Origin of the sequence: Cellvibrio sp. PSBB023 (assembly GCF_002007605.1) — a bacterium.
Classification (GTDB): domain Bacteria; phylum Pseudomonadota; class Gammaproteobacteria; order Pseudomonadales; family Cellvibrionaceae; genus Cellvibrio.
Genome location: NZ_CP019799.1, coordinates 2520001 through 2750686 on the forward strand (window position 1 = coordinate 2520001; position 230686 = coordinate 2750686).

The 230686-nt window shown below is 50.6% G+C and carries 196 protein-coding genes and 1 tRNA gene (1 of these 197 cut by a window edge); 79 read left to right on the forward strand and 118 right to left on the reverse strand.

Going from position 1 to position 230686, the window contains the following annotated elements; translation table 11 throughout:
- The first annotated feature begins 19 nt into the window (after positions 1 to 19).
- Together B0D95_RS11020 and B0D95_RS11025 are read left to right on the forward strand one after the other, a co-directional pair.
- Positions 20 to 1381: an OapA family protein gene (locus tag B0D95_RS11020; RefSeq protein WP_246841581.1), complete on the forward strand. Its 1362-nt coding sequence runs from the start codon at positions 20 to 22 to the stop codon at positions 1379 to 1381.
- Positions 1382 to 1434: 53 nt separating this feature from the next.
- Entirely contained in the window at positions 1435 to 2544 is a 1110-nt protein-coding gene (locus B0D95_RS11025; protein ID WP_078043930.1) for an anhydro-N-acetylmuramic acid kinase, read from the forward strand.
- Positions 2545 to 2568: 24 nt separating this feature from the next.
- Here the strand turns inward: B0D95_RS11025 and erpA are convergent, their stop codons facing one another.
- The 4 genes from erpA to argC form a co-directional block, all read right to left on the reverse strand.
- Positions 2569 to 2922, reverse strand: coding sequence for an iron-sulfur cluster insertion protein ErpA (erpA, locus tag B0D95_RS11030; protein WP_078043931.1), 354 nt, complete (start codon positions 2920 to 2922; stop codon positions 2569 to 2571).
- 74 nt (positions 2923 to 2996) lie between these two features.
- A complete protein-coding gene (locus B0D95_RS11035; protein ID WP_078043932.1) occupies positions 2997 to 3377 on the reverse strand; it encodes a polymer-forming cytoskeletal protein in 381 nt (126 codons plus the stop codon).
- A gap of 21 nt (positions 3378 to 3398) precedes the next feature.
- Positions 3399 to 4145 (reverse strand): DUF6776 family protein, encoded by a 747-nt coding sequence (locus B0D95_RS11040; protein ID WP_246841582.1) that lies wholly within the window; start codon positions 4143 to 4145, stop codon positions 3399 to 3401.
- A gap of 69 nt (positions 4146 to 4214) precedes the next feature.
- Entirely contained in the window at positions 4215 to 5261 is a 1047-nt protein-coding gene (gene argC / locus B0D95_RS11045; RefSeq protein WP_078043934.1) for an N-acetyl-gamma-glutamyl-phosphate reductase, read from the reverse strand.
- A 220-nt stretch (positions 5262 to 5481) separates the two neighbouring features.
- Here argC and B0D95_RS11050 point away from each other — a divergent pair, with 220 nt between their 5' ends.
- From B0D95_RS11050 to hemL, 4 genes are read left to right on the forward strand one after another with little or no spacing between them, the layout of a single operon-like run.
- On the forward strand, positions 5482 to 7263 hold the full coding sequence (locus B0D95_RS11050) for a chloride channel protein (protein WP_246841583.1): 1782 nt from the start codon (positions 5482 to 5484) through the stop codon (positions 7261 to 7263).
- A 25-nt stretch (positions 7264 to 7288) separates the two neighbouring features.
- Positions 7289 to 7711 carry a CopD family protein gene (locus tag B0D95_RS11055; RefSeq protein WP_078043935.1) on the forward strand — a complete coding sequence of 141 codons (423 nt, stop codon included), beginning with the start codon at positions 7289 to 7291 and terminating at the stop codon, positions 7709 to 7711.
- 1 nt (position 7712) lies between these two features.
- A complete protein-coding gene (thiE, locus tag B0D95_RS11060; RefSeq protein ID WP_078043936.1) occupies positions 7713 to 8342 on the forward strand; it encodes a thiamine phosphate synthase in 630 nt (209 codons plus the stop codon).
- Positions 8343 to 8344: 2 nt separating this feature from the next.
- On the forward strand, positions 8345 to 9628 hold the full coding sequence (hemL, locus tag B0D95_RS11065; protein ID WP_078043937.1) for a glutamate-1-semialdehyde 2,1-aminomutase: 1284 nt from the start codon (positions 8345 to 8347) through the stop codon (positions 9626 to 9628).
- 88 nt (positions 9629 to 9716) lie between these two features.
- Here hemL and B0D95_RS11070 read toward each other — a convergent pair whose 3' ends face one another.
- From B0D95_RS11070 to B0D95_RS11100, 7 genes are all read right to left on the reverse strand, one after another.
- Complete coding sequence (locus tag B0D95_RS11070; protein ID WP_078043938.1) at positions 9717 to 10313, reverse strand: Yip1 family protein; 597 nt, start codon at positions 10311 to 10313, stop codon at positions 9717 to 9719.
- A 237-nt stretch (positions 10314 to 10550) separates the two neighbouring features.
- Positions 10551 to 11213, reverse strand: coding sequence for an SCO family protein (locus tag B0D95_RS11075; protein ID WP_078043939.1), 663 nt, complete (start codon positions 11211 to 11213; stop codon positions 10551 to 10553).
- Positions 11206 to 11652 carry a copper chaperone PCu(A)C gene (locus tag B0D95_RS11080; protein WP_078043940.1) on the reverse strand — a complete coding sequence of 149 codons (447 nt, stop codon included), beginning with the start codon at positions 11650 to 11652 and terminating at the stop codon, positions 11206 to 11208. The genes B0D95_RS11075 and B0D95_RS11080 overlap by 8 nt, the downstream gene beginning before the upstream one ends.
- Positions 11649 to 12587, reverse strand: a complete 939-nt coding sequence (cyoE, locus tag B0D95_RS11085) for a heme o synthase (RefSeq protein WP_078043941.1) — start codon at positions 12585 to 12587, stop codon at positions 11649 to 11651. The genes B0D95_RS11080 and cyoE overlap by 4 nt, the downstream gene beginning before the upstream one ends.
- 50 nt (positions 12588 to 12637) lie before the next feature.
- Entirely contained in the window at positions 12638 to 13741 is a 1104-nt protein-coding gene (locus B0D95_RS11090; RefSeq protein WP_078043942.1) for a heme A synthase, read from the reverse strand.
- Positions 13742 to 13777: 36 nt separating this feature from the next.
- Positions 13778 to 14311: a hypothetical protein gene (locus B0D95_RS11095; RefSeq protein WP_078043943.1), complete on the reverse strand. Its 534-nt coding sequence runs from the start codon at positions 14309 to 14311 to the stop codon at positions 13778 to 13780.
- Positions 14298 to 15080 (reverse strand): SURF1 family protein, encoded by a 783-nt coding sequence (locus B0D95_RS11100; protein ID WP_078043944.1) that lies wholly within the window; start codon positions 15078 to 15080, stop codon positions 14298 to 14300. The genes B0D95_RS11095 and B0D95_RS11100 overlap by 14 nt, the downstream gene beginning before the upstream one ends.
- 26 nt (positions 15081 to 15106) lie before the next feature.
- Here B0D95_RS11100 and B0D95_RS11105 point away from each other — a divergent pair, with 26 nt between their 5' ends.
- Positions 15107 to 15316, forward strand: coding sequence for a DUF2909 domain-containing protein (locus tag B0D95_RS11105; protein WP_078043945.1), 210 nt, complete (start codon positions 15107 to 15109; stop codon positions 15314 to 15316).
- Positions 15317 to 15369: 53 nt separating this feature from the next.
- Here the strand turns inward: B0D95_RS11105 and B0D95_RS11110 are convergent, their stop codons facing one another.
- From B0D95_RS11110 to B0D95_RS11160, 11 genes are all read right to left on the reverse strand, one after another.
- Positions 15370 to 16251, reverse strand: a complete 882-nt coding sequence (locus B0D95_RS11110; protein ID WP_078043946.1) for a cytochrome c oxidase subunit 3 — start codon at positions 16249 to 16251, stop codon at positions 15370 to 15372.
- A gap of 27 nt (positions 16252 to 16278) precedes the next feature.
- Positions 16279 to 16806 (reverse strand): cytochrome c oxidase assembly protein, encoded by a 528-nt coding sequence (locus tag B0D95_RS11115; RefSeq protein ID WP_078043947.1) that lies wholly within the window; start codon positions 16804 to 16806, stop codon positions 16279 to 16281.
- A 34-nt stretch (positions 16807 to 16840) separates the two neighbouring features.
- Positions 16841 to 18445 (reverse strand): cytochrome c oxidase subunit I, encoded by a 1605-nt coding sequence (ctaD, locus tag B0D95_RS11120; RefSeq protein WP_078043948.1) that lies wholly within the window; start codon positions 18443 to 18445, stop codon positions 16841 to 16843.
- A 2-nt stretch (positions 18446 to 18447) separates the two neighbouring features.
- Positions 18448 to 19611, reverse strand: a complete 1164-nt coding sequence (coxB, locus tag B0D95_RS11125) for a cytochrome c oxidase subunit II (RefSeq protein WP_210403615.1) — start codon at positions 19609 to 19611, stop codon at positions 18448 to 18450.
- A 621-nt stretch (positions 19612 to 20232) separates the two neighbouring features.
- Entirely contained in the window at positions 20233 to 21051 is an 819-nt protein-coding gene (locus tag B0D95_RS11130; RefSeq protein WP_078043949.1) for a putative porin, read from the reverse strand.
- A 171-nt stretch (positions 21052 to 21222) separates the two neighbouring features.
- On the reverse strand, positions 21223 to 22035 hold the full coding sequence (locus B0D95_RS11135; RefSeq protein WP_078043950.1) for a symmetrical bis(5'-nucleosyl)-tetraphosphatase: 813 nt from the start codon (positions 22033 to 22035) through the stop codon (positions 21223 to 21225).
- Positions 22036 to 22047: 12 nt separating this feature from the next.
- The gene (apaG, locus tag B0D95_RS11140) at positions 22048 to 22416 is read right to left on the reverse strand and encodes a Co2+/Mg2+ efflux protein ApaG (RefSeq protein ID WP_210403739.1); all 369 of its coding nucleotides are present in this window, start codon (positions 22414 to 22416) and stop codon (positions 22048 to 22050) included.
- Position 22417: 1 nt separating this feature from the next.
- Positions 22418 to 23269 (reverse strand): 16S rRNA (adenine(1518)-N(6)/adenine(1519)-N(6))-dimethyltransferase RsmA, encoded by an 852-nt coding sequence (gene rsmA / locus B0D95_RS11145; RefSeq protein WP_078043952.1) that lies wholly within the window; start codon positions 23267 to 23269, stop codon positions 22418 to 22420.
- A gap of 19 nt (positions 23270 to 23288) precedes the next feature.
- Positions 23289 to 24284 carry a 4-hydroxythreonine-4-phosphate dehydrogenase PdxA gene (pdxA, locus tag B0D95_RS11150; protein WP_078043953.1) on the reverse strand — a complete coding sequence of 332 codons (996 nt, stop codon included), beginning with the start codon at positions 24282 to 24284 and terminating at the stop codon, positions 23289 to 23291.
- Between the two features lie 174 nt (positions 24285 to 24458).
- Entirely contained in the window at positions 24459 to 25763 is a 1305-nt protein-coding gene (locus B0D95_RS11155; protein ID WP_078043954.1) for a peptidylprolyl isomerase, read from the reverse strand.
- A 15-nt stretch (positions 25764 to 25778) separates the two neighbouring features.
- The gene (locus B0D95_RS11160) at positions 25779 to 28379 is read right to left on the reverse strand and encodes an LPS-assembly protein LptD (RefSeq protein WP_246841584.1); all 2601 of its coding nucleotides are present in this window, start codon (positions 28377 to 28379) and stop codon (positions 25779 to 25781) included.
- Between the two features lie 200 nt (positions 28380 to 28579).
- Between B0D95_RS11160 and B0D95_RS11165 the strand changes: the two genes are divergently transcribed.
- The 5 genes from B0D95_RS11165 (at position 28580) to B0D95_RS11185 (ending at position 31994) form a co-directional block, all read left to right on the forward strand.
- Positions 28580 to 29668 carry an aminoglycoside phosphotransferase family protein gene (locus B0D95_RS11165; protein WP_078043955.1) on the forward strand — a complete coding sequence of 363 codons (1089 nt, stop codon included), beginning with the start codon at positions 28580 to 28582 and terminating at the stop codon, positions 29666 to 29668.
- Positions 29665 to 30384 (forward strand): N-acetylmuramate alpha-1-phosphate uridylyltransferase MurU, encoded by a 720-nt coding sequence (gene murU, locus B0D95_RS11170; protein ID WP_078043956.1) that lies wholly within the window; start codon positions 29665 to 29667, stop codon positions 30382 to 30384. Before B0D95_RS11165 ends, murU begins: the two co-directional genes overlap by 4 nt.
- A 115-nt stretch (positions 30385 to 30499) precedes the next feature.
- Positions 30500 to 30769, forward strand: coding sequence for a 30S ribosomal protein S20 (gene rpsT / locus B0D95_RS11175; protein WP_078043957.1), 270 nt, complete (start codon positions 30500 to 30502; stop codon positions 30767 to 30769).
- A gap of 284 nt (positions 30770 to 31053) precedes the next feature.
- A complete protein-coding gene (gene maoP / locus B0D95_RS11180; RefSeq protein WP_078043958.1) occupies positions 31054 to 31446 on the forward strand; it encodes a DUF413 domain-containing protein in 393 nt (130 codons plus the stop codon).
- A gap of 200 nt (positions 31447 to 31646) precedes the next feature.
- Positions 31647 to 31994, forward strand: a complete 348-nt coding sequence (locus tag B0D95_RS11185; RefSeq protein ID WP_078043959.1) for a zf-TFIIB domain-containing protein — start codon at positions 31647 to 31649, stop codon at positions 31992 to 31994.
- Between the two features lie 96 nt (positions 31995 to 32090).
- Here B0D95_RS11185 and B0D95_RS11190 read toward each other — a convergent pair whose 3' ends face one another.
- From B0D95_RS11190 to B0D95_RS11200, 3 genes are all read right to left on the reverse strand, one after another.
- Complete coding sequence (locus B0D95_RS11190) at positions 32091 to 34460, reverse strand: GH36-type glycosyl hydrolase domain-containing protein (RefSeq protein WP_078043960.1); 2370 nt, start codon at positions 34458 to 34460, stop codon at positions 32091 to 32093.
- Between the two features lie 77 nt (positions 34461 to 34537).
- Positions 34538 to 35905 carry an MFS transporter gene (locus B0D95_RS11195; RefSeq protein ID WP_078043961.1) on the reverse strand — a complete coding sequence of 456 codons (1368 nt, stop codon included), beginning with the start codon at positions 35903 to 35905 and terminating at the stop codon, positions 34538 to 34540.
- A gap of 18 nt (positions 35906 to 35923) precedes the next feature.
- Entirely contained in the window at positions 35924 to 36961 is a 1038-nt protein-coding gene (locus tag B0D95_RS11200; protein ID WP_078043962.1) for a LacI family DNA-binding transcriptional regulator, read from the reverse strand.
- Positions 36962 to 37126: 165 nt separating this feature from the next.
- Here B0D95_RS11200 and B0D95_RS11205 point away from each other — a divergent pair, with 165 nt between their 5' ends.
- The 3 genes from B0D95_RS11205 (at position 37127) to B0D95_RS11220 (ending at position 39045) form a co-directional block, all read left to right on the forward strand.
- A complete protein-coding gene (locus B0D95_RS11205) occupies positions 37127 to 37702 on the forward strand; it encodes a gluconokinase (RefSeq protein WP_078043963.1) in 576 nt (191 codons plus the stop codon).
- Positions 37703 to 37805: 103 nt separating this feature from the next.
- Entirely contained in the window at positions 37806 to 38099 is a 294-nt protein-coding gene (locus B0D95_RS11210; protein WP_078043964.1) for a hypothetical protein, read from the forward strand.
- A 298-nt stretch (positions 38100 to 38397) separates the two neighbouring features.
- Positions 38398 to 39045: a hypothetical protein gene (locus B0D95_RS11220; protein WP_078043966.1), complete on the forward strand. Its 648-nt coding sequence runs from the start codon at positions 38398 to 38400 to the stop codon at positions 39043 to 39045.
- A gap of 9 nt (positions 39046 to 39054) precedes the next feature.
- Here the strand turns inward: B0D95_RS11220 and B0D95_RS11225 are convergent, their stop codons facing one another.
- Both B0D95_RS11225 and B0D95_RS11230 read right to left on the reverse strand, forming a co-directional pair.
- Complete coding sequence (locus B0D95_RS11225) at positions 39055 to 41838, reverse strand: phytase (protein ID WP_210403616.1); 2784 nt, start codon at positions 41836 to 41838, stop codon at positions 39055 to 39057.
- 130 nt (positions 41839 to 41968) lie between these two features.
- Complete coding sequence (locus tag B0D95_RS11230; protein ID WP_078043967.1) at positions 41969 to 44746, reverse strand: TonB-dependent receptor; 2778 nt, start codon at positions 44744 to 44746, stop codon at positions 41969 to 41971.
- Between the two features lie 220 nt (positions 44747 to 44966).
- On the opposite strand from B0D95_RS11230, the gene B0D95_RS11235 reads away from it, so the two are divergent.
- Positions 44967 to 45896: a diguanylate cyclase domain-containing protein gene (locus tag B0D95_RS11235; protein ID WP_078043968.1), complete on the forward strand. Its 930-nt coding sequence runs from the start codon at positions 44967 to 44969 to the stop codon at positions 45894 to 45896.
- 1 nt (position 45897) lies between these two features.
- Positions 45898 to 46932, forward strand: a complete 1035-nt coding sequence (locus tag B0D95_RS11240) for an AraC family transcriptional regulator (RefSeq protein ID WP_168172438.1) — start codon at positions 45898 to 45900, stop codon at positions 46930 to 46932.
- A gap of 10 nt (positions 46933 to 46942) precedes the next feature.
- On the opposite strand, the gene B0D95_RS11245 is transcribed toward B0D95_RS11240, so the two are convergent.
- From B0D95_RS11245 to B0D95_RS11265, 5 genes are all read right to left on the reverse strand, one after another.
- Positions 46943 to 47341, reverse strand: coding sequence for a GFA family protein (locus B0D95_RS11245; protein ID WP_078043970.1), 399 nt, complete (start codon positions 47339 to 47341; stop codon positions 46943 to 46945).
- Between the two features lie 159 nt (positions 47342 to 47500).
- Positions 47501 to 47902, reverse strand: a complete 402-nt coding sequence (gene fos, locus B0D95_RS11250; protein WP_078043971.1) for a fosfomycin resistance glutathione transferase — start codon at positions 47900 to 47902, stop codon at positions 47501 to 47503.
- Positions 47903 to 47940: 38 nt separating this feature from the next.
- Positions 47941 to 48543 carry a flavin reductase family protein gene (locus tag B0D95_RS11255; protein ID WP_078043972.1) on the reverse strand — a complete coding sequence of 201 codons (603 nt, stop codon included), beginning with the start codon at positions 48541 to 48543 and terminating at the stop codon, positions 47941 to 47943.
- A 99-nt stretch (positions 48544 to 48642) separates the two neighbouring features.
- Positions 48643 to 50832, reverse strand: coding sequence for a hypothetical protein (locus tag B0D95_RS11260; protein WP_078043973.1), 2190 nt, complete (start codon positions 50830 to 50832; stop codon positions 48643 to 48645).
- A 209-nt stretch (positions 50833 to 51041) separates the two neighbouring features.
- Complete coding sequence (locus tag B0D95_RS11265; protein WP_246841585.1) at positions 51042 to 52877, reverse strand: murein L,D-transpeptidase; 1836 nt, start codon at positions 52875 to 52877, stop codon at positions 51042 to 51044.
- Positions 52878 to 53093: 216 nt separating this feature from the next.
- Here B0D95_RS11265 and B0D95_RS11270 point away from each other — a divergent pair, with 216 nt between their 5' ends.
- From B0D95_RS11270 to B0D95_RS11285, 4 genes are all read left to right on the forward strand, one after another.
- Positions 53094 to 53849 carry a murein L,D-transpeptidase catalytic domain family protein gene (locus tag B0D95_RS11270; protein WP_246841586.1) on the forward strand — a complete coding sequence of 252 codons (756 nt, stop codon included), beginning with the start codon at positions 53094 to 53096 and terminating at the stop codon, positions 53847 to 53849.
- 205 nt (positions 53850 to 54054) lie between these two features.
- A complete protein-coding gene (locus tag B0D95_RS11275; RefSeq protein ID WP_078043975.1) occupies positions 54055 to 54843 on the forward strand; it encodes a DUF1080 domain-containing protein in 789 nt (262 codons plus the stop codon).
- A 113-nt stretch (positions 54844 to 54956) separates the two neighbouring features.
- The gene (locus tag B0D95_RS11280; protein WP_078043976.1) at positions 54957 to 58208 is read left to right on the forward strand and encodes a cytochrome c; all 3252 of its coding nucleotides are present in this window, start codon (positions 54957 to 54959) and stop codon (positions 58206 to 58208) included.
- 252 nt (positions 58209 to 58460) lie between these two features.
- Positions 58461 to 60323 carry a TonB-dependent siderophore receptor gene (locus B0D95_RS11285; RefSeq protein WP_078043977.1) on the forward strand — a complete coding sequence of 621 codons (1863 nt, stop codon included), beginning with the start codon at positions 58461 to 58463 and terminating at the stop codon, positions 60321 to 60323.
- Positions 60324 to 60413: 90 nt separating this feature from the next.
- Here the strand turns inward: B0D95_RS11285 and B0D95_RS11290 are convergent, their stop codons facing one another.
- From B0D95_RS11290 to B0D95_RS21065, 3 genes are read right to left on the reverse strand one after another with little or no spacing between them, the layout of a single operon-like run.
- Positions 60414 to 61370, reverse strand: coding sequence for a diguanylate cyclase (locus B0D95_RS11290; RefSeq protein ID WP_078043978.1), 957 nt, complete (start codon positions 61368 to 61370; stop codon positions 60414 to 60416).
- Between the two features lie 4 nt (positions 61371 to 61374).
- Positions 61375 to 65481: a CHASE domain-containing protein gene (locus B0D95_RS11295; RefSeq protein WP_078043979.1), complete on the reverse strand. Its 4107-nt coding sequence runs from the start codon at positions 65479 to 65481 to the stop codon at positions 61375 to 61377.
- A gap of 50 nt (positions 65482 to 65531) precedes the next feature.
- Positions 65532 to 66833: a PAS domain-containing methyl-accepting chemotaxis protein gene (locus tag B0D95_RS21065; protein ID WP_078043980.1), complete on the reverse strand. Its 1302-nt coding sequence runs from the start codon at positions 66831 to 66833 to the stop codon at positions 65532 to 65534.
- 199 nt (positions 66834 to 67032) lie between these two features.
- Between B0D95_RS21065 and B0D95_RS11305 the strand changes: the two genes are divergently transcribed.
- Positions 67033 to 67959 (forward strand): hypothetical protein, encoded by a 927-nt coding sequence (locus B0D95_RS11305; RefSeq protein ID WP_246841587.1) that lies wholly within the window; start codon positions 67033 to 67035, stop codon positions 67957 to 67959.
- Here the strand turns inward: B0D95_RS11305 and tyrS are convergent.
- The 5 genes from tyrS to B0D95_RS11330 form a co-directional block, all read right to left on the reverse strand.
- Positions 67953 to 69224, reverse strand: coding sequence for a tyrosine--tRNA ligase (gene tyrS, locus B0D95_RS11310; RefSeq protein ID WP_078043981.1), 1272 nt, complete (start codon positions 69222 to 69224; stop codon positions 67953 to 67955). The genes B0D95_RS11305 and tyrS overlap by 7 nt on opposite strands.
- 99 nt (positions 69225 to 69323) lie before the next feature.
- Complete coding sequence (locus B0D95_RS11315) at positions 69324 to 70103, reverse strand: LuxR C-terminal-related transcriptional regulator (RefSeq protein ID WP_078043982.1); 780 nt, start codon at positions 70101 to 70103, stop codon at positions 69324 to 69326.
- A gap of 85 nt (positions 70104 to 70188) precedes the next feature.
- Positions 70189 to 71748: a S41 family peptidase gene (locus B0D95_RS11320; protein ID WP_168172440.1), complete on the reverse strand. Its 1560-nt coding sequence runs from the start codon at positions 71746 to 71748 to the stop codon at positions 70189 to 70191.
- Between the two features lie 247 nt (positions 71749 to 71995).
- Positions 71996 to 73327, reverse strand: a complete 1332-nt coding sequence (xylA, locus tag B0D95_RS11325; RefSeq protein ID WP_078043984.1) for a xylose isomerase — start codon at positions 73325 to 73327, stop codon at positions 71996 to 71998.
- 91 nt (positions 73328 to 73418) lie between these two features.
- Positions 73419 to 74903 (reverse strand): xylulokinase, encoded by a 1485-nt coding sequence (locus B0D95_RS11330; RefSeq protein WP_078043985.1) that lies wholly within the window; start codon positions 74901 to 74903, stop codon positions 73419 to 73421.
- 273 nt (positions 74904 to 75176) lie between these two features.
- Between B0D95_RS11330 and B0D95_RS11335 the strand changes: the two genes are divergently transcribed.
- From B0D95_RS11335 to B0D95_RS11345, 3 genes are all read left to right on the forward strand, one after another.
- Entirely contained in the window at positions 75177 to 75989 is an 813-nt protein-coding gene (locus B0D95_RS11335) for an NUDIX domain-containing protein (protein ID WP_371451795.1), read from the forward strand.
- A 136-nt stretch (positions 75990 to 76125) separates the two neighbouring features.
- Positions 76126 to 77535: a sugar porter family MFS transporter gene (locus tag B0D95_RS11340; protein WP_078043986.1), complete on the forward strand. Its 1410-nt coding sequence runs from the start codon at positions 76126 to 76128 to the stop codon at positions 77533 to 77535.
- Positions 77536 to 77723: 188 nt separating this feature from the next.
- The gene (locus tag B0D95_RS11345; protein ID WP_078043987.1) at positions 77724 to 79559 is read left to right on the forward strand and encodes an endo-1,4-beta-xylanase; all 1836 of its coding nucleotides are present in this window, start codon (positions 77724 to 77726) and stop codon (positions 79557 to 79559) included.
- Positions 79560 to 79662: 103 nt separating this feature from the next.
- On the opposite strand, the gene B0D95_RS11350 is transcribed toward B0D95_RS11345, so the two are convergent.
- Together B0D95_RS11350 and B0D95_RS11355 are read right to left on the reverse strand one after the other, a co-directional pair.
- Positions 79663 to 80193, reverse strand: a complete 531-nt coding sequence (locus B0D95_RS11350; protein WP_078043988.1) for a cytochrome b/b6 domain-containing protein — start codon at positions 80191 to 80193, stop codon at positions 79663 to 79665.
- Positions 80193 to 80459 carry a PepSY domain-containing protein gene (locus tag B0D95_RS11355; RefSeq protein WP_078043989.1) on the reverse strand — a complete coding sequence of 89 codons (267 nt, stop codon included), beginning with the start codon at positions 80457 to 80459 and terminating at the stop codon, positions 80193 to 80195. The genes B0D95_RS11350 and B0D95_RS11355 overlap by 1 nt, the downstream gene beginning before the upstream one ends.
- Positions 80460 to 80886: 427 nt before the next feature.
- Between B0D95_RS11355 and B0D95_RS11360 the strand changes: the two genes are divergently transcribed.
- The 6 genes from B0D95_RS11360 (at position 80887) to B0D95_RS20420 (ending at position 91450) form a co-directional block, all read left to right on the forward strand.
- Positions 80887 to 83712 carry a glycosyl hydrolase 115 family protein gene (locus B0D95_RS11360; RefSeq protein WP_246841588.1) on the forward strand — a complete coding sequence of 942 codons (2826 nt, stop codon included), beginning with the start codon at positions 80887 to 80889 and terminating at the stop codon, positions 83710 to 83712.
- A 74-nt stretch (positions 83713 to 83786) separates the two neighbouring features.
- Positions 83787 to 84995, forward strand: a complete 1209-nt coding sequence (gene manD / locus B0D95_RS11365; protein ID WP_078043991.1) for a D-mannonate dehydratase ManD — start codon at positions 83787 to 83789, stop codon at positions 84993 to 84995.
- A 41-nt stretch (positions 84996 to 85036) separates the two neighbouring features.
- Complete coding sequence (locus tag B0D95_RS11370; protein ID WP_078043992.1) at positions 85037 to 86194, forward strand: glycoside hydrolase family 43 protein; 1158 nt, start codon at positions 85037 to 85039, stop codon at positions 86192 to 86194.
- Positions 86195 to 86532: 338 nt separating this feature from the next.
- Complete coding sequence (locus B0D95_RS11375) at positions 86533 to 89667, forward strand: TonB-dependent receptor (protein ID WP_078043993.1); 3135 nt, start codon at positions 86533 to 86535, stop codon at positions 89665 to 89667.
- 74 nt (positions 89668 to 89741) lie between these two features.
- Entirely contained in the window at positions 89742 to 91295 is a 1554-nt protein-coding gene (locus B0D95_RS11380) for a tryptophan halogenase family protein (RefSeq protein ID WP_078043994.1), read from the forward strand.
- Positions 91292 to 91450: a tryptophan 7-halogenase gene (locus tag B0D95_RS20420; RefSeq protein ID WP_149867901.1), complete on the forward strand. Its 159-nt coding sequence runs from the start codon at positions 91292 to 91294 to the stop codon at positions 91448 to 91450. The genes B0D95_RS11380 and B0D95_RS20420 overlap by 4 nt, the downstream gene beginning before the upstream one ends.
- 86 nt (positions 91451 to 91536) lie before the next feature.
- Here B0D95_RS20420 and B0D95_RS11385 read toward each other — a convergent pair whose 3' ends face one another.
- The 16 genes from B0D95_RS11385 to B0D95_RS11460 form a co-directional block, all read right to left on the reverse strand.
- Positions 91537 to 93876 carry a cellulose binding domain-containing protein gene (locus B0D95_RS11385; protein ID WP_078043995.1) on the reverse strand — a complete coding sequence of 780 codons (2340 nt, stop codon included), beginning with the start codon at positions 93874 to 93876 and terminating at the stop codon, positions 91537 to 91539.
- Between the two features lie 295 nt (positions 93877 to 94171).
- On the reverse strand, positions 94172 to 94858 hold the full coding sequence (locus tag B0D95_RS11390; RefSeq protein WP_078043997.1) for a DUF6445 family protein: 687 nt from the start codon (positions 94856 to 94858) through the stop codon (positions 94172 to 94174).
- A 12-nt stretch (positions 94859 to 94870) separates the two neighbouring features.
- Positions 94871 to 96385: a tryptophan halogenase family protein gene (locus B0D95_RS11395; RefSeq protein WP_078043998.1), complete on the reverse strand. Its 1515-nt coding sequence runs from the start codon at positions 96383 to 96385 to the stop codon at positions 94871 to 94873.
- A gap of 197 nt (positions 96386 to 96582) precedes the next feature.
- On the reverse strand, positions 96583 to 99981 hold the full coding sequence (locus B0D95_RS11400; RefSeq protein WP_371451807.1) for a TonB-dependent receptor: 3399 nt from the start codon (positions 99979 to 99981) through the stop codon (positions 96583 to 96585).
- Between the two features lie 133 nt (positions 99982 to 100114).
- Entirely contained in the window at positions 100115 to 101755 is a 1641-nt protein-coding gene (locus B0D95_RS11405; RefSeq protein ID WP_168172441.1) for a family 15 carbohydrate-binding domain-containing protein, read from the reverse strand.
- 703 nt (positions 101756 to 102458) lie between these two features.
- Positions 102459 to 103757, reverse strand: coding sequence for an adenylosuccinate synthase (locus tag B0D95_RS11410; RefSeq protein ID WP_078044001.1), 1299 nt, complete (start codon positions 103755 to 103757; stop codon positions 102459 to 102461).
- A 44-nt stretch (positions 103758 to 103801) separates the two neighbouring features.
- Positions 103802 to 104974 (reverse strand): ATP phosphoribosyltransferase regulatory subunit, encoded by a 1173-nt coding sequence (locus B0D95_RS11415; RefSeq protein WP_078044002.1) that lies wholly within the window; start codon positions 104972 to 104974, stop codon positions 103802 to 103804.
- Positions 104975 to 105148: 174 nt separating this feature from the next.
- Positions 105149 to 106024 carry a protease modulator HflC gene (hflC, locus tag B0D95_RS11420; protein WP_078044003.1) on the reverse strand — a complete coding sequence of 292 codons (876 nt, stop codon included), beginning with the start codon at positions 106022 to 106024 and terminating at the stop codon, positions 105149 to 105151.
- A complete protein-coding gene (gene hflK / locus B0D95_RS11425; RefSeq protein WP_078044004.1) occupies positions 106024 to 107154 on the reverse strand; it encodes an FtsH protease activity modulator HflK in 1131 nt (376 codons plus the stop codon). Before hflK ends, hflC begins: the two co-directional genes overlap by 1 nt.
- Positions 107155 to 107199: 45 nt before the next feature.
- The gene (hflX, locus tag B0D95_RS11430) at positions 107200 to 108528 is read right to left on the reverse strand and encodes a ribosome rescue GTPase HflX (RefSeq protein WP_078044005.1); all 1329 of its coding nucleotides are present in this window, start codon (positions 108526 to 108528) and stop codon (positions 107200 to 107202) included.
- 36 nt (positions 108529 to 108564) lie between these two features.
- Positions 108565 to 108831, reverse strand: a complete 267-nt coding sequence (gene hfq / locus B0D95_RS11435) for an RNA chaperone Hfq (RefSeq protein WP_039912679.1) — start codon at positions 108829 to 108831, stop codon at positions 108565 to 108567.
- 146 nt (positions 108832 to 108977) lie between these two features.
- A complete protein-coding gene (gene miaA, locus B0D95_RS11440; RefSeq protein WP_078044006.1) occupies positions 108978 to 109979 on the reverse strand; it encodes a tRNA (adenosine(37)-N6)-dimethylallyltransferase MiaA in 1002 nt (333 codons plus the stop codon).
- 5 nt (positions 109980 to 109984) lie between these two features.
- Entirely contained in the window at positions 109985 to 111877 is a 1893-nt protein-coding gene (mutL, locus tag B0D95_RS11445) for a DNA mismatch repair endonuclease MutL (RefSeq protein WP_078044007.1), read from the reverse strand.
- 23 nt (positions 111878 to 111900) lie between these two features.
- Positions 111901 to 113583: an N-acetylmuramoyl-L-alanine amidase gene (locus B0D95_RS11450; protein WP_371451816.1), complete on the reverse strand. Its 1683-nt coding sequence runs from the start codon at positions 113581 to 113583 to the stop codon at positions 111901 to 111903.
- A gap of 118 nt (positions 113584 to 113701) precedes the next feature.
- Positions 113702 to 114166: a tRNA (adenosine(37)-N6)-threonylcarbamoyltransferase complex ATPase subunit type 1 TsaE gene (tsaE, locus tag B0D95_RS11455; protein WP_078044009.1), complete on the reverse strand. Its 465-nt coding sequence runs from the start codon at positions 114164 to 114166 to the stop codon at positions 113702 to 113704.
- Between the two features lie 11 nt (positions 114167 to 114177).
- Positions 114178 to 115671: an NAD(P)H-hydrate dehydratase gene (locus tag B0D95_RS11460; protein WP_078044010.1), complete on the reverse strand. Its 1494-nt coding sequence runs from the start codon at positions 115669 to 115671 to the stop codon at positions 114178 to 114180.
- 136 nt (positions 115672 to 115807) lie between these two features.
- Between B0D95_RS11460 and B0D95_RS11465 the strand changes: the two genes are divergently transcribed.
- Positions 115808 to 117619, forward strand: a complete 1812-nt coding sequence (locus B0D95_RS11465; RefSeq protein ID WP_078044011.1) for a DUF1631 family protein — start codon at positions 115808 to 115810, stop codon at positions 117617 to 117619.
- Between the two features lie 28 nt (positions 117620 to 117647).
- Positions 117648 to 118031, forward strand: coding sequence for a PilZ domain-containing protein (locus B0D95_RS11470; RefSeq protein WP_078044012.1), 384 nt, complete (start codon positions 117648 to 117650; stop codon positions 118029 to 118031).
- 23 nt (positions 118032 to 118054) lie between these two features.
- Here the strand turns inward: B0D95_RS11470 and B0D95_RS11475 are convergent, their stop codons facing one another.
- Both B0D95_RS11475 and B0D95_RS11480 read right to left on the reverse strand, forming a co-directional pair.
- Entirely contained in the window at positions 118055 to 118963 is a 909-nt protein-coding gene (locus B0D95_RS11475; RefSeq protein ID WP_078044013.1) for an ABC transporter substrate-binding protein, read from the reverse strand.
- Positions 118964 to 119167: 204 nt separating this feature from the next.
- A complete protein-coding gene (locus B0D95_RS11480; protein WP_078044014.1) occupies positions 119168 to 119917 on the reverse strand; it encodes an SIMPL domain-containing protein in 750 nt (249 codons plus the stop codon).
- 150 nt (positions 119918 to 120067) lie between these two features.
- Here B0D95_RS11480 and queG point away from each other — a divergent pair, with 150 nt between their 5' ends.
- The gene (gene queG, locus B0D95_RS11485; RefSeq protein ID WP_078044015.1) at positions 120068 to 121177 is read left to right on the forward strand and encodes a tRNA epoxyqueuosine(34) reductase QueG; all 1110 of its coding nucleotides are present in this window, start codon (positions 120068 to 120070) and stop codon (positions 121175 to 121177) included.
- Positions 121178 to 121192: 15 nt separating this feature from the next.
- Here queG and B0D95_RS11490 read toward each other — a convergent pair whose 3' ends face one another.
- Positions 121193 to 121438 carry a hypothetical protein gene (locus tag B0D95_RS11490; RefSeq protein ID WP_078044016.1) on the reverse strand — a complete coding sequence of 82 codons (246 nt, stop codon included), beginning with the start codon at positions 121436 to 121438 and terminating at the stop codon, positions 121193 to 121195.
- A gap of 442 nt (positions 121439 to 121880) precedes the next feature.
- Here B0D95_RS11490 and gnd point away from each other — a divergent pair, with 442 nt between their 5' ends.
- The 14 genes from gnd (at position 121881) to B0D95_RS11560 (ending at position 134564) form a co-directional block, all read left to right on the forward strand.
- Positions 121881 to 123335: a decarboxylating NADP(+)-dependent phosphogluconate dehydrogenase gene (gnd, locus tag B0D95_RS11495; protein WP_078044017.1), complete on the forward strand. Its 1455-nt coding sequence runs from the start codon at positions 121881 to 121883 to the stop codon at positions 123333 to 123335.
- An 88-nt stretch (positions 123336 to 123423) separates the two neighbouring features.
- Positions 123424 to 123996, forward strand: a complete 573-nt coding sequence (locus tag B0D95_RS11500) for an HNH endonuclease (protein WP_210403617.1) — start codon at positions 123424 to 123426, stop codon at positions 123994 to 123996.
- Between the two features lie 248 nt (positions 123997 to 124244).
- Complete coding sequence (locus tag B0D95_RS11505) at positions 124245 to 124952, forward strand: AHH domain-containing protein (protein WP_078044018.1); 708 nt, start codon at positions 124245 to 124247, stop codon at positions 124950 to 124952.
- Between the two features lie 12 nt (positions 124953 to 124964).
- On the forward strand, positions 124965 to 125462 hold the full coding sequence (locus tag B0D95_RS11510; RefSeq protein ID WP_078044019.1) for a hypothetical protein: 498 nt from the start codon (positions 124965 to 124967) through the stop codon (positions 125460 to 125462).
- Between the two features lie 57 nt (positions 125463 to 125519).
- A complete protein-coding gene (locus B0D95_RS20575) occupies positions 125520 to 125669 on the forward strand; it encodes a hypothetical protein (protein WP_168172442.1) in 150 nt (49 codons plus the stop codon).
- A gap of 67 nt (positions 125670 to 125736) precedes the next feature.
- On the forward strand, positions 125737 to 126336 hold the full coding sequence (locus B0D95_RS11520) for a GNAT family N-acetyltransferase (RefSeq protein ID WP_078044020.1): 600 nt from the start codon (positions 125737 to 125739) through the stop codon (positions 126334 to 126336).
- A gap of 170 nt (positions 126337 to 126506) precedes the next feature.
- Complete coding sequence (locus B0D95_RS11525) at positions 126507 to 128339, forward strand: diguanylate cyclase (RefSeq protein WP_078044021.1); 1833 nt, start codon at positions 126507 to 126509, stop codon at positions 128337 to 128339.
- Positions 128340 to 128348: 9 nt separating this feature from the next.
- The gene (locus B0D95_RS11530) at positions 128349 to 129587 is read left to right on the forward strand and encodes an RNA polymerase sigma factor (RefSeq protein ID WP_078044022.1); all 1239 of its coding nucleotides are present in this window, start codon (positions 128349 to 128351) and stop codon (positions 129585 to 129587) included.
- Positions 129588 to 129680: 93 nt separating this feature from the next.
- Positions 129681 to 130043 (forward strand): DUF1428 domain-containing protein, encoded by a 363-nt coding sequence (locus B0D95_RS11535; RefSeq protein ID WP_078044023.1) that lies wholly within the window; start codon positions 129681 to 129683, stop codon positions 130041 to 130043.
- 41 nt (positions 130044 to 130084) lie between these two features.
- The gene (locus tag B0D95_RS11540; RefSeq protein ID WP_078044024.1) at positions 130085 to 130489 is read left to right on the forward strand and encodes a VOC family protein; all 405 of its coding nucleotides are present in this window, start codon (positions 130085 to 130087) and stop codon (positions 130487 to 130489) included.
- A 32-nt stretch (positions 130490 to 130521) separates the two neighbouring features.
- Positions 130522 to 130908, forward strand: a complete 387-nt coding sequence (locus tag B0D95_RS11545; RefSeq protein WP_078044025.1) for a YciI family protein — start codon at positions 130522 to 130524, stop codon at positions 130906 to 130908.
- A gap of 349 nt (positions 130909 to 131257) precedes the next feature.
- Positions 131258 to 131866, forward strand: coding sequence for a gluconate 2-dehydrogenase subunit 3 family protein (locus tag B0D95_RS11550; RefSeq protein ID WP_078044026.1), 609 nt, complete (start codon positions 131258 to 131260; stop codon positions 131864 to 131866).
- 79 nt (positions 131867 to 131945) lie between these two features.
- Positions 131946 to 133679, forward strand: a complete 1734-nt coding sequence (locus tag B0D95_RS11555) for a GMC oxidoreductase (protein ID WP_078044027.1) — start codon at positions 131946 to 131948, stop codon at positions 133677 to 133679.
- 21 nt (positions 133680 to 133700) lie between these two features.
- Positions 133701 to 134564, forward strand: a complete 864-nt coding sequence (locus B0D95_RS11560) for a sugar phosphate isomerase/epimerase (protein WP_078044028.1) — start codon at positions 133701 to 133703, stop codon at positions 134562 to 134564.
- 98 nt (positions 134565 to 134662) lie between these two features.
- On the opposite strand, the gene B0D95_RS11565 is transcribed toward B0D95_RS11560, so the two are convergent.
- The 7 genes from B0D95_RS11565 to B0D95_RS11595 form a co-directional block, all read right to left on the reverse strand.
- Positions 134663 to 135427, reverse strand: coding sequence for a TerC family protein (locus tag B0D95_RS11565; RefSeq protein ID WP_078044029.1), 765 nt, complete (start codon positions 135425 to 135427; stop codon positions 134663 to 134665).
- Between the two features lie 137 nt (positions 135428 to 135564).
- Positions 135565 to 136932 carry an HD-GYP domain-containing protein gene (locus B0D95_RS11570; protein WP_078044030.1) on the reverse strand — a complete coding sequence of 456 codons (1368 nt, stop codon included), beginning with the start codon at positions 136930 to 136932 and terminating at the stop codon, positions 135565 to 135567.
- Positions 136933 to 137137: 205 nt separating this feature from the next.
- A complete protein-coding gene (hemE, locus tag B0D95_RS11575; protein WP_078044031.1) occupies positions 137138 to 138202 on the reverse strand; it encodes a uroporphyrinogen decarboxylase in 1065 nt (354 codons plus the stop codon).
- 89 nt (positions 138203 to 138291) lie between these two features.
- Complete coding sequence (locus B0D95_RS11580; protein ID WP_078044032.1) at positions 138292 to 139875, reverse strand: Na/Pi cotransporter family protein; 1584 nt, start codon at positions 139873 to 139875, stop codon at positions 138292 to 138294.
- Between the two features lie 171 nt (positions 139876 to 140046).
- Positions 140047 to 141465: an FAD-dependent oxidoreductase gene (locus B0D95_RS11585; protein ID WP_078044033.1), complete on the reverse strand. Its 1419-nt coding sequence runs from the start codon at positions 141463 to 141465 to the stop codon at positions 140047 to 140049.
- A gap of 27 nt (positions 141466 to 141492) precedes the next feature.
- Positions 141493 to 145944: a glutamate synthase large subunit gene (gene gltB / locus B0D95_RS11590; protein WP_078044034.1), complete on the reverse strand. Its 4452-nt coding sequence runs from the start codon at positions 145942 to 145944 to the stop codon at positions 141493 to 141495.
- Between the two features lie 258 nt (positions 145945 to 146202).
- Complete coding sequence (locus B0D95_RS11595; protein WP_078044035.1) at positions 146203 to 146658, reverse strand: hypothetical protein; 456 nt, start codon at positions 146656 to 146658, stop codon at positions 146203 to 146205.
- 158 nt (positions 146659 to 146816) lie between these two features.
- Between B0D95_RS11595 and B0D95_RS11600 the strand changes: the two genes are divergently transcribed.
- Complete coding sequence (locus B0D95_RS11600) at positions 146817 to 147953, forward strand: flagella assembly protein FlgT middle domain-containing protein (RefSeq protein ID WP_078044036.1); 1137 nt, start codon at positions 146817 to 146819, stop codon at positions 147951 to 147953.
- Between the two features lie 11 nt (positions 147954 to 147964).
- On the opposite strand, the gene B0D95_RS11605 is transcribed toward B0D95_RS11600, so the two are convergent.
- The gene (locus tag B0D95_RS11605; RefSeq protein WP_078044037.1) at positions 147965 to 149461 is read right to left on the reverse strand and encodes a tryptophan halogenase family protein; all 1497 of its coding nucleotides are present in this window, start codon (positions 149459 to 149461) and stop codon (positions 147965 to 147967) included.
- Positions 149462 to 149491: 30 nt separating this feature from the next.
- Complete coding sequence (locus B0D95_RS11610; RefSeq protein ID WP_078044038.1) at positions 149492 to 150445, reverse strand: hydrogen peroxide-inducible genes activator; 954 nt, start codon at positions 150443 to 150445, stop codon at positions 149492 to 149494.
- A 271-nt stretch (positions 150446 to 150716) separates the two neighbouring features.
- Here B0D95_RS11610 and xdp1 point away from each other — a divergent pair, with 271 nt between their 5' ends.
- The 8 genes from xdp1 to B0D95_RS11645 all read left to right on the forward strand — a co-directional run bounded on the left by xdp1 (position 150717) and on the right by B0D95_RS11645 (position 158225).
- Positions 150717 to 151547, forward strand: coding sequence for an exosortase-dependent surface protein XDP1 (gene xdp1 / locus B0D95_RS11615; RefSeq protein WP_078044039.1), 831 nt, complete (start codon positions 150717 to 150719; stop codon positions 151545 to 151547).
- Positions 151548 to 151722: 175 nt separating this feature from the next.
- Entirely contained in the window at positions 151723 to 152496 is a 774-nt protein-coding gene (locus tag B0D95_RS11620; protein WP_078044040.1) for a ThuA domain-containing protein, read from the forward strand.
- 34 nt (positions 152497 to 152530) lie between these two features.
- On the forward strand, positions 152531 to 154033 hold the full coding sequence (locus B0D95_RS11625) for a phospholipid carrier-dependent glycosyltransferase (protein ID WP_078044041.1): 1503 nt from the start codon (positions 152531 to 152533) through the stop codon (positions 154031 to 154033).
- A 2-nt stretch (positions 154034 to 154035) separates the two neighbouring features.
- Positions 154036 to 154617, forward strand: a complete 582-nt coding sequence (locus tag B0D95_RS11630) for a serine protease (RefSeq protein WP_078044042.1) — start codon at positions 154036 to 154038, stop codon at positions 154615 to 154617.
- A gap of 406 nt (positions 154618 to 155023) precedes the next feature.
- Positions 155024 to 155827, forward strand: a complete 804-nt coding sequence (locus B0D95_RS11635; RefSeq protein ID WP_149867902.1) for a hypothetical protein — start codon at positions 155024 to 155026, stop codon at positions 155825 to 155827.
- Positions 155828 to 155939: 112 nt separating this feature from the next.
- Entirely contained in the window at positions 155940 to 156266 is a 327-nt protein-coding gene (locus B0D95_RS20425; RefSeq protein ID WP_149867903.1) for a hypothetical protein, read from the forward strand.
- Positions 156267 to 156406: 140 nt separating this feature from the next.
- Positions 156407 to 156808, forward strand: a complete 402-nt coding sequence (locus B0D95_RS11640) for a hypothetical protein (protein ID WP_078044044.1) — start codon at positions 156407 to 156409, stop codon at positions 156806 to 156808.
- A 136-nt stretch (positions 156809 to 156944) separates the two neighbouring features.
- Positions 156945 to 158225, forward strand: coding sequence for a DUF5677 domain-containing protein (locus B0D95_RS11645; protein ID WP_078044045.1), 1281 nt, complete (start codon positions 156945 to 156947; stop codon positions 158223 to 158225).
- A gap of 40 nt (positions 158226 to 158265) precedes the next feature.
- On the opposite strand, the gene B0D95_RS11650 is transcribed toward B0D95_RS11645, so the two are convergent.
- Positions 158266 to 159204 carry an IS110 family transposase gene (locus B0D95_RS11650; RefSeq protein ID WP_078044046.1) on the reverse strand — a complete coding sequence of 313 codons (939 nt, stop codon included), beginning with the start codon at positions 159202 to 159204 and terminating at the stop codon, positions 158266 to 158268.
- Positions 159205 to 159569: 365 nt separating this feature from the next.
- Here B0D95_RS11650 and B0D95_RS11655 point away from each other — a divergent pair, with 365 nt between their 5' ends.
- The 3 genes from B0D95_RS11655 to B0D95_RS11665 all read left to right on the forward strand — a co-directional run bounded on the left by B0D95_RS11655 (position 159570) and on the right by B0D95_RS11665 (position 161688).
- Positions 159570 to 160667, forward strand: coding sequence for a hypothetical protein (locus B0D95_RS11655; RefSeq protein WP_078044047.1), 1098 nt, complete (start codon positions 159570 to 159572; stop codon positions 160665 to 160667).
- Between the two features lie 216 nt (positions 160668 to 160883).
- On the forward strand, positions 160884 to 161135 hold the full coding sequence (locus B0D95_RS11660; protein WP_078044048.1) for a hypothetical protein: 252 nt from the start codon (positions 160884 to 160886) through the stop codon (positions 161133 to 161135).
- 214 nt (positions 161136 to 161349) lie between these two features.
- The gene (locus tag B0D95_RS11665) at positions 161350 to 161688 is read left to right on the forward strand and encodes a hypothetical protein (RefSeq protein WP_078044049.1); all 339 of its coding nucleotides are present in this window, start codon (positions 161350 to 161352) and stop codon (positions 161686 to 161688) included.
- 104 nt (positions 161689 to 161792) lie between these two features.
- Here the strand turns inward: B0D95_RS11665 and B0D95_RS11670 are convergent, their stop codons facing one another.
- Together B0D95_RS11670 and B0D95_RS20430 are read right to left on the reverse strand one after the other, a co-directional pair.
- The gene (locus B0D95_RS11670; protein WP_168172443.1) at positions 161793 to 162053 is read right to left on the reverse strand and encodes a transposase; all 261 of its coding nucleotides are present in this window, start codon (positions 162051 to 162053) and stop codon (positions 161793 to 161795) included.
- Positions 162008 to 162244, reverse strand: coding sequence for a hypothetical protein (locus tag B0D95_RS20430; protein WP_149867904.1), 237 nt, complete (start codon positions 162242 to 162244; stop codon positions 162008 to 162010). Before B0D95_RS20430 ends, B0D95_RS11670 begins: the two co-directional genes overlap by 46 nt.
- 477 nt (positions 162245 to 162721) lie before the next feature.
- On the opposite strand from B0D95_RS20430, the gene B0D95_RS11675 reads away from it, so the two are divergent.
- The 4 genes from B0D95_RS11675 (at position 162722) to B0D95_RS11690 (ending at position 165606) form a co-directional block, all read left to right on the forward strand.
- Positions 162722 to 163051, forward strand: a complete 330-nt coding sequence (locus B0D95_RS11675) for a hypothetical protein (protein ID WP_078044051.1) — start codon at positions 162722 to 162724, stop codon at positions 163049 to 163051.
- A 68-nt stretch (positions 163052 to 163119) separates the two neighbouring features.
- A complete protein-coding gene (locus B0D95_RS11680) occupies positions 163120 to 163584 on the forward strand; it encodes a hypothetical protein (RefSeq protein ID WP_168172444.1) in 465 nt (154 codons plus the stop codon).
- Positions 163584 to 163796, forward strand: coding sequence for a hypothetical protein (locus B0D95_RS11685; RefSeq protein WP_078044052.1), 213 nt, complete (start codon positions 163584 to 163586; stop codon positions 163794 to 163796). The genes B0D95_RS11680 and B0D95_RS11685 overlap by 1 nt, the downstream gene beginning before the upstream one ends.
- A gap of 184 nt (positions 163797 to 163980) precedes the next feature.
- Positions 163981 to 165606, forward strand: a complete 1626-nt coding sequence (locus B0D95_RS11690) for a S41 family peptidase (protein WP_078044053.1) — start codon at positions 163981 to 163983, stop codon at positions 165604 to 165606.
- Between the two features lie 72 nt (positions 165607 to 165678).
- Here B0D95_RS11690 and secD read toward each other — a convergent pair whose 3' ends face one another.
- Together secD and B0D95_RS11700 are read right to left on the reverse strand one after the other, a co-directional pair.
- Positions 165679 to 167982, reverse strand: coding sequence for a protein translocase subunit SecD (secD, locus tag B0D95_RS11695; protein WP_078044054.1), 2304 nt, complete (start codon positions 167980 to 167982; stop codon positions 165679 to 165681).
- A 69-nt stretch (positions 167983 to 168051) separates the two neighbouring features.
- On the reverse strand, positions 168052 to 168456 hold the full coding sequence (locus tag B0D95_RS11700; protein WP_078044055.1) for a hypothetical protein: 405 nt from the start codon (positions 168454 to 168456) through the stop codon (positions 168052 to 168054).
- Positions 168457 to 168686: 230 nt separating this feature from the next.
- Between B0D95_RS11700 and bamE the strand changes: the two genes are divergently transcribed.
- Entirely contained in the window at positions 168687 to 169151 is a 465-nt protein-coding gene (bamE, locus tag B0D95_RS11705) for an outer membrane protein assembly factor BamE (protein WP_078044056.1), read from the forward strand.
- Positions 169152 to 169261: 110 nt separating this feature from the next.
- Here the strand turns inward: bamE and B0D95_RS11710 are convergent, their stop codons facing one another.
- From B0D95_RS11710 to B0D95_RS11745, 8 genes are all read right to left on the reverse strand, one after another.
- Entirely contained in the window at positions 169262 to 169522 is a 261-nt protein-coding gene (locus B0D95_RS11710) for a type II toxin-antitoxin system RelE/ParE family toxin (protein ID WP_210403618.1), read from the reverse strand.
- Positions 169523 to 169529: 7 nt separating this feature from the next.
- Entirely contained in the window at positions 169530 to 169799 is a 270-nt protein-coding gene (locus B0D95_RS11715) for a type II toxin-antitoxin system ParD family antitoxin (RefSeq protein WP_210403619.1), read from the reverse strand.
- Positions 169800 to 169859: 60 nt separating this feature from the next.
- A complete protein-coding gene (locus B0D95_RS11720; RefSeq protein ID WP_078044058.1) occupies positions 169860 to 171164 on the reverse strand; it encodes a glycosyltransferase in 1305 nt (434 codons plus the stop codon).
- 15 nt (positions 171165 to 171179) lie between these two features.
- Complete coding sequence (locus B0D95_RS11725; RefSeq protein ID WP_078044059.1) at positions 171180 to 172487, reverse strand: TIGR03862 family flavoprotein; 1308 nt, start codon at positions 172485 to 172487, stop codon at positions 171180 to 171182.
- Positions 172488 to 172664: 177 nt separating this feature from the next.
- Positions 172665 to 174692 carry a sialate O-acetylesterase gene (locus B0D95_RS11730; protein ID WP_078045737.1) on the reverse strand — a complete coding sequence of 676 codons (2028 nt, stop codon included), beginning with the start codon at positions 174690 to 174692 and terminating at the stop codon, positions 172665 to 172667.
- Positions 174693 to 174884: 192 nt separating this feature from the next.
- Positions 174885 to 175190 carry a DUF3144 domain-containing protein gene (locus B0D95_RS11735; RefSeq protein ID WP_078044060.1) on the reverse strand — a complete coding sequence of 102 codons (306 nt, stop codon included), beginning with the start codon at positions 175188 to 175190 and terminating at the stop codon, positions 174885 to 174887.
- Positions 175191 to 175283: 93 nt separating this feature from the next.
- Positions 175284 to 178160, reverse strand: a complete 2877-nt coding sequence (locus tag B0D95_RS11740; RefSeq protein ID WP_078044061.1) for an insulinase family protein — start codon at positions 178158 to 178160, stop codon at positions 175284 to 175286.
- A gap of 97 nt (positions 178161 to 178257) precedes the next feature.
- Positions 178258 to 179076: a hypothetical protein gene (locus B0D95_RS11745; RefSeq protein WP_078044062.1), complete on the reverse strand. Its 819-nt coding sequence runs from the start codon at positions 179074 to 179076 to the stop codon at positions 178258 to 178260.
- A gap of 195 nt (positions 179077 to 179271) precedes the next feature.
- Here B0D95_RS11745 and B0D95_RS11750 point away from each other — a divergent pair, with 195 nt between their 5' ends.
- Complete coding sequence (locus tag B0D95_RS11750; RefSeq protein ID WP_078044063.1) at positions 179272 to 180612, forward strand: diguanylate cyclase domain-containing protein; 1341 nt, start codon at positions 179272 to 179274, stop codon at positions 180610 to 180612.
- Here B0D95_RS11750 and B0D95_RS11755 read toward each other — a convergent pair.
- Positions 180609 to 181388, reverse strand: a complete 780-nt coding sequence (locus tag B0D95_RS11755) for a GIN domain-containing protein (RefSeq protein WP_078044064.1) — start codon at positions 181386 to 181388, stop codon at positions 180609 to 180611. The genes B0D95_RS11750 and B0D95_RS11755 overlap by 4 nt on opposite strands.
- Positions 181389 to 181606: 218 nt before the next feature.
- Between B0D95_RS11755 and B0D95_RS11760 the strand changes: the two genes are divergently transcribed.
- Positions 181607 to 183937: a Tex family protein gene (locus B0D95_RS11760; RefSeq protein ID WP_078044065.1), complete on the forward strand. Its 2331-nt coding sequence runs from the start codon at positions 181607 to 181609 to the stop codon at positions 183935 to 183937.
- Between the two features lie 105 nt (positions 183938 to 184042).
- Positions 184043 to 184555, forward strand: a complete 513-nt coding sequence (locus tag B0D95_RS11765) for a hypothetical protein (protein ID WP_078044066.1) — start codon at positions 184043 to 184045, stop codon at positions 184553 to 184555.
- Positions 184556 to 184568: 13 nt separating this feature from the next.
- Here B0D95_RS11765 and B0D95_RS11770 read toward each other — a convergent pair whose 3' ends face one another.
- From B0D95_RS11770 to B0D95_RS11780, 3 genes are all read right to left on the reverse strand, one after another.
- Positions 184569 to 185360, reverse strand: coding sequence for a sulfite exporter TauE/SafE family protein (locus B0D95_RS11770; RefSeq protein ID WP_246841590.1), 792 nt, complete (start codon positions 185358 to 185360; stop codon positions 184569 to 184571).
- 65 nt (positions 185361 to 185425) lie between these two features.
- The gene (locus tag B0D95_RS11775) at positions 185426 to 185947 is read right to left on the reverse strand and encodes a hypothetical protein (protein WP_246841591.1); all 522 of its coding nucleotides are present in this window, start codon (positions 185945 to 185947) and stop codon (positions 185426 to 185428) included.
- A 74-nt stretch (positions 185948 to 186021) separates the two neighbouring features.
- Positions 186022 to 186327: a hypothetical protein gene (locus B0D95_RS11780; RefSeq protein WP_078044067.1), complete on the reverse strand. Its 306-nt coding sequence runs from the start codon at positions 186325 to 186327 to the stop codon at positions 186022 to 186024.
- Positions 186328 to 186609: 282 nt separating this feature from the next.
- Here B0D95_RS11780 and B0D95_RS11785 point away from each other — a divergent pair, with 282 nt between their 5' ends.
- Complete coding sequence (locus B0D95_RS11785; RefSeq protein WP_078044068.1) at positions 186610 to 187053, forward strand: nuclear transport factor 2 family protein; 444 nt, start codon at positions 186610 to 186612, stop codon at positions 187051 to 187053.
- Positions 187054 to 187065: 12 nt separating this feature from the next.
- Positions 187066 to 187650 carry a glutathione S-transferase gene (locus tag B0D95_RS11790; RefSeq protein WP_078044069.1) on the forward strand — a complete coding sequence of 195 codons (585 nt, stop codon included), beginning with the start codon at positions 187066 to 187068 and terminating at the stop codon, positions 187648 to 187650.
- Between the two features lie 44 nt (positions 187651 to 187694).
- On the opposite strand, the gene B0D95_RS11795 is transcribed toward B0D95_RS11790, so the two are convergent.
- The 8 genes from B0D95_RS11795 to B0D95_RS11830 all read right to left on the reverse strand — a co-directional run bounded on the left by B0D95_RS11795 (position 187695) and on the right by B0D95_RS11830 (position 197805).
- Positions 187695 to 188888 carry an ABC transporter permease gene (locus B0D95_RS11795; RefSeq protein WP_078044070.1) on the reverse strand — a complete coding sequence of 398 codons (1194 nt, stop codon included), beginning with the start codon at positions 188886 to 188888 and terminating at the stop codon, positions 187695 to 187697.
- Complete coding sequence (locus tag B0D95_RS11800; protein ID WP_078044071.1) at positions 188881 to 189678, reverse strand: ATP-binding cassette domain-containing protein; 798 nt, start codon at positions 189676 to 189678, stop codon at positions 188881 to 188883. The genes B0D95_RS11795 and B0D95_RS11800 overlap by 8 nt, the downstream gene beginning before the upstream one ends.
- The gene (locus B0D95_RS11805; protein ID WP_246841592.1) at positions 189675 to 191237 is read right to left on the reverse strand and encodes an alpha/beta hydrolase; all 1563 of its coding nucleotides are present in this window, start codon (positions 191235 to 191237) and stop codon (positions 189675 to 189677) included. Before B0D95_RS11805 ends, B0D95_RS11800 begins: the two co-directional genes overlap by 4 nt.
- Before the next feature lie 31 nt (positions 191238 to 191268).
- Positions 191269 to 191643, reverse strand: a complete 375-nt coding sequence (locus B0D95_RS11810; protein WP_078044072.1) for a GntR family transcriptional regulator — start codon at positions 191641 to 191643, stop codon at positions 191269 to 191271.
- Positions 191643 to 193016, reverse strand: coding sequence for a hypothetical protein (locus B0D95_RS11815; protein ID WP_078044073.1), 1374 nt, complete (start codon positions 193014 to 193016; stop codon positions 191643 to 191645). Before B0D95_RS11815 ends, B0D95_RS11810 begins: the two co-directional genes overlap by 1 nt.
- Positions 193013 to 193888, reverse strand: coding sequence for an ABC transporter ATP-binding protein (locus B0D95_RS11820; RefSeq protein ID WP_078044074.1), 876 nt, complete (start codon positions 193886 to 193888; stop codon positions 193013 to 193015). Before B0D95_RS11820 ends, B0D95_RS11815 begins: the two co-directional genes overlap by 4 nt.
- 21 nt (positions 193889 to 193909) lie before the next feature.
- Complete coding sequence (locus tag B0D95_RS11825) at positions 193910 to 194803, reverse strand: TraB/GumN family protein (protein WP_078044075.1); 894 nt, start codon at positions 194801 to 194803, stop codon at positions 193910 to 193912.
- 161 nt (positions 194804 to 194964) lie between these two features.
- A complete protein-coding gene (locus tag B0D95_RS11830) occupies positions 194965 to 197805 on the reverse strand; it encodes a DUF4397 domain-containing protein (RefSeq protein WP_078044076.1) in 2841 nt (946 codons plus the stop codon).
- Between the two features lie 302 nt (positions 197806 to 198107).
- Here B0D95_RS11830 and B0D95_RS11835 point away from each other — a divergent pair, with 302 nt between their 5' ends.
- From B0D95_RS11835 to B0D95_RS11845, 3 genes are all read left to right on the forward strand, one after another.
- Positions 198108 to 198710, forward strand: coding sequence for a sigma-70 family RNA polymerase sigma factor (locus B0D95_RS11835; RefSeq protein WP_244904550.1), 603 nt, complete (start codon positions 198108 to 198110; stop codon positions 198708 to 198710).
- Positions 198707 to 199378: a ChrR family anti-sigma-E factor gene (locus B0D95_RS11840; protein ID WP_078044078.1), complete on the forward strand. Its 672-nt coding sequence runs from the start codon at positions 198707 to 198709 to the stop codon at positions 199376 to 199378. The genes B0D95_RS11835 and B0D95_RS11840 overlap by 4 nt, the downstream gene beginning before the upstream one ends.
- Positions 199379 to 199592: 214 nt before the next feature.
- The gene (locus tag B0D95_RS11845) at positions 199593 to 200297 is read left to right on the forward strand and encodes a Crp/Fnr family transcriptional regulator (protein WP_078044079.1); all 705 of its coding nucleotides are present in this window, start codon (positions 199593 to 199595) and stop codon (positions 200295 to 200297) included.
- A gap of 178 nt (positions 200298 to 200475) precedes the next feature.
- On the opposite strand, the gene pnp is transcribed toward B0D95_RS11845, so the two are convergent.
- From pnp to bioB, 15 genes are all read right to left on the reverse strand, one after another.
- A complete protein-coding gene (gene pnp / locus B0D95_RS11850) occupies positions 200476 to 202599 on the reverse strand; it encodes a polyribonucleotide nucleotidyltransferase (protein ID WP_078044080.1) in 2124 nt (707 codons plus the stop codon).
- Between the two features lie 252 nt (positions 202600 to 202851).
- On the reverse strand, positions 202852 to 203121 hold the full coding sequence (rpsO, locus tag B0D95_RS11855) for a 30S ribosomal protein S15 (protein WP_007645205.1): 270 nt from the start codon (positions 203119 to 203121) through the stop codon (positions 202852 to 202854).
- Positions 203122 to 203330: 209 nt separating this feature from the next.
- Positions 203331 to 204320, reverse strand: a complete 990-nt coding sequence (gene truB, locus B0D95_RS11860; protein ID WP_078044081.1) for a tRNA pseudouridine(55) synthase TruB — start codon at positions 204318 to 204320, stop codon at positions 203331 to 203333.
- Positions 204321 to 204326: 6 nt separating this feature from the next.
- Positions 204327 to 204749, reverse strand: a complete 423-nt coding sequence (gene rbfA, locus B0D95_RS11865) for a 30S ribosome-binding factor RbfA (protein WP_078044082.1) — start codon at positions 204747 to 204749, stop codon at positions 204327 to 204329.
- Between the two features lie 73 nt (positions 204750 to 204822).
- Positions 204823 to 207606: a translation initiation factor IF-2 gene (gene infB / locus B0D95_RS11870; RefSeq protein WP_078044083.1), complete on the reverse strand. Its 2784-nt coding sequence runs from the start codon at positions 207604 to 207606 to the stop codon at positions 204823 to 204825.
- Positions 207607 to 207666: 60 nt separating this feature from the next.
- Entirely contained in the window at positions 207667 to 209148 is a 1482-nt protein-coding gene (nusA, locus tag B0D95_RS11875; RefSeq protein WP_078044084.1) for a transcription termination factor NusA, read from the reverse strand.
- A gap of 111 nt (positions 209149 to 209259) precedes the next feature.
- Positions 209260 to 209757 carry a ribosome maturation factor RimP gene (gene rimP, locus B0D95_RS11880; RefSeq protein ID WP_078044085.1) on the reverse strand — a complete coding sequence of 166 codons (498 nt, stop codon included), beginning with the start codon at positions 209755 to 209757 and terminating at the stop codon, positions 209260 to 209262.
- Between the two features lie 289 nt (positions 209758 to 210046).
- Positions 210047 to 210123 (reverse strand) — tRNA-Met (locus B0D95_RS11885).
- 154 nt (positions 210124 to 210277) lie between these two features.
- Positions 210278 to 211189 carry a putative metalloprotease CJM1_0395 family protein gene (locus B0D95_RS11890; RefSeq protein ID WP_078044086.1) on the reverse strand — a complete coding sequence of 304 codons (912 nt, stop codon included), beginning with the start codon at positions 211187 to 211189 and terminating at the stop codon, positions 210278 to 210280.
- 31 nt (positions 211190 to 211220) lie between these two features.
- Positions 211221 to 211478, reverse strand: coding sequence for a hypothetical protein (locus tag B0D95_RS11895; protein WP_078044087.1), 258 nt, complete (start codon positions 211476 to 211478; stop codon positions 211221 to 211223).
- 162 nt (positions 211479 to 211640) lie between these two features.
- Positions 211641 to 212267 (reverse strand): DUF2459 domain-containing protein, encoded by a 627-nt coding sequence (locus B0D95_RS11900; protein ID WP_078045741.1) that lies wholly within the window; start codon positions 212265 to 212267, stop codon positions 211641 to 211643.
- 76 nt (positions 212268 to 212343) lie between these two features.
- On the reverse strand, positions 212344 to 213042 hold the full coding sequence (gene bioD, locus B0D95_RS11905) for a dethiobiotin synthase (RefSeq protein WP_078044088.1): 699 nt from the start codon (positions 213040 to 213042) through the stop codon (positions 212344 to 212346).
- The gene (gene bioC, locus B0D95_RS11910) at positions 213035 to 214585 is read right to left on the reverse strand and encodes a malonyl-ACP O-methyltransferase BioC (protein WP_078044089.1); all 1551 of its coding nucleotides are present in this window, start codon (positions 214583 to 214585) and stop codon (positions 213035 to 213037) included. Before bioC ends, bioD begins: the two co-directional genes overlap by 8 nt.
- The gene (bioF, locus tag B0D95_RS11915; protein ID WP_078044090.1) at positions 214578 to 215759 is read right to left on the reverse strand and encodes an 8-amino-7-oxononanoate synthase; all 1182 of its coding nucleotides are present in this window, start codon (positions 215757 to 215759) and stop codon (positions 214578 to 214580) included. The genes bioC and bioF overlap by 8 nt, the downstream gene beginning before the upstream one ends.
- Before the next feature lie 72 nt (positions 215760 to 215831).
- A complete protein-coding gene (gene bioB, locus B0D95_RS11920) occupies positions 215832 to 216890 on the reverse strand; it encodes a biotin synthase BioB (protein ID WP_078044091.1) in 1059 nt (352 codons plus the stop codon).
- Between the two features lie 171 nt (positions 216891 to 217061).
- Here bioB and B0D95_RS11925 point away from each other — a divergent pair, with 171 nt between their 5' ends.
- From B0D95_RS11925 to gcvH, 6 genes are all read left to right on the forward strand, one after another.
- Complete coding sequence (locus B0D95_RS11925; RefSeq protein WP_246841593.1) at positions 217062 to 217769, forward strand: ComF family protein; 708 nt, start codon at positions 217062 to 217064, stop codon at positions 217767 to 217769.
- 211 nt (positions 217770 to 217980) lie between these two features.
- On the forward strand, positions 217981 to 219390 hold the full coding sequence (locus B0D95_RS11930) for a serine protease (RefSeq protein ID WP_078044092.1): 1410 nt from the start codon (positions 217981 to 217983) through the stop codon (positions 219388 to 219390).
- Positions 219387 to 220421: an FHA domain-containing protein gene (locus B0D95_RS11935; protein ID WP_078044093.1), complete on the forward strand. Its 1035-nt coding sequence runs from the start codon at positions 219387 to 219389 to the stop codon at positions 220419 to 220421. Before B0D95_RS11930 ends, B0D95_RS11935 begins: the two co-directional genes overlap by 4 nt.
- Before the next feature lie 19 nt (positions 220422 to 220440).
- Positions 220441 to 221004, forward strand: coding sequence for a YbhB/YbcL family Raf kinase inhibitor-like protein (locus B0D95_RS11940; protein ID WP_078044094.1), 564 nt, complete (start codon positions 220441 to 220443; stop codon positions 221002 to 221004).
- 125 nt (positions 221005 to 221129) lie between these two features.
- Positions 221130 to 222218, forward strand: coding sequence for a glycine cleavage system aminomethyltransferase GcvT (gene gcvT / locus B0D95_RS11945; RefSeq protein ID WP_078044095.1), 1089 nt, complete (start codon positions 221130 to 221132; stop codon positions 222216 to 222218).
- An 87-nt stretch (positions 222219 to 222305) separates the two neighbouring features.
- On the forward strand, positions 222306 to 222698 hold the full coding sequence (gene gcvH, locus B0D95_RS11950; protein WP_078044096.1) for a glycine cleavage system protein GcvH: 393 nt from the start codon (positions 222306 to 222308) through the stop codon (positions 222696 to 222698).
- 93 nt (positions 222699 to 222791) lie between these two features.
- On the opposite strand, the gene B0D95_RS11955 is transcribed toward gcvH, so the two are convergent.
- The 8 genes from B0D95_RS11955 to B0D95_RS11990 form a co-directional block, all read right to left on the reverse strand.
- On the reverse strand, positions 222792 to 224489 hold the full coding sequence (locus B0D95_RS11955) for an AAA family ATPase (protein WP_078044097.1): 1698 nt from the start codon (positions 224487 to 224489) through the stop codon (positions 222792 to 222794).
- 24 nt (positions 224490 to 224513) lie between these two features.
- A complete protein-coding gene (gene aroB, locus B0D95_RS11960; protein ID WP_078044098.1) occupies positions 224514 to 225599 on the reverse strand; it encodes a 3-dehydroquinate synthase in 1086 nt (361 codons plus the stop codon).
- A gap of 74 nt (positions 225600 to 225673) precedes the next feature.
- Complete coding sequence (aroK, locus tag B0D95_RS11965; RefSeq protein ID WP_078044099.1) at positions 225674 to 226189, reverse strand: shikimate kinase AroK; 516 nt, start codon at positions 226187 to 226189, stop codon at positions 225674 to 225676.
- Positions 226189 to 228369, reverse strand: coding sequence for a type IV pilus secretin PilQ (pilQ, locus tag B0D95_RS11970; protein WP_371451897.1), 2181 nt, complete (start codon positions 228367 to 228369; stop codon positions 226189 to 226191). Before pilQ ends, aroK begins: the two co-directional genes overlap by 1 nt.
- Positions 228370 to 228375: 6 nt before the next feature.
- Entirely contained in the window at positions 228376 to 228903 is a 528-nt protein-coding gene (locus B0D95_RS11975; protein ID WP_078044100.1) for a pilus assembly protein PilP, read from the reverse strand.
- On the reverse strand, positions 228900 to 229517 hold the full coding sequence (locus B0D95_RS11980; protein WP_078044101.1) for a type 4a pilus biogenesis protein PilO: 618 nt from the start codon (positions 229515 to 229517) through the stop codon (positions 228900 to 228902). The genes B0D95_RS11975 and B0D95_RS11980 overlap by 4 nt, the downstream gene beginning before the upstream one ends.
- The gene (locus B0D95_RS11985; protein WP_078044102.1) at positions 229517 to 230104 is read right to left on the reverse strand and encodes a PilN domain-containing protein; all 588 of its coding nucleotides are present in this window, start codon (positions 230102 to 230104) and stop codon (positions 229517 to 229519) included. The genes B0D95_RS11980 and B0D95_RS11985 overlap by 1 nt, the downstream gene beginning before the upstream one ends.
- A protein-coding gene (locus tag B0D95_RS11990; RefSeq protein WP_078044103.1) for a pilus assembly protein PilM crosses the window boundary here: on the reverse strand, positions 230104 to 230686 show its 3' portion. It continues 485 nt past the right edge of the window; 583 of the gene's 1068 nt are visible here — the last part of the coding sequence; the start codon falls outside the window, past its right edge; the stop codon is at positions 230104 to 230106. The genes B0D95_RS11985 and B0D95_RS11990 overlap by 1 nt, the downstream gene beginning before the upstream one ends.

Here is a 230686-nt window from a genome sequence, read left to right on the forward strand (position 1 = left end):
ATCGACCCTTTTGGAACACGTGCCGCGTGGACATCTCGCTGCGGCAGCGTTGATTTCTGCGGGCTTGTTGATTCTTATTGGTAGCAGCAACGATTCCAGCCCCCAAGCGGTTAGTGTACAAAGCGTAAATATCCCCGGCCTTGAGATACAGGGCACCGAAACCCAAGCAACCCCCATCGCTATACCTCCAGTTGAAGCAATTATCCAGGAAGTAGCCGCCAAAGCTGAAACACCTGTTGCGGAAACTCAAACACCCATCGGGCCGCAATGGAAAGAGTTTACTATTCAAAATGGCGATAACCTGTCCATTTTGTTTAAACGAGCAGGACTCAATGACCGCTCAATTTATGAATTATTTAGCGATGCCAAAGACGCCAAAGATTTACGCCACATTCGCCCCGGCCAAAAAATGTCCTTTTTGGTTGAGAACGGCCGACTAACTGGGCTCAAATATGTCATCAATGAGCTGAACAGCCTTACTTTTGAGCGCGGCAATAAGGGCTTTACCGGCAAGCAGATCGCACTTAAGCCCGATATTAAATATGCATTCCGCCAGGCAACCATCGACAGCTCTCTTTATATGGCAGGTAAACGTGCAGGCATGCCCAGCAACCTGACCATGGAAATGGCAAATATTTTTGGTTGGGATATCGATTTTGCATTGGACATCCAAAAAGGCGACAGCTTTAAGGTGATGTATGAAGAGCAATTTCTGGACGGTAAAAGAATTGGCGTCGGCAAAGTCATGGCAGCCGAATTTACCAATGGTGGCAAAACGTTTAAAGCAGTGAGATATACCGATAAAGAAGGCAATAGCGCCTATTACACACCTGATGGCCGTGGCATGCATAAGGCATTTCTGCGCACCCCGATTGAGTTTGCCCGCATTAGCTCCCACTTCAATCTGGCACGTAAACACCCGGTATTACATATTATCCGCGCGCACAAAGGCACCGACTATGCTGCCGCACGTGGTACGCCAATCCGTGCAACAGGTAACGGTAAGGTGTCATTTGCAGGCGTTAAAGGTGGATATGGCAACGTGGTTATTATCCAGCACGGCCAAGGTATAGCGACACTGTACGGACACATGAATGGATTTGCCAAGGGTGTCCGCAATGGTTCACGAGTGAGTCAGGGTGATGTTATTGGTTACGTGGGCTCTACCGGTTTGGCTTCTGGCCCACACTTGCACTATGAATTCCACGTCAATGGACAGGTGCGCAACCCAGTGACCGTCCCGCTTCCTAAATCGATTGGTATAGAAAAAACAGAAATTGCACGTTTTACTGAAACTACGCGCCCATTAATTGCCAAGCTGGATCAGTTCAAATCGTCTAACCGCCTCGCCATTGCGAACAACAGCACCAACAGCAATTAACCCTCGGCATGGCGCTATATTTAGTCGCGCCAACCTATCGCGGGAACAATTCGATGTCCCACCCCCACTACTATATTGGCCTTATGTCAGGCACCAGTGCAGATGCAATCGATGCTGTACTGGTAACATTTGATGAACATCCACGCCTGATTGCCCATTACAGCGAGCCATTATCCGATAGCCTGCGCGAACAAATTCATGCCCTTGCCCTACCGTCAGATAATGAGATTGATCGCGTAGGTGCGCTAGACATCTCACTGGGGCAGCATTTTGCCCGGATCAGCCTGACACTCCTGCAGCACGCAGAGGTAGATCCCGAGCAGGTAATGGCGATAGGCAGCCATGGGCAAACCATCCGCCATAGGCCGCCCGGTTCCCCGCAGGGTTGTTTTACCCTGCAGATTGGCGACCCTAATACGATTGCCGAACTTACCGGAATAACCACTGTGGCTGATTTTCGGCGACGCGATATGGCGGCTGGTGGACAGGGCGCGCCACTGGTTCCTGCATTTCATCGCGCGATTTTTCACTCTACCGAAGAGCCTCGGGTAATCGTAAATATTGGCGGCATGGCAAATATTACCTGGCTCCCCAAGCAAGAGGCAACACTCGGGTTTGATACCGGACCAGGCAATGTGTTGATGGATGGCTGGATACTGGCACATCACGGCAAGAGTTATGATGAATCCGGGACCTGGGCGGCAAGCGGCACAATCAACCAAATGCTGCTTGATAAACTATTACAACACCCCTTTTTTACCCAAGCTGCACCCAAGAGCACCGGACGCGAGACATTTAATCGCCAATGGCTGGAAGATGCCTTACAGGGTATCGCCCTTGGTGCTGAAGATGTACAGGCGACCCTGCTGGAATTAACCGCAATCACCATTAGCGATGCGATCCATTCCTTAAGTAGCGAACCCAAGGCTGTATTTGTCTGCGGTGGTGGCGCTTACAACATGCAACTGATACGTCGTTTGCAAGCCCTGTTGGCTAGCGATAAGGTTGAGAGCACAGCAAGCCTCGGCATTCATCCACAGTGGATAGAAGCTATGGCATTTGCCTGGCTGGCACGGCAAACCATGAACCGTCAGTCAGGCAATGTAAAAGAAGTGACAGGCGCACAGCGGGAGGTCATTCTGGGGGGCGTGTATTACGCCTGATGTGATATTCACACCAAGCGAACACTAGACAGTAAACGAGGAACCACAGCCGCAAGTGCTGGAAGCATTAGGATTTTGGATAACAAATTTGGAGCCTTGCAGCCCCTCTTCGTAATCCACTCTGGCACCCACGAGATAGGGATAGCTCATCGCATCGACAACGACCTTGACACCGTCTCGCTCAACAATTGAATCATCATCGGCGACGGCTTCATCGAAGGTAAATCCATACTGGAAGCCGGAACAGCCACCACCGGTTACATAAACACGCAGCTTGAGGTCCGGATTGTCCTCTTCCTCAATCAGGCTTTTGACCTTGGCAACCGCACTGTCGGTAACAGTGACGACTTGAGGGATATAAATTTCAGCGGTAGACATAGATACTCCGGATAACAACAAAGCCCGCAAGGGCGAGATTTATTATCCCTTTACCCTAGTAAAACAGTCAACTATTAAGCTTGATCAGCCGCAATTTCCAGTGCGCCCACGGCTTGCTGCTGGGTATTGATCATACTGCCATTGACCTGTGAGCCCTTCACCATCTCAATTGAGTGATAGTGAACAGTCCCCACTACATTGCCTTTGGCAGCCAACTCGAGGTGTTTGGTGGAGTAGATATTACCCAACACCTTGCCATTGACTACCACCACCGGAGCGCGAATCTCGCCTTCGACCAAGCCGGTATCGGCGATAACGACTTTAGCATCCTTCTCATTCTCGGCAATGATATTCCCCGTCACCTTGCCCTCCAGTTGCAATTCACCGGTAAAGTGCAGGTCGCCAACCACTTTGGTCGCTCGGGATATCAAGGTGTGATTATTCGAAAATGCCATCAGGGGCTCCTCAGTAAAGGTCTATTTGTGTTCAGGCCATTCCAGTTGCGCTTCCACGGTTATCGGATTGCGGCGCGCATTGGACTTTACCGCCAGCTCAAGGCGATCCGGAATAAAACCCTCTGGAATCAGGATTTCGGTATCCACATTCTGGAAGAATTTGAAATTCAGGGGGATAGTGGCCGCCATGGGCTCAGCCTTATTCACTGCCAGCTCGCGCAGGGAGAAGCGGACCTCTTTACCGTCTTGTTGACCAATTACCGTGGCACTGAGGTCGCCGACAAAGTCATCATCGCCCTCGGCGAGTTTTTGTATGACCAGCTTGAACAGATGCTTGCCTTCGGCAATAGGCGTGACGGAAAACACACCGAAGCTAATCCCCTTGGGATTGCTGTTCTTTTTCGATGTCATGATGCGATACACATCAATGTCACGCTGCAAGGCGGCTTTTTCTTCGCGCAGCTCCATCACCCGCTTGCGCAATTCCTCGCCAGCTTTGCGATCGACTTCAGCGCTGAGCTGATAAGTGGCCAACTCGCGATGCAATTCTGCCGTCTCGGTACTGAGGGCTTCCAGCTTGGCACGCAGCTCTTTGCCCTCTTCGGGTGACAGCCGTTCGGCGCTGGTTTTGTATCCTGCATAGTGGTAACTGGTGACAACAGCACCAACGACCAATGCGAATAAAAGCAGGGCAATCAATGCTGACCTGAGCGGACGATGCGGCACAATTTTGAGTCGATAAACGGGCGAACCTTTGACTTTAGCCATAGCAAATTTCATTTGTCGTCGTTTTTATTCTGTGCGGGGTAGCGAACTACCCCGCGCAAGGAAGAGCAATTACGGCATTAAGGCCACAACATCCAGACCGGCGGTTTCCTCAAAGCCAAACATAATATTCATGTTTTGGATCGCTTGTCCGGAGGCGCCCTTAGTGAGGTTGTCGATCACCGATAACACCACTACGGTATCGCGCTGCTGTGGACGAACAATGGCGATACGGCAAACATTGGAGCCTTTCACGCTACGCGTTTGCGGCAGGTTGCCAGCGGGCAATACATCCACGAAGGGTTCATTGGCATAACGCGCTTCGTAAAGCGCCTGCAAATCAGGCACATTGTTGGCATCCAGCAGGGTTGCATAGAGGGTTGCATGAATACCCCGAATGATCGGCAGCAAATGCGGTACAAACGTCAGGGCTACCGGTGCTGCACCTGCAGGCTGCACATCGCGCAGGCCCTGTTCGATTTCCGGCAAATGGCGATGACCGGCAACACCATATGCCTTGAAGCTATCACTGATTTCCATCAACAGGTTATCGATTTTAGCCTGACGCCCGGCACCACTGGCACCACTGGCGGCGTTGGCGATCAACCGAGTTGGATCGACCAGATTATTCTCAATCAGTGGCAGATAGCCTAATTGGGTCGCGGTGGGATAGCAGCCAGGGCATGCAACCAGCTTGGCGGTACGAATCGCCTCGCGGTTTACTTCTGGCAGGCCATAAACGGCTTGGGCGACCAGATCCGGCGCGCCATGCGGTTGGTTGTACCATTTCTCCCACAGGGGAACATCGCGGATACGGAAGTCAGCAGACAGGTCGATGATACGCGCCTTGGTATTCATCAGGCCGCTCATCATGTTCTGCGCCACACCATGGGGTGTAGCAAAGAAGATGACATCGCACTCACCCAGCACAGCGACATCCGGTTCGGTAAACACCAGATCGATATGGCCGCGCAGGTTGGGGTACATATCGGCCACCTTGGTGCCCGCCTCGGCACGGGAGGTAATCACTGTCACCTCAACCTGTGGATGTTTGGACAAGAGGCGCAGCAACTCAACCCCGGTATAGCCAGTTCCACCAACAATCGCCGCTTTAATCACCTCAACCCCCTATAAAGATTTGTTCAATATCAACGCTGTGTTTCTCACCCAAAGCGATCATAAGACGCGCATGACTCTGATATCCTGAGCGCGCCCATGCCATGGTTGGAAATAAAGAGGGCTATCATAAGAGCCTTATTCATAAATCGAAAGTAAAAGCTGCCGCCTCATCAGGAAAACGCTGGTGGCGTCGCAGTTAACGCTTTAGCAGGAACAAACTGTGCCCGCCAATCGCCCCCATAGACCTACCGACACAGCGCCAATCACTACAGCTTCGCGTATTAGCCATTATGTGGAGTCCCTGCGCGACCAACTGGCGGGGGCTGAAGCCTTACCGCAGCTGACACTGCTGGGCCTGCTGACCGGCATTATTGCCGGCGCGGTGATTGTGCTCTTTCGCTGGGCAGTAGAGTTGCCACTGGGATATTTCCTGCCCGATAGCTTTGAAAACTTTGAGGCGATCAGCTCGCCCATGCACTTTGCCCTCCCCGTCACTGGTGCGATTGTGCTGGGGCTGGTATTACAACTGGTCGATAAACGCCATCACGCCACCAGCATCGGCCATGTAATGGATCGCTTGCAGAATCATCAGGGGCGCATGCCACTGGGCAACGTAGTCACTCAATTCTTTGGCGGCGCGGCCTGTTTGCTGACGGGTCAATCCGTCGGGCGCGAAGGCCCAGCCGTACACCTGGGCGCAGGCAGTGGCAGCCTGCTCGGGCAGTGGCTGAAGTTACCCGCCAACAGCTTGCGTCCGCTGGCGGGCTGTGGCGTTGCAGCGGCCATTGCCGCCTGCTTTAACACACCCATGGCCGGGGTTATTTTTGCGATGGAGGTCGTGATTCTGGAATACACCATCGCCGGGTTTATTCCGGTCACCCTGGCCGCCGTCGCGGGGGCCACCATGACACGCCTCGCCTTTGGGCCTGAAATCGCCTTTATTAACGCGCAGTCAGTGATGGGCGATTTGCGCGAACTGCCACTGATGGGCCTGGTCGGCTTGGTCGTCGCCGTCTTTGCTGCCGCCTACATTCGCTTGCACGGCGCAAGCTGTCGCTGGGCATTGCATCGCCCCATCGCGCTGCGCTTTGCGCTTGCAGGGTTATTCACCGGTATATGCGCCCTGTGGATTCCGCAGATCATGGGCGTGGGTTACGACACTATTAGCAGCGCACTGGCAGGCGAGATAGGTTTTGCATTGCTGCTGGCGATTGCCATTACCAAATTATTAGCCACCTCCCTCAGCTTGGGGATGGGCATGCCTGGCGGCGTGGTAGGCCCGCTGCTATTTATCGGCGCCTGTGTCGGCGGTGCGGTCGGTAGCGCAGCCCAACTACTCATGCCCGGCTCCGCCAGCGCCATAGGCTTTTATGTGATCTTGGGTATGGGTGCCATGATGGGCGCCACACTCAATGCCCCGCTCGCGGCGATGATGGCGATACTCGAACTCACTTATAACCCCAACATTATTTTCCCCAGTATGCTGGTGGTGATTGCCGCCTGCCTCACCACCCGCTGGGTATTCCGCTGCGATGGGCTGTTTCAGCATGTATTGCGTATTCAGGGCAAATTTCGCAGCGCCGAAGCAATGGAGCAATTACTCAGCCGTACCGGCGTGCGCGGTGCGATGGATCGCCATCTGGTGGTGAGCGATAGCCAAATAAGCCTGCACGCTGCGCAACAGTTACTGGCGCGTCACCCACACTGGATTTTAGTGCGCGACAACAACCAACTGCTGCAACCGGCCGATTTACATACTTATCTGCAAACGCTGACGAGCCATCAGCCAACCGATGAACGCCAGGAGATGATCAACCTGCAGGAGATCCCCGCGCGCCGCTACGACCTTGCGCGCATTGCAGCGGATGCGAATCTATTTGAAGCACTGGAATTGATGAATCGCCAGCAACTGGATGCACTTTGGGTGGAATCACTTAGCGATTCGCACCAGCCACTGGGTATAATCAGTCGCCGCACTATCGACAACTACTACCGTATTTAAGCTGCCTATTTATTGAGACATCACCATGCTCTGGATAAAAGCCCTGCACATTATCGCCGTAATCACCTGGATGGCGGCGCTATTTTATCTGCCGCGCCTGTTCGTATACCACACCATGAGCGAAGACGAGATCAGTCGCGAGCGTTTTAAAATTATGGAGCGAAAATTACTGCGCGGCATCGCCAACCCCTCAATGATTGCGGTGTTTATTTTTGGTGTTTGGATGAGCTGGCTCGGCTGGGCTTACTATTCCACACAAGGTTGGTACTGGTGCAAATTGGTATTGGTCGCACTGCTCACCGGCTATCACCACGCGTGTATCGCCTACTTCAAACAATTGCGCGATGACCGCTGCACCAAGAGCCATGTTTTTTTTCGTGTGTTCAACGAACTCCCGGTGTTTTTATTAATTGGCATTGTCATTCTGGTGGTGGTAAAACCTTTTTAACATGATGAATAAACTCTACGCGATTACCGACTCACAACTCTTACCCGGCGACACGCTGTTCACTGCCGTCGCTGCAGCCCTCAAGGGTGGCTGCAAGTGGGTGCAGTATCGGGATAAATCAACCGACCATCCACGCCGACTATCTGAAGCAAAACAGTTGCTCGCGCTATGTAATCAACATCGGGCGCAATTATTAATCAATGACGATGTGAGTCTCGCACAAGAAGTGGGTGCCCACGGCGTGCATTTGGGCCAAGGCGATACCAATGCCCTTGCCGCACGAATTATTCTCGGCAGTAGTGCGATTATCGGTGTCACCTGCCATGACTCATTGGCGCTTGCACAACAGGCCATAAAAGACAGTGCCAATTACATTGCCTTTGGTCGCTTTTTTTCATCCAACACCAAACCCGATGCGCGCCCTGCGCCAATTTCATTAATCAGCGATGCACGCAAAGTATTTAGCAATACACCTATCGTTGTTATCGGCGGAATTACTCTGGATAACGGTAAACAATTATTAGACGCGGGGGCCGATATGCTTGCCGTTTGCCACAGTTTATTTGCAGCGGACGATATTGCCGTGCAAGCCAAAAAATTTATTGAATTATCTGTTAAAGGTCAGGATTAATTATGAGCCGCTCTGAAGAATTATTTTTACAAGCCCAAAAAACCATTCCCGGCGGTGTTAACTCGCCCGTGCGTGCCTTTAAAGCAGTAGGCGGTACGCCCGTATTTTTTGAGCGCGCGCTGGGTGCTTACGTGTGGGATGCAGACGGCAAGCAATACATCGATTACGTGCAAAGCTGGGGGCCGATGGTATTAGGGCACGCACACCCCGAGGTGATTAATACCGTTATCGAAACTGCAAAATTTGGTTTGAGTTTTGGTGCCCCTACTGAACGCGAAACAACTCTCGCCGAAAAACTCTGCAACCTGATTCCCAATATGGATATGGTGCGCTTTGTCAGCTCTGGCACTGAAGCGACCATGAGCGCCATAAGACTCGCGCGCGCTTTTACCAAACGCGACAAAATTATTAAGTTTGAAGGCTGTTATCACGGCCACTCCGATTCGCTGCTCATCAAAGCCGGTTCCGGAGCACTGACCCTCGGTGTGCCCAGCTCACCGGGCGTACCTGCCGTACTCGCCGACCACACACTCACACTGGATTACAACAACGCAGAACAAGTGCGTGAATGTTTTGCCAAGCTCGGCGACCAAATTGCCTGCATTATTGTTGAACCCGTGGTAGGTAATATGAATTGTGTTCCGCCCGTACCAGGCTTTTTGGAATGCCTGCGCGAGGTATGCGATCAATACGGTAGCCTGCTGATTTTTGATGAAGTCATGACCGGTTTTCGCGTCGCGCACAAGGGTGCACAGGGCCACTACAGCGTCAATGCCGACATCATCACCCTGGGTAAAGTCATTGGCGGTGGTATGCCGGTAGGTGCATTTGGCGGTCGTCGCGATATTATGCAAATGATTGCGCCTTCTGGACCGGTATACCAAGCGGGCACACTCTCCGGCAACCCTGTTGCCATGGCTGCTGGTTTAAAAACCCTGGAGTTATTGGAGCAAGAAGGCTTTTACGACAATCTCTGCGCACGCACTACCGAACTGGTAGAAGGATTGCAACGCCTGGCCGATGAAGCAGGTATTCCTTTTACCACCAATCACGTTGGCAGTATGTTTGGTTTCTTTTTTACCAGCGAGAAAAAAGTCACCAACTTCAAACAAGTCATGGCCTGCGATATTCCACGCTTCAATGCATTTTTCCATGGCATGTTAGCGCGCGGCGTTTATTTAGCCCCGGCCTCTTACGAAGCCGGATTCATGTCTGGTGCGCACACAGAGCAGGATATTCAGGCTACGCTGACCATTGCCGCTGAAGTGTTTGCCACTTTGAAATAAATAATCTCCGCAACCAATAAAAAGTCGGGGCAGACTAACTGCCCCGGCTTTTTATTTTTTAAGTATTACAGGTGCTTTTCAGCATAGATTAGGCATGCACTGGCCCAAAACCAAAACTCCAAATCAATACAGTGATGGCAAGCAGTGCAACAAACATCACCAAGCCAATTGTTAAAATAGAACTGGAGTAAATAAAACCTTCATCTTCGGGAATTCTCATAAAAATCGGAATGCCGGTATAAAGTAAATACACGGTATAGAACACTGCACCAATACCCACCAGCATGGTGAGAATCACGTTGGGGTAAAGTGCGCACAAACCGGCCACAAAGAGCGGTGTGGCAGTATAGGCAGCAAACACAATTGAACGGGCAAGCCCCGGTGCAGAATCATAGGTGCGCGACATCCAATCGATAAAGGCCCCTATCACACCCACACCAACCAACAACGCCAGGTACATTAGCGCGCTCATGATAAAGGCGCTCGATTCTGTCAGCATAACCGGGGCGCGATCACCAATAACCCAGCCGACACGTGTAGTGCCAATAAACATGGAAACCGGTGGAATTAACGCCAGAAACAGTACGTGTGCAAAATACAAATGAGACACGGATTCCTGGGTATCACGAATTTCTTCCCACTCTTTGTGGGGATGGGTAAATAGTCCTGCAACATGAGAAATCATATTTTCCTCCAAACACAGTGCGACTCGTTATTCACTCGGGGTTATACGACGCGTTACGGCAGAGCAAAAAAATGTATTCATCTTACTGAAATAGTATATAGCCAGATCAGGTCTCTCTCTCACAGCCTATTAGAACGATTGATGTTCAAAACACATGAACAGATAACCTCCTCGTCTTGTAATCAACCTTCTGTGTATAAACACATTCAGCCTAAGCGCCAAGTGTGCTATAGCAAACTATTGCCTAATCAGTTGTTTTATATCACCCCATAGTTGCGGAGCATCAAAGGGCGGCATGAAACTCCCGGCATAAGCACCTTGCGGATTCACAATAAATACCCTGGCAGAATGATTTACCTGATAAGCATTGCCTGCATTCACAGGCATATCAATGCCCGCTGGAACACTAAATAATTTACTCTCAATAATCACCGAGCGATCATAAGCAGCACCAAAAAAATTAGCCGTGTGCGCCAATTCCGCATTACTGCCACTGAGTGCCACAATATCCGGATGGAAAAAATTAACATACTCACGCAACCTGGCAGGCGTATCGCGCTCCGGATCCACACTGATAAACACTACTTGTAACCTGGCTGACGCGTCGGCTAATCGCAGTAAAGACGCCAGTTTTTGTAGCTCCAATGGGCAAATATCCGGACAGGAAGTAAAACCAAAAAAAACCAATGACCAGCGATTGCGCCACAGATTGTTACCGATGGATTTCCCCTGCTGATCCACCAATGCCATTTCAGGTAGTGCGCGTGGTTGCGGTAAGAGCTGTGCGTGGTGATACACAGGTTCACTTGTTGAATAATGGCTGGCGACAAAAAAGCCCAATGCCACACTGAGCACTGTCGCTACCGCATAAAACCAAATTGAATTATTGCTGCTATTCATCTGCGGCGAGCTTCACAGGCGCGACAATAATTTGCTGTGTTCTATCGGCAAACTCTACTACAAAACTGACCTTGTCATTCATCGTCAGCGGCTTATGAGCCCCCATAAGCATTAAATGCAATCCGCCCGGAGCCAACACCAGTTCAGACTGTGCCGGAATCTCCAAACGCTCTTTGTGATCCATCACTACACTGTCCCCTTCCAGCCGCGATTCATGCATCATTACCTGCGAGCAACAATCCGCACTCACTGCAATAATCGTCTGCGCAATGGGCGATTGATTTTGTAACCGCATATAAGCCGCGTTTACGGCAGCACCCGGCGGAGCTAATTTCACCCAAGCTTGCTGTACCGAGACAACCTCTCTGTCCGCAGAAAACACCGAGACGGCTATAACTCCGAGCGACACAATAAATACGCCACGAATAAAACTGCTCATAAAATCGAACCCTCATACCAAAAGATAAGTACATAATGGTCGACTAATAAAGCCAGGAATAGCAGCATTAAGTGCAGGATAGAAAAGCGAAACGTATCCATAGCCGTTGTTGCTTGCGCAGCAAATTTCAACCGCCACGCGTGACGAATAAAAAGCATGTTCAGCACCAGACTGGAAAGCAAATACAACAGTCCTGTCATGCCAATCAAGTAAGGCAACCAACACACGACCATGAGTAAAAAGGTGTACAGCAGGATGAGTGTTTTGGTAAATGCAATCCCATGGGTCACAGGCAACATGGGAATATTCGCTCTGGCATAATCGTTGACGCGGTGAATAGCCAACGCCCAAAAATGAGGTGGCGTCCAGGCAAAAATAATCATCATCAATAAGAGCGCCTCACCACTGACGCTGCCAGTGACTGAGGTCCATCCAAGCACAGGCGGTAATGCACCGGCCACACCACCAATCACAATATTTTGTGGCGTTGCGCGCTTTAATATCAGGGTATAAACAACCGCATAACCAAATAAACCGACCAGTGTTAAATAAGCCGTTAATGTGTTCACCGCAAACAGTAATAATAAAAAACCGCTCATGGCGAGTATGCAAGCAAAAATAATGGCCTGTTGGTTAGTCAATCGCCCTTTGGGCAAGGGGCGCATATAAGTACGAGCCATTTGTGCATCAATTTTTTGATCCAGCACATGATTAAATGCCGCTGCAGCTCCCGAGACCAAAGCAATGCCACTGCTTGCCGTTACAATAAGCCAGGGATCAGGCCATCCAGGGCTTGCCAGCATCATTCCTACAACTGCCGTCAACACCAACAATGCTACAACTTTAGGTTTGGTTAGTTGATAGTAGGCCTGAAAAAGTTGATTTAACTGTGCACGTCCATTAACCCAAGGTGATGCTGTTTTCAGGGTGGTCATTTTATGTCTCCCGCTGAAATAAAAATGCTACAGCCATACAATCCCGCGCATTAATTAATAATTGTTTTTCCCGGTGCAACCTGTGTAATAACAGGCGCTGTAACCGGCGTTGGATTAGTCGCTATTTGACGCAACTGTATTTTTCGTAACTGCATTTGTCGCAAAAACACCAGCAACAACATCAATAACAGTGCCGCCACCAGGTTATGTGCAACGGCATTCCACAGCGGCACCAACATGACAATATTGATTAGTCCCAGCATCACTTGAACCAATAATAATATTGCCATGGCGACTACCAGCCGCCTCATAAATACACCTCGCGCACGGCGCCAAGACCATATTAAAAATGCGCCAAACACAAGAAGCGTGCATATAGCGCCGATACGATGCAGCACATGAATACTCATACGCGCCTCATAAGGCAGCACACCGTATTCATAGGTTTCATGCCCCAATGGCAAATGAAAAACCAGCGATAGCGAAAATCGCTCTTGCCAACCTGCCTCACAAAACGGTAATTGACTGCACACTGCCGCCGCATAGTTTGTTGATGTCCAACCTCCCAACGTAATTTGGGCAATCAGTACCAGTAACACCACATAACCAAACCCTAATCCAGCGGACAATGCTGGCTCTGTTGCACGTGTATTGCTACTGGTGGTTGCAGTAGCAATAACCTGCTGTTGACGCCAATAGATTTCTGCGCGTAATAATGCCAATAAACACAACAGCGCAAATCCACCAAGCAAATGCGCTAATACAATCAGGGGTAATAAATTCAGTGTGACAGTCCACATGCCCAATGCCGCTTGAAAGATTACCAACAGCAATAATCCTGTCGCGAGCAAGCGATATTGTTTCAGGTAATAACTGCCAAAAAAAATCGCTGCTATCGCCAGACCGAGTAAACCGGCAATATACCGATGCAACATTTCATTGCGCGCTTTATAAGGGTCAACCTCAAGGTGAGGAAACTGCGCCTGTGCTGCTGCAATATGGTGATCCAATACCGGCGCGTGAAACTTTCCATAACAGCCCGGCCAATCAGGACACCCCAATCCTGCATCGGTTAGGCGCGTGTAAGCACCGAGCGCAATGACCATCAGGGTTAGCAGCAAAGTACAGTTGACCAGCACAGAAAAACGCTTCATTGTTGACTCCTGTTGTTCCGATTCCTTTTTTGTTATCTATGTCCCTTTTCTGTCATAGTTAAGCAATCGCAACAAATCCGTACGAATATCTTTTGTGACTATTTCCATGTGCGCGGCATCGCTATTAATCGGATAGCGCAACAACGCCAAGCCATCGCGATTCACAATCACAATCTGGTCGTGCAATTCATCGCTCACATCTTTGTTAAGGTTATTTTCTGGCGATTGCCACACAATGGCAGAAAATTTTCCAAGTGCCACTGGGCGATTATTGGCAATAACCAATGGTTGAATATTCACTTGCTTGCGCCCGAGGCCAGTGTAGAGCTGCTGCAAGCCATAAAGTGCCTGCTCGCAGGATTGTGCGCAGTTTTCCGGTGCGATGTATACCAAACGCCACGCTGCCCCGTGCAGATCGGCATCGGGCAATAATTCAATTTCACGCTCTAACCAATAGCCTTTATTGACCGCACTGTGGCTGAACCAGCCCATAGCCAAGCTCAATTTGGCTGCAGCCAGTGGCACTAATGCACACAATAAAAACAAACTGAAAAATTTACGACTTGTCATGCGCCAACTCCCGGGTTGCACTTGCACTTAATGCAATCACAATAACGGCAATGGCCAGCAACGCCCATTGCACCGCATAAGCTGTGTGACGCTCCGGGGGCAAAATCACCGGCTGATAATGCACATAAAAGGGAGATTGCTGTTGTTGGAATATCACACCGGAGCGGCTGAGCGAAGGAATATAATCGGATAAGAGTCCAGCATCTATTTGCTGGATACGCATCGGCCATTGCCCTTTATCTTCAATATTTTTTCCAAGTAACAAGCCTTTTGCGTTAGCGCGAAAAATACCATTGACCATTAATTCTGCGGGCACATTTACCTCAGGTAATTGATCGCGTGAACCCTGTGCTGCAACCCAACCCAAATTCACCAGTAATGCCGGAGTTATTGATGATGAAACTGCATGGTCTGTCGACCGTGTACTCTGTTCAGTCGGTCTTATCTGCTCGACAGCGATAACAACATCGTAGCCAATACGCCCATCAACTTGCTGGTTATCCAACAGCCAAATCATAGGGGCGATCCAACGTGCAGGAAATTGCACGTCAATCGCGTCACGGCTTTTGGTATTCAGAGCCAATAATTGTTGTGCATCCAGCGGGCCAGCCGCTTGTGATTGCGCAATGCGTTGCAGGGTTTGTTTTTTTTCAGCCGCACGCGATAGCTGCCAGAGCGATAATGCCGTCAAACACGCAGCCACCAACAAGCTGACCAACACCCAGTGCCAGCGAATAACCCAATAGCGATTAAACGCTATAATTGTCATACACCCACTCCTGCAAGGGATTCATCATGCTTATTAAAATTCTGTTGATTTGCTTATTGGCGCTGGTTGTTTTCAGTTTATTCCAAGCACTTTTTATCATGATCAAAAATGATGAAAATTCGCCAAAAATGTCCAAGTTCCTCGGGCGCCGATTGTTTTTTTCGGCCGCCGTTGTACTGCTGTTGATTATTCTCTTATTAACCGGTGTTATTACACCTCACCCAAGACCCTATTAAGCTTGATCGCGGTAAAAAACTGGCATGACGAAAACCTTCGTCATGCCAGAAAATCACAGCACATAGACAAAAATAAACAAGTTCAACCACACCACATCCACAAAATGCCAATACCAGGCCGCCGCTTGAAAGCCGAAATGGCGCTCAGGGGTGAAATGGCCTTTAACCAAAATACGTAAAAAGATAATTAATAAGAAAATGGTTCCCAAGGTGACATGTAAACCATGAAACCCTGTGAGCAAAAAGAAAGTGTTGCCATAGACACCGGAATCCAACCGCAGCCCTAAGTCAGTATAAGCATGGATGTACTCATAACCTTGCAAACCAAGGAACAGTACTCCCAGCACAATGGTTAACATCATAAAAAAACCGAGCTGTGTATGTTTGTTCTGCTCTATGCCCAAGTGTGCAAACTGCAAGGTAATGGAGGAGGTCAATAAAATAAGCGTGTTGTAAAGTGGAATCCCCTCCCATGGCATGTACTGTGTTTCAACACCGCCCGGTGTTTTTTCCAGCGGCCACATGGCCTCAAAATTCGGCCAGAGAATTTCACCAGTCATAGCATTATTGCCAGCGCCATCCAACCAGGGCACAGAAATCATTCGCGCATAAAATAACGCACCAAAAAATGCGGCAAAAAACATAATTTCCGAAAAAATAAACCAACTCATGCCCTGACGAAATGACCGATCCATTTGTGAACTGTAAAGCCCGTCCATAGACTCACCGATCACATTCTTAAACCAGCCAAACAGCATATAAAACAGCAGTGAAAAACCCACCAGTAATAAATAACCACCGGCGCCATGCTGGTCTTTAGCCAAATCATTGATTAACAGGGCAGCTCCCATACCAATAAGAAACAGGGAAACCGCGCCTACAATAGGCCAAATACTCTGTTCCGGTACGTAATAACGCTGGTGATGGACACTCATGGTGATTCCTCCATTAACACAAGCAAACTAGCGGCTAACAACCTGTGGTGTATGTCGATACAAACGATACGAAAGCGTAATAGTCGTAAATTGTGCAGGCAATTCAGCATCAACATAAAACTGAACTGACATTGCACGACGCTCATGAGCATCCAAAGGCTGCTCGGAAAAACAAAAACATTCTATTTTTTTAAAATATTTAGCCGCTTCACCTGGAGATACCGATGGCACAGCACGGCCAATCATCGCCTCATCGGTAGGATTCTCAACTATAAAGTTCACCAGGGTTACCTGCCCGGGATGCAACGTTATATGCGCCATTTCCGGTTCAAAAACCCAGGGAATAGAAGCATCGCGATTCGCCAAAAACTCAACGGTAATGTCTCGTGATTCATCGATACGTTTAGCGGCTACAGCGGCGCGATTACTGGTTTTCCCATTAATGCCAGTAATTTCACAAAACACGTCATACAAAGGTACCAATGCATAACCAAATGCAAACATGGCGATACAGATAAGTATCAACTTACGCATTAATACTTTATGCGAAACCATTCTCCACCTCATTCGACGTGAAGCAGCCAATCACCTATTTCACCGGCGGTGGTGTTTGAAAGGTGTGATAAGGCGCAGGCGATGGAATGCCCCACTCCAAACCTTGCGCACCTTCCCATACCCGATCAGTCGCTTTTTCACCCTTGCGACGCATACAGCGCACAACAGTCCATACAAAAATTAATTGCGACAGACCAAATAAAAATCCACCAATACTAATAAAGGCATTCATATCCGCAAACTGCAGGGCATAGTCAGGAATACGTCGTGGCATGCCAGCCAACCCCACAAAGTGCATAGGAAAAAACAATAAATTCACAGAGATAATGGAGCACCAAAAATGGCATTGCCCAAGCCGCTCGCTGTACATCACGCCGGTCCATTTCGGAATCCAATAATAAACACCGGAAATAATGCCAAAGACTGCCCCTGTCACCAGTACGTAATGAAAATGTGCCACTACAAAATAGGTATCGTGATATTGAAAATCTGCTGGCACTATCGCGAGCATCAAGCCGGATAAACCGCCAATGGTAAACAACACAATAAATGCCAATGCAAACATCATAGGCACTTCAAAAGTCATCGAACCGCGCCACATAGTGGCAACCCAATTAAATACTTTTACACCGGTGGGCACGGCAATTAACATGGTGGCGTACATAAAAAATAATTCAGCCGCCACCGGCATACCCGTAGTGAACATATGGTGCGCCCACACAATAAATGACAGCAGCGCAATACTGGCGGTGGCGATTACCATAGACTCATAACCAAATAAGGGTTTGCGTGCAAAGGTAGGAATAATGCTGGAAACAATACCAAAGGCAGGCAAAATCATGATGTACACTTCGGGGTGACCAAAGAACCAGAAAATATGTTGGAACATCACCGGATCACCGCCCCCCGCCGCCTCAAAAAAACTGGTACCGAAATATTTATCGGTAAGCACCATGGTCACTACACCAGCAAGCACGGGCATAACGGCAATGAGTAAAAAGGCGGTAATAAGCCAGGTCCATACAAACAAGGGCAATTTCATCCACCCCATTCCCGGCGCGCGCAAATTAAAAATGGTGACAATCACATTCATCGCCCCCATGATGGAAGAAATACCCATGAGGTGAACGGAAAACACAAAAAAAGCCGTGCTGTCGCTGCTGTAGGTAGTTGATAAGGGAGCATAGAAAGTCCAACCCGCTGCTGGAGCACCACCCTCCATAAAAAAGGTGGACAGCAATATCGTAAAAGCGAAGGGTAATATCCAAAAACTCCAGTTATTCATGCGCGGCAACGCCATATCAGGCGCGCCAATCATTAGCGGAATCATCCAGTTTGCCAAGCCAACAAACGCAGGCATCACCGCACCGAATACCATCACCAAACCGTGCACTGTGGTGAGCTGATTAAAAAAGTGGGGATTCACAAACTGCAAACCAGGTTGAAATAATTCTGCGCGAATCATCATGGCCAGTGTGCCGCCAATGAACAACATCAGCAGTGAAAACAATAAATAAAGTGTGCCTATATCTTTGTGATTGGTGGTAAAAAGCCAACGGCGAATGCCAGCAGGTTTGTGATCATGCGTATCGTGATGATCAAGCCTTGTACCCAGTGCTCCGGTATTTTCTATACTCATTATTATTCGCCCCCTTTAATAGCAGCAACATCCGCCACTTGGACCAATTCACCGGTGTTATTGCCCCAGGCATTGCGCTCATAGGTAATCACCGCCGCTAATTCGCTATTGGTTAATTGTTTGCCATAGGCTTGCATTGCCGTGCCGGCCTTGCCGTTGACAACAATGTGAATGTGGCCGGGAATATCCTTTGTAGCTATTACACTGCCTTTGAGTGCAGGAATGACGCCAGGTAAGCCTTCACCAGACACCTGGTGACAAGCAGCGCAATGAGCTTCGTAGGTTTTTTGTCCTTGCGTCATCAACTCCTCCAGTGTCATCTCGCCACGGGCTGCTTCCGCCGCTTTTTCCTGTGCTTGCCGCTCCAACTCTTGCGCAACCCACCGATCAAACTCTTCCGGTGTGCGCACATCGACAACTACCGGCATAAATGCATGATCCTTACCGCAGAGCTCTGCACATTGACCGCGATAAATACCCGGCTTGTCTATCCTCGCCCAGGTTTCGTTAATGAACCCGGGGTTTGCATCTTTTTTCACTGCAAAAGCAGGCACCCACCAGGAGTGGATCACATCATCCGCCGTGACTAAAAACCGTATTTTTTTACCGGTAGGTAACACCAGTGGCTTATCCACATCGCGCAAATACAAATCGGTTTTCTCTGCTTGATTGGCAATCGCTTCGCGGGAGGTCGCCAACAGGGAATAAAATTCAATGGGGTGTTCAAGGTATTTGTAATGCCACTTCCATTGCGAACCGGTAACCAATACGGTGAGATCCGCTTTGGAGGCATCTTCCATGGCGATCAAGGTTTTACTGGCGGGAATTGCCATGGCAATCAAAATGACAACGGGAATAGCTGTCCAGATAATTTCTATTTTTAAGCTGCCATGAAATTGCGCAGGCTCTATGCCTTTGGATTTACGATGATGCAAAATGGACCAAAACATCAAACCAAATACAATGGCGGCGATAGCGCAGCAGATATAAAAAATAATCATGTGCAGATCGTAAACCTGCTCGCTGATTTCCGTTACACCGCGAGTCATGTTGTAACGCGTATCGACCGCCAGCAATATGGCAGGATAAATTAGCAAGAGGATTGCCAGTGCGCAGCGCACCGGTTGCCGATAGAAATAGCGCAGGCTGGGTAGACAATATTTCACTGCACAACTCCTTGATCCCGTGGGTTATCATTTTTATAACAGGCAATTGAGAATTGAGCGAAACCCTCCAGACCATCAAGGCCGGAAATACGAGTCACGCAGCAGATGCCACGCAAAAAATAGACTCACAACATAGACGTCGAGCTTCAACTCAACACAGGAATCAGGTGTTAAATCCCAACACAGGCGCGACCTGACAACAGAACAGCCAACTGGCAAAAGACGGGGGGAGCGATTAATCAGCAACCGATACAGCTGAACTCCCTAACTACACAGCCAGAATACAGGACGTACCAGAACAAAAACCGGACACCTCAATTCCAAGACTTCTCGGGCAATACATATAACGCTCCTATTCATACTCAACACCAGTTCGCCAACAACTTAAACGGAAAAGTGCTGAGAAAATAATAGCGCCCGATGGATTAACTATAACCCCATCAACTTAAAACGCAAGTACGAAAGTAAAACAACAAACTGAGCTTAAAAAAATCCTCTATATAACAAAAAACGCCAATGCAATGCATTGGCGTTTTTTGTGGTGAACCATACAAGGAGTAAACTTTTCTATCCCTTTATTAATACACCGATCAGTAATAAATATTTTCTTAACTACCGATTCTAGAAGCGGATAGTTCCACCGATTAACAAACTATTTTCCACTTCACCATCAACGTAACTCAACTCCAGGCTAGCCTTGTCAGTAAAGAAATTACGCGCACGTACAAAATAATCCGTCTCGGAGTTATTACTCACGTTTGCAGCATAAGATGTATTTACAAAGCCACCACCCACACTTAAATTGCGATCAATGTAGTAATCAGCCGCCATACTGATAGTGTCATCAGTGAAACCCAATTTTGACTTCTCATAACTGGCTTCCAGATTCAATGCTTGCTCACCTGACAATGGCAATACGTATTTACCATTAATATTCCACTGATCAGAGATATCCACATCTTCCTCAAATTCAGACCATACCAACAGTCCGGTAATGGGCGCCACACCGGCTTTTACGAACCAACTGGAATCCCAGTCTGATGATACACCAAGGCCAGGGGTAGATCTCACTTTGGATTCAGAGACTCCGGCACCGAGATAAAAAATAGAATTGGGAATATAAAAATCTATGCCGATGGAACGCTCATAAAAATCAATTTTTTGACCAGCATCTTTCAATTCTGCCGTGCCGAGTTGCACATAAACATTGCTGGATTTTTCAATAAAAGCCGCTTCAGCAAGCGGGTTATTCGCGGTATTCACCGGGGAGAAATGATATTTTCCTTCAAGCACGACCCCATAGCCGTCAGCACTGGAATTATCAACATCGATATCGACATAACCTGCAGATAATTCACTTTGATAGGTTGCAGAAAGTGCAAAAGGTGCGCTTAAAAAACCAGCAGCAGCGATAATGGCGGGAAGCAATTTAATTTTCATAATCTATCCTCTGAGAATTACAGCGGCATCTGCATTGATGCACGGTTTCATACTAGCGATAGAAAATTGAATCAAAACTGAATGAAACAGTTTTTTACAAACCACAAATAGCGGGCAAACACCAAACAACATTAATTTACGATCAAATAGCACGCAATCCTGACGTGTTATTTATGCCATGCAATGACAGGAAAATAACATTTCATCTTCCAATCGCAACGCGGTTAATTCACCACCCCATACACAACCTGTGTCCAGTGCATAAATATTTTTGGTGTTGGCGCGCCCTTCAAGCGCAGCCCAATGGCCAAAAATAATTTTTTCATTACGCATTTTCCGTCCGGCAAGCGAAAACCAGGGAGCAAAACCAATAGGCGCCGCATCTGCACTTTCTTTAGTTTGCAATTCCAATTCGCCTTCAGCAGAACAAAAACGCATGCGCGTAAAATAATTGGTAATCACTCGTAAACGTTCAGCGCCTTGTAAATCATCGTGCCAGCGCGCGGGAAAATTTCCGTACATATTTCCCAACAAATATTCCGGTACATTACTTTGCAATACTTGTTCAACTTCACGTGAGCGCATTAACGCCTGCTCCAGCGACCATTGCGGAGGAATGCCTGCATGAACCATAGTAAAACCGAGTGTGGCATCGTGATGAACCAGTGACTGCTGACGCAACCAGTAAACCAAGTCCGCACGATCCGGAGCAATCAGCAATTGATCCAGCGTGTCGTTTTTACCGGCCTTACGCAAACCGTAATAAACAGCGATGAAATGCAAATCATGGTTACCCAGCACTAAGGTGATGGAATCGCGCAATTTGTACAGGAACCGTAAGGTTGCCAGTGAATCGGGGCCGCGATTAATCACATCGCCAGCTAGCCACAATTTGTCTTTAGCGGGATTGAAATTAATTTTTTTTAACAGACATTGCAGCGGCTCAAGGCAGCCTTGAATATCACCAATTGCGTAAGTAGCCATAGTGTTTACGGATTAATGAATCGCATGGGGAGGCACGAGTGCAAAGGTTGGAATAGTGGCATCAAACATCGAGCCATCATCGGCACGCATTTGATAACTTCCTTCCATAATGCCCGTCTCAGTTTCAAGAATAACGCCGCTAGTGTAGGTGTAACTTTCACCCGGCTTGATGTGCGGCTGCTCGCCCACCACACCAATGCCCTGCACTTCTTGCCGCTTTTCGTTGGCATCGGTGATCAGCCAATGGCGACTAATTAACTGTGCTGCCACATCACCTTGATTGGCAATAGTGATGGTATAGGCATACACATAACGATGCACTAGCGGCTCAGATTGGGCGGCAATATAAGTCGTTTTTACCGATACCTGAATGGGAGACATTTTATTCATCACCACTCACTGTACAGGGCTTTAATGACAGCTCGCCCAGTAAATTACTCATGGCAACGTATTCCGGCAAGCTGATTTCCTCTGGGCGTAAACCAAGATCAACCGGCAAGGACTCCATTTGCTCCGCCGTTAATAATTGTTTGAGCGAGTTGCGCAGGGTTTTCCGGCGCTGCTGGAAGGCGACATTCACCAGGGTTTCCAAACTTTTTATATTGTTTGCTACATGCGGCAATTGCGCATAGGGGGTAAGGCGCACAATCGCAGAATCCACTTTCGGTGCCGGGTCAAACGAGGTGGGAGGCACATCAAATAAATCCTCTACCGCACAGTAATATTGCACCATAATTCCCAAGCGACCATAGGCGCCATCGCCCGGTTGTGCCGCCATGCGTTTTACCACTTCTTTTTGCAGCATAAAATGCATGTCTTGCACTTTATTCGCGTAAGTCAGCAGATGAAAAATCAACGGGGTGGAAATGTTGTAAGGCAAGTTGCCCACAATCCGCAACGGCTGTTGGTTTTTAATTAACTGATTAAAATCAAATTGCAGCGCATCGGCTTGAAACAATTGAAAGTTAGGGTGATGCTCAAACTTTACTTTCAACCAAGGCACCAAATCGCGATCCAGTTCAATCACGCTCAGGTTATCGCAACTGTCTGCCAGCAGTTGGGTAATAGCACCTTTTCCAGGGCCAATTTCAACTATTTGATCGGTTTTTTGCGGGTGAATGGAGCGGACTATATCGCGAATAATACCGTGGTCGATTAAAAAGTTTTGGCCGAATCGCTTGCGCGCTTTGTGTTGAGACTCGGCATGTGCAGAAGAGTGTTGCTTGTTTTTCATGAATAACCTTTCCAATAATTTAGCGCGCGCTTTTCGCTTGCACCATTGCCAGTGCATAAGCCAATGCGGTGCGCAGGCTGCCTAAATCGGCCTTACCTGTACCCGCCAAATCCAATGCCGTACCGTGATCAACCGAGGTGCGAATAATCGGCAACCCCAGCGTCACATTGACTGCCTGACCAAAACCTTTGTATTTCAATACAGGCAGTCCCTGATCGTGGTACATCGCCAGTACGGCGTCGGCCTTATCCAAATATTTCGGTGTAAACAGGGTATCTGCCGGTAGCGGGCCAATCAGGTTCATACCACGCGCGCGCAGTGTTTCCAACACCGGTTCGATGACCTCAATTTCTTCGCGCCCGAGATGCCCGCCTTCACCGGCATGGGGGTTCAATCCACACACCAAAATGCGCGGCTGCGCTATACCAAATTGCACTTGTAAATCGCGCTGCAAAATTTCCGTGACTTGCGTCAGCTCATCATGGGTAATGGCTGCGGCCACATCTTTCAGCGGTAAATGGGTTGTGGCCAGTGCCACACGCAGCCCCTCTGTGGCCAGCATCATCACTACTTTGTGGGTATGGGTTTTATCGGCGAGATATTCGGTGTGCCCACTGAAAGGAATACCCGCATCATTAATCACACTTTTTTGCACAGGGCCTGTCACCAGTGCGGCAAAGTCACCTGCAACACAACCATTAATGGCCGCATCCAATGTGTGCAAAATATAGGGGGCATTATTCACATTGAGCTTACCCGGCTCTGCGGGCTCCGCCAGCGACACAGGCAACACCGCTAATTCACCCACCTTGGTAGGGCGCGGAGGCTCCTGCAAATTAACCAGACGCAATTGCAGCGGTAAACCTAATTGTGCCGCACGCGCTTGCAACAACTGCACATCGGCAATAGCCACAATTTCATGGGCTTGTGGCTGCTGGGCGAGCGTGATCACCAGATCCGGGCCAATACCCGCCGGTTCGCCGGGCGTTAGAGCTATGCGATAACAGCTAGTCATAAATATCCGTTACTTGAACAAATCGTGTAAAAAAGGATGTGTAATGGCAGACAAATTTGATTGCGCAAAAAGCACTGCGGCCAAAAACAAAATTGCACCAGGCAATCCCGTTTTCAGCCGCACTTTTTACGATTGCCCGAGAGTTACAATTGACCGCGAGCGCGGTAGACTCGCTTAGAGTTTAATTTCGACGTAGGCCTCTTCGCGGATTTGAGTTAACCACAACTGGAACTCTTCATCAAAACGACGCGCACGCAACACATTTGCCGCTTGATTGCGCTTCATTTTATCACTCATGTCTTCTTTGCGACGCTCCAGCACTTGCAGTATGTGCCAGCCAAATTGGCTTTTGAACGGACGGCTGATGCCATTGATCGGAGTGTCTTTCATCGCCTCTTCAAACTCGGCAACAAACATGCCCGGCATGGACCAGCCCAGATCACCACCACTGAGCATTGAGCCTGTATCTTCCGAGTTTTCACGCGCCAGCTTGGCAAAATCTTCACCTTTTTCAATGCGCGCTCTCAGATCCAATAACTTTTGACGCGCTTGAGCGTCATCCATGATTTCGGATGTTTTCACCAGAATATGGCGCGCATGGGTTTGCTCAACCAATTGTTCACCGCCGCCGCGCTGTTCAATATTTTTCAGGATATGAAAACCCGCACCACTGCGGAATGGTTTGGAAACTTGCCCCTCAGCCAAATTCAGCATCTGGTTACCAAACAACTCAGGCAACTGGGCAAGCTTGCGCCAACCAATATCGCCACCTTGCAGTGCGGCCTGATCGTTAGAGTAACTGATCGCCATTTGCGCAAAGTCGCTACCGCCAACCAGTTTTTGGTAAATATCGTTGGCCTGTTTTTCTGCATCCGCGATAGCATCCGCATCGGCACTACTTGAGACAGCAATCAGTATGTGGCCAATGTGATAGTCAGGAGAGGTTGCATATTTACCATCGCTGGACGCCAGGAAGTTATTAATATCCTGCTCGGTGATTTTAATGCGGCTATTCACCACACCTTGCTGCAAATTACTGATGGTCAGCTCATTGCGCATCTGCTTACGCAAACCGTCCATATCCAGCCCTTGGCTGCGCAAATCTGCATCCAACTGCGCCAGGGTAATTTGGTTTTTCTGCAGGACACGGCCAATCGCCTGGTCGATCTCTGCCTCTTCGATGCTGATGTCATAACGCTCTGCCATGCCCAATTCAATTCGTTCGAGAATCAATTGGTCAAGGATTTGTCGATTGAGCACGTCTTCCGGAGGCAACTGCTGGTATTGACCACGCAACCGCTCAAGGATTGATATTTTACGGGCGTTCAACTCACTTTCCAGCACCACGTCTTTATCGACAATGGCGACCACGCGATCCAGTGATACGGCACCGTTTTGTGCCATGCCGAGCTGGCTGCCAATTAATAACAGGCCACCCAATACTACTTTCCAGCCCAGAGGGGTTTGACGCTTACTCATAATTCAATCACTGTTTTATTGTAAAGATGCTTCACGCTCACCATAGCCGTGCATGGCTTTGTCGAGCAGGTTACTAATACGTTGGCTCAAGGTGCCAAAACCACGCAGTTGCACTTCCAGGAAAATGCCGCGGTCATAGTCATCGCTCTTGAGCTTGGCCATAAAGTCCTCGCTGAGATCAAAATCCACCCACTGGCGAGCCAGAATGCGAACCCGGTAACAGCAATCGGTATATTCGAGCCCGGCAAAGGTGTCGAGTTCCGCATTGTACGTAAAATCGTAGTTAGCACGGGCAATTACCGCCCATTGGTTGCTGATTGGCCAGAGACTGGTGATATCCACCTGATTCAGGGTTTCGCCCACCGCCGTATTCACATCCAACGGACTGAGCGAGACAGGGTCGCGGCTGTAGCGATAACCAATGTTCAAGATGCGGTATTGATCATCCATGTAATGCAGGCTGGAGCTGACAGCACTGATTTTTTCGGCTTGATGATCGTAGAGCACATCATTGGTCAGGCGCAGATGATCGCCCACCTGCGCGCTTAGCTCGCCGGCGATAGCCGAGCTGGTACGGGTATTGGCATAGTCATCTGCTTTATTCAGGATACTGACACGGCGATCATCAAAATAGGTGACTTGACCGATACTCATCCGCAACCGCTCGATACCGGAGTCCGACTCGACAAACCGGCTGGTCACCCCCAAGGTGAGCTGATTGGCATCATCGATCCTGTCACCGCCGGAAAAACGGGTATCGCGGAACAACTGGTTATAGGTAAACACGATATCCGAGGTATCAAAGTTGACATAACTGGCATCAGTCGTCAGGCCGTAAAGGGACGATTGATCTTCGTAGTCGCGGTACACATAGTAGGCACGCGGCTCAAGGGTCTGGGTAAAGTCAGTCGCAAACAAGTTCTTGTCGCGCTCAAAGAACAAGCCCATATCCAGGGTGCCCTGGGGAGCCAAGAACTGCGGCTCAGTTTCCGCATCGGCGCGCATATTATTGGCGTCCAACTTGTAGGCCAATGTTTTTACGGCAGCACCGGGCTTGATGTAACCCGAACTAAACTCTTTGTCCCACTCCAAACCATAATTAGTACGGAGCCGCTCCCCCACGATCAGGTCGCCCAAACGCGAAGCATTGTTAGGGTCATCACTGAAATAACGATTCATGGAGAAGTTGGTGTATTCGTTATCCAGCGTCACCACCCAGTCGCTGACACGGTAGCGTCCATTTGCTTGGAGGCGCGGCAACTCCCGATAAGGAAGTTGACTAGTGGTAAGCAAGCGAAACTCTTCCGCCTTACCACTCAAGCGCCAATTATCGGTGCGATAACCCGCCGAAAAGGTTTGACGAATATAGGCCTGGCGATTCAGATCTACCGCGCCGCGATCAACATCGCGGATATAATCGGTGTCGCTGACCTCGGTGTAATCAATTAAGCTCGACCAACGCTGGTTGCGCCCTCCCGTCTGCAACAGGTTGTACTGCCAACGATCGCGCCCCTTGTAGGGATAGGCCTCTGCTTCATCAATCTCACCGGCCTCAATTTGATCTTGCAGCCGCTCGCTAAAACCACCGCGATCATTATTGAGCGAGCTACCTCTCAATTCGGTATCAAAATAGACCGACTTGTGCCGAAACTCGCTCTGCAACAGATAGCCATGATCGGCCAAATAACGAGGCGTAAATGTAGCGTCGTAGTTGGGCGCAATATTCCAATAAAACGGCACAGTAAACTCATCGATTCCCTCATCAGTATCAATACCAATGGAGGGAAACAGGAACCCGGTCAGGCGATCCGGGCCAATCGGGAAACGAAAATACGGCGCATAGGCGACAGGGATATCTTTGATCTTCAAGCGCATGTGGCGCGCCGTACCATAGTGTTTGTCGTTGTACAGGGTGATGTTGGAGCCTTCAATCAGCCAGGTATTATCGCCCGGCTCACAACTGGTAAAGGTGCCCTGATCCAGACTGATCACTTGATCGCCAAACTTTTGCAGGTTTTCCGCTCGCCCACGCACGCGCGTCTCGTAGAGGACAAAACGGGCATTATCGAGGCGAGCATCGCCACTTTCGGTGTCAACGTAAGCGCTGTCGGCACGCAACAGCAAGCCCGGCTCACGAACCTGGATATTGCCTTCCAGCTCGGCTTCGCGGCTGACCTTATCGAACGTAAAGGTATCTGCATGGAAGGAGCGGCGCCCCTGCGTCAGGCGAACATTGTCGCGCATAATAAATTTGGTCTGTTTTTCTGACTCGGAATAGTCGGCAGTGCCAAAAATATTGGCTCGCTCAGGGTCGAGTTCAGACTCGGCGTCATCGCGCGGCGGAGCGATGTAAGCGCCACAGCAGGCTGTGGGGACCAATGCTTTTTGCTCATCGGTCAACTCTTCCATAGGCACCCAATCCAACTCGCGTAATTGCTCATTGGGGTCCGCTTTCACGGCAGGCTTGTCGACAACGGTCGCATCACCCTGCGCATAAACCAAAGGGGCAAACGACAAAATCGCACCGGCACATTGCGCCGCAATAATGAGCGCAAGACGGGAACGAGAGAAGTGACGACGCAATTTCTGTGTGGAGTAATTCTGGGTTGGAGCCATTAACCGCGGTCTCATATGCGTGACACTACTGATGCCACCTAAAAAATTGCAGCGATTCTACTGTAAAGCCGCTGTACAGGGAATGAATTGGGGGAAATGATCCGGCTGGGGTAGAATCTTGCCCATGGCCGCCCTCTGCGATGGGCACGGCATTGCAACACACCAACCACTTCGCTTCACTTATCCAATGCGGATTTTGCATGTCATCGACGATTACAAACAGCAACGCGCAACAGACCACTCAATCGCCACAAGATTCCCGTGAGCGTGCTCTAGCAGAATGGGTGTCACACCAAATACCGGACACCAACACCCCCATAACCTTGCGCAGCCTGGGTAGCGATGCCGGCTTTCGCCGCTATTTTCGCTTCGACCAAGGCCAGAACCTGCTTGCCGTCGATGCACCACCAGCCACAGAGGACAGCAGTCAGTTTGTTGCCATCGCCCGGTTTATTCGCGACCAGGGCGTGCGCAGTCCGCGCATTATCGCAGCCGACACCTCTCAGGGCTTTTTACTGGTAGAGGATTTTGGCGATCAACTGCTATTCCGCGTTGCCAACACTCACAATGCTGATTCACTTTACCAACTGGCACTGGACAGCCTGCTCAAATTGCATCGAAGCACCGATGACCCGGCATTGATTCCGCGCTACGACCGCGCGCTATTGCGTCGCGAGCTGGATATTTTTAGCGACTGGTTTGTCAGCCAACTGCTCGATCACACACTCACTGCCGATGAACACGCACTGCTGGACAGCACCTTTACCCAACTGGAAAACATCGCCCTCGCCCAGCCGCAAACTTTTGTGCACCGCGACTACCACTCCCGCAACCTGATTCTCTGTAACGATGGAGGGCTGGGCGTGATTGATTTTCAAGGCGCCCTCTGGGGTGGAATCACCTACGATCTGGTTTCACTGCTGCGCGATTGTTACTTACGCTGGCCAGCACCGCAGGTCAAGGCTTGGGCATTGAGCTATCGCCAGCAAGCGATAACCAGCAAACTTATTGATAGCACCATCAGCGAAACCGAATTTCTGCGCTGGTTTGACTGGCTCGGGCTACAGCGCCATATCAAAGTATTGGGGATCTTCGCTCGCCTCAATCTGCGCGACGGCAAAACCGGTTACTTGCAGGATTTGCCCCTTGTCATACGCTACACCCTGGAGGTTGCCGAGGCCTACCCCGAACTTCGCCCCTTTGCCGACTGGTTCAAGGCCACACTCTTACCCATCGCCAAGACGCACCCCTGGTATAGCGACTACCAGTGTGCAGGAGCGCACGCATGAAAGCCATGATTCTTGCTGCGGGCCTTGGCAATCGTATGCGGCCACTCACCGACCACACACCCAAACCGCTCTTGCACGCTGGCGGGAAGCCGCTTATCGAATACCATCTACTTAACCTTCAGCGCGCAGGCATTCACGACGTTATTATCAACCTGGCCTATCTGGGCGATAAGATCCGCGCTTATCTGGGCAATGGCAGCAACTTTGGAGTCAACATTCACTACTCGACAGAACCGGAGCCACTGGAAACCGGCGGCGCTATTGTCCATGCAAGCCAACAACTGGGGCCAGAGCCCTTTTTGTTAGTGAATGGCGATGTCTGGTGCGATATTGAATTGGGTGACTTTATCCAACATCACTATAAATACCCTGATCGCCATGGCCATTTGCTGCTGGTTCCCAACCCGGACTTTCACCCTAAAGGTGATTTTGCGCTGTCCACTGACGGAACACTGCTGGATACCCCAAACGACATCACCCTACCGCGCTTTACCTTTGCTGGTATCAGCCTGCTCAAGCCGGAGCTGATCAATCATTATCCGCATAAACGGCAAAAATTCCCGCTGGTTGAAGTATTCCGCCACGCGATTAGCCAGGGACAACTCAGCGGGGAGGTGTACAATGGCCGCTGGAGCGACGTAGGCACCCCCGAGCGCCTCTATGACCTCGATACTTACCTGCAATACCAAAAGGCTGGCATGGTGCGGGATCGCTGAACAAAAAACGATATGTTTGGTTGACAAACCAATCGAACACGGCATAATGTCGCGTCCTTGAATTTAGACCCTTTTTCGATAGTTTTATCCAGAATTTATATATAGGAGCACTAAGGTGGCAAACTCACCCCAAGCCAAGAAACGCGCGCGTCAAAATGAAAAAGCTCGCAAGCACAACGCAAGCATGCGCTCTATGGGGCGTACTTACCTCAAGAAAGTGCTGAGCGCTATTCAAACTGGCGACAAAGAAGTAGCAACCGCTGCTTATGTATCAGCTGTTGCAGTGATCGACCGTATTGCTGACAAAGGCCTGATCCACAAGAACAAAGCTGCTCGTCATAAGAGCCGCCTGAACGCCAAAATCAAGGCAATGGCTGCTGCCTAATTGTCGCTTTGGCTTCACGCATAAAAAAACCGGCTAAGGCCGGTTTTTTTATGCGCGCAAGTTGCTCAAACTCTTGCCGTATTGCGCAGAAAGCACTCGTCTGGCTCTATACACTGCCATCAAAACAGATTATCTTCGGCAGCAACTTTTAGCTGGAGCAAGAATCCGGCGCCATTTGAACGGACTTATGGGGCAAGAGCTGGTAAAAGCGGCCATCCCAAAAAGATGTACCGCTTGCAACAGGCCTGCAACCAAAGTGCACATACTAATAATGGAGATAATCTATGCTGCCACGCGAACACTATCTGAAACAAACCTTTCAGGATGCAGTGAATTTTCCCGAAGGATTTGAAAAAGGCGGATTGTCAGACATACAAGCACGACTGGTGCGCAAACATGGCGCGCTGATCAATGCAATCACCCAGGAAGAAGTATCGGACCCCACTACCGATGACTTACACATACTCAAAGTGATTGCCAACCAAAGCGTTCCCAAAAGCCCTGTCGAGCAAGCCTGGGTGAAATACGTTTCCATTGTTAAAGCACGGCAGGCGGCGGCACCGGCCAAAACCAGCAAGCCCAAAGCAACCAAAACCAAGTCACCTGAACCTGCCGCAGAACCCGCAGAGGCAGCCCCCAAAGCCACAAAGAAAACGAAAAAAACCGAAGCAAGTTGACAGCATCAGCGCCTTGCTGAAGAATTCACCTACCGAAGGGGAGTAGTTCCCGCTGTGGATGTCGTCATCACGAGCCAATAGCTCCGGCGCCACAGGCAGTTGCATTGCAGCTGTGAACGAGACCTTTGTCGTAATGACAAAGGTTTCGCGTGCCCGGTCGTTACGTATCTATGTTACGCGCAGACACCGGAGTATGAATAATGTATTGCCCCAACCCCAATTGCAGTGAATCCCCCGATCGCCCCCACCTGCTTATTGCTGATCGCAACGGCATTGAAATAGATTATTGCCCCAAGTGTCGCGGGGTATGGCTTGATCGCGGCGAATTGGACAAGCTTATTGAGCGAGCACAGACTGATGCAGCTCCCGCACCACAGCCTGCACCGCAACGCGAAACCTACCGCGAACCAGAGCGCGATTATCGCCCTCAGGAGCGCCGCGATGATCGCCACTACAACGATCACCGCTCACACCACAAAAGCCACAGTTACGATGGCTATGGCAAGCCCCGTAAAAAGTCTCTGCTGGGCGAGATTTTTGATTTTTAATATTCACCGACAAGACCATTAAGCCCTGTTTCCAGACATCAAAAAGGCGCACCATTTGGTGCGCCTTTTTGATGTTGCCCAGGTATTTTTTAATGCCTAAGCCTGCGGAATCATTACTTCCAGTTGATATTCAGCACCTGCCTCAATCACTGTCACGCAATTTCCGGACAACCGCTCACCATTGCAACTCAACACCAGAGTATCGGTTGCTCCGCGAGTGATGGATAGGTGAAAAGTCGCGCCGCGAAATTGGCGTGTAGCCTTGGCCCCACTCCATGAAGATGGCAGTTGCGGTGCAACACGCAACCCTTCATCACAGCCATGCAAACCAAACACTCCCTCGACTAGACAGCGATACACCCAGGACACGGTTCCAGTGTTGAATAACTGTGATGACCGCCCCGCTGTACGCGGATACTGGTGATAGGCGCCGCGATAATAGTTGGGGATATAGACCGGCAATTGGCCGCGCTGCACATAATCAGCTTCACTTGGACCGGGAATCATTTGACGCAATAATTTATAGGCGCGATCCTGCTCGCCAACACCAAATAAACTGAACACGTAAAATATGGCAGCGTGATTGTAAACAGAGCCATTTTCTGCCGAACCGGGATGCTTCTGGGTGACGCGCCCCACATCGTCGCGCATGGCGGTGTAAGCAGGCGCAAGCATGGCAACCCCGTAAGGCGTTTCCAATTGCTGCTCTACGGCGGCGATCATTTTTTGGCGCTGTTCCGCATTTGCCGCACCGCCTAATATTGCCCAACTTTGTGGATTCAAAAAGATGCGCCCTTCCTCATCCTTACTGATACCAAATACCACATCGTCATCGGTAATACCGCGGCCAAACCAATTGCTGTCCCACAGGTATTTATTCACAGCGCTATTAATAGCCTGCGCACCGGCGATAAATTCCTGACGGCACTCATGCTGTTCCAACTTCGCGCAAACATCCGCCCACAAATTCAATGCATAGGCCGTTGCAACCGAGAGCCATCCGGAAACACCCTTACCTTTGTAGCCCACCATATTCATGGGGTCACACCAATCGCCTTGGGCAATAAAACTCAAACCACGGTAATCACGCGCTTGCAACAGCCAGCGCATGGCATTACTAATGCGCTCAAATACGGAAAGATTTTTACCGTCGTGACCGGCAACTATTTCCTGCAGGATTGCATAGTCATTGGTTTCATCCAGGTACACTTTCAAACACACCGGCAGCCATACACAGTGATCCGTATGGGGAATTTGGTTGATGTATTTCAACTCTGCTTCCTGGCTCAACAAAATACCATCAGGCATTGCGCCCGACGCTTCCTGTTGGCTCAGCGCATGTAAAAAGGCGGCGCGGGTTACCTGCGGCTTGATAAAGGTCATGCCCATATTGTCTTGCAAGTAATTACGCGTTTGCGGATCTGTGGTTAGGCGATTGACATCGCCGTGATAAAACACCTGCCGTGGCAACCAATGATTTACAAAATTATCCAACTCGGCATCCGGCGTTTCAATCTGTAAACAGCCACTGCCTTCGCGAATATAATTAGCGTACCCAGCTTGTGCTTGCACAAAGCCATCCGCGCTCAAATATTTTGCGCGCAACTGTGTTATTTCTGCATCATCGAAGGCGGGGCCAAAAATAAACCGGTATTGCTGCTGCGCATCTGCTGCCAGCGCCAGACGATATTGCAATACTGCTGCAGGCGTTTCGTAGCGCGCATCACCGCCGCGCAATAACTCCTCTTGTAACGCCGACGGATTGTGCAAACCGCCTTCGCCCTCAAAGGTCTCCTGCTTGGCTTCCCAAGCGGTAGGGATTTGATCGTGCAAGAAAAATGTTTTGTCTTTGAAATTTTTATGTTTGAAATAATCGGTCACTTTTTGATACGGCGTAACACAACTCGCTACTATACCGCCCAAGTCAGGGCGATACTCTGCTGACTGATTCATCCATGACATATAACCCACCGGGAAATAAGGGTAAACGCTGATACGACGCGCCCTGCCCGAGCGGTTGACCACATTGACTTCCCACAACTCAACAACATCTTCCACTGGCAGGGAGAGCTTGATGTGCACCTCAATCCCCAGCGCGGTGATAGTCCAACACAAATCGCTTTTGCCCACAGAAAATACAAAATTTTCATAAGGTGCACGCACTGGTTCGTAAGGTGCCGAAAAAATTTCACTAGTGTCTTCATCCTTGATATAAAAAAAGCGGCCAGGATGATGTGCATAGTAGGGCTGCTCCGGCTGCATAAATGTTTTTGCTTCCAGATTCGGCGCGTAAGCATATTTTGCTGGCTCGGGCTGCATAAATTGAGCAACTGCGTAACCGCGACAAGTAACCTGGATCATCATGCGTTGATTCCACAAAAATCCGGCCGCACGCGGCAGCGCTGTCGGGGAATACAACTCATAGCGCTGCCCCTGCTGGGCGGGCTGCAATAATGGCTTGGACATAACTCACTCCGGCAATAAAAACGGGCAAAAAAATGCCGCAACTTTTTTACACAAGCGCGGCAAAGAGGGAAGAACGATTAAGGATTCGGCGCTTCGCGATTTTTTAAATCCGCCTGGATCTGGGCGAGCGTGCTGTTGGTTAAGGGATAAAAACTAATGACCACTACTGCAACCAATGCAATCACACCAGGAATAACAGTTTGCAATAAAGCGATGCCGGTTTGCGAGGCATCGGACTGGGCCTCACGGGCGACATAACCTATGGCTGCCAATACCCACAACATCACGGCAGACCCTAGCGCACCACCCAACTTTTGCGCAAAGGTTGCCGCCGAAAATGTCATGCCTGTGGCGCGGCGACCGGTTTTCCACTCAGTGTAATCCGCCGAGTCCGCATACATGGACCAGGCTAATGGGGATTTAGGGCCAAGCGCCAGGCTAATTAAAATATTCAGCACAAAAATCACAGACACATATTCCGCTGGAACAAAATACATTGCGATGGAGAGCACGCCAACAATCGACATGAGCAACATTAATAATTTGGTTTTATCGACATATTTCGTCAGTAGTGGAGTGATGGCTGCGCCCACACCCAGCGCCAAACCCTGCACAAATAAATAATCTGAAATTAATTCCGGGCGCTGCAAATAATATTTGAGGTAGTAGTAGCTGGAGCCGCCGCGCAGGGTGATGGTCATCATGATCACAATTGCCAAACCAATTAAAATCAACCAAGGGCGATTGTCGAGCAAATCTTTAATATCACCCCAAGGCGATGTTTTTTGTTGTGGCGGTGGCGCAATACGTTCGCGCGTGGAAAAAAAAGTAACGGCAAATGCAATGCCCGCCACCAGACCATAAAGCGCCATGGTCAGTTGCCACCCTAATGACTCATCGCCCGCGCCTAAATACTCCACCAACGGCAAGGTAAATTTATTGACAAGCGTAGTCCCTGCAAACGCGGCAATAAACCGGAAACTGACGAGGGTATTGCGCTCTTGCGGGTGTGCCGTCATGACGCCCGACAAGGATGAATAGGGGGTGCTGAGCACGGTGTAACACAACATCATCAGTGAGTAGGTAATGTAGGCATAAATAATTTTTCCGCTGTCACTTAACTCCGGCGTGCTAAAGGTGATAACAGCAGCACCGGCCATAGGCGCACCGGCAAACAACAGGTAGGGGCGAAACTTTCCCCAACGGGTTTTGGTGCGATCAGCCACAGCACCCATGATGGGGTCGGTAATCGCGTCGACAATTTTGGTCACTAAAAACATTGTGCCCGCAGCAGCAGCCGGTATACCGAATACATCGGTATAGAACACCGCCAAAAAAGAGGCAATGCTGGCCCAATACAAGTTAAATCCCAAATCACCCAGTGCAAATCCCATTTTTTCGCGCAGGGAGAGCCGGGCTAATCGATCATTGGTTGGCGTGGTCATAGGTTATCTCGATTCTGGTTATTGTTGACGATGTGTGGAGTCGCGCTGCTTGATGACATAACCCATATCGATTTGTTTGTTGTCGATGGGTTGCTGGTTTAACGCCTGAATAATCAATTCAGCCGCTTTCACGCCCATTTCATAGCGGCCTACCGCCACACTGGTGAGCGAGGGGTTCACATAGGCAGCGGCTTCAATATCGTTAAAGCCGCAAATCGCCAACTGCTTGGGAATCGCAATATTCATGCGCTGGGCTTCAAACAGGGCACCGAGGGCAAGGTCGTCGTTTGCGCAAAAGACAGCATCAATGCGCCCTTCATTGGCAGCCATCAGACTTTTGAACAATGCACCGCCCAGCGCAATTGATGAAGGCTCGGGAGAGGTGGCAATCAGGTTCGCTTCAAATAGGTCGCGCTTGGCAAGGGCTTGGGTGTAACCGCGAATACGCTGCTGTACCCGCGGGTCCATACGCGCGCCGATAAAACCAATCCGCTGGTAGCCTTGGGCAAGTAGATGCGCCACCACATCCGCACCGGCCAGCAGGTGGGAAAAGCCAATATTCATATCGATGGGATTGGGCAACAATTCCATGATTTGCACGAGGGGTATACGGGATTTGCGCAGCAACTGATCGCAGGCGGGAGTTTGGTCGCCACCGGTGATAATCAGCCCCTCCGGGGATTGGCTGAGCAGGGTGCGCACCATCTTTTCCTCTTCCAGCGGTGAGTAGTGGGTATCCACCAGCAACACCTTGTAACCCGCCGCCCCCATCACTTTGTAAATACCACGCAGCACGTCGGTAAACACCACGTTGCTGAGCGAGGGAATGGCGACACCAATCACCCCCGAGCGCGAAGAGGCAAGTGAGCTGGCGTGCTGGTTGGGGATGTAACCCAGCTCATCTATGGCTTTCTGTACCTTGAGCCGCGCCGCCTCGGACACCTTCTCCGGCTGATTGATAACACGCGATACAGTGATAGGACTAACAGCGGCGGCAAGCGCCACATCGACCAGTGTGATTTTGCCGTCATAACTGCCTTTTTTTGATTTTTTCATGATTATTCGTGCTTTTTGGCAGACGTTATTAGTTGGTTGTGGATTATTGTTTTATACCCTATCACGATCAAAATGATTGCGCTATCATTTGATGGCTAAATCAGCGCTAACCCGCTAGTATCCACCCACTATTACGCCTTACAGCAGCACTCAGGAAGATCAGCGATGCAACCGCACAACCACCCACAGCCCAGCAACCCGGACGCCAACACCTGTTTGATTATTGTGATGGGCGTGTCTGGTAGTGGTAAATCCACCCTCGCCCAGGCGCTGGCCAACCACTACGGTTTTGACTATCTGGATGGTGATGACTTCCACAGTCAGGAGGCACGTGATCGCATGGCACAAGGCCTGCCGCTGGACGATACCATGCGCCTGCCCTGGGTGATGCGGATGCGCGATTACTTCAGCGCGCCCGCCAATGTTGGCAAACATGCCACTTTGGCCTTTTCCGGCCTGAAGCGCGCCCACCGCAATGAGCTACGCAATGCCGGTCGCCGCACTCTGTTCCTGTTCCTTTATAGCGATATTGCAACCATCCAGCACCGGGTTGATAACCGTGCCGGACACTTTATGGCACCCAGCCTGGTTACCAGCCAATTTGACAGCCTGGAGCGCCCGACCCAAGAAGCGGATGTGGTAGATATTGATGTGCGCGCTCCGTTCAACCAGGTGCTGCAGGAGGCGATTGCCGTCATCGACCAACACCTGCTCACCGCCCCACAAACACAGGATATGTAAACCGGGTAAATGGTTGCTTGCATTCGCCGGCGCGCAGTAGAGAATAGGAACTTCCACCCGGCGGATTAATCCAATACATGCCACCCCTTTTACGGAGCAACCTATGCCAGTCGCCAAAATACCTTATCTCAGCGCCCTGTTAATCATTGCCCTGTCACTGTCCGCTTGCGCTGGAAAAACCCAATACCGCACAGCATGCGCCAGCGAGGTGGACGCCGCCTGGAGTGAGTTATCCATCGCCAAAGCAGAGGGCTTTAGTGGTACGGTTAGCTACACCAAAGCTCTGGGGCTCATCACCAGCGCCCGCACCATGCAAACCGTGGAAAATTTTGACAACTGCTATCGCCACGCCAAAGACGCCCGCTTTTATATCCGCGAATCCCGCAAAGGCCAATAAACGACTCACGCCCGCTTACTCGCTGACTTAACCGCAGAGGAGCTGCCATTGCCGTGAAATGCCATTCCATTATTGTCCGAGTGCTGTGCCTGATGCTATTGGTCGCAGTGCCCTGCCTTGCGGGGCAAACACTCACGGCCGCGGTGGATGAAGATATTATTGCGGACTATCAATTGTTTGTTGGCGAGCGCGACCCGCTGGACATTATTCATTTCAGCGGTCCCGGCGCACGGCGCGATGTGGTTGAAATAGTGCTGTTGCAGCAGGCGCTGCATTTGGGGGATTCAAAAGCAAACTGGTGCTGCGACCGGAAAACAGTTACCTGCGCATTTTGCGTTTGGTGCAGGATGGCCAAGTCGCACTCTCTGCGGCATTGGTATGGAAAGCCGATCTCAAAAACTATGAGGATACCCTGCTGATCAGTCCGGCACTGGTGCACGAAGGTGAGTTTATCGCCGGGATCTACACCCACGCCACCAACAGCAATGCCCTCAATGCCAAAACGCCCGAGGCACTACGCCAACTGAGTGCCGCCTCCAACAGCCACTGGAAGGCCGATATTGCCACCCTCCATCAATTGGGCATCAAGAAGATTTACTACTCCACCTACTGGCCGCAAATCGTGCGCATGGTGGTTGCCAGGCGCGCCGATATTACCCTCGCCCCCTTTCAATCGAACCCAGATATGAAAGTACAGGTGAATGATGTGGAGCTGGTGCCCATTCCCGGTATCAAGGTCAGCCTGCCCGGCAGCCGCCATTGGCCGATCAGTAAGAAGCATCCGGAATCTGCAGCTATTTCTGCCGCATTGGTACGCGGTATAGCGGCACTGGAGGCAAACAACACCATCCAGCGCGCTTATGAGGAATCCGGCTTTTTTCATCCGGCCGTGAAGCATTGGACGCTGATTAATCCGCCTGACACTCATTCATCCACAGGCGATTAATCAAACACACTACTCAGCCGCCAAATTCAACGCGCGGCGAATTTTTTCCCAACTCACGTATTTGAAATTTTGCGGGGCTTCCGGCATGACTTTATGGCCGTCCTGCACCACTAACATGCCCTCGGGAAATACGGCACCAAGATTCGCGCTGGTCACTTCCAGCCCATCCGTTTCGGAAACGCCATCGATATTGCGGCCAGCATCCAGAGCGATGTGCACAATACCGCGCAGCGCATAGGGCGCCGTCGCATCCAGCACCACAAAACTGTTATTACCCTGACTGGAAACCACAAGGTAGGATTGATGCTTGCCCTGATAAACCCCCATACCTTCAATATCCGCCACCAGAATCTCACCTGCCGCGAGCACTTTTCCCAAACGGGTTCCAGTGTCAGGCTCAGCGGGAATGGTCCAGAGCGCTACATCTTCCTCGCCCACAAACAAACGTTGATTTTTATCATCGGCGACACAACCTTCCGGCTGACTCTCCACATAAAAACGGCGCTTAACCTGCCCTTGCCATTGCACTGAATTTTTTTGTGATTCGCTCACATTTGCACTCAACAGAATTTGCTGGAACTCACCACTTTTATCATTGGGAATTGCATAGAGCGCGCCATCAGGTTGTGATGCACTGGCGGGCGATTGGTACATGCAAAACCCATAAATTTCTTTCATATCCGTAGCGATGCTACCGGAGAATGTTAATTTTCCGCTGCGTGGATCTATAGTGTAAATCGACAAGCTATTGTCATCGCGATTGGTAGCCACAGCCAGATCGAACACTTTTTTCCCTACTCGAACACCGTAGCGCACATCCACATTATTTAATTTTCCGGTATTAAAATGCTGGACCTCGCGTCCTTGCAAATCGTACACAAACAAACCCTGTTGTTTATTAGTGCCCAACACCAGACTTTTTTGCGGGCGTTTTTTATTCACCCACATTGCCGGGTCATCAGCGGCATCACCAAAGCGCAACATGGATTCGGTTTGTACGTCTGCGGTAACGGAAACAATTGGGTGTGCAGCAACGGCCGCAGGTGCAGCCTGCCATGGCAACTGCAGTGAATGGCTACCGGTTTTTTCATCATTAACGATTAATGCCACGGCCTGCTGTTCAGCCATATAAACTGCTTTAACCACTTCCGGCTCATCGGTTTGCGGCAAGTCAATCAATGGCAGCGGTTTAAATTCGCGCTGTTGGGTTGAATAAAAAGCGAGTTGTTTTTCCTCAGCAATCGCCGCGATCAAACCTTGCGGCACTACCGCCAGCGATTCCACACTACCGGTTAATGTACCAAAAGGTTTTTGCATATCCACTGCAGTACGACCAGGCGATGACTCCTCACTCGCGCCCTGCGCCCAAATACCCACACCTTCTTCGGCGATAAATAAAAGATCCTGCTCGTCATCCACTGCACAGGCTTTACTGTTAGGTGCAATGGGTAGGCGACGCAATAATTGTGCATGCGGATTGCCATTTGCATCCATCACCAACCAATGCTCTGCTGTACCGCGCTCATCCAATAAATACAAAGACAAATTGTCGCCTGCCGCGTGGCTCAAACATATATTTTCAATTTTAAATGCAGGGGTTGGCACACGCAGCAGTTCACGTAACTGACCGGTTGTTTCATCCAACACAATCAATCCGGGCTGTTGCTCCGGTAAAAATACCGTCGCCGCCACCAATGCTTGCGTTGTTTTACCTTGTAGCTGAACATTTACCGGGTAGCGCCAATCCACTAATTCCGCCGCTTGATCCAAATGCGCAAGGGATTCACCGTTTGTCGCACGCCAGTGGATTTGCTGATTATCGCCCACCGTCAAAAACGTGGATTGCTGATTTTTTTTCAAGGGCAAAGGAGCACGCAAGGCCGATGGTGATGGCGCAACGCGCGCTGAAACCGGCAGGGAAAAATGATAAGCGTGACGCGCCAGAGGCGCAGCATTGCCAACCTGATAAGTATCCACGCTTACATTGCCTGCTGCGCTCAGCGTGAATAGGCGATACATGGGGTTATGCACAGATTCATCCGGTATTTTGGTGCGTTCCAAACCGGGAATATGTAAGTAATGCACCTGTCCGATTTTTTTTGAGTGTTGCACGCGGTCCATATCCATGTGTAAATCACCGGAAATAACGGCTGCCACGTTAGGCTCGGCCACAATTGATTTGAACCCAGCATGCGCTATGCCTTTTTCAGCATTCTCAGGAAAAACTCCTTGCTGGGCACTGTGCACAATTAACAATACCGGTTTTGGTTGCAAGCGCTTTACTTGTGCCTGTATCCAGGCAATACCCTGATCATTGAAATCGCGCCCGTGATCGGGTGATGCCAATACCAATGCAACCTCTGGAAACTCCAACACATATTTTGTGTGTGTAATATCCCCCTTACCCTGGTTCCACAGCGATGCAAATTGTAAGAAACGTGCCTCGGTACTTCCGTGCTCCTCATTGCCCATGATGGGGTAAAACGGTTTACGCAATTGCTGCAAGACCGGTGTGGCATTTTCATACTGTACCAACGTCCCTTTATGGGCGATGTCACCCACACCCACCACAAAATCCAAGCGGTTTTTGTCGGCAAATTTATTAATGTCAGCTACCGCGGCAGCAAGATTAGGAAACGCGGGCTCCGGTTTAGGCTCAGCATCACCTAACACCGCAAAGCGTAATACAACTTCATCAGCAATGGCATTTTTTGATTTTACATCGACCGCCAAGGCACCAATCGATAAGAGCAACAATGGCAATAGAGCTATTTTTTTTAAAAACGTAGTCATAAGGAATTTTCCAACACCAGATATTGTTGTGGCTGTTATTGTCTTGTTGAAACACACCGGCACATTGAATAACACAATGCACAGGTGTTATTACAGCCACACAAATTACACACGCAACATTAATTCATTCTTAAAATTGCATAAAGGTAATACCCAATTTATAGGTTGCACCGTAGCGCTCATATTGGGCATTGTAATTACGTGTATTGACATAGCTGTAATATACCTCGTCGGTTAAATTCAGCGCTTCAAAATGCAGTTTGATTGATTCAGTAACGTAATAGCGCAATGAGAAATCCAATTGGATCTGGTCATCCACATAGGTATCTTTTTTTGCATCCAAGGTATCAAGAACTTCCAACAAATAGTTGGATTTATAATTTGCCGATAAACGCATGCTGATCAAATCAGACTCATACCCCACCATCAAGTTCGCCGAGGTGTCTGATTGACTAGGCAGGGGAATATCCCGTGCAATAAATTCACCCTCGTCATAACCGCCAATTTCTGCCGTGGAGTCAACAAACGTAGCATTACCACCAATTAATAATCCGTCCCAAGGGGCAGGTAATTGGGTAAATTGTTTAGAAGCAGCCAGTTCAATACCAAACAACTCAGCGGTTTTGCCATTAGCAAATGTCTGTGCTTTGTCAAACGCCTCGTAACCCGGCGTTTTTCCCAAGTCCACGTCGTAAACAAAGTTTTTAATATCTTTATAAAACACAAAGGCTGATATTACGCTGGCAACCCCAGGATAATGCTCAATACCCAGATCAAGATTACTGGACTCCAATGATTTTAAATCCGGGTTACCAAATTCCTTTTCATCACCTTCAATTAAGGTGCCGGGCGACAACTGTGCAAAACCGGGGCGAACTACAGAATTAGTCCATGCGGCACGCACCTGGGTTTTATCATCAACACTGTAGCGAATATGCAGTGCCGGTAAAAAATAATCGTCAGAGTTACTGAAGCGCTGGGCGGTTGCTACCTCGTCCTCACTATTATATGAAAACCCATCAGCAGTAAAATCGGTATTCTCGTAACGCACACCGGTAAGCAAGCGCCAGTTATCTATATCGATTCGCCCCATCACATAGGCAGCAGAAGTGTCTTCAGTAATATCGTAATCACCAATGACGCTCTCTTCCGGATTATCCTCCAGCGTATCTATTGCCGCTTTTACTGCACCGGCATTAATTTGATTGCCAAACTGGCCCAACTTGTAATCTACCGGTGAACCAGAAAATGCACTCAGTGAAGTATCGCCCAGAAATTCTTCACTCGCCCAAACCGTCACATCATTATCCTTGTTTCTTGCCTGATGTTTGGCTCCAAATTTTAGTTGCGCCGCATTGTTACCTAGCTCCAGCTCGCGGGTGAAATCCAGATTCACCGCAGTGCTTTCATCATTGGTATTGGCACTACTCAACTCAACCTCATCCAATTTGTAACTGGCGCTTTGATAAAACTCGGCAGGAGCAGACAAACTTATTTTCTTGCTGTTGCTGTAGGAAACATCAAACGCCTCATCAGCAATCACGTCGTCATCAATTTTAAATACGGCGCCAGCAATGTTCTGCGGCTCGTCTTCGCTGGATTTGCTGTAAGCAACACGATAATCCACGGTCCAATTATCCAAGCGGGTTTGACCACCTAAAGACGTCGACAGAATTTTTTGAGTTTCAGTACGATCCTTTAATTCACGCTGTACTTCTGCAGAATTAAATTCTCCCACTGCGACTGAGGTACCATCTCTTTCCCCCTCGTCATCTTCCTCAAAAAATTCAATGACATTCGCCAAGCGAATTTCCGAATCAGTATATTCACTGTATAGATTGCGCCAGTATAAATCTGTATTGTCGGTGGGCTTGTAATCCAGATTCAAGGTAACGCCCGAGCGCTCGCGGGTAATGCGATAGTCACGCTGCTCCAATTCTTCCAAACCCGCTTCACCGCCTTCAAAATCCCATGCGCCACCGGTCTCGACATTATCCGAACCAAATTTGCGTTTAAAAGAACTCACGCCAAACGCGATGCCAGCATTTTTTTCGCCATTGCCGATACTAAATTGGTTGCTTGCGGTAGCGGCCACTTTAGGGCTGTACTCTTCGGTATTTTCATCAAAACTACCTTCGGCGGTTAACTGGTAAAAAAATCCATCGCGATCAAATGCTGACAAGCTTTGCACATCAATGCTGCCACCCAGTGAGTTGGCATCCATATCCGGCGTTAAGCTTTTGGTCACCGTCAGGTTTTCCAATAAATCTGACGGAATCACATCCAATGCCACAGCGCGACGATCTGCATCCGGCCCCGGTACACCCACTCCATTAATAGTGACAGCGTTATAATCCGGGCTCATGCCGCGCACGCGCACATAGCGCCCTTCCCCTTGATCACGCTCAATAGACAAACCAGGCAAACGCTGTAGTGATTCGGAGACATTGGTATCCGGAAATTGGCCAATTGCATCAGCGGATACAGCAGTAATAATATTGTCCGCACTGCGCTGTTTATTCAGCGATTTATTAATACCCGCAGCCTGACCAATTACAATCACGTTTTCAACCAGACCCGACACACCCTGCAACTGAAAATTAGCGCGTGTGGTTTTTAAATCCTCGACGACTATAGCGCGCGCTATATTGTCAGCACCTATGTAACTGGTCTCCAGGGTATATTGACCCGGTTTTATATCGGCAAAAACGAAACGGCCATCACGTTGACTTACCGCTTCGCGATTTAATTCTTTAATGCGTACCTTAGCGCCTTCCAAGGCGATGCCTTTATCCGTAGCTTTTATTTGACCTTCAATGCGCCCATCGGCTGCTGCTTGAACAGCAACACCTGCGATAACCAATGCCAGGCAGGTTTTATTAAACAAAGTCAGTGATGCGTTTTTCACAATAAGTCCCCAAGCGAATAATGAATTTCAACATCGCCAAACTAGGGTTCCTCTGTGACACTTCTGTTACCTCAATCAATAACCCGCACAAATATCCTGAGCTAATTTGCCTCCCCTACATCTCAATCAAGTCGACATTAAAATAATTTTCCGCCGTCATAAAAATGTCACTATTGTTTGCTAAGGGTGTCATCACTCAATTGCAGTGGACTCTCTTACCATGCTCGCACTACACAAATGGAAATTACTTTTCCTTGCCTTGGTAACCAATCTGGCCTTGGTTGGCAGCCTTGCCAGTGGCGACATGAAAACTGCCGCCCAGTGGAATTGGCTGGATATTGTTGGCGAAGGCGGCCTGATACTGTTGGCGTTAATTTGGCTGCTACTGATTTTGCACAGCCGCCCCTCAGGGCGGGTAACACAATTTCTCAGCCTGGGGCTTAGCGCTATTTTTATTGCCGGCTTTCAGGACTGGCTCGATGAATTTATTTCTTTTCCGGATAACGCCCTCTGGGATCACTGGATAGAATCCGGGTTTATGCCAATCGGCCTGGTATTATTAACCTTCGGTATTTACCACTGGCACAAAGAACAATTGCTGATCACCGAGCAATTGCGCAAGCGTGAACGTTTGTTCCGTGAACATCGCGGGCTGGATATCACCACCAGCTTAAGCGGCGCACATTATTTACGCGCGCAACTACAGCATGAACTGGCCAAAGGCGAGCATACAAACTCACTTGCATTGGTATTGATTGATATTGATAATTTTGCGCAGATCAATCGCCACTACGGCAACCGTGAAGGAGACAATTTACTGCACGCATTGAGTGAATTATTGTTATTGAACATTCGCCGTAATGATTTACTTTGCCGCTACGCTGGTGATCGTTTTGCACTACTACTCCCCAACACCGGCACACTGATGGCCAATACGATTGCTGCCGAAATATCCCAAGCCGTGCGCCACTTTGCCTTCAAACCACAGCAACAACAGGACAGTATTTTTCATTCTGTAAGTATTGGCATTGCCTTTAGCAGTGGCCAAAGCGCCACAGCGGACACACCAGACACGCTCATCGCTCGCGCCACCCATGCACTGCTACGCGCCAAAGAACAGCGCGATCTGCATCAACCACGGGCAGCCTGATATGGTGGTGACAACTGAATTACCGCTGCGCCAGATGCCACAAGCTTATTACGAACGCGATACAGCCATCATTCCATCCAGCTATTGGCCTGCCACATTAATTGATTTGGCCATCACTCGCGCCATACCGGAGCATAAACTGCTGCGCCATACTGGTATTTTTTGTGAGGATTTCTTTCACACAGATCACCGCATCTGTCCGGAACAATTGCTGCAGTTGATTCATAATATTCAAAAAAATTACACTGCTCATGACATCAGCTTTTTATTAGGCCATCAATTGTTACCCAGCAATATGGCCAACCTTAACCAGCAACTGGTAACAGCCCGTAATCTCATCGAACTAATCGATGAGTTGATTGAACATCAACACATAGCTTGTCCGCTTATTAATATCCGGTGCACCTATGAAGGCGATCAATTAGTTATCTGTTGGCAAGATGCTTGCGGCGCAGAAGATGCATTCATATTTTTAGTAGAGACAATGACAACAGCTATTTGCAGCATGACTCGCTGGCGATCCAACACTCGCCTCCCCTGGACACTATACTTTGCACATAAAAAACCCGAGTACATTGAACAATATCAAGTGCATCTTGGTAGCGACTTGCATTTTGATTGCCAGCGCAATGCGATGAGCATTGCGCGCGATTATTGTTATCAGGCCTGGACAACAATACATACAACACACACTGATGATATGCTGCCATACCCTCTGGATATTCCCAGCAAAGGCTTTTTAACAGAAGTTTATGACTACCTGAATAACAATATTTCTACGGCACCAAATCTGGAACAAACCGCTGCCGATTTCGGTATGAGTTGCGCCAGCTTCAAACGCAAACTAAAAAAACACCGCAGCCACTTTCAAGCAATTTATGATGCAGTACGCAAGGATTTGGCCGTATATTGGATACACAAGGAAGGCTGGAGCAGCGAACAAGTTGCGCAACGATTACATTTTCACGATGTGGCAAACTTGCGCCGCGCCTTCAAAAAATGGACAGGATTAACACTACTTGCCGCACGACATTAACCCGTAAAAATCACAGGCGATCAGCCGGATGATTAACCCCATCATTCACCGGCACATCAGGGATAAGAAAAGGATTTACCCCTTCCAAACAACCAACGTTGTAGCCATAAAGATTAGTATCCGAACGGCGCTGGTGATGGGTATAAATACCGCACACAGAACAGAAATAATGCTTGGCTTTATTGGTATTGAATTGATAAAGCTTAAGCACATCCTCACCTTTAACAACCCGTATACCCGACAAAAAAGCCGACGCCATCACCGTACCCTTTCGCCGACAGATAGAACAATCGCATCGACGTGGGTCAACAATGCCATCCGGCAAATCAATCTCTAATTCCACCGCACCACAATGACAAGTGGCTTTGTGTGTTAACTGAATATCAGTATCACCTACACGTTTAATCATAAGACAACTCTCTTTTCTGCACTATAAAATTCAATCACTTTTTCTTCACCACAAGAATCACATGCACACCTTGTTGCATCATATCCATTGCCTATTTTGTTATACATTGCAGTCACGGGATTTCTCCCTGTCATTGCATAGAATTTCTTAATTTATTACTTATTCAAACCATACCAGCCCTTTATATGGACTAACTAATAATGAGTCCAAACGGCTTTGTAAGTTTCCTGAGTGAATTTCCAGTTTATGTCCATCAGGATCAAGAAAATATAATGAGTTACCTTCACTTTTATTCTGCTTCCACTCCACTACATTTTCAGCACGCAGCTTATTTGCAAAGAAAGTAAAATCGTCTGCGGCAATATCCAGTGCGATGTGACTGTAATCCTGACTGGGTGCGACATTATCGCAAGATAGGCAAAACCAGATATTTCCTAGACACAGATAGGCACCACCATCCCAGCGAACGCGAGGTTTCATACCTAGAACTTGTGTATAAAATGCAAAAGAACGCTCCAAATTGCTTACCGCAATTGTGATATGGTTCAACCCAACCAGCATAACTCCACCTCCTTTTCGGTATTAACTACGATAAAAAATTAAGGCCGCGATAACTCAATCAGGTTACTGGTAAGGCTGTAAAAATCGGCGCCCATTTTCCCCACGCTGTTCAAATCTGACTGGTTGATAAAGCCACCCTGCCAAAGAGAGTCATCCACAAAAATAGTTTTTACATCCAATAGTGCAGCACTGCCGCCCATTGGTAGGCTGCTGAAACGAACCACTTCGCGCAGCGTGCATTCATAGCGCACTAATGCGCCTTTTACTGAGGGCGGTTTAACACTGTAGCTTGCACATTGCTCAAGCTGGGCAAACTCAAATTCACTTTGATCCGCAGGAAGTGAGGCGCAGGTTAAATTCATTTTTTCTAATAATTGCGCATTTACTATATGCACAACACACTCGCCGGTATCAAGCAAATTAACCAGCGTATCCTTATCGCCGCCAACACGCGGATTCACTTGGGAATACCAGAGGATTGGCGGATTGCAACTGGCCACATTGAAAAAGGAGTAAGGCGCGATATTGGCAATGCCTGATTTGGACAAGCTACTGATCCATGCAATAGGACGCGGGGTGATACCGCCGACCAACAGGCGATAAATATCTTGCGGGTTTAACTGTGAGGTTTCAAACAACATAATCGCACTCCAGGAATAAGCTACTGCTTTTCTACCCTAGTATGCCGATGATAACAATAAAAAAGGAGCCTTGCGGCTCCTTGGTGGGTGACTACGCGCTTAGTTCTTGCTGTCTTTCGGCAGCGAGTTGAGCGAGACAATGCGGGTTTTACTGATTTTGTGGCGATAGATTTCGCGCAGGTATTTGATTGCTTTTTTTACGCTGTCGCGCGACAGGCGAATATCATTGATTGAACAGAACTTCTCCGAGTCATTGATGAGCTCACGGTATTTTTTCTCGTACATGGGTTTGATGGCATACCAGTTTGTATCAAGAATTTTTGCCGGATTTTCGTATTCGTTGAGCATTTTATCCACCAGTGCCTCATCGAACTCGTCAGCGCGAATAAATTCGAGCATGGCGGCATCCAGTTGCTCATCAAAGCGATAGGCATCTTTGGCGAAGCAGCGCTTGATAAAGGCGACAATCAACGTCAGGAAATCATCGCTCAAGCAAGGGCTTTTTACGATCAGGGTGGTCAAGGAAATATTGGCTGATGCACCTATGACCAATGCGTAGCGCTTGAGCGTGGTATTGGGGAAAAGCGCATTCAAATGGGATTTGAGTTTATTCAAATCCATATAACTCAGTTTGTAATCTTTGGGCAGAGAGATAATCGAGACAACGGACGAGCAGTTCTTGAAGAAATGCAGGTCTTTTAGTTCGTTCGCATCGTAACCTTTTTGCAAATACTTGCTGAGCGCTTCGCGATAGCGGACAGACTCGATGGGTAACAAACTGATACCTTCAATTGCCTGGGTGACTTTATTGAAGTGCGGCAGGTCGATGGAGCGATAAAATAAATCATCGATATTCAGTTCACCGATTTTTTTAGTGTCTATGCCGCGCAATTTATCAACACCCTGCGGAATATTGGCGGGAATAACCGATTCAGCATAGGCAACCGCTACGGGGCCAGCCAGGCTCATAAACAGGTCATTGGCATCCAGGCGGATGGTTTCACCAATGTCGATACCGGCGCGGCGGAAATAGTTTTCGTCGTAATCGGTGGTTACGGCTTGGGCGGTGAGGATGTTAAAAATTTGCTGGGAAATATATTGGTTGGCGTATTTCTCCATGGCGTTAACATCGATGTGCTGGATGGCGCCTTCATCGGTTTCTTCGGCGTAGCGCATGATGTCGTTGGAGATCAGCATCATGGCATTCCAGGGACGAATGCGGTGCATTACGCTGGCTTCACTGCTGTCTTCATTGTCGAAGTTGTAGGAGAAGTCCCACTCTTCCGATAAATATTTACACAGCAATCGTCCGGCATTGATATGCAATGCTTCTGACATTTCCACGCCGTGATCGGAAATATTGGGCAGGATACATATGCCGCTGGTGAAAATTGGCTCAAACACAAACGAGTGGCCGCGATTGGTATTGTCTTCGGTTTGGGCGCGCACGTCGAAGGTTTTGCTCATGTAGGCGTATTGCTGGGCCAAGCCAAATTCGCTGGCCATACCCGAACCGGTACCGCCGCCTGCACTGAAGATATAAAAATACAAACGCGATTGGTTGGCTTTAATACCGCAAGAATCAATCAGGTACGAATGTACAAATTTCCAATCGGGATTGGAAAAGCGCTGGGTATCTTTGTTCAGGATAATTTTGGCCAGGTATTGCCCGAGAATGGGTGCGTTGCCTGAACCGCCAGCATGGACTTCAGACAAGTCCATGATTTTCATTTTGGTGTAATCCTTGAGGAAACCGGCGCGCTCACCCTTGTGCGAAAAGCGGATACGGCCTTCGATATCCTTATCCAAATCGCCCAGCATCACCAGCGGCTCAATTAAAAATACCGGTTTGAGTTGATGCGAGCCTTTCAGGTGCAAACTGCGCTTGATCCAGCGCATGGGCATGTGATCAGGCTCGCGCACTTCTTTTTCTTCGCTGAGGAATTCATTCAGGTAAAAATTGCGCGCGTTGTAGACCAAACTCGCCACATCCAACGCAATATTGGAACCGCAGCGCCCCAAGCCAATCAGGCACACCGAAGGAAACTGCGGTTGTTTTTGATCGTCAACATCTTGTTGGTTGATCAGGTGCGGGTAGACGCTGGTGCGCAGGGTATCCAGGTTGTACAGGATTTTATTCAAATCCCGCTCAGTGAAATACATGTAGCTATTGCCGTTGGCGTTGGTCAGCGGAGGGTGAATAACCTCCACTTCTACCTCGGGGCTGGCAGTGATGACATCGTCCTGTTCGGCAGGTTCTTGGGGGCGAGAGGTCTTTTTGGTAGCCATCGGTTGCGGATCCTTTTTACGAGCGACAAGGTTGTGCGCGACAATGCGCGATATTTTTTATGGGTATTCAACGGCCGACTATAGCCAGACTACTAAACACCCTTAACGCTAGTCGCGACTGGCAACAATTACAAATGCGCCAACCCTGTCACAGTAAAAAAAACCGCAATAACAGCTAAAACTGGCCTATCACCGCCCTAAAAGCCTCGCTATTCCGTTATCACACTCAACAGCGGCTGGTTAACGCGCTGGTTCAGTGCCGCCAATACCGCACCATCGCGGGCATAGATATCTGGCTTGAAAGCCACTTTTGATTCGCTCACGGCATCCACTGTCCAATAGGCGAGCATGATGGGCACCCGCTTGACGAGTGTTACATTGCGGGTTTTACCGGAAGCGAGTGCAATGCGGGAACTGTTCCAGTCAGGGTTTTCTGACAGCAACAAATCCACCAACTCCAGCGCGCGCTCCACGCGGATGCACCCCGAACTGAAAGCGCGCTGGCTTTTGTTAAATAACTTTTGATGAGGCGTATCGTGCAGGTACACCGAATAAGGATTGGGGAAACGGATCACCGCCTTGCCCAAGGCGGCATCCGGGCCCGCATCCTGACGCAGGGTGACATTACCGGGGCGATTCCAGTCGATCGTTGCCGGATCCAGCTGTTTGCCATTGCTATCGAGCACGCGAATATTGTGTTCACGCAGGTAGTTCAGATCCTTGCGCAGCTTGGGCAGGATATCCTTACGCAAAATAGTGGGGGGAACCGTCCAGGTAGGATTGAGAGTGATGTAGTTGACCTCGGATTTAAAGACAGGCGTAGTGCGATATGACATCCCCACCTGCACCCGCGATCGCCACGCTTCTTTGCCGCCTTTGAAATAGGTGATTTTGAAACCGGCGATATCCACCAATAACAAATCGTCAGGAATGTTGTGCAGCAGCCAGCGCGCACGGTCAAGATTGACGCGGATTTGATCCACGCGGGATTGCGCCGACACATTTAACGCGGCGCGCGTCGCCGGGCCTATGGCACCGTCGTCATCCAGGTATTGATCGCGCTGGAACTGTTTCACCGCGGCCACCAGGTATTCATCGAACACCTCATCGCTATTAACCGGCGCAGCACTACTGCTGCTCGCTGAACTGCTGTCGGTACTTGCGGCCACCGATGTTACAACGGCATCAGCCGATGCATCGCCTTCGCTGCTAGCGGCCGAGCTGGCTTGCGCACTGGCGCTATTGGCGGCAATACACTTGGCCACGGCTTCGTCTTGCTCGTGTGGCGAGACGGGTAAATAGTCACCGGTTGCCAGTAAACGCTGACGTAAAAAACTCACCTGCGGATCAATCATACAGGGCTTGAGCGTAGGGCCCGCTGGCAGTGAAGGCCAACCGCCGGCAGCAGCCAGTTGGCGATAGCGCGCCAATCCAGCCTTTAAACTGGCATAGGCTGGATGCTGGGGGCGGGTCTGGGCAAAGATATCGGCAATGCGACTCGACTCAACACCTTCATTCATCAATCCCGCTACCACCAATGGCGAGAGTTCATTCAGCTCAAAGTTCCACTGGGGGTCAAGTCCGGCCGGATTCACCTTGCCATTAAAAAGATGATAGAGCGCACGCAGATAGGCGTTGGTCGCCAGGAGCTCCCACTCCACCTGTTCGCTCGCTGGAGGCTGCCGATCTATTTGCAGCTGATCATGCATTTGGCGCAGGAAGGTGACGGAGTAATCCTCCGGTTCAAGGCCATCGGCAACCAGACCTTCCAGCGCCTCAATGAGCGCTTGCAAGCGTACCGGGTCTGTCCAGACCGGCTGATAACCGCGCTGCTCATAAAAACTGCCTACGGCCTGCGCCACCGGACTGACCGGTTTTATCGACAGCGGATCACCCACAGGAACCTGCAAGGCCAGCACACGTGATTCCAAGGCCTGCACTAACAGACTATTCGCCACACCGCGCAGACTGGTGTCAGTCTCCCTGGCGTCTTGTGCCGTGACAGACAGGCTTATCACCAAGCCCAAGGTTAATAACAACCGCATAAACGAGCGCTCCTGCACGCTTGAAAAAACAACATGAATCTCACAAAACGACAACAAACGGCCCAAACCCAGCATGATTTTTGACCAATTGTTATTTGCCGCACCTCTTTCATGATGCTAGCATTCAAACGCTTACCGCTATAGTGCCGGTAACAACATAAGTTCACCTAGCAGGGCCGCTACAACTTTAATAACCCAGTGTGTCCGGGGATGTCCATGTTGTACTCATTTTTCAGGGCCTTGTCTTTTTCGGCCGGCCTACTGGCATTGTGTTGTGCCAGCGCTTTCGCTAATCAGGATCGTACGCAAAACCCGTTTATGCATCCGGCGTTTGGCAAAGACCCATCCTTTCTGAATTTGGTTGATCGCCTGACCCGCGCAGCACCTGCCGCTAACCCCCAAGTGATAAACATGGCGCTCACCGCGCTTGATTGCGCCATCAAAAATGGCATGGAGCCTGCGCGCAACCTGACACTGATCGACTATTCCCTCGCTTCCACCCAAAAGCGCCTGTGGGTGTTTGACTTGATTAATGGCAAGTTGCTGTTCCACGAACTGGTGGCTCACGGCAAAAATACCGGTGAGAACTTTGCCCGTCATTTCTCCAACACCTATGGCAGCTTGCAAACCAGCCTTGGCCTGTTCCGTACCAAAGAAACCTACATGGGTGCCAATGGCTATTCACTGCGGATGGAAGGATTGGAAGAAGGCTTTAACGATAAGGCTATGGAGCGCGCCATTGTTTTCCACGGTGCGCCCTATGTGGATTTAAAACTGGCCCAAAAGCTCGGCCATTTGGGCCGCAGCTATGGCTGCCCAGCGGTGCGTAACGGCATTGCCCGCAAGGTGATTGACACAATTAAGGGTGATCAATTCCTGTTTTCCTACTATCCTGATAAGCACTGGCTGGCATCATCCAAGTTTTTAAATTGCAGCGGTCGCGAACAACTGGCACAACAAGATTTCCGCTAAATACGCCTCCCCTCAATGGAGCCTGCACAGGACGATGCAGGCGCCAACCAGATGTCTGTTAAGACATGTTAATCAAACCCTCATTAATCAGATTAATTTATCAAGCTGTGTAAAACCTGTCGCTGATCGACAGGCGAGCAGTTATATATAGTCAATGTGATTACAAGCATAACAACGATTAGATAGTTCAAGGGGAAAACACACCATGAAAAACAACCCATTAAAAAATGCAGTCGCGCCGGTTTTATTGGCTTTTGCGGCTTGCTCCATCAGTACCCTCACCCTTGCTGCCGACGACAGCAAAAAAGAACCCTGGCAACTCGCCGAGGAAACCGAAGTATGGGAGCCTGTACCGCCGGTAGTATCCACGCCGGTTAATGCAGCGCCCTCCGACGCCGTAGTGTTGTTCGATGGCAAAGACCTGAGCAAATGGGAGTCAGTCAACGGCGGTGCCGCGGCTTGGACTGTTGGGAAAGGCGCGCTGACAGTAGCGGCCGGTAAAGGCGATATTCGCACCAAAGAATCCTTCTGCGATGCGCAACTGCACATCGAATGGAAAACCCCGACCAAGATTACTGGTGCCGATGGCAAATTGCTGGAAGGCCAAGGCCGCAGCAACAGCGGTGTGTTCTTCCAGGAACGCTACGAAATCCAGGTGTTGGATTCCTACAACAACAAAACCTACCCCAACGGTCAGGCCGGTTCGGTGTACAAGCAAACTATCCCGTTGGCAAACGCCACCCGTGCACCGGGCGAATGGCAGACTTACGACATTATTTTTACCTCGCCCAAATTTGATGGTGACAAGCTCACCAAACCCGGCTACGTGACTGTGCTACATAACGGTGTTCTGGTACAGAACCATGTTGAAATCCAGGGCGCTACCGCATGGATTGGCAAGCCGGTTTACGAAGCTCACGGCTGTGCGCCACTGCGCCTGCAAGACCACGGCAATCCAGTTAGCTTCCGTAATATCTGGCTGCGCAAACTCTAATTCCTCCCGTTTTATCTGTCCGCTGACAGTTTGATCTTGTAGAAACTGTCAACTTCTTTGCGCCGCAGCTAACACTGCGGCGCTTTTTTCATGACATCGCACTGGTATAGATTATGTCTCTACTTAAAAAAACCGCACTGCTAGGCTCGCTGATCGCCCTTGGCATGCCGCTCTATGCACAAAACCCCGCCGATTTTTTCAAGGCTAACAGCGCTTGGGTGACCACCACCAAAGCCAGTGCCGTAGGCAATAAATTACAACTGGCTCCCACCAGCAAAGACGGTACTATTCTCGCTCTCAATGCCAGCAGCAGCGAACATCTGGTTGCCCACGAGTGGCTGGGCGATTCCGTGCTTGATACGGAGTTTTTGGTCACTGAAGGCAGCGATGCAAAATTGTTTATTCAAGGCCGCTACTCGGTTGATTTAAAAAATATCACCAACGAATGGCAGCATTTGCGCGCTAAATTTCGCGCACCACGCTATAACGAAGCCAGTATCAAAACCGAACCAGCCTTGATTCTGGAAGTAACCATTAATGGCGAGCCGGTGTTGACGAATGACATCCGCACCGGCCTGAGCGAAGGCTCCAGTATTCCGTGGGAAGGTTCGGGCGGTCCGACCAGTTTTCTGGTCAAAAAAGGCCAGTTGGCACTGCGTAACTTCACCCTGGCAGGTGCCGATTTCTCGCTGGTTAAACCACCCAAAGCCTCAGGCGAAGCCACCAATGAAAAAGAGCTGGTGGATTTTGTCGCACTGGGTAAAGAAACCTTTGACTCTGTCGGCTGTAATGCTTGTCACTTGATTTCCAAGGATGACAGCGGTGTCAGCACCGGCCCTAACCTCTATGGTTTGTTCAAACGCGAACCGCGCAACCGCGAAGTCGTGGAAGGCGGCGAAGGTCATCGCTTCACCATCAAAGCGGATCGCCAATACCTGCACCGCAGCCTGCGTGAACCGGAAGCACAATTAGCCATTGCCGAGAGCGGCGCTAAAAAAGGCGAAGCCTTCCTGCCGATCATGCCCGCGTTTTCCGCGCAGGTATTGAGTGATATGCAAATTGATGCGATTGGCGATTACCTCGCGACCCTGAACGTTCCTGCCGAACAGGGCCCGGCAATTAAACTGCTCGCACAGACCGGTGCCGAAGAATACGACCCAGTAAAAGATCGCCTGCAATTTTTAGTGGGCGATGAAGTGCGCATCCAGCGCGGCCCCATGGCATTGACCGGCGAATTCGGCAGTTCTGGCCGCGCTATTCATGTGGGCACTCCTTGGGGTGTGAACTACACCTTTGACCCACGCCTGCTCGCCATCACCAAAATTTGGCAAGGCGGCTTCCTGGACATGACCGGCGAGTTTTTGAATCGCGGCGGCAAAGGTTTAAAGATGGGCTACGAAAGCCGCGAAATTAATCTGGGTAGCAAGCCCTTTTTAATCGCGCCGCTGAATGCCAAAAGCGAAGCCATTGATTTCTCCTTCAAGGAAGCTCGCTTTGGCGATGCCGCTACCGTAAAAGCCTCACTCGATAGCAAAGAAGACCACTTGGCGCGCGTTGCCGCTATGGATGCCCAATTCCTGGGTTACAGCCGCGACTCCAAGCAAAAACAGCAGTTGCCGAGCTTCCAGTATCGCGTAGGCAAAAACACCCTGGACATACGCACAACTATCGCCGCCGATGGCACAGTAACCGTTAACCTCACGGGTGAGCTGGGCAGCCCACAAACCTTCGCGCTCAATAGTGATGCATTGCAAAACATTGCCAGCAAACAAGGTCAGCTTGCCAATCAGCAATGGACTTTACCCGCCGGTAAAACCAACGCCACCTTGACCGCCAAAATGACGTTGGCAAATAATGCCTGGCGCCCGGAAGCGGTGAAGTTTGACTATCGCAAACAGCCGGTAAAAATCACCGAATCCAAGGCCAATATGCCGGCAGGTTACAGCGTAGAAAGCTACTACCCGCCCAAAGACAACTTTGGCCGCGAGCAATTATTTGAAGCGCTGGGCCTGAGCCTGACTGAAGACAACACGGTAGTAATTGCTACCCGTACCGCCGGTATCTGGCGCCTGGTGAAAGGCCAATGGCACCTGTTTGCCGACGGCACTTTTGACAGTCTGGGTGTAATCGCCGAGGACAAAAAAGGCCTTAGCGTGGTTGTGGGTCAAAAAGCCGAGTTGACGCGCATCAGCGACACCAACGGCGACGGTATTGCGGATAAATACGAAACCCTGTTCGATGCCCACTCCTATCACGGCAACTATCACACCTACATGCACGGCCCAACCCGTGGCAGCGACGGCGCCTACTACATCAGCCTGAACCTGGCCCACGACGACAGCGGCTCCAGCTACAAGGCTGGCGGTCAATACATGGGCACCCAGGGCGGCATGGGCGGCTGGAATATCCGCGTAGAACCCAATGGCAAATTCACCCCATGGGCTTACGGCCTGCGCAGCCCCGCCGGTTTGGGCACAGCGCCTGATGGTCGCATCTGGTACTCGGATAACCAAGGCGAATACATGAGCACCTCCAAGATTTTTGTGCTCGAAAAAGGCGCCTACTACGGCCATCCATCCGCGTTGGTTGACCTGCCCGGCGTAACACCGGAGATAGCCGAAAAAACCCGCGACAGCATGCTCGATAAACGCACCGATGCGATTATTCTGTTGCCACACAACCGCGTAGCCAACTCGCCCGGCCACCCGGCGTGGGATACCACCAAAGGCAAATTCGGCCCCTTCACTGGGCAAATGCTGATGGGCGATCAAACCCAATCCAACTTGCTGCGCATTGCCGTACAAAATGTGGATGGCAAAGAGCAAGGCAGCGTTATGCCATTTATTGATGGTTTGGAATCCGGTGTAATGCGTCCACTATTCCTGAAAGATGGCAGCCTGCTGCTCGGTCAAACCGGCCGCGGCTGGCAGGCAAAAGGCGGCCATGTCGCCAGCCTTCAGCGCATTGTGTGGGATGGCAAAACCGTCGCACCAGCGATTCACGAAATGCTGGCAACAGCGACCGGCTTCAGCCTGCAATTAACCCAGCCACTGGCGGCCTCCATCACCAGCGATGCGCTCAAGTCACTGCTGGCGCTGGAGTCCTGGGTATACCGTGATGCCGCCGAGTACGGTTCGGATGAACTGGGCATGCAGAAAGAAACCATCAGCGCCCTGCGCATCAGTGCTGATCGCAAAAGTATCGAGATTGATTTAGCATCGCTGGCACAGGCAAAGGTTCACCCACACCAAACTGCGCGGGTGTATCATGCCAACCTCGACAGCAAGACACTATTTACCAAAGATGCACCGGAAAAAATGGAAGCGTATTACACACTCTATAAATTTCCTGCTGCTAAAAATTAATTTTCTACAAATTATCCACTTGCGATAAAAATGGAATCCGGCATTTGCTCCGGGACCATCGGAGACAGGATGTCGACGCTGAGCCTACAGGGGTGCAGTGCACGTTAAGCAAAACATGTTTTGCGTGCACGGAACGCCCACAATTTATTGTGGGCAGGCCCCGAAGGGAATTCACGGCGTGTCCCGGAGTGAATGACGGAGTCCATTTATCTATCAGCGAAGGTTTTTTGTAGATAGCGATTAAGGACATACATGAAACACTTCCGTTTGACCCCGCTAATTGCAGCACTAATCACCCTGCCCGCTTTATCCGCCACCGAAGAATTAATCGTTACCGGCAGCTACAGCCCGGTCACGAATGAACAACTGTCCTCGTCTGTTTCGGTGTTAAATCAAGAACAACTACTGCAACTAAGCAATCACAGCTTGATTGATGCACTGCGCCAAATTCCAAGCCTGTGGGTGGAAGAACAAGGCGGCCCCGGCGGCGTGACCTCCATCAATTTACGCGGTTCGGAAGCCAACCACACACTGGTACTGCTCGACGGCGTGCAATTAAATGACCCCACCAATAGCCGTGGCGGCGCCTTTGATTTAAAAGGCATTAATATCGAGTCCATCGAACGCATTGAAATTATTCGCGGCGCACAATCCGCCATCTACGGTTCCGATGCCCTCGCCGGTGTCATTCACATCATCACTAAAACACCGGGCAAACAATCCACCACCTTGAATGCCAGTATCGGCGAAGACGATTACGCCAGCACCGGCGTGGCCGCGAGCGGCACAATCGGTCAAGTAGGTTATGCATTCAATATTCAAACCACTGATGCAGGTGAACCCGTTGTGGGCAGCACCGCAAAAAACAAAGAATTTTCGGGCCGTTTGAATTGGCAACAGGAAAACCATGCGTTGAATTTTAGTTATCGCTATTTTGATGGCGAACGCACCAGTTTCCCCGAGCAAAGCGGTGGGCCGGAATATGCACAGCAGCCAGATCTGGACAGCGGTGAATACACCGATAAAAGCGCAGCCCTTAGCTGGACTATGCAAGTTAACGATTTCTGGCAAAGCAAAACCAGCGCGAGCTGGTATCAGCGCGATGAAAATCAAACAACACCCGGCATCTTGCCGTTTGACCCCATACCACCTAACGGTGCAGTTATTGATTTTGAACGCACCCAATTCAGTTGGATCAACACCCTCGGCGATCAACAAAAAACCTGGGCGAACATTGGTGTAGAAACCAAACGCGAAGATGGTATTAGCCAGGGTTATTTATTCGCACCGGATGTATTCCCCTTGAATTTCGCATTGGATCGCGAAATAAACAGCGCGTTTATCAACGTGAATAGCTATGTGGTCGATAACTGGCTGGTGCAAGCCAGCCTGCGCCGTGACGATGCCGATAATGTCGCCGCCAACGACTCCGGTCACATAGGAACACGCTACAAAATTAACGACCACATTTCCTGGTTTGCCAACTGGGGGCAAGGCTTTAAATTGCCCAGCTTTTTTGCACTCGGTCACCCGTTTGTCGGCAACCCCGATTTACTGGAAGAAACTGTCACCACCGCGGATACCGGTATTGAATATACGCGCGACTTAATCAGCGCCCGCTTCAGCGTGTTTAATCACAAATACAAAAACCTGATTGATTACGACGGCGAGAACAATACCAACGTCAACCGCCCACCGGTAAAAACCCAAGGCGTGGAAGCAGAACTCAATTGGCAATTACTGCAAAACTTGCACTGGCGCCTCCACGGCAGCTACGCCGATATCGACATGCCCAGCTCAACCACCCACCTGCTTGGTCGCCCACAAGCCACCTACGGCAGCGCGCTCTACTACACCCTGAATGATGCATGGTCATTCAACCTTAACTACCTGCGTGTGGATGAACGCTTTGCGGTTAGCCGTTACACCGGAATTGGCGTAGAAGAAATTCTGGATGCCTACAACCGCATCGACGCTAACATCCGTTGGAACATCAACACCAATACCCAACTTGGGTTGACGCTGGAAAACCTCGCCGACGAAACCTACTACACCGACATAGGCTTCCCCGCTCCCAGGCGCTTGGCAAAACTGAACCTGCGGTTAAGTTTTTAATTTTAGATGCAGCATAAACAAAAACGCCCAAGCATTTTTTTTGCTTGGGCGTTTTTTTATGGAGAGCACTTCACAAAAAACAGCAACCATTCACAGATCAATAGACAAAAAACTGTAGCGATTTCGACCGGCGTGTTTTGCGGTATAGAGTGCGCGGTCGGCTACGTCCAGCAGGTCTGTGGCGCTGTGGGGATTGGTGGTGTGGTTGCGGTCTTCTTTGCCGGCATTATCCCAGCATCGGCTGCTGGAGCAGAAGCTGGCAATGCCTATGGAGAGAGTCACTATGCCATTATCTGTCACGGCGTGGGGCAGTGCTAATGCTCGTATGTTGGCAATTATTTTTTCGGCAATTTCTACAGCGCCGCAGGCATCTGTTTCAGGCAAGAGCAGTGCAAATTCTTCACCGCCATAGCGAGCCACCATGTCGACGCTGCGATTTACGCTGGACAGCAATAATTTAGCCACGCTAATCAAACAGTCATCACCAGCCAAATGGCCGTAGGTGTCGTTGTATTTTTTAAAGTAATCAATATCCAGCAAGAGTAACGACATAGGGCGTTTGCTTCTCCGGCAGCGGAACCATTCTTTTTGAATGGCGGTATCCAGTGCGCGGCGATTTGCCAGGCCAGTTAGTCCATCGGTTTGAGCCAAATGATTAAGGCGATCCAATGCCAGTTTTAAATTGAGGTGTGTTTTAACACGGGCGGCAACAATAGCGGGTCGAATCGGTTTGCCAATAAAATCAACCGCGCCTAATAATAGGCCAGCCTCTTCCATTTCAGATTCCGTATGACTGGTAATAAAAATCACCGGAACATGTTGCAAGGTGCTATCGCTTTTTAGCGATTTGCATACATCAAAACCAGACATACCCGGCATTTCGGCGTCCAACAAAATAAGGTCGGGTAGCTTTTCCACGGCGAGCTGGATTCCCTCCTCACCCGAGGTTGCAAAACGAATTTCGCCCAAGCCGCCAAGCACTTTACTCAGCACGCGAATCGCAGATACATCATCATCAATAATCAGCAAGCGGGATTGTTCATTCATGAGGTCAGTCATCCTGTCGTATAACGCCCTGTTCTGATAACAAGCGTATGGCGTCCTGGAAACGTAAGTCGTCAACCGCGCCCCACAGATTGTCCACCCAAGCTTTACCACCAATAGATTCCAGTGCCTGCGCAGCGGGTGGGAACAGATCAATCGCGGCCATGTCTTTAGCGTGAAGAGCATGCAGCAGTTGCGTTAGTGCACTCTGCGATGCCTCCAGATTTTCGCTGGAAGCGGTGGGAGCCTGTGGTTGGGTGGCGATAAACTCTGCAGCCGCTAGCTGTAATGCGCCGAACCCCACCATTAATTCGTACAGGGATTGCCGTTGCGCCTCTATCGCTTCACCTTGTTTAAGGTTCTGTTCGATATCAGCAGCCGATGTACACAATTCGCTCGCGCCAATAACACCAGCCATACCGCGAAACTTGTGCAAGCGCGACAGTAGTTCACTTGTTTTTTCATGCGATAATTCATCCACCTGCGACGCATCTAACCAATCAGAAAATTCTGAAAATAAACGGCGCAGTGATGATAAAAATAATTCAAAGTCATTGCCAAATCGCGCAGCTACACCATCGAGTTGCAAACCGGCAATGGAGGGCCAGGATGAGTTAGCTGGCTTATCGCTATCCTCTGCGACTACGGCAATAGGACGCTGCTGATGTTGTTCAATTAATTTTCTTACCGCACGAATTAATACCGACAAATCCAGTGGCTTGCTTAAAAAATCATTCATGCCCGCCGCAAGCGCACGCTGCTTTTCCTCTGCCAATGCACCTGCTGTTAGCGCAATAATCGGCAGCGTTGTGATGCCCATGTTATGGCGAATAATACGAGTCGCTTCATAACCGTCCATTTCCGGCATTTGAATATCCATTAATACAGCATCAATTGCATCCGGGTGACTTGCCAACTGATCCAAGGCCTCTTGTCCCGTGCTGCACAATTGCACCTCGGCTCCCTGAAGGGTTAATAGCAAACTCCCCACTTCAAGATTAAGGTCGCTGTCATCCACCAATAATAATCTCAAACCATTTAACCACTGAATATTTGCAGTATCCAATCTGGTGGCTGACATAACCTTGTCTGTCGTTTTGAGATGTTCGAGCAAACAGGTGTTAACCTGATTAAACAATGTAATAGCAGTAACGGGTCGCGCCAATATTCGCAGCGGCAATCTTCCATCAATCTCCGCGAGCGGAGCGTCTGCATCCTGAGGTGACTGGATAACAATAATGGGAATAATGGCTGCGCGCTGCAATGCCTGCAGATTCTGATATTCCCGGCTTCCTTGCGCGCCCAATAACGTTCTATCGATTATCAATATATCGGGCAAGCCTATACCTTGAGCCAATTTTTCTTTTATATAGGTGATTAGCGCTTCAAGGCTAGGCATAAGTGATACCTGCCACCCCAATGCATGGCAATAGCTACTCAGGACGTGTTTTTCCGGCGCAACCCCCAACACCACAACTCTTAAACAATGGCTGGCCACTGACACATCAACATCAGATTCCAATAGCGGCAAGGGTAATATCACTTTGAATTCACTGCCAACACCCAGCTCGCTTTTTACACTGACTGTGCCGCCCATTTTTTCGGTGAGGCCACGAACCACAGACAAACCAAGACCAGTGCCACCATACTTGCGGGTAGTAGAGTCATCCGCTTGGGTAAAAGGCGTAAATAGTTTTTCGATGGCAACATCATCGATACCGCAACCGCTATCCTTGACTGCCAACTGCAACAATTCGTGGTCATCGTATGCCACGTTCAATTCAACAAAACCCTCTGCGGTAAATTTGATGGCATTACCGATCAGGTTCATTAATATTTGATTGACGCGCAGGCTGTCGCCCATCACCAAAAACGGCAGGCTCGCTACACCGCGAATAACAAAGTTCAAGCCTTTGGCATCAGCTTGTGGCGCAAACAGTTCACGAATATCCGATAACAACTGACGCGGATTAAATGGCGCTTTTTCAATGCGCATTTCACCGGATTCAATTTTGGCGATATCCAAAATGTCATTAATAATGCCGAGCAAGGTGCGGCCGGCAATTTGTAATTTACCGAGCAGATTTTTTTGATGCTCATCCAGTTGGGTATTTTCCAGCAAATGGGCAATACCAATCACGGCATTCATCGGTGTACGGATTTCATGGCTCATGTTGGCCAGAAATAAGCTCTTGGCCGCGTTTGCCCGCTCAGCAGTCGATTTTGCCAAATGCAACTCCGCGTTAATGCGCAGTCTTTCGGTAATATCCTCCGCCATACCCAAGTGGCCAATCAATTTACCATCAGCGGTTTGTATCGCGGTGACCACCAAGGATACCGGCACATAACTGCCGTCTTTTCGCACATAAGTCCATTGGCGTGTCTCAGCACCTTCTCGATCAGCCTTCACATAAAACACATCTGCATCGCGAATGTCGTTGCCATATTCCGCACGCAACTCAACCAAGCGCTGATCGATTTCGTGTTGCAGATGAAAACAATGTGGCGTTTTTACATTGATCATTTCACTTGCACTGTAGCCTAATAATAATTCAGCACCGCGATTAAAAATAATCACGCGGCCCTCAATATCCGTCGCCACAATAGATACCTCAGAAGAGGCATTGAGTACCGCTTGAAGCAAGCTGGCCACACGCGACAATTCGGCGGTTCGTTCACTCACTTCCAGTTCAAGTTTTGCATTGAAATCTTTCAGGTATTGCTCAGCACGTTTGCGGTCGCTAATGTCATGCATTAATTTAGCAACGCCCAAAATCCTGCCATCACTCTCGCGAATCATACTGCAGGTAATGGTGACATCAATTAACTCGCCACCTTTGTGGGTACGCTGGGTTTCCATAGTGGAGCCACGTTCACCACGCGACACTTGTTCAAGGAGTTTATGGTCCTCCCACAGCCGTTCACTGGGTACAAGTAAAGGTGCCAGTGGCTGCCCCAAGACTTCTGCTTCGGTGTAACCGAACATCTGCTCGGCAGCGCGGTTCCAGGTAATGATGGTGCCATCCAGCGCTTCACCAATAATCGCGTCACTGGAGTTTTCCACTATAGTTGCAAGCCGTGCTTGACCGGCACTCACTTCGTGCTGGCGTTGCCGCGACAACATAAATGCACCAATCATTGCAGTGAGCATAAGCGAAGCCAATATACCGATTATTAAAATATTGACGGTTTTTACCGGCTCAAGGGATTCAATAAGACTTGAATAGGCACTGACTTCAAAGCGCCAGGTGCGCCCGTAAACCTCGCGCTCAACTACATAGGTATTGGTATGTTCCGGGTCAGGGTGCGTATCTTCCGATTCAAAAATCGGTTGAATCGCACTGTGATCAGTCACATCAAATAAGGCCAGGTGCAACTGGCGATCAGAGAGGTTCAGCGACGCCATTACCTCACGCATAACCAACGGAGCATAGCTCCACCCGATCACACTTTCGGTACGATGAATAATAGTGTCCGGCGTTTCAGCGGTGCGATAAATGGGCAATAAAAATAAAAATGAACGCAAGGGTTCGCCAATTTCATTAATTAAGGTGATGGGTGCAGTCAGTGTTGCATTGCCGCTTTGCATGGCACTAATCGCAGCTTCTTTGCGCCGTGCTTCAGAGGCGATATCGATACCTATGGCTTCATGATTAATGCCTGGCGGATCAATATATTGCACAACAAATAAATCATCTGAGTGTGGCTCAAATTGGCGGATAGTAAAGTCGGGCCAACCATCTGCTTTAGCATTAATAATAAAACTGTCTTTATCACTTTGTGTTACTTTGCGGATAAAACCAAAACCGCGCGCACCGGGATATTCCTGCTGTACATTGCGCGCCTTGCTGTAGCGCGTAATCAAGGTACGATTAAGGTCAGCCAAGCCAACCATATGAATAGCGCCGCGCATACCGCGCAAGCGGTATTCATAAATACGCAAGCGCGCCGCTAAATCTCGCTCGACCTCATTGCCTTTGGACTCCAGCTCGCGCTTCACCACACGACTATTGCTAGCCGATTCCTGATGAACAATATAGAGCGTAGCCAATATGCCACTGAACAATACCGCCATCATGGAAAAAACTAACAGTATCAGCCTGCGTTGCTTCATAAGTATCCGGAGCTCAATGGGGTTTGATTAGCAAATTGAAGATGCCGGGATTAAGGGCGCATCATCTCAACCATTTGTAAAAATTGGTTTACGCCGTTACGCACATCATCCAACCCGGATGCCACTTCATTAATACTGTCTTCACCATGCAGGGCAATGCCGGTAATTGCATCCAGTTTTTCATCCACTTGATGAATCAGCGCCGTGTTATTTTTAACAACATTGGCAATTTCTGCGGTTGCTTTTGCCGTATCGGCAGCCAACTTTCGAACTTCATCGGCCACCACCGAGAACCCCCGCCCGGCATCCCCCGCCCGCGCAGCTTCTATGGCAGCGTTTAATGCCAGCAAATTGGTTTGATCGGCAATGGCGCGAATAGTCGTGACAATATCGTTAATACTTTTGGATTGGGAAATTAGCTGTGCGCCAATAATCGACGCCGCTTTCACTTGATCAGCAATGCTGTGCGATGTTTCTACTGCCTCATTCAATACCCTGACGGCATTGGTGGTAATTTGTGAGGTTTCCTCTGAAGTGGTCGCCGCCATGTCTACGGTTTTCAATGCGGTACTGACACGCTCGGTGATGTCCGATGCAAACTTGATGACTTTGTAAACCTTGCCCGCTTGATTAAAAATGGGATTGTAGGTTGCCTCCAACCATACAATTTCACCGCGTGCATCTTTGCGCTTGAAGCGGCCGGAAAAGTGCTCACCGCGCGCGAGTTTCCGCCAAAAATCCGGGTTCTCTTTGTAAAATTCATTGTCGCAAAACAAGCGATGATTTTTACCGACAATAGCAGACAACTCATAACCCATGGTGCTGAGAAAATTGGCGTTAGCATTCACAATATCGCCATCGGGTGTAAACTCAATCACCGCTAGCGATTTATCCAAGGCTTCCAGCACCGCATTTTTGGAATCCAGCACTTGCTGTGTTTTAGTTACATCATTTGCAATCTTTATAATTTTAACGACTATATTATTGTGATTGCGTACCGGAAAATAATTCGCTGCCAGAAAAATAGACTCGCCATTCTTTTTGAAGCGCTCAAAGGTTCCGGAAAAGGCTTTGCCGTTGGCTAAATCGCTCCAGAACTGATCGTAGCTACTGCTTTGACTGTAGCTTGCATCGCAAAAAATGCGGTGATGTTTACCTAGCACCTCGGCTTTTGAATAGCCTACGGCCGCCAGGAAAATATCATTCACATCAATAATATAACCCTGCGGGTTAAAACTGATATAGGCTGTATTCTGTTGTATGGCGTTAAACTCATCCTCGCTTTCACGCAGTTTTTCTTCGGCCTCTGCGCCTTTATTATCCACAGCCTTTTTCCAAAAATGTAACTCCATTTCAAACTCCATAAGCGCCAACATTTGTACAACAAAAAAGTCTAGCCTATGAATGCTTATTCTGCTGTTTAAATGAAAAACTCAGGGAATATGAAAGCCAATACTTAGCGTATTTTGACATTGCGATTTCCAAACCGCACACAAAGGCTCACCTATACTTTTCTACAGGCAGCAACCGTGGGCAAACAGGAAGGGGTTTATGTTAATGGCGACATTATGGACATGGGTTCGTCGTGTAATGGCATTGGTTTTGATAGCGCTCTACACATCACTCACCATAGCGGATGATACGCGAGGGCCTCCAGTCATTAAGGTCGCCGCTGCAAAACCCGAATTTGCTATTGCCCAGGATTATTTCGTCAGCCTGTTAAAACGTGCACTGGAATTGGGCGCAGAAGGCCGCACAGTTCCGGTGGTGCAGGAGACTCGCCTGATCGAACAAAAGCAAGGCATTCAGGAGATGATTCGCGGAAAAATTATCGATGTCTATTGGATGGGGACAGATACAAGCCGCGAAGAAAAATTGCGAGCAATTCCTATTCCACTCGACAGAGGCTTAATGGGCTATAGGCGATTTATTATTCGCCGCGATATGGCACTGGAATTCGACAACATTGACACCTTGAGTGCTCTGGCAAACTACACTGCCTGCCAGGGAAAACATTGGCCAGATACCATTGTGTTAAAAGAGGCCGGCTTACCCGTGCAGGAAATTGTGAGCTTTGAACGTATGTTTCAACGACTAAATCTTCGAGAATGCGACTATTTCCCACGCGGTTTTTTTGAACCCTACTCCGAGCTTTACGTGCGGCAACAAATCTATCCTGACTTGGTGCTCTACGAGCATCTGGTACTGTACTATCCATTTACCTTGTATTTTTTTCTCAATAAAGATGACGAAGCGCTGGCACAATGGATTGAACAAGGACTGGAAAAAATGATCGACTCCGGCGAGTTTATCCGCCACATGCAATCCCACGATTTAACCCGACACGCATTCCCGCTTCATCACCTTGAGGATATGCGTGTTATCGAATTAAAAAACCCGAACATTCCAGCAACAACCAATTATAAAAACCGGCGCTATTGGTTTCAGCCCGATGATTTTAATCACCGCCATCACTGAGTAACAGTCTGCAAACTCAGCAAACAAAAATGCTTGTTGCCGCGCTGCAAAATCCAGTAGCGATCAAACAGCGCAAAGTGTTCAAGTAAATATCCATCCGCGATTTGTTCGCCATTAATGCGTATGGCATTGGCTTGCAATAATGCACGCGCTTTGCTTTTGGATGGTGCAAGCTGTGAAGTCACGAGTGCATCCACTATCGACATTTCTTTTTGCACCGTCACACAGGGCAAACCATCCAACGCTAATTGTTGTAATTCAGACAGGCTTAATGCGGTTATACCGCCAGAAAATAAAGCATGGGTAATACGCTGTGCCGACGCCAAACCTTCGCTGCCATGAACAAAACGAGTGACATGCCCTGCCAATATACCTTGCGCCGATGGTTTACCAGGTGCTGTGCGATCCTGTTCGGCGATCTGCGCTATTTGGTCACAGGATAAAAAGGTGTAGTAGGCCAGCAGGCGGTATACATCCTTGTCATCTGTGTTTAGCCAAAACTGGTAGAAGCGGTAAGGCGAGGTTTTGCTGGCATCCAACCAAATAGTACCGCTTTCGGTTTTGCCAAATTTAGTACCGTCGGCTTTGGTGATCAATGGCAAGGTGAGGCCATCCACTTTTGCACCGTTTAGCCGCCGTGTTAAATCAATACCGCTCACAATATTGCCCCATTGATCGTTGCCGCCAATTTGCAGTGTGCAGCCGTGAGTTTTGTTAAGCATGGCAAAATCATAAGCCTGTAACAGTGAGTAGCTGAATTCCGTAAAAGAAATACCCTGCTCAGGGCGCTCCAATCGCTGCCGTACCGATTCCTTGCGGATCATTGCATTGATGGAAAAATGTTTGCCAACATCGCGCAAGAAATCAAGCAAAGGCAGTTGTTGTAGCCAATCGCCATTATTGGCCACCCATAATGGCTGATTCAGGTGGGGCGACATTAAAGCGGTAATTTGCTCGCTGAGTTGACTGGCCCACTGCGCAACCTGCCCTGTCGTATTTAAACGGCGTTCGGCGGCTTTAAAGCTGGGATCGCCAATCATGCCAGTGGCGCCGCCAATTAATGCAATCGCTTTATGCCCCGCATCGCTAAAGCGCTTGAGCATTAACAGCGGCACCAAATGACCAATATGCAAACTACCCGCGGTAGGATCAAAACCACAGTACACCGTTTGTGGCACAGCTAAACATTCGCGCAATTGCGCCGGATTGGACGTTTGTGCAATTAAACCGCGCTGCTGCAGCTCATCAAAAAAATCGTTGGTCATCTTTTAGCTCCACCCATTGAATGTCTAACTAGACTAATGGGCGGTGCGAGCAGCGTGTATATCCCTATAGGGATAGTGGCAGAAAATATGAGGGGCGGATTAACTCGATAACAAATGCGTCAGGAACAATTGAAACAATTCACTGAGCGAGGCGATGCGCAATTTGGCGTAGATTTTTTTGCGATGGTTTTTCACTGTACCCACCGATATGGCCGACATCTCCGCAATTTCTTGTGAGTCAAAACCTTGAATCAATAACAAGGTAATTTCCTGCTCGCGCTTGCTGAGTACAGGCTCACCAAAGGATGCCAAGGCGCGTGCGAGAAACTGCTGCAATTCAGTTTTATTGGCAGCGCCGGCCGATAGGCTAAAACTGTGTGCGCCCCAGTGCTGTTGTAACAATGCATCCAGCAAGGGTTGCAAACGCAGTAATTCCTGATAAGCCTTGTGATGACGCGCTGGGTTTTCGTCGCCATAGCCGACGAACAACAGCAACCAACGGTGACTATCCAACCGGGTAAACAAACAGAGTTCGTCATACATCGCAGTTTTGCAGGTGAAGTGGTCGCGGTAATCGCGCAATGCATGGGGCTCGCGGATCACATCCGCCAAGCGCAACACTCCTGCCTGGGCGTGTTGTTGTGCGGCGCGATAAAACGGATCCTCAAGGTAAGAGCCGGTTAAGTAGCGCTGAAATAAAAAATCGCGATTATTGGAAATCGAATCGTAAAGATAAATAGGATGCTTGTCGGTACGACAGCCGAGCATTAATACATGATCGCACTCAAGGCGTGACTGTAAGTAGGCCGCCAACATCGAACCAAAGCCGGGGGATTTAATACTGGCCACCACATCGGCCAGCTGTTGAATATCACTCATGATGCGCTGTCTTTCAGACTATTGACTGTGAATTGTTGCGAGATTGAAAAAAGCCCTAAGTAACGAGGGCTTTTACAGCGGTTATTTACGGGCGATCCAATACCAGAATTTTTCGCGTTTCAGGCGCGAGCAATTCGCCACTGCCGGATATGCCCTGTGTTTTTTGCAAGCTGCGCGTGACCGCGGATGCACAACTGCCGGTATCGCGATACCGGAGTGCGGTTGCCAATAAGGCCTCACTGCGATCACCCAGTGCATGCTCCAAATCATCGGTCACACGACAACCTTTTACCAGTGTTTCACCGTTGTCACTGGTCGATGGAATAAAACCATCGCTGTATTCACCAAAGCCTTTGGCATTAGCGCCTTTTAATTGGATGGTGTAGTAGGTTGTGCCGCAATTATCTTCCGGATAAAAACCATAGGGTTTGCCACAAGTGGTTGCGCCGATTAAAAACACCTGCACATTCGCCCCACGCAAGCCATTAATAATGGCCTCACTGGCCGAACAGGTTGACTCAGCTGTGAGTATGTAAACGCGATTTAAATTGAGCGTAGGCAGCGCCACATTTTTATTTAGCCCATAGAGCCCCTCATCCAAAAAGGGAAAGGGTTCCAAACGCGCCTGTTTGGAATTCTGGATTTGTTCATAAAATACTTTGTCTTGCACATTGCTGCCCGCAATCATGTAAGACGCCAAACTGGCGATAGATAACAAACCGCCACCGTTGTAACGCAAGTCCAGAATTAAATCGCTGACACCAGCCTGTTTGAATTGATTGATGGCAACAACCCATTCATCTTGCGATTTTTCAACGTGGGAATTAAATACCATATAGCCGACACTGCCTGTATCGGTCTCCAATACAGTCGCCTGATGCACAGTGCTGCTTTCCACCTGCGCCGATTGCAAGGTGACTGTTTTGAGCGTGCCATCCACCGCTTGCAATTCAAAATTATGTGCTGCACCCAACACACTGGGAAATAATCCTTCATTCAACGCATTTAACCCGGCGTCGCTCTCGTCGGTGACCAGATCATAGGAATCGATTTTTAAAATGCGATCACCACGCTGTACACCCGCTGCAGCGGCCGGTGAATTGTGCTCCACATAGGCGATGTAATAACGACGGGGCGGCACTGTGGAATAGACCTTCAGACGCAGGCCATAGTCATAACTGATACCCGCCTCCCAGGCTTCTGCATCCTCGGTGGGTTCGTAAAAGTGGAAGTTATCTTTGGGGGCACCAGAATTGGTTGTGCGATTGGTTTTTAACAGCAGGAAGTAATCCTGCGGTGTTTGGCTGTCGATGGCAGGAGATCGGTCAGTGACTTCGTCAAACCATAAATAGGTTTCATTGGTCCAGGCCCGCAAAAAATCCTTCTCATTTGTGCGTGTACCGCGCTTGTCAGGGAAGGTGATGCCGGTAAACGCACTACGTCCGGTGCGCGGCACTTCGCACAGGTGCTTGAAATTGGCCGATGCCTTGTAAACACCAGCAACCCAGCCGCTGTTGTTACTGCCGCCGGTCGTACTGGTTTCCTTCGGACCCAACACCTGGCTGTCGCCACCACCACAGGCGCTTAACACTAGCGCCATTCCTGTTGCGGCAATACCGCGAATCAACTGCCGAGATCTTGTCATTGCTGCTGTTCTCCCACATCCACCTTTTGGATTATTCATTTGAGATTCCTTTTGGTCTTCACGTCCCCATAGCGCCAGAGCAGCGACCATTCGGAGCCAGACCGGGTGCCAGCATAAAAGAGCAATGGATAAGACGCCAGCCCAGTAAAGGCGGGATGCGAAACGGAGGGCAAAAAAAACCGCTAGCTACACCTGAATACACAGGCGCACTAGCGGCAGAGGCTTTGCAAGTTTAATCAGTTACAGTTTAACGAATGTAACGGTTGATAATGTTTTCGTAGAGCTCCTGGCGGCCGCTCTGCAGAGTGATTTCGCCACCCTTGTTACCTATGTCGGCCAATTGTTGCAGGGTCAGCTTGCCTTGCTCATAGGCAGCGCCGTTGCCTGCATCGAATGATGAGTAACGATCTTTGCGCATGCCTTCCAAGGGTGACTGCTGGATCAGGCTGTCGGCGATAATCAGGGCGCGAGCGAAAGTGTCCATACCACCGATATGGCCGTAGAACATATCCACTGGATCTGGAGAGTTACGACGCACTTTCGCATCGAAGTTCACGCCGCCACCTTGCAGGCCGCCAGCGCGCAGGAATACCAACATCATCTCAACAGTTTCGTTGATGTTGTAAGGGAACTGGTCGGTATCCCATGCATTTTGGTAATCGCCACGGTTGGCATCCAATGAACCCAACATGCCCGCGTTAGCAGCGGCTTGCATGTCGTGACACATGGTGTGACCAGCGAGGGTCGCGTGGTTGGTTTCCAAATTTAATTTGAAATCTTTATCCAAACCGTGATGACGCAAGAAACCAATAACAGTTTCAGCATCGAAATCGTATTGGTGCTTTGAAGGCTCCATCGGCTTTGGCTCGATGAAGAAGTAACCTTTAAAGCCTTGCGCGCGCGCGTAATCGCGAGCCATGGTCAGGAAGCGCGCCATGTGTTCTTGTTCGCGTTTCATGTCGGTATTGAGCAAGCTCATGTAACCTTCACGACCGCCCCAGAACACATAGTTCTCGCCGCCGAGGGCGATAGTTGCATCAATCGCATCTTTCAATTGCGCACCGGCATAAGCCACTACGTTGAAGTCAGGGTTAGTTGATGCGCCGTTCATGTAACGTGGGTTGGAGAACAGGTTGGCAGTACCCCACAACAATTTCACGCCAGATGCCGCTTGTTTTTGCTTGGCGTATTCAACGATGGTTTGCAAGCGCTGGGAGGTTTCCGCACGAGTTGCACCTTCATCTACCAAATCCACATCGTGGAAGCAGTAGTAAGGAGTGCCCAACTTGGTGATAAATTCAAACGCCGCATCCATTTTTTCATGTGCGCGTGCGATGGGATCTGGTGTTGCTGCCCATGGGAAAATTTTAGTGCCTGGACCAAAAGGATCATGACCTGCGCCGCAGAAGCTGTGCCAGTAGCAGGTAGCAAAACGCAAATGCTCTTTCAGGGTTTTACCGGCTACTACACGATTCTCGTCGTAGTATTTAAATGCCAATGGATTATCGGAATCAGGGCCTTCAAAGCCGATCTTACCGACACCGGGAAAGTATTCTTTACTACCGAGAACAATACTCATATTTTTCACCTTATGGTTTTTCAATACATCACGTTAATTCACGCTAATCATGCGCACATCACACGGCCTGTTGGCCACGCGACACCGCGTATTAACGTGGCAATAATTCACACCACGCTTGATAAGCATCCTGATATTCAGCAAACAATTGCGCTTCCGGTTCAATAACGCTCAAGCGGGTTAAGCCGGTAAACGCTTCACTCGCCGATGCGTAATAACCACTACCTAATGCAGCGGCGCGCGCGGCGCCTTCTGCACCATCGGTTTCAAACATCTCTACCGCTGCTTGCGTGGTGTTGGCAAAGGTTTGCGCAAACACATCACTCAAAAACATATTGCCCTTACCGGCGCGAACCACATCGCAACTACCGCCCAAGGACTTCAATACATCGAACCCTTGATTGAGCGAAAACACGATTCCCTCTTGTGCCGCGCGCACCATATGACCCAAACCATGACGGTTGAAATCCAGGTTGCGCAGCTGTGCGCCCAAATTTTTATTTTGAAAAATACGTTCAGCACCATTGCCAAAAGGGTGGAACAACAACCCTTCACTACCTACTGGCACGGCTTGCGCCAGTGCATTCAGTTGCGGATACGAGGGGGTAGAACCACCTTCGGCGAGTGTTTGACGCAGCCAGGAATACAAACGACCACAACCATTCACACACACCAGCACACCGTTACGCTTTTGCGCGTCGGTATTGGTTACGTGCAAGAAGGTATTCACACGGGATTCCACATCCGCCGCTGGCTGATCGGTTACACCGTAAATCACTCCGGAGGTGCCCGCTGTGGCTGCAACTTCGCCCGGTTCCAACACATTCAGACTGAAGGCATTGTTAGGTTGATCGCCCGCGCGGTAACAAATTTTCACGCCTTTGCGCAGCCCCAATTCAGCGGCAACCGCATCGCTCACAATGGATTGCACACCAAAACTTGGCACTACATCAGGAATCACATCTGTCGAAATGCCCCAGTGGGCTAGCAATTCAGTGGCGATGCGATTCTCTTTGAAATCCCACAAGGTGCCTTCAGACAAGCCGGAGGCGGTGGTGTTAATCACGCCGGACAATTTCATCGCAATAAAATCGCCAGGCAGCATGATTTTATGGATACGGGCAAAAATATCCGGTTGGTTTTCCTGCACCCAGCGCAACTTGGCGGCGGTGAAATTGCCCGGAGAATTCAACAGATGGTCAAAGCAGTAATCGCGCCCCAACTCGGCCAGCGCTTTTTCGCCCAGAGGCACTGCGCGGCTGTCGCACCAGATAATCGATGGACGCAATACCTGTTGATTGCTGTCCACTACCACCAAACCGTGCATTTGGTAGGAAATACCAATGGCATCAATTTGATCCAGCTTGATGTTGTCGCGCGCGACCAAACGCACCAAGCCCTGACGCACACAATCCCACCAGGTATCGGGGTTTTGTTCGGCGAAACCCACAGCGGGGCTGGCGATTGCCAACTCGGACTCAGGGTGGGAAAGCGCACCCAGGCTTTTACCGGTTACACCATCGAGTACCGATAACTTCACCGAGGAGCTGCCAATATCAATACCAAGAAACAACATAGGGACTCTTTCTTTATTGGGGTTTATAACGATTTTGTAAGTTAACTATGTGCGTACGCCTGGGCACTTGGCATAGACCAAATCCCAAGGCATCTGCTGATGTGACCAGAATATCTTATTGTCCAACTGACAACAAGAGAGCTTGCGTTAATTTTTATAAAGCCTTGCACACAAAATGATGAAGAAACCACCAAATCGGCCCGAACATAGACTATAAGAAAGGAAATAGGTGCCACTATCTAAGACTCGACCATTGCCAACATGGCTTATACAATGCTGGCAACCAGAGCCGATCAGTTGCGCTCAACCATGGATTCCCATCAACCAAACGCAAAGCCCCTGAGGACATTGCTCGTGCCTAATAACCATATTCCCGGCAGTCTCAACACCCATAACGCCCTCCATCTTCAGGAAAATGTCATTAAGGCACTCTCCATCGACAACCTGATTTTTGGTCTGGATAACGATGAGCTGAAAATCCTGCTCGTCAAACAAACGGACCCGCTGCACCAAGGCAAGTGGGCACTGCCCGGTGGCTGGATTCGCTATGACGAAAACCTGCGCGATGCGGCCTATCGTTTGCTGGAAGAACTGACCGGGATTCGCGACCTGTTTCTGGAACAACTCAAAACCTTTGGCCGTGTCGACCGCTTCCCGAGCGAGCGCGTTGTAACCATCGCCTATTACGCACTGGTGAGCGCTGACAAGTTTTCCCTGGTCGCCGGCCAAAGCGCGGCGGATGTGAGCTGGCAGAGCGTGAACAAATTGCCCGAGTTGGTATACGACCATGCGGAAATTGTCGCCCACGGCTTAAAAGTGCTGCGCCACCAGGTGTGCCATCAACCGATCGGTTTCAACCTCTTGCCGGAAAAATTCACCCTGTTACAACTGCAGGCGCTCTACGAGGCGATCCTCAACACCAAGCTGGATAAACCCAACTTCCGCCGCAAGATCATGAAGATGAACCTGCTCAGCCCCTGTAATGAAAAACAGCAGGGCGTGCCGCACCGCGCGGCCAGCCTCTACCGCTTTGACGCCGAGGCTTACAAACACCTGAGCGAATCCGGATTTGCATTTGAAATCTGATTGTGTGGATTTTTCCCACTCACCCTTGCGATATAGTCAATAAAACCATAATGCATTAGTATTCATCGCTACCCAAGGCGCCGGCTCCACACCGGCGCCTTTTTGCAAGACCATAATTTCAATAACAGGTACACACATGAACGAGACCAACCAACAGGCAAACATGTCGTTTGTCATTTTGATTAGCTTGATCGCCACCATTGGCGGATTCTTGTTTGGTTATGACAGCGGCGTGATTAACGGCACCGTCGATGGCCTGCAAAAAGCCTTTAACTCCAACTCCATGGGTACCGGTTTTAGCGTGTCATCCATGTTGCTGGGCTGTGCACTAGGCGCCTTTTTTGCCGGGCAATGGGCCGACAAATATGGCCGCTGGTGGGTACTGATGGTCTCGTCCATTCTGTTTATCATTTCTGCCTGGGGTTCAGGCATAGCGACCGGCTCGGTCGAATTTATTATCTACCGCGTGATTGGCGGTTTGGCGGTGGGTGCGGCCAGTATTATTTGCCCGGCTTACATCAGCGAAGTGGCGCCAGCAAAATACCGTGGCAAACTCAGCTCAATCCAGCAGATTGCTATTATCAGCGGCCTGTTCTTCTCCTTCCTCAGCAACTACCAACTGGCTGAAACCGCAGGCAGCTCTACCTCCACGCTGTGGTTGGGTTATGAAACCTGGCGCTGGATGTTCTGGATGGAGTTAATTCCGGCATTCATCTTCTTCCTTGCCCTGTTCCTGATCCCCGAAAGCCCGCGCTTTTTGGTCGCCCACGGCAAAAATGACAAAGCCAAAGTAGTGCTCGCCAAGCTCTATGGCGACAAAGGTGCTGATGCCAAAGTAAAAGAGATTTACGACACATTAGCGCACGATCACAAACCCAGTTTCACCGATCTGCTGGATAAAACCACGCGCAAAATTCGCCCCATTGTGTGGGTGGGTTTTGGGCTGGTAGTGCTGCAACAGTTTGTAGGTATTAACGTGGTGTTTTACTACGGATCGGTGCTCTGGCAAGCGGCTGGCTTCTCGGAAAGCGACGCACTGTTTACCAACGTTATTTCCGGTGCGGTAAGTATTGGTGCCTGTTTTATTACCTTCTTCCTGGTGGATAAAATTGGTCGCAAACCCCTGCTGTGGTTTGGCTCTGTGGGCATGACCATCACCCTGGCACTGGTGGCCTATGCCTTTGCTAATGCACCGGTTGATGCCGCCGGCAAACTGCAACTCTCTGCATCCGACGGTCTGCTGGCACTGATTGCGGCCAATGTGTACGTGGTGTTTTTTAATATGTCCTGGGGCCCTGTAGTGTGGATCATGCTCGGCGAGATGTTCCCCAACCAAATGCGCGGCTCTGCGCTGGCCGTTGCTGGCTTGGCGCAATGGGGCGCGAACTTCCTGATCACCTGGACATTCCCGATGCTGCTCGCTTCAGCGATTGGTTTAGCGGGCGCCTATAGCATTTACACCTTCTTCTCACTCTTCTCGGTGTTCTTTGTGATGTGGTACATCAAGGAAACCAAAGGCAAAGAGCTGGAACAAATGGAAGGATAATTCACTGCGTTTTTTGCTTCAAAAAACCACCTTCGGGTGGTTTTTTTATGCATGGAATTAGTTTTCTTGTCGCCATCAAATAAATACAACAAAACCCCTAAAAACCCATTATTGACCAGTATACAAACACTTGCGACTTATGGTTTTATTGACCACAACAATAATCCATAACATAGCAGGTCGTTCTTATGCGTTACATTCAACCAATCCTTTGCCTTTCTCTTGCATCACTTTTACTCAGCGCCTGTGGTGGCAGCAGCAACTCACCCAGCCCTAATAACCCCAGCAGCAGCTCGCTCTCCTCATCCGCACCATCCAGTGCAGCCGTGTCATCAAGTGAGGTGTCATCGACAACATCTGCATCCGCTACACCCTCTTCTGAGGCCCTCTCTTCTGAGGCACCTTCGTCGGCAGCTCAATCGTCAGAAGCCCCCAGTTCTGTAATGTCCAGCAGCACCCCAGCGGAACCCACTCGCCTCACACTGGATATGAGCAGCGGCTGGCGCGGCAATGGCGCAAACAATAGTGGAATTACCTACAACAGTGATGGTGTGGCGTTTGCACCAACTGGCGATGCCATCGGCGCCGTGACCGATGTGTTCAAACCCATTCAACTGGAAAATGCCATCATCGAGATGGTGGTAAATGTAAGCAGCGAATACAAAACCAGTGCCGCCAATCTGCAAATCTTTGCCCAGATCAAAGATGGGGAGTGGGACGGCGAGTGGAATTGTTGGTCTGGTAATGAACAACTGATCGCCAATACCGACGTCACTATTAATTGCACCATCAGCGAAGCCGGCAAATTCAACCAGACCGAAAACGACGTACAAGTCGGCGTACAAGCCAAGGGCACTCCCGCCGGTACCGTGACCATCAAAAGCGTGACTATCACTTTGCCACAGGCGAGCAGCAGCTCATCAGCACAAAGCTCCAGCACCGGTAGCGTTTACTCTGCCAATGTGACCCGATTGCAAGCCTTGGCCGCATTCCCGATTGGCGCGGCGGTCACCAACAACGACAATTCGAACTTTAACATCGTGACCAATACCTCGGAACAAGCCGTGGTGGAAAAACATTTTGGCGAGATGACGGCAGGCAACATCATGAAAATGAGCTACCTGCAGCCCGGCAATGGTAACTTCTCGTTCACCAATGCGGACACCTTTGTGGATTACGCCAAAGACAACAATATCAACGTGCACGGCCACGCGCTGGTTTGGCATTCAGACTATCAAGTGCCTGGCTTCATGAAAAACTGGAGCGGCTCGGCAGCAGATTTTATCGCTGAGGTTGAGGACCATGTGACGCAAGTGGTAACCCACTTCAAAGCCAAGGGAAATGTAGTGAGCTGGGATGTTGTGAACGAAGCGCTGAACGATGGCACCCCATCCAACTTCCGCACTACCGATTCCACTTTCTATGTAAAAAGCGGCAACAGCTCAGTGTATATAGAAAAGGCTTTCCAGGCTGCACGCGCCGCTGATCCCAGTGCGATTCTCTACTACAACGATTACAACATCGATCAAAACAATGCCAAAACAACCAAGCTTATTGAGATGATCACCGATTTCCAAACACGTGAAATTCCAATTGATGGTGTAGGTTTCCAAATGCACGTATTTATGGATTACCCGAGCATTGCCAGCATTAGCGCAGCGATGAAAAAAGTGGTGGATAAAGGCCTGAAAGTAAAAATTACCGAACTGGATGTAGCGGTAAACAATCCCTACAGCGGCGGCTGGCCGGGCAACAAAATTACTAGCTTCACCAACACTGTCGCTCTGGCACAACAAAAACGCTACTGCGAAATCGTGAAGGCTTATATGGACACCGTGCCCGCAGCCCAGCGCGGAGGTATTAGTGTGTGGGGCACCACCGATGCCAACACATGGCTCACAACAGCAACAGCCGCCTACAACGGTGAAGCAATTGCCTGGCCATTATTGTTTGACAATAACTACAACGACAAACCTGCCCTGCGTGGATTTGCCGATGGTTTACAAGGCGCTGCGTGCAACTAAGCAATCAAAAAAGCGCAATAAATAACACCGCAATAAAAAAACGCCAGCAAATTCGCTGGCGTTTTTTATTGGTGCTTATTGCAGAAAGTGTGATGAAACAAACTTATTCCAGTGGTCGCCGCTTACCGGTGACCATGGACAGCGGCAAGTTTTCCTTGAGGCGATAACTTTCTACCAACGCCGCAGTCACATGCAGCAGTACCAATGCCAGCAAGCCATCGGCCATCCATCCGTGCAGGGTTTCCACCCAATCGACACCCCAGAAATAATCAATTTCCTCCATCATGTAACCTGTCACGCCTAACAACAGCATGCAGATCATCATCAGGATCATTACCAGAGCGCCTAGCGGGGAATGCCCCATGCGATGAAAAGGCTTTCCCTGACGCAGGGCGCCAATGTGACTGGCGAGACGTGAAGGCGTTGGAAAAAAATCGGCCCACCGCGCAGCGCCCTTGCCAAGAAAGCCCCACACAAATCGCACCACAAGCCAACCAACCGCTACATAACCCAACCATTGATGCCAGTCGTCACCCGCTTCATTAAAAAAATAATTAGCGATAAAAATAAACGCAATGGACCAATGGAAAAGCCGAACCAGCGGGTCCCAGAGAGTCTTAGCCGGTGCGGACATTAGTCTTCAATTTCCTCTTTTACTGGCGCACCAGTCACCGGGTTAAAATAAATCTCTACTTTTTTCTTGTCGCTGTTCCAGCCATAAATTTCATAGCAGTTACCGTCGGTAACTTTAAATACTTTGATCTCGTAACCCTGCTCTTTTAATTGCTCTTGGAATTTAGCTTGATCGAGCCATTCGGATTTGTCAGCAGTGGTACATTCCGGTCCGGCAAATGCAGTTGCACTACACATTGCCAAAGCAACCAATAAAAGTTTACGCATAGTTATTCTCCTTGATTGATAAACATAATTGAAAAAACAGCATTAAAAAAACAACAGGTTAAGAACCGTAAGGAAAGGTTATTTGCCCGCCCGCTCAACACAGGTTTATTCGATGCCCGATAAATAAGGCAGGTAAGCCGCACTACCCATGCAACCTACATCACAAACGAGGCGAGTGTTACAGGGTTTGCACAGAGCGCGTCAGACAGTACCCAGAGTTAACACTGCCGTCAACCGGTGCGTTGCCTGTGCGTCTTAACAGATCCACACCATTAAACTAGTATACAAGTGCACAATACTTGTGATGTAATTTCAAATCGCCCAAGACCGATTGCACACGCACTACGAGGAATTCCCTATGCCGCCGTATTTACTCTGGTTGAGCCACACTCGACTGACAAGACACCTTTGCCTCCGCTATTTGGTTATGTTGTTACTAGCTCTTACCTGCCACAACAGCTGGGCCTTGGGCGATAAATCCTGGCTGGCGAATAGCGCACGCGGCAATCTGGTCTTGGTGGATCAACAGCGCGCTATTGATATTGTGCTTGATCGCAATGAGCTGCCCGGTGTGCAGCGCGCCGCCACACATTTGCAGCGCGACATTCACGCCGTGGCCGGCAAACAACCTGCGCTGAGCTATCAACTTGCTGGGCAAAAACAGCTGGTGCTGGTAGGCACCTTGGGCAATAGCGAGCTTATCGAACAATTAATTGCCCATAAAAAGTTGGATGTGAGCAACATCCGTAACCAGTGGGACGCCTTTCAGGTAGCCGTAATTGAGAAACCTTTTGCCGATGTGGAGCGCGCACTGGTGATTGTGGGCGCCAATAAGCGCGGCACTATGTACGGTATTTACAGCTTGAGCGAACAGATTGGCGTATCGCCCTGGTATTGGTGGGCCGATGTGCCCGTCAAACAAAAAGCGACTATTTTTATCGACAAAAAAACAACTGTTGTTGAAATTCCCAAAGTGAAATACCGCGGTATTTTTTTAAATGACGAAGCGCCCGCACTCACAAACTGGGTCACTGAAAAATACGGCGATTACAACCATCATTTTTATGCAAATGTCTTTGAATTATTGCTGCGATTAAAAGCCAACTTTTTATGGCCGGCGATGTGGAATAACGCCTTCGCTGACGATGATCCGCAAAATATGATCCTCGCCGATGAATATGGCATTGTCATGAGTACCTCGCACCACGAGCCGATGATGCGCGCCGACAAAGAGTGGAACCGCTACGGCAAAGGTCCCTGGGAATACTCCAAAAATCCGGAAAACTTATATAAGTTTTGGGTGGATGGCGCCACGCGCAATAAGCCTTACGAAAGTGTTTACACCCTGGGTATGCGCGGCCAGCAAGACGAGCCGATGAGTGAAGGTGAAAACATCGGACTGTTGGAAAAAATCGTCAGCGACCAGCGCAAGATCATCAGTGATGTGTTTGGCAAAGATCAGCTCACGCAGGTGCCGCAAGTCTGGGCGCTCTACAAAGAAGTGCAGGGTTTTTACGAGCGCGGTATGCGCGTACCGGACGATGTCATCCTGCTCTGGTGCGATGACAACTGGGGCAATATTCGCAGGCTACCCACACCCGATGAACGCAAGCGCAGTGGCGGTGCTGGCGTTTATTATCACTTTGATTATGTCGGCGGCCCGCGCTCCTATCGCTGGATTAACACTCTTTCCATCGCCAAAATTTGGGAGCAAATGCACCTCGCCTACACCTTTGATGCCAACCAGATCTGGATTGTGAATGTGGGCGATTTAAAGCCCATGGAGTACCCGATTGAATTTTTCCTGAACATGGCCTGGAACCCGGAGGCCTGGCCCAAAGAGCGCATTCCCGAATTTGCCCGCCTGTGGGCTGAGCGCGAATTTGGTGCGCAACACGCCGACGAAATTGCGGCAATTATGACTGGCTATACACGCCACAATTTGCGCCGCAAACCGGAACTGCAAGACGCCACAACTTACAGCCAGTTGCACTATCGCGAAGCGGAACGTATCACCGCAGAAATACAGGATTTTGCAGCGCGCGCTGAAAAAATTTATGCGCAGCTACCTGCGGCACAGCGCGATGCGTTTTACCAACTGGTGCTATTCCCCACCAAGGCCAGCGCCAACATAACCGCGCTCTATAACGCCCAGGCCAAAAACCACCTTTATGCCCTGCAAACCCGCGCCACCACCAACGACTATGCCGACAAGGTGCGCGAACTCTTTGCCAGGGATGCCGCGCTGGAGCAGGAGTATCACCAACTCAAGGGCGGCAAATGGAATCATATGATGTCGCAATCCCATATTGGCTACAGCCATTGGAATCACCCGCCGGAAGATACCCTGCCCATAACCCATCACTACCAACCGCACAACGCTGCGGAGATGGGCATTGCTGTGGAAGGTGTGGGATCGGCTTGGCCAAGCCCCGGCACCTACGCGCTACCGCGTTTTGATCGCCTGGGTACACAAACGCGTACCATTGAAATCTTCAATAAAGGCAAAGAATCCTTCACCGCAATTGCCAAAACCACCGCGCCGTGGATTATACTGAATAAGACTAGTATACAAGTTGATAAAACTGCCAAACTGGAAGTCACTATCGACTGGCGCAAAGCACCTGCCGGTCACGCCACTAGCCGTATAGAAATCAGCGGCACAGGTTGGGGCAGTGCGAGCATCGCGGTAAATACCTTTAATGCGACAATCAACAAGAAAACGCTGAAAGGATTTGCGGAGGCCGATGGTTATATCGCTATTGAAGCCGAAGATTTCAGTCGTCAGGGGGCTCGCGATGACTTGCGCTGGGAAAAAATTCCCGAGCATGGCCGCACACTGTCGTCAATGTCGGTCTACCCGATTGGCGATTGGCAATTTAACGACGCCAGCAGTGCGCCTTACCTTGAATACGATATTTATACCCAAAGCAGCGGCGAATTTACCCTGCATGGCTTTTTTGCACCGAGCTGGCCGCTAATGCCCGAACGCGGTTTGCGCTACGCCGTAGCGATTGACGACGAACCTGCACAAATCGTTAACCTGATAGCAGACATGAGCGATGCCACTTGGGCAGAGACGGTGCGTACCGATGTGCGTATGGGTAAAACCAAACACACGCTCGACCGCACCGGGCAGCACAAACTGCGCATTTACAGCCTTGATCCAGCAGTCACCCTGCAAAAACTGGTGCTGGATACCGGCGGTTTACAACCCAGTTACCTGGGCCCACCGCCGAGCAAACGTTATTAAGCACCGAACCTGAAAGCACCGGCAGCGGTGCCAAACTACACTCTGTTATAGCTATTTTTTTGAGATGCGATTGAATGAAAATTGTTGATGCAAAAGTCATTGTGACCTGCCCCGGCAGAAATTTTGTCACCTTAAAAATAACCACGGATCAAGGTGTGTATGGTATTGGCGATGCAACACTTAATGGTCGCGAAAAATCCGTAGTGTCCTATCTGGAGGATTATTTAATCCCCGCGCTGATTGGTCGCGACCCACAACAGATTGAAGATATCTGGCAGTTTTTTTATCGCGGCGCTTACTGGCGTCGCGGCCCCGTGGGTATGACGGCGCTGGCGGCAATTGATGTGGCACTGTGGGACATTAAAGCCAAGCTCGCCAATATGCCGCTCTACCAATTGCTCGGCGGTAAAAGTCGCGAACGCATCCTGACTTACACTCACGCCAACGGCAAAGACCTGGATTCCACCCTGGATGCCGTACGTAAAGCCCGTGAAAAAGGTTACGAGGCCATTCGCATTCAATGCGGTATTCCCGGTATTGAAAAAACCTACGGCGTGGCCAAGGGCGATAAAAGCTACGAACCCGCCGATGCCGATTTACCTTCGGTAGAAGTGTGGTCCACAGAAAAATATTTGAATTTTATTCCGGAAGTGTTTGCCGCCGTGCGCAAGGAATTCGGCAACGACATTCACCTGCTACACGATGTACACCACCGCCTGACGCCTATTGAGGCTGCGCGCTTGGGTAAAGATCTGGAGCCCTACCGTTTATTCTGGATGGAGGATGCTGTCGCGGCAGAGAATCAGGAATCCTTCAAATTAATTCGCCAGCACACCACCACACCATTGGCGGTTGGTGAAGTCTTCAACTCCATTCATGATTGTCGCGAACTGATTCAAAACCAACTGATCGACTATATTCGCTCGACCATTGTGCACGCCGGCGGTATTACCCATGTGCGCCGCATTGCCGACTTTGCCAGCCTGTTTAATGTGCGCACCGGTTTCCACGGCGCGACCGATTTGTCGCCGGTGTGCATGGGCGCCGCGCTGCACTTCGATTATTGGGTTCCCAACTTCGGCATTCAGGAGCACATGGCGCACAGTGCACAAATGGATGAGGTCTTCCCCCACGCCTATCAATTTGAGCGCGGTTATTTCACACCCGGTGAAACACCCGGCCACGGTGTCGACATTGATGAAAAACTGGCGGCTAAATACCCTTATAAACGCGCTTGTCTGCCCGTAAACCGCTTGGAAGATGGTACGCTCTGGCACTGGTAACCCTAAATCCATAATAACCAGCGCAATGCGCGGAGCAGCGAATGAATAGATCCAAGAACCTTCTTGTCCTGGCGCTTGGCGCCGCACTCTTCGGCAGTGGCTGTGGCGATAAAACCGCCACCGCTCCCAGCACCGCAGAAACCACCAGCAGTGCCGTCGCGAGCAGTGCTCTTATGAGTGCGGCCACCAGAGATGACGATAAATTTATCGGCAAACCGCTAGTGAGCCATATCTACAGCGCCGACCCATCGGCCCATGTTTTTAATGACCGCGTGTACATTTATCCCTCCCATGATATCGACAGTGGCATCACCAGCACGGGCGAAGGCGATAAATTTGATATGAAGGACTATCACGTTTTTTCCATAGACAAAAAGGCCATGGAAAAAAGCAGCTTGGAAAACGGGGCTGAAGTCACCGACCACGGCGCGGCGCTAAAACTGGAGGACATCCCTTGGGCCAGTCGCCAGCTTTGGGCACCGGATGCGGCGGAAAAAGAAGGCAAATTCTTTTTGTTTTTCCCCGCCAAAGATACAGACGGCATTTTCCGTATTGGCGTTGCCACCAGCGATTCCCCGAGCGGGCCATTTGCCGCCGAGCCAGAGCCCATCAAAGGCAGTTTCAGTATTGACCCTGCCGTCTTCAAAGACGACGACGGCAGTCACTATCTGTATTTTGGTGGCATTTGGGGCGGGCAATTACAGCGCTGGAGCAGCGGTAGCTATGTCGACGAGGACAAATACCCCGCCAGCAATGAACCCGCACTCACCCCCAAAGTGGCGCGCTTGAGCAGCGATTTACTGCAATTTGCCGAAGCGCCGCGCGATGTACAAATCCTCGACAACGCCGGTAATCCGCTGCTGGGTAGCGATAGCAATCGCCGCTTTTTTGAAGGCGCCTGGCTGCACAAATTCAACGGAAAATACTATTTCTCCTACTCCACTGGCGACACCCACTACATAGCCTACGCCACGGGCGATAGCCCCTACGGCCCCTTCACCCACCAAGGTATTGTGCTTATGCCAGTGATGGGCTGGACAACTCATCACTCGATTGTGGAAGTGGACGGCAAATGGTTTTTGTTTTATCACGACAGCGAAATATCTGGCGGAAAAACCTATTTGCGCAACATAAAAGCCACCGAATTAATTCACAACGAAGACGGCAGCATTCGCACGGTGGATGCGTATTTGAATTGATTTTTTAAACCGCAAGCACACCCCAACACAAAAATGCGCGCTGCAAAAACAGCGCGCATTTTTTTATGGCCGCAAACATTAGCAGCCTGTACACAGAGCAACCATAAAATATCACATAAATAATATCAAAAATACTTGCATACTAGAGCACTAGAATGTTGACACTAATAAATAGTCTGTGTGACTATTTATTGGAGGCAAGATCAACCACCGTTATTGCTTCACTATTTTTCTAATAATCAATCAACCGCAAAGGTGTCTTTCCAAGTGTGCTGCACAGGCACCGGCGGTAAACATCAACAAGGAGGCGCTGCCATACGTGGCGGCTTTAGACAATAATGAGAACAAATCCCTTTTACACTACTAGCCAAACCACCACAGGCCGTACCAGAGTCTTTCGGCGTTCACTGTTGGCGGCTGCCATTATGGTTTGCTCGCCAGCACTGTTAGCGCAGACGACTCAAGTACCAAAAACCGCTAAAACGCAAAGCAGCGATACAGCACCTATCGAGGAAACGCTTGTTACCGGCCAGCGCCAATCGCTCGAAAGTGCGATGGAGCTAAAACGCGCCTCGGATACAGTCGCTGACTCCCTTGTTCTGGATGAAGCAGGCAAAGTGCCCAGTACATCCCTGCTTGAAATTCTGGAGCGCGCACCTGGCGTTACCATGAACCGCGTCCGCGCGGGCAGTGAAGGCTCGCCAGACGGCTTTGCATTTGAAGGTTCAGGCGTTCAAATACGCGGCCTGAATAAGACCAAGACATTGATCAATGGGCGGGAAGTATTTTCTGCCAATGGCGGCTCCGGCCTCAGTTGGGCGGATGTGGGTCCTGAGCTGCTGAAAGCGGTCACCGTCTATAAGGCGAGCCGTGCAGATCTGATTGAAGGCGGCGTTTCCGGCACCGTCGATCTACAGACCCGCATGCCGTTTGACTTCAGTGGTTTTAAAGCCAATGCGGCGATTTCCGGTAGCTATGGCGACTACTCCGAGGAAATCACCCCGGCAGGCTCCGCCATGGTGTCGAATCGTTTCGATACGGATTTTGGTGAATTCGGTGTGCTGCTGGATATGGCTTACTCCAAGATCGAATCCCATGACAGCAATATCATCGTTCCGCCCTATTACGCGACCCAATACGAAGGCGAGCGGGTCTATGTGCCAGGCGGCATACGCTACAGCCAGGATCAATTCGAGCGCGTTCGCAATGGCTATTACGGCGCACTCCAGTGGGCGCCGAACGACAATCTTGAGTTATTCCATACCACGTTTATTTCAGAACGCGACAGCAACCGCGACAGCCAAATCCTGTCGGTGGAACCAGGCACACCCGTTGGTGTATTTGATGGTGCGGTGTTTAACGACGGCGTATTCGTCAAGGGCGCCATCTCCAGCCCCAATCTAACATCGGGCCTTAGCGTATCACCCAACTCCAGCTTCACCCCCTCTTTCAGCCGCACTGCCGACCACAGCACCGGCTTCAAATATAAGGGCGAGAGCTGGGACATGAGCGGTAGCTATCAATACGTCAAAGCCGAATCGAGTTCCGGCAAGTACAGCCTTGGTAGCACCGTGATTCCGACAATCGGGCAAATCAATATGGATATGTCGGGCAAGCGGCCAATCGTGAGCTTTGAAACCCCGCTTTCAACCGATCCAGCACAAGCCGGGCTTTCCCGCATCAACTGGTTGGACACTGAGAATGAAGGCGAAGCCCATGCCATTCAACTGGATGCCAATATTGAAATCGGCGATGGTTTCTTCAAAAAACTGGCCGTGGGTGGGCGTGCCGCGAACCGTGAAGAGTCTGATAGTTTCGTGGGAACCTGGTGGTCGGCAACTGGCCGTGGCTGGAATGGTGTGACGCGCCCCTTTGTCAGCACCGCCCCCGAAGGCGATTTTGAACTGGAAGAATTCTCGGATTTCTTTAAAGGGGATATTCCATCGCTCGGTGGGGTGTGGGTGGGAACGCGTCAGGTTAACGCCTACGACCAGTTCGACCGTGTATACGATACCTACCTGGCCTGCGGCCCTACACTTCAACATCAGTGCAGCAATCCGGATGCGACCACCTACCTCTACAGCACAGACGACACACTGCGCAACCGCAACTTTGACCAACGCCCATCCTTTTATGAGACGGAACATGACACCCAGTCAGTCTATGCAATGGTGGGGTTTGCCAATGATAGCGACGCCTGGTTCCTGAATTTCAGTGGTAATGTTGGTGTACGCTGGGTGAATTACGACATTACCAGTCAGGGCAATTTCAACTTCAGTGGTGGCTCGCGCTACTACGCCAGCCTGGCAGATGCCCAGGCGTCAGTCGCAGCCATGGGTGGTCTGGAAAATGTAGCTGCCTGGCAAGAGGCCAACGAAGGCGTGCAGCCGCCATTGACGCGCGAGAGTGTGGGTTACGAAAAAGACCGCATGGGCAGCTTCTCCAAGGATTATTTCCTGCCGTCATTTAATATCAAGTTTGAACCGGCTGAAGGCTGGGTTATGCGCTACGCCCTGACCCAAACCCTGACTCCGCCGCGCTACCCGGATATCCGCGCGCAGGGTATTGCCGGTGTTCAGACAACAGAAAACCCTATCAACGACGAGTTGGCTGCGCTCAATCCGGGTGATGATGTATCCATCCCAGCGATCTTCTCCGGCTATATCAACACCACCGGCAACCCGTTCCTTGAGCCGGAAATCGCGTTGAACCACGATCTCTCGTTCGAGTGGTACCCGAAAAAAGGCACCTCGATGAACCTGGCGTTGTTCCATAAAACCATCGACAACTACATCACCTTCAACAACTTCTCAGCACCGGCGAGTGGCTTCTTCTCCGAAGGGGATTACCCGCAATCAGCACTGGCGGATGGCAGTGGAAGCAGCTTTTTGGACGGTTCAGTCACCAGCCGGACCAACTTCAATGCCGAGGGTGACACCATCATCCGCGGCTTTGAATTGGGCGGCCGCACCTATTTTGATGCACTACCCGGCTGGATGAGTGGCTTTGGTATCGAAATGAATGTCACCTACATCGACAACAAAGCGCCGGATGCCTTTGCCCAGGATATCAATGGCGATGAACTCAAAGTGCCGGTGATCGGACTGTCGGAGTGGGCCTACTCGACAACCCTGTTGTACGATTGGGATAGATTCAGTGCGCGTTTGGCCTGGAACTGGCGTGATCGTTATTTGACGACCACCAACGACTCGGGCACGACCAACGTCTATAACGATCCGTTTGACGGGCAACAAATCCAGTTCGGTATGCCGGTATACGCGGCGGCCTCCGGTCGGTTGGATGGCAGCATCTCCTACCGTTTGACCGATAACGTCAACATCAAACTGGATGTGCAAAACATCACCGACGAAGACCAGCGCACCGAGATGGAAATCCTGCAGGGGCGTTTTGTTGATCGCGCGGTGTTTGTGACTGACCGTCGCATTGGCTTGCACCTGGGCGTTAATTTTTAACTGAGCACTAGCTTTTAACTGAGCACGGCAGGACGCTCTTGAGCAAACTTGAGCACATAATAAGAGGCACATCAATGAGCAAGAGCGTTCTGATTGTTGGCGGAGGAACCGCCGGTTGGATCTGCGCCGCCTATATGGCGCGGATGCTGGCGGCGGACACTCCCGGCGGCGTAACGATTACGCTGGTCGAGTCTGACGAAATCGGTATCCTCGGCGTTGGCGAGGGTACCTTCCCGATTATCCGCAAGACCATGAGTCGCATCGGCCTCGATGAAAGCGAGCTGATTCGGGAGGCCGATGCCACCTTTAAACAAGGCATCAGGTTTAATAACTGGAAGAAAAATCCAGCCGATGATCCCCATGACACCTATTTCCATCCCTTCCAGGTCGCATCACAACATACCGACATGGACCTTCTACCCTATTGGCTGCTCGGTGTGGCCGGAGACGTACCCTGGGCCGAGGCCTGTACGGTACAGGAGCGGGTGGTGGACGCCAAACTGGCGCCCAAGCTGATTACCCACCCTAATTACAATGCGCCGTTGAACTACGCCTATCACTTTGATGCGGGAAAACTGGCGCAAGTCGTATGCCGTCAGGCCATGGCGATGGGCGTGAAGCGGCTAATCGATACCATCGACGATGTGAAGGTTGATGAAAATGGCATCGCCTCAGTGCAGGGGCGTAACCACGGTGAACTCAAGGCCGATCTGTACATCGATTGCACCGGGTTCCGCGCGCGGCTGATCGGCGAAGCGCTGGGCTCGGAATTTACCTCCTATAAAGATCAATTATTCTGTAACCGCGCTGTGGCTATGCAGGTGCCCTATGATCGGCCCGATGCGCCAATTCCCTCCTGCACCTATACCTCCGCGCAAGACGCGGGCTGGATTTGGGATATCGGTCTGCATAATCGTCGCGGCGTCGGCTATGTCTATGCGTCCGATTACTGCAGTGACGATGAAGCACTGGCCACCTTGAAACGCTATATAGGCCCTGCTGCCGATAATCTTCAGCACCGGAAACTGGCCTTTGAAGCCGGGTTTCGCAAAACCCAATGGCACAAGAACTGTATCGGTGTTGGGCTATCGGTGGGTTTTATCGAGCCACTGGAAGCCACCGGCATCAGCTTTGCCGAGGTTGCCGCGCTTATGCTGTGCAATCTGTTTCCCTGGTCGGGCGATTACGAGCGTTCGGCCCAGCAGTTCAATCAGGCCATGACCAAACGCTTTGAACACGTGATCGACTTTATCAAGCTGCATTACTATTTGAGCGAGCGTACAGACACCGCGTTTTGGCGCGACAATCGCGCGCCCGCGTCGGCCTCCGATTATCTGAAAGGCAAACTGGAGCAATGGCGCCACCGGCCGCCATCCTTTCTCGATATTGATGCCAGCCATGACATTTTTGATGAAAACAGTTGGCAGTACATCCTTTACGGTATGGGTTTCAAGACCGACATCAGCGCCCGTGCTGGCGCGCTGCGGTTTTATGACGACGCCAAGCGGGAGTTCGACAGCATTCGCCAGCAGAGCAACAAGGCGATGGCCGCGGTACCAAGCCACCGCGACCTGATCAATGAAGTGGTGGCAAGAGGGTTCCGTAACGCATCCGGCGGGCAGCGATGAAGCCGGTGAACAATGTCGTCATTGTGGGCGGAGGCACCTCCGGCTGGATGCAGCATTTAAAAATTGCCATCGCCAAAACAGCTGCCGCCCTGCCGCGCCATGAGGATTACCTCAAACGTCATTGCGCCGCACACAACAGGGAAGGCGCAATCTAACACTGCCGGACACTATGTCGCCTCTCGCTCTTCAGCACCAAAAGAAAGGGGGCACATGTGCCCCCCTTTCTTTTGGTATGCACCTATCAGTTACACACAGCCCCACTGATCACCGGAGTTTCTGTACTGCCGGAGTAAGTGCCCTGGAAACCAAATTCGACAGTTTGCCCCGGCTGAATCGCCGCATTCCACCCCAAGTTAGTGGCGCTGTAGGGATTGTTGCCGCTGACAGTGGCATTCCAGCTATTGCTAATGCGGGTATTCCCACTGTAAGTCCAACTGACATTCCACCCGTTAATTACATTGCTGCCACGATTGGTGATGCGGATCGCGCCGGTAAAACCGGAGCCCCAGTTGTTGGTAATCGCATAGCTGCAAGCGCCGCCACTGGCTAAGGATGAGCTGGATGCGGCGCTGCTCGCCACTGAACTGAAAGAAGATGACAGACTGGAGGGCGCCACAGACGAGCGAGAGCTGCTTGATGTGCTGCTGGCTATACCACCATTGGGGTTAGTGCCCACAAAATAAATATCTGGCGCTGCCGGCGTGGCCATACCATCACCCAGGAAAAAGCTCGGGTGCGGGGGTTGGTTGTAAGCCACGTTTTGCCAGGCGATAGCCGTGCGGTACTGGGTATCGTGCATTAACGTGCGTAGCTTGTGGCTGGTCACTGCCGTGGTGGTGAAAATCAACAATTGACTGTTGTTCTCATGGCGCCAGATCACTTCTTCACGCCAGTCGCCAAACAAGTCAGCCGATAGCCCCGGCGTTGCCTTGGTACCGTTGTTGGAGGCAGCACCGTAGTTGTAGGCCGTGAGCAGGCGCGAGCTGGTGTTATTGCTGTAGTTCCACTTATCAATCATGGTGTTGTTCAACTGCTCGCGCAGCAGGTCAGCATCCCACCAAACGCCAAAATTGATACTCGCCGGTTTGCTGCTGGTGATCTGCTGCCCGGTAGCGGAATAAAGGCCGCCAGTGGAAGCCCAACTTTCGTTGCCGGGATAACGTGGATCGACATCCATAGTCACTCCGCGACCGATATCACCACCACCCTGTACACTCCAGACAATAGCCCCAGTGCGCGCATCGTGCATTTCAATGCCATGCTGACCATAGCTGGCCGGGGACTCATGCACCATAAACACTTCCAGCCCCGGCCGGTTAGGGTTGAAATCCCCTAGGTGCAAGGCATCGCCATGCCCAAGGCCAGTGGAATAGAGCAAGGTGCCGTTATCGTTGATGGTGGCAGCGCCATAGACAATTTCATCGCGGCCATCCTGATCTACATCGCCAATGGTCAATGAGTGGGCGCCCTGACCTGCCGCGGCGCTGTTGCCGCTGTTATTACTATCAAAGGTCCAGCGCCTGCTGAGACTGCCATTGCGCCAATCCCAGGCAACCACCACTGCACGGGTGTAATAGCCACGGGCCATGATCAGGCTGGGGCGCTGACCATCAAGATAAGCAACACCAGCAAGGAAGCGATCCACCCGGTTGCCATAGTTATCACCCCAACTGCTGACGGTACCGCGCGCCGGCACATAGTCAGTACTTGCCATGGCAACTCCGGTCTGACCGTTGAAGATGGTCAGGTATTCCGCCCCCGAAAGCACATAGCCACTGGCGTTGCGGTAATCCGTATTGGCATTGCTGCCACCCAACACATTACCCGCCGCATCACGCGTACCGGGAGCCGTTTTCATCGCCACCTCGGCCTTCCCGTCGCCGTCCAGGTCGTAGACGATAAATTGCGTGTAGTGGGCACCAGCGCGGATATTGCGCCCAAGGTCAATGCGCCACAGTTGGCTACCGTTGAGGCGATAGGCATCGACATACACATTGCCGGTATAACCGCTCTGGGAATTATCCTTGGCGTTGGACGGCTCCCACTTCACGATAATCTCATACTGGCCGTCGCCATCCAGATCGCCGACACTCAGGTCATTGGGTGAGTATGTATAGGCTTCGCCAGCGGGCGTAGTTCCACCTGCCGGACGATTGAGGTTAACCAGCCAGTAGGGGTTACTCCAAGTGGCTTTTGCCGCGTTGGCCGCCAGCTCTACCCCATTTACCACCGGGCGAACGCTATAGGCCGCGCTGGTAGTGCCACTGGCATCGAAGTAATTGGTGGAATTGCTGATCGGGCTGGCGGTAATACGGGTGTTATTGCGATACACATGGAAACCGATATTGGCCGGATCATCGCCCAGCATACGCCAGCCGATATAAATCCCCGTGCCTGACGGCAGGGCGACGACCCCGCGATCCAGATACTCCGCCTGACGTGCGGCAAATACCGGTGATGCCAGCAATAGGCTACAACCCAGTATCAGGACTTGTCGGCATAAGCGATGAAATGGAGGAAGGGTTTTCAGGCGCCAGAACAGCGGTAGTAATGATTCTTTTCCTTGCGATATTGTCTTCATGGCAGTGATCTCGTTATTGGGTTTATTCGAGGATGCTCGCTTTACTGCACAAAAAAAGCGCAATACAGGGTATATAAGTCAGATTTATCTGCAAGGACGAAGGAGGGTGTTCTGCGGGAGACTACGCAAGGAAAATGATGGGGGTTTCACTATTTGCAAAAATCTTTTTCTGGGCTGTCGCTTCAAATTTCATGATTCATCTGAGCGATAATTTTTATGTAGCCTCCTGGATAACGCAGTCTTTAATCTTAAAACGTCTATTGCAGGATAGGATCGATTAAACCGTGAGAAATACCTATGTGCCAATAAACGTATTAATCGTCAATCGTCCCTTGCGTGGATTAGCATCAAATAAAAAATCGGGCGCGATATTGCCAGAGTGCAAGCTTGTGCAACGATAAATAATCATGCGATTAAAAACAGCCTCGTAAGAGGCTATTTGCTCAAACAAATGATTACTGCCATTCATATACGCTTGCCGATAAGGCGCACTATTGATGCCATCTGTTAATTTTTCTGTGTAAGTAGCTGAGCGGTTGTGGTCGACATACTCAAATCCGGTATCTCTGTGACGATAAAACGACGTACCACCATGCTCGCGACCACACAAATAATGCACAGCAGCCAATTCAGTGGTAATCAATGAGTCATAATGCGGCAAACATTGCATCAGGCTTAATTGATCAGGCGGTGTTATTACCATGGAGTAATCAGAAAAAACTCTCCTCACCATCGAATCATTGATTGAAAAGGTGGTGTAGATTATATCCTTTAGATTGTGATAAATCGTTTGCAGGTATACCTCTGGTGCAGGAGAGCGCACGCCGGGATAAAAAGCATCGGCACGCTTAAATTGCGCATGGGCCGCGCAAAACTCAACTGCAACCAACGGTTCACTTAAGAAGTTATCGATAACCAATACTGGCTGCCGCTCATCACCAACCCAATCAACCCTATATATAAAATCAGGATGTAACTGCATACTAAACGCTCGTTAATAAATTTTTATTGCTTTGCAATGCTCAGCAATAAACTCTGCATGAGTGGGCATGTAATCGACGGATTTTTCAATCACACCTCTAATCCCCTCCAGACGCTTGGCAATTTCATCGTTAGACATTCGATCAACCAAGGGGTGATAAGCGTGCGGATGTATACCTTGACCGTGCATCACTTCAAACCAACTTAACTCGTTAAACATTTCAGTGTTATTGCGATAAATGCGGCCATTCTTTTTGAATTGCTCGATTTTTTGCGTTAAGTCTTCGGGGATGCTCATGGTTCGGCAGTAATTCCAAAAATCGGAATCATTTCGCTCAGTGGCGTGATAGTGCAAAATTAAAAAGTCGCGAATTTTTTCAACTTCAAAACTCGCCTGACGATTAAATTCGTCAATATCCTCTTGATCGAAGGACTTGTTAGGGAAGAAACTCATAAGACGGGCAATGGTTGATTGCACCAGATGCAGACTCGTGGATTCCAGCGGTTCCATGAAGCCACTCGCCAAACCTATCGCCACACAATTTTTGTTCCACACTTTTTTGCGCTTGCCAGTGACGAATTTGAGCAGGCGCGGCTCAGCCAAGGGTTTTCCATCGAGATTATTTAATAGTATGGAACAGGCTTCATCCTCGCTCATAAACCTGCTGGAAAAAACGTGTCCATTCCCGACGCGGTGTTGCAGAGGAATTCGCCACTGCCATCCCGCCGAATGCGCCGTAGAACGAGTGTATGGCGTTGGCTCTCCCACACTTTCGCAGGGAACCGCCCAAGCGCGGTCACAGGGCAACCAGTGGGCCCAATCCTCATATCCCGTATTTAATGCCTGCTCGATTAACAAGCCGCGAAAGCCGGAGCAGTCGATAAAAAAATCTGCTTCAACTCGTTCGCCCGACGCTAATTGCACTGATTCAATAAACCCGTCACTCGCACGTAAAATCGTATCTACAATCTTACCTTCTGTACGTAGAACACCGCGCGCCTCGGAATATTCACGCAAAAAACGCGCATACAATCCCGCATCAAAATGAAACGCATAAGCGATATTGGATAAGGGTGAATTACCCGCATCGATTGGTCGCATAAATTTTCCGCGATCAGATGCAAGACCACCGATGGTATAATTGTCCAACTCTTCAGCCTTACCCTGGGCCCGCATTTTCAGCCAGTAGTGATAGAACTGAACTCCCTCCATGTCCTTGCCCACTTCACCAAATGCATGAATGTATTTGTGTCCAATTTTTTTCCAGTTAACAAATTGAATCCCCAGTTTGAATGTACCTTGGGTTTTGCGGACAAATTCATTTTCATCCAAATCCAGCAATTTATTAAATAACTGAATTTGCGGAATAGTCGCTTCGCCAACACCAACAGTCCCGATATCTTCGGACTCAATGAGTCGTATTTGGCAGTAGTCAGGTTTAATTAATTTGGACAGCGCTGCCGCTGTCATCCAACCCGCAGTTCCACCACCCACAATGGCGATGCGCCTTATATTATTATCGTGCATTGTAGACCCCCAATTTCGTTACCAACTTAACCAAAAAAATTTACATGCTGATCGCAATATAAAAACGATGATGCATGAATTTTCCACGTTGGATTAGTTTCAGTTATCGTTATTTTTAACCTGACCATTATGCGGGACCAAAAAAAAGGCACAACCCCATTGTGGTTGCGCCTTCTTTAGCCTTAGCCCCGGAGGATTTAGAACACAGCTTTCACTGTCAGAGCTACACGGCGGTCATTGACGAACCAGGAACGGCCCGTCTGACGACCTTCTCCGTCCAGCATCATCAAGGTTTCAGTCTGGGTATTCGCCAGGTTGGTACCTTGCAAGCCGATGGAGATTTCATCAGTCAACTTATAGGTGATAGCACCATCCAGGAAGCCCGAGGCACTATTCCAGATCGGCTGACCACTGATCACATCACGTGTAGTGAGAAGATACTCGGAGCGCCAGTTGTAGGCCAAGCGTGCCGACCAGTCGTTCTTCTCGTACATGAACACCAGGTTAGCAGTGTGCTCTGATTGACCACGTAGAGGCAGCCCTTCCAACGCGGCAGGATCAAAAGGCTCCAAGCCGGGCTGGGGCGTTGTGTCTACATCAGGCTCCGCTTCAGTGGCAGTTTCGCTAGAAGAGAAGTTTGGAATACCTTCTGAGTCAACAAAGGTGTAGTTCGCCTGAATACCAAAACCGTCGAATGGCTCTGGGAGCATATCGAAGAATTGTTGGTAAGCCAGTTCGATACCCTGCAACTTGCCTTCCTTCCCATTACGCGTGGTGGTGAAGTCGACAGTCTGGGTGATACCGGTGTCAGGATTGGTGAAGGTTCTCGGCAGCGCGCCTTCAATAAAGAAGTTCTTCAGATCTTTATGGAAAATAGTCGCCGTGAAAGAACCAACAGGGGCGAAATACCACTCCAAAGAGGCGTCCCACTGGGTAGACTCCATAGGTTTCAACGCAGGATTACCACCATTGCCGGTCCATACCGCTGGACTTACCGACACTATGTCTACACCAGAGTCGACCGGACCAGGCAATGCCGGAGCATTCGGATCTGGAACCACCCGCGTCACATTCAAGTCGCGCGCGCCAAGAACTGCCTGGTTGCGAACTTCTGACATATCAGGAAGAGCGATCGCCTTGGATACTGCAAAGCGTCCAATCAGATCATCCGTCAGCTCCACCTTCAAGTTGAAACTTGGCAACACACCATCCCACTCAGAGCTCGACTCTAACTCACCCTCATCGTAGTCATTACCAAACGCCTTTTCATCTGGCGTTAACCAGTTGTTAGCATCGCGAGAGTAAGAGACTAGATTATTAACTTGCTTCAACCATGCATCTTCCGATTCAAACAGGCCCGGATCGAAAGGCCCAACTTGATCCTCAGCCCACTTACGGATAGCCCCACTGTCAGTCAAGTCAGTAGGCGCGCCAGCAGGAATGGCTTGGCCAATCATATCTGGGAATTGAACCGAACCTATGGCATCGCGATTCAACCTGACGTAACGCAAGCCGACATTACCGTTGAAGCGGAAGGCACCTTCATCCGAGCCGAAATCGAAACGAACGTATGCAGCCTCGTTAGTCTCAGTGGTGTCATAGACTTCGGCCGGAACGAAGTAGGTTCCCGGAATAACATCAGGGCGAGTTTGGTAGGGTTCCCAAATACCCTCACCATTGGGGTTGTTCTGAGGTAATTGACGACCCGCAATCACATCCTTCAAGAGACTCTCAGTGGGGAAGATAAAACCATCGCCAGGAATCGATACAACGCCACCGCGGTGGAAGTCAGACCAATCAATATACTGGAACTCGTTATAAATGCTCTCATCCAACTCGGACAACCACAGAGCACCCTCGCCGCCGCCTGGCGCCCATTCTGCACCGAGGCTGCCCCAGTTATAGGAAGTATTACGCACCACCTGGTTACGTTCGGCGTAGCGAACCCCAGCCTTGACCCCGGTCAAGAGTCCGCCATTCTCAATGAGATGGGTCACATCGAAACGTCCAGCACGGGATTCACCCTCTGAACGCTCATAGTGATCCATGGCAGAGCGCAGCCAGTAGGAATCGCGATCCTGGAAGTAGTTGGAATCGCCCGCCGGGTCATTAGAGAACCCAGGGAAGTCGGTCGCATACCACTCAGGGTTGGCATCACGGCGCCCATCCCAAGGTTCTACGATCGTTAGGCTGGGTGTACTGCCGCGCAAATCCAGGATTTGCAATGCATGGATCCCAAGTGCGACCTGCAAGTCATCATCCGATGTGGTTGCGTCGACAAACTGCAAGTCACCTTCAAACTCCCACGCATCGTTTGGTGTCCATTTCACATTAAAGCTAAGGTCTTCAACGATGGTGCGCGTATCTTTGAAGCGGGTATCGGTCTGATACTTCTGTCCGAAATAGTCATTGGTAGTGACATAACCGTCAGGAGCCGTGTCACCCAACCCCCATGCTGAGTCCCAAGCAGTCGGCACACGGCCTTCACCACCACGCCAGCCACCACCATCAGTGATGTAACCCGCTTCAAAAATACTGTCACCGTTGAAGGCGAACTCGGTACCGGGATAAGGGCGCGCACGGCGGTTCTCGCTGACTACACCTTCGTCATTCTCCTCACCGTAGCCACCTTGATACTTAACGGCATTTTCTTTCCAGCTCAAGCGGGCATCTGAGCGCAAGAACTCAGCGGTAGCTTGTAAGGTGTCATCCGGGCTGGCCCACTGCAACGAAGCACCAAACCCACGGCGGATACGCTCATCTTCTTTGGTGAAGAAGTTGGAGCCGTTGGTCATCCACACCTGGCCATCACTCATAGCCGCGCTAGCTGGAGCCCCCAAGGTATCGGCCCGATACTTCACAAAAGCATCACTCTGGATACCATGTGAGGTACCAACCAGCTCGGAATATGAGGCGTTAATGAGGAAGCCGAACTCACCGGCAGTTTCAGTATCCCAGCGATTACTGTAGAGACCTGAGACAGTCGGGGAGCTCTCTTCAGCCATATCACCGTAAGAGACATCACCGGTAAAGGCGATCATCTGGCCATCCCGATCAAAGGGTTTGCGGGTTCTCAAACTGACGGTACCACCAATACCACCCTCAATCATGTCGGCGGATTGGTTTTTATACAGGTCTACACCGCCCATCAATTCTGGTGGCACGTCCTGAAAGTTCAGGCCACGACCAGAGTTGGCAGTAAAAGAGTCACGACCGTTAAATTCGCTTCGGGTCGCGCTCATACCACGGATAACGGCACCACTACCCTCCACACCAAAGTGGTCAGGATCATCAGGTGCCTGAAAACGCTCAATAGACACGCCAGGCATCCGCTGCATAGCTTCCAATACACTGCGGTCCGGTAGGGAGCCAATATCTTCTGCAGAAATCGCATCCACAAAGGTATTCGCATTACGCTTGATGTCTTGGGCGTTCTCAAGATTTTGGCGTACGCCACTAACTACGACTTCCTCTACTGACTGATCTTGTTCAGACGTATTCTGCGCAAAAGAGGGAGAGCTTATTGCCATGACGCACATGGCGAGTATCGATTTCTTGAAGGTGATAGTTTTCTTGGCGTTGTCTGGATAGACCATAGCGCTTTACCCCGTTGTTATTATGTGACGTTGTTATTATCTACACAGCATCGATTGGCGATGCTTCGCATATGTAATGCCTTGCATCGCCGCTCAACGCTCACTATTTGTTTTTGTTACGACCTTGCACGGATTACTCGACGGTAAACCTGCGAAGCAGAATCGGATCTGCGGATGCCTCCCGGGTGGTCAAGCCCGCGCCTTGAAGCTTAATACCTACGCGCAGAGCAGACGGCTCGGTGGGAACATCCTCCATAACACGCTCGAACCGGTACCAACCGTTACCCAGGTCTTCCCCGTCGCTTAGAGCAATGTTGCTGCCCCAGTTACCGGTGTAACTACCACCGTTCTGCTGGATGTAAATCTGTACCGCCATACCCGGGTTCGCAGTGAAGTAGTAATCGCTGAGGTACAGCTCCACACCCACGGTTGCCCCCTCCAAGTCTGGCAATTCACCGTCAGCAGCCAGATACATGATGGTGCGTTCGTTGCTGTCAGTTGCCTGCCAATTTGGAGCAATACTCAAAGCACCACTTTCGCTGTCATACGATAAAGTAGGAGCGCCCGCCAACCCCTGCCAGTTGTCATTACCCCAAGCACCCGAATCAACCGACGCTTGGGAAGGGATAATTGCGAAAGGTCCGGTATCGCTCGAAGACACGATATTGATCTGCATACTATTGATAGTCAGGCGACCTGCTGGTTGGTTTTTAACCTGCAGTCCCACCCGGATGTTCTGACCTTCTTCTGCCACGAACGCATCATTGTCTGTAGCACAATTAATTGATTGGGGAACGCCAGGTGTCAGGGAACCATTACCCACATAACAGCCAAATTCACCGGTATAACTGCCGAAATTCAACTGGATTATTGGCTGAACATCCGCTCCCGAGTCTTTGAACGCTTGATCCACAGTAAAGGTCATATCAAAGCTACGACCAACCAAATCAACTGGACCTTCAAGTAGATAAACCAGTTTTTGATCTCCAGCGGTAGGCTCGAAGTAAACACCAGTATCATCGCGCTGTACTGTAACCGCAGGGGTAGCATCCATTACGGTCCAGGCTGGATCATCCTTATCGACGATTAGCGGACCGGTACCAGACGCTGGCGTCAGAGTGACGTTGTCTAACCATAATTGTCCGCCAACCTCTGGCGCCTTACCGTTAGCCACCAAGCGCACACCAATCTCATTAATGTTGCGCAGGGTGAAGCCATCGTCATGCCAGGCGAAGGTGCCGTAATCGATTGCCTCAACATCACCCACCATGACGGTTTCGCCAGTGCCAGCTGCCATTTCCCACATTTCAAGGCGGTTCCAACCCGCCTTGGGTCGGATGCCCAGGCTGACGCCCTTGAGACCTTGTGCATTACCCAGTACAAGATGAATTCTCATCTTGCCGTCAGTGGCATATGCAGCAGGGACAAAGACCCAGATTCGGGCTGCAGAAGTCTCCATGTCGCTGATTTCGCCCACGGATCCAACAATGTCCAGTTGATCGGCATCGCTAGCCCACTGCGGATTCGCCACCAGCACTTGCTCACCAGCATTCCAGCTTAGAGCGGCAGTGGCACTGCAGGCATCTACGCAACGGCTGGCCCAATCATAAGTGTCAGCTTCTTCGTTAAACGAGATGAAGGAAAAAATTCGCGGCTCACCTGGCTCAGGCTCAGGCTCGCCACCATCTCCACCGCCATCTCCTCCACCATCAACAGGCGGTGGCGCTTGTTTCGGCCCCAAATCATTACTCCCGCCACCACAGGCAGAGAGCACGAAGATTGTGCAGAACACGATGAGTAGTTTTTGAAACATATTGAGACCCTCTATTATTCTAGTCTTGGATTTAATTATTCTAAGCGCAAGCTGACTGAATCCGGCTGGCTTTCCACTGTCTTTATTTATTGTCGCCCCTTAACAATCTGCCGATTTTGAAGCCGTAATGCACATTGCCAATGCGGATTTTTTGAATCGCACTTTTTACTGATACGTGGTCTTTTGACTTTTATGGAAAATCATAGCTAATCCCTTTTTTTTAAATTTATATAATGGTTTTTTTGAGACTTTTATAGCTTTGGAACGACAACAAGAACGCACTATTTGGCAATCAATCGCGATTAAACCTATGAGTTATTTTGCATACCTGTAGACAACTATGCCAAAGCCGTCACATCGTATGTCGACGCTGATTATGATGTCAATCGGACTATAAGTAACTTTTGACGACACCGGTGCGAGAAAAAGAAAAACTCTTCCGATTACTATTAAAGAAGTGGTCAGTCACGCAGCTAAATTTTTATATAAGAAAATAATGTTTATAAACAAAATTTTCGCTTTTATTTATACCGCTCTTATGAACAATGAAGGTGGGCCTTAATGTGCTAATAACGGGGAATTCCACAAACAAAAAATCCGATATAGCAAAAGCTGATATCGGATTTTTTGTTACCCAAAGGGAAGTGTGTTTAGGAAAACAACATCACACCTGAAAAGGGTGACGCAAAACAATAGTTTCAATACGGTCAGGGCCGGTGGAAATAATGTCGATTGGCGCTTTAATCAAAACTTCCAGACGACTGATATAGGCGCGCGCATTGGCAGGTAACTGCTCGAGAGTTTGCGCACCCACGGTCGACTCACTCCAGCCGGGCATTTCTTCATAAATAGGCTGCAATCCCGCCCAACCCTCAGCATCGTAAGGCATACCGACAATCGGGTTACCCTTGGCATCCTGATAGCCGATACAGATTTTCACGGTTTCCAAGCCATCCAACACATCGAGCTTGGTCAGGCAAATACCGGTCACACTGTTAATGCGATTGGCATGGCGTACCGCAACGGCGTCAAACCAGCCACAGCGACGCTTACGCCCAGTGGTAGCACCAAATTCGTGGCCTTTTTTACCCAAGTATTCGCCCACTTCACAGCCCAACTCCGTCGGGAAGGGGCCGGAGCCGACACGGGTGGTATAAGCTTTGGTAATGCCGAGCACATAATCAAGATACAAAGGACCAAAACCTGAACCGGTGGCAGTGCCGCCAGCCGTGGTATTGGAGGAGGTTACAAAAGGATAGGTACCGTGATCGATATCCAACAGCGACCCCTGCGCACCTTCAAACAGAATACTTTGGCCATCTTCGCGCGCAGCGTGCAGCAATTCAGTCACATCAGCCATCATTGGCATCAATTGCGCTGCCCAGGCTTTACAGTCAGCCAGCACTTTATCGAAATCAACAGCATCCACTTTGTAGTATTGCGTCAGGGCAAAGTTGTGGTACTCAAGAATCGCTTTGAGCTTGATGGCAAAACTATCCATATCCACCAAGTCGCCCAAACGCAAACCGCGACGTGCAACCTTGTCTTCATAAGCAGGGCCAATGCCGCGACCGGTGGTGCCAATTTTGGCATCGCCACGGGCAAGCTCACGCGCCTGATCCAGCGCCACATGGTATTGCAGGATCAAGGGGCAAGCGGGTGACAAACGCAAACGGCTACGTACAGGTACACCTGTCGCTTCCAATTCGGTAATTTCTTTTAGCAGGGCTTCAGGCGACAACACTACGCCATTGCCGATCAAGCAGGTTACGCCGTCGCGCAAAATGCCGGAGGGGATCAGGTGCAACACGGTTTTTTTACCGTCAATCACCAGTGTATGACCCGCATTGTGACCACCTTGAAAGCGTGTCACCAGGGAGACCTGATCGGTCAACAAATCCACGATCTTGCCCTTGCCTTCATCACCCCACTGGGTGCCCAATACCACGACGTTCTTGCCCATGACTGGTTTAACTCTCTGTGCTAGATAAAAAGAAAACTGACCGATTAGCGCGCTACCACCTGGTAGCTGCCATTCTGTAACAGCAGTTGACGATCACAACCCAGCTCCGCCAGATCGGCCTCGCCATTTACCGCCACAACTCGCTCACCTTGCTGGCGCAATGCTTGTACGGCTTGCCACTGTGCGGGATCGGTACTTTCAACCACCGCAATGGCGGCCACCTGCCCTTTGTGCAACAAACCTAATTTACTGATGGCGGTGATATCCACCGCAAAACCGGTTGCTGGACGCGCGCGTCCAAAGACTTCACCAATATGATCGTAACGACCACCGCTGGCGATGGGATTGCCATAACCAGGTGCAAACGCCGCAAACACCAGACCAGTCAAATAGTGATAACCACGCAATTCGCCCAAGTCGAAATACAATTCGGCATTGGGGTAGCGTCGCTCAATTACCTGTGCCACCTGATCAAGCTGATCGACCGCCACTTGTGCCGCCGGTAAAGAGGCAAACAATTCACGCGCACTGCGCAATACTGTTTTACCGCCGGCAAGGCCAGGCAGCGCCAGAAACCAGGCGGCAGTCGCCGAATCACTGATATTGGCATCAACCCAAGCGCGAATTTCCGTGGTGGCTTTGCGCTGCAACAATTCAAAGAAGGCATCTTCCTGCACTTTGCTCAGGCCGGCAGCAGCAGCAATAGCGCGATAAATCCCCACGTGCCCAAGGTCGATATGCTGGCGCGGCAACCCGGCCAGAGCCAAGGACTCCAACAGTAGCGACACCACTTCAATATCCGCCGCAATAGTTGGCTCGCCATAAAACTCAAGACCCGCCTGGATAGGTGTGCGGGTAGCCAGTGGATTCTTCGGGCGGGTATGCACTACATGACCGGCATAACACAAGCGATTGGCGCCCGTGCGTTTAAAACTGTGGGCATCCATACGTGCGGTTTGCGGGGTAATATCAGCACGAATACCCAAGGTGCGACCACTTAGCTGATCAGTGACCTTAAAGGTCAGCAGGTCAACATCGCGGCCCAATCCAATTAATAAGGAATCGGTGTATTCCAGCAACGGTGGAATCACCATGTCGTAGCCCCACGTGCTGTATAAATCCAGCAAACGGCGGCGCAAACTATCTATAGCTTTGGCTTCGGCGGGCAGGATTTCTTCCACTCCGTCCGGTAACAGCCAGCGATCAGCGTAGGTCATAAGCGACTCTGGTAGAGAAACAAAACCGGATAAGTCCGGTACGCACGCATAAAAAAACCGAGCGATCGGCTCGGTTGCGGCATTTTAACACTGTTTGGTGAGGGATTTGTAGGTCAATTACAATTAGATCATCCCACCCCAAAAAGAATCGCCCGCAGTGCGGGCGATTTCAACTTACTTCTTGCCTTGCGGGTCTTTCAGGTAGCGGAAGAAATCGCTTTTGGGGTCAACCACCATCAGGTCATCTTTGCTATTAAAACTCTGGCGATAGGCATTGAGGCTGCGTACAAAGCTATAGAACTCGGGATCTTTGTTATAGGCTTCCGCAAAAATCGCCGCCGCCGTTGCATCGCCTTCACCGCGAATACGCTCAGCATCACGGTACGCATTGGCTTCCAGCACTGACACTTGCTTATCCGCATCAGCACCGATCACTTCAGCTTGCTCTTTACCTTGCGAACGGTATTCGCGCGCTTCTTTTTCACGATCCGCCGCCATACGGGCAAATACTGACTGGCTTGCCTCTGCCGGGAAGTCGATGCGCTTCACGCGAATGTCTTTCACTTCAATACCCAACAGCTTCACCGCATCCAGATTAATACTGGCAGTGATTTCACTCATCAACTCATCGCGCTTGCCTGATACCACATCATGCAGGGTACGGCGACCAAACTGGTTACGCAGACCATCCGCAACACGCTGCGCCAAACGGTTTTCCGCCGTCAGCTCATCGCCTCCTGTCGCCTTGTAGTAAACCTCAACATCTTTCACTTGCCACTTGATGTAGGAGTCCACCATCAAACGCTTGTTCTCAACGGTAAAGAAGCTTTCGGTAGCCATGTCTGCGGTCAACAAACGACCGTCAAACTTGCGCACTTTTTCCGCGAAGGGTAGCTTGAAATGCAGGCCCGGCGGTACATCGGCTTTCACCAAACGACCAAATTGCAATACCACGGCACGCTGGTATTCGGTAACTACATAAGCAGAATTGGCAAAAATAATCAGGCCAACCAGCAATACAACGATGGAAAAGAGACCTTTACTAGACATTAGCGCATCTCCCGACGAACAAGGGGCGTGGTCGGTTCAACGGGCTGTACCGTCCGACTATTAAAATTTTCTGTTTGCACTTTTGGCTCAGCAGCTGGCTGGCGGTTACCCATGCGATCCAGCGGCAAATACAACATATTATTGCCGCCTGCCACATCCACCATCACTTTGGAGGAGCGAGTCATCACACTTTCCATAGTCTCCAAATAAAGACGCTGGCGAGTCACTTCCGGTGCGCGCTTGTACTCGGTCAACAAGCTTTCAAAACGATCCGATTCACCTTCAGCACGTGCAACTACTTCCGCCTTGTAGGCTTCCGCTTCTTCGATCATCCGCTGGGCGCGACCACGCGCTTCGGGAATGATGCCATTGGCATAGGCCTGAGCCTGATTCTTGAAACGCGCTTCGTCTTCTTTCGCACGGATCACATCATCAAATGCCGAACGCACTTCTTCTGGCGGACGGGCATCCTGGATATTTACAGTGTTCACCTGAATCCCGGCGCCATAAGCATCGAGGTAAGATTGCAAACGCTGTTTGACTTCCACTGCAATCGCCTGACGACCTTCTGACAGCACCTGATTCAATTCGCTGGAGCCGATCACGTGGCGCACCGCCGAGTCGGTCGCATGGCGCAAACTGGTTTCAGGATCGCGCACATTAAGTACAAATGCTCTCACATCAGAGACGTTGTACTGCACTGAAATCGGCAACTCTACGATGCTTTCATCTTCTGTCAGCATCAACCCGCGCGAGGGGTACTGGCGCTCACCGGTGACATTCACCTTGATGACATCAGTAATAAGAGGAGCATTCCAATTCAGACCTTCGGTTTTAATTTCCGAGAAGGCGCCAAATTTAAGAACAACTGCGCGCTCTTTGGCATCGACCTGATAGACACCGGAGCCGATGTAAATAAGCAAGGCAACTACAGCAAAAATACCAAACAGCGGCTTCATATTGGCATTACCGGTAGAGCGACCACCGGAGCCTCCGCCACCAAACATACCATTGAGCTTGTCCTGCAATTTTTTAAATGCCTCATCCAGATCGGGCGGGCCGTCATTGCTATTTTTATTGCCGCGACCACTCCAAGGGTCTTTGTCTTTTCCCGGTTCGTTCCAGGCCATAATGTTTCTCCACATAGAAAGTAAAACGGTTTGGGACTTAACGCACTACTCCTGAGCGACCGGATTATCCGGCAGTATTCCCGACTCATCCCACAACAGACTCTCAAAGGCGACAGCTTCAGCACTGAGAATCCGCAATAAATCATCTTTCGGCACCCGCACTTGCAACAGACTGGCACCATCATCACGGTAATTTTCACTCACCACGGCCTGCTGCGCATAAAGCATTGCACGCAAACGGCCTTGATTTGGCGCTACCACCAGGCAGCCATGAATGACCTCTTTGCCCAACACTTCGGAGATGGCTTGGCTTAGCAGCTCACAGCCTTCCCCCGTCTGCGCCGAGAGCCAAACCGCAACAGGCTTACCGGCTTCATCACGATCAATATGTGGCCCGGTGTCCGCCAACAGATCAACTTTGTTATAGACACGCAGCTGCGGTAAATCTGCCGCGCCTATCTCCTCCAGCACCAATTCGACTTGCTCAATATTACGCAAGCGCTCTTCGGCCGCTGAATCTATCACATGCAAGAGTAAAGTTGAGTTACTTGCCTCTTCAAGTGTCGCTTTAAATGCTTCGACCAGTCGATGAGGCAGGTGGCTGATGAATCCTACCGTATCTGCCAGCACCACGGCGCCGATATCAGATAATTCGATCCGGCGCATGGTTGGATCAAGGGTGGCAAACAATTTATTTTCGGCGTAAACATCGGCGCCGGTAATACGATTGAACAATGTGGATTTCCCGGCGTTGGTGTAACCCACTAATGACACCGTGGGTATCGCCGCGCGCTGGCGTGAACGACGCCCCTGCTCGCGCTGCGAACGCACTTTTTCCAGGCGCTGTTCAATTTGTACGATGCGATTGCGCAGTAAGCGGCGGTCCGTTTCCAACTGGGTTTCACCAGGGCCACGTAAACCGATACCGCCCTTTTGGCGCTCAAGGTGCGTCCAGCCACGAATCAATCGCGTGGCACTGTGGCGCAGTTGCGCCAGCTCAACCTGCAACTTACCTTCAAAGGTGCGTGCACGCTGGGCAAAGATATCCAGAATTAAACCGGTGCGATCAAGAACCCGACACTGTAGCTCGCGCTCCAGGTTGCGTTCCTGACTCGGTGTTAAGGTGTGATTAAAGATAACCAGTTCGGCGCCATTGTCGGCAACCAACTGTTGCAGCTCCTGCAATTTGCCGGTGCTGATCAGAAATTTGGCGGTGGGAACAACTCGCGATCCGGTTAAAAAAGCCACAGGGTCACCCCCGGCAGATAAAACCAACTCTTCGAATTCACGCGGGTCTTCGGCGTCTTGGCCGTGAGACAAATTCAGGTGAACCAGCACTGCCAGTTCACCTGATTCGGGACGATCAAAAAACAATTAGCGACCTCGAGTCAGTATCAATGTTTTGATAAATTACTCGGCTTGCTCGTCTTCTTCGCCTTCAATGCCACCCGCTTCGTTCAGCAGCGGAACACGGACAGCACGAGATGGTACAACAGTGGAGATGGCGTGTTTGTAAACCATTTGGCTTACGGTATTTTTCAACAGCACCACAAACTGATCAAATGACTCAACCTGGCCTTGAAGCTTAATGCCATTTACTAAATAAATGGACACTGGCACACGTTCTTTGCGCAGAACGTTCAGGTAAGGGTCTTGTAAACTATGCCCTTTTGACATGTTTATTCTCCTCGGGACAATAAAAAAAGAAAGACTGGAAAATTACCCACCCATTACACCTAAAAATTACGGTTATCTCCTGATACATCTAATAAGGAGAGAGTGGAAGAAAGCATGAAAATCTGTCTAGGGTTCTCACTAGGGCATTATATGGCTGCGCGACCTATAAAATTCAAGGCGCAATGCACAATTTCTTCCTTCGTGAGTGAAATTCCCTGATCCGTCTCCGTGCATATCCAGTGTAGTTCACTATTTGGGCTTGTCGACCAACCGCGCAACCAAGTGAATTGTCGCTTGGCTAATTGCCGTGTGGCGATAATTCCACGCTCGCGCATTTCGTTGTAATCAATTTGCCCTGCAAGATAATCCCACACCTGGCGATAACCCACCGCGCGAATCGCCGGTAAGTCGGACTGCAAATCGCCGCGCGCATAAAGTGCACGCACTTCATCCACCAATCCACTGACCAACATTTTTTCGAATCGTTCAGCAATACGGTGATGCAAGGTCGCGCGATCACGCGGCGCGATAGCAAGCTGGCAAACCTCGAAGCGCTCACAAAATGCATTGGTATCAGGCTGCGCATGTTGTATTTGACGCAACTGCGCCATGGTTTTACCACTCACGCGATACACTTCCAACGCACGACTGAGCCGCTGGGAATGATTGGGATGAATCCCGGCGGCCGTTTCCGGGTCCACTTGTGCGAGCTGTGCATGAATATGCGGCCAGCCATACTCAGCGGCCTCGCGTTCAATTTGCACGCGCACATTTGCATCGGCGGCGGGCATTTCTGCCAAGCCATCCAGCAATGCACGGAAATAGAGCATGGTGCCGCCAACCAGCAGGGGGACGCGCCCCTGCGCATGAATCGCTTGAATTTCGCGCTCGGCATCGGCGACAAAATCAGCAACGGAATAGGGCTCCGCCGGGTCGCGAATATCAATCAGGCGATGTGGTGTTTCGGCCAATTCAGCAGCCGTTGGTTTGGCCGAACCTATATCCATACCGCGATACACCAACGCAGAATCCACACTGATTAATTCTACCGGCAACAGTTTGCTCAGGCTTATAGCGAGGTCAGTTTTGCCCGAGGCGGTTGGCCCCATCAAAAAAATAACCAGCGGTTTGCGCGCAGAGTTTGTCATTGGGGTTATTGGCCACGCATAAATAATTTGTCGAGGTCATCAAGCGATTGCAGCAGCCAGGTAGGGCGGCCGTGATTGCATTGACCGCTGCGCTCTGTCGCTTCCATATCGCGCAGCAAGGCGTTCATTTCCGGGATGGTAAGTTTGCGATTGGCGCGCACCGATCCGTGACAGGCCATGGTGCCAAGAATTTCGTTGATATGATGCTGAATGCGCTCGCTACTGCCGTGCTCAATCAAATCAGACAACACATCGCGCACCAGTTGTTCTACTTTGGCGCGATTTAAAATCACGGGCAGCTGGCGAATCAACAAGGTCTCGGGGCCAGCACGTTGCAATTCAAAGCCGAGGCTAGTGAAAATATCGCTAAAGCTTTCCGCAAAGTCCGCTTCCTTTTCACTTACCGCAATAGATTCGGGCACCAGTAGCGGCTGGGTTTGAATGCCACCACAGTGAAAGGATTCTTTCATCCGCTCGTAGGTCACACGCTCGTGGGCAGCGTGCATATCCACCACAATTAACCCCTGCGCATTTTCCGCCAGAATATAAATACCTTTGAGCTGCGCAATGGCATAACCCAAAGGTGGAATATCCTCACTGGGCGACTCTGGCATGCTGTAACTGACGGGACTAGCAGGGCGGTGCAATTCACCGTACACATTCATCTGCTCGCGCACAGCACCGGGAGCTGGCGATGACGATTGATAAGCCGATGCATAGTGCTGTCCGCCACTGCCACCGGCGGGCGTCGCGCGAAAGCCCATGGTCTCCTGCCCCTTGAATTCACCCGCGGCGATACCTTGCACAGGCGCCGCCGTGGCGAGTGCAAAGGGGTTGATGCCCGGCGCAGTATCCTCACCTTCGCCCAACTCACGGCGTGTGAGGGTATCTTCCGGGCGCACTTTTGCCAGTGCGTGATGCAGGCTTGAATAAATAAAATCGTGCACGTTGCGATTATCGCGGAAACGCACTTCGTGCTTGGTGGGATGCACATTCACATCCACAGTGGAAGGGTCCAACTCCAGATACAACACAAACGCGGGATGGCGGCCGTGATAGAGCACATCCTGATACGCCTGGCGTACGGCGTGGCTGACCAGTTTGTCGCGAATCGCGCGGCCATTCACATAAAAGTGCTGCAAGTCGGCCTGACTGCGCGAAAAAGTCGGCAGCGCTACCCATCCCCAGAGGCGGAAGCCGTTGCGCTCAATATCCAGGTGCACCGCATTTTCCATAAAGGCCGGGCCGCACACTTGGGCGACGCGGCGCTCCTGTTCGAGCTGCGAATCGCCTGCGCGCCAGGCGTAAATAGCGCGACCGTTGTGTCGCAAATTGAAGGCGACATCAAAGCGCGATAAGGCCAGGCGTTTTACGACATCTTCCAGATGGGTGTATTCAGTTTTATCGGTGCGCAAAAATTTGCGCCGCGCGGGCGTGTTGAAAAATAAATCGCGCACTTCAACAGTGGTGCCGCGAGGATGGGGCGCGGGCGATAGCTGCGTCTCCATATCCCGCCCTTCTGCCACCACTTGCCAACCGGCACTGTCGTCACGGGTGCTACTGATGAGCGCCAGACGCGCCACGGAACTGATACTCGCCAACGCCTCACCGCGAAAGCCCAGTGTCGCTACGGCTTCCAGATCATCCAATTCGTAAATTTTGCTGGTGGCGTGACGGCTGAGTGCTAGCGGCAAGTCATCCTTATCAATACCGCCGCCGTTGTCGCGCACGCGCATCAGTTTGATACCACCCTCTTCAATATCAATTTCCAAGCGCGTAGCGCCTGCATCGAGCGAGTTTTCAAGCAGCTCTTTAATCACCGAGGATGGACGTTCAACAACCTCGCCAGCAGCAATCTGGTTGGCGAGGCGCGGGCTGAGCAATTTAATTTTTCGCATGGGAAACCAATCGCGGCGATGAATCAGGAGGTTGGGATTTTCAGGGTTTGGCCGAGCTTGACCGTGGTGTCTTTCATATTGTTGTGGCGCTGCAAGGCAGCCACACTCACGCCATAACGGCTGGCAATACGCGACAGGGTATCACCGGCAACCACCTTATGCTGGCGTGGTGCTGCAGCGACCTGTGGGCGCGGCGTAGGTGGTGCGGCCTGCACTTGCGCCACAGCGGGCGAGTTTGCGGCCGGGATTTTCAGATTCTGGCCAATGTTCACGGTGGTCGAGCGCAGATTATTGTATTGCATCAAGCGCTGCATGCTCACGCCATAGCGATTGGCGACACCGGACAAACTATCGCCCGCCACCACTGTGTGGTGCCGCTCAAAACCACCGGTTGCCCCCGACTCCACCAGCGCCGCCACATAGGTACCCGCTGGTGGATGCTGATAAAAATGCTGGCGAATGCCATTAAACACCGATTGCGCCATTTGTTTGCGGTAAGCCGGTGTTGCCAGCTTGCGCGACTCTTCGGGGTTGGAGATAAAGCCGGTTTCCACCAGGATCGAAGGCACATCGGGCGACTTCAGTACCAAGAACCCCGCCTGTTCCACATGGCGTTTATGCAAATGCGCGATACCGCCCATAGAATTGAGCACCTGCTGCCCGACCTGCAAACTGGAATTCAAGGTGGCGGTCATGGACAAGTCCACCAATACACCAGCCAGAACCTGATCTTTGTCGTCCAGGCGAATATCGCCCACGCCACCAATCAAATCCGACTCGTTTTCGCGCTCCGCTAAAAAGCGCGCCGTCTCTGACGTGGCGCCATGGCGCGACAGGGCAAACACGGAAGCACCGCGAGCACTGGCTTTGGTAAAGGCATCGGCATGGATGGAGACAAACAAATCCGCCTTCATGTTACGCGCCAGATCACGGCGCTTTTTCAGTGGAATAAAGTAATCCCCGGTGCGCGTGAGCTTGCCGGTAAACCCCGGTTGGGCATTGATTGACGCCACCAATTCTTTGGCAATCATCAGCGTTACATCTTTTTCACGCAGGCGATTCGGCCCCAGCGCTCCCGGGTCTTCACCGCCGTGGCCCGCATCGACCGCAATCACGATAAAGCGTTTGCCGCTCAGATCAGCCTTGACCGCAGGCTGGCTAGCCGGTTGTGGCGCAGGTTTGACCGCCGCATTACCGGCAGTGGGTACGGTAGTTGTTGGCGCCGCTGATGGTGTAGCGGCTGGTTTGGTTGATGGCGCAGTAGTGACAGGTGCCGCAGCAGCTGTGGTGGTGGAAGGAGTCTCATCATAGAGGTCAATCACCAGGCGATCATGCATACCGCCATGGGCTTTCAACAAAAAACTGTTGGGGGCGACCTTGGTTTTTAAATCAAACACCAGACGCAAATCACCATTGCTTTGCACGGAGGAGCGCACCGCCAACACAGGCGTATCGGCAAGGGGCAGTTGCCCGAGGGGCGCTTTGAGGCTGGTTTTGGGGACATCGACAATCACCCGCTCGGGGTTGGCGGCGAGTGTCAGGCTGTGCTGCACTGGCGCATCCAGATCCAACACGATACGGGTGTGATCCGGCGCGCGCCACACGCGCACACCGTCCACTTTCGCCGCGTAAGCCAGAGGCGCCAGGATCACCCCCAGACAGCAAACCAGACTCAGCCAGCGAACCATAGATATAGACAATCTCAAAACAAAAGCACCCATTCAGCAGTTTTTATCGGGGTATGGCGCGCCAAATAGCGATTAACGCCATGGCATGTGGCTCGCACTCTACCGCAAAAGGGGGTTTTGCCTCTAGCAAAAATGGTTAGCAATGGGCGAACTGCGCCTGTAATGCCGCATCAGACGCCTGCAACGCCACACGACGCCCCGCGCCTTGCACGGCGATATTCACTATCACATCCGGCGCGGGCAACACACCTTCACCGCGCTCCGGCCATTCCAGTAAACAGAGGTTGTGCTCGACAAAGTAGTCGCGAATACCCATGTATTCCAACTCTTCAGGATCGCCCAGACGATACAAGTCAAAGTGATAAACCCTGCGCGAGGGAAACTCGTAGGTTTCCACCAAGGTATAGGTAGGGCTTTTCACCGCGCCCTCATGGCCAAAGGCGCGCAGTATGCCGCGCGTCAGGGTGGTTTTGCCGGCACCGAGATTGCCAATTAAATGCACCGAGAGCGAGCCAGTGTGGTGGGCGAAGATACGACCAAGCCGCTCCCCAAACGCCACCATCTCGCTGTCGCTGTCGATAACACGGTTGATTGTTTCCATCGCCACGACTCCTAGAGCAATTCGCCCAGATAAGGAATCAGATCCGTTGCCAGCAGGCTGCGTTGGCCGACATCCTCTGCCGCCAAGTCTGCCGCGCAAGCGTGCAATACCGCCCCCAGGCGCGCGGAGTCAGGCTGGGTTAGGCCTTGGGCAATCAGTGCGCCGAGGATACCGGAAAGCACATCGCCCATACCGCCAGTGGCCATACCCGGGTTGCCATCGGTGACCACAGCGATATTGTCCCCCTTGGCGGCCACCAGACTACCTGCGCCCTTGAGGATGACGGTAGCGTTATAGCGGGTTTGAATTGCCTGCACCGCCGCAAAGCGATCGGCTTGTACTTCTGCGGTGGTAATCCCCAGCAAACGCGCAGCCTCTGCCGGGTGCGGGGTGAATAGCCAGTTGTCGCGCTTGACGCTCGCTGGCACTACGCGACCTTCAGCCAGAATATTCAGGGCATCGGCATCCAATACCAATGGCAGGCCGCTTTTCACTGCCTGTTGCAGCATTTGTTCAGACCAGGGCGAGCGACCAAGGCCAGGACCAACCACCAACAGCGTGGGGCGCGCCAGTAAAGGCTCAAGTTCCTGACCGGAGACCACGCCACAGGCCATGATTTCCGGGCGACGGGCGAGTATGGCCGCAATGTGTTCAGGGCGCGTGGCGATGCTGACCAAACCCGCACCGGCACGGGCAGCTGCTTCTGCTGCCATCAACGCCGCACCGCCGTATCCGGTATCGCCACCAATCACCATCACATGGCCAAAATCGCCTTTGTGGGCATCGGCCGCGCGGGGTGCCAGCAGGCATTGCAATTCGCCCAACTGAACCCGCACTGCATTGGGCGAGGCAGCAGTGTAAGTTGTTTCGGGCACATCCAGGTTAGCAAGCAATAGCTCACCACATACCGCCGGGCCGCGTCCGGTGAGCAGACCGCGCTTGGTGGCAATAAAACTGATGGTCAGTGTGGCGTTGACCACGGCACCGGCAACTGCACCGGTATCGGCATTCAGGCCGGAGGGAATATCCAGCGCCAGAACAGGCAAGCCAGAGGTATTGATCTGCTCAATAGCGGCGGCAAATTCTGCCCGTGGCGCATCGCGCAGGCCAATGCCCAGTAATGCATCTACAATCACCCCATCATCGGGCTGGCTAGCGCTGGCGAAGTCCTGCATGGGTACGCCTTCCTGTAATGCAAATTCATAGGCCTGACGCGTCTCGCCAGTCAATTTGTCAGCGGGCGTCAGTTGGATAACCTGCACCGGCACTAACCGCTGGGCCGCCAGCGCCGCCAGAATATAGCCATCGCCACCATTTTTACCGGCACCGCAGTAAACCGTCACCCGTGTCGGGACGGGAAAGCGCGCTAACAACAGATCGTAGGCGGCACGCCCGGCGCGCTTCATCAGCTGAATAGAGGGAATACCGCTGGCAATAGCGGCGGCATCCAGTGCATAGGTTTCCGCAGCGGTGTAAAGCAAGGGCGAACTGGCAGTAATTTTCATGAAAGGATCAGCCTGGGCAGCAAAAATGGGGCATATTGAATGAGGCGCGATTATACGCAACTTGTTCCGCAAGGGTTAAGGCAGAGCGCGAGTGAATTCGCTATATTGAAGTCCGCACAAATACCAAGAGAACCCCATGCCCCATTTTGATCTGCAGGCCATTTTGCGTGGCGATGCCCACCCGCTCAGCGAGGCCCTGGCCACCACTGCCGCCGTTGAAACCACTACCATCGATACCTTGCGCCAACAACTGGCGACCCGAATCTATCGTCAACTGACTGGCAGCCCGCAGTTGGATAACGAGTTGCTGCCACTGTTTACCGCCCTTGAGGCACCACTCATTACTCAAATAGCCCAAAACGATGATTTTTATAGCGATGCCAATCACCCCTTGCGCCGCACGCTGGAAACCCTGATACCCGCTGCCAGTCACTGGTTTGCGCGCGACGCCAAACCCAGCCAGCAGTTTTACGCCAAACTCGACGCCCTGCTGCAACCCCTGGTCACTCACTGGCAAACCAATTCCAGCCCCGACGAAGCGCTGGGCGATTTCAGCCAGTGGCTTGCCAGCGAAGACAAACGCGCCGCCCTGCTGGAAAGCCGCCTGTGCGACACCGAGCGCGGCAACCAAAAACTGATTGCGGCGCAAATGCGTGTCGCCAGGCTGATCAATAATCACCTGGCACAGCGCCCGCTGCCGCTTGAGCTGCATACGAGCATTGCCCTCGGCCTTAAAAGCGAATTGCAGTATTGGGTCTTTAACTCTACCGAGGCTGAGCTGGCCGCACTGCCACTCTGGGCGCACTGGCAACGCATCCTGCCGCCGCTGGGGCAATTGTTTTCACACGGTGATATCCAGGTTGAAGATCAGCAGCTTTACAGCCAAATTCCTGCACTGCTGATCGAGTTGGAGCGCAGCCTCGCCCACACCACCAGTAACCCCCACAGCTATCAACAATTGGTGGATCAACTCAGCCACAGCCTGATGGCTGCCGTGCAAAAACAACCGCAGGAGGTCGCCCTCTTTCCCGCCCTGCCGCTGCCCGATGGCCAGCTCAATGCCAATACCAAAGTGCCCTTGGCGCTGTTGCAGGCGACCGAACACTTGCAGGTGGGCGACTGGATACTTATGCGCGGCGACAATCAGGACGCCATTCGCTGCAAGCTGGTACTGAAAGATCCGGCACTCGACCAACTGTTGTTCGTCGATCACACCGGGCGCAAAGTAATGAGCAAAACCACCAAGGATGTTGCGCTCTGCTTGTCCACTGGCATTGCCCAACCGCTGCACTTGTTGTCGCTAAACGAAGTGATCACACAACAGTTAAGCGCCTTTATTGAGCGCGCCAATCGCTGCCAACAACAGCAATTACTCGCACAGAAACAAAAAGCCGAAGCCTTGGTGCGCGCCTTTCTCGCCGAACAACAAGCCCAAACCGAAGCCGCCGAACGTGCGCGACTCGCGCAGCAAGCGCGTGTGCAGGCGGAACTGGATGCGCGTCAGGCAGCCGCCCACAAAGCCATGGCAGAAGCGCGCCAGCTTGCCGACGAACAACGTCGCCGCGCCGCGGAACAGGCTGCCGAACAGGCGCGTCTGGCTCGCGAACAACAAGCCGCGCAGGCAGCAGAAGCCCAAAAGCGCGCACAGACAGCGGCAGCCACCGCCAATGCGCTTCAGGTTGGCGCCTGGCTGGAGATTAACAGCACATTGCCAACCGAAAGCTCGCCGACTGCACTTTCCGTTATCCGCGCCAAACTTTCCGTTATTATCGGCGCCACTGGCAAATATATTTTTGCGGATCAGGTCGGCCGTAAAGTAGCAGAGTACACACGCGAACAACTGATACAGGGGCTGATCAATGGCGAGTTAACCCTGTTGCGCAATGGCGACAATTTTGAAGAACAGCTCGCAAAAGTCATTCGCGGTTTGCGCCGCGATGTGAATTAATACTTGTGATGTGAACGGGAAGATCACGATGAATAATAACGAACAAGCAGAACAGCACCACGAGCAACGCCAGGAATTCCGGCTCAACAATCAACTCACGGTGATTATTGAACTCGACAGTGAAGCGGATTGCGAACCCACGCTGGTGATCAGCAACAGCCTGGATATCTCTGCGAACGGTATACGCGTCATCGCGCCGCACGCCGTTCCCACCGATAACATTTTGCGCTGCTGCATTCGCGATGCCGAATCCGATCGACAATTTTTAGTGGTGACTGAAGTGAAATGGTGCCGCCCCTACAATACCGGCGGCGATTATTTAATTGGCCTGAGCCTGTTTGATTCCGAGGGAACCGACATAGTGGAATGGAAGGAATTTATTGCGCAAGCCTGTGCGCAGCAAGGTGAATAACCACTGCTGCACACAGCGATGAGTTACAGGCTATTAATATCCAACCACAGCTCCGCGCGATCGACGGGCGTGCCTTTAGGTAGCGCAGGGTTGTCCAGATAAAATACTTTACGATTCTTTAAATCCGCCAATTCGATAACTTTTTTAATAGAGGGATCATTTAAAAATTCGTGATCAAACGTGCCGTCAGCAATCATTGCGTTGAGGCCTTTTTCTATATCTCGCGCCAAGGCAGGATTATCTGGGGAGACAAATAAATAAAACGGCATTTTGTACACCAGCATCAGCCGCTTTTCTATCGCCAACTCCAACCCGGGGATTTTATTGACCTCGCCCCAAGGCTCCTGTACGCCGCGCGGGAAAGCATCAAAACGGCCGCCGTCCAGCATATAAAACAGGTTGTCATATTTTTGGGTTTTCACGACTGCCAGGCCATTACTTTCCAGAATTTTGGTATCCGCCCAGGTGGCGCCCTGCCCCAGTTTTAATTTTTTCAAATCGTCCAGCGTGTTTACCGCGTCAAATTTGGATTGGCTGTTTTTATGGATCAAAAAAATACGGTGCCCCAATAACCCTTTTAATAGCGGGATACGCACCGGCAATACTTGCTCCTCAATCGCGGCGTCAGAGGCCGCCCACATCACATCAATGCGCCCTGTACGCAAATCTTCAATATAGCGCCCTTGGGTGCGATGCCCACCATCAGCATCGGGAACAATGTCATAGCGGGTACTGGCGTGTGCCAGCGCCAGTGTCAACATGCGCACCGAATAGCGATCAATGTCGGTGATGGCAGGCATAACCGTCACCTTGGTACTTTTAGGCTGCGCCATGGCAGCAGGGGCGATTACCAGCAATACCAATAGATAGCAGGGCGCTAATAAATAGCAGGGCGCTAGGTTTTTCAGGAAACGAAGAGAAGATAGGGGCATATTGACCTCAAGCAAAGCAATCGAAAACGGCTCTGGTTTTTATCTGATTTATAACCGGAAGAGTGATGCTGTAGCGGCTTGAGTATAGAGAGCAGCGCAAAATTTAGCGCCAAAAAACGAGCAGAAAATCAATGAAAACGAATGCAAAAAAAACTGGCATGGCCTGCATGCCAGTTTTTATAACTTTTATGAAAGAATGTGCGGTTACTTGAGCAAATACACCACATAAACCTGCGCGGTAATTTTCATCACACCCGGCTCAAACGGCTCGCCCGATGCGCGCTGCAGTGACATAGCATCCGCTTTCATAACAGCCGAGTTCCCCATCAGCTCGCGATTCGGGCGCAACTCCCAACGCTCATTGCCACGGTTGTTAAACTCAGAAATCGACCAAGGTGCCCCCAGGGATTGCCCCTGGGATTTTGCCAAACGGCCAGCGCGCGCCTTAGCATCGTCCATCGCGGCATTTTGCACTTTTTCCTCAATCGCCTTTTTGTCGCTGACAGTCAGGGTGGTGTTGATGGTTTCAGAAATTTTGGCATCCACTAAAGCTTTCATCATCTCCGGGTATTTTTTCAAATCACGCAGATTAATATCCACCTGACGCGATACGTTATTGCCGGTTAATACACGCTGCCCGTCTTTGTACTCATATTCCGGGCGGATATTTAATGCCGTGGTGGCGATGTCATTGGCCTTGATACCAAATTTTTTGCTGGCATCAATCAACAGGCGCGAGCGCGCATCCACATCCGCCTTGGCTTTGGCCAAGTCCATATCCACGGTTTGGATACTCAGGCTAAACACCATCATATCCGGCTCTACTTCTAACTCGGCAGAGCCTTCTACATAGACATGGGGCTGTTGCGGCAAAGGCGATGCCATAGTATTAACAGCGACCAATGCTGCTGCGCTGAACAATGCCGACAACCAAAAACGATTGTGTATTTTCACAGGTGACTCCTTTTTTTGACGAAACAAATGAACAAAACTGAGCCCACTATAGCCGCTGAGCCTGAATACTGGCCGACTCAGATGTTTAAAAATGTAACGGCAAGGGATTTCAGGCAAAATGGCGCTCTTTCTTATTGACTCACAGTTGCCATGCCCAGTTCACCCGATCTCAATCAACTCGCCGATGACGTAAAGCGCTGGGGCCGCGAACTGGGTTTTCAGCAAGTCGGCATTACCGACATCGACCTGCAGCAGGCCGAAGTGAAATTGCAGGAATGGTTGGCCAAGGGGTATCACGGCTCCATGGAATGGCTCGCCGCCCACGGCAATAAACGCTCGCGCCCCGCCGAGTTACTGCCCGGCACAGTGCGGGTGATCTCGGTGCGCATGGATTACCTGCCGGGCGACACCCAACAAATCAAAATCCTCAAGGACCCGACCAAAGCCTATATTTCACGCTATACCCTCGGGCGCGATTACCACAAACTCATCCGCAAACGCCTGAGCATACTGGCGCAGCAAATCGATGATGCATTGCCAGCAGACTATGAATTCAAGGGACAAAATCGCGCCTTTGTCGATAGTGCCCCGGTCATGGAACGCCCGCTCGCGGAAAAAGCCGGGCTGGGCTGGACGGGCAAACACACGCTGATCATTAACAGCGGCGCCGGCAGTTGGTTTTTTCTGGGCGAGATTTTTACCTTTGTCCCACTGCCGGTAGATACCCCCGCCCAACCCAACCAGTGCGGTGAATGCACCGCCTGTTTAAAAGTCTGCCCCACCGACGCCTTCCCCCGCCCTTACGAACTGGATGCGCGCCGCTGCATCTCCTATTTGACCATTGAAAACAAAGGCGCCATTCCCGAGGAATTCCGCGAACCCATCGGCAACCGCATCTTCGGTTGCGACGACTGCCAGGCCATCTGCCCCTGGAACAAGTACGCCCAATTCACCCACGAGACCGATTTTTTACCGCGCCACGGTTTGGCCGATAGCGACTTGGTCGATCTGTTTAACTGGACGGAAGAGGAATTTTTAGCGCGAACCGAAGGCTCTGCCATTCGCCGCGTTGGCTATGACGGCTGGTTGCGCAATATCGCCGTGGGACTCGGCAATGCACCCAGCGACGAGCGGATTGTCGCCGCCTTAACCGCCAAAAAAGAGTCTTGCTCGGCGTTGGTACAAGAACATATCACGTGGGCGCTGGCACAGCAGGCAAATCCTCAACGGCGCCGCACTCGCAAAATAAAACGCAGTTAGCGCCATTCTCACGGATTAGTGAGACTCGCTCAGCGAAACCACCACAGTCCACGCGCCCTCCGTGCGCACCAGATTCACCAACAATTGGGTGCGCGCCAGGTTTATCAATAACAGTTTTCCACGGCTGCCTTCGCTCGCCACCGCCGCCGGGACGTCATGGATTGTGCGCGAGAGCGAAGCAGCAACCGGCTCGTAAGTCGCCATCAAACTGAGTGGAATTGCACAGAGCAAACCAATTAAAAAAACCATCAACCATTTCACGTGCACCTCCCGGATCTGTTTCAAGCGGCGGCGGCAACAACCCCGACACAGGCATGCAGCTTCGCGAACCAGAGCTGCCAATGAGGCAAGAATATCAACAAAACCATCGAATTCAATATTTATTTATTGATTATCGATAAATAAAACACAAAAAACGATAAACCCAGAAGAATTGATGGCCGCTATCGCCAAAATAGCCAGAAGAATTGGCCAGTCGGCTATTTTTTTGGCGCACAAACAGGAATAATACGCACCCTTCAAAAAAGTGCGGCAGACTGGGCAGACACAGTTATCAAGAACTGCACTATTAGGATTGCAATCGGTCAATCACTGCTCCCTGAACACGCCAGGACTGCAGGCTGGTGACTTAAACTGCCGGAACTGTCCTGTTGAAATGTTCTCCCGGGTAGGACATCAACCACAACGATAGGCTATTACTACTATGAAACCACTTTCCGATATAGGCTTGGTTGGCTTGGCCGTGATGGGCGAAAACCTCATCCTGAACATGGCTAGCAAAGGCTATACAGTTACCGCTTACAACCGCTCCGTAGAAAAAGTAGACAGCTTCATCGCTGGCCGCGCTGCCGGCAAAACTATTCGCGGCGCACGCTCGATTGAAGAACTGGTCGCCTCTTTGGCTAAACCACGCAAAATTATGCTGATGGTAAAAGCCGGTAAAGCGGTAGACGATTTCATCGAACAACTGATCCCACACCTGGAAGCAGGCGACATCATTATTGATGGCGGTAACACTCACTTCCCCGATACCGACCGCCGCACCGCTTATTTGGCGAGCAAAGGTTTGCGCTTTATCGGCACCGGCGTTTCCGGTGGTGAAGAAGGCGCCTTGACCGGCCCATCCATTATGCCCGGTGGTTCACCCGAGGCTTGGCCTTACGTCAAAGACATTTTCCAAAGCATCTCCGCCAAAGTGGATGATGGTTCACCTTGTTGTGACTGGGTTGGTGAGAACGGCGCTGGCCACTTTGTAAAAATGGTGCACAACGGTATCGAATACGGCGATATGCAATTAATTTGCGAAGCCTACCAATTGCTCAAAGAAGTGGTTGGCCTGAGCGCAGACGAAATGCACGAAGTATTTGCCGAGTGGAACAAAGGCGAACTCGATTCTTACTTGATCGAAATTACCCGCGACATCCTCGCGTACAAAGACGAAGACGGTGAACCACTGGTTGAAAAAATCCTCGACACCGCTGGCCAAAAAGGCACAGGTAAGTGGACTGGCGTAATCGCATTGGATTTGGGTGTACCTCTTACCCTGATTTCTGAAGCAGTATTTGCGCGCTGCTTGTCATCACAAAAAGCCGAACGTGTTGAAGCAGCAAAAGTGATCAAAGGCCCAGCGGTGAATTTCACCGGCGACAAACAAGCCTTTATCAACGATTTGCGCAACGCGGTATTTGCTTCAAAAATTATTTCTTACGCACAAGGTTATTTGCTGATGCGTGAAGCAGCCAAAGAATACGGCTGGAACCTGAACTACGGCGGCATCGCATTAATGTGGCGCGGCGGTTGTATCATTCGTTCATCCTTCCTCGGCAACATCAAAGAAGCATTCGACAAGAATCCTGATTTGAAAAACCTGTTGCTCGATGACTACTTCACCAAAACCGTAGATGCAGCCCAAGCTGGTTGGCGTCGTGTTGCTGCTGCTGCGATTGTGAACGGCATCCCCGCTCCAACCATCACTTCAGCACTGACCTACTTCGACGGCTACCGCACTGCCCGCTTGCCAGCCAACCTGTTGCAAGCCCAGCGCGACTACTTCGGCGCACACACCTACGAGCGCACCGACAAACCACGCGGTGAATTCTTCCACACCAACTGGACCGGCCGCGGCGGCAACACCGCATCGACCACTTACAACGTTTAAGGTTTTAAACGCAGTGTGAGAAAACAAAAACCCGAATCAGAAATGGTTCGGGTTTTTTGTTATCAGGCACAAATCAAAAAGGTAATTTATGAATTATTTATCGCTGTTTAGAATGCCTACCCCAATGAAAATTACAGGTAGGTCTTCAACCATTACCAATTCATTTATTAACTCGATAATTCCTATAATCCCACCAACCAATGAACAAGTAAAAGAAGCGCTTGAAATTCTCGGGATGAGCCACGAAAAATTTGAATGCGCCTATTGCGGGGCAGTTGCATCAGAGTGGGATCATTTGCGGCCACTCGTAATAAATAAAACCCCTACGGGTTACATATCAGAAATTCACAACCTTGTTCCCGCTTGTGGCAAGTGCAATCAATCCAAAGGGAACAAACCATGGGAAAACTGGATTCAAAGTGACGCCAAACTCTCACCCAAAGTGCGCGGCATAAAAGATTTGCAAGAAAGAATAAACAAGTTAAAACTGTACGAACGCTGGGGCGCACCAGCCATTGTGGATTTTGAATCTATAGTCGGAAAAGAAATGTGGCAACAACATTGGAAAAACTGGGAGTTAGTGCAATCCACTATGCGTTCAGCTCAGGTATTAGCGTCGGAAATAAATGCAGTTATAGCAAAGAAGTTCAAGCCGGACTAACGCGTAAGTTAATAGTATGAGCCCGTAGGTTGGGGTGAGGAACGAACCCCAACATTCGTAATCGCAAACTGCGCATTACTTTAATCAACGACGCACGAATTTGTGTGTTAGTGGCTATGGAAACATGGTCATATTATTAAATAAACATGAAAAACCAATAAATAGCTCACATACTTTATTTCTTATTATTGAGAGCATTTGATTTTAAATATGCGCAGCAAATTAAACCAGCAAAAAGGAGATTCATTATGGAATATCAAAATGGCAGACGAACCTTATATCGTTATGATGAAATGACTCTGTTAGATAGAGCCATTGAAGCGTTGACTCGGAAAGCTGAAAAATACTTTGATGATTTGAACATAGCAGAACGATCACCACCTGATGTTCGGGAAAAAAGGAAAATGGAGCTGGAAAAAGCGAAAAGGCATCTAGATCATGAAAGACGCCTTGCCGAAGTTATTGTAGATGTACAAGTTGACCTACAAATGTATAGAGCAAAAGGTCGACTTGCGACCCAAGGCACTAATCTTGAGATTGCGAAGAAACAAAAACAGCTGCTAGAAGAAACGCACCACCCAACAGAAATTCTTGAAAAGTACATGCGTGCAGTACCGATTCCAAAACCTAGCAAAAACCATTCAGCTCATCACATAACACCAGGGATTGGAAAAACCAAGGATGCTTATCGAGCAAGACTGAGAATTCACAGATTCGGCATTCGCATTAATGACCCCGACAATGGCGTTTGGCTTCCTCGAGCAACCAAGCACACACCACACTGGTCAATGCCCGAAGCCAAAGGCCACAATCGATACCATACCCATGGATATGAAAGTTGGCTATTCAGACGATTACAAACAAAATCCAGTGAAGAGTTCATCAGACAAGAACTTCGCCTTATCGGACAAGCATTACAAGAAAACAATATTCCCCCAGAAGCCAGAAAAAAATAACCCGAGGCAATAATGGACATTTATGCAATTCGAAGAGATGGCTACGACTATCAAGAGCTAGACCTTGAGATAGACGATTTTCTAGAAATATTCCCAGAAAATATGGATTACAACACCATTCATAATTTCAGTATGGAAAATTTAGCTTTAGCTAAATACTGGAAGCCAATTAAAACCGGACTTTCTGAAATAGATGGTGAAAAAAACTTGATGCCAGACATCTGTAGCTGGATAGGTGCAACATTATTTCTTTCCCCAAAAGCATATAGGTTTTTAAAAGAAACCCTAACCCCTTTTGGCGAGCTTTTACCTGTGTTAATTGGAGATGACACATATTACATTTTCAATTGTTTAACTGTTGTCGACGGAGGCGCCTCAGCAGAAAGCACAAAAGATAAGCTAATATTTAAAATGCCTGAGCAATACTGCATTGATATCTACTGTACGGATCGACTTAAAGATGCAATAGAATCCTTTGATTTGCGTGGCGTTATTTTCGAAACGCCATAGTCCGTATTGTTGGGCAACCATGCCCAACAGTACCTTTCTCACCAAAGTGTTATGCCCATGAAAAAGCCAACTAGTAGCGCGCCGCCAAAATCCTCAACCGATTCAATATTGGAAGGCATTAAAAGAGGCGAAAAAGCCATCAAGGAGGGGAAGGTATATACACATGCACAAGCCAAAGAAAAACTTAAAAAATGGCTTCAACCTTGAAGTGTTTGGCATTGCTGTCCAACCTACGGTCGCAATAAATAATTAATCGAAAATTTAAAGGAACACTATGAACAACCACTGGCTTTACGAAACCACCTTACAAGGCAAACTCGTTACACTCGCCCCGTTAAAGCGCGAGCATGCGGATGCGTTGGTTGAGGCGGCCAGCGATGGTGAGTTGTGGAACCTGTGGTATACCTCTGTACCAAACAGCACAACCATTAATGCTTATCTTGATCAGGCATTTAACGATCAAGATAGCGGGCGGGCGCTGCCGTTTGTGGTGATGGATAATGCAACCCAAAAAATCATCGGCACCACGCGTTACTGCAACGCCGACAAGCTGAATCAGCGCGTTGAAATTGGTTACACCTGGTACGCAAAGTCATTTCAAAAAACCGGCACGAATACTGAGTGCAAATATTTATTGCTGGCTCATGCCTTTGAAACACTCAACGCAATTGCCGTGGAATTTCGTACCCACTGGCATAACCATGCATCGCGCGCGGCGATTGCACGGTTGGGCGCAAAGCAGGATGGAATTTTACGCAACCACCAGAAAAGCCCGAATGGCGTTTATCGCGATACCGTCGTGTTCTCGATTATTGATCAGGAGTGGCCAGCAGTTAAGAAAGGCCTTCTATATCGTATGACCCAGTGCCCTTAAGCGCGTCGTTGATACGCTTCTTGTGGCCAAATCCTCATATACCAAACAGTATTAGATTGTAGATTTTCACGCCAAAAAAGTTATTAGTCGCCCACCGGCAATTTCACCAAGCTACTGCCATACTCTGCTGCAGTTGTCAGTCTGACAATTCCTTGCCGCTGGGATCCCTTATGAAGTTAATTAGAGCCTACTTGTTTTTGCGAGTGTTTCTGGCTGTCTTTTTTCCTATTTTGCTTGTGGTATTGGCGGTGTATCCCTTATTCAAACGGATACAAACCAACAACACCGCATTTGATGAGATAGCCGCCAGTTACAGCAGCATCTCCCGCGCAAACCAACTGGGGCAGTACATTATCGATGCCGAGACGGGCGTGCGCGGTTTTGCCTTGACTGGCATGGAGGCATTGCTGGAGCCCTATTTCACCGCGCAGATTAACTTTCAACGCACAGTAGACGAAATGAGCATTACGTTTAAATCTGACCCGGTGCAGTTGGCACGGCTCACAGAGCTGGAGCAGGACTTTATCAAGTGGCGCAGGGACTTTGCCGAGCAGGAAATTCAACTCGCCCGCAGCAAACAGGATGTGAGTGCGCTGATCCCGGAAGGCAAGGCCGAAATGGATAAGATGCGCAAACAATTGCGCACGATTATCCAGCAGAGCACTGAGCAATTAAATCAAGGCAAGTTGGCACAGGCCAACATCAGCCAGACCTCCATGCTGATCGCCAGTATCGGTATTACGGTTGCGCTGGTGTTGGGGTTAATCCTGTCCGCCGCCGTAGCCTATTCGCTTTCCAAATCCATTCAAAAAATGATTGCTGTCGCGCGCAAAGTGGAAGGCGGTGATTTATCGCAACGGGTGGAAATAAAAGGTAAAGATGAAATAGCGCAATTGGCCCGCGCATTTAATGCGATGGCGCAAAACCTTCAGCAAAAAGTGAACAATGAACTCAATGAGCGCAAGGTATTGAACCAGCGTGTGGAAGCCCTGGTTGATGCTCGCACACGGGAAAGCAAGCAGATCAGCCATTTCAGCGAAATGCTGCAAGCCTGCCAAACCTTCGACGAGGCCGCCGAGGTAGTGCGCCAAACGGCATTGCATTTATTTAAAACAGATGCGGGGGCGCTTTATTATTTGCAACAACAGGATATGAAGCAGCTAACCAGTTGGAATCAGGTGCAATCTGCCGATAGCTGCAACTACGACGACTGCTGGTCCATGCGCCGCGGGAAATTACACCAGCTATCCAATCAAGGCACCGCGTTGCCGTGCAAACATTTAACCGGCCCGGTCGCGGCAGCCCTGTGTATTCCATTGCTCGCCAAGGGCGATGTGGTGGGGTTTTTCCATTTACAGGCACCGGCCACACTACCTGATTACCAAGCGACATCCTGGCTGGAACAAAATGTGGATCTGGCCGTAACCATGGCAGAACACATCGCCCTGGCGCTTGCCAACATCACCCTGCACAATCATTTGCGCGAGCAGAGCCTGCGCGATCCGCTCACTGGTTTGTTTAATCGCCGCTACCTGGAAGAGGCGGCCAGCCGTGAGTTGCAGCGCGCGGAGCGCAATGCGTATCCGCTGGCGGTACTGGTGCTGGATGTGGATCACTTCAAACGCTTTAACGATGAATACGGTCATCAAGCTGGCGATGAAATACTGATCCATGTGGCGGATGAGCTACAGGAACATTTCCGTGGTGATGATGTGGTGTGCCGCTTTGGCGGTGAAGAATTTGTCGCCCTGCTCCCCAATATTAGCGAGCAACAAGCACTGCAACGGGCCGAGCAATTGCGTAGCGCGATTGAGCACAGCGAATGGCTGATTGATGGCAAGCACTTGCGCGTTACCGTATCCATTGGCGCGGCTATTTTCCCTGAACATGCGTCAGACCTGGATAGTTTGATTAATCTGGCGGATGAAGCGCTCTATCAGGCCAAAAATACTGGCAGAAATAAGGTAGTCAGTCATATGCTAGCGGCACATTCACACGAATAACGCCAAACTATGCCTGCCAGTATCGAAGCCCAAATCAATGCTATTTATCGCAATGAGTCGCGCCGGGTGCGGGCGACATTGATTCGGTTGTTGAAGGATTTTGATTTGGCGGAGGAGGCAACGCAGGACGCGTTTGCAGCAGCCTTGCAGCAGTGGCCGATAGATGGTGTACCAAATAATCCACGCGCCTGGCTGGTATCCACCGGGCGCTTTAAGGCGATAGACCATGTGCGACGACGAGCGCGATTTCAAACCGCGCTGGTGGATATAGCCGACGCATTGGAAGCGGCGATTAGCGATAGTGAAGAGTGGGATGAAGATCGACTGGAAGACGATCAGCTGCGGCTGATATTTACCTGCTGCCACCCCAGCCTCGCGCCGGAAGCACAATTGGCGCTCACCTTGCGCGAAGTGTGCGGGCTGACAACCGAGGCTATAGCCCGCGCGTTTCTCACCACTCCCAGCACCCTGGCACAGCGAATAGTGCGCGCCAAACATAAAATCCGCGATGCCAAAATCCCCTATGAAATTCCCTCCCGCAGCGAATTGCCCGCGCGATTGGATGCCGTGCTACAGGTCATTTATTTGGTGTTTAACGAAGGTTATTCCGCCTCCTCGGGCAATGAATTAATTCGCCAGGAGTTGGCGCAGGAGGCGATTCGCCTCGGGCGTTTGGTGGCGGAATTATTGCCAGAAGCAGAAGCACTCGGGCTGTTGGCACTGATGTTAATTCAGGACTCACGCCGCCACGCACGATTGGATGCGCAGGGCGATTTAATCCGCCTGGAGGATCAGGATCGCACCCTATGGAACCGCGAACAGATTGCCGAGGGCGCGACCTTAATCCAGCGTGCCCTACCCACGGGCGAAGCCCATAGCTATTGCATCCAGGCGGCGATTGCCCTACTGCACGCCGAAGCGCCCCACTTTGCCGACACTGATTGGCGTGAAATCGCCGGGTTTTACGATTTACTGCTGCGCATTAACCCCAGCCCGATAGTAGAACTCAACCGCGCGGTAGCCATTGCCATGCGCGATGGCCCCGCCGCTGGCCTGACCTTGATTGATGCTCTGCTGGCACGCGGCCAACTAAACGACTATCACCTCGCCCACGCTGCCCGCGCCGAGCTGTTGCAACAATTAGGCGAGCAGCCGGCCGCCATCACCGCCTTTGAAACCGCCCTTTCACTGACCCAACAAGCCACCGAGCAGCGTTTTTTACAGCGTCGCCTGGCACTGCTGAAATAATTTTTTAGCGCTTGTCGAATTCCCGCCACGCCAATCGACTATTCATCAACTACCTGGTAGTTAAACCCCAATCACCCATAAAGGAGAAAGGTTATGACTCACTATATTGATGGTTTTTTACTGCCCATTGCCCCCGAGAAAATTGCTGAATACCAAAAAATGGCGAGCCTTGCCGGTTCGGTGTGGAAAGAGCACGGCGCGCTGGCCTATTGGGAATGTGTGGGCGATGACCTGAACATTACCGATATGGTTTCCTTTAAACAATCGGCGGGCTGTAAGGACAACGAGACCGTTGTGCTTGCGTGGATTGTGTACCCCTCACGCGAAGCGCGCGACAAGATTAATGCCGCCGTCATGGAAGATCCACGCCTGAAAGATATGTGCAATAACGATTCACTGTTTGATTTCAGGCGCATGGCTTACGGCGGTTTTACCGAGCTGGTGCGATACCAATAACTCAACCATTTCATGCTTAGCGTTTAACAAGGAATTGCATTATGCCAACCCAAGTATTTATCAATTTACCCGTGAAAGACCTGGAAAAATCCAAAGCGTTTTTTGCCCATTTGGGCTATTCGTTCAACCCGCAATTTACCAATGAGCAAGCCGCCTGCATGGTCATTAGCGACACGATTTACGCCATGTTATTAACCGAACCGTTTTTCCAGGGCTTTACCAAAAAAACTATCGCCGATGGTCACAGCAGCAAAGAAGTGTTGATTTGTCTCTCCTGCGAGAGCCGCGAGGCGGTGGATGAGATGGTCAAAAAAGCCTGGGAAGCAGGCGGCACAGCGCCTATGCCCGCACAGGATCACGGGTTTATGTACTATCACAGTTTTGAGGATTTGGACGGCCATCACTGGGAAGTGATGTATATGGACCCAGCGCACATACAAGAGTAAATACAGCACCAATTAGAGGAGCGATGCCCGCTATGAAATATTTATGTCTGGTGTATTACGACGAAAACATTATCAACAACATGAGCGCAAGCGACTGGAAAGCGCTCAACCGCGAGTGCGAGGCTTGCGGCCAAGGCTTGCATGAAAGCGGGAAAATGTTGGGCGGCAACGCCCTTCACCCCACCACAACCGCGACCAGCTTGCGCATCCGCGATGGCAAAACACTGATCACCGATGGCCCCTTTGCCGAAACCAAAGAACAACTGGCCGGGTTTTATTTACTGGACGCACGCGATTTAAATGAAGCCATCCAACTCGCCAGCAAAATTCCCCCGGCGCGACTGGGCACCATTGAAATCCGCCCTATTAGGGAATTGGACCCGGAAAAGGATGAACGCTTTGTACAGCAGTTCGCCTGATCGCCGCCGTAACCGCCCCTCACAAATATCACCTGATTATGCCCTTTTATCGCCCTTTGCCGGGCGATAAGCCCAATTGTTTATAAGTAGTAAAAATGCCGGTTTTTACCGACTGTAAACGATTACATATTTACAAATATTGACCCCGCTTAACCCCAAGTGGTTCTACACTGATGTCGGCCGCCCTGTTTCAGGGCGGTTTGGTTTCAGGCACCCATGGCACCAAAAGAGCTGGAGAGAAGGTTCAACATAGAACCAAGTGATACGCCGCTGCGGTATCTGAAACGTGATTAATGCAATTTTACTTAACCGTTTTCACAACTTTTACACAATAATCATGAGGCTCTCCATGAACCTTCCGGCTCTGCCTTCTGGCAGCGATGGCGTATCGCGCCGCGCTGCACTGAAACAATTGGCTCTGGCCTGTGGCTTGGCTCTCTCCGCCAGTTCACTGTCTGCCCTGGCCGCCAGTTTTAGCGCGCCCACCGATTTCAGCCGCAGCAAGAAAACCCTGCTCACGGCGAAACAATTGGAACTGGTGCGTGCACTGGGCGATATCATTATCCCCGCAACCGATACTCCCGGTGCAGTTGCCGCCGGTGTGCACGACTTTATTAATCACTACACCGCCTATTGCGCCAGCAGCGCCGAGCAACAACAGTTGCTGGCAACGCTTGCGCGCATAGAATCCGCGGCGCACGACGAATTTAAAACGGCATTTACAGCACTCACCAATGCACAGCAATTGCAGTTGCTCAATGCAATGGAGCAAGCGCAAAACGGCTTTAGCCAAGCTGATCGCAAGGGTTTGAAACAGCTCAAGGCACTGGTGGTGTTTGGCTATTACACCTCTGAACCGGGCGCCACCCAGGAGCTGGCCTACCTCGCCATTCCTGGCGGCTACAAGGGCAATTTCAAACTCAAAGAGATAGGCCGGGCCTGGGCGCTGAATTTTTAAGCGCGCCACTCACGGCACACACTTTTTGCTCCCCATTCGCTATTGGTGATAACGCCTTTTAAATTGGTGAAACAACATCATGGAAAAAAATATTTACATCATCAAAACACAAGAAGTGTTTGATGCAATTGTGGTTGGCTCCGGTATTGCCGGTGGCTGGGCCGCTAAAGAACTGACGGAAAAGGGCCTGAAAACCCTGCTGGTTGAACGCGGCCGCCCGGTGGAACACCGCAAGGATTACATCGGCGAAGGCCTGAAAGCCTGGCAGATGCCCTTTCGCGGCAGCGTCGAAAAAGCACTGGTCGATGAACAGCATTACGTACAGAAAAAATGCTACGCCTTCAACGATGCCACCAAACACTTTTTTGGCAACGATAAAGACTTCCCCTACAGCACCCCCAAAGACAAACCCTTCGACTGGATTCGCGGCAATCAATTAGGCGGAAAATCCCTGCTCTGGCATCGCCAGTCCTACCGCTGGAGCGATCACGATTTTAATTCCAACGCGCGCGATGGCGAGGGTGTGGATTGGCCGATTCGCTACAAGGATATCGAGCAGTGGTACGACAAAGTAGAACTGCACGCGGGCATTAGCGGCTCCAAAGAAAATCTGGAGATCCTACCCGACAGCCAATTCCTGCCGCCGTTTGAAATGAACCCGGTGGAAAAAGAAATGAAAGCGCGCATCGAGAAAAAATGGAGTACGCGCAAATTAATTATTGGCCGCACCGCGCATTTGTCAGTACCGGCATCGCACCATTTGGCACAGGGCCGCTTGCAATGCCAGGCGCGCAATGAGTGCCAGAAAGGCTGCTCCTTCGGGGCTTACTTTTCCACCCAAAGCTCGACCCTGCCTTCGGCGCTGGCGACCAATAATCTCTCCATCGCCACCAACAGCATCGTGCACAGCGTGATTTACGACCCCAAAACCAATCGCGCCACTGGTGTGCGGGTGATAGATGCCGAGACGCTGGAAACCCGCGAGTATTTCGCCAAGGTAATTTTCCTGTGCGCCTCAACGCTGGGCACCACACAAATCATGCTCAACTCGGTCAGCGAGAGCTTCCCTACCGGCATCGCCAACTCCTCCGGCGCGCTTGGCCATTACTTGATGGATCACCTTTATGGCGCCGGTGCCATGGGGCGTGTGGAAGGTTTTGAAGAGGATTACTACTCCGGTCGCCGCCCGATTGGATTGATCATGCCGCGCTTCCGCGACTACAACGAGAAAAACCCTAACTTCAAACGCGGCTACTTTTACATGGCCGGCGCCCAACGCGCCAGCTGGGAACAACTTGGCACAGGCGACGGTTTTGGCGCCGAGTTTAAAGCCAATATTCGCCAACCCGGCCCCTGGTATTTCAACCTGAGCGGCTCGGGCGAAATGTTGCCGCGCTATGAAAACCAGGTCTCGCTGCACCCCACACTGAAAGATAAATGGGGCATGCCGCAGTTGCACATTGAATGCAGCTTCTCCGACAACGACTGGAAAATGATGGAAGACATCGCCGATACCGCCGCCAATATGCTGGAGGCCATTGGCTTGAAAGATGTCAAAAAAGATATTCGCGCAAAACGCGATTGGCACCCCGGATTGTCCATTCACGAGATGGGCACCGCACGCATGGGTAAAGATCCGAAAACATCAGTGCTTAATGGCTGGAATCAGGCGCACGATGTGCCCAACCTGTTTGTCACCGATGGCGCCTGTATGACGTCATCCGCGTCGCAAAACCCGTCGCTGACCTATATGGCACTCACGGCGCGCGCAGCAGATTACGCGGTACAACAACTCAAACTCGGCAAGATTTAAACTCAACAAAAGGTAACTACTATGACTTTATCCAAAACAATAAAAGCACTCACTATGGCCGCCATCACCAGCGTTAGCCTTTCTGCCATGGCCGCTAATGTGGCGCCAACCGAACCGCAATTGAGCGTGCAGCTCTGGTCAGTAAAAGACGATGTGGCGAAAGACTTTGAAGGCACCCTGAAAAAACTGAAAGCCATGGGATTTGACGGTGTGGAGTTTGCGGGCAATTTTGGCGCTTATGCCAATGATCCCAAAGGCCTGAAAGCCTTTTTGGATAAAACCGGCCTGAAGGCCTCTGCGGCGCACGTACCCTTTGAGAAATTGAATGCAGAAAACTTTGATAAAACCGTCGCGTTTTATAAAGCCATCGACTGTAAATACCTGATTATCCCTATGGATATGCGCGCCTTCACCACCGATGGCGCCAAAGAAGTAGCAGCGGAACTCGCGGCGATTCAAACCAAACTCACCCCACACGGCATGCACACCGGCTATCACAACCACGAAGGTGAAATGCTTGGCGAAATGGGCAAAACCCCCTGGGATGTGATTGGCACCAACACCTCGCAAGAAGTGGTATTGCAGCAAGATGTGGGCTGGACAGAAGTCGCAGGTAAAGACCCTATTGCCTTCATCAAAGCCTACCCGGGCCGTACCATTACCACTCACTACAAGGCATCAGCACCCAAGCCCGGCAATACCGAGCACCCGATCATCGGTCAGGACACCACTGACTGGAAAGCACTGATCAATGCCAACAAAACCTACGGTGGCACCCTGTGGCTGGTGGTTGAGCAGGAGTCTTACCCCGAAGGTATGACCCCGATGCAAAGTGTTGAGGCCTCACTCAAAGGTTTGCAAAAAGTCATCAGCGATATGAAATAAGCGATTTCGCTGTGGTTTAAGTGGTTTAAAACGAAAAAGGCCGATCATCTGATCGGCCTTTTTCGTTGTTCAACTTATTTTAGGATGGGGCAGTGGTATTACTCGCGCGAATCGGTTTGATCGCCCGGATAATCCTTACGCAGCTCCACCGGTTTGTCCGTCGTTTTGCGCATTTTGATATTGATCATCTCCACGCCCAGCGAGAAAGCCATGGCGAAGTAGATATAGCCTTTAGGTACATGCACATCAAAACCTTCCACCAACAGGGTAAAGCCGACGATCACCAAAAATGACAGGGCGAGGATTTTGATGGTGGGGTGAGCATCCACAAAGTCACCAATGGACTTGGCAGCAAACAACATCACACCCACGGCAATAATGATCGCCGTTGCCATAATCGGCACCTGACTGACCAAACCGACCGCTGTGATCACCGAGTCGAGCGAGAAAACGATATCGAGGATCGCAATCTGCACCAGCACTATGAGCAAGCCGTGGGCGGCTACATTGCGCGCCTCTTCCACCGCACCTTCCAGGCTGCTGTGAATTTCGTGGGTCGCTTTGGCGATAAGGAATAAACCACCGCCGATCAAAATAATATCGCGTCCGGAAATTTCCTCGCCCAGCACGCTGAACAGCGGATCAACCAGCCCCATCACCCAGGCCAGGGAAAATAGCAGCCCCAAGCGCGTAATCATCGCCAGGCCCAGGCCGACCGTGCGTGCAAACTTGCGCTGATGCTCCGGTAAGCGCCCCACCAGAATGGAGATGAAAATAATATTGTCGATCCCCAGTACAATTTCCAATGCCGTTAATGTTGCCAATGCAACCCAGGCCTCCGGACTTGCCAACCATTCAAACATGATTCCACTCTCTGTTATTCAACCCGGGTTAGTCACCGGTCATTACCCACGCGCTGTGGGGGCGCCATTCTACCTACTTACAAAAAAAAACCGCATTCACAGAATGCGGTTTTTACCGGAACTTAACGAAAAAACGCTTAATTGCGGGTCGTCAGGCGGCTGAGCAAAGCCATCAGGCCCTTTTTCTCGTGTTTCATCAAATAGTGATCGCGAATACCGGCGATATCCACATCGTAGCTACCGGGCTCCAGGTCGCGGGCGATTTCAATTTTTTCGATCTCATGGCGGCTTTTTTTACCGGTATCGATCAGTTCCTGCTTGCGCTTGTCGTCCTCGGCCAAGTCCAGCAACAGGTACTCACTGAGCGGCTGCTTGAGGGTATCCAGCACCACAATCACCTTGGGTTTCAGGCGTCGCTCAAAGTTTTGCTCAACCACCACTGCCACTTCACCGGTGCTCAACTCCACCAGCGTACCGGTGGGGTACAGGCCGATGGCGCGAATAAATTCAACCACCAGCTCTTCCTGAAACTGGATATTGCGCAGCTCATATAACTTGGCAACGGCTTTGGAGGGCGCGATAGGATCGCGCGAACCGCGAGGATTGGTCACATGGTCGTAATAGGTCACTATGCCGGCAATTTTGCCCAGCAGCGGAATCTTGTCGCCGGATAAGCCATGGGGAAAGCCAGTGCCATTCAACCGCTCGCAGTGGGTTTTGACCACCGCGATAACCCGCGGCTCCACGCCCTGGGTTTTGCGCAGGATTTCGCAGCCCAGCTCCACAAAACTTTCGTAGAGCGCCTCTTCTTCCGCACTGCGATCGAGGTTGGTGATCAAGGCGGCATCCAGCATCACCTTGCCGACATCTTTCAGCAAGACACCCATCGCCAGCACATCCAAATCGCGTTTGGGTAAGCCGATATGACGGCCAAATAAAATCGCCCACACCGATGAACGCACCGCGTGGCTGTAGGTGTATTCGTCTTTTTCCTGCACCCGCGACAGCCAGGTAAAGGCGTCGGGGTTGCGCACCACGCTGTCCACCATTTCACTGGCAACACGCTTGGTTTCACCGAGGGATAAATCGTCAAACTGGTTCTTTTCCAGTTGCTCCATCACCTCCACAACCGCGCCGTAAACCTTCTGGTGTAACTGGCGCGCCTGTTTTACCTCGCGCTGCAAAGGCGTGACATCGCGGTACAAGCCGCGCTGGATTTTGAGGGGAGCCAGGGTTTCGGTAAAACTGTTCACACGCTCGCGCGTGGTGGTTTTTTTGGTGGGAGCGGCGATGGTTTTTAAATTGGCGGAAATAGGCCCGCGCCCTTTTTCCACGTCGATATAAACGTAATGGCACAGCGCCTTGAGCTGGTTGATCTCGCCCAAATCGCGCAGGTAAAACCCCTGCAGTGGAAAGGGTGTCTGGGACCAGGGGCGGTCCAAACCAGACACATACATGCCGATGGTTAATTCGTTGACATCAACTTTAACCTGCTTTATTGCCACGCCTCGCTCTCCATATCACCCAATGGTGTTATCAGCCTTATTAGATCGGGGCGGCGACAGTGACAGCGCTCGCCCGCGTCGGGGGAGAAAATCTTCCTAAAAACACAGATGCTGCGGCGAGTGTAATGAAGATAATGACGCCGCACCAGCACCCGCAGCGCAATGGCTACTAAAAGGTGCCGGCACGCGACGAATGACCGATAAATTATGCGTGGTAGCTGGCAGACAAATCGTGAACGGCGTTGATAAAGGCGCCGGCGTGGGCTGGGTCCACTTCGGGAGTAATGCCGTGCCCCAGGTTGAAAACATGGCCGGAACCCGCCCCAAAAGAGGCAAGGATACTGCCCACTTCCGCGCGAATACGCTCCGGTGAGGCATAGAGGATACTTGGGTCCATATTGCCTTGCAGCGCCACTTTATTGCCTACGCGCGCGCGCGCTGCGCCTATGTCGGTGGTCCAATCCAGTCCCAGCGCAGTAGCACCCGTCGCCGCCATAGCTTCCAACCATTGGCCGCCACCTTTGGTGAATAAAATCACCGGCACCTGGCGACCTTCATGTTCACGAATCAAACCACTGACGATCTTCTGCATATAGTTCAGCGAAAACTCCTGATAGGCCGCATGGGATAAGGCACCACCCCAGGTATCAAAAATTTGCACAGCTTGCGCACCCGCCTGAATCTGGGCGTTCAGGTAAACAATCACCGACTCAGCCAATACATCCAACAGTTGGTGCATTACCTGGGGCTGGTTGTAGAGCATTTCCTTGGCGCGACGGAAATCGCGGCTGGAGCCACCTTCGATCATGTAAGTCGCCAAGGTCCAGGGACTGCCGGAGAAACCAATCAGCGGCACACGACCATTCAGCTCGCGGCGAATAGTTTTCACCGCGTTGACTACATAGGGCAGATCCTGTTCAGGGTTAATCACCTTGAGCGCATTCACATCGGCTTCGGTGCGGATGACTTTCTTGAATTTAGGGCCTTCACCGGTTTCAAAATACAGACCTAGTCCCATGGCGTCGGGGATGGTGAGAATATCGGAGAAGAGAATCGCCGCATCCAGCGGATAGCGCTCCAGCGGTTGTAAAGTGACTTCACAGGCGAGTTCAGGGTTAGTGCACAGCGCCATAAAATCCCCCGCCAAGCTGCGGGTCGCGCGGTACTCGGGCAGATAACGACCCGCCTGACGCATCATCCATACCGGGGTGACATCTACCGGTTGCTTTAACAGGGCACGCAGAAAACGGTCGTTCTTAAGTTCAGTCATGAATAGCTCTCTTGTAATGGCCCGCGCAATGAGTCGCGCTGCCGGACTAAGGCTGATGTGGGCCGCAGTATATCAAGTGTCGCTGTGGATTAGGCGACAGCGTCATGTTTGCTGGCAACCTGGTAATTGAGCCGCTGCAAATTGTGATCGATGCGCAGCACGTGGATGCTCACCCGATGAATCCAGCGCGAGGCTTCCATCAGGCTTACTCCTTTGTCCAATTCAATCTGACCGGTAGCGATTTGCGCCATGGTCAGCTCGCGCAACTGCTGCTCCTGCACCGCCAATTGATCCACCAACAAGCCAGCCTGTACGTCATCAAGCGGCTCCTTGTGCACCACGCCATTAACCAACTGCGTGAGGATAGTGCGCGCAATTTGCAGGCTGCGCTCATCGCGCAATACCAGTGCGACATGGGGATTTTGGCAGCGCTCATACAGGCGCTGCAAATGGTCGAGCAGATGGATGCAGGCCAGCAGATCCTCCCATGCGCGCCCTTCGCCGCCGGCGAGGTGGAGCTTATCCAGATAGGCACGGGATTCCCCCAAAGCCCGCGCCGTTTCCACCAGCGACACCGGGCGCGGGGTCTCGCCCAGCATATGCATCAATTGTGCAGCCAATTGATGCACCTGAGCGGTGAGCAGTTTGCGCACCTCGCCCAACGCCAGCTCAGGATATTTGAGCAAACTGGCATCCAACAGATCGCGCTCATCGCTGGCGCGCTCGGGAATCAGGCGCTCAATCAAACGGGAGTAATAGCCAATAAAGGGCAGGATCAGCAGCACACCAATCAAGTTAAACAGGCTGTGAAAGCTCACCAGTGCAAATTCGCCAAAGGGTTCGTTGGGCAACCAGTAGTGCCACAGTGCCATGTAAGGAGTGATCAGGAATACCGCGCAACCGCTGACGATGGTATTGAAAACCACATGGGAAAACCCGGTGCGACGCACATGCACATTGCCGCCGATGGTGGCGATGGCCGAGGTAAAGGTAGTGCCCACGTTCATGCCCACCACCAGCGATGCCGCTTGCTCAAAATTGATCAAGCCGGAATGCATGGCGGTCAGGGCAGAAATCACCCCGGTGGTTGATGACTGGGTAACCAGGGTGAAGGCTATGCCCACCACAACCAATACCAAGCGACCAGACAAATGATCCGCAGGCATGAAGCCAAGATTGATATGAGCTTGCAAACCGCTCATGCCCTGCTGCAGGCCATCGATCCCGACAAACATCAAACCGAACCCGGCCAGGCTGTAGGCCAACCCCGAGCGGCGTGCACCACCGAACAGGCGCAGAAGTGCGCCAATTAAAATCAGCACCGAGGCGATAGCGCTAAGTTTGAGTTTGAAACCCACAATCGCCACCAGCCAACCGGTAAAAGTGGTGCCAATACTCGCCCCCAGCACCACGCCCAAGGCCTGGGAATAGGCCAGTACACCGGCACCGACAAAACCGACGGTGATCATCATGGTCGCGCTGGAGGACTGGGTAAGTATGGTCGCCACAATACCGGTGAATACACCAGATACCGGGCTGCGGGTAAAGCGTACCAGCGCGCGCCGCACAGATTCGCCAGCGAGATTTTTCAGGCCTTCACTCATCAGGCTCATGCCCAATAAGAACAGACCAATACCACCGGCGACATCAACAATGACAGAAGACAAATTCATCTGTTTCCTCGCTCCCTAAAAGTACAAACGCCCCGTCAAGTGAACCTGACGGGGCGGTAAGGGTGATGGGCGAAACCTAAAGGATACCCATCAAATGCCTGAAAACCAGAGAGGATATTGCCAATGCTCCACCCCACTGGGAATCAGACTTGCATACCTATATTTGCAAACTTATACCTGAAGATAATCCAGAATACCCTCGGCAGCTTCGCGACCTTCCCAAATAGCCGTTACCACCAAATCAGAACCGCGCACCATATCACCACCGGCGAATACCTTAGGGTTGCTGGTTTGGAATTTGAACTGCTGTTGTTCAGGCGCTACCACCCCACCCCAGCTGTTCACTTTCACGCCATTGGTTTCAAACCAAGGCTGCGGGCTTGGGCGGAAACCGAAGGCAATCAGCACTACATCGGCGGGCAGAATTTCTTCTGAACCTGGCACAACTACCGGGCTGCGACGGCCTTTTTCGTCCGGCTCGCCCATTTGGGTAGTGACTACTTTAACGCCTTCTACTTTGCCATTGCCCACCACCGCCACTGGCTGACGGTTGTAGAGGAACTGCACGCCCTCTTCTTTGGCATTGGCCACTTCGCGCTTGGAGCCAGGCATGTTTTCTTCATCGCGACGATAAGCACAAGTCACTGTAGCGGCGCCCTGACGAATCGAGGTGCGGTTACAGTCCATGGCGGTATCACCACCACCGAGTACAACCACTTTTTTACCAGCGACGCTGATGAAATCTTCCGGGCTCTTTTCAAAGCCAAGGTTGCGGTTCACGTTGGCAACCAGGAATGGCAGCGCGTCATAAACGCCGGGCAAGTCTTCGCCAGGGAAGCCACCTTTCATGTAGGTATAAGTGCCCATGCCCATGAACACCGCGTCGTAATCGCGCAGTAATTCTTCCATGGTGATGTCTTTACCCACTTCAGTATTCAAGCGGAACTCAATACCCATTTCGGTAAAGATTTCACGGCGACGGCTCATCACTGATTTTTCCAGCTTGAACTCGGGAATACCAAAGGTCAGCAGGCCGCCGATTTCTGGGTATTTATCAAATACCACAGGCTTAACGCCGTTGCGTACCAATACATCGGCACAGCCAATACCTGCTGGGCCAGCGCCAATCACGGCTACTTTTTTGTTGGTCCAGACCACTTTAGACATGTCTGGTTTCCAACCCATCGCAAAGGCGGTATCGGTGATGTACTTTTCAGCGTTACCGATAGTCACCGCACCAAAACCGTCGTTCAGGGTACAGGCGCCTTCGCACAGGCGATCCTGTGGGCATACGCGACCGCAGACTTCCGGCAGGGAGTTGGTTTGATGGCTGAGCTCAGCCGCTTCAAAAATATTGCCTTCGGAAATCAGCTTCAACCAGTTAGGGATGAAGTTGTGCACCGGGCACTTCCACTCGCAGTAGGGGTTACCACACTCAAGGCAACGATGGGCCTGACCTTCCACTTCTTCTTTGGCGAAGGGTTGGTAGATTTCCACAAAATTGCGTCTACGGGTTTCTATATCTTTCTTGGAGGGGTCCTGACGACCCACATCGAGAAACTGAAAGTCATTGTTTAAACGTGCTGACATGATTTTGACCTCACTCGTCACCAAGAGTTATTCGCCGCGCTGGCGGAAACTGACCAACAAACTACCCAAAGACGCCGCCTTAGGTTTCACCAACCAGAACTTGCCGATGTAATCGTCGAAGTTGTCCAGCAGGTGTTGGCCCCATGCACTTTCAGTCTCTTTTACAAATTCTTCAATCACGGTGCGCAAATGGTGGCGATGTGCCTCCAAGGCTTCGGTATTGATGCGGTGGATATCCACCAACTCGTGATTATAGCGATCCACAAAGTCGTTGGCTTCATCCAGCACATAAGCAAAACCACCGGTCATACCTGCGCCAAAGTTCACGCCTGTTTGACCCAGCACTGTCACCACACCACCAGTCATGTATTCGCAGCAGTGATCACCTGCGCCTTCCACTACCACATGGGCACCGGAGTTACGTACACCACAGCGCTCGCCCGCCGTACCGGCAGCAAACAATTTACCGCCAGTAGCGCCGTATAAGCAGGTATTACCCAAAATGCTGGTTTTGTTCGATTTGAAACCGGAGCTGCGTGGAGGGCGAATCACCAGCTTGCCGCCCGCCATGCCTTTACCCACATAGTCGTTGGCATCGCCTTCCAGATACATATCCAGGCCGCCGGCGTTCCACACACCAAAACTCTGACCGGCAATACCAGTGAGCTTGAGTGTGAGCGGCTTGTCGGCCATGCCTTGGTTGCCGTAGCGCTTGGCGATTTCACCGCTGATACGCGCACCAATGGAGCGGTCGCAGTTGGTGATATGGAACTCAAACTCGCCGCCGGTTTTGGCTTCAATCGCTGGCAGCAATACTTTAATCATGGCCTCAGCGGTTTCGCCTTTATCGAAAGGCTCATTTTTGCTAACGGCACAGAGTTGCGGCTTGGTTGCCAAATAGTCATCGGTATAGATGATCGGGCTCAAATCCAACTGTTGTTGCTTGGTGGTTTCACCTTCCAACACTTTCAGCAGATCCACACGGCCAACCAACTCGCCAAGGGTGCGCACGCCCATACGCGCCATCCACTCACGGGTTTCTTCAGCCACGAACTTGAAGAAGTTCATCGCCATTTCCACGGTGCCGATGTAATGGTCTTTACGCAGCTTGTCTTGTTGGGTCGCAACGCCGGTCGCACAGTTGTTCAGGTGGCAAATACGCAGGTATTTACAGCCAAGCGCCACCATGGGACCCGTACCAAAGCCGAAGCTTTCCGCGCCGAGCATGGCCGCTTTAACAACATCCAGACCGGTTTTCAAACCGCCGTCCGCCTGTACGCGAACTTTGTCGCGCAGATCGTTAGCGCGCAGGGTTTGATGGGTTTCAGACAAGCCCAATTCCCATGGCGATCCGGCATATTTAATGGAGGTCAAGGGGCTTGCCGCTGTACCGCCGTCATAACCGGAGATGGTGATCAGGTCAGCGTAGGCCTTGGCCACACCGGCAGCGATAGTCCCCACGCCGGGGCGCGATACCAGCTTCACCGATACCAGCGCATCGGGGTTGACTTGTTTCAAGTCATAAATCAGTTGCGCCAAATCTTCGATTGAGTAGATGTCATGATGCGGCGGTGGTGAAATCAAGGTCACACCGGGCACCGAGTGACGCAGGCGCGCGATGAGCGCATTCACCTTACCGCCGGGCAACTGGCCGCCTTCACCGGGTTTTGCACCCTGAGCGACTTTAATTTGCAGCACTTCGGCGTTCACCAGATACGCAGGCGTTACACCAAAGCGACCAGAGGCCACTTGTTTGATTTTGGAGGATTTCACCGTGCCATAACGCGCGGGGTCTTCACCACCTTCACCGGAGTTGGAGCGGCCGCCCAAGCGGTTCATGGCTTCAGCCAAGGCTTCATGCGCTTCAGGCGACAGGGCGCCAAGCGACATACCCGCTGAGTCAAAGCGTTTGATAATGCTTTCTACCGGCTCCACTTCCGACAGCGGAATGGGTTTGCACAGGTCTTCGCGAATCGCCAACAAATCGCGCAGCATGGATACCGGACGCTTGTTCACCAGATCGGCATAGTTGCGCCAGAGCGCATAGTTGCCACTCTGCACGGCTTTTTGCAGGCTTTGCACTACATCAGGATTGTAGGCATGGTATTCAGAACCATGTACATACTTGAGCAGGCCGCCTTGTACGATTGGCTTGCGCTCAATCCAGGCAGTTTGCGCGAGGATTTTCTGATCGGCTTCCAGGTCTTCAAAACGCGCACCGGCCACACGGGACGGCGTGCTCTCAAAGCACATGCTGATCACTTCTTCCGATAAGCCAATGGCTTCAAACAACTGGGCGCTGCGGTAAGAGGTAATGGTGGAAATACCCATCTTCGACAGGATTTTGAGCAAGCCCTTGTCGATACCTTTACGGTAGTTTTTGTAGGCGGTGTCCACATCCACCAACAGCTCGCCGGTTTCGATCAAATCGTTCAACACGTGGTAGCTGAGGTAGGGGTATACAGCCGTGGCGCCATAGGCAATCAGGGCAGCAATTTGATGGGGGTCGCGTGCGCTGCCGGTTTCAACAATCAGGTTGGAATCACAACGCAAGCCAACATTGGTTAAGTGTTGGTTTACCGCACCCACAGCCAGCAGTGCAGGAATCGGCAACTGGCCTTTTTCAAAGCCATAGTCGCTCAATACCATCAGCACTTTGCCCGACTTAACCGCTGCCGCAACATCGTCGCACAGCTTGGTCAGCGCCGCTTTCAGGTTGGTCTCTTCGGCATTGTAATACAGCGAGAATTTCACCAGATCGTAACCGGGGCGATTCAAGCTCATCAAACCGCGGAATTTTTCTGGTGATAGCACCGGCGAACTCAGAATGACGCGATCCGCATGTTCGGGCAGCTCGTCATAAACCGGCAATTCACGGCCCAGACAAGTCTCCAGCGACATCACAATCGCTTCGCGCAACGGGTCGATGGGCGGGTTGGTCACCTGCGCAAATTGCTGGCGGAAGTAGTCGTAAAGTGAGCGCTGTTGGCGCGACAACACGGCCATGGGAGTATCGTCGCCCATGGAGCCTACGGCTTCCTGACCACCTTCAGCCAGTGGGCGAAGCAATTGGTCGCGCTCTTCAAAGCTCACCTGGAACATTTTCATGTTGGCTTTGAGGGCAATGCCTTCAATACCGTTTTCTTTCGCATCAGTATTGAGCGTTGATTCAATACGCAAAGCGCGCTCTTTCAGCCACTTTTTATAGGGCTGGGTGGACTTCAACTGGTTGTCGATATCCTGGGTGTTGTGCAGGGTGCCAGTGGCTGTATCGATCGACATGATTTGGCCTGGGCCAAGGCGGCCTTTGGCAACCACATCGGCAGGATCATAGGCGTACACGCCCACTTCCGAGGCCACGGTGATCATATCGTCTTTGGTGATAACCCAGCGCGAAGGGCGCAAGCCGTTGCGGTCAAGGGTACATACCGCGTAGCGACCATCGGTAATTACCAAACCGGCGGGGCCATCCCAGGGTTCGATATGCATAGAGTTGTATTCGTAGAACGCACGCAGATCCGGGTCCATGTTCTCCACGTTCTGCCATGCTGGTGGTACCAGCATACGAATAGCGCGGTGCAGTTCCATGCCACCCAGAGTCAAAATTTCCAGCATGTTGTCCAGACTGGATGAGTCAGAACCAGTGCGGTTCACCAGCGGAGTAACGCTATGCAGCTCGGGCAGGAGTGGCGTTACGAATTTTGGAGTACGCGCCACCGCCCAATTGCGGTTGCCTACAATAGTGTTGATCTCGCCGTTGTGGGCGAGCATGCGGAACGGCTGGGCCAGTGGCCACTGGGGCATGGTGTTGGTGGAGAAGCGCTGGTGAAATACACAGATCGCTGTCTCCAAACGCTCGTCAGCCAAGTCAGCAAAAAAGCGCGGCAGATCCACAGGCATCATCAAGCCTTTGTAGGACAGGATACCGGTGCTCAAACTGGCCACGTAGAAGGCTTTGTCGTCTTTCAGGCGAATTTCCGCTTTGCGACGCGCCATAAACAATTTGGAGTTGACCTCTTGCAGGGTCAAATCCGGGTTGTTAACAAACAGGTGATTAAAGGTTGGCAGCGACTTCATGGCGATAGGGCCAAGGCAGCTGGGGTCAACCGGCACGTCGCGCCAGCCAGCCACAATCAGCCCTTGCGCGGTCAGCTCTTCGGCGACAACAGCACGGGCCTTATCGGCGATAGCCGGGTCGCGGCTGAGCATAATCGCGCCCACACCGTAAATAGAGGTCAGCTCAGCACCACAGGCTTCTTTCGCAACGGCGCGCAAGAAACTGTCCGGTTTTTGGATCAACAAGCCACAACCGTCGCCGGTTTTACCGTCCGCATTGATACCACCGCGGTGGGTCATGCAAGTCAGGGCTTCAATTGCCGTAGTAAGCAGACGATGGCTGGTCTTGCCCTTTAAATGGGCAATCAAACCAAAACCGCAGTTATCTTTGAACTCGTCTATCTGGTAGAGGCCAGTGGTCATAGGCTGATTCTCAACAAAAATCACTATCAAGGGATACGTATGCGTTAAGCGCAAAGCTCATGCGAAAGCCGCGCCAAATTGCGTCCCAGACAAAAAAGCCCCTGAGGTGTAGGGGCTAGGCAAATGGGCGCAGGATATTACCCGCTTAGAGGGGCATTAGCAAGACAACGGGAGCCAAGTCAGTTGTCAGCTTATGCGACAAACCGGAAGACAGGTAGATGACAAAACCATCACCAAGAGCTTACAAGGGGTGACCACTCACGACTTTTGCCAGCGCTCGGCGCCGAGCACTTGCTTGTCGCCAAACGCCTCTTTGTCGGCAGGCGTGGCGCTTTCCTTACACTCGCCGCGAACCCACAGGTGGTAGCGGGAGATACTGCGATCCAACTCAAAAAAACCGTCGCGGCAATAACCTGCATGCTTCACCACAAACTCGGTGTTTTCCAGCAATCGCTGACGCGTGTTGCGACCAACATTAACGCCACCCTCATAAAAATCGCGGCGTGCATCGCTGCCATCGCGACTGACGCGGATGTGGTTCGGGATTTGATCTTCCGGCCAGCGCAGACGATAGGTAAACATCTTGCTCTCATTGGGCAGGATTTCCACCTCCAGGGTTTCGCTCATTTCACTTTTGACATAACTGCGGCCTGTAGAACTGCACCCCACCAACAGGCTCAAGCCTATCGCCAGCAATACCCGGTATATCTTCATGCACCCACTCCACTCAACCCTGGCACCACCACAGCAACCACGGGAATAATTAATCAGTCTTTGGCCGCCAGGGCCTAAAGAATTGGTTGCCGGGGCCGATAATCTGGCGATAGCAACTTGCCTTGCGCCACTATACCCGCTTAACACCGGAGCCTGCCATGGGTTCAACCATATCGCTCAATCGGCTACCTCACCGGGTCAATAGCCTGCTGTTGACCAGCATTCTGGGACTGAGTTCAGCGCTGGTAGCCGCCAGCCCGCTGGTACCCGAGGATATTGCCTACAAACCGGAAGGCACCGTCCCCCTGAGCAAACACACCGACGATACCGTGGTAGTTGGCACCGCAGACCTGCCTGGCAATCCAGCCAGCGCACCACAAGCGCAGGAGGGCAGCGCCACACCGACTTATCTGCGCCAGAATCGCTGCCCGGATCATAGCCGCAACTACAATAACCTGCATAAGTCCCTGGCGATCACCCGCTTTACCCGTCGCAATCCGCAGAGCGCCAACGCTGGCAACCTTTATGCTGTCGAAGCGGGCATGCCGACGTTAATCCGCGAGCACCTGACCCAATCCCGCAGCATGGTTGGCCCGGAGATACTTGCCCAGAGTTTTGCCCTGCCGCACCTCAGCGAGACCCTACTTAAGCAACAGGCGCAGAAAATTGCACGTCAGGCACGCACCCAATTTGTACTCAGCGGCACAATCGATGACATGGCGATGACCGCGCCCAACAGCACCTACAACCCCAGCCTCTACCGTCAGGTGGCCAATGGCTTTCATGATTTAACGGGCATAGAAAAATTTGACCCACGTACCCGCGTTTTCAACCTGGATCTTGAGCTGCGCGATGGCTTTACCGGCGAACCACTCATGAGCCGTCGCTACACCACCAGCGGTGTTTGGAATACACGCCGCACGGCCGGGTTTGATTCGTCAGCATTTTTTGAAACGCCTTACGGCCAGAAAGTGGCAGAACTCAGTGAGGCCATCAGTGCCGATATCACCCAAACCCTGGACTGCCAACCCTTTATCGCCAACATTGATGCCTATCCGGGGCAGACGCAAATTGTGCTTCAGGGTGGCGCCAATAACGGCTTACAGGCCGGAGCCACCATGCAGCTGTATCAAGTGATTGTGGTGGGTTCCAGCAGCGAGTATCAGGTGAGCGAGACACGACTGGTCAAGCGCCCTACCCGTCTTCACCTGAGCGAGGTTTACCCCTCACATAGCACCGCCGTGATTGAAGACGGCAGCTATCTGAATGGCCACTATTTGGCGGTTATTGAATAGGCGAGGATAAACTACCGTTCGCCAAATCGATGATCGAGATACTCATCGTGGGTAGGCAGGGTTTTTACCATATTGAGGATTGCCGAGCGCGCCAGCGCCAGCTTTTCAGTGATCTGCGCCAACTCGATATTGTCGACCCGCGGGCTGTATTTGGCAGGTCGAATCCCCATGCCTTCAAACACCGATTGCCAACTGGTACTGCGAAACAATTCGTCGTGCTCTTCGCGCACAATGCCATGTGCTTTAAACAATTCGATACGCTCGCGCAGCGAATCCGGCAGCGGCATGGTTTGGCACCAGCGCCAAAAATCGCTGTCACTGCGCTCGCTGGTGCAGTAGTGCAGCAGGATAAAATCGCGTACCTCTTCGTAATCAGCCCCCATACGACGGCTGTATTCGCGCCGCAAGCTGGGGTCACATTCCAGATCGGGGAAAAAGCGCAAAAAATAATCCATACCTCGGGTAATTAAATGGATCGCCGTGGACTCCAGCGGCTCCACAAAACCACCGGATAGCCCCAACGCCAAACAATTGTTTTTCCAAAATTCCAGACGCCGCCCGGCAGTAAAACTGATCAGGCGCGGATCGTTAATGCGCGGCGCATCCAGATTGCTGAGCAGCGTGGTTTTGGCGTCCGCATCGGTGCAAAAACGGCTGGAATATACATAGCCATGCCCGGTGGCATTGCGTAGCGGAATCCGCCAGGACCAACCTGCTTTACGCGCTGTGGCCGTGGTGTAAGGCATACGTGATCCGGCCGCTTCGGTTTTCACCACAATGGCGCGATCACAAGGCAAATAGTGCGACCAATCCTCAAAACCCGCCGCCATGGCGCCATCGATCAGCAGCGCACGAAAACCAGAGCAATCGATAAAAAAGTCACCCTCAATTTTGCGTCCATCCGCCAATACCAGCGCCGAAATAAACCCATTATCACGGCGCTCCACGGCGACATAATTGCCTTCGCTACGCGTCACCCCGCGCGCTTCGGCATAGCGGCGCAGATAAGCGGCCACCAACTTGGCATCCAGGTGAATGGCATAGCCAGCACCGCCGATAGGCGTATTCATGGATTGGGATGGCAAAAAGAAACGCCCCTGCGCAGCCATCACCGAACAGGGCGAAAAATCCTGCAAGGGATAAGATTCACCAGCCATAGTCGCCTTCAGCCAGCACTGATAGAAATCCTGACTGCCGATGCGCTGACCTATAGCGCCATAGGGGTGAAAGTAGGATTGATTGCGATGGCGCCAATCGACAAATTTAATACCGAGCTTGTAGCAAGCCTGGGTCTCGCGAATAAAGTCCTCTTCATCAATACCGAGGCTGGTAATCAAGCGCACCACAGGGGGAATAGTCGATTCACCCACCCCGACCGCACCTATATCGTCCGACTCGATGAGTTCGATACTGCACAGGTCGCGACGTACATGTGCCGCCAGCATCGCCGCCGCGATCCAGCCCGATGTGCCGCCACCGAGGATGACGATTTTTTTGATTGAATTCATGACTGCTCCACTCGCGTCAACGCCGAACCCTTAATAGCCTTGCACACCCAACAGGCTCTGCTCCGCTGAGTCAGGCTCCGTTGTAAAACGCCAATAGGCTCCACTGCATGCCTGTATGGATCGGCGCAGCACATCAATTGCCTTGTGCCGGGGGAAGCTGGCGCGCCACGCCAGTGCCAAGGTGCGTTCAGCACCCGGGATATCCAGCGGCCTTGCCACCAGCCGGTTGGCCAGGCATACACTTGGGGTCGCTGCCGAGCGAGGCACTATGGCCAACCCCTGACCTGCGGCCACCATGTAGCGCAGGGTTTCCAAACTGTTGATGCGAGCGCCGGGCAAAGGCACAGATGCCAGCTCAGGCAGCAACGCCAATACCTGCGCACGCAGACAATGGCCGTCCGCCAGCAATAGCAATGGCTGTCCGGCAAGCGCCGTCGCATCAATAGTCGCCCTCGCAGCCAAGGGGTGAGCCTGCGGCAGTATAGCCACCAATGGCTCGTCGTAGAGCGCTTGAACCACCACATCAGCTTGGGCAAATGGCAAGGAAACCAGCATCGCATCCAGTGTGCCGTCGCGCAGCTGCTGACCCAGATGAGCGGTCACATCCTCCTGCACGACCAGTGGCATGGCAGGCGCCTGCTGCTGCACAAAGGGAATCAATTGCGGCAACAAATAGGGCGCCACAGTGTAGATCACCCCGAGACGCAAGGGATCACCCAATTGATCGCGCCCGGCATCCGCCAGTTGCTGAATGCCTTCCATGCTCTGCAGTACGCGTCGCGCCTGCGCAATAATTCCCTGGCCCAACGGCGTTGGATGAACCCCACTCTTGGTGCGCTCAAATAACACCACACCCAGCGCCTCTTCCAATTTTTTAACTGACACACTGAGATTGGGCTGACTGACATTACAACGCTGCGCCGCACGCCCAACGTGCCGCGTATCTGCCAATTCAACGATGTAGCGCAATTCGGTAAGGGTCATATCCGCTCAGCTATGCTGCTCTGTTGTCCACCAATAAAGACGCCCAGTTTGCCCTGTTGCGCCGGGCGATACAAAAGCTACGGCGACGATTGGCAAACATTCTCTAAACGAAAGAACATCACTAAAGTGTCGATTTTTTTATCACTATTTTGACGCCAAATCCAAAAATGAGACACCCATCACAGCAAAATCATGTACTTACCTAACTTGGCACTTAATTTGCTCTCTTTGCGAAAAGAACTTGGTTAAATCACTCACTTGGAAAATTATCATGCTCAACACCCTCAAATTGCTTGGATGCTTAACCCTGGCCACGCTTGCAACCAGCTCTGCAATGGCCGCGCCTATCAGTTTTGACCTGGTCAACCCTGATTCACGCAATGGCGTTTTGAACTCTACCTACGCTAAACAATACAACTACGAAGAACAGGATCTTGGCCTGTCAGTGACCGGTTGGTCTTACGGCACCCAAACCACCACCACAACCACTTGCACCAAGTACAACAAGCAAGGCAAGTGCACCAAAACCACTAGCACCACCACAACCTCTGTCAAAAAAGAAATTGAACAAGACTACGTCGGCAGATGGGATGGCTTGGGTGTTGAGAAAACTGACTCACCCAACCACGCCGTTGACAATGAAGGTGGCGATTTCGACATGCACCTCCTGTCATTTGACGAGTTGGTCAAGCTGATTTCTATCGATGTGGGCTGGTACCAAAACGATGCCGACATCTCCATTTTGGCGTTCAATGGCAGTAGCTTTGATAGCAGCTCCCTATTAGGCAAAAAATGGGAAGACTTGCTGAGCAACAACTGGTCACTGGTAGGCAACTACTACAACGTAGACATCACCGGTAACTCAGGTGCCGTTAACTTTGACGGCGTAGTGTCACAATACTGGCTGGTTGGCGCTTACAATCCGGCGTTTGGCGACGTTTTCAGTGGTCCTAACAAAAACAAAACTGGTGGTGACGACTTCTACAAATTGAAAGGCGTTACCGTAGAGAGACCACCGGTTGAAGTACCTGAGCCAAGCGCCCTGTTGTTACTGGCACTGGGCTTGATCAGCTTGGGATGTGTTCGCCGCCGCAAGGTGTAATTGCTCACAGCTATCCAAGAAAAGGGCGCCTTGTGCGCCCTTTTTTATTGCCTATAAATCTCAATCGCTTATGATGACGTCCGCTCCACGCAACAAAAAGCTAAAACAATAACAAGCTCAAACAACAATAAGTTCAGACACAACAAGAACAATCGATTCCCGAGGTACATCAACAATGCGCAACAGATTCCTGATTTCCATCGCACTGGGTTACTCCCTGGTTGTGGCGAGCCTGAGTGCTCAGGCACAACAATTTAACGTCCTGTTATTTACCAAGACCAACGGCTTCCACCATGAGTCTGTCAATGAAGGCGTAACCGCCGTGCGAAAGCTCGCCGTACGCCATGACTTTGCGGTGGATTGGCACGAAGACGCCAGCATTTTCAATGATGAACGATTGAAAAAGTATCACGCCGTGGTTTTCCTGCTCACCACAGGCGATATTCTCAATGATGAACAACAAGCGGCGATGGAACGTTTTATTCGTTCCGGCAAAGGCTTTGTTGGCATTCACAGCGCCTCCGATACCGAATATGACTGGGACTGGTACACCAAAATGGTAGGCCGCACCTTTCATATCCACCCAGCGAACCAAACTGCCGAGCTGGAAGTGATCGACCGTAAATTCCCAGGCCTTGATCGCATGCCCGACCGCTTTTTGTGGACCGATGAATGGTACGAGTTTGGCGCCGAGCGCATTAAAGGCTTGAACTACATTCTGGCAGTTGACGAGAAAACCTATGACCCACGCGCCCAATGGGGTGAGAAAAAAGGCGTCGGCATGGGCAAATTCCACCCCATCGCCTGGTACCACAACTACGATGGTGGTCGCGCGTTTTACACCGCCCTGGGGCACCTGCCGGCAACCTATAGCGACACCCTGTTCCTTGAACATATCTACGGCGGTATTTACTGGGCTGCAACCGGTAAAGGCCTGCGTAAAAAATAAATCCAACACATAACGCTAACTAAAAAAATACACTATGAAACTTTTCCTGAAGACCTACGCACGTTTTATTTACCCGGCGGTGATCCTCATCATTTCGCTGGGTATTTATTTCCCTTTTTACGGTAGCCCCCAAGCTATGTTTTGGGATGAAAACTACCATGTCGCCTCTGCGCAAAAACATATTGATGGCGTGATGTACATGGAACCTCACCCTCCCCTTGGCAAAATGCTGATGGCAGTGGGTGAGGTGATGTTTGGTGGCAACGGCGAGATCGACAAGCAAAAGTTGCTGGAGACAGACTATCTGACCGGTGACAATGCACCACCGGCCATGACCTACAAAGGCTTTCGCTGGCCCTCGGTCATTATGATGGCGTTTGGTGTGTTATTTTTTTACGGCATTATTAATGCGATTACCCAACGCGCATGGTTGGCCGCTGCGTTTACCAGTCTGGTGATTTTTGATAACGCCCTGGTAATTCACTCGCGCGCCGCCATGCTCGAAGGTATCCAACTCTTTTTTATTCTTGGCGCCCTCTATTATTTTGTGCGCGTCGCTACTGATTTTATCCATCACCACAAGGCTATTTTATTAAAACACTACGCCCTGCTCGGAGTGTGGATCGGCCTTGCCATTGCGGTAAAAGTAAATGCCTTTATTTTGCTACTGCTGTTTGTGATGCTGTTTGGTGTGGATCAATGGAGTGCAATTAAACAATGGCAATGGCGCGCCTTAATCGCCCGCCTTGCGACTACCGTACCCGCCGGGGTTATTCCGGTAGCAGCCGTATTTTTGGCGGTGTTTTATGTACATATCGGCATGGGCACCACCATTGTGAAAGACCGCACTTACAAAGCCTCGCCCGAATACCTCGCCCAAATTCGCGCGGGTAACACCTGGTCACCCAGCACCTTTATGCTGGGCATGAAAGACAACCTGAAATATATGTCGGAATATGCCGATGGCGTACCGCGCCTGGATGTGTGCAAACCCGATGAAAACGGCAGCTATGCCATGGGCTGGCCACTGAGCAAAAAAACCATTAGCTATCGCTGGGACAAAAACACCGTGGACGGCAAAGTCGTGGTGAAATACAAATACCTGATTGGCAACCCAATTGTGTGGTTCTCGGTATTGGGCGGCATTATTTTATCGGCAGGCTTAATCATTGGCCGCTATGTTTACAACAATCCCATTAAAGATGAAAAACTGTTTTATTGGATTTGCGCTTTCACTGCACTCTACATCAGCTACATGGTAGCGATCCTGCAAATCGAACGGGTGATGTACTTATATCACTACCTGGTGCCGCTGCTATTTGGCGCCGTCAATTTGGCACTGGTATTTAATTACATCTACCGCGATGAAGTGCTCGCCAACAACAAACACACCATTATCAATGCCAGTTTATTCGCACTGCTGGTCATCGCCGTGTTCGCATTTTTCTCGCCCTTCACCTATGGCTTCGGCTTGACCGAAGATCAATTTGAAATGCGCAACTGGTTCAGCTTCTGGAAATTGCAGGTGGTGAGATAATCATGGCTATTCAATCCTTTATCAACAAAGCAACACTGCTGAATAAAAATTCTATTTTCACTGCCCTGATCATAGTGGTTGCGATTTTAATTCTGGTGCGCATTGCACCCGTAACCGTGGACCCAGTGGTGAAGCTGGTCATCAGCAAAAACCGCGTGAGCATTGGCAATATTTATCAACCACGGGATATAGAATTTACCCGCGAAGTCATGGTTGACCGCTTGAACCTACTTGAAAAAAGCCGGTTCAGTCACCCCAAGCTCGGCAACATCGCCACTTATAGCGATGATTTTTTCGTAGACGTAAACCACACCATCACCATTAAACAAGCAGACACCTATCGCTTTTTGATGGGCAGTGATGACGGTTTCTCCCTGCGCATCGACGGCAAATTAATTTGCGAACATCTGAGCGACCGCCCGTACAGCGTACAGGTCTGTATGACGCACTTAAGTGAAGGCCAACATCAAGTCTCCATGAGCTACTTCCAAGGCTTCGGCAACTCCGGCTTCACCGTGCAATACGCCCGCGGCGATGAAAAACCCAACTGGTTCGGCGACGACTCCAAGAGCGTGAAGTTTTAATCACAACGACACCGCCCCATGAAAAACGCCCGCACTGCGGGCGTTTTTCATTTAGACCCGAAAGAAAGTCAGTTAAGAAAATCAGGCAGCGTTATGCTGCGTAATTGACATTCACAAACACGTAGCACTAGCATCGAACAAATAGCCCAACCAGCACATAGCAAATGTAGGGCGCGCCTCGCGGAGCAGGCCGCCGAAGGACAGGAAAGAGCCCAAAGCGGACAGCAAGCCAAATGAGCGCAGCAACTAATTGAGATTGTTTGTACTGTATAACTCCACAATTAATTCGGAGTGACAGTTAACCCTTTGATTTAGCACGAACCAAATCGAATGCAGGCTCATCTACTTTTGGAGTTATACAGCACCACACCAAATTAGTTGGAATAACGTTCTGCGGGTTATATAGTTGGCGCAATTTAATAAACTGTTAGGGATTAAAAACATGCTATCACCACACAAATGGGAAATAGGCGTATCTGCTGGTAGTTATTACCCGAGCCTTACGCAAGATTTTTGGGGTAATGACATCGGTCTTGCATATGACGACGATCATCTAGGTATGCAATTTTATGCTTTCTCTTACCATATCGATGAAATTGAAGATCCCGAACATGTGGCCTGCCGGCTATTTAGTCTTAATTTGTTATTGAACGGAGCGCTTAGGGTCGCTTGGAATAAAAATTTTGCCGTTCCAGTTGAGTTTACGCATTTTGCACTATGTGATGGTGGGGGCCAACATTCTGTACACGCTGCGAATATCGAAAACAATCCCTTTAGTCAAAACGCCGACATAGATAAGTACGAGCATGAAGCCACTCCCGCCAGTGGCAGGCTTTCATCACGAATATTCAATCTCTGTAAAAAAGATGAGGTATTACGGTCTTTAATATTTCAAGTTGGGCTGATTTCACTAAATTCTTCCTTGGAAACGATAATGACATGGGGAACTCTGTACAAGATATACGATAGCGTCAAATATCATTCGAAGAAAAATAACTACGATTTTTTGAAATTGGGAGATCCCGGTCGGATTAATCAATTCACGGCCGCATGTAATAGCTCGCTACTTCTTGGGGTTTATGCGCGCCATGGTGATATGGGGTGGGGTCAACCTGCGGCGGCGATTACAGATATTAACGAAGCGACAAGCCTTATACTCGATCTCGCTAATAAATTTTGTTTGGTGCATATTGGTGCTCAGCATCCCTAACAAAAAGCTGCACGCGGAAATATTTTACTACGCTCGCTTTTGTGTATTTCGCTGCGCTACATTTTCACACAAAAGCGCTCTCCGTAAAATATTCCGGTGAGCTTGGCGTTATGTGAATATTGAAATGAGCATTCCAAAGAAAGGAAGTAGAAAAATTATAGTGGGCGAAAATGAGTTTTTGTGGCTCATCAGGTCAAAACCCACATATTCGCAGGACTGTTTAGGTGCAGAAATGACTGCGGTCGTTGAACTGGTGGAATTGAACGGCTCTATCTTGCGAATTACTTTTCCATTTTCACGTCCAGACACGTCTCTTAAATTAAAGTCTGGTAGCGTAACTCCGAGCATGGTTGAGCAAAGCATTAAAAATGCTATTTCTCAAGGCTGGAACCCTAAGGCTTCTAACAGTGTTTTTGAATATAGGCATACAAGTACATAACAAGCGGTTGCAACGCCGCTACAGCGCTTCGCGCTTACGCTCGACAGTTTGCAAGCAGCGCATTTAGCGAATCGCTACGCGAAGTTTATCGTAAATGCGCCGCTTACAAACTGCGGTTGAACCGAACGTTACATTTGAATATGAAAAATCACATAATCGCAAGCATCATGGTGCTTTTATCTTTAAGGTGCTATTCATCAGAATGGATAGCAGTTGGCCAGCAACCTGACCTGCCAAATGCTGGTCAGCTTGAAAGCCAACTTTGGAAGTATTTAGAGAACAACAGCAAAACTGAATTCCAGCCTAGGGAAATATACAGGTATCAGTACAAATTTATTGGTGAGTCTTTAATTCTGATTAATGCACTATGCATTCAGTCACCTGAAGTTGAAGCTGAGCTTGGCACTTATCCGGGGCCAACCACAGAAGAACTAAAAAAACAGTTATATCAAGTGCAGGACGGTGGGAGCTGCTTTTTTAACATTAAATACAATCTTAAAAGCGAACGCTTTCATTCTCTCTATGTAAACGGTAGTGCGTAAAAATGTAACAAAGCAATCAAACGGATGGATTTTTAAGTTGCTCTTTTGCCATTCCGCTTCGCTCCATTTTATGGCAAAAGAGCAACTTAAAAACCACCGTTTATCGCGGCGTTAACTCCACTTAGAAATATAGCGCATGGTAAAAATTAAAGTAAATGACCCATGCCCATGTGGTAGTGGTAGAAAATACAAGAAATGCTGTAAATATAAAGATGTTATCTGGGAGCAAGATGATACCGGTGATTATTACCAAGTAATTCCAATAAAAGGAAAACTTGAAGAATTGGTCGAGCAATTGGATGATGAAATATATAAGCATTTTGAACGCGAGCGGCTACCAGACGACCCGTTAATGCCTCATACGTTAATGTTTAGTGATAAGGATCACGAAAGAAAAATGATTGAGATAATGGAGAAAGTAGGCACTAATCCTGCTTTTATTTATGCGTACAAGCGGACTGGCATTCTTCTTACTGATGGAATGGTAGAGAAGGCCACTGGCTCTCTTGTCGACGAATGGGATAACGCCGTCGCTGAGTACTATGCTTTTGGTGGCGACCCAGAGAGAGAAAGTGAAGATAGGCAGTTCGAATCAAAGCTGAGCCTTCTTATTGATGACATTGATTCGCTCATATATTTATTCGGTATCTGCATCAAAAAGTATTTCAACGAGGACTTCTCTGATGACTCCGCGCCGGATGGTGCAGAAATATTGTCCCCAGTAGCGTATATGGGATTAAATCTCGCAAAGTCTCAGAGAACACTTAGATCGATCAAGTATCTGATTGTTGAAGACTATAACGAAGATGCACTTAAACTTGTTCGTGGCATATATGAAAATTATCTTCATATTATTCTCGTCAAAAACAAACCAGATAGTGTTGTTTCTCTTGTAGATGCAAAGTACGGTATTCGAGATGGAACTTTTAAGTATCTAGAAAAAAATGGTAAAGAAGATAGGCGTAAAGTGGTTCGCTGTTCCACTGGAGATATTTATCCGTCGAATATTTCAGGATATAAAATGGCGGAGTCAAGTAATCGAGATTTTGATATAGATTTCTACGACCTCTTTTATCAAAGAGTATCTGATGTTGTTCATCCAAGTGTTTTTAATATTAGGGATTATGTTCGAGACGATAAACTTAGTCCACTGGATTCTGACTGGAAAGAGGAGGCAGTAATATACTCCGTCTTTGTTGGGTGTTTGATTAGCTTTGAAATTATGGATATTAAGCATCTTCCCGCTTCGTTGCAAGGAGACTGTGCGGCAGTAGCTCGAAGGTTGCTAGCTCATCTAATTGAAACGCTCGAATTTTTAAGGATGTGGAGCGATAGAATCGGAATTGAGCATCCAGAGTTAAAATTAGTTTGCAAGCGATCTAATGAAATCCTTTCAAATATAGGTGTAAAGAGTTAACAAGCGACTGTGGTAAAAAATCAATACCTACGACGCAAATTTACTTAGCCTGCCACTCGCAATTATCTCGCACCATGGCATTTAAAATCGTCACCATTTTTCGCATGCAGGCCGTAAGCGCAACTTTCTTGTGCTTACCCTGCTGGACGAGCTTTTTGTAGAATTTCTTCATAATCGGATTGCACTGAATCGCACTCAGCATCGCCATGTATAACACCGTGCGGATCGGTGCACGACCGCCTTTGATTCGGCGTCGGCCTTTCATGATGCCACTGTCGCGATTGTATGGCGCAAGCCCACAAAGCGCTGCTATTTTGCGTGGCGATAGCTGGCCTAATTCAGGTAACTCTCCTAATAGCGTAAACGTTACACCATCGCCTACACCCGGCACTGAGCTCAGAATCTCATAAGTGCGCTGCCATTCAGTTACTTCGCTAACCGCTTTGGCGAGAAGTTTGTTGACGCTCTCGATTTCTTTATCGAGCACTTTCAGTAAACGTTTGTGAGTTGCTGCAAGAATTGCCGGTGCTTTGTGCTGACGATTTAATTCCTGTGTCCGCATTTCATTCAGCTGACGCTTGCGTGAGAGTAAATCCCTGATATGGCGAACTTTTTTGCTATTAAGAGGCCTTGGCTCCGGTTTCAAAATCGCACCAAATTGTGCAATAAGTCGCGAGTCAATTTTATCGGTTTTGACAAAAACACCTTGTGCTTTACCAAACTGACGAACCTGGGTCGGCTGGACAACGGCGCAGGCTTCCACCAAACCTCTTTCGTAACCACCGGTTGCCTCAACCAGAATGCGCGTGAGGTTGTAACGCGATAGCTTTTTGATTAATTCACGAATCCCTTCTGTGGTATTGGGGTACTGCAAATAGACATCGAGCTCGAAAATGCAAACATCCAGTGTGTTTTTTCCAATATCGATTCCTATATTTCTTTCACTGCGATCAATGTGTGCGGCGGTAGTTGTATTCATAACTCACCCTTGCTACATTCGGGCTCGGAGCCCATTCGACTGTTCGAGTTAAAAGTAGAATCAGCAAGGCGCCCACGCTTGTTAACGGACTCGATGATTCGGTTCCAGCGTTGCACCGGGCTACCTTGCTGAAGATCTATTTCTGCAGGCATGGACTCCACCTTATCGCTTTAAGGATGATAAGAAAACTGTCAAAATCAATCATACAAGCAATCAAACGGATGGCTTTTAAGTTGCTCTTTTGCCATTCTGCTCCACCCCATCTTATGGCAAAAGAGCAACTTAAAAATCACCGCTTATCGGGGCGTTATGCAATGAGAAAAGCCTATAGCAATGTATGAAACCAGTTTAAAAAGGTTTGAGATATGTATGGACAAGTAGAGAAACCGAAAAAGAATAAAGGTCAATCAGTAGCAAATGCGATTTCTCAAAATCATAGGGGCAATGAGTCTACTTTTCAATTTGTAGATAATAGACCAGAAGCTGTTGCGCAAAGAAAGCTTCAGGAGATGGCAAATAATAGTCCGAAAGCCAAACAAATGAGTCAATTAAAGGTCTCGACTGACAACTATTCAGCACAACAGCAGCCAATCCAAAAGAAAGATTTGACCATTCAGAAAATGGATGAATCAGATGAGAAAAAACCCGGTGTATATATTGCCCCAAAAGGTAGAAAATTAAGTCCAGAGGAAGAAAAGAAGGCTCTTTTAATTGATTCAGATATAAGTTATCAACTCTATAAATTTTTAGAAAAAGAAAATTTTAATAATCTTACTTTCACAAATGAAGGAACTAAAAGTGATTACATTACGGTTCTTTTAAACACATCCATCTTCCTTGATGACGGGAAGGAACATCCGATAAGAATGAATATTCATCGCTACAACACTAAGGAACCTGTGCTTGGCAGTATTTGGGTGAGTTATGTCAAACATAAAAAAAGTGACCTGAATGCACAAACCAACCCAAAATCATATTCTTTACTTAAAGCATGGAAATTTCAACAAAGTAAAGATACCCAAAAAGATACGGAAGCTCACCGGCCTGAATTAGAAACCACTGATAACGCAATCGATGATTCCACAATTGAAGCCCCAAATTTAAAAGAAACAAAATTATTTGCGGAAGAAATTGAAGTGGAGAGGTTTTTTGATATTAATGTGGAAGCAGAAAAGACAACAAATCAAATAGAAAAAATATTAGAATTAATTAAAAAATTATATGAGCATGCAGGGACAATAGGCAATAAAGCTTTAAAGCTCGAAATAGAACGTCAGGGGGAAATCATTGAATCGAATAGTCAGTCGATTACCAAGGCATTTCAAAGTAGTAATGATGAAAAATTCAAAACTATAGTAATAAAAAACGCGATTACGACGTTTAGTGAGCAAATTGATGACTTGAAATATCTTGATAGCATTAAAGACAAATATTACGATAACATATCGAAACCTCATTGGTAGAGATAGCTAGTAATAAGGGCAAGCAATCAAAAAAGTCCATGACAAAACCTAAAAACCATTGTAAACGGCTTTTAGACCAATTGTTACTAATTGAAATGTACATAAAAAAATACATCGAACACTGAAAAGCGCGCCGCTGATTTTGACGTTGAAGCTGTAGCCGCGACCAATCGATTGTTTTTCAGTAAAATAACGTATTCCCACAGGAGCGCGCTTATGCCAAAGTTTATTCCTTACAATCACGATCAAAATTCCATGGTGGCGATTAATTTTCGCGATCAATTACAATCTGGCACTTTTGGGCACGCTATGCATTATCTCACTCACGAGAAACTTGCCCTATCCATCTTTTATTGCGCCTACCATAATAAAGACAGCTGCAGGTCTGTTTGCAATCCTGCAATTTTATTGAGTGTTGTATTGTTCGCGCGTTCAAAAGGCATTATGTCCAGTCGTGAAATTGAATGATGTTGCATGGATTATATTGCATTACTTGGGCATGATTGGTTGAAAATCAGAAAGTAGTTAGGCAAAGTGAGCCAATAAATTATTAATCAATTGGCTGTAGGTAAATTCAGTAGTTATTGGGGTTTTCTATAGCTTAGTTATAGCAAATCCGTAGCAACAACCTTAGTTAAATATCATTAAATTAGGAGTCGTATGCGAAAAATAATTTTTTTTAATGGCAGCAATATTGGGCGCTGAAAACAGCTGGGCAGGACAATGGGTTAGTTTAAATCCAGCTGATATAGTCTCGATACAAATTACACAATCCACCAACTCAGCTGCTCAAACAGAGGGGCTATATATAGCACTAAAAAATCCGATCATTGGTGAGGCTGCATCATATTGCGCGAGGAAAGATTTTGTTGTTATCACCGACGCTAAACTAATAGACAGAGCATTCTCCGCCTATTTATTTGCGGCTGCCAGTCAGAAAACTATCCAGTTTTATCTTGACGGTGCAGGGAAGTGTGCCTACAACGGTCCAATTGCAACAATTTTTACATTAAACCCCTAAGCCAACTATAACAAGCGACCGTGGTAGAAAATCAATACCTACGACGCAAATTTAGTTGGCCTGCTATTCGCAATTATCACACACGATGGCCTTTAAAATCGTTGTCATTTTTCGCATGCAGGCCGTAAGTGCAACTTTTTGTGCTTACCCTGCTTGACGAACTTCTTGTAAAATTTTTTCATCACAGGATTGCATTGAATCGCGCTCAGTATCGCCATATACAGCGCCGTGTGAATTGGTGCACGGCCGCCTTTGATTCGGCGTCGACCTTTCATAATGCCACTGTCACGATTGTATGGCGCAAGCCAACAAAGCGCTGTTATTTTGCATGGCGATAGCTGACCCAGCTCAAGTAACTCTCCCAACAGCGTAAAGGAACTACATCGCCGACGCCCGGTACCGAGTTCAGAATTTCATACGTGCGCTGCCATTCCGTGACTTCACTAACTGCTTTGGTGAGCAGCTTATTGATGCTTTCAATCTCTTTATCGAGCACTTTAAGCAAACGTTTATGGGTTGCTGTAAGAATCGAAGTCGCTTTGTGCTGACGATTCAACTCCCGGGATCCGCATCTTATTAAGTTGGCGCTTGCGTGAGAGTAATTCACGAATCCCTTCCGGGGTACTGCAAATAGACATCGAGTTCGAAAATGCAGGCATCCAATGTGATTTTTCCGATATCGATTCCTACATTTCTTTCACTGCGATCAATGTGTGCGGCGGTAGTTGTATTCATAACTCAGCCTTGCTACATTCGAGCTCGGAGCCCATTCGACTGCTTGAGTTAAAAGTAGAATCAGTAAGACGCCCACGCTTGTTAACGGACTCGATGATTCGGTTCCAGCGTTGCACCGGGCTACCTTGCTGAAGATCTATTGCTGCAGGTATGGACTCCACCTTATCGCTTTAAGAATGATAAGAAAATTGTCAAAATCAGTCATACAAGTCGTTGCAGCTCGCACACTTTGTCTGCAGGACAGTTTTTAAGTCGTAGCTTTATGGGTAAGACCAACACACCAAAAAATGGAGAAAGCATGAAAAAGACGATAATGCTACCAATTCTATTTGCTGCATCATTTAATTGTTTGGCTGCGGAATGGGTAGAAGCCAATCTTAATCAAATAGAACTCGCAGGGGCTGGTGTAACAGAGGGAGTATATTTTGCAAAAGATACACCATATCAAACCAGCTACACATGCCCAAACAGTCGGTATATCTCTGTTAAAGAAACAAAAATGGCTGATAGAACACTTTCATTAGCTTTATATGCAAAAAGCACCTCTTCTAAATTAAGAATTTATATAACTGGTTGCGATGCTCAGGGCTATTTAAACGGTGTACAAAGCATGCTCGTATCACAATAATAAATAACACCATAATTTTTTAATTGTTTTTTGTATACTTTAGAAAGTACATAAAAAAGGAGTTCATCATGAGTATTACCATTTTAAAAGACATACTAATTTCTAAAGGACAGGTAGATAGAATTTTTGAAGGCTCAGTGCCAATCAATTTATGGCGAGCGCTAAACAAAAAATCGAACACAGGTGTTTTTAGCTTTATAGAGGAACCCACTATTCTTTCAAATGGCCGGCCTCGCGCTGCGGACATAAAAATTGAACACAGAAATGGTGTAAAGTGGGTGAGCGTAAAGAATAGGCCAAGAGGCCTAAGCACATTTGACAAGCCCGGCCTACCAAAAGGCAAAGACTGGGAATATTACAAAATCCCCAAAGGAACAGTACTACCTGAAGGCATAGCCATAGTAAAAGACGAGTACAATACAATCTTAGGTGCTCATCACTACACCATTGCTCCTGCTTATGACATGCCATTATCTCAATTCAAAGCAAAGCTTGACCAGCTTGCAATTAAATTACTTAAAGAGGCCATGTAATGGAAATTCCAAATGTTTGGGCCCCGTTATTAGTATCAGCCGTTAGAGACGCCGTTCTATTTCAAGAGCAACTTCTAAAAAGCGAAACTATTCGCAACAGGGCTGACTATGAAGAACATCATTTACAGTTAACCCAGTTTCTGGAATTTATAAAAGAAGAATATAAATCGATTGAAGGCGAAGTCGGATTACCCTTAGAGCGCTTGCTGTAAAATACAAATGCTGGGCATTACTGCCCAGCCTACATTAAATACTAACTGCTTTTATTGGAAAATAGCGGGAATTGTTTACCGCCATTTGTATCTACACTGTTACAAATTGATAACACGTGATACAGCTTTACGCGGTTTGGTGGTTTAGGTTATCCCTTCCCGGTAACCTAAAGGTGCATCAAATATGCGTTTTACAAAACATGCGGTTTTATCAAGATATATCGCGGCTATTGCCTGGTTTAGCCTGACATTATTAATTGGTTGTTCAGATGACGACCACAAGAAACCTTCCCGCTCATCTTCTTCAGCTTCCGTATCTAGCAGCTCTTCCAGCTCAGCGGCAAACAGTTCCTCCTCCAGTTCTGTGGCGGCGTCACCCTATGCGGGTGAATGGTATGCGCCTGCTTATGGTTATGTGTTATCGGTAAGCACCCAGGCGGATGAGTTTAGGGTTAAAACATATAGCGTGACAGAAGATTATTGTTTATTGCAGAACGTGACGCCTAACTTACCGCAAGAAAAGTTTGAACAAAGCTATTCCTATTCAAAACTGGCGAAGGAAACACTGCGCAAGGTGAATGGGCAATATGCCCCTGGTGTTGAATACGAAAAAATCGCGCAACTGCCATCCACCTGTACGGAAGACCTGCAAACCTTAAAGACAGATTCCGGTTATGCCTTTAATGCCGAAAGAGACTTTGAAATATTTTGGCACACATTTAATGAGCTCTACATTAACTTCGAATTAAGAGGCGTAGATTGGGATGAAGCCTATGAAGAAGCCGTTAATTCCCTGGGCGACATTCATACGGAGGAAGAGCTGTTTGAATTTTTAAGTGAGCTGATTGCCCCGCTAGGTGATGGTCATGCGATTTTGATCCACGCACCACTCAGCCAAAATCTGGATGAAAGTATAACTAAAGCGTTGGAAGATGAAGACACACCCAACTTCAGCACAAACACACAATTACGGTTGTATGAAAAATTATTGAATGAGTATGTAGCGTCACTTGGGTCTGATGATGAGTTAACCGAGGAGCAAGCCGCAGAGGCGGAAAACTATATAGCGTCCAACGTTGATAATATTATGGAAACTATTTTTGGTTATGCCGATGAAAATGTTGATATTAAGGTGAAGGCAGCAGGCGAAATCACCTGGTTTACAACAAGTGAAAATATTGGGTATTTGTTTATAGGCTCAATGTCTGACTATACCGAGGGAAAATCAACCGTTATTTCTGACGTTGCTGTTGATGTTGCCATAGCAGAGGAAACTATTAACGAGGCACTGAAAGACCTTGAAGATACGGATGGCCTGATCGTTGATGTTCGTTTTAATGGCGGCGGCCAGGATCAGGTATCGCTCAGTTTTGTGCGTCACTTTATGAGTCAGCCGCAAGTGGTGTATTCAAAATTTGCAGGCCGTGACGACTTGGCGACGCCAGTGAAAGAAGTCGTACTAGACCCGCCAGTGGATAACCTGTATCTAAAACCCACAGCCGTATTAGTGAGTGGCGATACAGGAAGCGCCGCCGAGTTATTTACCATTGCGATGTCTTCTTTACCGCAAGTCACTATTATCGGTGAGCCAACCGCGGGGGCATTTTCCGATGTACTGGTTAAACGCCTGACTAGCGATATTATTTTCGGGATAAGCAATGAAACTTACCTGGATACCAAAGGAAATAATTATGAGGGAGTAGGTATAGCGGCCGATATTTCAGTAGCGTTTGGCACCCCGCAAGAGCGTAAGGGCGGATATGACAATGGATTGGATACAGCGATAGATTGGATTAAGGCTTATCACTAAAAAATATTGTGGGTATTACTACCCAGGATTAATAGCTATCACTCAAGGGTGATAGCTATTAAAAATTTTCTGTTACGGCAATAAATCAATTTCCCGTTGCTTGGGGTCTGCACTCACATGCAGCTGTGATTTTCCTTTGCGCACTCTTCGCTCACCTAACAGCATCACAATAGGCGTCGCAATTAAAATAGATGAACTGGTGCCGATAACTATGCCGAATAACATAGGCAGAGAAAAACTGGACACCGCACTGCCACCGGCAATCGCCATAGGCAAAATCGCCAGAAAGGTAGTGATCGAGGTGAAAATGGTGCGCGTGAGCGTTGAGGTAATACTCTCGTTGAGTAATTGTACCAAGGGCTTATCTGGCGTGAGACGCAGGTTTTCACGAATGCGATCAAATACAACGACTTTGTCATTTACCGAATAACCAATTAACGCGAGCAATGCCGCCACCGCAGTGAGGTTAAACTCCACTCCAGCCAAGGCAAAAAAGCCGATGGTCTTGGTGAGATCCAGCGCGAGAGTGAGTGTCGCAGCCAGTGCAAAGTGGGATTCAAACCTTACCCACAAATAACCGAGCATGCCCAAGCCTGCCAGAATAATCGCGAGGATTGTCGCATCACCAAAATCACCGCTAACACGAGGGCCAACCATTTCTACACGCGGAAATGCAGCGTCCGGTGCGATGGCGGTAACAGCAGATTTAACGGCTTGCACGCTGGTGCCATTAGCAATATCTTCCGCAGATGGCATGGGCAGGCGCAGCAGGTAGTGACCATCGTTCCCGAATTCCTGAATGGCTACTTGTCCCTTACCTTCATCTGCCAAGCCTTTGCGCAAGGCGGCGACATTGGTGTCTGGCGCTTGTACTTCAATGACGGTGCCACCACTGAAATCGATGCCGTAATCCAGCCCCGGGCTAAAAAATAAAAACACAGAGGCAAGTGACAATACGGCCGAAGCCATCAACCCGAAAAAACGCGCGCGTAAAAAGGGAATGGTATTTTCACTGATGCTATCTAACCATTTGATGCCGGAAATAATTAACGATTGTTTACCCAATTTACGCACACGCCATTCCATCACCAAACGTGTAAATGAAATGGCCGTGAACATGGAAATAATTAAGCCAACAGCCATAGTCACGGCAAAACCGCGTACCGGGCCACTGCCAAATAAAAATAATAAACTGATGGCAATCAGCGAAGTGACATTGGAATCCAGAATAGTGCTGTAAGCGCGCTGGAAGCCACCACTGAGGGCGGCCATGGCCGGTTGCCCGCGCCGCGTTTCTTCGCGGATGCGTTCATTAATTAAAATATTCGCATCCACCGCCATGCCAATACTTAAAATAAAACCGGCAATACCTGGAAGCGTGAGTGTTGCACCAAGCAAACTCAACACACCAAAACTCAAACCGATATTTATCGCAAGGCCAATACAAGCAATAAAACCCCAGCGACCATAAATGCCCACCATAAACGCGAGCACTAACAGCGCGCCCACAATACCGGTGCTAATCCCCATAGAAATTGCATCGCTACCTAAATCCGGCCCGACAGTGCGCTCTTCAATTACTTTTAAAGGAGCAGGCAATGCGCCGGCACGCAATAACAACGCCAAATCATTTGCCGATGCGCTGGTAAAAGAACCGCTGATTTCGCCGCTGCCACCTTGAATCGCACTGCGAATGACTGGCGCGGTGACGACTTTATCATCCAACACAATTGCCAATACGCGCCCGACATTGCGTTTGGTCATATCGCCAAAACGGCGTGCGCCTTCGTTATCCAATTTGAAATTGACCACGGGTTCGCCGGTATCGTGATTAAACGCAAGCCGCGCATCACTGATGTGTTTTCCCTCCATGGCAACACGCTCTTCCAGTTGATAGCGCTCACCCGCTTCACCATTGACGGTAATAACCTTGGTGTGCAATGGCGATTGATTATTGGCCGCCCAGTGAAACGTCATGCGCGCCGTAGTACCTAACAGATCGCGAATATGCTGGGGGTCACTCACGCCGGGAAGCTGCACCAGAATACTGTCGCGCCCCTGACGGGTGATCATGGGTTCCACCATGCCGGTTTCATCCAGGCGACGGCGCACCACTTGCAAACTTTGCTCTACAGCATCGCGCACGATTTGTTCGTGCAGCGCCGGATTTTTATTGCGAACCAATTCGCTGGTATCGACTTCCAGCAACAGATGCGATCCACCGCGTAGATCAAGCCCGAGGGTTAATTGATTTTTGGCATACCAATCCGGCAGTTTTGCCAGAGCGGAATCGGGTAACAGGTTGGGCAGCGCACTGAGCAGCCCGAATAGGATAATCAGACCATACACAATGGCCCGCGAAAAAAGGGTTTTCATCGCCAATACTCCACAATGCTCTCGACTGCGAAAGCAAAAAATTATTGAAATCGGTATTACGGGGAGTGATTAAACGAGCGGCGGCGCACGCGGAACGTTGAGCGCTTGCAATTGATGCCGACAAACACCAGACGCGAAAGTAAGACTAAAGTGCGCCACACCATGATGGGGAAATGATACGGCCAACAGATTGCCGGGCAACAAGGCCCAAGGGGTATCTGGTAGGTCGAGGGCATCGGGCTGGGTTTTAGGGCGGGGAAAAAATCGCTTTAACGAGAGGGAGTGATCGCTGTTGGCATGCAGTGGCATATCCACCAGAGGCGCAAGGCTGCGGCGATCGGTATCGCTGACACTATGCGCCGCACCAAGCTCCCAACTGCCCAGCGCCAGGAGCCACAACAACCCCACAGCCAAAAGCCCACGCCACACCAGGGTGGGAGGCAAAGCAGGCAAATGATGGGATGGCTTGTGCATGACAGCGACCAGAACGGGTGTGATGGCATAGTGGGGCGCCAGCCGGGGTTATTCAAGCGCAGGCGCATAAAAATCGCGCATAACCTTTAGGGCACTACGCGAACTGGCGCACAGAAAAGAATACTTTTCATTTGACCTTCCGTCTCAACTTTATTAGGGTGGCCGCGCCATATGGCACTTCAATTTACATTTTTAATGTTCACTCTTAGCCTTAATTAGGGAGTTTCACAGTGAAAAAATCATTGGTTGTTATGGGTTTGGTTGGTCTTTTAACGGCAAATGCACAAGCGGCAGACCTGTTTGGTTCGCTCAAAAAGGCCTCTGAAACAGTAGACAAGGCACAGGCTAAAGTGGCGGAGACTCAAGCCAAAGTAGAAGAGACCAGCGCGGCAGCCAGCAACGTTTCAACTACCCCCGAGCAGTCAGCACTGGCCCTGGTAAAAACCAAACTGGGCGATAATGCGACCAAAGCGCAGGTGCAAACCGCACTGGGTGCTCCTGTTGCCACCAGCGGTAAAGCTGACGCCGAAGTATGGCTTTACGATGCAAGCTCGGTAAATGCAACCGCCGCCCAAGCGGCACAAGTTGCTGCAGCATTGGGCGTAAATAACGCCGGTGCAACCAAACAAGTTGCCGTACATTTTGCCGGTGACAAAGTAGTTAACGTGGTATTGGCAGACGTAGCGGCGCAGTAAGTTTTCAGCGCCAGCAACAAAAAGCCCCGACGATTGCTCGTCGGGGCTACTACAAAAAATTCGCTCAAAAAAGACCACAATCACCACACGCTTCCCAAGTGAGATGCTCGCTAAAGGTTTTCCGACAAATCCTGTCGCCCCAAAATACGCATAATTTCTACCGCACCATCCTGGCTACTGATCCGATAATAGATACTGTCTGCACCGCAAACACTGCGTCTGTATCCCTCGCGGATATTGTCTATCGCTTGAAAAGCCAAGGGGGCGTCACTGATTTTTTCGAACTGCTCAATCAGCAACTGGTAATAACCTTCCGCCTGCAGTTCACCAAACTTGACGACTCCATGCCAGTAGATCCTTGCGAGATCCATACTCGCCTCATGGCTTATTCGATACCGCATCTCGCCCCAATCCCTGTTTAATTTCCTGCAATAGAGCGTCTGGGCTCAGTGAGCTAAAACCACCCTGCTCCGCTTTGATCAACTGGGCACGAATCAGCTGTAGCTCCTGCTCGCGCAACTGCCGCTCCCGAATTAACTCCCTGACAACCTCACTCTCATTGCCATAATGCCCCAGCTCAATCTGGGCTTTGATCCAGCTATCTTGCTGATCCGTTACCGTGATACTTTTCTTAACCATCGCCATCATGCCATCTCCCAAAAGCCACTGCATACTACTCAGTAGTATAACATACCACCAGAATTGGCTTTATTGATGCCTATTTTTCGCCTCAATCCACTGCGCCATGTATTGCGTGCTTTTATGCTGATGGTGACGCAGCATCTGCCCGATAAAATTGGCCTGACGCTCAGTGGCGATGTTTTCTTCCAGGGTGCGCAACCGCTGTTGCAATAAGGCGGTGTAATCACAGCGATAAAAATAATCGCGCAAAATATTGAACCCTTGCTGTTGTTTTTCTTGCCAGAGCGATGGCTGCTGGTAAAGCTCCAGCGCGGCGCGTGCAAACTCATCCGCGCTGTCAGCAACGGCACCGCACCACGCCAAGCCGCCGCTCATGGACTCACTGCCGATTGTGGTGGTCACACTCGGTGTGCCGCTGTGCATGGCATCCATTAATTTACCTTTAATACCGGCACCAAAACGCAGGGGCGCAAGGCACACGCGGGCGTTTTGCATCACCGCATGAGCATCGACGGCCCAGCCCTTGATGTGAAAACCCTCTTTGGGATTGTGCAATTGCGTTGCTTTGGGCGGTGGATAGGCACCGTAAATATGTAACTCCGGCGCGGCGACACCTGCATTCACAAACTGTGTACGGATCAGTGGCCACAATTGATGTTTTAACCAGAGCACTGAATCCCAATTGGGTTCATGGCGAAAATTACCGATAGTGACGAAATGCTGCCGCGCTGAAAAATCGGGCACACCTGCGGCGTTTATTGCAGGCTGACTTAGAAACGGGCAATAAAATAACAGCGCAGCAGGCACAGAAAAATAATGCTGCAGCAAGTCCATTTCTACTTCTGAAATCATCAATGAAAGATCACAGCGAAAAATGGCGGCCACTTCGCGTTGCGCCATATCGCTGGTACACATTTGCGCATAGAGTTCAGCGGCTGTCGCACGCACAGGCGACACGGATTGCCGCGCTTTTTCATCGACGGCCATTTTTTGCGTAGCTTTTAATAATTGCTGGCGCGCCTGACGCAGGCTATGTAAGTCTTCGGTGTCCAGAATACGCAATGCGGTTGGGCATTGCTGCGCTACTCGCCAACCGAACTGCTCCTCGGTAAAAAAGCGATCAAACAATACCGCGTCCGGTTGCAGCTCTCGCACAAACTCATCAAAGCTACTGCAATTCAAGGCAATAGATTTTTCTGTCACGCCGATTGCGCTCAAGTCAAACCGATGCTCAGACAATGCCGCTGCAGATGCAAAGGTCACGCGACAATTCATCGCCAACAATAATTGCACCAATTCCAGCATGCGACTGCCCGCCGCCGAGGATTTAGGCTCAGGCCATACATAACCAATGATCAAAATATGTTTCATTGTGTTCCGCTCAGTCTATTGCCCGCGAGCTGCATTCAGATACTGGACCACGCCAACACCCGTCGCACGCCCACTGGCAAAACAACCTGTCAGCAAATAACCGCCGGTGGGCGCATCCCAATCCAGCATTTCACCAGCGCAAAATACACCGGGCATTTTAGTGAGCATAAAGGCGGTATTTAATTCTTTGGAGGCCACACCACCGGCACTGCTAATCGCCTCGTCAATCGGACGTGTTGCGGTCAGTGTGAGCGACAATTTTTTAATGGCCAGCGCCAATAAGGCGGGATTTTCCATTGTTTGTTTGCTGGTACATTCACGCAAGAGAGCCAACTTGACGGGCGACAAATGCAACTGTTTGCGCAAAAAATTACTGAGCGAATTTTTCTCGCGTGGCTTATTGAGCTTTTGCTCAATTTTTTCAAGCGACATATCAGGCAACAAATCAATATTCAAGATGGCGGAACCATTCAGCGCCAGGTTTTCGCGCAAATATTTTGACAGCGCATAAATACCTGTACCTTCAATGCCGTAATCACTAATGATTGCCTCCGATAAAATCCGGCGCGGCATGCCCTGCGCATCCACACAACTCAACCCGACACCTTGTAAAGGTGCACCGGCATGTTGGCTGATGAGAAACTCACTCCATGCCACATCAAAGCCACTGTTGCTCGGCACCAATTCATTCACTTGCACACCGCGCTCGCGCAGCAAGGGCACCCAAGCGCCATCGGACCCCAAACGCTGCCAGCTTGCGCCGCCAAGGGCCAGGACAACAGCATCGGCACGGATTGTTTTGCTAATGGGATTGGCATTTTCGAGCGCAGAAAACAGTAACTCGCCCTGCGCATTCCATCCCAACCAGCGATGGCGCGGATAGATTTTTACGCCCAACTCGCGCAGGCGATGTAACCAGGCGCGCAACAGCGGTGCCGCTTTCATATCAGTTGGAAATACGCGACCCGACGTGCCCACAAAGGTATCAATACCCAAACCATGCACCCACTGGCGCAGTGCATCGGCATCGAATTGTTTGAGGGAATTTATAAACTGGGCATTGGCCGAATAGCGCGCGCGAAAATCCTCAGCTGGCTCCGCATGGGTGATATTCATACCACCCACGCCGGCCAATAAAAATTTTCGCCCAACCGACGGCATGGCATCGTACACAGACACCAAATGACCCGCCGAAGCAATGACTTCCGCCGCCATTAAACCCGCCGGGCCACCGCCAATAATCGCCACCGTTTTTGCAGGAGGGATATCAAAAATATCGAATTGTTTCAAAATAAAAACGCCGATGAGAAATTGATTCCACATCGGCGTTTGTTAGTGTTTTAAAAAGTCTATTTATTGTCGAGCGGCAGCGGAAGGGATTCCGGTATTTGCTCAGAGACCGTGGCCCGCAAGGACGCGGGCGACGAGCCCCCAGGGAAGGGTTCACGGCGAGTCTCAGAGTGAATGCCGGAATCCATTACGCGGGGGGAGATATAGACACTAATCTAAAACACTGGCCTCAAACGGCGATGCAGGCAGACCGGCGCTATTATACAGATTTGCCCCCTCAGGGTTGTCCGCCCAGGCATAACGCACCCACTTCGGTTGTGACACGCCATCCGCCCAAACCACCAACTTCTGTTTTTTCACCTCTGCCTTGGCCCACACAAAGCGCTTATCCGCACCGGCAATTGCAATCTGCTTAAGATCGCCACCGCCGCGCACACGCAACCCTTTGCCGGTATCCGCGAAGGACAGCTCCAACTTATTGCCTTTGCGCGCAACTTTCTGCAATACCGGGCCAGAGGCCAACAAGCGTTTTTTACCATAGGCCACTTTCAGCGCACTTAACGCCAGACGCTCGCCCACAGATTGTTTATTCAAGGGGTGAATATCGTTCCACTCGCCCACATCAATCGCCACCGCCATAGCGGTATTTTTCAAGGCAAGTGTTTGACGCTGAGCTTCGCGCAACTCCGCCCATTTACTCTCCACCGGTTCGGGTTTGGCCGGTAAAAAATTGGCCAGTTGCACAAACAGGAATGGCACATCGCCCTGTTTGAACTGCACACGCCAATCGCGAATTAAATCGGCAAACAAGTAGCGATACTCCGAAGTGCTAACCGCGCAGGATTCTTCCGCGCACTGGCCGCCCGGTTGGCGATGAACACCTTGTGCATCAGCGCGTTCCACGTTGGATTCGCCCTGATACCAAATCACCCCTTTAATTTGCAGCGGCAGCGCGGGCGCCAACTTCGCATTAAACAGTGATGCGGGGACATAGTGCAGCGTGGTAGTCGGTTTCATCGCTGGGGCATTGGCAGCGATTTGGTATTTCCATTCACCTTGCAAAGGGATGGTTTCCGTCGTGGGCAAGGCTTCATCCAGCACCAGCGCGTAGCGTTTGTCTTTCACAAAACCGGCGTTGGCGGTATAGCTGGTAATGCGAATGGCGATAGTATTTTTACCTGCCGTTAATACACCGGCCGGTACAGGATAAATCCGTGGCGGGTATTGATAACCCGTCTGGCCAACAGCCTGACCGTTCACAAACACCTGGTCACCATCCACAATGGAACCCAACCACAGCATGCCTGCTTTTTCTGCCTGGGGCGCCGTCAACACAAACTCTTTGCGCACCCACAAACTGCCGTTGGTAAAGTCACTGCCCTGCTCTTTAAAAAAGCCTGGAACTTGCACCGTATTCCAGCTATCGGTTGCCAACTCTGCTTGTGACCAACCCTTCTGCAAGCCTATATCCGCCGCATTCAAATCGCTGTACCACTTATCGTTATTGGCTTTATCGGTGGCGATAGTCGCCTGCACATGGGCATCGTTTTTAAAGGGCTGGAGTTTTTCCAAATAATGCGGATAGGTTTTTAACGCCGGCTCGCTCATCCAGGCTTCAGCGGGCGAACCGCCCACCGGCAAGGTCACCAGGGCGATGGGCACATGGGTGGCGCGATGCAATTGCTGCGCGAAGAAAAAGCCCACTGCCGAAAAGCTGGCCAAATTATCCGGGGTAGCGGTTTTCCACTCACCTTGGGTGTAATCCGCCAGCGGCCCTTTGAAGGCATAGGCTACCGGTACATTGAATTCGCGCACCTGCGGCAAGCGGGTGGATTCAATCAAACCGGGGTATTGGTATCTCACCCGACGCAGGGGCAATTCCATATTCGATTGCCCGGCGGCGATCCATACATCGCCCAGCAAAATATCTTTGCGGGTCAGCGTATTTTTACCGCTCACGGTTAACTCGTAGGGGCCGCCTGCCTTGCGCGCCGGAAAGGTCACTTGCCACTTACCTGCCTGCGCGGTGGTGGTTTGTTGCTGGCCCGCAAAGCTCACGGTGACCTGCTCACCCTCATCGGCCCAGCCCCAAATAGTGAGAGGCTTATCGCGCTGCAGAATCGCACCATCGCTCAACAGGCGTGGCAGGGTTACATCGGCATGGGCGGGCGATATTGTCGCCGCCACTAGACTTAACAAGAGCAAAAACTGTATAGGAAAGGAAAGTATCGTTTTCATAGTCAGGGCTTTTATGGTTATGAACTGAGTAACAAGAATGCCAAGTGTACTTGTATACAACAAGCGCTGTAACCCCTGATACTTGGCAGGCGAGTCATTTTTACATTTATTTAATCGCTTGCGCATGTCATTTAGGTGCCGCCACCAGGCATAAAAAAAGCAGCTAAGGCTGCTTTTTCGGGGCAATGCTATTTACTCATCCGGCAGTTCGCGCACACCAATCAAGGTTGAATAATTCTCGCGGTAATCTTCCATGTGTTCTTTTAAAAAATCGCGGTAGCGGCCAGTCAGGTAATTGGTGGTGCCTTCTACATCTTCCGCGAATTCATTTTTATCCAGCGAACTCTGTGCCACCACAAAGGCATTAAAGCGCGCGGTTGCATTGATTAATGCGGCACTGACAATTCCCGGGTCGGCATGATCGCAGGCGCTATTGGCGTCTTCGATAAACTTCTCTACCAATTCCCAAAAAATATCATCGTCAGTTTTTGTGCTCATTGTGCTGTCTCACCCGTTAATAAAGTTGCTGTCTATTCTACGGTAGCTGTAACCAAAATGCCTCTGGCAACCAACACCAGAGGCAGTGTGCGATTATTTTACCGGTGCAAAAGGTTTGTTTTTAAAGTTGGCGCCGCGCGCTTGGATAACCAGGTTTTGCCCCTGCTTGCCCAGCACCAGTTGTTGGTAGATGTTCAGCAAATCCGCCTTGGTAACCTGTTGCAGTGCAGCCACGACCCGCTCTTTGCGGTCAAAGCTAAATTTGGCTTCCTTAAAGTCCTGCAAATGCTGGGTGGCTTCAGCGCGATAATCATTGGGTTTTTGCAGGATCTGCGCAATCTCTGCCGCTTTTAATTGCTCCAACTGTGCTGGCTCCAGGGCTTTCAAGGTGGCGAGATAATCCTTGCGGAATTTATCCATGCGCGCTTTCAAGCTGACCAAATCGGTATTGGTGGTTTGCACATAAAGACCAAACAAAGGGTAATCATTCAACGCCGATGCGGTACTGCCCACCACATAACCCAACTGCTCGTTGGTGCGCAGTTGGGTGAAAATATCGGTGCTGAACAAGCCGTTGAGTAGCATTAACTGCGCTTGCTGCTTAAGGTCTTTTTGTGTGCCCACATAAATATCCACCAAGGCATTATCGGTTGGATCTATATCGAGCTGATCCACCAACACGCCACCGGTTTTTGGCGTAATACTTTGGGCTAAATAACGCTGTGCAGGCGCTTTGCTGCTGCCCAGTGTTTGCGCGGCATCTGTCGCTAATGCCACAACGCTGTCGTCGGTAAAATTACCGGCGGCATAAATGCGTAACAAATGATTAGCCAACACTGCTTTATGATGCGCCTGTACCTGCGCCAGCGTTATTTTCTCTGCCGCAGCGATCACTTCTGCATCGCTCCAATTGCCCTTGGCGCGGGTCAATAAACCGAAGCGGTTAAAGGCCTGGCGAATAGGAATTTCTTTTTTGTTGTTGGCGATATTTTTGACAAACCGGTCTTTGGCTTTGGCCAGATCATCCGCGCTCAGTGTCAGGGCGACATAATCCTGCAACAGTGTGTGCACCAGTCCGGGTTGTTTTTCGGTGTAACCATAAATGCTGAAATTCTGGCCTTTTTCTGCATTCAGCTCCAGGCCGATGGAAATACCCGCGCGCCCGGCGCGATCTACCAGCGAGGTTTGGTGCATTTTGTAAATATCGGCGAGCAGATTGGCTGCCACTAATTGATCAATGGCGTTGTAGGCAAAATCGATGTTCAGGTTCAGTTCGATAAAGCCCTTATCCTCCTGGAAATGCTGGTTGTGTACCAGCCAGGCTTCCACACCTTGCTGATTCACCAGCTGCTGCGGCTTGCTGTGTGTAGCGGCCACAATGGGCGCCGGCTTGTCGGTAAACAAATCGTTTTCCGGTGGCAATTTGAATTGCAGAGCCTTGCCAGTTTTTGCCCAGGCTTTCACTTCAGCGGGCGTGAATTTTTTTACCGCATAACTGCCTTCGTAATAAGGCACGGGCTGATCGGTGACTTCTGTTTTGCTCACGTGCCAAATACGCGCGCGCGCCGGTGTTAATTGTTTCAACACCGCTTTGATGGCACTTGCATCAAAACGCTCATAGACATAATCCGAGTTGAGCAAATTAGCGACCGGGTATTCAAACTGCTTGTAGGATAAATCCGTCGCCTGTTGCAGCGGCGGTTGCTTTTCCACATTGGCAAAATCTTTTTCCCACATGGCTTTGATTTCGCGGTAATAACGCTCATCAACACCTTTGGCTTTCATTAAATCGATATAGGCAAAAATCGAACTAATAATTTGATTTTTGTTACTCAAGCCTTTTTCAGTTAGCTCAACGTAAACCGAAAAGGTGCCGTCCATGCCGTACTCATCGGGCGAGACACTGGCACTTACCGAGTTGGCCAAACCTTCGCGACGCAATTGCTCACCCAGGGTGCCGGGTTCTTCCGAGGAAATCAGATAATGTAAATAACCGTTGGGTTTGACCGGCCACAGGGCACTGTTATCGGTAATGGGGAACTCGATAAATAATTGCTTGAGATCCTTCAGGGTTTTGACATAAATATGCTGGCCTTCCTCGGCGCGGGTTAAGCCGGGAACATCGACTTGTGGTCGCTTGATATTTTTATTGGGAATGGATGCAAAATGTTTTTCCGCGAGGGCTTTTAACTGCGCTTGGGATTGGTTGCCCACAATCGTCAGCTTCATGTTGTTGGCAGAGTAATAGCGGTTGTAAAACGCGCGCAGGTCATCTTGCAACAAGGCACCGGGTTTGTCGGACAGGGTTTCCAAATTACCGGTGGTAAAGCGGTGCGCCGGATGGGCCGGGTTGGACGTGAGGCCACTGATGCGATACATAATCCAGCTATCGTTAGTGCGCCCCATGGACCACTCGCTATTTACCGCGTTGCGCTCTTTGTCACTGTACTGCGGATCAAAGGTAGGCGCGCGGAAATAGTCGCTAAAAAAATCCAGCGCCTGATCCAATTGATCGGCCTTTAGCTGGAAAAAATAATTGGTATGGTCGCGTGCAGTGTAAGCGTTCCACACCCCGGCATTGCCATCCACAAATTTTTGGAAACTGTTGGGTTCCGGGTATTTTTCGGTGCCGAGGAACAACATGTGCTCCAGGTAATGCGCCAGTCCTAACTGTGAATCCGGGTCCTGATAACTACCCACCCCCACAGCGAGCGATACAGCCGCCACTTCACTGGCCGGGTCGGTCACCAGCACCGCTTGCAAACCATTGGGCAGGAGGATTGCCGAATATTGGCGATCGTCATTGGGGCTTTTAATAATCGCCGTGTTTTCAATATCGGCAATGGATGGTTGCAGTGATTGCGCGGGCGATTGCCCCACCGATGAGGGGCGAGTGGACTCACAGCCCACCAACGACATAGTGCCCAGCAGCAGTAAACCCGCTGCCACCGCAGAATAGCGTTTTAACATAGCCTAGTTCCCTTCAGAGTTAGAATTGCCAGACAGCCTAGCAGAATTTACCAAGGCTGGCGGCGCCTTGGCGGCAAGAATATACCCGGCTATGACGCTAGGGCGACGCCATAGGTTCCGCATCACCCGCCACCGATACCAGGCTGATGAAATGGCGTTCGCTCTGCATGGTGGCCCCTTCACTCTCATCATTGACCTCGCGCCGCCTGGTGATAAGCCTGTCGCCTATGCGCTGGTATTCCATTTGCACCGCGTTTTGAAAGCGAAACCCAATGACAATAAACACCCGCCCGCTGCCCGCCTCGGTGAGTTCACTGGCCAGCGGAACACCCTGTTCATCAATCCACAATTGCAGGCGATTGCGGTATTTTTTGACGTACTTGCGATAGCGCTTATCGATCTTTTCCCTGGGCAAACTAAAGCGCAGCAACCGCGCCGGACGACCTTCATAACTACTGGGCGATTCGCCCAAAAAGCGATAGCGCGCCAGCATCAACTCCAGTTGGGCGACTGGATACATCAGCTCGCGCCATTCCCAATAATCAAATTGGCCAATGGCATTGAGGGCAGAATTTTTCACATCCTCATCGACGGTTTTCGCCATTTCTTCGGCGCTGAGTTGGGCAATTAATGCAGGGGAATAAAACATACGCAGGCCCTCGGGCGAATCTTCCAGTCGCAGTTGCAACAGCCCCTCACGCTCCTGCAAATCCTTGTCATCGCCGCTGCGACCAAAGAGTTTGAACTGCACATCCAGCGCGATGGTTTGTGTACCGCGCAACTGCTGCAAGGCGCGGCGCAAGTCACTCACCCCGATCGATTCCACGGTCGCTGTTTCTGGCGCGGCCAAGGCAATTCGGTCGCCAAACAAGAGTGACAGGCACAGCGCAGCAAGCAAACCGGTTTTCAGAGCCATTCATCGCCTCCAGGGCACAAAAGAGAGATTAATCATAAGCGGCAGCATCCTCCGATGCGTTATTATTTGCGCACATTTTCCATGTTGATTTAAGCGACTAGATCTATGCTTAATATACGCGGCCATTCGCACGCGCGACTATGCTTGGGCTTTGCATCGCAGCGATAATCGCCTCAGAGGTAATCTACACACATCATGACAACCGCCACCTACACAGCACTGGGCAAATACCTTGACCTACTGCTGGACGCCATCTGCGTGGTCGATAAAGACGGGCATTTTATGTTTGTCAGTGCAGGCGGTGAGCGTATTTTTGGCTACCGCCCCGACGAAATGATTGGCAGGCAAATGCTGGAACTGATTCACCCTGAGGATAAAGACAAAACCCTGAAGGCGGTGGATCACATTGTGGCGGGCCAACCGGAACCGCATTTTGAGAATCGCTATATCCGCAAGAATGGCGACGTAGTGCATATCATGTGGTCGGCACGCTGGTCGGAGGAAGATCAGTGCCGCATTGCCGTCGCCCGCGATATCACCCTGCGCAAACAGGCAGAAGCTATGCAGCAAGCGGTGTTCGCCATAGCCGAGGCCTCCCACACCAGCGATGACCTCTGTAGCCTCTACCCGCAAATCCACCAGATCATTGGCGGTTTGCTGCCTGCCGTTAACTGTGTCATCGCCCTTTATGACTCACTGGCGGACTGCATCAGCTTTCCCTATTACGTGGATAAACACACCTCGGCGCCGGCCCCACAATCGCTGGGCCACCACAGCGGCTATGCCCAGCTCATCCGCGAGGGCGAACCATTGCTGCTGGATACCGCACAACTGGCCGACCCACAATATGCCCATTTTCTGGATGCGGACAATGTGCGCAAACCGCTCTCCTGGCTCGGTGTACCGCTGAAAATGCAGGGCCGTCCCATTGGGGCGCTGGTGATCAAAAGCTACACCCTCACCGCCTGCTACTCAGCACAAACCGTCGAGCTGCTGAATTACGTGTCCACCCAGATCGCTACCGCCATAGAGCGACGCCAGATGATGGCGCGCCTACAACAGCGTGCTCTCTACGACCAACTCACCCGCCTGCCCAACCGCGATCTGTTTTACGACCGTATCCAATCGGCCATCGCCAGGGCGCGACGCAACCGGGAACTGATCTCGCTGTTATTTTTGGATCTGGATAAATTCAAAGAAGTGAATGACCGCTTTGGCCATCAGACTGGCGACCTGTTGTTGGAAGCCGTAGCGCGTCGCCTGGAACTCAGTGTGCGCGAATGCGATACCGTTGCCCGTTTTGGCGGCGATGAATTTGTGGTGTTACTGGAAAATATCGATCACCCGGAACAGAGCGATCGTGTGGTGGAAAAAATTATTGATCACCTGCGCAGCCCGATTGAACTGGCAGGCAACCTGATCACGATTACTGCCAGTATCGGCATGGCGCACTTTCCTTTGCACGGTGACAATGAAAAAGACTTGCTGCACCACGCCGATAATGCGATGTACGCCAGCAAAACCCAAGCGCGCTAGTCGTCCTTGGCATTGACATGGCTCGCACCGGTAGCCTTGGTTTTGGTGCGCGGATTGCCGTAGTAATCCACACTGGAGGCACCACTGGCATCGGCCACCAGAGATTCAGTGACTGACACTTTGATATGGGACGCACCGCTGGCACTGACCTTGGCTTGGGTCACACTGAGCGGTTTGCCACGGAAATTACTGGCACCACTCGCCCCCACCTCCAACTCATCACTGCGACTGGCGCCCTTGATCTCCACATTGGATGCCCCCGACAGGTCGTAGGACTGGGTCTTGGTGGTTAGAGTATCAATCCTCACATTAGCCGCACCGGACAGCCCCATCCTGACCTCATCCATCGTCAGGCGCGCAAAGTTCACATTCGCCGCACCGCTGGTCTCCAGCTTAAACTCACTCCCCTGTAAATCCCCCAAGGTAGCGTTCGCCCCGCCAGACAACTCCAAATACTGCAACTGCTTAACACCCAAGGTGACCTTAACCTTCTCATTGCCTTGGCCAAACCAACTCAGAAAACCGCCATTGCCGCTCTTTAACCAGACACTGACGCGATTGCCCGTTTGGTCCACCTTGACCCGCTCCATTACCTCCGCATCCGCCTCAATGCGCAAATACTCAGTACCGCTCTGGGTGATCTCCACCCGGGTATTGCCACCGCTGGTAAACTCACTGAAATTCTTCACCGGATACACCTTGGCCAGTGTTTCTGCTAATGCCAAGGGGGTGGCGAAGCACATAATCAACCCAAACAAACCTGTGCGAACCAGCATGATTTTCTCCCATAAATACAGTAATGAAATAAATACAACTCAACAGCGCTTACCCCTAAGACGCACAAGTCGCCGAACCGGATTCACCCACAACTAAAAAATTACCACCCGCTGTTTTCCGCTCACAAAGCCTTGCCAAAAACAAGTCTGGCAGACAGGGTGATTTTGGCGATAATGGTGCCCTTTCGATTCAAGCCCGCTATACGAGCCTTTATGCTATGACCAGCCTACCCAGTATTGCCAAACGCATTGCCGATGAATTAAACGTTCAGGAACAACAAGTTAGCGCCGCCGTGGGGCTACTGGATGAAGGCGCCACCGTGCCCTTTATCTCCCGCTACCGTAAAGAGGTAACGGGCGGGCTGGACGATACGCAAATGCGTACCCTGGAAGAGCGCCTGCGCTACCTGCGCGAACTGGAAGATCGCCGCGCAGCGATCCTGAAATCCATTGCCGAACAGGACAAGCTGACCCCGGAATTGGAGCGCGACATCCAGATCGCCGATACCAAAAACCGCCTGGAAGACTTGTACCTCCCCTACAAACCCAAGCGCCGCACCAAGGGCCAAATCGCCAAAGAAGCCGGACTGGAACCCTTGGCAGAGGCCTTATTGGCGGACCCAAGCCTCGCACCCGACGTGGAAGCAGCAAAATACTTCAACGCTGAGCACAATATTAACGACGTGAAATCCGCCCTCGACGGAGCCAAATACATCCTCATGGAAAAATTCAGTGAAGATGCGGAATTGCTCGGTCGCCTGCGTCATTTCCTGCAACAGGAAGCCACCTTCTCGGCGCGCGCTGTGGCAGAAAAACTCACCGACACCTCGCAAGAAGTACAAAAATTTCGCGATTATTTTGAACACGATGAACCGCTTAAATCTGTGCCGTCGCACCGTGCATTGGCGATGTTCCGCGGCCGCAACGAGGGTGTGCTGACCATAAGCATTAAAGTGGGCGATGAAGAACAGCGCATCGGCCACCCCTGCGAATCCATGATCGCCGAGCACTGGCAGGTGCAAGACAAAGGCCGCGCTGCCGATGGCTGGTTGGCAGAAGTGGTGCGCTGGACCTGGCGAGTAAAACTGCTCACCCACTTGGAAACAGATCTGCTAGGTGAGTTGCGCGAAAAAGCGGAAGAAGAAGCGATTAAAGTTTTCGCGTCCAACCTGAAAGATTTATTGCTCGCTGCACCCGCCGGGCAAAAAGCTACCATCGGCCTCGACCCTGGTATGCGCACGGGTGTAAAAGTGGCGGTAGTGGATGCTACTGGCAAAGTGGTCGATCACTGCGTGATGTACCCGACACCGCCGTTAAATAAAATCGCCGAATCCGAAGCGATTTTGGTTCACTTGTGCAACAAACACAACGTGGGATTGATTGCGATTGGTAACGGCACCGCATCGCGCGAAACTGAAAAATTCGCTAAAGATGTTCTCAAGCGCCACCCGGAAATCAAGGCCAGCACGGTTATCGTCAGCGAAGCGGGCGCATCGGTTTACTCTGCGTCTGAATTCGCCGCAAAAGAATTTCCGGATTTGGATGTAACGATTCGCGGTGCAATTTCTATCGCGCGTCGATTGCAAGATCCACTCGCTGAATTGGTGAAGATCGACCCCAAATCTATCGGCGTTGGCCAATACCAACACGACGTTTCCCAGTCACAACTCGCACGCTCACTCGATGCGGTCGTTGAGGACTGTGTGAACGCCGTCGGTGTGGAGGTGAATACCGCGTCGGCTGCACTGCTGGCACGTGTGTCGGGATTGAACACCACTCTGGCGAATAATATCGTTGAATTCCGCAACCAGAACGGTGCATTCAATTCGCGTAGCTCACTGAAAAAAGTGCCGCGTTTTGGCGAAAAAACCTTTGAACAAGCCGCAGGCTTTTTGCGCGTTGCCGGTGGTGACAATCCACTCGACGCTTCAGCAGTTCACCCTGAATCCTATTCGATTGTTGAAAAAATCGCACAGAAAAATGCGCGCGAGATTAAAGGTCTGATTGGCGATTCATCTTTCCTGCGCGGATTAAAAGCAGCGGAATACACCGATGAAAAATTCGGTGTTCCCACCGTGACCGACATCATCAAAGAATTGGATAAACCCGGCCGCGACCCGCGCCCGGAATTTAAAACCGCACAATTCCAGGAAGGCGTAGAAGAGATTACCGATTTGGTTCCCGGTATGATTCTGGAAGGCACAGTCACTAACGTTACCAACTTTGGTGCCTTTGTGGATATCGGCGTACATCAGGATGGCTTGGTACACATCTCCGCGCTTTCACACAACTTTATTAAAGATCCACGCGAAGCGGTAAAAGCGGGCGATATCGTAAAAGCGAAAGTGATGGAAGTGGATGTGCCGCGCAAACGTATCGCGCTATCGCTGCGCTTGGATGACACCCCCGGCGAAAAAGTGGATGGCGGTAATAAAGGCGGCGGTCGTCCATCGCAAAACCAACAACGTGCGGCGCAGAAAAATAATCCTGCTCCAGCAGCAATGGGCAGCATGGGTGCACTCTTGCAGCAAGCGCTGAAAAAGAAATAAGCCGGTAATATTTCATCCCCTGTTGCCCCTCATAACACTGGCGGCGCAGCAGGGGATGTCACTACAAAATAGAAAAAATTACCCAATGCACACAAGGAGCATGCAATGGAAATCGGGGCAAAAACCATCGCCGCAGGCGTGGCAGTATTTCTTCTCGGCGTTGGATCAACCTATTGGTTGATGGCCGACAATGGCAAGACCACCACCAGTGCAACACCACAACGCCAACCCGCCATGCAGGCCGCGCTGGCGCAACTCGGTAGTACACCAAGCAATAGTAATGAAACCGATGCAGGCAACGACGGTACGCAAGAAACTGACGCGATTCAAACGACCAGTGAAAGTACCGCAGACGCAGGCACGCTGACCCATGAACGTTTTCTGGCCGCTGCCGAAGCCCGCCGCGAACAGCAACTTGCCGACAAAGCCGAAGCTGATCGCATGGCGAAATTACGCCAACAAAAAGCAGACAGTGTTGATTGCAAGTTTTGGCGGCAGCAACAGCAAACCTCCAGCACTGCCGCCAAAATTGAAGAGAAAATTAAAACCCACTGCATGCTCGCCAGTGACTTGGCCAGCAGTGAAAGCAGTAGCAGTGCAGAGACAGTTACTCCCTAGTCAGCCGCGCGGCTTACCACAAGCCGCGCACACCTTCGTAGGTTAATTTCACCCCCGCCAATAACAGGAAGCTGTAGCTCATCCAATAAAAGAAACGATCAGATACGCGGCGGTGCAAATAAACGCCCAGCAGTACTCCCAAAGGAGCCAGTGGCAATAACAGGAGTGAGGTGTAAAACGAGCCGCCCGATATTTGCCCGAGCAGGGCATAGGGAATCAGTTTGATAAAATTGATAATCGCAAAAAATAAAATGGTTGTGCCCGCCAGCACTGACTTGGGCATATGTTGCGGCAATAAATACATAGCGATAGGCGGACCGCCCGCATGGGCGATGTAACTGACATAACCGGCAATGCTGCCCCAAAAACTGCCGCTGATTTTACTGGGCGCTCGCTGCGCCATACGTTCCAGAAAATGTTTGCCCCACAAGTAGTGGGCGACAAAATAAATCGACAACACACCAATCAATAACCGCACCCAATCCGCATTTGCCATTTCAAAGGTGAGTGCACCAGCCAGCGTTCCCAAGAGTGCACCGGGCAGCAGGATTTTTAAATTGAGCTTGTCCCAGGTGCCTCGAAAACTCCACAGTCCAACGGCATCCATCGCACACAAAATCGGCAGGAGAATCGCGGCGGCAATGCGCGGGTCAATCAGCAGCGACAAGAGGGGAACAGCCAGCATACCGAAGCCACCGCCAAAGCCGCCTTTGGACATGCCTACGAGGATAACAACCGGAATGGCAAGACAATAAAAGAGAGGGTCGGTGATCATGATTGCTGCCGCAAAAAAAAGCGGCAGCATGAACCTATTGCCGTATTTTATCCAGACCCGGCATTGAATCCGGATTGAATAATGGTGCGAAAATATTATTCGAGGGTCACCGGGTAATAATCGAATTCGCAGTAACCCGAATTGCGATCACAGACTTCCAGCAACAAATACACCCGCTGCGGTAACTGGCGTACCAGAGGGTAAATATCCACTTCGCGCGACGAATCATCGCAGGACATAAAAAAGTCATTGGTGTATTCACAAATCCAACTGCCGCCCTGATCGCAACGGCGACCGGCACCGCACACCTGGGAGTTAATTAAAATACTGCCCGCGATGGAAGCGCGGTCATTAATACGCAAACTCACGGTGTAATCTTCCAGGCTATCTACCGACCAGAAAATTTCGTAGAGGCCATCGTACAAATAGGGATTCAAGGCCAGCGGCGGGTAATTCGGCGTCGCAGTATCCGTGTCGTAACTATCAATAATATCGTAGGCCCGCAGCTCGGGTCGGTAATCCTCTCCGGGAGCGGGTGCGGCGCTACCACTGCCACCACAGGCAACTAACAGGGATGAAAAGATCACAAGAGTAATGGCGGTGATTATTTTTGACATGGCAGCAACTCCGGAGGGTTATGGAGTTGATGCTAGGCGCGAAGCACTGAATCGCGCCTGAATAATTATCGCCCCTAATGACGAAAATGAACCTGGGGTTTCAGGTTGACTGAACCGTCCTCTTCCAATACCGCGTGCTGGGTGGATTCACCATTGGCCACCACAACCAGCGGCGGCATAAACATAGGGCGACGCACAAACCAAAGGCTCCAACCAAAACTCTCCAAACTGTGCAGCGCCAGGAGTTGTGACTCATTCAAAAAAGCCGAGAGATTAATGGGCACCGCTTTGTGCTGGCCGCGCCGGTCATCCACAAAGTGTTGTAACCGCTCGGCGAGGCTGGGTTTATTTGAGGATTTGACTGATCGTGGCTCCGACATAACAACACTCCTTTCAGTGATAGGAACAGGGTGATACTCACACCGATATGCAACGCGCTTCTCACCAGTGTCGTGACAAACATCATGGTTGTCAAAAACCCTATTGGAATATCACCGCCTGCTGAAAGGCTGGATTCACATAACCCTTTCCTCAACCTTCACCTCCCACCTCACCTCCGCCCAAGGGATGCAAATTGGCGCCAAGCCGCTACAATTCACCCCATCGGCAACTCACTGCGGCAATAAAAATACAAGCCGCCCCACCTTTACCGGAGTACGACGATGAAACACTTATTACTGGGACTTTTGTGTGCAAGCCTGGCCTGCACCAGTTACGCCGATAGCGCCACACAGGAAACACAACAACTGGAAGCAAAAGTTGCCGCCCTGCGCACCGCCATGATCGATGGTGACCGCGACGCCCTGCTGGCACTCTCTGCGCCCCAATTGAGCTACGGCCATTCCGGCGGCGCTATTGAAGACCAGGCGGCGTTTGTGGAGAAAATTGCCAGCGGCAAATCCGACTTTGTCACCATGGACTTACGCGAGCAAACCATTAGTATCAGCGGCGACACGGCATTGGTACGTCACAACCTGAAAGCCGACATTAAAGATGGCGGTGTGCCCAACACCATTGAACTGGGCATTTTATTGGTATGGCAAAAACAAGCAGGTGAATGGAAACTGCTTGCACGTCAGGCCTTCAAGTTTCCCCCAAAAAACTAAACCGGAATCCTTATGAAACTTTACGGCAGTTACACCTCTCCGTTTGTTCGCCATGTGCGCATAGCGCTGCTGGAAACACAACAGGCGTTTGAATTTATTGAAACCGATCAAGCGGGCAGCAGCGCGCAATCTCCCACCCAACGAGTCCCTTTTTTGCAGGATGGCGAGGTGTTTCTCACAGACTCCGCTTCCATTATTAAATACCTGCGCGAAAAGGCCGGCCAAAGCTATTGCCACTCGGCACAGGAGTTGGATCAATTGTGTTTGGTGAATACCGCGCTGGAGGCCACGGTGAATGTATTTTTTATCAAACGCGATGGCGTGGATGTTACCGCCGTACCTTACCTACAACGCCAGATGGCACGGGTGCAATCTACACTGGGTGAATTAAACAGAAGTGATATCGCAGCGGTAAACACTGCAGCGGCAAACTCCTCCCGCCCCTACAGCGATGCACAATTACGCCTCGCGTGTTTTATGGGTTGGGCCAAGTTTCGCAATCAAATTGATTTTTCAGCATTTGAAGCGCTGGAGAATTTTTATCGTCATATCAGTCATTACGCCCCCTTTGCGGCGACACAACCGCCGCAAGCCTAACAGCATCGCCGCGCTTGCCACCAAGCGCGGCGATGATTCCTCACTTATACGCCATATACAATCTTGGGTTTGCGCAATTGCTGCGCGGTAAAACACAAAAAGGCCACCGCTAATATCACCGCCACTAACCACGCCTGTGCAAATGCAAGCAGTGGTACATCGCCGCCCAGCAGTAAATCCTTCACCACTAATTGCTGGGCCAGTACCGGCACCCAGCGAAACCAATCCGCGTAAGCACTGGGGTTAAACTGGGTATAAAACAGCGGCACCATAGGAATAAAAATCATCAGTCCCATATAGGTTTGCGCATCTTTAAAGCTGCGCGCAAACAGGGAAATTAAAAATTGCAGCGCTGTCGCCACTATTGCCAGCGACATTAAAGCCACCAACACTACCAACAAGTCCAGGGGAGTGACGTGCACACGTAAACCCAACTCTTTAAAGGGCACATAGGCAAATGCAATAGCCAACAGCGTTAACTCAACAACAATCACCATAAACGTTAGCGACAAACTGTTAAGCCATTTCCCCAACAATATCGCACCGGATGCGGCTGGTGTAATCAGTAGCGACTCCAATGAGCGGCGCTCACGTTCGCCTGCAGTCATGTCAGCACTGAAGCCCACGGCAGCCATAAAGACGGTGAGGATTAATAACATGGGCAAAATGGCCATCACAAAGAAACCCATTTTCTGATCGCTGGCCACGTTTAAATCACGCACGACTACCGGATTGACTATCGCGGGCGAAATACCGCGCGATAGCAATCGCAAACTGCCAATGCGACTATTCCAACTCCAAATTTGCTGCCTTACAAATTGCAGCGCGCCTTGCAGTTTATTATTGGTAGCATCAAACACCAGCGCCAGCTCGATGGACTCACCGGTGGCAAATTTTTCACGCGCATCGTCGGGCACAATTAACGCATAACCTAACTGCCCATTTTGCACTTGCTGATAGGCCTGTTCATCTGCCGCTTCTACCTGAATACCACGCTCTTGCAACCAATCCACCAACGCGGGCAATTGCTCAGCGCCGACAATGGACAATTTAATCGGCTCATTATTTGTCGCGCGCGATTGCTGGTTCATATGAATAATAAACAGCGAATAAGCCACAAAAACACCGACAAAGTACACCGGCATTAAAAATGCCATGCGTAAACTTTTTTTGTCGCGCAAGGCATCGAGCCACTCTTTACGCCACACAATGAGCAAGGTTTGTATAAATTTATTCACAGATAGACTCCTTGCTAGTGGCCTGCACTAAATTGACAAACGCATCTTCCAGGTTAGTGGCGGCGCCTGCGGCCATAATGGTCTCCAGGTTGCCATCGGCAAGAATACGCCCGTGATGGATCACCAGAATGCGATCACACAAGCCGCTCACTTCGTGCATTAAATGGCTGGAAAAAATCACACAGCGCCCCTGCGCTTTTAATTCATGCAGTAAACGTCGTACCGAGCGCGTGGTAATCACATCGAGTCCGTTAGTGGGTTCGTCCAATAAAATATGTTGCGGCTGATGCACTATGGCGCGCGCCAAAGCCGTTTTCATACGTTCACCGAGCGAAAAGCCTTCCGCGCGGCGATCTGCAATCGCTTCCATGCCCAACCATTGGATTAATTGCTCGGTTGCATTTTCCAATGCGGCGCCACTCAGTCCCTGCAGCTCACCGAAATAGCGAATATTTTCGCGCGCGCTCAAGCGCTTGTATAAACCAGTATCATCCGGCAGCACTCCCAATTGTTGGCGCGCGGCATTGGGCGCAACACTGAGTTGATGCTCATTGACCCACACATCCCCGCTGGTGGGTTGCAACAACCCGTAAACCAAACGCATCAAGGTAGATTTACCCGCGCCGTTTAACCCCAATAAACCGGTAATTTCACCGTCATTCAAGGTGAAACTCACATCGTTTAATGCCGTGATGGCATTTGCACCGGCACCGTTCGCCACACCGGTCTGCTGGATATTTTTTTGTTTTTTGGGATAAAACACTTTTGTTAAGTGCTCAACACGAATCATGGCTGCGCTCCTTCTGTCATGGCGGCACTGGATGCAGCCAGGGATGAACTACTGGCCGCACGATTTGCACCCAGAACCAGTGGCAGCGGTTTAATATTTTTCACGCAGTCGGTATTAACTGCCGCCATAGAGGCGCGCTCGACAAATTGCGCCACAATTTGTGGCATACAGCCCTCTGTTGATACACCGTGATTACCGCCCTCCACCACCAATGCCGTCGCATTAGGCAACACATCGGCAACCTGATTGGCCCAGGTTTTCGGCGTTACCGGATCAAATTTTCCCGACAGCAAAAGCGCCGGTGTCGCGCTGCGAATCGGCTCCCAATAATCTTCCGGCAATGTTGCTGCTGGCCAAAAATCGCAAATCATCGCTTTATCTTGCAGTGGATTAAAGCCAAAAAAAGGTGGTGTAGTTTCTCTGTCACTGGCGGATATTAATGGCCAGTCCTCATTGCACACCACACTGAAATGCATGGCTTCGGCGATATTCATTTTGTATGACTGTTCGCTGATTAACGCGAGTAATGCGGCCAATAAACCATAGTTTTCCTGTTCGGCCTGATAAATCATTTCCGGCAGTAACACCGTCATATCACGGGTATAGAGCGCCATAAACATCAACATGGAAAACGCACGCGGCGTTAGTCGCTGCACACTGGCTTGCTGATGGCGCGGGTGCGGATACAACACCTCCACCGGCTCGCCACTGGCCTCAGCCGCTTGCAGCCGCGCGTACACAATTTCTGCGTTTGCCAAAGGGTTGCCATATTGCTCAGCACAATCCGATTGCGCCATGCATTCATCACTCACCGCTTTCAGCGCGGCCAACATATCGCGTGAGGAATATTTTGACAGCGCAATTGCTGTGGGTGCGACACCATCCAAAATAATGCTGCGCGTGTTATCGCCAAACTGGCGCGAATACTCCAGCGCAACGCGAGTGCCATAGGAAACACCCCATAAATTAATTTTTTGATAGCCCAGTGCCGCACGTACAGCATCCAGATCCTGTACCGCGTGCCAGGTGGTATAAAACGGCAAAGCGCTTTTATATTGCTCCGCACAGCCGCGCATGATGTTCAACTGTTTTTCCTGCTGGGCCGCGTCGGGCAGGTTGGCATCCAGCAGCGATGCTTTTTCGCAGTGCAAAGGATTGGACTTACCCGTGCCGCGCTGATCGACAAAAATCAAGTCGCGATTTTTGCGCACATCGGCAAAAAAACCGTGCAACTGGTTTGCCATCTCAATCGATGAACCACCGGGCCCACCCTGAATTAAAAACAGTGGATCAGCTTGTGCCACCGGGCTAATTGCCGGCAAGCGCAAAATTGCAATCTGAATATCGGCGCTGTGTGAATCCTGTGGATTTTCTTTCACGGTCAGCTCACCACACTGGGCACCGTATACCACTGGTGGCTTGCCGGTCTCTTCAAAACCCGGGCACGATTTGAGAATGGATGTGGCGGCAGAGGAATGATTATGTTGTTCACCACACCCGGACAAGATCACTAATAACGTCAGCCCGAAGGCTGAATAGGTAGAACGCATTATTGTCATTCTATTGTTCCTTTTAACGACCAGAATGGATTTATTTTTCCGCCAACAATTCGCGCAGACTGCTGAGCAGCAACTTATCGGGAATTTCCAATTGCCGCGCCGCGAGCACCAACTGTTCAAGCTGCGGGTGTAAATGTGCCAAGCGTTGCTGTTCGTTATGCGCCGATTTTTTTTGCGCTGCCACTTGCATAGGTTTGCCGCGCTGGCGAACCAGAATGCCCTCCACTTCCAATAAGCTGTAAGCTTTGGAAATAGTCATGGGATTTACCGCATGCTCCAACGCCACGTCACGCACCGAAGGCAATTCATCGCCCTCTTTTAATTGCCCACCGGCCACCATACGGCGAATTTGCTCTGCAAGCTGGCGATAAATGGGGATGCCGGATTGGGGGTTAAGCGTGAACATTAGTTTTTCACCCTGAAGAAATTAACCTCTGACCACAGCGATTTAACCCAGGCACGCCCTAATACGATCAATATCAGTAGCACACTGGAAAGCCATAAATAATTGGCGTGTTCATGACTAGGGCTAGGCCCCCACAGGAGATTTAAATAAACCATCGCACCAATAAGGACAATATTAACAATGGGGCTAATCCAATTGAGCAGCACAAAACTGGCTGCACTTTTTAGATAAACAAACACACCCAAATAGAACGAAAAGGTGGTAATCAGGATGCTAATCAACAACAAATAGGCCACATAAAAATAGCCAACCAAGGCATCCAGAACATAATGATTAATCAGTATAAATACCAGCTGCATAGGAATAATAGAAGCTGCAAACAACAGGAAGTATTGCTTCTCCATATAAACAAAAATATCTGCCCGCGAGTAATTACTGTTCATCCACAAGCGATACAGGTTGCGGTAAAAATGCTGAAATACAATTCCACCGCGAATGCAGATAAAAATAAACAGGTAAATAATGAAGAACACACTGGCAACATTAGTGGGCAGTTGTTTGGCCCAATACAATATAAACATCAGTGCAATAAGAAAAAAAGCCAGATGACCAAGCTCGCGCTTAAACCAGGCTTGAATGCCGTCTGACATACCTAACAACAATGACCCATAAAGTGTTTTAGGCACAGCAGAAAACGCAGCTGCTATAGACCGGGTATTCTGTGCTTGTCTTCGCTGCATTTCTGCAGCCGGTAGAGTCATAAAATTGACCAAGTATTTCTGTGGCTGCCAGCGGAACCACCAGACAACCATGACAAGCCAAAGTAATAGACTAACCAACCAATAAATTTCTGTGTTAGAAGTGGAAAATAAATCGGCTTTTTTTGCTGAAAAGAAGAGCAACCACACAAATAGCGGAACAAATCCCTGCGCAGTTTGTATGTAAGACCCTACCACTACAAAGAGTAATGCCACACTACTTAGTGCCATAAACGTCAGTGCAAATACTGGGTTAAACGCAAACTCCTTGGGTTCTAAAAATCCCATGGTAGTCGTTAGAATCAATGCGACCAACAACCAAAAAATCAAAGCAATTACAAATAGAGGGCGACGTAAATCTGCCATGCACTGGAATTGTTTACTGCTTCTTAAAGCCAGCATTTGTCCGGGCACTAACATGCCCACCATCATCAGCAACAAAAGGCTAAAGGCTGAACCTATATAAAGCACAAAGGAGACATTAAAAAAATACAGGACTGCACCTAACAATAGCACCACGATAGTCAATAGACCAAGCCACTTCACATAGCGCGCCGGCAACAGCATCACCAACATCAAGCGCCAATATTGATTAAAGGTTATTGAGGTACTCATGGGTTTAACTCCAGAAAAATATCTTCCAGACTTAAATATTCCACCCGCACTTGCGCGGAAAAATCCTGTGCAAGCTGCTGCTCCATGTCGAGCTGCCAGTGCTCAAGGATGAGCTGGGCTTGATTGCCGCTATTTTTTTGTTTGATTAGATACGGCCAAGTAATTTTTTGGGTGAATGGGTGATCAGACATCAACGTAACACGCACAACGCTTTCCTTCAGTTCATCCAAACCACCTTGATACACCAGCACGCCATCACGCAACATCCACACCTGATTGGCCACACGCTCTACGTCACTCACAATATGGGTGGAGAAAATCACCGCGCGGTTTTCATCGGCAGCTATATCCACCAACTGTTGTAAAAACTGGCGGCGGGCGATGGGATCAAGGCTGGCGACCGGTTCGTCCAGAATCAATAATTCCGGCTCATGGGCGAGCGCTAGCAGAATGGATAATTTTTGCCGCTGCCCCACCGACATTTTTCCCGTGTGCATATCCATAGGAATTAACCATTCCGCAATTAATTTATCCACCAGCGGTTGATTCCAATGGGTGCGGAAACTTTTGAATAACTTCAGGTGATCCTTGCCGGTTAAACTGGGCAGCAACTCATCCTGCTGGGGCACAAAACCAATGCGCTGTTTTATGTCGCCACTGATTTCCGTTGCATTGATGTTCCATAAAGTTGCTTCACCGTCCGAGGGAAAACCAAATCCCAAAATGGTTTCCAACAAGGTGGTTTTACCCGCGCCGTTTTTACCTAACAACGCAATGACTTGCCCCGGTAATACCTCGGCAGTAATCCCTTTAAGAATGGTGACACCTGGAAATTGGCGCTCTAGGTTATTCAGGGAAATATAGCTGGACATAAAAGCTCCCTCTTTATTGTTTTAGTGTTTTTGCTGGTAAGGTTTGATGTGATAACCGCGCTTTTTCAGCTGCGCGAGCAAGCCGTCTTTGCTGCTGAGATGTAAACTGCCCACCAGCACCAGTTCCACATCCGCTGTTGCAAACATAGCTTCTATTTTGGGTAGCCAAGCCTGGTTGCGATCAATCAGTAAATGCTGGTACACCTCGGGCGCTTCGCGGCGCATGTCGGCGGACATTTCGCGATCCAGTTTTTCCAATTCGCCGCGACGCCAATGTACCAGCGCTTTTTCAAGCACGCGCTCCATTTTGTGTAGATCGCGCAGAGTGGATTTAATCACCATGTTTGCATCTATATCGGCCAGCAACGCGAGCTGTTTTAATACTTCATCGCCCGTTTCCAGCTCCATAACCGGTTTATTATCGGTTTTTGCTTTTTGCAGAAAGTAGGCATCCACACCCTCTGCCGCGCCAAACCCCAAGCGCTGCATTTCAACTACCGAGAGAGACAGGCTGACAAACATGGCTTTGAAGGCGGTCATTTGTGCGAGGGGATATTGGCGCGCGGCCGCAAAGGTTTGCAGCTCTTGCCAGAGTTTGGGCTGTAAATCTTGCGCCAGTGTTTTTCCGCCGGAATACATAAATGCTTTTGCCATTTTCTGGCCAAACTCGGGCGAGGCGGCATTATCCAGATTGGTTTCAAGCACCAGACTATCGGCGGCGCTATAGGCTTGCTCGTATTCAACAGGCAGCGGGTAATCACTGCTGCGCAACAAATGAATGGTGCCGCCCAAATAGATTTTTTGGTCACCCTTGGTGATTTCGTACAGGCTGGTTTCGGCATACACACTGAGGCTGGCGACCAGCCCCAAGACCACCACCGCCCCCTGTTTTAACCAATAACGATAAATAGACATTGAACTCTCCTTGCAGATGTATTGTTCATGAAATTATGTGTATCACTACACTAATACACAAAACACAACACCACAAGTTCAATCAAAAATTTATTTCCTCGGGTGCAAAAAAAAACGCCCGGACGAATCCGGGCGTTTTTTGGCAAAAGCTCTTGTTTGAGTTAAAGAGGGTCAGCCAAGCCGTCCAAACCGATTACACCTAATGGTGTGGTCAGGTTTAGTCCATCACGCGCGACGGCGGTGTATACCATGCCGTTTGCAAAGGTCAGGCTGGCTTTTATGGCTTCGGTTTTGGTACCGGTTGGAGTGATGATGACATCGTAGTCACCCCCAGCCAGCGATACATAACCAGTATCCGCCTTGAAAGGTACCGCAGCAAACGCGGGAGTCTCATTGGTAATCGAGGTGCCAGTCGCGACAACATAAATATCCACCGCACCGGCCAGGGATGAGCCATGTACCAAGCGCACTTTGGCTTCGGTCGCGACTTTACGGTTGTTGTCAGTGAGCAGCAGCGGCTCTATATCCGCCAGAGCACCGACGGCCAACAAAGTGTATTCAGTGCTATTTGCCAGTGGCACATCGGCATTAATCACTACTGGCGTCGTCACACCGGTTGGTACCACTTTGAAATTGTAGGTCGCCGCTGGCAGATTCAGGTAGTCGGTAAATAGGGGGAACGCCAGGTTAGCTACTGCTGGAGTAGCACCATCGTTAGCCAGGATATCCACCGCAGGTGCATCGGCAGAAGCGTGTACCACACGGATATTGGCACCGGCAGCCGCATCACTCAATACCGCCACATTGCTACCATCCACCACGATTAATTGAATGGGCGATGAGCCGGTACCCACGTTGGGCACAGCGCCAATCAACAGGTCTTTGCCACTGCTGAGGGCGACGGAACCTGAATCAAACACCACTGTGTTGTCGGGCAGGGTTACACGGATTTGGTAAGTACCCGCAGGGACTTCTACCGGACCAAGGGTTTCTTTGAACTCAAAGCTGCCCAAAACGGTAGCATCACTCAAGGCGGCGCCCGGTGCAGTCACATGCACACGCACTTCAGGCGCAGCGGCAGCAAGGTGAGCAACACGTACACGCACATTGTTGCCGTTAGCCAGTTTGCCCATGTCGCTCAACAGCAGTGGCTCGATGTTAGCAACACTGTTGACAGCCAGTACGTCGTAGCGGGTATTGGCATCAAAGGTCAGATCCACAGGACCAATCACCGTAGCATTACCGCCGGGGATAATGCCTTCCACCGCGATGTTGTAGGTGTCGGCATCCAACTCAAGGAAACCGGTGGTTTGTTGGTAATCCAGATTGGAAGCAGCCACGGCACCATCAACCCAGAGATTCACCTTGGGCGCATTTGCTGAGGCGTGAATCACGCGCACATGGGTTTTGTTTGGAGCCAAACCATCCAGACCAATCACGCCCAGCGCAGCGGTCAAGCCAGCACCATCGCGGGCGATAGCGGTATAAACACCACCATTTTCCAAGGCAACAGGTGCCTTGATAGCTTCGGTTTTGGTACCGGTTGGGGTGATGATCACATCGTATTCACCCGCTGCCAAACTCACATAACCGGTTTGCGCCTTGAAGGGGATATTGCTGAACGCGGGGGATGCGTTGGCAATACCTGCACCGGCAGCGACAACATAGATATCCACATTGCTAGCCAACGTAGAGCCATGCACCAAGCGCACTTTGGCTTCGGTGGCGACAGAGCGATTGTTGTCGGTCAACACCAGCGGCTCAATGGTCGCCAGGGTGCCCACCGCCAGAATGCTGTAGGCGCTGCCATTGGCCAGAGGCACATCGGCATCGATCACTACAGGTGTAGTCAGCGCGTTGGGGGTCACTTTGAAGTTGTAGGTTGCGGCAGGCAGGTTCACATAACCTGTCGCTTCAGGGAACGCGAGGTTGGCGATCGCCGGGGTTGCGCCGTCGTTCACTGTCACATCTACTGCGGGAGCATCGGCTGTTGCATGTACAACACGAACATCAGCTCCTGCATTCTTGTCGTTCAGTATGGCAACCGCATTGCCATCCAATACCGCCAGACTAATGGGCGATGAACCAGTACCCACATTGGGCACAGCGCCAACAAGCAAGTCTTTACCGGCTGCCAGTTCAACGGCACCCGAGTCATAAACCACCGTATTGTCTGCAAGGGTGACGCGGATTTGATAGGTACCAGCCGCGACTTCGACAGGGCCGAGGGTTTCTTTAAAGGCAAAGGTGCCCAAGGGTGCTGCACCGGCCAGGTCTGCATCGGGCGCGGTGACATACACATTCACTTCGGGCGCTGCCGCCGCCAGGTGAGCCACACGCACACGCACTTTGGTGCTATCGCTAAGGCTGCCGGTGTCGGCCAGAACCAGCGGCTCAATGTCCGCAACGGGGCCAACGGCAATAACGTCATAGGCTGTCTTGCCAGCCAGGGTTAAGTTAACTGGGCCGATGACCACGGCATTGCCACCGGGGATTACACCCTCTACAGCGATCTTATAGGTGCCTTCGTCCAATGCCAGCACACCGGTGGACTGCTGGTAATCCAGACCAGATACCGCTTCGGCATCATTCACCCACAGGTTTACTTTGGGTGCATCGGCAGAGCCGTGGAATACGCGCACGCTGGTTTTATCCAGCGGCACCACAGTCACTGTGGCCGACGCCTTTTTGCTGTTGTCCGACACACTGGTCGCTGTGACATGGTAAGTGCCCGGTGTAGCAGGCGCGGTGTACACGCCGGTGCCAGTAATAGTGCCGCCATTCGCTTCGGTAACCGACCAGGTCACGCTGCTGTTATTAGTCCCCGTAACACTCGCCACGAAGTTTTGCGTCATGCCGACTTTTACCGTTACTGCCGCTGGGCTGACCGCAACACTCACATTTTTCTTATTGCCATCGCCGCCACAGGCGACAAGCACAAGACTGAGCAATGCCAGCCCCACACCTTTCGCAAGGGATGTAATACCTCTGATTGATTTCATTTTTCCTTACCTCTGGTATTGATCGTTTTAACTGTTATTGGACTGATTGTGATGTTTATAGGATCGGTAACACAGGGCGATACCCATTACATCGTGGGGTATCAGCGGGGGAGGTTTACGCCCTGATTTTTTGGAGGGATCAAAACCGCGTAAAAAAAATGACAAAACAATTCACGAATCGCGCTCAAACACACAAAACAGTGAAATCGCCCCAGGGCAGGTGATCCGGAAAAATACAGGGGGCGTAAAAGGTGTGTTACGGACTATCTAAAACTACCCGGTGAGCGATAATGAGACATCAAATGACGACGACAAAGGCCCAGTCGATGAATGACTCAAGTGCAGCAAACGATACCCCGGACTGGGGCGCCCTGCTTGCCCGCGTGGCCGAACACGATGACAAAGCCGCCTTCAGAGAGATCTATAAGCACTTTGCGCCACGTATAAAAGCCTATGCAATCAATCAAGGTTTCAGCCAGCATGCAGAAGTATTGGTGCAGGAAGTAATGACCAGTGTGTGGCGCAATGCCGGAAAATATTCAGAAGCATTGGCTTCTGTGTCCACCTGGATCTTCACCATCACGCGCAACCAGCGCATTGATATGCTGCGCAAACTCAATCGCACCCGCGCTGAAGTGGTGATAGAAACCGAAGACCTGTGGCAGATCCCCACCGAGGACACCACCATTTGCTCCATTCAAAATTTATCGACCGAAAAGTTTGTAAAAACCGCTATCGATAAATTACCGGAAGAACAAATGATTGCACTGCGCAAGGTTTACTACGAAGGTAAAACCCACGAGGAAGTGGCAGAGGAATTAAAAATTCCTCTGGGTACAGTGAAAGGCCGCCTGCGCCTGTCGCTGCAGAAATTACGTGTAATGTTTGAGGCAAAAGAGCTATGAGTGCTTATCATCCCGATGATATGACGTTAATGAATTATGCCGCGGGCAGCTTGAGTATTCCGCAAGCGCTGGCTGTGTCTGTGCATCTCTGCTTTTGCCACGAGTGCCGCGACCTGGTGAAAAATTTTAATCACCTGGGCGGCGCCTTGTTGGAAACCATTAAACCTGCCAGCACCGATGACGATGCCTTTGATTCACTCATGGCATCCCTGGAGCCCCACGATCACAACGATGCGCCCAAAGTAAAAGTGGATATGGGCAACACCGACAAGATCACCCAGCACTTCAGCAACCCGCTGCTGCGTTACTTGCCTACATCGCTCGCGGAGTTACCCTGGCAACGCCAAACCAAGGAAATCAGCAAGTTTGATTTAACCGCACTGCTGAATGTAAAAGGGTTTCAGGTAGCGCTGCAAAAAATCAACGCCGGCGCCAAAGTACCCATACACACTCACAAAGGGTTTGAGTACACAGTCATCCTCAGCGGCGGCTTTTCTGATGAATTGGGCGTGTATCACGAAGGCGATTTCATCGCCCGCGATACCAGCCACAAACACAGCCCCACTGCACTGCAAAATGAAGATTGCATCTGCCTCACCGTATTAAATGCACCGCTGAAATTTACCGGTTGGCACCGCGTGCTCAATCCATTTATGGCGTGGAGTTAATCGATTAAGCAACCTGACAAATCCCCGCATCGGCGGGGATTTTTTTGCCTCACACACAGACTGACGTGAACTCACTCACCACGCGCAACAAACAATTATCGCCCTATGCCCTGTACCGGACAGACAGGCAAAAAACCATCCAGTAGACTTCGGCACCAAGACTTGTGGTGTTACACGTTACTGACCGCGAGCCTCTTTTGTTACAGGATGCTCGATGCCAGCCCACACTACCGCCGTAGTTAATCGCCTTATTGAAAGTTTATCGCCGGAGGCGCGCCAACAAATTCTGCACAGCAGTGAATTAGTGGAGCTAAGCTCCGGCACAGTGCTGTGCGAACCCGACCTTCCCTTTCGCTACGTTTATTTTCCGCTCACCAGCTTTATTACCCTGGTCACCACCCTGCGCGATCATCAGCCGCTGGAAATGGGACTAATCGGCAACGAAGGAATGCTCGGCGCCACCGTCGCACTCGGCATCAATAGCGCCCCCATGCGCGCCATGGTGCAAGGTTCAGGCACAGCATTGCGCATGACCGCCGAGCAACTGCAACAAGAATTGCAAAACAATGCCGCGCTCACCAGCACCTTCAATCGCTATTTATATGTGCTAATGGCACAACTCGCCCAAACCGCTGCCTGTGCCCACTTTCACGCCATAGAACCACGCCTTGCACGCTGGCTATTAATGACCCACGACCGCGCCCACGCCGACTATTTTCATCTCACCCAGGAATTCCTCGCCAACATGCTCGGCGTCCGCCGCAGCGGAATTACCGTCGCAGCCGGCGCGTTACAAGAGCGAAAATTAATTCAATATACACGCGGAAAAATCAGCATTTTGGATAGAGCAGGATTAGAAGCCGTTGCGTGTGAATGTTATGAAGCGGTAACTAAAGATTACGCGCGGTTGTTTGAGTGATTTTTTTCGCCACTATTTTTATTCTTCAATTTACATTCAAAAAATCTAGCCGGTACCAACTTCTTTTCTTACAGTAAAAGCTTTCCACATTTAACCCATATCCAGATTTAAATATCCGTTCAAAAAAACGCCCGCGTCTTTCGAGGCGGGCGTTTTCGTAACTCAGTGCAGAGAAAAGTTACTCTTCAGTAGTTTCCGTTGGTGCTGCACCTGACTCTTCAGCCAAAGCTTCTTTGATTGAGAGTTTGATGCGGCCACGTTGGTCTACGTCCAGGCATTTCACTTTTACGATTTGGCCTTCTTTCAAATAATCGCTCACGCTGTTTACGCGCTCGTCGGCGATTTGAGAGATGTGTACCAAGCCGTCTTTGCCCGGCAGGAAATTAACGAATGCGCCGAAGTCTACGATACGAACCACAGTGCCTTCGTAGATTGCACCGATTTCCGCTTCGGCAACAATGCCTTGTACGCGGAAAATAGCAGCGTTGAGCGCTTCGGTGTTGTCGGCGTAAATTTTAACGGTGCCATCATCATCGATATCAATAGAAGAACCGGTTTCTTCGGTAATTGCACGAATGGTCGCGCCGCCTTTACCGATGATGTCGCGGATCTTGTCCGGATGGATTTTGATGGTTTCAAAACGCGGTGCGTTGTCGCTAACCACATCACGTGATTTGGCGAGCACTTTGTTCATTTCGCCGAGGATGTGCAAACGCGCGGCCAGAGCTTGCTCCAGTGCGATTTCCATAATCTCTTCGGTGATACCTTCAATTTTGATATCCATTTGCAGTGCAGTCACACCGCTGGTGGTACCCGCTACTTTGAAGTCCATATCGCCGAGGTGATCTTCGTCGCCGAGGATGTCGGTCAATACTGCAAAGCCGTTAGCTTCTTTCACCAAGCCCATAGCGATACCCGCTACCGGAGCTTTGAGTGGAACACCGGCATCCATCAACGCCAGGCTTGAACCACACACAGAGGCCATGGAGCTTGAACCGTTAGATTCGGTAATTTCGCTCACCACGCGCAGGGTGTAAGGGAAATCGGATTCGGCAGGCAGAACAGCAGCCACACCGCGACGCGCCAAACGACCGTGACCGATTTCACGACGACCAGTAGCGCCCATACGACCACACTCACCTACCGAGAAAGGAGGGAAGTTGTAGTGCAACATGAAGGCATCTTTTTTGGAGCCTTCGAGGAAATCGATGATTTGTGCATCGCGCGCATTACCCAGAGTCGCTACTACCAACGCTTGGGTCTCGCCACGGGTAAACAAGGCTGAACCGTGAGCTTTGCCCAACACGCCAACTTCAACTTGAATTGGACGAACGGTTTTGTTGTCGCGGCCATCAATACGTGGCTCGCCCGCAACGATGCGCGAACGCACCAAACGGTATTCCACCATGCCGAATTCTGCTTTCACTTCATCGGCAGAGAAGCCAGTCACTTCACTCACCAACTCAGCAACGGCTTGGTTGCGCAGTTCGCCCAAACGGTCGTAACGCTGAGCCTTGTCAGTGATACGGTAAGCATCGCCAATCGCTTCGCCAAAGTTATTTACAATAGCGTTGGTCAATTCAGTGTTTGCTGGAGCTGGTTGCCAATCCCAACGCGGTTTACCCGCATCGCGTGCCAATTCCGCACAGGCTTGCACCACGGCTTGTAATTCCTGGTGTGCGTAAAGCACTGCACCGAGCATGATGTCTTCGGGCAATTCTTTTGCTTCAGATTCCACCATCAACACAGCGTCTTTAGTACCAGCAACCACCATGTCCAACTCGGAAGTATCGAGTTGTTTGAAACTTGGGTTGAGGAGGTAACCCTCTTCCTGAGTGTAACCTACACGCGCAGCACCGATTGGACCATTGAATGGAATACCGGAAATCGCCAGTGCAGCAGAGGTGCCGATCATGGCAACGATATCGGGATCGTATTGCTTGTCGGTAGACACAACGGTGCACACGACTTGCACTTCGTTGAGGAAGCCTTCAGGGAATAATGGACGGATTGGACGGTCGATCAGGCGTGAGGTCAGGGTTTCTTTTTCGGATGGACGACCTTCGCGCTTCAAGTAACCGCCGGGGATACGACCAGCGGCATAGCTTTTTTCCTGGTAGTGCACAGACAGCGGGAAGAAATCCTGGCCTGGTGATGCTTGCTTGGCACCAACAACGGTACAAAGCACAGATACTTCACCCATGGTAGCCAATACTGCGCCGGTTGCTTGACGAGCAATACGGCCAGTTTCGAGGGTTACGGTTTGGTTGCCGTATTGGAACTTTTTAATAATCGGATTCACTCTTTTATCCTTTGTTTTCACTAAAAATCAGTTGCGTTATCAACCATCAGTTATGTTGATCAACCTTGTGGATAGTTACGCGTCTATTTAAGTTTGCTCTTTGCATTCATATCAATAAAAAATCAGTACGAACTGTGCATCCTGCCCGGGCGCTAATTTTTGCTCTCATCAGCGCAATTCCATAATCGCTTGTTAACATCAAACAACAGCATTACAAAATAAAAGTGCCCGCAAAGCGGGCACTGGACAAACTTAACGGCGCAGACCTAATTTTTGAATCAGAGCAACGTAACGAGAAGAGTCCTTACCTTTCAGGTAGTCCAACAATTTACGACGGGCATTTACCATACGGATCAGGCCGCGACGTGAATGGTGGTCAGCCTTGTGGCTAGCGAAGTGACCTTGCAGTTTGTTGATGTTGATAGTCAACAAAGCTACTTGAACTTCGGGCGAACCAGTATCGCCTTCTGCTTGTTGGTACTCTTTAACGATTGCAGCTTTTTCAGAAGCACTCAGTGCCATGATGTTTTCCTCAGTTAATATGCAAATCAATTACAGCCCAGCCGCGCATATTTACAGGTGGGTTGTTGCGGTGATTATCCATAAGGATGTCATCCGCGGCTTTTTATCGACGGGCAAGTTGCCGTATCGATAAATTCTCTTGCCTCGCTCGATCCATGGGTGGATCAAGTAGGGGTTTTACGAATACTTATCCGACCTGATTATCCAACTCAGGTTTCGTTGGATGAGCGGTTGGCCAAAATGCGCTTGGGAGCAACGCCACCTTCATCGGTGATACAGCCTAATCCGAGAAACGCCCGTGGCGATTGTTCGGTTTCTGCACAAAAGACTCGCACAATATCACCTTGCTCACCAAATCGATAGACCTTGGACACCATCACCGGGTTGCCCAAACGGAAGTAATGGGCGCTATTGGCAGGCAAGTCTACGGCAGGCAAGCTGGCGACGGGTGCATCGGTGCTGAGCAGATAGCTATCCAGCGCCGCATAGGCAGCAGCATCGCCCTGAGTAGATTGCACCTCGGCAAAACGCGCCTCCAATGCCTCAAGGGTGACGCATTGGCTTTCATCAAATAAACCAGCAGCAGAACGATGCAAGGTTTTAACATGGCCACCACATCCCAGGGCTGCGCCTAAATCCACTGCAATCGAGCGGATGTAGGTACCTTTGGTACAGCGGATATCCAGCTCCACCTCGGCTTCATCGCCGGCGCGGAACGCCAGTATGTCGATGCTATGGATAGTTACCGGGCGCGGCGCACGCTCTACTTCAACACCCTGACGCGCCATTTTATACAGCGGCTGGCCATTCAGTTTGAGCGCAGAGTACATGGGCGGCACTTGCAGGATATCGCCAGTCAAGGGCTTCAGCGCCGCCTCAACCTGTGCCAGGGTAATACCCGCTGTGGATGTCTGCTCCAGAATCTCGCCATCGGCATCACAGGTGTCTGTGGTTACGCCAAGGCGAATACAGGTGCGATAACCTTTATCCGCATCCAGCAGGAATTGTGAAAACTTGGTCGCCTCGCCAAAACACAAAGGCAATACACCAGTAGCAAGAGGATCAAGCGCGCCGGTATGACCCGCCTTCTCCACAAAAAATAACCGCTTTGCGCGCTGCAATGCATGGTTTGAGGTCATGCCGGCAGGCTTGTGCAACAACAATACACCGTCGACAGGACGGCCTTTTCTACGTGCCATGAATAATTACTCGCCCTTGGATTCGTCGGGCGCTGCATCACTGGCAGGCTCATCGTCATGCTGGTGCAGGCTATCTTCTTTCAGGGCGCGCTCAATCAAGGTCGACAAGGCCTGGCCTTTCACCGAGGTTTTGTCGTAAATAAATTGCAGCTTGGGCACAGTGCGCATGCTCAACTCTTTGGCGAGGAAGGTGCGCAAAAAACCGCTGGCTTTATTCAATACCGCGGCAGCAGCAATACTTTCTTTTTCATCGTCAACGCCCACGAAGGTCACAAACACTTTGGCGTAGGCCATATCGCGCGTGACCGTCACTTCGTTGATATTCACCAAGCCAATACGCGGATCGCGAATTTCGCTGGGAATCACCTGTGCCAGGATGCGCTGGATGGCATCGGAGACACGGTCTGAACGGGTAAATTCTCTTGGCATGCGCCATTAACCTCTTAAAAATAACAAAGCCCCACCCCCATGACAGGGGTGGGGCGCGGGCCTTGCGCCGGGCTTAGAGCTGGCGCGCCACCTCTTTCACTTCGTAAACTTCGATCTGATCGCCGACTTTTACGTCGTAGTTCTTCACACCGATACCACACTCAAAACCGTTGCGCACTTCGGCAACATCGTCTTTGAAACGACGCAGGGATTCGAGCTCGCCGGTGAAGATCACCACGTTGTCGCGCAGTACACGGATCGGCTTATTGCGCGATACGGTACCCTCAACCACCATACAACCGGCAACCTGGCCGAATTTGGGTGAGTTGAACACTTCACGCACGTTAGCGATACCCACGATAGTTTCAACACGCTCAGGATCAAGCATACCGCTCAGTGCCGCTTTCACTTCGTCCAGCAATTGGTAAATGATGCTGTAGTAGCGAATATCCACGCCTTCACTCTCAGCCAAACGGCGGGTTGCACCGTCAGCACGCACATTAAAGCCAACGATAATCGCACCGGACGTAATCGCCAGGTTCACATCGTTTTCAGTAATGCCGCCGATACCGGAAGAGATAATGTTCACTTGCACTTCATCGTTACCGATTTCGTTGAGTGACGCCATAATCGCTTCAAGAGAGCCGCGCACGTCTGCCTTCACAACAACGGTGAGGGTCTTCTTCTGACCGGCTTCCATATTAGAGAACATATTCTCCAACTTGGATGCCTGGAAGCGCGCAAGTTTCTCTTTACGCTCCTTCTCGGCACGGAACTGGGCAACTTCACGGGCTTTACGCTCGTCAGTCAGCACCACAAAATCATCACCGGCACTTGGCGGGGTATCAAGACCCAGAATCTCAACCGGTGTTGATGGACCTGCGTCCTGCACCTGCTGACCGCGCTCGTTCATCATGGCACGCACACGGCCATAACTTTGACCGGCAAGGATCAAATCGCCCTGCTTCAACGTACCTTGCTGTACCAGAATGGTAGCGACAGTACCGCGACCTTTATCGACACGCGCTTCAATCACTACGCCTTTTGCTGCCGCGCTGGGAACTGCATGCAATTCCAATACTTCCGCCTGCAGGGAGATAGCTTCCAGCAACTCGTCAATACCTTGACCGGTGTGAGCAGAAACCTGAATGAACTGGGTGTCACCACCGTAGTTTTCAGGAATAACGCCCTTCACTACCAACTCATTGGTAACACGATCAGGATCAGCAGAAGGCTTGTCGCACTTGTTAATCGCAACCACAATCGGCACACCCGCCGCGCGAGCGTGAAGGATCGCCTCTTCGGTTTGTGGCATTACACCGTCATCTGCAGCAACTACCAGGATCACCACGTCAGTCGCCTTGGCACCACGGGCGCGCATCGCGGTAAACGCGGCGTGACCGGGGGTGTCGAGGAAGGTGATTTCACCGCGTGAAGTCGATACGCGATAAGCACCAATATGCTGGGTAATACCACCGGCCTCGCCCGCCGCCACTTTGGCTTCGCGGATGTAGTCAAGCAGCGAGGTCTTACCATGGTCAACGTGACCCATTACGGTAACAACCGGTGCGCGCTGTACCAAATCACCTTCGGTTTCCAGCGATTTTTCCAGTGCATGCTCAATGTCGTTTTCGCTAACCAGAACGGCCTGATGCCCCATCTCTTCAACCAGCAACACTGCGGTGTCCTGATCGATAGATTCGTTCATGGAAGCCATTACTCCCATTTTCATCAAGCGCTTGATCACTTCACCCACTTTGACCGTGAGGCGTTGTGCCAATTCCGATACCGCAATGGTCTCGGGAATATTTACTTCATGAACAATCTTGGTGGTTGGCTTTTTGAAAGCATGTTTGTTGTGTTTTTTGTGGCTCGCGCGCAAATGGCTGCGACGCGCCAGTACATCGCTGTCTTCACCGTCTTCGGCAACAAAATCCAAGAGCTCCAATTTAGGATTCTTTTTGGACGGTGCGCCTTTTTTGACAGCCTTGCCCGGACCGCGCTTGTTGCGTTCGGAATCATCCGCATCATCGTCATCACGCTTATGCGTTTTCTTATGACCATGACCGTGCTTGGTATCTTCTTTGTCAGCAGGGGGCGCAATAACCGCAACCGCAGGTTTGCCCTTGGAGGGGCCGCGAGCATCAGGGCGCGCTGTTTTGGCTGGCGCTTGTGCGGCAGGCTTTTCTGCAGCAGGCTTCTCGGTACGCGGTGGGTTGCGTTTAGCCTCTTCCGCGGCACGCTTGGCCTCTTCTTTGGCTTTCAATTCTGCCTGGCGCGCAGCTTCTTCTGCTTGGCGACGCTCAATAGCCGCACGGCGTTTTTCTTCAATGCCGTCGGTGAACGAAATACGGTGTGATGGCGCCTCAACAGCTGGGGCAACTTCTGCTGGCTCTTCAGCAGCAACCGGTGCCGGCTCAGGCTCTACCGGAGCAACTGGCTCAGGCTCAGGCGCGACCTCAACCTGCACCACTACCGGCTCAGGAACAGGCTCCGCCACAACCACCGGCTCTTGCTCGGCTTCAGGCGCATCGAGAGTTGCTGAATCAGCCACTTCATCCTCGCGTTTGATGTAAGTACGCTTTTTGCGCACTTCAACATTCACGGTTTTCTTTGCATTACCCGTACCGGTTTTAATGGTCGTGGTGATTTTACGCTGCAAAGTAATTTTGGTCGGTTCGCTGCTTGCTTCACCATGACTGGTTTTCAAAAAAGTCAGCAAGCGCTGCTTTTCATCGTCAGAGACTTTTGCGTCCGCATTCTTGTGATGCAAACCCGCTTCCTGCATTTGCTTGAGCAAACGCTCTACGGGTGCACCTATCGATTTGGCGAGTTCGTTAACGGTTACTTCTGCCATTGTTTTTCCTCAGGGATTGTTCGTTGCCTACAGGGTTTTGCTCACAGGAGTGGCTCACACTTAGGCAAACCAGGGCTCGCGCGCTTTCATAATCAGTGCGGCGGCACGAGTCGCATCAACACCTTCTATATCCAATAAATCATCAATGGATTGCTCAGCCAAATCTTCCATAGTGACTATGCCACGACTGGCTAAATTAATGGCCAGCGCTTCATCCATACCTTCCATACCCAATAAATCTTCTGCCGGTGCAACGCCTTCAATGCGCTCTTCCGATGCCAACGCTTGCGTCAGCAATGCATCTTTGGCGCGCGCGCGCAATTCTTCCGCGATGGTTTCATCAAAGCCGTCGATTGCAAGCATTTCTTCCAGCGGCACATAGGCAACTTCTTCAAGGGTTGTGAAACCTTCTTCTACCAATACGCCCGCGATATCTTCATCCACATCCAGCGCATTCATAAACATGCTGATGTAGCTGCCGGATTCCGCTTCTTGCTTGGACTGCCATTCGGCAACGCCCATCACGTTGATGTTCCAGCCGGTCAGTTCGCACGCGAGACGCACGTTTTGACCACCGCGACCAATCGCCATGGCCAGATTATCTTCGTTAACGGCGAGATCCATTGAACCGGCATCTTCATCAACCACAATGGATTCAATTTCCGCAGGTGACATGGCATTAATTACGAATTGCGCCGGGTTATCGTCCCACAACACAATATCAACGCGCTCACCGCCCAATTCATTGGATACTGCCTGTACGCGCGAACCACGCATACCGACGCAAGCACCTACTGGATCAATACGGCCATCGTTGGTTTTCACCGCAATTTTTGCACGCAGGCCAGGGTCGCGAGCAGCGCCTTTAATCTCAATCACTTCTTCTGCGATTTCAGGCACTTCTATTTTGAACAGCTCTACCAGCATTTGCGGATTGGAACGGCTCAGCAATAATTGTGGACCGCGCGCTTCAGTGCGAACTTCCAACAGCAGCGCACGAATACGATCGCCCATGCGGAAAATTTCACGGCCAATCAATTGATCGCGCGGCAAAATACCTTCGGCATTATTACCCAGATCCACAATAATGCTATCGCGTGTTACTTTTTTCACAGTGCCGCTGATCAACTCGCCCATACGGTCGCGATATTCATCCACCATTTGTGCACGTTCTGCTTCACGCACTTTTTGCACAATAACCTGCTTGGCCGTTTGCGCAGCAATACGACCAAACTCGGCGTTTTCAATTTTCTCGCGGTAGGTGTCACCCACTTTCAAGCTGGCATCTTTATCGCGCGCTTCATCCAGGTACAGTTGTGTCCCCAACTCAGCCATCGCATCGTCAGCAACCAATTCCCAACTGCGATAGGTATCGTAATCACCGGTAGTGCGGTTAATCACCACTTCGATGGTTGAATCTTCATCAAAACGTTTTTTAGTGGCGGTGGCGAGTGCAATTTCAATCGCCTGGAAAATTAATTCCTTATCCACGCCTTTTTCATTTGATACCGCATCAGCGACCAGCAAAATTTCTTTGTTCATTGGTTTGCCTCTGTTAACTCCTCAAGCCAGTGAAGTGCGCACACTCACCAGATACATTACGTTTTCCATCTGATCAGGCTGCAAAATGATTCTTGCAGTGATTTATTACAATTACTCTTTATCGTCGAGCAAATTATGCTGACGCATCAGATCGTCATAGCGCGGCTCAACGTTTGCTTTATCGATAGTGTCTATTGGCAACTGTACTTCTTTATTGTCGACCAACAAAAACACATCGCCGTTTTCCACTTTGGTGATAACACCTTTAAAACGGCGGCGACCATCGCGCGCAATTCGCATGCGCACACTGATTGTCTCGCCAACATAACGCAGATACTGCGATTCTTTATACAGCGGGCGGTCCATACCTGGCGATGACACTTCAAGCGTGTACTCACCATCGATGGGATCTTCCACATCAAACACACTGCTCACCTGGCGACTAACACGCTCGCAATCATCCAGCGAAACGCCATTTGGGCCATCGATAAAAATGCGCACTGTGGTGTAGCGCCCTTGCGTCAAATATTCCAATCCCCACAACTCACAACCGAGCGCGGTGGTGACCGGAAGGATCATTTGTTCTAACAATTCTTGCTTGGATGCCATGCTTTAATCCGCAATAAATCAGGCCCGCAAAAGCAGCAGCCCAAAAAACAAAAATGGGCACAAGGCCCATTCGAACGATTACTTCATTCACCACACAGGCCTGCGTGATGGGGCTTAGCCCGAAAAAACGTAAAAACAATAAATACAAAAAAGCCCCATAAAGGGGCTTCTCGACTTGAATCTGCCTTATAACAAAGCAAATTCAATACTTCTTGTTATTGGCGAGAAACGGGAATCCCTCATCTCAACCTGTTTCTTGTCAAACAATCTAACAAGAAGCAAAGAATTTTGGTTGCGGGGGCTGGATTTGAACCAACGACCTTCGGGTTATGAGCCCGACGAGCTACCAAGCTGCTCCACCCCGCGACTGAAACTCACAATTGCTAACTGCTCAAGTGAGGCCGCGAATTATAGGGAGATCATCCTATGCGGTCAAGGAAAATCGTTGATAAATACCAACAAATCCCTGCATAGCTTTTTTATTGCGCGATTCGTTTAAAAAGCTCGCAATACTGCGTCGCTAGACGGTTTTATTGAGCAAACTACCTACCGTTGGGTTGGCGCCAAACACACCAATCTCCAAAAGGCGGCGATTGATATCAATATTGCGCCGGGCGGCTTCGTTAAACAGCTCAGCCCGCGCTTGACGCAAGTCCAGCTGACGCTGTTCTGTCTCAAACCATTGCTGATCCGCCTGAAGGCGACGCTCTTCTTCCGCCAGACGCGCCTTTTTAGCCTCAGCCTCTTTTTCAGCGTCAGCGCGCTGGGCGTCGGTTTGCGACGCCTCGGCAGCAGGCGAATTGGTATCTGTTTCAGCTCCCGCAGGCTGATCGGCCTCTATTGACTGCTGTTCGCGCAATTCAAGACGTGCCTGTTGCTCCATTTGTGCAGCCAGTGCAGCGACGCGAGCATCCTGTGAAGAGGGCTCCGCCGGGGCATTGGCGGCGCGGCGCAGCTGTTGTGCTTTGCGCAGGGTGGCTTCCGGATCACCGGGAATCGGGCTGGTATCAATTTGCACTTCACCACCAATGGCATAACTTACGCCATCGGGGCCGCGCTGATAGGTGTAGCTGATACCTTTGGCATATTGCCCTGCCACCGAGGCGTGGGCCTGCTCATGGGCGCGCACCTCACGGTCACGCGCAGCCAGTTCCTGAGTCTGTTCCTGCTCTGCTTTTAACTGCTCATCGCCATTCGCTGTTTTTGCCGCTGCTTCGCGTGCACCGCGCTCAAGGCGATCCCGCTCTACATCATCGTTCGGACGCTCATCGGGGAAGCGGCGATTGAGCGCACGCGCCGATTCTGCCAGTTGTTCTGTCGGGCGAAAGCTGGAGGATTTGAGATCTTCACTTTCCTGGCTAACAGGTGCACGCCCCACAGGCGCGAAGGGCGCTACGGTATTGGCGAAGTTAGACGGAATATTACTGATCACTCAGATCACCTCACTTAACCTGACACAGGCCTCAGGCCTTCACATCCAGCAATGTGCCGATGGTTTCGTCAGCCGACTTAACGACCTTGGCCGAGCTGTCAAACACCTGACTTTGAACCTTGAGATTAACCAAGGAAGATGCCAAGTCTTGCGATTGCTGATTAGCAGCAGGTGCATCAGCACGCTGGGTAGTGCCCGCTTGGGCGATTTGCTGGGCCGATTGCAGCATGGAAGACTGGCTTTTTTGCATGCCAATCAGCCCTTGGTTGACGACAGAACCTATGTCCATCCGCTTACCCTCTTGGAACTATGGATGACAGGGAAATTGAAATTTCCCCACTATTGCCATTAAGTCTACGCCAAGAGCGCACAAAAAACAGCCGAAATTGCCGCCCTAGCGGCTATTTTTAAGATGAGTTTGATGTAAAAAGCAGCGCGATATAACCGGGAATTATTCTGTAGTGACGAGGGCATCTTTTTCAATCAAACCAATGGCTTGCTGATATTCGGAGATGGCTTTTGCCTGCTCAAACACACTTTGGGCAGTGAGTTGCAGGCCGCTGCGTACCGGTAATTGGGCAGATTGAAGTGCCCTGCCACTCCAGGTATTGCAGTTACTGAACAGGCTGTAGTTACCTACCGAGCGGTAAAAACGGCCAATATCCTCCGCATAGGCAGGCAGGGGAATTAATTGCCCCTGCTCATCCAGTGCTAATGAGGCATCCAGATAGTCAATCAGGCGGCGCATCCCCTCATCGCTGATGGCGATAGGTACGCGAGTATGCGCCGGGATTTGGGTGAAGGGGGACTGCCGGTAGCTAAGCACTTGTATCGCCGAGTAGCCCGATGCGACCAGTGCCTTGGCCGCCGTCCCCATGGATTTACTTTTGCCGGTGAAGTAGTCGCCATCGCCCCAGCCGATACGCACAAATTGCTGCCCTGCTGCATCGGCTTGCAGATGTTTGCTGTAGCGTGCAAGGGTCGCTGCCTCCAACAGAATGCTGGTATGCCATTCGCGATAGATGAAGTAGATAGTGTGCTCGGTGTTGGCAATAGGTATTTTCTGTTTATTGGGCATACTGCTGCAGGCCAAGAGGAGTAGCGGCAGCATCAAACAACAAAAGACACGTAATAAACAAAGCATCATTCACACATCACGCTTGACTAAACAATTGCGCGACAGAATCAATGTGCAGTGCAGCGGCGACTGCTTCGGGCTGTGGTGAATCCAGCCAGGGCACCACCCCCAAACAGGGCGCTGGAATCCGCGCGGCGAGACTGTGAATATTGTCTTGTAGCACCGGCATTTCTGCATCCACACAATTGGCGACCCAACCGGCGAGCGGCAGACCATCGTTGCGAATAGCTTCCACCGTTAATAATGCGTGATTAATACATCCCAAGCGCGCACCCACCACCAGGATGACCGGCAAGCGCAAGATACGCGCCAGGTCAGCCAGTGTTTCACTGGGGTTTAAAGGCACCCGCCAACCACCGGCACCTTCGATAAGTGTGACATTCGCCTGATTCAAACTGCCGCGACAAAACCCGGCCAAGCGATCTGCTGATAGCGTCCGTTTTTCCTGTTGCGCAGCAATGTGGGGGGCGATGGCGGCTTCCAGTGCTATTGGATTTATCTGCTCATACACCATAGGCTCGGTGATAACCGATTGCAGCAAGAGCGCATCGGCATTGCGCAGCCCCTGTTCGGTTTTCTCACAACCTGCCGCCACCGGTTTTAACGCCGCCGTTGTCAGGCCCATATTGTTGGCCGCAACCAATAAGCCGGCGGCCACCAGTGTTTTACCCACATTGGTATCGGTACCGGTGATGAAAAATGCTTTTTTAGCCATGGGATTCTTCTGCGAAGGATTTGCATGCGGTTAGATAAATAACATCGTAACTGGCAGGCAAACCCTGTTCGGTACGATGTTGCTCATAAGCGTTTTTGAATGCTAGCAGGCGCGCACGACTGGTAAGCCCTTCGGGTTTACCGCTATTGATATTGTGCGCGCCCAGCGCCTTCAGTTCGCGGGTTAACTCGGCCAGTCGATCAAAATAAAGTACGCGGGTTTGTGTTTGCAATTTTGCCTGCACCAAGCCGCCTTGTTGCAGGGCTGCCGTTAAAGCGTCGCTGGATTGAAAACGGTTGACGTGCACATAGTCATCCACTTGTTGCCATGCATTTTTCAATTCCTGCAAGGTAGCGGGCCCGAGTGTAGCGATAAACAATTGGCCGCCAGGTTTTAGTACGCGATGGAGTTCCGCCATTAATTGCGGCAGGTTCTGACACCATTGAATCGCCAGACTGGAAAACAGCAGATCAACACTGTTATCGGCCAGTGGTAAATGCTCTGCATCGCCACACAACCACTGGATAGCATCCGGCCCGTTTTTGCGTGAAAAACGCAACATACCTTCAGCAATATCCAACCCGATTAGCTGCGCCTGGGGATAGGCGTGCATTAACCGACGGGTAAAAAATCCAGTGCCGGAACCCACATCCAACACCCGCGCATCAGCAGGTAAATGCGCGGGCAACATCAGACATAACTCTGTACCCACATCGCGCTGTAATTGCGCAACGGCATCGTAGGTTTCCGCTGCGCGGCCAAAGGATTGGGCAACCTTTTTTTTATCCAACTGCGCCGGTGTTTTTGTCTGGAAAAATGACTGCGATAAAAAATGGGTTACCGCATCAATCACCGCCTGTGGGCGACTCCAGTGGAGCGCGTGAGCCGTGTCAATGAGCAGTTCAATGTGCTGCTGCGAATTCAACGCCGTCATAGCCTGTGCGGCAGCGGCTGGCACTAGCGCATCACGCTCAGCGAGCAGGTGCAAACCCGGCATGGTTAAGCGCGCAAATACGTCGCGATTGTCCAACTGCGCGAGTAACGCCAACGCCTGCAACCAATTAGGGTTGGGCGCGCCGGTATCGACGCGGCGCAATTGTTTAAGCAAGGTGCGCTCTTGTTCATCGCCCTGCGCCAACAGCCCGGTAAATAATTTCAGTGTTGCCTGCGGGTCCTGTTCAAAACCTTGATTAAAATGGCGATTAACCCCAGGTGCCATCGCCCATGGGAAATCAACAGTTGCCACAAATTTGAGATTAGCGGCCAGTGAAATAACACCGCTGATTTTTTGCGGAAAGCGTGCCGCCAATTGCACCGCAAGCATGCCACCAAGGGACCAGCCCATCACCACCGCGTTCGATGGCAATTGCGGTTCGATGTATGCAATCACGGCATCCAATGAGTAGTCGACGAGCATTTCACTCTGGCCAAAACCGGGCAGGTCGATGCAGGTAACCCTGGCGATATTGTGTAATGCCGGCAACAGCGGCTGCCAGGTACGACTGTCGCACCCCCAGCCATGCAGCAGTACCAGATTAATCATGGGCTAGTCCCTGCATAATGTCCGCCAGCGCCATGAGTAATTGATCGACCTGCGCGATGCTGTGCTCCGCCGAAAAGGTAATACGCAAGCGTGAACTGCCTGCCGCCACAGTAGGAGGGCGAATGGCAATAATTAAAATGCCGCGCTCGGCCAATTGCTGCGAGATATGCAGTGCCTTGGCTTCATCACCAATCACAATCGGCTGAATTGGCGAGAAGGAATCCATCAATTGCAAATTCAGCGCTTGTGCGCCTGCGCGAAAATGCGCAATCAATTGTTTAAGTTGTTCGCGGCGCCAGTGCTCCGTTTGCATTAAACGCAAACTCGTGCGCGTTGCAGCAGCGACAGCGGGCGGCATAGCGGTGGTGTAAATATAGGGGCGCGCAAATTGAATCAGACTTTCGATCAGTGTTTCACTGCCCGCAATAAAGGCGCCAAAACTGCCCGCCGCTTTGCCGAGGGTGCCCATTAGAATCGGCACATCACCTTGTGTTAAACCAAAGTGCTCGCAGGTGCCCGCGCCTGTTTTTCCCAAGTAGCCAAAACCATGGGCATCGTCCACCATCAACCAGGCATTATTTTTTTGTGCGACGGCAGCGAGCTCAGGTAATGGCGCACAATCGCCATCCATGCTGAATACGCCGTCGACCACTATTAATTTTCGCGTAGCATCGGTTTTGTCCAAACGGGTTTGCAAGTTTTCCAGATCATTGTGCAAAAAACGCTGGAAGCGTGCGCCACTTAATAAACCGGCGTCGAGTAAGCTCGCGTGATTTAACCGATCTTCAAAGACGGCATCGCCCTGCGCCACCAACGCGGTAATAGCGCCCATATTGGCCATGTAACCGGTGGAAAATAACAGTGCGCGCTCACGGCCGGTAAATGCAGCCACTTCTTCTTCCAGTGCGTGATGCTCACTGGAATGCCCCGCCACCAAATGTGAGGCGCCGCTGCCGACACCAAACTTATTCGCGGCGTTTTGCAAAGCAAGAATCACATCGGGATGATTGGCTAAACCTAAATAATCGTTACTGCAAAACGCGAGGTAATTTTTTCCATCAACAACCACGTGTGGTGCTTGTGGTGACTGCAATAATTTGCGCGTGCGATACAAGTGCGCCGCGCGACGTTCAGCGAGCAGTGGAGCGAGAGTTTGATCGAGATGAGAAGACATGAGTTGAGGCACGCGTAGGGCGGGTTAGCGCAGCAACCCGCCGTATTGATCAATCAAGGAGAGACAGAAGTATTATTTGGCCGCGTTATAAAACATCGAATCCAGTGCAGCTTCTTGCAGCTTATTCACAATGGCCGCTTCCTGCTCGCTTTCATCTTCATGCACTTCGTAGGCTTCGGGTTTAATGCCGAGCTTTTTGAATAATTGCATGTCTTTATTGGCTTCCGGGTTGGGCGTGGTCAGCAATTTTTCGCCGTAGAAAATCGAGTTGGCGCCAGCGAGGAATGCCATGGCCTGAGTTTGTTCATTCATCTGCTCGCGACCGGCTGACAGGCGCACGTGGGATTTGGGCATAAGAATGCGCGCCACAGCGATGGTGCGAATAAAGTCGAGCGGGTCCAGATCTGCTTCATTTTCCAAGGGGGTGCCACCGACTTTCACCAGCATATTAATTGGCACTGATTCGGGGTGATCCGCCATGTTTGCCAACTGTTGCAACAAACCTGCGCGATCGCTGGCCTCTTCACCCATACCGACGATACCGCCACAGCAGACTTTCATACCGGCTTTGCGCACATTGGCGAGGGTTTCCAAGCGATCCTGATAGGTGCGGGTAGTGATGATTTCGCCGTAGTATTCGGGCGAGGTATCCAGATTGTGGTTGTAATAGTCGAGACCGGCATCAGCCAGTTCTTGCGCCTGGGTTTCGTCGAGCATCCCCAAGGTCATACAGGTTTCCAGACCCAACTCTTTAACGCCTTTCACCATGGTGGTGACGTAGGGCATATCTTTGTTCTTAGGCGAACGCCAGGCAGCCCCCATGCAGAAACGGGTCGCGCCGGAGGCTTTGGCCGCTTTGGCTTCCTCAATGACCTTTTCCACTGCCATCAGTTTTTCGCGCTCAAGGCCAGTATCGTAACGGGCCGACTGCGGGCAATAAGCGCAGTCTTCCGGGCAGGCGCCGGTTTTAATTGAGCAGAGAGTGCTGACTTGCACTTCGTTAGGGTTGAAGTAAGCGCGATGCACACTTTGCGCCTGGAACATCAGGTCGCTAAACGGCAGGTCAAACAGGGCGAGGATTTCAGCGCGAGTCCAGTCGTGGCGAAGGGTGGGAGCAAAGCTGGCATTCATACAATGGCGTCCATAGGTTCAGGAAACAGATAATCGCATCTTAACCGAGAGGCAAAAGCTGTCAACCGAAAAAAAATTTTTGGTTTACTACTTTCTTTGACAAAGCCTCCGCGGCTATCGACAATAACTGCACAAGGAGCAACTACCATCACCACACAATAAGGATTATGTATGTGGCACCGACTCAATCAAGCCCTCCATCGACTGCTACCCCAGCCCTGCCTCTTGTGCGGCCAAGCCAATAGCCACGGCCTGTGCAGCGAATGTGAGCGATCACTACCACGACTGGATCAATACCCCTGGCGCTGCACACAATGTAGTATTCCACTCGCTAGCGATGCACCTCTGTGCGGCCATTGTGTACGCCAGTCGCCTGCATTTACGACCTGCGTCATTCCCTATAGCTATAGCCATCCGCTCGACTTTTTGATCCATCAATTCAAATACCGACGGCAATTGGCCAGCGGTAAGCAGCTTGCGCGTTTGCTGCTACAGCACTGCCAACAGGCCGAGCGGCCGGATCTGGTCGTACCTGTACCCATGCACTGGCGCAAACGCTGGCAACGCGGATTTAATCAAAGTGAACTGCTGGCCGCCCCTATCGCCCGGAGCTTGGGCTTGCCACTGGTTAATGCCTTGCGGCGCCAGCAGCATGGCCATTCACAAAAAGGCCTGAGCCGACGTGAACGTTTGGGCAATTTGCGCCGCGCCTTTAGCATTGCCGCCAAATACCGGCCGCTAGTGCACGGTGCCCATGTGGCACTGGTGGATGATGTAGTTACCACCACAGCAACGGCGCGCTGCCTGAGTGACCTGCTCATCAAAGCAGGCGCAGCGCGGGTGGATATTTGGGCTTTGGCGCGCACACCGGATCGCTAAAGCGGCGGCAAAGTGAACCCGCGAGCAGAGTGCAGCGTAAATCCTTGGGGATATGTAACGCAACAATAAATCCTGCCTCTTATTTCTATCGGGGGCGATAAATTGCCGCTACTATTCAGGAATTGCGTTGTCATTGATTAACACCGCGTTCGCTATTACCTCATGCGACCAATTGAAGCATCACCATTGGCCGATAACTTTAAGGACTTTCATGAATATTCCGCACCGCCTGCTAGCCTGCGCCCTGTCGTTGGTTGGCTGCATCAGTTTCCCTGTGCTGGCGCAGTTGTCAGCCAATCCCCCCATCGATAGCGCACCCACAGCAGCATCCGCAGTGTCCCAGCCGTCATCGACGGCACAGCAGTTATACGCTTCGGCACAACAGGATCTGCTGCAATTGCGTGTTCTGCTCAAAAATGGCAACAGCCAATCGTCCGTCGGTTCGGGGTTTTTAATTGGCACCTCTAATTTGGTGGTGACCAATTTCCATGTGGTCTCCCAGATCGCTCTGGAACCAGACACCTATTTTGGCGAATACAAAGATACCCAAGGGAAAAGCGGTGCCATCGAACTGCTCGCGGTGGATGTATTGCACGATCTGGCGATAGTGCGCATTGCGCGCCAAGGTACCGGTTTCTTTACCGTGCCTCACACTCTGGGTGACGCGCAACAACCCGCGTTGGAATCCTTAAGCCAGGGCGAGAAACTTTACTCCCTGGGCAACCCGCTGGATTTGGGCTTTACCATTTCTGAAGGGACTTATAACGGCATCAGCGCGCGCGGCTTTTCCGATCAACTCATGTTTACCGGCCCGGTAAACCCGGGCATGAGTGGTGGCCCCAATGTCACGGCCGATGGTCAGGTTGCTGGCGTGAATGTTGCCCATCGCCGCGATGGCGAACTGGTCAGCTTTCTGGTGCCTGCGATTTACGTGCAGCAATTGCTGGCGCGAGTCAGCAGCGATATGACGCCACCTACCGACTTCAAACCGATTATTGGAGAACAGTTGCTGCAACATCAGGCGGTGATGGTAGATACCCTGCTCGACAAGCCCTTTAGCATCAAGCAACTCGGCCCCTATGCGGTGCCGGTGCGTGAATCCGATCAGGTGCGCTGCTGGGGCAACTCCGACAGCTCATCCAAAAAGGCCTATACCGTCGCCAGTATTAATTGCTCCATGGAAGCGGCGATTTTTGTCTCCGGCGATTTACAAACCGGCCATGTGACCATGCGCCACCAGTATGCGCGCAACCGCAAACTCAACAGCCTGCAATTTGCCCAATTGACCAGCAAGATGTTTGGCAGCCAGGTCTACAGCACCGCCAAAAGTGACACGATTACGCCTGCCGCCTGCACCGAGAGTTTTGTAGCGCACAATGCCATCTCACTGCGCGCACTGGTGTGCGCCGAGGCCTATCACAAATTCAAAGACCTCTACGACTTTACCCTGATTACCGCCAGTACCGATGACAGCCAGATGAGTTTGCAAAGCATGATTAATATTCAGGGCGTGTCCTATGCCAATGGCACTCGCCTGATCGAGCAGTTTCTTCAGGGGATAGATCGTCGCACCGGGCAGGACAAGCCCGCCGCCAGTAACGACGGGGAGGCGGCACAATGAACCACTTAGTGTTTGTTGAACAACTGACTCCCGATGGCGAAGTCATTCATCGCCACAAACTGACCCAATTGCCGATTCGCATTGGCCGTGCCTATGACAATGACATCATTCTCGATGACCCTCACACGGCCGCGCATCACGCCAGGATTGAACACAACCAACTGGATGAGCTGATCATCAGCGATCTGGACAGTTTTAACGGCATCACTCGCGCCAATAGCCGTCAGGGCTTTTTTGTGGTGGATGGCGATGCTATCTATCGCCTGGGGCACACCCGCTTGCGTATTCGCACGCCGGATTACCAGGTCGCCGCCGAACAAACCGATTTCACCAATCACCGTTGGGAAGGTGTGCTGCCCGCCCTTGCCGGGTTGGTGCTACTGGTGACCATGGGCTTACTGACCACCTGGCTGAGCGATTTGAATCAGGGCACCCTGAGCAAATACCTGCTGGAATTGGTGAGCGTTGTGGGCTTTGCCTTGGGCTGGAGCGGTTTCTGGGCGGTCTTTAGCAAGCTCTTTAATGGTCAGGCGCGCTTTGGTCGCCATCTCTTTATTGTCAGCCTCGGCCTGACCGGGCTGGAGCTGTGGGACTACCTCAGCAGCATGCTCGCCTACGCCTTTAGCTGGGAAACGCTGGCACATTTCACTGTGCACCCGCTGATTTTCATCAGCGCCACAACGCTTTACTTCCACATGCGCACAGCGGGTAATAAGCGCCCGGGGCGGTTGAAACTGTACCTGCTGGCACTGGCATTGGTCGGCTCTGGCATCTCCATGACCAAACAATACCAAGCCACCAATCACTTGGGCGATGCCCTGTACCTCAGTCAACTCTATCCGCCTGCACTGCGTATTAGCAGCGATATCAGCCTTGGAGAATTTATGGCGGATATCAACGCGCTACAAACACAAGTGGACGGCAACCGCAAAGACACGACCGATAAAGATGAGACTGTCACCACAAGCAGCAGTGTGGCCACATCCAGTGCTGGCGCCAGTATCGACGCCAACAGTTCCAGCCAACCATGATGTTTTACAGGAGATAACCATGATCAAGAAGGCTTTATTGCATACCGCGCTGGGAATCGCCGGCAGCCTGTTTATCAGCACCGCTATGGCCGCGGATTTCCAATTATCCAGTCCTAGCATCAAGCCAAATTCCACCCTCACGGCGGATCAAGTGTTTAACGGCTTTGGTTGTACCGGCAAGAATATTTCACCCGAACTGGTATGGAGCAATGCACCCGCAGGCACCAAAAGTTTTGCCCTGACCGTTTACGACCCCGATGCCCCGACGGGTTCAGGCTGGTGGCATTGGGTGGCCTACAACATTCCCGCCAGCACCACTAAAATTGCCGCCGGTGCCGGTACAGTGGATGGCAAAAACCTGCCCGCAGGCACCGAACAGGGCCGCACTGATTTTGGCAGCACTGGTTTTGGTGGCGCCTGCCCGCCAGTGGGCGATAAACCCCATCGCTATATATTCACCCTGCACGCGCTCAGCACCGACAAGCTGGAAATCCCCGAAGGTGCCACGGCGGCACTTGTCGGTTATATGATTAACGCCAATCGCATTGGTCAAACCAGCTTTACCGCTTACTACGGCCGCTAATCCCGCAATAACGCAGAGAAACGCCGGTGCTTTATGGTGCACCGGCGTTAAGTCGTTGGACAGCATGGCAGCACGCGCCTAAAATGCGCGCCTTTCTCAACTCCCTCCATTTGCAGGTAAATCCCATGGGCAATAAAACCGCTCTCTACGCCACCCATCAAGCCATGGGCGGTAAATTGGTGGACTTTGGCGGCTGGGACATGCCGCTGCACTACGGTTCGCAAATCGAAGAGCATCACAAGGTGCGTCAAACAGCAGGCATGTTTGATGTGTCGCACATGACGGTGGTCGATGTCACCGGCAGCCAAGCCAAGGCCTATCTGCAATATTTGCTTGCCAATGATGTCGCCAAACTTGATGGCCACCAGGGCAAAGCGCTCTACAGCGGCATGCTCAACCACGAGGGTGGCGTGATCGATGACCTGATCGTATACAACATGGGGGATTGGTATCGCGTTGTCGTGAATTGCAGTACACGCGAAAAAGATCTGGCCTGGATGAATAGCGTCGCCGCTGATTTTACTGTCACCATTACCGAACGCCCCGAGTTAGCGATGATCGCCGTACAGGGCCCGGATGCGATTCGCATTGCGTCATCCCTGGTAAGCAGTGAACATGCAGCGCTGATTGCCAGCCTGACGGTTTTCCAGGGCCTGCCCGCTGGCGGCTGGTTTATTGGCCGCACCGGTTATACCGGTGAAGACGGTTTGGAAATCATGCTGCCCAACACCGAGGCTCCCGCCTTCTGGCAAGCACTGGCCGATGCAGGCGTCGCCCCTTGTGGTTTGGGTGCACGCGATACCCTGCGCCTTGAAGCGGGCATGAATCTCTACGGCCATGAAATGGATGAAACCGTGTCACCCCTGGCAGCCAATATGGGCTGGACCATTGCATGGCAACCAACAAGCCGCAACTTTATTGGTCGCGCGGTATTGGAAGCGCAAAAAGCAGCCGGGAATAGCCACAAACTGGTTGGACTGGTACTGCGCGAACGCGGCGTATTGCGCGCCGAGCAGTTGGTCACAGTCGACGGCTGCGACGAAAAAGGCGTAATTACCAGTGGCACATTTTCACCCAGCTTGGGCTATTCTATTGCTCTGGCACGCGTGCCCGCTGCTATCGGCAGCCACTGCCAGGTAGACATGCGCGGCAAGCAAGTAACCGTTGAAGTGGTCGCCCCTAATTTTGTGCGTCACGGCAAGGCGCTACTCTGAGATAGTCATTCGCAATACCGGTTTGAAACAAAGCAGCATCGACACTAACATCGAACAACGTTAAAAAATTTTCACAGGAATACAACCATGAGCGATATTCGCAAAGAACTGAAATACCTTAGCAGCCACGAATGGGCCCGCGTTGAAGAGGACGGCACAGTGACAATCGGTATTACCGATCACGCTCAGGACGCCTTGGGGGATGTGGTTTATGTGGAAACCCCGGAAGTGGGCTCACGCGTCGCCATCGGTGAAGAAGCGGGTGTTGTGGAGTCGGTAAAAGCCGCTTCCGACATTTATTCACTGGTCTCCGGCGAAGTGGTTGCAGTAAACGAAGCACTGCAAGACGCGCCAGAAACCGTCAACAGCTCACCTTATGACGACGGCTGGTTCTTCCGCGTTAAGCCTGATGATTTGGCGGAACTGGACGAAGCACTGGATGCAGCGGAATACCGCGAGCTGATCGAAAGCGAAGACTAAGCCAAGGCTCTCTCGCCAAACGATCCATAAAAAACGCGGCTCTCTCGCCGCGTTTTTTATTTGCCCATTATGGGCGGCTAACCGGTCAGCTCATCACAAGGCCGATTTGATTTCCGCCTGGATAGTTTTGACATCCCGCGGCCAGGGGCCTGCATCGCGCTGACCTGCCGGTAAACGACTGATCGCCTGACGCGCCTCGGCAGAACTGGAAAAACGCCCGGTGATCACCACAAACCAATCCTTACCCTGACGTTTACTTTTAAACATCAAGAGTTCGGATTTATTGGGCTGTGCAGCCATGTAGTCCAGCGCCGCCTTACGATTACTCACCCCCAACAGTTGTACCGTGTACTCCGCTGCCGACCACGCCAATATGTTGCGCTCCTGCGGGCTGGCAGTTGTCGCCAGTGGTTTTTTCTCCGTCGTCACCGCAGGTTTGGGCGCCGCCTCAACCACCACGGGCTTGGGTGTCTCAACCGGCTGAACAGCAGTTGTCGGTTGCGCTGTAGCCGTCACTGATGAACTGGCCTGCGCATCCGGTTTTTTCACTGGCGTTGTTGGTAATTGCGCCAGCGGCACTACCTCTTCACGCGCAAACTCACTGGTCTGTTGCGCAGTAGCCATTTGCGCTGTGGAGGTATTCTGAGCAGCCTGCTGTGCCTGAGCTTGTGCGGCTATCTGATTAGGCTGCTGGGGCTGAGGCAGGGTCTGCAACAATGGCTGCACCGGAGTACTTGTCGAGGTCAACTCCAAAGCACTGCTACTCACCGCTTGATTCGCGACTGGCGCAAGGGCTGGCACTACAGCAACAGCAGGCTTGGGTTTATCATCATCACCCATATACAGAAACACCACACCCACCACCGCGATGAGCAGTGAAATGGCAATAATGTGTGCTACTGGCAGTGCACGCTTCTGGAATACGCTTTTTGGCGTTACCGATTCCAGCAGTCGCTCCTGCGCGCACTCGTGCAGTATGCCCAGCTGCCCTTGGGCTTGACGCCACCAAGGATCGACAACTGACTCGGTAAAGATTTCCGGCCCGAGGTAATCCGCCATTTCCATGCGAAAGTTGAGATAATCCACGGCTTCGGCAAGCCCGAAGGGTTGCAAATAAAAATCATTGATCAGCAGTGTTTCCGGGCTGGCACGTTCAAGCCGGCGCATGAACGACGGCTCCGCAAACAAGGCCAAATGCAGGCGATTTTGCTGGGGGAAGTTATTGAGCAGTGCGGAGAGCACGGTGAGGGTTTGATCATCCAGCAATTGGGCGTTATCTACCACCACAACCGCCAAACCCTCTTCGTCAACCAACGCCTCTTCCGCAATAAACGCTTCAATCGCCGTCAACAGGTTTTCGGCCGACGGCAAGGGGCCGGCATTGATACCAAAGGTCTGCACAATCGCCGTTAACACCTGTTCAAGGCTTTGGCTTGACTGCAAACTCAAAAAACAGATTTGATCCTGATCGGACAAAGAGTCCATAAAAGCGTGTGCAGTGCGGGTTTTGCCTACACCCGCGTCGCCCAATACCACCAGCACACTATTACTGAATTGACACAGGTGTAATAACTGATCAAGCAGTTGACGCCGTCCCGCACCGGTAAACAGTGGAAACGAATAATCTTGTGCAAAGGGATCTTCCGACAAACCATAACGCTGGCGATAATCCGCCAACAATTGTTCATCCGCAGCGGTATCCGGCAGATCAAACAAATAACCTTGTTGCCCCGCAGGTTGGTCAAGCAGGCGGCTATCGGGTTGGGCTCGCAAAGGAGAGTCTCCAGTCATCTTCAAAACCTCTCACGACGCCAATTATGTATCTGCTTTGCAGGCATCAAACGTCTGCTGCAACATTGCCAAATCAATTTCACTGGTAGTAATGGCTTTGCCCATGGCCTCCAGCAACACCAAACGCAAACGACCATCGAGCACTTTTTTATCGACGCCCATTAGCTCCATAAACTGTGCAGGCGTCATATCCGCTGGCGCCTTGGTTGGCAGGTTCGCGCGTGTTAATAAATCGAGCGTTCGCTGTAGTTCTTCAGCGCTAATGGCGCCGCGTCGCCAGGACAGATCAGCCGCCATCGCCATACCAGCGCCCACAGCTTCACCATGCAACCAATTGCCATAACCTTGCGCCGTCTCTATCGCATGACCAAAGGTATGACCCAAGTTTAAGATTGCACGTAAACCACCTTCGCGCTCATCTTGGGCCACAACATCGGCCTTATTTTCACATGACCGCTGTACGGCATAACTCAAAGCAGGCACATCACCGCGCATCAACGCATCAATATTATTTTCCAGCCACACAAAAAAATCATAATCGGCAATCAAGCCATATTTGATAATTTCGGCAATACCGGCAGAGAGTTCGCGCGGAGGCAAACTGGCCAACAACGAAATATCAGCCAAAACACATTGTGGCTGATAAAAAGCCCCAATCATATTTTTGCCAAGCGGATGATTCACGCCGGTTTTACCGCCGACAGAGGAGTCGACCATTGACAACAGGGTTGTGGGTATTTGAATAAAATCAACGCCGCGCTGATAACACGCAGCAGCAAAGCCGGTCATATCACCCACAACACCGCCACCCAGGGCAATTAATGTTGTGGTGCGATTATGTCGCTCGCTCAGCAGCGTATCGAAGATACTGGCCCACACATCCAACGTTTTGTGGCTTTCGCCATCAGGTAATATCACACGGCTCACCTGATAGGCTGACAGCGACTCACAGAGCTTATCCAGATAAAGGGGAGCAACCCTTTCATTGGTTACCACACACACCTGACGTCCACGAATATGCTTTGTCAGTAGCTCCGGCTGCGACAACAATGCTTCACCGATATAAATCGGGTAGCTGCGATCATCCAAATTAACGGTTAAAACCTGCATAAAACTCGCCTTGGGCAAAACAATAAAGAGGCTTGCACTTTATCACAAAGCATTGCGTAAAATAAAAAAGGGGCCTAAGCCCCTTGTACGAGAGATGCAATTTCCTGGGCGACCGTTTTAGGCGAGCGACGGTCGGTATTCACGATAAAATCAGCGGCATCCCTGTACATGGGATCGCGCAACGCGAGTAGGTCAATAATTTTTTGGCGTGGATTTTCCACTTGTAAAAGAGGTCGCTTTTTATCACGGGCAGTACGCTCAACCAACTGATCGATAGAGGCAGTCAAATAACATACAAAACCTGACTGTTTCATAAGCTGGCGATTGTAATCCCGCAATACAATTCCACCTCCCGTAGCAATCACTGCATGTTGCTCTCCGGCAAGCTCCTGAAGCACTGCCGTTTCACGCTCGCGAAACCCCTCTTCGCCTTCCATATCAAATATCCATGGAATATCGGCGCCGGTACGTTCTTCAATCACACGATCGCTATCGCGAAAGCTCAAATTAAGCTCGGCCGCCAAAAGGCGGCCGATGGTCGATTTACCGGCCCCCATGGGGCCGATCAGAAACACATTTGTTTTTTGCATTAGTTTGACAAGGTATCCGACATCAGCTTTGGAGTAACAAAAATCAATAGCTCGGTTTTAAATTGATTATCGATAGTTTTCTTAAACAGGCGCCCCAAGTAGGGAATATCACCTAATACCGGAACCTTGTTTTCGCCCTTGGTACCTTCCAAGGAGAAAACACCACCCAGAACAACCGTTTGCCCATTATTTACCAGCACCTTGGTTTCCAATCGAGTGATGTCAACAGTAGGGACACCGGAAGGTGTATTTTGCCCAATAGAGTCTTTCCAAACAATCAAATCCATAATGATGCGATTATCAGGTGTAATCTGTGGAGTCACTTCCAACTTCAGCACCGCCTCACGGAATCCCGTTGTTGTACCACCACTAGGCGCTGTTTCCTGATAACCAATTTCCTTACCCGTTTTAATAATGGCCAATTGTTTATCACTGGTGATAACTTTGGGTTGCGACACAATTTCCGCATAACCTGAGTTTTCCAGCGCGCTCAACTCCAAATCCAGATAGGTGTTGTCGGTCAATATTCCAATGGCAGCGCTGGCGTATGGATTTGCAACAGCCAAATCAACAACGTTAGCCTCATTCAAATCAAATGATTTACCCTCCGCAGGATCGGAGACAAACCAATCACGTGGACTGGTACCGCCGGTATCATCAAGCCCATCTCGTGAACCAGCGAAGTCGATGATACGCTCACCTCTCTTTTCATTGTAACCAATCCCACCCCAGCGAACGCCCAACTCACGCTGGAAGTCTGTATTAGCAATAACAACTCTTGCCTCAATCATCACCTGACGAATTGGAATATCAATTTGGTCGACCAAACGCTTAAAGGCTTCTATGCGTTCGGCAGTATCAGTGATAATAATCGAGTTGGTGCGCTCATCCACAACACCTTGTCCACGCTCCGACAAAACACTGCCTGTTGATTGGTTGCCCCCTCTGCCGCCGCCAGTTCCACCTGAACCACTCCCACCAGAGTCGCCACGAAACAGCTCAAACATTTCTTTTGCATTAGCGTAGCGCACACGAATGTATTCCGTACGCAAAGGCGCCAATTCTTCCAGTTGCTTTTTGGTGGTAATTTCCTGGCGTTCACGTTCGGCTATCTCAGCTGCAGGCGCAACCATCAATACATTTCCGACCTGACGCTTATCCAGCCCCTTGTTTTTCAATACCATTTCCAAGGCTTGATCCCAAGGTACATTTTGTAAGCGCAATGTAATGCGACCCTGAACTGTATCACTGGCAACCAGGTTTAAGTCGGTAAAATCAGCAATGATTTGCAGCACCGCACGAACTTCAATATCCTGAAAATCAAGAGACAGTTTTTCACCGGTATATTCAAAATCTTTCTTCTTCTCCAGTTTTTCTTGCTCGGTTAATGGCTTGATACTGACAACATATTCTTTGTCTGTTTGATAAGCCAAATAATCAAAATCGCCGCCCGCAGAAATATTCAGGACCGAGCTTTCACCTTCCTGAGCTGCACTAACCAAGGATACTGGTGTGGCAAAATCAACCACGTCCAAACGACGACGCAGCTCTGGCGGGAGCCACACATCTTTAAATGTTAAACGAACACCCGCCCCCGTTCCCACCATATCGGCAGATACCTTGGGGTTGGACAAAGAAACAATAATGCGCCCCTCGCCTGCTGTACCGCGGCGGAAATCAACATTGGTAATCCTATTTTGATTTGCAACAGGATCATCTTTTATTCCGGCTTTTTGCGCAACTTCAACAGACGGGCGAATCGCCTGTTTCGCATCTGCCGCCTTAGCGGCACCAACCTCGACAATAAAATTATTGCCATCTGTACGAGTCGTATACGAAGCCAATGCATTGAGATTCAAAATTAATCGCGTACGTCCTTCACTGGTCAAGACCATTGCGCTTTGCCCATTATCTACCGCCAACGGGAAACGACGCTCTTTGAGGGCACTGATCGCATCGGGAAAATCGAGCACTATGCGCGCTGGCTTCTCAATGGTATATCCCTGTGGATTTTGTGGTGGTGAGTCAAATGCCATACGAACTTCGAAGCGCTCGCCAGGTAATTGAAAAAAACCTATATCGGTTAATGTATTTGCTAATGACAAGGGAGCAATCAGCACACCAGTCAAGACCAGTAAAAATTTACGCATATTCAACCCCGGAGTGAATAGAGCACGCATGTCCGCTTATTCCTTCTCTTCTAATTTAATAATTCTGGGACGTTCAACCCAACCATTTGACCCATCACCGACGATTTCCATAACCTCGATCTGCGATGGACTAGTTGTAATAATCTTGCCGTGATTCAATCCGAGATAATTACCAACAGTGACCGGCACGACATCGCGCTCTCCATTATCAATCAGAGCCCACAACTTCCCAGCCTTTTCTATAGTACCTACCATTTTGAGCGCGGTAACATTGAAGCGCTCTAGAAACTCTTTCTCTCTATTAAAGTCAGGCACAACTGTCCTGCCGCCTTTCGCCGCCGTTTCGTCTACCGGTATTGGTTTTTCAAACGGACTGCGCAGGGTCATTGCACTATAAGCAAATGGCTGATAGGGGCTAAATGTTGGTAGCGGCTCAATTTGTCCTTTTGGTCTTCGCTTCGCCTCTTCCATAAAGTCCGTCAAATCCTGATGGGAAGATTGTCCACAGCCAGCTAGCAAAAGAGCACTTAATAACGGGGCAGTTAGCAGCAAAGGCTTTTTCATTTAGTAGCCTCCTGCGATTTGTAGCGATAGGTTTTTGCCACAATTTTCATGTTCAGGGTTTTACTTTCCTTAGATGAACTAATAGAAAAATCATGCAAAGTAACAATACGAGGCATTCCAGCGACACCACTGACAAATCCACCCATATCGTGGTATCCGCCATCAACACTAATATCGATTGGAACTTCAATATAATATTCAGCCACAACATCAGGTTTAAAGTTAATATTGATATTAGTTAACCCGCTCTCACCAGCACGAGTACCAACATCTTCTAATAAACCCGGAACCTCAGTTTTTGCAGGCAATCGCGAAAGCAGAGAATCAAAAGTTACCTTCATTTCCTCCATCTGCGCCTTATAGGCATCAAGATTTGCTGCTTCAAAACTACGCCGCTCAAATGTAGTTTTCAGTGTTGCTTCCTGAGCGACAACAGAATCAAGCTGCATATGAAGATCGCTGATTTTTAAATAATAAGTGCCAGCGAAAATCAGACATGCGAGCAGTAAACATACAAATACTTTTGCAGGCCAAGGCCAAACCCCCGCCTTATCAAAGTCGATATTATTAACATCGAATTCTTTAAGTTGTTCCAGTGTTTCCTGAAATGACATTATTTGGCGCCTCCCGCTGACTGGGCGTTTTCGGCAAGAGGATCAACTGGTGCAGATGTCTCCACTGTCATCTTGAAGATGCTCGCATCATCACCTTCGCTCGGTGCTGCATCAACCGAAATCAAATTATGTGACGCATACCAATCAGACGCCTCGAGGTTTCGCAGAAAACTAGCAATACGGTTGTATGATTCAGCAACACCCTCAATAGTAACAATCTTGTCCTTACGCTCTATTTTGGTCAGCCACACTCCATCAGGAATAGCCCTTGCCATCTCATCAAAATAGCGAACAATAACGGGACGCGTGCCTTCAAGATCAGTAATGACTTTTATCCGCGCTAAAAGGTCATCGCGAACTTTTTTGATCTCGCTGATTTCTTTGACTTGCGCATCCAACTTGGCAATTTCACGCTGCAATAATTGATTACGAGCATTTTGATTTTCTATTGCCGACTGTACGCTGGATACCCAGAAATAAGCCCCCAACAAAGCAACCACAACTACAGCAACGATAATGCCGATGAATTCCCGTTTCTTCTCTTCGCGATAAACCTGACGCCAAGGCAATAAGTTAATTTTGGCCATTAGTCAAAACTCCTCATTGCCAATCCGGTGACAATCATCAACGCGGGGGCATCATTAGCAAGAGAAACAGCATTCACTCTGGAGGAGACAGACATTCTGGCAAAGGGGTTAGCAACTACGGTCTGTGTGCCCAGTTTTTCTTCGATCAATCCGACCAACCCCTCTAAAGAAGCAACACCACCAGCAAGGATGATGTAGTCAACATCGTTGTACTGGCTTGCAGAGAAAAAGAATTGGAGTGAACGGGTTACCTGCTGAACTACCGCATCTTTGAAAGGCGCCAGGACCTCCATTTCATAATCATCAGGGAGCCCACCTTGTTTTTTGGCGAGACCGGCTTCTTCACGTGATAGACCGTAACGGCGCTGGATCTCTTCGGTCAGTTGGCGCCCACCAAATAGCTGCTCGCGGGTGTACACCGTTTTGCCATCGACTAACACGCTGAGTGTTGTCATGGTTGCACCTATATCGATAATCGCTACGACCTGCCCTTCCTGATCCTCCAACTGTTCAGCAATAAGCTCGAAAGCGCGCTCCATACAGTAAGCTTCAATATCGATTTTCTCAGCGATAAGGTCTGCA

Bases quoted from the DNA above. Each gene is read 5' to 3' on its own strand.
- B0D95_RS11025 (WP_078043930.1), top strand. From the start codon at position 1,435: ATGTCCCACCCCCACTACTATATTGGCCTTATGTCAGGCACCAGTGCA.
- erpA (WP_078043931.1), bottom strand. From the start codon at position 2,922: ATGTCTACCGCTGAAATTTATATCCCTCAAGTCGTCACTGTTACCGAC.
- B0D95_RS11035 (WP_078043932.1), bottom strand. From the start codon at position 3,377: ATGGCATTTTCGAATAATCACACCTTGATATCCCGAGCGACCAAAGTG.
- B0D95_RS11040 (WP_246841582.1), bottom strand. From the start codon at position 4,145: ATGGCTAAAGTCAAAGGTTCGCCCGTTTATCGACTCAAAATTGTGCCG.
- B0D95_RS11055 (WP_078043935.1), top strand. From the start codon at position 7,289: ATGCTCTGGATAAAAGCCCTGCACATTATCGCCGTAATCACCTGGATG.
- thiE (WP_078043936.1), top strand. From the start codon at position 7,713: ATGATGAATAAACTCTACGCGATTACCGACTCACAACTCTTACCCGGC.
- hemL (WP_078043937.1), top strand. From the start codon at position 8,345: ATGAGCCGCTCTGAAGAATTATTTTTACAAGCCCAAAAAACCATTCCC.
- B0D95_RS11070 (WP_078043938.1), bottom strand. From the start codon at position 10,313: ATGATTTCTCATGTTGCAGGACTATTTACCCATCCCCACAAAGAGTGG.
- B0D95_RS11075 (WP_078043939.1), bottom strand. From the start codon at position 11,213: ATGAATAGCAGCAATAATTCAATTTGGTTTTATGCGGTAGCGACAGTG.
- B0D95_RS11080 (WP_078043940.1), bottom strand. From the start codon at position 11,652: ATGAGCAGTTTTATTCGTGGCGTATTTATTGTGTCGCTCGGAGTTATA.
- cyoE (WP_078043941.1), bottom strand. From the start codon at position 12,587: ATGACCACCCTGAAAACAGCATCACCTTGGGTTAATGGACGTGCACAG.
- B0D95_RS11090 (WP_078043942.1), bottom strand. From the start codon at position 13,741: ATGAAGCGTTTTTCTGTGCTGGTCAACTGTACTTTGCTGCTAACCCTG.
- B0D95_RS11095 (WP_078043943.1), bottom strand. From the start codon at position 14,311: ATGACAAGTCGTAAATTTTTCAGTTTGTTTTTATTGTGTGCATTAGTG.
- B0D95_RS11100 (WP_078043944.1), bottom strand. From the start codon at position 15,080: ATGACAATTATAGCGTTTAATCGCTATTGGGTTATTCGCTGGCACTGG.
- B0D95_RS11105 (WP_078043945.1), top strand. From the start codon at position 15,107: ATGCTTATTAAAATTCTGTTGATTTGCTTATTGGCGCTGGTTGTTTTC.
- B0D95_RS11110 (WP_078043946.1), bottom strand. From the start codon at position 16,251: ATGAGTGTCCATCACCAGCGTTATTACGTACCGGAACAGAGTATTTGG.
- B0D95_RS11115 (WP_078043947.1), bottom strand. From the start codon at position 16,806: ATGGTTTCGCATAAAGTATTAATGCGTAAGTTGATACTTATCTGTATC.
- ctaD (WP_078043948.1), bottom strand. From the start codon at position 18,445: ATGAGTATAGAAAATACCGGAGCACTGGGTACAAGGCTTGATCATCAC.
- B0D95_RS11130 (WP_078043949.1), bottom strand. From the start codon at position 21,051: ATGAAAATTAAATTGCTTCCCGCCATTATCGCTGCTGCTGGTTTTTTA.
- B0D95_RS11135 (WP_078043950.1), bottom strand. From the start codon at position 22,035: ATGGCTACTTACGCAATTGGTGATATTCAAGGCTGCCTTGAGCCGCTG.
- apaG (WP_210403739.1), bottom strand. From the start codon at position 22,416: ATGTCTCCCATTCAGGTATCGGTAAAAACGACTTATATTGCCGCCCAA.
- rsmA (WP_078043952.1), bottom strand. From the start codon at position 23,269: ATGAAAAACAAGCAACACTCTTCTGCACATGCCGAGTCTCAACACAAA.
- pdxA (WP_078043953.1), bottom strand. From the start codon at position 24,284: ATGACTAGCTGTTATCGCATAGCTCTAACGCCCGGCGAACCGGCGGGT.
- B0D95_RS11155 (WP_078043954.1), bottom strand. From the start codon at position 25,763: ATGAGTAAGCGTCAAACCCCTCTGGGCTGGAAAGTAGTATTGGGTGGC.
- B0D95_RS11160 (WP_246841584.1), bottom strand. From the start codon at position 28,379: ATGGCTCCAACCCAGAATTACTCCACACAGAAATTGCGTCGTCACTTC.
- B0D95_RS11165 (WP_078043955.1), top strand. From the start codon at position 28,580: ATGTCATCGACGATTACAAACAGCAACGCGCAACAGACCACTCAATCG.
- murU (WP_078043956.1), top strand. From the start codon at position 29,665: ATGAAAGCCATGATTCTTGCTGCGGGCCTTGGCAATCGTATGCGGCCA.
- maoP (WP_078043958.1), top strand. From the start codon at position 31,054: ATGCTGCCACGCGAACACTATCTGAAACAAACCTTTCAGGATGCAGTG.
- B0D95_RS11185 (WP_078043959.1), top strand. From the start codon at position 31,647: ATGTATTGCCCCAACCCCAATTGCAGTGAATCCCCCGATCGCCCCCAC.
- B0D95_RS11190 (WP_078043960.1), bottom strand. From the start codon at position 34,460: ATGTCCAAGCCATTATTGCAGCCCGCCCAGCAGGGGCAGCGCTATGAG.
- B0D95_RS11195 (WP_078043961.1), bottom strand. From the start codon at position 35,905: ATGACCACGCCAACCAATGATCGATTAGCCCGGCTCTCCCTGCGCGAA.
- B0D95_RS11200 (WP_078043962.1), bottom strand. From the start codon at position 36,961: ATGAAAAAATCAAAAAAAGGCAGTTATGACGGCAAAATCACACTGGTC.
- B0D95_RS11205 (WP_078043963.1), top strand. From the start codon at position 37,127: ATGCAACCGCACAACCACCCACAGCCCAGCAACCCGGACGCCAACACC.
- B0D95_RS11210 (WP_078043964.1), top strand. From the start codon at position 37,806: ATGCCAGTCGCCAAAATACCTTATCTCAGCGCCCTGTTAATCATTGCC.
- B0D95_RS11225 (WP_210403616.1), bottom strand. From the start codon at position 41,838: ATGACTACGTTTTTAAAAAAAATAGCTCTATTGCCATTGTTGCTCTTA.
- B0D95_RS11235 (WP_078043968.1), top strand. From the start codon at position 44,967: ATGCTCGCACTACACAAATGGAAATTACTTTTCCTTGCCTTGGTAACC.
- B0D95_RS11240 (WP_168172438.1), top strand. From the start codon at position 45,898: ATGGTGGTGACAACTGAATTACCGCTGCGCCAGATGCCACAAGCTTAT.
- B0D95_RS11245 (WP_078043970.1), bottom strand. From the start codon at position 47,341: ATGATTAAACGTGTAGGTGATACTGATATTCAGTTAACACACAAAGCC.
- fos (WP_078043971.1), bottom strand. From the start codon at position 47,902: ATGCTGGTTGGGTTGAACCATATCACAATTGCGGTAAGCAATTTGGAG.
- B0D95_RS11255 (WP_078043972.1), bottom strand. From the start codon at position 48,543: ATGTTGTTTGAAACCTCACAGTTAAACCCGCAAGATATTTATCGCCTG.
- B0D95_RS11260 (WP_078043973.1), bottom strand. From the start codon at position 50,832: ATGGCTACCAAAAAGACCTCTCGCCCCCAAGAACCTGCCGAACAGGAC.
- B0D95_RS11265 (WP_246841585.1), bottom strand. From the start codon at position 52,877: ATGCGGTTGTTATTAACCTTGGGCTTGGTGATAAGCCTGTCTGTCACG.
- B0D95_RS11270 (WP_246841586.1), top strand. From the start codon at position 53,094: ATGTTGTACTCATTTTTCAGGGCCTTGTCTTTTTCGGCCGGCCTACTG.
- B0D95_RS11275 (WP_078043975.1), top strand. From the start codon at position 54,055: ATGAAAAACAACCCATTAAAAAATGCAGTCGCGCCGGTTTTATTGGCT.
- B0D95_RS11280 (WP_078043976.1), top strand. From the start codon at position 54,957: ATGTCTCTACTTAAAAAAACCGCACTGCTAGGCTCGCTGATCGCCCTT.
- B0D95_RS11285 (WP_078043977.1), top strand. From the start codon at position 58,461: ATGAAACACTTCCGTTTGACCCCGCTAATTGCAGCACTAATCACCCTG.
- B0D95_RS11290 (WP_078043978.1), bottom strand. From the start codon at position 61,370: ATGAATGAACAATCCCGCTTGCTGATTATTGATGATGATGTATCTGCG.
- B0D95_RS11295 (WP_078043979.1), bottom strand. From the start codon at position 65,481: ATGAAGCAACGCAGGCTGATACTGTTAGTTTTTTCCATGATGGCGGTA.
- B0D95_RS21065 (WP_078043980.1), bottom strand. From the start codon at position 66,833: ATGGAGTTACATTTTTGGAAAAAGGCTGTGGATAATAAAGGCGCAGAG.
- B0D95_RS11305 (WP_246841587.1), top strand. From the start codon at position 67,033: ATGTTAATGGCGACATTATGGACATGGGTTCGTCGTGTAATGGCATTG.
- tyrS (WP_078043981.1), bottom strand. From the start codon at position 69,224: ATGACCAACGATTTTTTTGATGAGCTGCAGCAGCGCGGTTTAATTGCA.
- B0D95_RS11315 (WP_078043982.1), bottom strand. From the start codon at position 70,103: ATGAGTGATATTCAACAGCTGGCCGATGTGGTGGCCAGTATTAAATCC.
- B0D95_RS11320 (WP_168172440.1), bottom strand. From the start codon at position 71,748: ATGACAAGATCTCGGCAGTTGATTCGCGGTATTGCCGCAACAGGAATG.
- xylA (WP_078043984.1), bottom strand. From the start codon at position 73,327: ATGAGTATTGTTCTCGGTAGTAAAGAATACTTTCCCGGTGTCGGTAAG.
- B0D95_RS11330 (WP_078043985.1), bottom strand. From the start codon at position 74,903: ATGTTGTTTCTTGGTATTGATATTGGCAGCTCCTCGGTGAAGTTATCG.
- B0D95_RS11335 (WP_371451795.1), top strand. From the start codon at position 75,177: ATGCTGGCAACCAGAGCCGATCAGTTGCGCTCAACCATGGATTCCCAT.
- B0D95_RS11340 (WP_078043986.1), top strand. From the start codon at position 76,126: ATGAACGAGACCAACCAACAGGCAAACATGTCGTTTGTCATTTTGATT.
- B0D95_RS11345 (WP_078043987.1), top strand. From the start codon at position 77,724: ATGCGTTACATTCAACCAATCCTTTGCCTTTCTCTTGCATCACTTTTA.
- B0D95_RS11350 (WP_078043988.1), bottom strand. From the start codon at position 80,193: ATGTCCGCACCGGCTAAGACTCTCTGGGACCCGCTGGTTCGGCTTTTC.
- B0D95_RS11355 (WP_078043989.1), bottom strand. From the start codon at position 80,459: ATGCGTAAACTTTTATTGGTTGCTTTGGCAATGTGTAGTGCAACTGCA.
- B0D95_RS11360 (WP_246841588.1), top strand. From the start codon at position 80,887: ATGTTGTTACTAGCTCTTACCTGCCACAACAGCTGGGCCTTGGGCGAT.
- manD (WP_078043991.1), top strand. From the start codon at position 83,787: ATGAAAATTGTTGATGCAAAAGTCATTGTGACCTGCCCCGGCAGAAAT.
- B0D95_RS11370 (WP_078043992.1), top strand. From the start codon at position 85,037: ATGAATAGATCCAAGAACCTTCTTGTCCTGGCGCTTGGCGCCGCACTC.
- B0D95_RS11375 (WP_078043993.1), top strand. From the start codon at position 86,533: ATGAGAACAAATCCCTTTTACACTACTAGCCAAACCACCACAGGCCGT.
- B0D95_RS11380 (WP_078043994.1), top strand. From the start codon at position 89,742: ATGAGCAAGAGCGTTCTGATTGTTGGCGGAGGAACCGCCGGTTGGATC.
- B0D95_RS20420 (WP_149867901.1), top strand. From the start codon at position 91,292: ATGAAGCCGGTGAACAATGTCGTCATTGTGGGCGGAGGCACCTCCGGC.
- B0D95_RS11385 (WP_078043995.1), bottom strand. From the start codon at position 93,876: ATGAAGACAATATCGCAAGGAAAAGAATCATTACTACCGCTGTTCTGG.
- B0D95_RS11390 (WP_078043997.1), bottom strand. From the start codon at position 94,858: ATGCAGTTACATCCTGATTTTATATATAGGGTTGATTGGGTTGGTGAT.
- B0D95_RS11395 (WP_078043998.1), bottom strand. From the start codon at position 96,385: ATGCACGATAATAATATAAGGCGCATCGCCATTGTGGGTGGTGGAACT.
- B0D95_RS11400 (WP_371451807.1), bottom strand. From the start codon at position 99,981: ATGGTCTATCCAGACAACGCCAAGAAAACTATCACCTTCAAGAAATCG.
- B0D95_RS11410 (WP_078044001.1), bottom strand. From the start codon at position 103,757: ATGGGCAAGAACGTCGTGGTATTGGGCACCCAGTGGGGTGATGAAGGC.
- B0D95_RS11415 (WP_078044002.1), bottom strand. From the start codon at position 104,974: ATGACCTACGCTGATCGCTGGCTGTTACCGGACGGAGTGGAAGAAATC.
- hflC (WP_078044003.1), bottom strand. From the start codon at position 106,024: ATGTCTAGTAAAGGTCTCTTTTCCATCGTTGTATTGCTGGTTGGCCTG.
- hflK (WP_078044004.1), bottom strand. From the start codon at position 107,154: ATGGCCTGGAACGAACCGGGAAAAGACAAAGACCCTTGGAGTGGTCGC.
- hfq (WP_039912679.1), bottom strand. From the start codon at position 108,831: ATGTCAAAAGGGCATAGTTTACAAGACCCTTACCTGAACGTTCTGCGC.
- miaA (WP_078044006.1), bottom strand. From the start codon at position 109,979: ATGACAAACTCTGCGCGCAAACCGCTGGTTATTTTTTTGATGGGGCCA.
- mutL (WP_078044007.1), bottom strand. From the start codon at position 111,877: ATGCGAAAAATTAAATTGCTCAGCCCGCGCCTCGCCAACCAGATTGCT.
- tsaE (WP_078044009.1), bottom strand. From the start codon at position 114,166: ATGGAAACAATCAACCGTGTTATCGACAGCGACAGCGAGATGGTGGCG.
- B0D95_RS11460 (WP_078044010.1), bottom strand. From the start codon at position 115,671: ATGAAAATTACTGCCAGTTCGCCCTTGCTTTACACCGCTGCGGAAACC.
- B0D95_RS11465 (WP_078044011.1), top strand. From the start codon at position 115,808: ATGCCCCATTTTGATCTGCAGGCCATTTTGCGTGGCGATGCCCACCCG.
- B0D95_RS11470 (WP_078044012.1), top strand. From the start codon at position 117,648: ATGAATAATAACGAACAAGCAGAACAGCACCACGAGCAACGCCAGGAA.
- B0D95_RS11475 (WP_078044013.1), bottom strand. From the start codon at position 118,963: ATGCCCCTATCTTCTCTTCGTTTCCTGAAAAACCTAGCGCCCTGCTAT.
- queG (WP_078044015.1), top strand. From the start codon at position 120,068: ATGCCCAGTTCACCCGATCTCAATCAACTCGCCGATGACGTAAAGCGC.
- gnd (WP_078044017.1), top strand. From the start codon at position 121,881: ATGAAACCACTTTCCGATATAGGCTTGGTTGGCTTGGCCGTGATGGGC.
- B0D95_RS11500 (WP_210403617.1), top strand. From the start codon at position 123,424: ATGAATTATTTATCGCTGTTTAGAATGCCTACCCCAATGAAAATTACA.
- B0D95_RS11505 (WP_078044018.1), top strand. From the start codon at position 124,245: ATGGAATATCAAAATGGCAGACGAACCTTATATCGTTATGATGAAATG.
- B0D95_RS11510 (WP_078044019.1), top strand. From the start codon at position 124,965: ATGGACATTTATGCAATTCGAAGAGATGGCTACGACTATCAAGAGCTA.
- B0D95_RS20575 (WP_168172442.1), top strand. From the start codon at position 125,520: ATGAAAAAGCCAACTAGTAGCGCGCCGCCAAAATCCTCAACCGATTCA.
- B0D95_RS11520 (WP_078044020.1), top strand. From the start codon at position 125,737: ATGAACAACCACTGGCTTTACGAAACCACCTTACAAGGCAAACTCGTT.
- B0D95_RS11525 (WP_078044021.1), top strand. From the start codon at position 126,507: ATGAAGTTAATTAGAGCCTACTTGTTTTTGCGAGTGTTTCTGGCTGTC.
- B0D95_RS11530 (WP_078044022.1), top strand. From the start codon at position 128,349: ATGCCTGCCAGTATCGAAGCCCAAATCAATGCTATTTATCGCAATGAG.
- B0D95_RS11535 (WP_078044023.1), top strand. From the start codon at position 129,681: ATGACTCACTATATTGATGGTTTTTTACTGCCCATTGCCCCCGAGAAA.
- B0D95_RS11540 (WP_078044024.1), top strand. From the start codon at position 130,085: ATGCCAACCCAAGTATTTATCAATTTACCCGTGAAAGACCTGGAAAAA.
- B0D95_RS11545 (WP_078044025.1), top strand. From the start codon at position 130,522: ATGAAATATTTATGTCTGGTGTATTACGACGAAAACATTATCAACAAC.
- B0D95_RS11550 (WP_078044026.1), top strand. From the start codon at position 131,258: ATGAACCTTCCGGCTCTGCCTTCTGGCAGCGATGGCGTATCGCGCCGC.
- B0D95_RS11555 (WP_078044027.1), top strand. From the start codon at position 131,946: ATGGAAAAAAATATTTACATCATCAAAACACAAGAAGTGTTTGATGCA.
- B0D95_RS11560 (WP_078044028.1), top strand. From the start codon at position 133,701: ATGACTTTATCCAAAACAATAAAAGCACTCACTATGGCCGCCATCACC.
- B0D95_RS11565 (WP_078044029.1), bottom strand. From the start codon at position 135,427: ATGTTTGAATGGTTGGCAAGTCCGGAGGCCTGGGTTGCATTGGCAACA.
- hemE (WP_078044031.1), bottom strand. From the start codon at position 138,202: ATGACTGAACTTAAGAACGACCGTTTTCTGCGTGCCCTGTTAAAGCAA.
- B0D95_RS11580 (WP_078044032.1), bottom strand. From the start codon at position 139,875: ATGAATTTGTCTTCTGTCATTGTTGATGTCGCCGGTGGTATTGGTCTG.
- B0D95_RS11585 (WP_078044033.1), bottom strand. From the start codon at position 141,465: ATGTCAGCACGTTTAAACAATGACTTTCAGTTTCTCGATGTGGGTCGT.
- gltB (WP_078044034.1), bottom strand. From the start codon at position 145,944: ATGACCACTGGCCTCTACCAGATAGACGAGTTCAAAGATAACTGCGGT.
- B0D95_RS11595 (WP_078044035.1), bottom strand. From the start codon at position 146,658: ATGAAGATATACCGGGTATTGCTGGCGATAGGCTTGAGCCTGTTGGTG.
- B0D95_RS11600 (WP_078044036.1), top strand. From the start codon at position 146,817: ATGGGTTCAACCATATCGCTCAATCGGCTACCTCACCGGGTCAATAGC.
- B0D95_RS11605 (WP_078044037.1), bottom strand. From the start codon at position 149,461: ATGAATTCAATCAAAAAAATCGTCATCCTCGGTGGCGGCACATCGGGC.
- B0D95_RS11610 (WP_078044038.1), bottom strand. From the start codon at position 150,445: ATGACCCTTACCGAATTGCGCTACATCGTTGAATTGGCAGATACGCGG.
- xdp1 (WP_078044039.1), top strand. From the start codon at position 150,717: ATGCTCAACACCCTCAAATTGCTTGGATGCTTAACCCTGGCCACGCTT.
- B0D95_RS11620 (WP_078044040.1), top strand. From the start codon at position 151,723: ATGCGCAACAGATTCCTGATTTCCATCGCACTGGGTTACTCCCTGGTT.
- B0D95_RS11625 (WP_078044041.1), top strand. From the start codon at position 152,531: ATGAAACTTTTCCTGAAGACCTACGCACGTTTTATTTACCCGGCGGTG.
- B0D95_RS11630 (WP_078044042.1), top strand. From the start codon at position 154,036: ATGGCTATTCAATCCTTTATCAACAAAGCAACACTGCTGAATAAAAAT.
- B0D95_RS11640 (WP_078044044.1), top strand. From the start codon at position 156,407: ATGAAAAATCACATAATCGCAAGCATCATGGTGCTTTTATCTTTAAGG.
- B0D95_RS11645 (WP_078044045.1), top strand. From the start codon at position 156,945: ATGGTAAAAATTAAAGTAAATGACCCATGCCCATGTGGTAGTGGTAGA.
- B0D95_RS11650 (WP_078044046.1), bottom strand. From the start codon at position 159,204: ATGAATACAACTACCGCCGCACACATTGATCGCAGTGAAAGAAATATA.
- B0D95_RS11655 (WP_078044047.1), top strand. From the start codon at position 159,570: ATGTATGGACAAGTAGAGAAACCGAAAAAGAATAAAGGTCAATCAGTA.
- B0D95_RS11660 (WP_078044048.1), top strand. From the start codon at position 160,884: ATGCCAAAGTTTATTCCTTACAATCACGATCAAAATTCCATGGTGGCG.
- B0D95_RS11665 (WP_078044049.1), top strand. From the start codon at position 161,350: ATGGCAGCAATATTGGGCGCTGAAAACAGCTGGGCAGGACAATGGGTT.
- B0D95_RS11675 (WP_078044051.1), top strand. From the start codon at position 162,722: ATGAAAAAGACGATAATGCTACCAATTCTATTTGCTGCATCATTTAAT.
- B0D95_RS11680 (WP_168172444.1), top strand. From the start codon at position 163,120: ATGAGTATTACCATTTTAAAAGACATACTAATTTCTAAAGGACAGGTA.
- B0D95_RS11685 (WP_078044052.1), top strand. From the start codon at position 163,584: ATGGAAATTCCAAATGTTTGGGCCCCGTTATTAGTATCAGCCGTTAGA.
- B0D95_RS11690 (WP_078044053.1), top strand. From the start codon at position 163,981: ATGCGTTTTACAAAACATGCGGTTTTATCAAGATATATCGCGGCTATT.
- secD (WP_078044054.1), bottom strand. From the start codon at position 167,982: ATGAAAACCCTTTTTTCGCGGGCCATTGTGTATGGTCTGATTATCCTA.
- B0D95_RS11700 (WP_078044055.1), bottom strand. From the start codon at position 168,456: ATGCACAAGCCATCCCATCATTTGCCTGCTTTGCCTCCCACCCTGGTG.
- B0D95_RS11710 (WP_210403618.1), bottom strand. From the start codon at position 169,522: ATGGATCTCGCAAGGATCTACTGGCATGGAGTCGTCAAGTTTGGTGAA.
- B0D95_RS11715 (WP_210403619.1), bottom strand. From the start codon at position 169,799: ATGATGGCGATGGTTAAGAAAAGTATCACGGTAACGGATCAGCAAGAT.
- B0D95_RS11720 (WP_078044058.1), bottom strand. From the start codon at position 171,164: ATGAAACATATTTTGATCATTGGTTATGTATGGCCTGAGCCTAAATCC.
- B0D95_RS11725 (WP_078044059.1), bottom strand. From the start codon at position 172,487: ATGTGGAATCAATTTCTCATCGGCGTTTTTATTTTGAAACAATTCGAT.
- B0D95_RS11730 (WP_078045737.1), bottom strand. From the start codon at position 174,692: ATGAAAACGATACTTTCCTTTCCTATACAGTTTTTGCTCTTGTTAAGT.
- B0D95_RS11735 (WP_078044060.1), bottom strand. From the start codon at position 175,190: ATGAGCACAAAAACTGACGATGATATTTTTTGGGAATTGGTAGAGAAG.
- B0D95_RS11740 (WP_078044061.1), bottom strand. From the start codon at position 178,160: ATGTTAAAACGCTATTCTGCGGTGGCAGCGGGTTTACTGCTGCTGGGC.
- B0D95_RS11745 (WP_078044062.1), bottom strand. From the start codon at position 179,076: ATGGCTCTGAAAACCGGTTTGCTTGCTGCGCTGTGCCTGTCACTCTTG.
- B0D95_RS11750 (WP_078044063.1), top strand. From the start codon at position 179,272: ATGACAACCGCCACCTACACAGCACTGGGCAAATACCTTGACCTACTG.
- B0D95_RS11755 (WP_078044064.1), bottom strand. From the start codon at position 181,388: ATGCTGGTTCGCACAGGTTTGTTTGGGTTGATTATGTGCTTCGCCACC.
- B0D95_RS11760 (WP_078044065.1), top strand. From the start codon at position 181,607: ATGACCAGCCTACCCAGTATTGCCAAACGCATTGCCGATGAATTAAAC.
- B0D95_RS11765 (WP_078044066.1), top strand. From the start codon at position 184,043: ATGGAAATCGGGGCAAAAACCATCGCCGCAGGCGTGGCAGTATTTCTT.
- B0D95_RS11770 (WP_246841590.1), bottom strand. From the start codon at position 185,360: ATGCTGCCGCTTTTTTTTGCGGCAGCAATCATGATCACCGACCCTCTC.
- B0D95_RS11775 (WP_246841591.1), bottom strand. From the start codon at position 185,947: ATGTCAAAAATAATCACCGCCATTACTCTTGTGATCTTTTCATCCCTG.
- B0D95_RS11780 (WP_078044067.1), bottom strand. From the start codon at position 186,327: ATGTCGGAGCCACGATCAGTCAAATCCTCAAATAAACCCAGCCTCGCC.
- B0D95_RS11785 (WP_078044068.1), top strand. From the start codon at position 186,610: ATGAAACACTTATTACTGGGACTTTTGTGTGCAAGCCTGGCCTGCACC.
- B0D95_RS11790 (WP_078044069.1), top strand. From the start codon at position 187,066: ATGAAACTTTACGGCAGTTACACCTCTCCGTTTGTTCGCCATGTGCGC.
- B0D95_RS11800 (WP_078044071.1), bottom strand. From the start codon at position 189,678: ATGATTCGTGTTGAGCACTTAACAAAAGTGTTTTATCCCAAAAAACAA.
- B0D95_RS11805 (WP_246841592.1), bottom strand. From the start codon at position 191,237: ATGACAATAATGCGTTCTACCTATTCAGCCTTCGGGCTGACGTTATTA.
- B0D95_RS11810 (WP_078044072.1), bottom strand. From the start codon at position 191,643: ATGTTCACGCTTAACCCCCAATCCGGCATCCCCATTTATCGCCAGCTT.
- B0D95_RS11815 (WP_078044073.1), bottom strand. From the start codon at position 193,016: ATGAGTACCTCAATAACCTTTAATCAATATTGGCGCTTGATGTTGGTG.
- B0D95_RS11820 (WP_078044074.1), bottom strand. From the start codon at position 193,888: ATGTCCAGCTATATTTCCCTGAATAACCTAGAGCGCCAATTTCCAGGT.
- B0D95_RS11825 (WP_078044075.1), bottom strand. From the start codon at position 194,803: ATGTCTATTTATCGTTATTGGTTAAAACAGGGGGCGGTGGTGGTCTTG.
- B0D95_RS11830 (WP_078044076.1), bottom strand. From the start codon at position 197,805: ATGAAATCAATCAGAGGTATTACATCCCTTGCGAAAGGTGTGGGGCTG.
- B0D95_RS11835 (WP_244904550.1), top strand. From the start codon at position 198,108: ATGACGACGACAAAGGCCCAGTCGATGAATGACTCAAGTGCAGCAAAC.
- B0D95_RS11840 (WP_078044078.1), top strand. From the start codon at position 198,707: ATGAGTGCTTATCATCCCGATGATATGACGTTAATGAATTATGCCGCG.
- B0D95_RS11845 (WP_078044079.1), top strand. From the start codon at position 199,593: ATGCCAGCCCACACTACCGCCGTAGTTAATCGCCTTATTGAAAGTTTA.
- rpsO (WP_007645205.1), bottom strand. From the start codon at position 203,121: ATGGCACTGAGTGCTTCTGAAAAAGCTGCAATCGTTAAAGAGTACCAA.
- truB (WP_078044081.1), bottom strand. From the start codon at position 204,320: ATGGCACGTAGAAAAGGCCGTCCTGTCGACGGTGTATTGTTGTTGCAC.
- rbfA (WP_078044082.1), bottom strand. From the start codon at position 204,749: ATGCCAAGAGAATTTACCCGTTCAGACCGTGTCTCCGATGCCATCCAG.
- infB (WP_078044083.1), bottom strand. From the start codon at position 207,606: ATGGCAGAAGTAACCGTTAACGAACTCGCCAAATCGATAGGTGCACCC.
- nusA (WP_078044084.1), bottom strand. From the start codon at position 209,148: ATGAACAAAGAAATTTTGCTGGTCGCTGATGCGGTATCAAATGAAAAA.
- rimP (WP_078044085.1), bottom strand. From the start codon at position 209,757: ATGGCATCCAAGCAAGAATTGTTAGAACAAATGATCCTTCCGGTCACC.
- B0D95_RS11895 (WP_078044087.1), bottom strand. From the start codon at position 211,478: ATGGACATAGGTTCTGTCGTCAACCAAGGGCTGATTGGCATGCAAAAA.
- B0D95_RS11900 (WP_078045741.1), bottom strand. From the start codon at position 212,267: ATGCCCAATAAACAGAAAATACCTATTGCCAACACCGAGCACACTATC.
- bioD (WP_078044088.1), bottom strand. From the start codon at position 213,042: ATGGCTAAAAAAGCATTTTTCATCACCGGTACCGATACCAATGTGGGT.
- bioC (WP_078044089.1), bottom strand. From the start codon at position 214,585: ATGATTAATCTGGTACTGCTGCATGGCTGGGGGTGCGACAGTCGTACC.
- bioF (WP_078044090.1), bottom strand. From the start codon at position 215,759: ATGTCTTCTCATCTCGATCAAACTCTCGCTCCACTGCTCGCTGAACGT.
- bioB (WP_078044091.1), bottom strand. From the start codon at position 216,890: ATGAATGCCAGCTTTGCTCCCACCCTTCGCCACGACTGGACTCGCGCT.
- B0D95_RS11925 (WP_246841593.1), top strand. From the start codon at position 217,062: ATGTGGCACCGACTCAATCAAGCCCTCCATCGACTGCTACCCCAGCCC.
- B0D95_RS11930 (WP_078044092.1), top strand. From the start codon at position 217,981: ATGAATATTCCGCACCGCCTGCTAGCCTGCGCCCTGTCGTTGGTTGGC.
- B0D95_RS11935 (WP_078044093.1), top strand. From the start codon at position 219,387: ATGAACCACTTAGTGTTTGTTGAACAACTGACTCCCGATGGCGAAGTC.
- B0D95_RS11940 (WP_078044094.1), top strand. From the start codon at position 220,441: ATGATCAAGAAGGCTTTATTGCATACCGCGCTGGGAATCGCCGGCAGC.
- gcvT (WP_078044095.1), top strand. From the start codon at position 221,130: ATGGGCAATAAAACCGCTCTCTACGCCACCCATCAAGCCATGGGCGGT.
- gcvH (WP_078044096.1), top strand. From the start codon at position 222,306: ATGAGCGATATTCGCAAAGAACTGAAATACCTTAGCAGCCACGAATGG.
- B0D95_RS11955 (WP_078044097.1), bottom strand. From the start codon at position 224,489: ATGACTGGAGACTCTCCTTTGCGAGCCCAACCCGATAGCCGCCTGCTT.
- aroB (WP_078044098.1), bottom strand. From the start codon at position 225,599: ATGCAGGTTTTAACCGTTAATTTGGATGATCGCAGCTACCCGATTTAT.
- aroK (WP_078044099.1), bottom strand. From the start codon at position 226,189: ATGCAAAAAACAAATGTGTTTCTGATCGGCCCCATGGGGGCCGGTAAA.
- pilQ (WP_371451897.1), bottom strand. From the start codon at position 228,369: ATGCGTGCTCTATTCACTCCGGGGTTGAATATGCGTAAATTTTTACTG.
- B0D95_RS11975 (WP_078044100.1), bottom strand. From the start codon at position 228,903: ATGAAAAAGCCTTTGCTGCTAACTGCCCCGTTATTAAGTGCTCTTTTG.
- B0D95_RS11980 (WP_078044101.1), bottom strand. From the start codon at position 229,517: ATGTCATTTCAGGAAACACTGGAACAACTTAAAGAATTCGATGTTAAT.
- B0D95_RS11985 (WP_078044102.1), bottom strand. From the start codon at position 230,104: ATGGCCAAAATTAACTTATTGCCTTGGCGTCAGGTTTATCGCGAAGAG.